Genomic DNA, 230,686 nt, shown 5'->3' with positions numbered 1-230,686 from the left:
GTCAGTTCTTTTGATTTTCCTTCCCCTGTTCCTGCAAGTCCCAATGCCATAATGGCACCTGTTACGGCGCCACAGGTTGATCCCGACATGGCTATTCCACCTCCGAACCCTGATGCAATTTGCTTACATTGTTGAATATTCAGACCGAGTTGAATTCCGTAAGGTGCCAATACGGCCTGTGCACAGTTGTTGTCTTCATGGAAAAAAGCTACCGCGTAATCCGGTTTTGACTGTGATTTCATGGTTTCTGATTTTGACGCAATTTATTACATTTTTTTGCAACAAAAAAGGAGATCCGAAGACCTCCTTTCAACAAAATGTATAATCAAACTACTCTGCCAGTCCTTCCTGGGACAGCAGAGTCCATCCTTCTATCCAGTTATCTTCAGGTCCGAAAGCGCCCTTGTAATCCACCCAGTCGTACCAGTCGGAGGAATATGAACTGAGGTTTTTTACCGGCAGGGAATCAGAGGTTACCTTAAACGAAGCGCCACTGTATCCGATGCCATAATTTTCAATCTCATTTTCATTGGAGATGATATCCAGGATCAGCACATCGCTCTTATCCTGTATTTCATGAAATGACTGATCCATAACTTTTCCCAGCGATTCAAAGGTATTCTCAGCAACATCGTAAAAAATATTATTGTTGAAAGCCAGGTCTCCTGCTTCCAGTCGTTCATAACTCGATGCATCGCCTACATACTCTACTGTGATTCCAAGTTCCTGGTTCACAAAAATGGAATTGGAATAGATTCCGCCACCATTGTCCTGAAACGTTATAAGGTTGTGAATCAGGGATTGTCCGCTACCGATAAAGGTGGCGTTGTAAATCTCAGGAATAGTATATGGAATGCCATCTTCCGGGCTTACGCCGCCGTCGTGCTCTGCCAGGCAGTCACCAACCTGTTCTCCTTGTATCGCAAGTAAAAACTGGCACCGGCCATGATAGCCCAGATCGAAGTCAAAAGCATCATCACCACAAAAGGCAACAGCAATATTTTTCAGGTTGACGGAGCCCCCGAATAGCTCAATACCATCATCTTTATTGGAGATCACTTCAATATGACTGATCCGTGTGCCTTTACCGACACCACCCAATGTCAGGCCGTTGATTTCGTTGTCTGTGCCGATATCGGTTCCTCCGTGACGGATAGAAACATATTCAAAAACGCCCGAGTTATCAGCTTCATTATCGCCGCCGTAGACACCTCTGGGCTCTGACAAAGGGATACCTTCGATATAAGCTTCTCCGGACGTTGTGTTAACCGGCGCATTACCTAAAATAATTACTCCACCCCAAAGTCCACGGGTATAAACATCAATTGAGCCCTTCAGGTCGTCACCATCACAGGTAAATATAATGGGTTCATCTTTTGTTCCCTGAGCAAAAATCTTACCACCACGGGCAACAACCAAAGCACTGGCGTTTACTCCCTGGCCTGTTTTTGCACGGATCACTGTTCCTTTTTCAATAATCAGGGTCTGACCCGGATTTACAAATACAAAGCCATCAAGCAAATACTCCTTGTCACTGGTCCATGTGGTTGTTCCTACTCCCCCTGCGTTTGCTGCAACCACCTGAAGTTCATCCGCAGTAAGTTCGTAATCGCTTTTTCTGCAGGAGGTGAAGACCATCAGGACAGCAAATATGAATAATACTGTTTTTTTCATGTCATCCTGATTTAAAAGTTGATTTCAAGATTCAGATACACTGCGGAAGCATAGTCCAGGTTTTTCGCATATGGCATCCAGTCCTGGTAGTTTAACGATGCTTTCAGGTGTTTGTTGACTGCACATTCCAGACCTCCAACAAGGGCACTTCCATCTTTGCTCAGATTCCAGGGCCGTTCATCGCCGTCCAGAATATTCGAATAGATCATATCGTATCGGCCAAATACACTCCATTTATCTGCAAAATACAACTCACCGTATACTGATCCACCCTGGCGGGAATACCCTTCACGGTTTTTGTAGTTGTTTTCCATAGTATAATCGGCACCCAGTTTAAATTTTTCTCCTTTGTAAGCTCCGTAAAGCGTATATACAGTGTTTATGTTATCATCATTCGGGGCAAGGTCAATGCCGGCACGGAATTCAAAATCGGCAGGTTTTGCCACAAGTCCGGCAGAGTATCTAAGGAAATCATCATACTGAAAATCTTTATACCCTTCTCCGTTGGCAATCATGAAATCCACATCAAAAACATCAGAAAGCGATTTTTTAACGAAGAATCCAAGGTCGGCAGAAGCATTGAACTTAAACTCATCCTGGAAGGATTTTCGGATGTAACGCTTACCCCAGAGTTTTTCCTGAAGTTTAAACTGGTATGTTCCGATAAGGCCAAGTTGCAGTTCCCATCCGTTCTTTTTGTATTTAACTCCGGCATTTTTAAAATAGGTATATCTCCGGATCAGTGCATATTCCGAATCATCGTTGATGCTACCAATATCAAGCAGGACAAATGCAGACCAGCCTTCTGCAAATTCGTTGGTGTAACCGAAGTAGGCTCTGGTCACTTCAAATGCCATGCTGGCAGAATTAAAGTCACCAACAGTATTTACAAATGCATCCGTATATATTCGTCCGGATACTTTACCTCCTGCTAAAGGTGTTTCTGCTTTGACGAGTGTGGATATACCAATGACCGCAAAGCACAATAATAAAATTCTCTTCATTGTTGTTTTGTTTGTTGCTGCTGTAAAAAAGGCAGCCGGAATGAGTCTCCGGCTGCTAAAATTATTGTTGTTAAACTATTTCTGCGATAAAAAGTCGCGTTGCGCTTTAATAAGGTTATTCAGATTAAGCATTAAACCTTTGGTTTCCTGAAGAATTGTGATGAATAGCATGCTTGAGCGTGTTCCGTCTTCAGCTTTTTTAAGGCGCTTTATCTGGTTTTTATTGAATTTCTTTAAAAGATCCAGGATAGCAACCTGCTCTTTGAATAACGCATCCATTTTCGCAAAATCATTATCCTTAACTATTCTTGACGCATGATACATAAAGCTTTTTATGTTTTTACATACCTCAGCGAGTTCTTCCTGCTGGATATTGGAAAATGGCTTATGGTTGTTATCGAAATGTGCAAATGTTGGAGAAACAATGTAGTCGAGCGAATGCGCTGTTTCTCTAAGATAATCAAGCACCTGAATATAAAATAATCCGGATTCAAGGCTGCTGTCTTCAAGTTGCTTGAGTTTTTCGTGCGAACGTTTTTTCAGTTTTTTAGCACGTTTACTGATTGATTCAGCAGCAGTAAGCTGTTCCTTCAATCCCTTACGATCTTCAACACGTGCATGATTTATCGTTTTACAGAAGATATCGCCCATGCGGTCAATAACATCATTTACCTCGGTGGAACATGAGTTGATTAAAGAACTTTCAACTGATATTGTTTTGGTTTTCTGTTCTTTTGTGTCTGCTGCAATTTCAGCCTGACGTCTTTTGTAAATTCTCTGTGTTCTGATAACCAGGAATATAGCCAGAGCTATTAAAACGATAATTGCAACGGTTCCGCCCCAGTAAATAATGTTTGCAATTACAAAAGAAACTGTAAATGCAATTAAAGCTGTAAGAAACCAACCACCAATAACCGATAATACACCAGTAACACGGTAAACCGCACTGTCTCTTCCCCAGGCTTTATCAGCAAGGGATGTACCCATTGCAACCATAAAAGTCACATATGTCGTGGATAGAGGCAGTTTAAGTGATGTAGCGAAGGCAATCAGGATACTCGCCACCACGAGGTTGACCGATGCACGGATCAGGTCAAATGATGGTGGTTCTTCCATTTTTGCAATTTTGGCCTGGTATTGTGTGCTGTCAAAGCGTTTCTGAACAAAACGTTTGAGAGCCGGTGGTGTAATGGCTGATGTGCCGCTTGAAATATTTCCTGAGAAACGGACCACTGAACGGGCCAGCAGAGAAGAGCCGAAGCGTTCCTCTCCTTCATCCTGCCGGGCAAGGTCGATGGATGTTTTAATAACCGATCTTGCTTTGCGTGAGGTCCATAGGGTTACTACCATGATAAGGCCGGCAATAACAAGCAGGTAGGTATCTGTCTTAATTTTTCCACCTAGAAAAGCCATGCCGAAACTGTGCGGGTCCGCTCCCGGATTTGCAATAAACTCTTTAAATGACTGGAAGCCTGCCAGAGGTACACCTATAAAGTTAACGAGGTCGTTACCCGCAAAGGCCATGGCCAGACCAAATGTGCCCACCAGCACAATAAATTTCAGGATATTGGCTTTAAAAATCCAAACCGCCAGCTGCATGATTAAAGTCCATGCAATAAATCCAAGGCCAACAATGGACCAGGTATGTTCTTTTATCCAGTCTTTTGTGGCACTGGTCATAAACGATGCATCTTTGGCTCCTTTAATCAGAATAAAGTAGGTAATGAATGTGATCGCTAATCCACCAAATATTGATCCGTAGTATTTCATCGTTTTTTCATAGTTAAACGAAAACCATAAACGCGATAAATACTGTACGATGGCTCCTACGGTAAAGGCAACAACCACGGAAATGAGGATTCCTGAAATAATCGCCAGGGCTTTTGATGTGTTTATGTATTCATACAGGTGCAGCGCATTCGGATCAGTACTGATTTTGATCAACGATATGGCCACAGCCGAACCAAGTAACTCAAACACAATTGATACCGTTGTTGATGTCGGTAGACCAAGCGTGTTAAATGTATCCAACAGGATAATGTCAGTCAACATAACTGCAAGAAACATGTACATGATCTCTGAAAAGTAGAAATGTTCCGGGTGGAATATACCTTTTCGGGCTACTTCCATCATTCCACTGGAAAATGTTGCTCCAACAAACACGCCGAGTGCAGCAACAACCATAATTACTTTAAAAGGTGCTGCTTTTGAACCAACAGCCGAGTTTAGAAAGTTAACAGCGTCATTGCTGACTCCCACAACGAGGTCTGAAATTGCCAGAGCAAACAGCACAATGACGATAAATAAAAACAGGGTCTCCATGATTATTTTTTAAATTAGACATTAATCCCTATGGATTTTTCCGCTGCAAAAGAGCGAAATAAATGTTACAAACCTGTTACATGATTGTGACATAGGAATGACATTTGCAGCCCTTCGCACTCGTAAACTTACTGTCAATTCATTTAATAATCAAATATTTAATTAAATTAATCTAAATAATAATGAAATTGTAACAGCTATGAGGCAGGTGATACAAAAGACTGTTTCCGCTATTGCGTTTGTATAAAGATATGGAATCAGATTTTCCTTAGATAAGATTGAAACCGAACACTTTTTCGATATTCTTTTTTACAATTTTTTTCGCTTCATTAAAATCAATCTCCCTACCAAGTTCCTTTTGAACCGAGGTTACACCTTTATCAATGAAACCACAGGGATTGATGTAGTTGAAGTATTCAAGTTGGGTATTTATATTAAGTGCAAACCCATGCATTGTCACATAACGGCTGCTTTTTACGCCTATGGCACAGATTTTACGTGCTTTTTTAGTGTCCGGTTCAAGCCACACACCGGTAGCACCGTCAAGCCGGCTTCCTTCAATGCCAAATTCTGCAATGCTAAGTATAATGCTCTCTTCCAGCAGATGGATGTATTGTTTTAGTCCAAGGCCGAGTGCTTCGAGGTCAAGAATCGGATAACCCACAATCTGACCGGGACCATGGTAGGTAATATCGCCACCACGGTTGGTATTGACAAAGGCGGCATGCCTGGCCTGTAGCTGAATTGCATTGATCAACAGGTTATTTTCAGATCCGCTTTTTCCTAAAGTATAAACATGAGGATGTTCCACGAATACAATATAATGATCAATGGTGTCTGGATCTGCTTTCCCCTCGCGGACAGCTTTTTTTGCGTCCATGATGGAATCGAACAGTACCTCCTGTTTTTTCCATGCTTCATTATACTCTGTCACTCCCCAGTCCTGAAAATATGTTTTTCCCACAATTGTAAATTTTAAAACCAGTATCCCAGACTTAAATAACTGATAAATTCATTGTTATTTGACGACGTTGTAAGGGAGAATGAAAGTGGTCCGCCAAAGCTGTTGATGGAATAACCCAGTCCGCCTCCCCAGATCATTTTGCCGTTTTTAGGGATATTAAAGTCTGTTGATATCCCGCCAAAATTAAAAAAAGTATGCAAGTAATGCGTCTTAAAAAGGTTATATCTCAGTTCAATCCTTCCAATGGCAACTTCATTTGTTTGGATTTCAGCCAGTCGCATACCATAAAATGGTATCTGGTTTTCGATTATTTCAACCCAGTCATCACCACCTATCCTGGAATAGTGGTATGGTGGGACATTGTCCCCGTAAAGAATCCTGGCATAAAATGCCGGAAGCATGGTGAATCTCGGTAAAACCTCTTTGGCATATTTATACTTTACGCTTCCTATTATGAGTGGATTGGAGTTGTATAGTTTAACAAAATCGCTGGTCACAACTTTTCCGTATGCCTGTAAAAAAGAGCCTTTATGTGGAAAATACTTGCTGTCACGGTCATCCAGTTTAATAAAGAACTGGTAGTTATAAAAGTTTTCATCATTTAAAACCAGGGGGTCTTCTCCGTCCGGTACATTGTAATAGTATGATTCCACGTCATACAATTCCATTTCAAATCCGGCACCAATGGTAAAAGTATGATTGAAAATGGTATGCGTGTTCAGCTGCACTTTGTTGTAATTCCCCTTTACAAAGCCGGCCAGATCTCCCTGATTATACAGGTCGTAACTGGCACCGGAAAAGTCGTATCTGAATTCAAGACCGGGTATGGTTCCCTTATCAAGCGTATAGCGGAATTTAAAACCCGGGAGGCGCGAAAGATTCAGGTCAATCGAGAGCAATGAACCCAGTCCTAGTTTATTTTTTAAAGTTGTATTGATGAGAAGGGAAGCCTGGCTTTCCATGTTATAATGTAAGCCGATATTGAGATAGCTGTTGTTGGATTCCACCAGGTTCAGAACAAGTGTTTTTTCTTTATCCCCAATCAGACTGTAATCCACTTTCTGGTAGTTTGTTGTTGCATATAATTTTTGAACCCCTTCTTTTATCAGGTAGAACGGGACAAAGGAACCTTCCTGAAGTTCAAGTTTTCCCTTGACATAATTATTGAGCTCTTCGTTCCCGTCTTTAACCATTATTTTACGTAAAAAGAAGACATCATCATCGGTAACCGGTTTATAAACCGGTATTGGATTATAACTTAAGCTGAGCGAATCCCGTAAATGAATCAGTCTGTCCTTCTGCTCCATTACGGCATCATAACCAAGCTTGTACATGGCAGCTGCAGCCGGTTTATTAAAACTGGTCATGGTATAGTCAGAAAGGTCCGGTTTAATATGGATATCGCAGGAGTCCACGTTTTTTTCATAAAGGTCTTTTGATAAAATGGCAACTAACTGATTAACAAGGTTTCTGCCATCATTGAGTTCATCTTTTTTCTTCAGGCCTGTTTGAATATCAATACCAATTACAATATCCGCACCGATGTCTTTAACCCTGTCCACAGGGAATACATTGGTTACTCCGCCATCAACCAGTAATTTACCGTTAATGACTTCAGCGCTGACAGCTGCAGGTACCGCCATACTGGCACGCATACTTTGCGGTAATGATCCGTGATCAAGAACGATTTCATCCCCGGTTTCAAGATCAGTGGCAATGCAAACGAACGGAATGGGAAAATTCAGAAAGTTGACATCATCGTGATAACCGATTGTAAGGTCCGAAAGCAACTGCATAATGTTTTGTCCTTCCACAAAATAGGACGGCAGTTCAATTTTTTTGCCCGAAAAGGGAAGCGAAATGATATACCTGTCCATCTCTTCCTTTTCAAAAAAGGGCATCTGGTTCCGAATCATTTTATCACTCAGAATAAACTCCCAGTCCTGCTCGTTAATCAGCTTCATCATTTCGTCAGGCTTATAGCCAATGGCATACATACCACCAACGATTGAGCCGATACTTGTTCCACTGATGTAATCTATTGGGATTTTTAATTCCTCCAGGGCCTTTATGGCACCGATGTGAGCAAACCCTTTTGCACCACCTCCACTAAGGGCAAGTCCAATTTTTTTTTCGTTTTCAGCTTCAGCAGTTGAAAAGTTGATCTGTATTGCACAGAATATGAGCAATATAAAAGTGATCTTATTTGGGGCTAATTTTTTCATTCAGTTAAATAAACCAGCGGTTCTGATGATATAACAAAAAAGTGAATTGTCAGGTTTTTAATATATTGACCAAAAGTACAAAAATTAATATCTACTTTTGAATAAAATACGTAAAATATGAAGAACCGGATTACTGAGCTGTTTAGTATTGAATATCCTGTTATTCAGGCAGGTATGGTATGGTGTAGTGGTTGGCGACTGGCTTCGGCAGTGGCCAATAATGGTGGATTAGGAATTTTAGGTGCAGGATCGATGTATCCGGAAATTCTCAGGGAAAATATTCATAAAGCCAAAGCAGCTACAGATAAACCATTTGGGGTAAATATACCTTTGTTATATCCTGATGTGGATAAAATAATGGAAATTGTAAAGGAAGAAGAGATTAAGATTGTGATCACTTCTGCCGGGAACCCCAAACAGTGGACCCCGTACTTAAAGGATCTTGGAATTACCGTAGTGCATGTGGTATCGGCTACCCGTTTTGCAGAAAAATGTGAAGCTGCCGGTGTGGATGCCATTGTAGCTGAAGGATTTGAAGCCGGCGGTCACAACGGCAGGGATGAAACCACGACAATGACTCTGATTCCGGCAGTTAGAAAGGCAACTTCACTGCCCCTTATTGCCGCAGGTGGAATCGGGTCTGGTGATAGTATGCTGGCTGCAATGGCTTTAGGAGCAGAGGGTGTCCAGATTGGTTCTCTGTTTGCGGCTTCTGAAGAGTCGTCTGCACATCTGAATTTTAAGCAAAAAGTAGCGTCATTAAAAGAAGGAGATACCCTGCTATCCCTTAAGAAACTTACCCCGGTGCGATTAATTAAAAATGGTTTCTTTGATAAGGTAACGGAAGCAGAGCTGCGTTGTGCCCCGGATGATGAGCTTAAGGAACTGTTAGGTAAGGGGCGGGCTAAAAAAGGAATATTTGAGGGTGATCTGGAGGAAGGAGAACTTGAAATCGGACAGATTTCTTCCATGATTGATGAGATAAAACCGGTTGATATAATTATGAAGGAATTAATAGCGGCTTACAACCAGGCGCTGGAACGTGTCGTAAAAACAGGATCATTGTAACATGAACATCTACGATTATACAGAACCATATGAACCGGTAAAACAAAACAGCCATCTTTCTAAAGGGCTTTCTGTCGGTGAAATATTAAAGCAGGTTACACCAACTCAGGTCGACTATGATGTGGCTTTAATTGGTATTGCAAACGACACCAACGGAACCACAAATAAAGGTTCAGCAATTTGTGCTGAAACCATCAGGAAAGAGCTGTATAGTTTACGCGGAGGGTTTAAGAATATCTACGTGTCCGATGTGGGTAATATTAAAAGCAATACAGTCAGGGATGCTTATTTTGCACTGGAAGAGGTCGTTGCCTATCTGATCCGTAATAGGGTAATTCCGGTTATCATTGGGGGATCGAACGATTTTGCCCTGCCGCTTTTTAGTGGTGTTAAAAGCGCCCGCAAACAGGTCAACTTTGTGACAGTGGATCAAACACTTGATGCCACGGATTCTGAAGATTTTGATCACAGAAATTACCTGAAGCCGCTGTTGAATGATCCGGATCTGCTGTCCTTCAGTCTTATCGGCTATCAGAGTTATCTTTATGATGAATTGCAACTTAAGGCCTATCAGAATTTTCCTCAGAATATTATCCGCTTGGGGCAGTTAAGAAAACAGATTCATATCACAGAGCCGATATTTCGGGATGCCGATATGGTGGCCGTGGATATGTCTGCAGTGCGCCTGGCAGATGGGCCAGGTGTAAGATATGGTTCACCCAACGGACTTTTTGGCGAAGAGTTGTGTCAGCTGGCGCGATATGCCGGCTTCAGCGACAGGATTTCATTGTTTTCGTTATTTGAAACTAACCCGGAATGTGATCTGAATAACCAGACCTCAAAACTTGCAGCCCAGGCCATATGGCATTTTTTGGATGGTCTGGATAAGCGTTACAAAGATTATCCGGTCAGGGATATTTCAACATATAAAAAATTCGTGGTGCAGCAATCTGATATTGACCATGAGATGGTATTCTACAATAACCCGCAGAATAACCGCTGGTGGCTGGAGATTGATGCGGTAAAACAAATGATCGTGTCCTGTACCATTGATGATTATCATTATGCTCGGGCCAACAAAATTCCGGATGTGTATTACAAGTGGCACAAACACCTTAAATAATTAGGAATGGGGAATTACGAATTAAAGCGAAGCGAGAGTTTCGTTTTAACCGAAGCCCTCACTTAAATTTATATCAGCGGAAATCGGCGTGATCTGCTGGATGTAAAATAACGATCCATCTGTGGGAGTTGATATATCTGATTGAGAACAAATTCCTAATTCAACATTAATAATCCGTAATTGTATCAAGGTTACTTCGATACGAAACTTCGTTTCACTCAGTAACCAGGCTCCTATCAACGAACACTAATTCCTCATTCTTAATTGATAAACAGAATTGTCCGGTTATAGCTCCAGAGATTCCTCGCTGCACTCAGAATGACAAGTATTTTCTGGCTGTTGGGCTGGAGGATGGGTTGGTTTGCTACAGATTCGAAAACCAACCCATCCTACAGCCCCATATGAACCTAAGAGACTGTCATTCTGAGCGTAATAAAATGAAGCGAAGGATCTTTACTTAATATTGATTTTTTAACAGGGCAACAATGATTGTATGCAGGTTACTTTGATATGAAACTTTGTTTCACTCGGTAACCGGGTTCCTATCAACAAACACTAATTCCTCATTCTTAATTCGTAAATCGTAATTGATTTCCTACTTTTGTAGCCGTAAAAATTTAAGAACCATGATTACAATTGAAAATATCAAAGAACTCTCATCCCGACGGGATGTTCTGAGGAGGTACCTTTGACATCGACCGAAAACAGATAGAACTCGAAGAGCAGGAACTGCGCACCCAGGCACCCGATTTCTGGAATGATCCCAAAACAGCCGAAGCGCAGATGAAAGAACTGAATGATCTGAAAGACTGGGTCAACCGGTACAACGAAATTACTACTTCCATAGAAGACTTACAGGTTTTGTACGATTTCCATAAAGAAGGTGAAGCTTCCGAAGAGGAGGTGGATCAACACTATGCTGAAACGGTAAACCTGATAGAGGCACTGGAACTGAAAAACATGCTGCGTCGTGAAGAAGATCGCATGGGTGCCATTATAAAGATCAATGCCGGAGCAGGTGGAACTGAGTCGAACGACTGGGCGGATATGCTGTTGCGTATGTACCTGCGCTGGTGTGAGAGTCATAAATACAAAGTCACGGAAACGCATTTTGTTGCCGGAGATGAAACCGGTGTTAAATCGGTTACGCTTCAGGTAGAAGGCGATTATGCCTATGGTTACCTGAAAGGTGAAAACGGGGTCCACCGTCTGGTTCGCCTGTCGCCTTTCAATGCACAGAATAAGCGTATGACCTCATTTACGTCGGTTTTTGTGGCTCCCCTTGTGGATGATACGATTGAAATTGAGGTTAATGCCGCTGATATTACATGGGAAACCTTTCGTTCAGGAGGTGCCGGTGGTCAGAATGTAAATAAGGTAGAGACCGGTGTACGTCTGCGCCATGCACCTTCAGGAATTATCATAGAGAATACCGAAAGCCGTTCTCAGTTGGGGAATAAGGAAAATGCTATGCGTATTTTAAAGTCTCAGCTGTATGAGCTGGAGTTGCGTAAACGGATGGAGGAACAGGAAAAGATTGAAGGATCGAAGCAGAAAAACGAGTGGGGATCACAAATTCGTTCGTATGTGTTTCAGCCTTACAAAATGGTGAAGGACCTGCGTACCGGTCATGAAACATCCAATGTTCCGGCTGTTATGGATGGCGATCTGGATGATTTCATCAAGGCTTATCTCATGATGTTCGGTGCCAGCGACAGTGTGGTATCAACACGTTAATTTTCGGTTTGAACACAAACGCAACATCCGTATTAGTGGCCATGAGTGGCGGCGTGGATTCCACGGCAACCGCACTGATGTTAAAAGATCAGGGGTATGCGGTATACGGCATTCACTTTGTTTTTTATCACGAATCAGATAACCTGCAACCGGTTTTTGATGCGTTTGAAAATCTTGCCATTCAAACAGGCATTCCCATTGATGTAGTGGATGTGCGGGAAGACTTTGCCAAAACCATCATTCAACCGTTTATTGATCAGTATATAAACGGTATTACACCCTTTCCCTGTGCACTGTGCAACAAAACGCTGAAATGGCCCTTGCTGCTGGAGTATGCAGATCGGCTGAATTGCGGGTTTGTAGCCACGGGGCACTATTCGCAGATTGAAAACTGGCAGGAACAACAGGTCATTTCTGTGGCTGCCGATCCTGATAAGGACCAGAGCTTTTTTTTGTGGAGCATACGTAAAGAGTGGATGCCCCGGATTTTATTCCCGTTGGGACAGACCACTAAAGTAAAGGTCCGCGATTACCTGGACAAAGTCGGATTTACGTCCATGGCAAAAAAGAAGGACAGTCTGAGTGTCTGTTTTGCCGGCGAAGGATACCAGCAGTTTTTAGAAAAATATGTGCCGGAGGGGAAGCTGAATGCACTAAAAGGAAACTTTGTTTCGCCGGAAGGAGAAGTTCTTGGTCCGCATAACGGCATTCATCTGTATACAGTAGGCCAGCGCAGAGGGTTTAACCTGAATATCGAAGGCCCATTGTTTGTTATAGATATTGATCCCGAAACCCAAAATATTACACTTGGACCACACCATCAGTTGTATAAAACTGAATTTTACATCACCAATTTCTATTTTATCGATCCTGAAAAAGTGATGAGAATGGAACTGGATGTAAAAATCCGCTACCGCAAACAAATGGCCAAAGGACGGCTGTGTAAAACCGATGATGATCAGATTTTAAAAGTTGTTTTATCCGAACCCGAATATGCCATCGCCAAAGGCCAGACTGCCGTTTTTATGCAGGGGAATTTGATTTTGGGAGGAGGGTTTATAGTCAATTAGGAATTAGTATTTTATCCAAAACAATTAATAATTCCTATTTACTGTTGACCGGTTAAAGCTTCAGAGATTCCTCGCTACACTCGGAATGACAGGCATTTGCTGGCTGTTGGGGTGGAGGATGGGTTGGTTTGCGACAGATTCGCAAACCAACCCATCCTCCACCCCCATATGAACCTAAAAGACTGTCATTCTGAGCGTAGTAAAATGAAGCGAAGAATCTTTAAGTAATATTTATTTTTTAAGCATATAACATTGATAGGGAATTAATAATTTATAAAATCGTCAACTCAACTCTTTTTTTTAACTAAATGACAATCAGTTTTTTAAGGTTCCTTATCTTTTGAAGTTTAAAATACACAAATAAATAAAAGTGAGGTATCTAAATGCAGTGATTTTGTCTAGAGCTTTTATTACTCTTACTTCGAATATCAGACAAAACAGTTTTTGTTATTTTTTAAAAATTGTATAACCAATAGTTAATGAGGTAAGATTAGGATCATGTTTATTTTCAGAAGTCACGAATTCCAATATAGTTTTAGTTGGTCTAAAGCGCAATTCCACACTCAGTTTATCATTATATTTATAACCGGCACCAAAGGTGAAGTAGTTTATAAAGTATTTTGAATTGGTTTTCGTTTGTAACTGGTATGTAAAACTTGCCATCCCAAAGGAGTAACCGGCATTCACAAATATCTTTGATTTTTGATTCAAATAGAAATAATACCTGAATCCAAGGGGCAACTCAATTCCATGGTATTTAATATTTGCGATTTTTTCAGAATTACCGGGATACCTCAGATCTGAATTAAAATACACATAAGTAGGTTCAATAAGAAAGGCCCATTTTTGCTTATTCCCGGGTAGTGTAAGTTCTGATTCTATTCCAAGACGATATGATATTTCATTGTCAAAACGGTATTCGTAAATGTAAGGCACATAGTGTCCAAGTGCAGATGTAGCCAGGTTATAATATAAAGATGTTTTACGTATCCCAGGTCTTAAAGCGATAAACACAGGATTAGACTTCTTAGCAAAGTCTTCTTTATAATCCGCATCCTTGCATTTATTGTACAGTTTAAAAATCTTTATTAAATCCTTTTTATAATATTGTGTGCTTTTTATTTTGTCAGATGAAATGGCGTTACAGTGTAGGTCGATTAATAACTGCTTTTTATAATCCTCATTTTTCTTATCATAAGAATAGTTAATCAGTAATATACCATAGTCTGGAGTTACATTAGCAACTTTATCTTTGTAAGGTTTATATATTAACTGAACAATCCTTGAACTGTCAATGCTGTAAAAGTATCTGTAGAAGTCTGCTCCATTGTAGTAATAAAGACTTGCTTTACCTTCCAGAATAACCTTTAAAAAAAGTGTTTCTTCTTTATAGATAGGTTCCCTTGTTTCACTAATGTGAGTTGCTGCATGGCTGGATCTGTCAATGAGTACTTCAGACCTGATATATTTTGATTTGTTATATATTCCGAATTCTTTAACGGAATCTATACCTAAAATAATCGGAGCAGCATCAGTTGATAATTTACACTGAAACTCTTTAGGGTTAGTACTCCAGTCTTTGTTCTTAATATAGCATTCTGTTGAGTCGTTCCGGTTATTAATATAATATCCTTTTTCAAATGATATCTGTCCGTAGATATGAGAAACGATAAAGAATGTAAAAATGGTAAGAGTCAGTTTTTTCATTAGTATGCAAGTAGTATGATAATTAAAATATCATAGTCAATTAAATAAACATTAGTTATCAGGTAAAATTCAACAATGTTTTCATTTTAAAACAAGTTTCAACAGTTTTAAAGTTTAAAAATACATAAATGAAATAAGCCAGCTAATAGAGTGGATTTCATATGCTACTGATCGGATGACTTGAAGTCATCCGATCAGTTTCCATCGCCAGTGTTTGCTTATCCAGGGTTCGCCGGCATAATCTATCCCAATGCGTGGTGTAGTGATATGATCAGAAATCACCGGAGCATCTTCAATCCAGATACGGTTGGATTTAATCAGATCTTCACCATAAAATGATTTGTCCAGGCCAAGTGCTCTTCCGGCTTTTCCCGGACCATCGAACCCTTCAATACCGCGGATCAGAACAGCCTGCGGAATATCTTTTGGTCCGGTTACAATATTCAGCATCCAGTACATGCCATAGATAAGGTACATGTATACATGGCCACCTTCGTGAAACATGATTTCGGTGCGCTTGGTACGGCCCTTGGAAGCATGGCAGGCTTTGTCTTCGAATCCGTTATAGGCTTCAACTTCAGTAATTTTATAGCGCAGAATTTCATCGCCATGATTTACAGCAATGGTTTTTCCCAGCAGCTTCGGAGCTACGTCAAGCACGTTGCGTATGTAAAATTCCCGTTTGAGTCTTTCAGCCATTGTTGCGTTTAGGCTGACTAAAATAGTGAATTTATTTAATAGTTAGCGAGGGTTTCGCTCAAAGTGAAGCCCTCGCTACGACATTGTACTGGTTGGACACAATATTGGTAGCATTTGAAATCAAAGATACAAATCCAAGTGCCGTAGGTACGAGATCATTAGTTAATAATAAACGATATCATATATCATCCCTACGGGATTTATTTTTAATGGTTAACCTGTTTCTACCAATATTTTAGTCCTACGGACTTTAAATAATTAAGAGCGTAAGTGTGAGGTTCCCTTTAGGGAATAAAAGGGTAAGAGTAGGCAAATATGATATCACGGACTATGGTTTAAATTCAGTTATTCCAGGAAAATGTAAAGTCCCCTTTCCGCGTGTCGCTGAAGCTCTCACCGACGCCCATAGCCTTTGGCGAAGGACTTAGCTGAAGCTCAAGGGAATTTTGGGGTAATGCCAGTCATTTCAGAAATTTTCATCGACTTGTGCCCTTTTGTTCCCTGAAGGGAAGTCGTTGAAAATTTAATTACTAACTTTATAAATAACAATACTCCTGTAACTTATGAATATCAACATTAACACCTCAATGTTTTATAATGCAAAACCTCATATTTTCAGAAAAGCGCAACTATTAAGAAATAACATGACTAATGCTGAAAAATTGCTCTGGGAGAAAATACGTAAAAAGCATGTTTTGAATTTAAAATTTCGATCGCAACATCCTATTGATATTTTTATTGCAGACTTTTACTGTCATCAAATTAAGCTGGTGATCGAAATTGATGGCGAAATTCACAACTTTAAGAATCGCAAAGATTATGATATTTCAAGAGAAGATGAACTTGCAAAACATGGAATTAGTGTGATTCGGTTTACAAATAAGGAAGTAGAAAAAAATATTGATGAGGTAATTAAAAAGATTGAAAGTTCTTGTTTGTCTTTACTAAAGGATTCAAATATGGGTTCAAAATAGTAGCGTAACTGTGAGGTTCCCTTTAGGGAATAAAAGGGTAAGCGTAGGCTCAAGGAAATTTTGTGGCAAAAATTAAGGGCCCGCATATGCGAAACCCTTAATTATCTAACCTCTAACAATCGCTACTATAACAAAAACTGGTTTGTAATTGGCTGTATTACGAAACCGGATGTTATATTTTATACTGCACTAATGGCAATTTCTTCTTCTTTTTCAACGAATACACTGCGCACGTAATCTGATGTTGAAAGTGCTGCAATGGTACCATCTGCTACGGCAGTGGTTACCTGTCTGTATCTTTTTTGAATGGAATCACCAGCTGCAAACACACCGGGAATATTAGTTCTCATATCGGCATCAGCAAGAATTTCTCCCCGTTCGTTTGTTTTAACCAGGTGTTTAATTTTATCTGTGTTAGGCACATAACCGATGAACACAAACACACCGTCTGTTTTTAGTTCGGTTTGTTCGCCGCTTTTCAGGTTTTCAATTACCACAGATTCCACGCCATCTGTTCCTTTGATTTTACGTAGTTCACTTTCCATTACGAACGTAATCTTCGGATTATTTTTGGCCTCATTCACTGCATGTTCAAAAGCCTGAAAATGATCGAACTGATGAACGATGGTTACCTTTGTGGCATAATTCGTCAGTCCCACTGCCTCTTCAAGGGCAGAGTTTCCTCCGCCTACTACTACCAGTTCCTTTCCTGTAAAAAAGTCACCATCGCAGGTGGCACAATAGGATACGCCGCGGCCTTTCAATTCGGCTTCACCCGGAATACCCAATGGGCGGGGTTTACCACCAGCAGCTATGATTACCGATTTGGCCTTATATACTTCTTTCCCGTTCACCTCAATCTCTTTGATATTTTGGTTCAACCGGTAATCCGTAACTGACAGGTTGGCTTTGATTTTACATCCGAACGATTTGGCCTGGTTCTTCATGGTATTCACCAGCATGTATCCATGTGTGGTTTCAACACCCGGATAGTTTGCAATCTCCTCTGTAAGTGTAACCTGCCCTCCAATCGCTCCTTCATTCAAAATCAGTGTTTTCAGCTTACTCCGTGAAGCATAAATTCCGGCGGAGAGTCCTGCCGGTCCGGCCCCTAGAATGATTACATCATATAATTCTTCGTTCATGGTAAAATTATTTATTAAGCAAGAAAATTGGGATAAATGAATTTGGTTCACGCATGAAAGCATGAACCAAATAATCATTTGACCTGGGTCTTATTTTTCTACATCAGCTGAGGCGAATTCTCTGTCAAGAATTGAAGTCACCATATCCATACTCTGGATGCTTGATGTAGCGTGTGCTGTTTCTCCGTTTTTGTAATACATGGTAAAAGGCAATCCCATAAAACCTGCACATTTTGGATCGTTACGAACGATGTGTGCTTCAGGGCTGTCGAATGCCATTACAGCAAATTTAACATGGCTGTATTTCTCTTCTTCTTCCAGTTCTTCCATGATGCCGTAAACAGGAATACACATAGGGCCCATACGACCTGTACAAACCATTACGTTTTCATTTTCCTGAATAAACTTCTGCAATTCTGCAGCTGTCTCAAACTCATGTAAGCCAGTTCTTAAATACTTCATTTTACTTTATGTTTAATTGTTATACAAATGCATTACTTTTTGATCCGAGGTGAGCTGTCCGTCTAAATACTGACGGACAAGCACATCCGGATCGCTGTTTTTAACCCCAATAAAAACCTGAATTTTGTGCTGAGCCAAATAGCCTATGATGCCCGGCTCTATAAAGTTTGTGATCACAATACCAATACCCATTGCGTTCAGTTGAGTTGCAATTTCCTCGGTTGATCCAATGACAGGAAGTAATGTTTCCTTTCCGACAACTTTTCTGCCTTCCGTTGCATAGACCGTCAGAAAATCGCATGTTCCGTATTTGGAACTCAGCCTGTTGTCTTGTATTGGAATTGCGATGCGTTTCATTCACTAAATTTCTATGCAACAAAAGTACGGCGCTGCCAAATTCCGGTAAAGAAAAAGCCATTGAAGTATTACAATCCAAAAATTGAAATTTTGCAAAATGATTTTTGGCGAGGGTGTTAGCGAGGGCTTCATTTAAAACGAAACTCTCACTAAACACGTTTTTTTCGCACCTACGGTGCTCGGTTTATGCGGTGTATTATTTTCTACCATACTGTCGGAGCCTACGGTCCTCCTTGCCCTCCGGAGGAGTGCCTGTATGGTAGGAAAACAAGATGCATTAATTGAAAAACCCGATAAGGGCGAAAGAAAGGATTGGTTTAAAACGAAACCCTCGCTGAGCATAAAAAATTTGCTCATTTAGAATTAATTACTACATTTGTAGTATTAAAACTACATTTATGGTTATAAAACAGCTTAATAAGTCCGAACTTCAGATTATGGGATATCTCTGGGAGATAGAAGAAGGATTTATGAAAGACATTGTTGAAAGGTTTCCTGAGCCAAAGCCGGCGTACACTACCATCTCAACACAGTTGAACAGAATGTGCTCCAAAAAATATATCGGGTTCAAAAAACTTGGAAGGGACAAACTGTATTTTCCAATTCTGCAGAAAAAGGACTACTTTTCTGGATATTTGAAAAGTATCATCTCTCTCTTTTTTAATGATTCAGCAACCCAGTTTGCATCTTTTTTCACAAAAAACAGTGACCTCAGTGTTGAAGAACTGGAAGAGCTGAAGGAACTGGTTAAGTCACAAATTTCCCAAAAGAACCAATGACATGGTTGAGTATATTTTAAAATCCAGTATAGGTTTAGGAATTGCGATTCTGCTTTATTACACCTTACTTAAATCCCTTAAGAATTTTGTTTTTATCCGGTTCTTCTTGTTAGCGGCATTGGTGCTGAGCTTAATTGTACCAACAATGAATATAAGGGTAAATAATATGCCTTCCATAATTAAAGAATTCAGAATGAGTAGCTCTGATAAAAATCAAATTCAAAAAGACGTTGTGCAAAATGAGGAGATCCTTTTACGAGACGTTGATAATTTTGAACTTACTGAAAAGCAAAAATTTCTAATAATATATTTTCTTATTGTTTCGGTTTTTTTGATTCGGTTTGTTTTCAACCTGATGTTAATCCTCTTGAGTACCAGAAACAGGTGCATTAAAGTGAATGGATTGAAAATGATAGTAAAAGAGAAGCGGATTAAACCTTATAGTTTTTTGAATTATCTGTTTATAAGCAGCCATGATTTAAAAAATGATGCATCGGCTTCTATATTGATTCAACATGAGAGGGTCCATATAAAACAGTTTCATTCTTTGGATATCATTTTGGTGGAACTGATAAAATGTACGTTCTGGTTCAATCCGTTGATTTGGGTATTTAAAAGAATAATGGTGTTGAACCATGAATATCTGGCAGATGATGGTGTTGTGAAATCGGGAACGGATAGAGAGAAATATTTTAATTGTCTGATTAATAGTTCAATAAAAAAACAAAGCTATCAATTGGTCAGTGGATTTAATTTTACGCAAACTAAAAACAGAATACGTATGGTAAACCGAAAAAGTCCTGCAATCTTCAGAAGATGGGTTACTCTTCTTTTTGCATTGTCATTGTCTGTTTCCTTTTTTATTTTAACCTCCTTCGATCTGGGTGCAGAACGTGAACCTTTCGTAGTTGTAATTGATTCCGGCCATGGAGGAAAGGATCCCGGAGCTGTGTTGAATGGCATACAGGAAAAGGATATTAATTTGAGTGTGAGTAAGCTTTTGTATTCCTTGAGTCTGAATAATGGTGATAATATTAAAATTATACTCACTAAAACAGATGATGAGTTTTTAGAGTTAAAAAAACGGGTGGATATCGCAACAGAAAACCATCCTGACTTTTTTCTGAGCATTCATTGTCAGGATAATATTGCGAAAGGAGTCAACGATTTTATATCCTATTATAAGGATGGCGTATATGCTTCTGAATCATTTGCCTGCTGTGAAGATTTACTTTCAGAATCTTTGAACAAGGAAAGTAATAAAATTATAAGCGGGCCATTTTATGTGCTCAAGCATAGTGAATGTCCTTCTGCTTTATATTCTATTGATCTTTCAGTTGCTGATCGGGATGTTGCAACATTTGCTGATCCCGATTACCAAACGCAAATTGCAAAATCCATTTATAACGGACTTCTGAAAATTCAGGAAAACAGAAAGTAAATTTGCTTAACGAGGGCTTCGTTCATAGCGAAACCCTCGCTGTATCGCTGTTTTTTGTATCTTCGTATTTTAAATAAAATGCGATGGAAGAACACCAGGTACCCCACCTGAACTCTATATTCAGCAAGAGCAGTTGTTTTATGATGCTGACAGAGGATGAGCTCGATTTTATCAGCACTAAGAAACGTCAGATTGTTTATAATAGTGGCGAGACAGTGTGCAAGCAGGGCGCGTTTGCCCCGTATGTATTGTATGTGCTGGATGGTCTGGTGAAGGTTTTTGTGGAAACGGGCAGAGGAAAATTTAAAAGCATCAGCCTGATGAAAGGCGGTGACTTCATTGCGTTTTCAACGGTATTTGGAGAGAGTGTTTACAATTATACAGCAATGGCGCTAAAAGAGTCTGCAGTTTGCATGATAGATAAAGAAGGCCTTAAAAAGATCCTGAAGGATAACCGTGATTTTGCATTTAATATTGTATCGCGCAACTATCGAACCGAGAACCATCTGCTGGAGATTATTAAGACCATTACCCACAAACAAATGCCTGGAAAATTGGCAACGACCTTACTGTATCTTGCGCAGGAAGATTTTCTGAAAGAAGATGTATTTCAACATCTGACCAGAAAAGAGATCGCTGAATTTGCAGGAATCACCATGGAAAGTACGGTTAAATTGCTAAAAGAATTTGAACAGGATAAATTAATATCCCTGGATGGTAAGGACATCAAAATTCTGGATAAACACGGTCTTGAAGATGTCAGCATCAAAGGATAAAAAATCAATTCAGAATTATGAATGAATAATTACGAATTACATTGTTCCTATTCGTAATTCTTAATTCGTAACTCGTAATTAACTAAGCTATTTCCTCGGTGACCTTTCTGGTAATTTTTTCGTGATATCTCGAAAACCGTTCATCCAGCATATGAATTTCAAGCTGTTTTTTCCATTCTTCGGCTTCTGCCGACAAAGCCATCAGTTTTTTGTTGTTCTCAAGGTTGGTGAAGTCAGCTTTTTGTTTTTTTACAAACCCGTGAAATTCACCCAGCCACTTTTCGTAAGTGTGTAAAAATTCTTTCTGCACATCATCAAGCTTATCATCTTTCATATAACCAACATCTGATGCTGTGGCGAGCGGAGCCATAGCTGCAGCTCCCAGTGACAGTCCTATTCGCTTCAAAAATGATTTCCGGCTTTGTTTATCGTTTGCCATGTTTATAGAATATTAAGTTCTTATTTTAAACGATTCCGGATAAAAATGGTTTATAGTAGGACAGAAAAAACATTAAAATATTTGCGATGAAACCATATTTGGCAAATTTACTAAACAGTATTGTACTGATTCTAATCGGTCTCTGGTCCTATTTCGGAAGTGAAACACCATCATTCACTGCACTTATACCGGTATTTGCAGGAGTTGTATTACTGGCAATGGTTAAACCAATGCAGGGAGGAAACAGGGTAGTGGCACATATCGTGGTCACACTAACATTTTTGTTACTGATATCACTGGTTAAACCGCTTACGGGTGCAATTGGCCGCGATAGTCAGATTGGAGTGGTTCGGGTGGTTATCATGATGGCGACATCGCTATACGCCATGATCATCTTTATCAAAAGTTTTGTAGATGCGAGGGTGAAGAAATAGAGTTCTTGAGGGCTGTCCAAAAAGACAAATAAAAATATTTTAAACTTATAAATTGTAAGCAATCTTTATTTTACCTCCCCTAAAGTGGGAGGCTTTAAGTCCCCTTCAGGGGATTTAGGGGTAATTTTATAAAAACTACTTACAATCCGTAAATAAAGATAATTCTGATATTACCTTTTGGACAGCCTCAATATTCTATAACACACCTTTTGTAGAAGGCAGTTCAAATTTAAAGACATCCCGTTTTACCGCCATTTTTATAGAGCGGGCCAGGGCTTTGAAAATGCCTTCAATTTTATGGTGTTCATTATCTCCTTCTGCCTTGATGTACAGGTTGCATTTTGCGGCATCCGAGAAGGATTTAAAGAAGTGCAGAAACATTTCAGTTGGCATATCTCCCACTTTTTCGCGCTTAAATTCAGCATTCCAGACCAGCCATGGCCGGCCACCAAAATCCAGTGCTACTGTAATGAATGAATCATCCATGGGCAGGGCATAGCCGTAGCGTTCAATGCCACGCTTATCGCCAATGGCTTTATATATGGCTTCTCCAAGGGCCAGTGCAGTGTCTTCAATGGTGTGGTGTTCATCCACTTCAAGATCTCCTTTAACTTTAATAGTCAGATCCGAACCGGAATGTTTTCCAATCTGTTCCAGCATGTGGTCAAAAAAACCAAGACCAGTATGAATATCGCATTTCCCCGTACCGTCAAGGTTGATCCGGACATAAATATCCGTCTCTTTTGTTGTGCGTTGAACTTCGGCTGTTCTTTCCCCGGCTTTCAGAAAAGCGTAAATATCATCCCAGTTTCCGGTTTGCAGCACACAAACTTCAGACAGTTCATTGGTTTTCAGGTCATCAGATGTTATTACATCGGATAACAAAATGGCTTTGCAGCCCAGATTGTTTGCCAGTTGCACATCTGTTAGTCTGTCTCCGATTACAAAGGAATTACCCAGGTCATAATCACCTTTCATATATTCGGTGAGCATGGCAGTTCCGGGTTTGCGTGCAGGAGAATTATCTTCGGGCATGGACGGATCAATATGCTCGGCATCAAATACGACACCTTCATTCTTAAACGCAGAAATAATTTTATTGTGTGCCGGCCGGAATGTCTCTTCAGGAAACGAAGTCGTTCCAAGGCCATCCTGGTTGCTCACCATAAGCAGTTTGAAATCCAGCTCTGCAATGTAATGCATGTTCCGGAGCGCTCCCGGATAAAATTCCAGTTTTTCCAGTGAATCCAGCTGATAATCTTCCGGTGGCTCCTTGACCAGTGTACCGTCCCGGTCGATGAATAATATGCGTTGTTTGCCCATTTTTAAGCCTTTAATGTGTTCAGTGCAGTGACTAATTTTGTGTTTTCCTCAGGTGTCCCAACCGTGATGCGAAGTGAACCTTCACAAAGCTTTACACGGCTACGATTCCGGATGATCACAGAATTATCAATCAGTTTATGGTATATTCCATCAGCATCCTTAACCTTCACCAGTAAAAAGTTGGCATCCGAAGGATATATCTTCTCAACATACGGAATGTTTAACAGTTCACCTTTCAGACGTTCCCGTTCTTTTAAAATGGCATCCACCCAATTGGTTTTTTTGACATCATCTTTCAGCAGTTCCATGGCTTTCTGCTGCGTAAGAATATTCAGGTTATAGGGATATTTAATTTTATTCAGAACCTGAATGATCTCAATTGCGGCAAAGGCCATTCCAAGACGGATGGCGGCCATTCCCCATGCTTTCGAAAAAGTCTGAAGAACCACAAGATTGGGATATTTATCCAGCTGGTTCAGCCATGTTGCCTCAGGTGCAAAATCAATATAGGCTTCATCAATGATCACTAATCCTTTAAAGCGGTCCAGGATCGGTTCTATCGCCTCTTTTTTGAGCAGATTAGCCGTCGGATTATTGGGGGAACACAAAAAGATCAGTTTAGTATCCTCATCAACAGCATCCAAAACTGTATCGGTGTTCAGGCTGTAATCGCCATTGAGCAAAGCCGGCTTTACTTTGATATTATTAATGTCAGCAGCAACGGTATACATGCCATAACTCGGCTCCATGGCCACTATATTGTCCTTACCGGGTTCACAAAATGCCCTGAAAAGCAGATCAATGGGTTCGTCACTGCCGTTTCCAAGGAAGATCCTGGATGGATCTACCCCTTTAATTGTTGAAATGCGTGCTTTGAGTTCCCTCTGCAGCGGATCGGGGTAGCGGTTATATGGTTCGTTATACGGATTTTCATTTGCATCAAGAAAAACCGAAGCTGTCCCCGAAAATTCATCCCGGGCGCTGGAGTATGGTTTTAGCTGCTTAATATTATCCCGTAGCAGTTTATTCAGATCAATCTGGCTCATTTTTCAGAATCTTCTATATCTTTTAATCGCAGTGAAACAGCATTTTTATGTGCCATCAGCTGTTCGGCTTCGGCCATTTTCTCTATGGCCGGGCCGATATTCGTTAATCCCTGTGCGGTAATTTCCTGGAAAGTGATCTTTTTCGTGAAGCTATCAAGGTTTACTCCACTGTAAGCCCTTGCATAGCCATTGGTTGGCAAGGTGTGGTTGGTTCCTGATGCATAATCACCGGCACTTTCAGGGGTATACTGACCCAGAAATACGGATCCGGCATTGACTACCTTTTCAGCGATTTCATTGTAGTTTTTGCTTTGTATAATCAGGTGTTCAGGCGCGTAAAGATTGGAGATATCAACAATCTCTTCTGTGTTTTTTACCACGATCATCCTGCTGTTGGCAATCGCTTTCCGTGCCATATCTTTTCGGGGAAGCTTTGAAAGCTGGCTGTCCAGTTCATAAAGAACCGGTGCAATCAAATCTTCAGTATCTGTTACCAGGATGACCTGGCTGGTTTCACCGTGTTCTGCCTGAGAAAGCAGATCGGAAACGATAAATGCCGGATTGGAATCCTTGTCTGCAATCACTTCCACTTCAGAAGGGCCGGCCGGCATATCAATGGCAACATCCTTTAAACTTACCAACTGTTTTGCAGCTGTTACAAATTGGTTTCCCGGGCCAAAAATTTTGAAAACTTTAGGAATGGATTCGGTTCCGTAGGCCATGGCACCAATGGCCTGAACACCACCGGCTTTAAAAACTGACGTTACACCGACAAAATGTGCGGTCCACAGAATCGCCGGGTGAATACTGCCGTCCTTAGAGGGAGGTGTACAAAGTATGATCTCTTTACAACCGGCTATTTTAGCCGGAATAGCAAGCATCAGTACCGTGCTGAAAAGAGGTGCAGTGCCTCCGGGAATATACAAGCCAACTTTTTCTATGGCTACACTTTTTTGCCAGCAGTTTACGCCGGGAGTTGTTTCAACAGTTTGTCCTTCAAATACCTGAGTCTTATGGAATGTTTCAATGTTTTTAGCTGCCAGTCTTATGGCATCTTTCAGTTCTTCATCCACCAGTTTAGATGCCGTTTCAATTTCATTTTCAGTCACCAGAAGCTGATCCAGATCTGCACGGTCAAATTTCTTTCCGAACTTCAGTACAGCATTGTCTCCACCTGCTTTTACCTCGTCGAGTATGGATTGAACCGAGTCAAAAACACCGCTGTTGTCGTTGTCCGGACGGCTTGTTATTTTATCCCATTCCTTTCGGTCAGGGAATCGTAAAACTTCCATTCTTTTTTGTTACAAATTTACATTATCATTTTCTCAATCGGAATCACGAGGATGCCCTGTGCTCCAAGTGCCTTTAATTTTCCTATGATTTCCCAAAATTGTTTTTCTTCGATGACAGAATGCAGAGAACTCCATCCTTCTTCCGCCAATGGCATGATAGTAGGGCTTTTCATGCCCGGAAGCAGCTCAATTATGGCATCGATTTTTTCATTGGGAGCATTCAGCAGTATATATTTTTTATTATTGGCCCTTTGAACCGATTCAATCCTGAATATCAGCTCGTCGATGATGGCTTTTTTTTCATTGCTCAGGGTTTTATTCCCAATGATGATGGCTTCTGATGGCGTAACTACTTCAACTTCCTTTAATCCATTACTGACCAGTGTTCCACCTGAACTGACAATATCGAATATGGCGTCTGCCAGACCAATACCGGGAGCAATTTCCACAGATCCCATAATCTCATGAATCTCAGCACTGATGTTCTGTTCTTTCAGATAATTTTTCAGGATCACCGGATAGGATGTAGCGATTTTTTTACCCTTAAACCATGCGGGGCCCTGATAATCTTCACCCTTAGGAATGGCAAGCGACAGACGGCATTTACTGAATCCCAAACGTTTGATGATTCCCGCATCCTGCTCTTTTTCCAGATATTCGTTTTCACCCACTATCCCGATATCAGCAACACCATCAGCCACCGATTGCGGAATATCATCGTCCCGAAGGAATAACAGTTCGCAGGGAAAGTTTTTTGCCGGAGACAGCAACTGACGTTTTCCGGGCGTCAGTTTAATACCCACTTCTTTTAATAACTCCATCGACTCTTCGTGTAGCCGACCTTTTGTTTGTACTGCAATTCGTATCATTTGTGTTTTAGTTATATACAAATAAAAAAGGCTCACCGGTAAACGATAAGCCTTTGAATATTTTTTGACACATTAGAATCACGGCCTACCGCTGTAGCAGGGAAAAATGATGACCGTGATGTAAAGTGTTCGAAATCATGTTCGATTAATTGTGCTGCAAATGTAAGTTAAAATTTAAAAACTGCAAAAAAACCTGTTATTTGTCATGGAATTTTAATCGATCTGCATCTTTTTGTTTCAGTGCCGGATGAACTTCATCATATTTCACTTTGTTTAGATTCTGTATTTTTATTAAAAAATTTACCATGCTGAAAAAACTGTCTGACCTCAACAAGTTGTTAAAAGCCGATATGCCAACCAAACGTCTCGTTCTGGCTGTTGCAGATGATCCACATTCCTTAGGTGCCGTGATTGCAGCACAGGAAAAGAATATAATTGAAGCTGTTTTAGTTGGTGATCAGAATAAAATTGAAAAAGTAGCCTATGAACATGAAATTACCATAAAAGGTACTCAGATCATTCATGAACCGGATAAGTTAAAAGGCATACGACTTTCGGTGAGTTTGGTTCATAACAAACAGGCAGATATCTTAATGAAAGGCAATGTTAAAACACCGGATTTATTACGTGGTGTATTGAATAAAGATTGGGGTTTACGTACCGGCAAGCTGTTGTCACACTTTGCTCTGTTTGAAGTTCCTACATACCATAAGCTTATTGCCATCACTGATGTGGCCATGAATATATCTCCGGGTTTGAACGAAAAGATTGGCATTCTGGAGAACTCTGTTTATTATATGCACAGACTGCAAATAGCCAATCCTAAAGTTGCTGTTTTAGGTGCCATTGAGGTGGTCGATGAAAAAATGTCTGCAACCCTGGATGCTGCATTGCTTTCAAAAATGAACCAAAGGGATCAGATTACCGGTTGTATTATCGACGGACCACTGGCTTTTGATAACGCTGTAAGCAGCGAAAGTGCCAAGCATAAAGGCATAAAAAGTGATGTGGCCGGTGATTGTGATTTACTTCTTGTACCGGATATTGAGGTTGGAAATGTGCTGTATAAATCATTGGTGTTTTTCTCAAATGCCAAGGTTGCTTCAGTTGTTCTGGGCGCAATAGCGCCAATCGTGCTGACTTCCAGAAGCGATTCTGAGGAAGCTAAGTTTAATTCTATTTTGCTGGCAGCCGTAGGTGCATAATAGACAAATACCTGATTGGGAAATGTAATTTATCCGTGAAAATTCATAGTCAGACTATGATATTTCAAGTACAAGCTGTATTCAAGATCTGCCTATTCTTTCGCCCTTATCGGGCTCCTCGCAATTAAAACGCGTCATTTTTCTACCATACTAGCACACCTCTGGTGCGCTTCTGTTTTGGTGTAAATGCATTTAATGTGGAGAAAAAGTCCGGATAGTTGAAAAGAGGGCCGGAGGTCCTGACCGTATGGTAGAACCAATCAGCATCAAAATGCAGAGCTCCGTAGGAGCGAAAGAATAATAATTGTTTTTCCTCTTGTCATTTTTTTTTTGTTAAACCCTTTAATCCAAATGCAATGGCAAATACCTACACCCAGTTTAATATTCATATTGTATTTTCTGTAAAAGGACGAGAGAACTTAATAACCAATAAATTCAGGGACAGGTTACATCAATATTTATCCGGTATATTGAAAAATAGTGGACAATACCCATTAGCGGTAAATGGTGATAAGGATCATGTCCACCTGTTTTTTGAATTGAACCCTAAAACAAGTATTTCAAATCTTATCAGTATTATTAAAAGCAATTCAACTAAATGGATAAACGAAAACCGCTTTGTTTTAGGCAAATTCAGTTGGCAGGAAGGCTATGGAGGATTTTCTTATTCCAGATCACAAAGGGATGCTGTAATTAACTACATTATAAAACAAGAGTTACACCACAGGAAAAGAACTTTTCGTGAAGAATATTTAGAATTATTGGAGAAGTTTAATGTAAAATTTAAAGGAGAATATGTATTTGAATTTTATGAATAAACTTACCTAAGTTCTTTCGCCCTAATCGGGCTCCTGATTATTAAATTGCACAATTTCTACCATACTAGCCCACCTCTGGTGCGCTTCAGTTTTGGTGTAAATGCATTTAATGTGGAGAAAAAGTCCGGATAGTTGAAAAGAGGGCCGGAGGTCCCGACCGTATGGTAGAAACGATCAATATCAAAAATACGAAGCTCCGGAGGAGCGTAAGAGCCCGGATTATCAAGGGTTTCAATCGCAGTGATGCCCTTAATAACAAGAATGAGTTTTTTTATTAACTTTGGTAATTACTAAACAACCTGAACATGTGGAAAGACTGGTTTTTTTACTCGCGCCGGGAACGTAACGGCATTATTATTCTCATTATCCTGTTGCTGATTTTGCTGATCGCAAGGTTGTTTATGCCAACACTTGTCAACCATAAACCATATGATTATTCGTATTACCAGTCAAAAATAGATTCGTTTAAACAAGCAATGTACATGGATTCTTTAAGGCAGGTGTGGCTTACAGAGGACCATTTTAGTAGCGACTCCCTTTTTATGTTTGACCCGAACACGGCGGATTCGTTAACAATGCGACGTTTGGGGTTTGGTTCGGTCAGTATCAATAATATTACACGTTACCGGAATTCCGGCGGATCATTTCCTGAAGCTAAAGATCTTGGTAGAATATATTCTGTATCAGACAGTGAATTGGTGGTATTGCAGCCCTTCATCCGCATCAGCAAAAAGGAGAAAAGTTTGCCAGCTAAAGAATTGGACGTACCGGTAGTAAAGGTTAATGAGGAAAAGCTGGTTGAGTATGTGAGTATTGAAAAGGAACCTGAAATTGTTATAGAACTCAACAGTGCCGATACCGCTCTGCTGAAAATGTTGCCCGGAATTGGTGCGGTACTTTCTGAACGCATTGTAAAATACCGGGACTGGCTGGGAGGATTTTACAGTCAGGATCAGTTAACTGAAGTTTACGGCCTGAAACCTGATGTGGTGCATAATATTTCGGATCAGCTTACCATTGACACTACGTTGTTGGTAAGGCTAGATCCAAATACAGTGTCTGTCAATCAAATGAAAAGCCATCCATATCTGAATTTTTACCAGGCTAAAGCCATATATGAATACCGAAGAGATAAAAAACCGATAGAAAATTTTGAAGAGCTTATGAGGATAGAAGGTCTGGATACAATAAAACTGAGAAGGATCAAACCTTACTTGTCATTTTCTGATGGAGGAACGAGTGAATAGTAGGTGAGTTTATCGGTAAAATGGATGCGTATAATGTTCATGGCTACAAGGTCTGTCAGAATCCGGTTGGTTGTTCTGGAATTGATCTCAGCCAATCGTTTAAACTTTCCGGCTGTAACGGTTTCTTCAGTGTTGAGCAGATCGAGCAGTTTTTTTACCGGTTCAGACAACAAAAAAGCCTTGCCTTCAGGTCGCTTTTTCTGTTTTTGTGCGTTAATATAGATGGCATTTGCAAGCAGATTCTGGTCCTTAACCCTGATATAAACCTTAAATTTACCATCGTTATCCGGAGCGGTATGAAGTTTATAGTCACTTTTTGCAATTTTTATCTCCAGTACCGTTTTGCCGTTGACATCCCATTCTTTTGCCTGAAAAGGAACGGGAGGCTTGCAATACATATGTGCTGCAGCTTCTATCATATAAAACTCTTCTTCGGAGCGCACGCCCGCAATATTACCATTGTCCTTTACCCCAACCAGCAAACGTCCGCCCTGAGTGTTCGCAAATGCAGCCAGTGACCGTGCAATTTTTCTGGAATCAGAAATTTCAAATTTAAAATCCTGTTCCACGTGCTCACCTTCTGTTATATACTGCAGAATTTTGTTTGTATATGGCATGATGCAAAGATAACTCTATTTGAAATGATATATCTTCTTAATGTATAATGATTATAAATTATAACAATTATAAATAATTTCAAATCCCTAAACCATAAAACTATCTGGTTTTTAATAAATTTACGGAACCTCAATGTATCCATTATGAAATATTTAGCCTTTCTATGTATCCTATTATTCCCGTCATTATTATGGTCGCAAAGTGATTCTCTTGTTAATGCGGTAAAGCAACATCCGGTAATTGGAACAGGAGGGGCCGAAGTGATTGCGTTTGAGGGACAGGCATATATTGTTGGAGTTGGCTTTGTTGAAAATAAGGGACAATCACGATCGGTACTTGAGCGCATAGGAAAGATAAAAGCTGAGAAAGAAATTGCCATATTAATTAATGGCTCTGATTTTACATCTTCTGCAAAAGCTGTAATTGAACAAATTGTTACCACCACTGAAGACGAAAGAACCGTTGAAGAGCACACAACATATATCCAGACTATTAAAGAGAATTCTGAAGGTTTCATTCATTCGATGTCTAAATTAAGCAGCTGGAAATCAGAAGACAATTCAATGTTCTACTATGCCTTATATAAACCCATAAATATCAATTGAAATGAAAAGACAACTATTACTCATTTTGCTTCTGCCTTTTTTTACGATCAGTGCACAGAACCCGGGAGATGTGGCATCATCAGGTGCAGTTGCTGAAACCCAGGATGTTCAGGTGGAGGTCCTGGAATTTCCGGAAGACAAATTAACAGAGTCCGTAATGAATTCCCTTGCCAGGCAGGGCAAAAGTCTGGATGCAATCAACAGCGATGGTTCCATATATGTTATTGCTTCGGGAACGACCACCAGGCCAAGTAATATGCCGGGATTTATTTTATCACGAAATGTTGCATATGCCATCGCAGAGATGACAGCCAAAATGAACCTGCTGAGGATGGCAGGTGAGCAGATCACCTCGGGTAGAGGATTTGAAATGATCGATGATAAGATAATTGGTGAAGATCCGGATCAGAAAAGCAAGGCTTCCATGCTTAAAAAAGCCAAAATGGTAATGGATAAGTCGCTTGATAAAGCATTAAGTGCGCTTGGTATGTCCGACGAGGAGATTCAGAAAATGAATGAATCCAATAAAAAGGCTGTCTTTGAGCAAAAATATAATGAGTCAGTCCGCTCTTTTGTTTCTGGCATGGTAAAAGGTTGTGCTGTGGTCAGAATATGTGAAGGAGAAGCTGGAAATAATGACTATCAGGTTTCGATCTGCATGAAATACTCACCGGAATTCCAGTCCCTGGCTGCCATGATAAAGAACCGGGATGATTCGCAGGCAAAGCAGGGGAAATCGACAAATTCGATGGACAAAATTTTAGGCATGACCCCCGATAAACTTGTCGGCAGAATGGGAACCTATATTACATACGATCAGAATGGTGATATGGTTGTATACGGATTTGGGCAGGAAGAGGTGAATGCAAGCGGTACCAGAGCTTCTGCTGAATTCTCCAGAGCTTACAGTAAAGCAAGACTTTCGGCTGTAAATAACATTAAAAATTTTGTGGCAGAAGATATGATCGCTGACGAGATAAGCGAAACAACTGAAAAATTTCAGCAGTACGCCGATGGCACAGATTCATATTTCTCTCAGCAGAAATGGTCACAGGCTGTGCAGTCAAAATCAAGCACGCTGAATTTACCCACAACCATGGTCAGAAAATGGAAGGGAATACATCCGGTATCAAAGCAAAACATTGCCGGAGTTGTCGTAATGTGGTCCCCAACCATAGCCAACCGGGCAGATCAGCTGAAAGATTCGTTTTCAGAACCAGCAGATGAAGGAGGCAGTCAACAGGCTCAACCTCAAAAAACCAAGAAAAGCAACTACACTGTAACTGGTGAAGAGGAAGAACTATAGCATATTATATTTATTTCTGATTTTTAATTTCCCGGTAATTGCCGGGCAGTTTAACTATGCATACAATGGTGCAATCTACATGCTGAGCAGCAACAGGACAACGTTGTTTTCAGATGTTACGTTTAATCAGACAGTCAGCTCATCTCGCATGCGTACAGCGCAGATCAGCCAGGCTCGTTTGAAGTCGGCAGAGCTGATGGGTCTATATTTGATTTTTAGTGAACATTATCCAAAAGAGCAGCAGATTCAGGCCTTTTTCCCTTTGTTTGTTAAACATTATGGAAAAAGTTTTAATACTGAAGTTTCGGATTTGAAAACCATAAGAAATCCGGATGACAGCAATATCCGTAACATCAGGTTTGAATGTCCTGTGAAAACATATGATATAACAGGAATAAACATCAGCGACCTGCCCGATCTAAAATCATTGTGTGAACAAGAATATCGTTTTTCACGGGATATTTATTCTGCTGAAAGATTTCTTACGTATTGCACTGTTTCTCCTGCCGATCAACTAAGAATGAATGCCGGTTTTCTTTCCAGGCAAAACGCCCCTCTGCCTGCAATGGCAAAGTGTTTTGGGCTTGAACCCGGAACAATATTTGAATCTTCACTTTTCGGATCGGCAGACGCACTGCAACCTTTGGTCTACGAATTACTGGCGGAGAAGGAAGTGGCTGATGAGTTCCCGGAATACTTGCTTTTAACGGATCTTATCACTGTTTCACCCGGTATTGATGAAAAAGACAGCTATTACCTGTTGTATCTTAAAGGGTTGGAAAACAGCGATGAACTTTGGAACGATATACTGTTGTTTGCTTCTGATTACGCCAATAAAACTGAACCTTCTGATGTTTTTAACGCTATTCAACGTTATCCTGGAGCATTAAACATGCACCTCTTTTCAGGTTATAACAGCGATTTTTATAACCATGCAATTCAGTTTTTTAACGAAAACAGGCCAGACAGTGCATTGATCAGTTTGCAGGATGCTATCAATTTTAATGGAGTGACAGTCGAAAAGATTAGCCTGGCAGCTGCCGTATACCGCTTACAACAGAATTATGAAAAGGCACTTTTAATGTCAGTATTCAGTGCTTTTAGCGGTATCGAAAACGCCTATGTACCGGGAAACATATACTTGTCCCTGCAGGCACTGGGTTATAAAAAAACCGAGGAATTAAAACAATACTTTTTAAATTCAATCACCTGTGATACATGGTCAAGAAAAGTTATAAGTGACAACTAAATTATTATATTATGAAAAAGTATCTTTTAGCCATATTCTTAACAATTACTGCGATTACCAATGCACAGTTAAAGGTTCCCAATGATCTGGAAACAGAAGATATTGAGAGTCAGCGTTTAGTGGCAGGCAAAGACGAAAAAAAAATAATCACTTCAGCTTACGGAGAAACATCTGATAAAGCCCTGGAAAATGCCTTGCGTAATGCTGTGGAAGAAGCCGTTGGCGCATTAATTTCCAGCGAGACAAAAATTGAAAATGATGAAATTGTTAAGGATGAGGTTTTATCTTACAGTAAAGGGTTTATTAAAACGTATAAAAAACTTTCAGAAGAAAAAGATGATGGTGATTTCAAAGTAACAGTGGCTGCGATAATCACACAAAAGCAACTCATAGAAAAACTGGAAGCTAAGGGTGTTCAGGTGGCATACCAGACCTCGGGCATGTTTGCGCAATTGCAGGCCTGGGACCGAATGAAGGAAGATGAGTTTAATCTGGCAAGAAAAATACTTTCTGTTGACCCGCAAAAGCCCTTCCCCATTGCTTATAACTTTCAGGTTAATGTAGGTGAACCGGTACGAAAAGGGGAGTATTATTTCATTAATACAAAGGTAATTGCAAGTCCTAATCCGAATTACAGTTCAATATTACAGAATACCAAGGCAATGCTTAATGAGTTAGCCTACGAAGTTAAAGAGTTTGCTTATTTCATTGATTTGTCACATAACAGATCAGCTAACAGCCAGTCGAAAATGACCTATTCTGCATGGGTCAATGTGCAAAAAACAATTGAGATTAAGCGAAATGGTAAGGAGAAGATTAATAAGGATTATCAGTTTCTGCACTGTAATTTTCCTGAATTTAAACCCAGATTAATGAGTGGTACCTATGATATGTTGAACCGGCATGGAAACCAGCGGCTTGAATTTCTGGGTAATCTGGATTATGAACTTTTAGGAATGCTGAGCAAACGCAGCTACGAAAAACCCCTGAGCCAGGAAGATAAAAACAGGTTGAATGACCGCAATCTCCGGACAGACCGGGTGAATCTGGTTTATGATGTTTTCAGTAAGAATTATACGCCATACTTATTCATTATAAGGGAGCCCAAAAAAATAACAGTCTACAAATTTATTAATCCGGCGACGATTGACGTAATCGGTCGTTATTTTACATTTTTACTTGAAGGCCTCCATGTCAAAACAGTGTTTGATATGAATGGGATGGATGATATTGAGGTTATTAATCCTGTTTATCACCAATGCATGTACTCCTACTCATCGGGTATAAAAACAACAACGCCCGAAATCAATAACTTGTACAGGGGAATGGTACTGGAGTCAAATCCTTCGGTTTTAACAGTGGATGAAGAACACAAGTTTAAATCGGAAGATTTTTCCAGAATAGCCAATATTGCTGTTAAACCAACATACGATGGGTATACGTTTTTTGAGACGAAGCCTTAGGTTATCTGTTGAACAGGCGTTTCAGGACGATAAGCAAGCCCAGAAAAACAAGGTTTAACACAATGGAAATGCCCAGAATGAGCGAAAATCCGGAAGCCAGACGGCCGACAATAAGAATAAATTCCGAAGCGAAATTAGTCAGCCATAACGTTGCAAAATTAATCAGGAATAATACTAAAATAAGGATCCATAAGCCACTGAAAGTACCTTTTAAATCAGCTTTACTTAAAGTAATGTTATTCCCGATAGCGAACACCAGGTAAAGAAAAATAAAGGACTTCCAGAATGATCCGGAGCTGAATACACCTGCGAGTAGACCGAAGGCGCCCTTAAAAATCAAACGCACCTGGTCAAAAATTTTAAGGTCTGAGCTGTATCTTTCACTCAGGTCATAGGAAAACAGAATACGTGAAAGGATATAAAGAATGAGAGTACCGAAAATTACCGGACCTATTCCGATAAAAAAATTACCTATATTCTGATATATGTTTTTCTTATTGTAGGTATGATTCACATAACCAAGTCTTCCATCGGAACTATCCCTCTTAAACAGCTTAATCTCTGTTATTTTATGTCCAAAAATTAGTGCAAAAATGGCGTGTCCGGCTTCATGTATAGGGACACCGATGCTGGATACAAAAACCTTATATATGGTTCCTCCTAAAATGTCATTGCTCAGCCTTTCGCTGGTGCCGGATATAAAATTCTGAATGAAGGCAAGAAAAAGGGGAATACCGAAGGCCAGGATAAATGTAAATACGGTCACATAAAAACTCTGCCAGATATACAGGATAAAGTCATTCATCGTTTTTAGTATAAATATAAGCTGATTTATGATTTACAGCAAAAAAACATAATTAAACTAAAAAAATAGTTGGAAATGTTTTGCAACTAATTATTTAGTTGTATATTTGAACTAATAATATAGTTGAATGTGTCATATTACAGTATTAATTATTGAATAATTGAAAAATGAGGGAACTAACAAAGGCTGAGGATCAGGTGATGCAGGTCATATGGGATAAGGGAAAAATAACAGTTGCGGATGTGCTGGAAGATTTGCCGGAACCGAAACCGGCTTATAACACGGTTTCAACTATAGTGCGGATACTGGAGAAAAAGGGGTTTGTTGATCATGAGCCATTTGGCAGAGGATACAAATACTTTCCGTTAATCTCAAAAGATGTCTATACCAAAAAGTTTATGAAAAACTTTATTGGGAACTACTTTGGTAATTCATTTAAAGAAATGGTCTCGTTTTTTGCCAGAACTGATAAGATGGATCTGGAAACATTTGAAAAAATGATGGAAGAGATAAAAAAGGATTTGGAGTAAAGATACAAGAATCAAGACGCAAGACACAAGACGCAAGATGATTTTTCTGTGGAAATCAGCGAAGTTTTCTGCGTTATTCAGCGAGAACCTTGTGTGCGGTGCTTTTAGGTTAATCTGAACTAGTCATGATACCTGATTCTTGATACCTGATACGTTTAAAAAACAGAGTATGAATATCGTAATTAATTATATCGTTGAATCGGCTTTGAGCCTTGGAATCCTGACCCTGTTTTACTATGGGTTCTTACGCAACAGGAATATTCCGGGTTTTAGCCGGTGGTTTCTTCTGGTAGCCCTGGTATTTACTTCGGTTCTGCCTTTGTTTCATATCACCCTGATGCGTCCGGGAATGGCCACAGTAAACGAACCGGTATATTTTGGTTTTATGCTCGATATGGTTAATATTTATGGAACCATAATGAAGCAGAATGTTGTTCCTGCAGTTCAGCAACATTCAGGTCTTCACTGGTTATATTTAGTTGGTTTAGCCTTGCTGGTGATCCGGTTAATCTTTGCCATGTCTAAAATAGGTCTTCTGCAACGGAAAACCATAAGACAAAAAGTGCAGGGAATTAATCTGATCCAGAGCGAGAAGATATTCCAGCCATTCTCTTTTCTGAATACGGTATTTGTGCCAAAAAGCTTTATGCAGAACGATGATGTAGAAAGCATACTACAGCACGAATCCATTCATGTTAAACAAAAACACACATTCGACCTTATTCTGCTGGAATTGGTATTGCTGGTTCAATGGTTTAACCCATTTGTCTGGTTGCTACGCAAAGCCATTGTTGAAAATCATGAATTTATAGCCGATCGGGCTGTCCTTAAAGGCGGCGTTTCGGTAGCGGATTATCAACGATCGTTGCTGTACCAGGTAATGGGAACCAAATTCGATCTGGGGACCGGTTTCAGTTATTCCTTAACGAAAAAACGATTTAAAATGATGAAAACAAAAGTGAATAAGAAAGGCGTATTGGTTAGTGCTCTGTTGAGCCTGATGCTTTTCTCCGGAATATTTTTTGTGGCTGCTTCTGAATTGAGCGTTAATGATCTTGTAGCACCACTGATGAGTGATAATGATAACAGCATTACAGATACCCCGGTAACAACTACACTTCAACAGGATGATAAACAGCCGGTATTTCAGGTTGTTGAAAAGATGCCGGAATATCCGGGTGGGGCGAAGGCCATGATGGAGTTTCTGTCAAAAAATATAAACTATCCGCCGGAAGCAAGAAAAAATGGCATTCAGGGGCGTGTATATGTGAATTTTATCATTAATAGAAAGGGAGAAGTCAGTAATGTTAAAATTATTCGTGGTGTTGACCCTGAACTGGATGCAGAAGCATTACGCGTAGTGAAAAGCATGCCGGACTGGACTCCCGGTGAACAAAGAGGAAAAGCTGTAAATGTGGCGTATAATCTGCCGATAAACTTTGCATTGGGAGAAGGGAAAAAGGAAGTGACAGATGGTGCAAATGTGGTTGAAGGAGAAATGAAGGTAAGCTATACGCAGGAGGCTGATCAGAATGATAATATCATATCCGGAAAGGTAGTTGATGAAAATGGGGAAGGTTTGCCCGGAGTATCTATCGTACTGCAAAACCCGAATCATAGAATAAGCAAGGGTACAATTTCAAATGCTCAGGGTAATTTTAGTATTAGAATTAGCAAAAATGACTTTGTTTCAAATCAAAACCAGTATTTGGTGTTTTCATTCGTTGGATTAAAGACCGTTAAGATTGACCTGAAACCTGTTGTCGGGGGAAACTCGGCAGGAGTAGCACTAGCAACTGCAGAGGAAGTTCATGAAAAGAACGAAGTAGTTGTAACGGCAAAGGATAATCCTGATGTTTTCCGGGTGGTTGAAAAGATGCCACAGTTCCCGGGAGGAAATGCGGCCATGATCAAATACCTGCAGAAAAACATACACTATCCTGATATTGCAACGAAAAATGGCATTCAGGGAAGCGTTTATGTTGATTTTATTGTAGACAAGAAGGGAAAAATTACAGATGTGCGTGTAAAACGCGGTGTTGATCCTTCACTGGATAAAGAAGCCGTCCGCGTTGTTGAGAGCATGCCGGACTGGATACCCGGAACACAACGTGGTGAAAAAGTAAATGTAGTTTATACCTTGCCAATCAATTTTGCTTTAGACGGTTATGGTTCAAAACCTGGTGTTGAATTTGATGTTGAATTGGAGGAAGAAGAACCAATTAAAGTGGTTGTTAATTCAAAGAAAGAATCAGATAAAAGAGAAGTTGAATTCGTTGACGTTGACGATAAGGCTGTAGATCAGGATGTTGTATTCCAGATTGTGGAGCAAATGCCGGAATTCCCTGGAGGAGATGCAGCAATGCATAAATATCTTGCTGAAACGATTAAATATCCTACGGCTGCCCAGGAAAAGAAAATTCAGGGGAAAGTTTATGTCAATTTTATTGTGGAAAAGGATGGTTCCATTGATAATATCAAGGTTGTTCGAAGTATTGATCCACTGCTCGATAAGGAAGCTGTAAGAGTGGTTAAAGCTATGCCAAATTGGAAACCGGGCGTTCAGAGAGGTAAGCCGGTTCGTGTCAGCTATATGTTACCAATAAATTTTCTCTTGAGTTAAAAGAAAACAGATTAATATCAGGTACGTAGAATAAGACTCATTCGTTGGACTCAGAGCAACGGATGAGTTTTTTTTATAAATTGGCACTTCATTTTACTCTGTTTAATTATAAATATATGAAGCATACTTTTACCCTTGTCCTGTTTTCTGTCTTTATTTTAAGTTGGCATTCATGCAACGAGAAGCATAATGTCGTACTGAATATTAGTGGATTAGGAGATGACACAGTTTTTGTCAGATATGTTCCAATATCACAATATTACAGCTCGGAGTGGACAATAGATACAGTTTATTCTAAACAGAATGTTTTTTACTTTGATAGTAAAATTACTGAACCAGTTTTGGTAGAATTTAGTCCTGCTAAAGGAAGGTTTAAACTACCGGATGGATCTTTGTTTTCAGTACCTCAAAAAGAAGTAGTATTGCTAATTAAACCTAATGATAACATTAAGGTTAAAGGAAACCTGGAAGCGAATTATCTGGATTATGAGGCATTCGGATCTGAATATAATGAGATTTACGGCCAAATCAGGTTTAATCAGAAAGATACTATAATAAAATTATCTAAAATTCTTCAGGAATTTAATTTCATACGCTTAGATACTGCTAAAAAGCACGTCAGTGATAGCCTGATAAGCGAAATTGACAAGATGGACAGTATTCTTGAAATTGACAGATTAGATTATGTGAAAAATAATCCGGATAAAGAATTATCCGCATATTATCTGGTTTCACAGGGTTATGATACCATTGAAAAGTATTATCCGAAACTCACTCCAGATATTCGTGAAGGAACTTTCAAAAATATGCTGGATTACCATTATCAGCATATCCTGAGGTTTAATTTAACGGTGGAAAATGAAAAGAAGGTATCATCCGGAACCTTAGCTCCTGAATTTGTTTTAACGTCGTTGTCTGGTTCTGATTTTTCACTGGACTCAATTAAAGACAAGTATATTGTTCTTGATTTCTGGGGTAGTTGGTGTGGATGGTGCATTAAGGGATTCCCTGAAATGAAAGAATATTACAGGAAATACAAAAACAAACTGGAAATAGTTGGCATTGCTTGTCATGATAAAGAAGATGCATGGAGGAGATCTGTTGAAGAAAATGGTCTTGAATGGATCCAGCTTATAAATAAAAGTGACATTGAACACAACGTTTCAATCCTTTATGGCGTAAGAGGTTATCCTTCAAAAATTATCCTTGATAAGAATAAAAGAATAGTGGCCCGTTTTTTAGGTGAGACTCCGGAGTTTTATACTAAACTGGATGAATTGTTGCGTTAAACGTGAGAACCTTGCTTAACCTGCCCTTTCAGGACGCATTGTCATCCTGATTATTCTGACCCAAAGCGCCACTCTGTTTGCTTTGGGATGAAATAAGTTGGGCCTTCAGCCCGATTACCTGAAATAAATCTACAATTCTAATTTTTGAATAATAAAAATCTTTTATAAAAACTATTTCATTAATATGCGCCACGAAGTGGCAGATTAATTTAGCCCAATGCAGAGTTTGAGCTTGCGAAAATGTCGCATTGGGTTAGTAAACCGTACAAAAATGCGCCGGAAAGGGCAGTTTAACTTATAGGCGTTCTCTTAAAATGGCTGCCATCGTTTCTGCATCAAATTTCACCGGATTGTTTTTATTTCCGGATCCGGCCACAATTTTTTCAATGTCATTGGTTGTGATTCCAAATTCACCGAGCGATGGAATTCGCAACTGCTCTGTTATGGCGTAAAGCTGTTCTATAAACAGGTCAATCTTTTTATCTGCAGGGACATCAGCATCTATAAAAATATCGGCAACTGTTTTGTATTTCAAAAAAGCTTCACTGCCACCGGATTCGCGTAATTTTTGAACCGTATATTTATTATTGGCTGCCATTAAAGTTCCGCAAACCACACCGTGAGGAATGTCAAAATAAGCGCCTATAGGAGATGCAAAACCGTGAATGGTGCCCAATCCTGCATTGGCCAAAGCAATACCAGAGATCATAGCCGCATAAGCCATATCGGCTCTGGCTTTCAGATTTTCACCATTCGTAAATGCAGCAATAAGAGAGCGCTTAATGGCCTTTAAGCCGGAAATCACAAGTGACGATGTCATTTCATCGCACGTTGGCGACAGATAGGCTTCTAAAAGTTGGGTAAAGGCATCCATTCCACTGGCAGCGGTTACGTATGGTGGACAGCTCAGGATAAGTTCAGGATCAATAATGGCTACATCTGGAACATAGTTATCGTGGCGCAGCGACTTTTTAAAGCCATCTTTTCCAATCTGAGAAATTACAGCATTCTTAGTCGTCTCACTTCCGGTACCCGAGGTGGTTGGAACGGCAACGAATGGTATTTTTTTCCCGTTGGGTTTCAGATGTCCCACACCTTCGAGATAATCAGTTATATTTCCGCTGACCGCAAGCATGGCTGAAATTGCTTTTCCTGCATCCATCACACTTCCACCACCGATAGCAACAACAACATTAATGTCTTTGTCGGCATAAGCCTCTGTAATCGCGTCTATCATCGCCGGTGATGGTTCTCCTGAAATGGATTCCAGGTATCCTCTGTGCTGTATTAAAACAGGCTCAATATATTCAGCAAACTGCATCGATTTTTTGAAGGAGTTTCCACCTGTAATAAAAAGAATGTGCGAGCCGAATGGTGCAGTCACTTTTTCAAGTTCGGCAAGCTTTCCCGGGCCGAATAATATTTTGGGAAGTTTGGCAAATACAAAAGAATCAATCATAAGTCTCCCCCATTTTCAGGAAATAAAATTGTGTGTTTAACGCCTTCGCGGGGTTTTGCCATCCAGTCAGCCACGGTATCACGCCATGTTTTATAATGTGCAGTTTCTTTGTGAGCTGCTGCAGCTTCTTCCGAAATATAGGCTTCGTAAAATGTAAATTTAAGCGGATCGGCTTTGTCCTGCAGGATATCAAAGCGCAAGTTTCCTTTTTCTTTAACAGAAGCAAGATGATTTGCTTCGGAGGCTTTCATAAATGCACTTAAGTATTCTTTTTTTACCCAGATATGGACAAGTGTTGCAATCATTAGGTGTATTTTAAATGTGATGTGATACAAATATACGGGAATAATTCTGCAACGGCTAAAATGTTTTAATTGACACATAATGAGGCGTGTATGAAATTGTCGGGTAAATGTCGGGTTTTTTCATTATGTTTTTTTATGATCTTAAGGATCAACTTATTAACTTTAAAAGAAAATCCTAATGTTGAAGCAACCCGAACTTGGTGAGAGGATTACAGAATTACGTAAAACAAGCGGACTTACTCAGGAGGAGTTGGTTGAAAGATGCGATATAAGTGTGAGAACGCTCCAGCGCATAGAATCAGGAAAGGTAAATCCAAGGCCTTATACAATACGTATAATTCTTAGTGCTCTTGATCTGGATGAAAATTTATTGACTGAAAACAGAATTACGATTATTAATAATGCAAAACCAGACAAAAAGAATGGTCTGATTAAAACTGATCGTGTTGTTGTTCGTACTTCTGTTTTGCTTATAACTGTTGCAATATTGATTGCATCAAAGCCCTTTAGGTCTCATAAGACTGATGGAAGATCTGAAATTGAAGGATACTGGGAATTTGCAGGGAACTATTATGGTGATTATTTTATTGAAACCGGTTCAACAAGGTACCTGAAATTTGATGATGATTCAAATTTTATAAGTTTCAACAGAGATGGATCTCTATATAATTCAGGTAAATATTTTTTAAATAAAGATCATACGTTTACAACACGACATTTCAATATGGGAGGAAACCTTGGCAATTCTGCCAATTTGTACAATTACAAAATTAAGAATGACACCTTAAGGTTTTATGGTTATTACTTAAAATCCTATGGGAATAACAATTATAAGTCAGAATTTTTAGATGAAGTATGGATCCGTAAGCATAACTGGGCGGAAATAAGTCAGAACTTTAAACGAAAAAACAATAAAAATTTTGCATTCAAATAGGAATTAATAAAAGTATAATATTAAATCAAATCTCATGAAAAAAATTAGCTTTTATTGCTTGCTTGTAATCCTTGTATCATGCAGTACAGGCAGACTGGCCCTGGAAAAGGAGATAAAAGGTACCTGGGTGGTTACCGACCAAAATAGTCCCAGAAATTACGATTTACGTAAAGTAACCATGAAACACGGCAAATTTGAATCGATTGCCATATCAGGTGATAACATCTGGAGGTATAATCAAGGCAATTATGCTGTAATTAGTGATTCTCTTTTGGTTACTGTTCACCAGGATAATAATGGACATTTAAGTCGCTTCTCAAATTTATATACCATAAAAATTGAAGGGGATACATTGCATTTCTATGGACTCTATATCAGGCCTTACATGTCTGTTAAGGAAGATGAGGCCAGGTTGCTAACACAGCCTTCATTGGTGGATGAGATCTGGGTAAGGGAATAAACCGGATTTAGTGACATTTCGAAATGGAAACAACCTGATGAATAAATTAATATTATTTCATGAAAACTAAAACGCTGTTTTTAATGCTGCTGTTTGTTTCGCATATAATTAACGGACAAATACCGGAACATGCACTGTCGTTTGAAGAAGAGGCATTTAATGCATATTTTTTTAATAAAGATGTTCCTGTTGTAAAAGGGAAAGTATTAAATGCAGGTCCTGAAGAACTCAAAGACTGGACGATTAATTATTCCATAGTAACTCCTTTTTACGAATTACAAACGGCTAAAACAAGTCAGCTAAATCCTGACGGAACTTTTGAACTGGAGTTGGATTACGCGTTTCCAAATCAGCAGGTCTGGTTCAGGATTGATCCATTAATTTATGCCAGTTTGTATGTAAATACGGATTTATATATTGAACTTGACGTGAGGCTTATTAAAGAAAAGGGAATGGTACGATTTAATGGAGAAGGTGTTCGGTTCTTGGGATCTGACGGAGAACTAACAAGCTATATGAACAACCATGTGATTTACCAAAGAAGGCAACAACTTAACGTCCAAAGTAAATTACGAAAAAAAAATCTTGAGAGTGGCTATGACAGTGTTTTCTTAGAGCTGGAAGCTATTGATGATAATTATATTAAAGAAAATCCATCGGAATATGCATGGCTCGTAAAAAATGAACGCCAATCAGAGTATTATAAAGGTGTTTTAAGACAGTCACGGGGTCAAAAAATAGATGAAGAAGTATGGAAACAACTAAACCAGCATAGGCCATGTTTAATGTCAAATAACGGCATGAGTTTTTATAATAACTTAGGGTTGTATATTACTTCATTTCCTCACAGAGTTGATTTCACGGGTTTTGAAAAGTATTCTAAGCTCACGCCTGATCAGAAGTTATTAATTGATTCTGCGATTGAATTAAAAACAAAAAACGATCAGTTGGATAATCCTGATTGGCTACCTTATGGAACTTTAGTACGTAAAGCATTGAAATTTTTAGGAGATACAATGGAAATATCACGTGAGGTAAATAGAGCCTTTTTGTATGATAGCTTATATAGTAAACCAAAGTCAGATTTGCTAAAACTACGTATTAGCAGTAAAGATCCAAAGCAGCATAAGGTTTTGCTTGAGTTTCTTTTGCAAAACATGCAAACAGAATGGTGTAAAAATGTTGTACAGAAGGATTATGACATGACTGTAGCTAATGTTGAAAAAATTAATGATTATTTAAATAAAGGAAAGGAATTAGAATCGGATGCGACGATTGGAACTCCAATTAAAACCTTTCCATGGGGAGCCGATTTATACTCTACAGATAAGATTAAGGCAGATCAGCTATTACAAAATATATCAGCTAAGTTTAAAGGCAAATCATTAATTATTGATATCTGGGCTACCTGGTGTGATCCTTGTATCAGAGAAATGCCGTTAAGTACACAACTGCATAATGAAATGAAGGACATGCCGGTTGAATTTATTTATATCTGCACAACAAGAAGTTCAAATATTGAGAAATGGAAATCAAAAATTGCAGAATACCAACTAAGTGGGACACATATTTTTTTAGATGCCGGAATTGTTCAGGATCTATTAAATTTATTTTCAGCAAGTGGTTATCCAACTTATGCTTTTATCGATCCTAAAGGTAAATACATTCCAGGCTTTAATGTAAGACCATCTTCTGTTAATAAAGAGGAGTTGAAGAAATTGGTAATGGTTGCAGGTGAGTTAAATAATTAAATAACAGAAATGTAACTGAATTATCCATATCACGGTTTTATTCCAAAAAATGGAATAACAGAAAATTACCATACGAAAATCATTGAGAAGCTGATTTAAAAAGTAGTTCAATTAGATTAAAATATAAGAAATCATGAAATCTGGAATAATTATCCTGTTCATCCTGTTTTCTCTAAATGCCTTTTCTCAAGACAGGAAAGGTGAGTTTATAATGATTAATGATACACTTAGTCAATATGGAGATATTGATAAGATCCTTGATTTGGGAGTCTTTAAGAATAAGGTGGTATATGTTGATATTTGGGGAACAAAGTGTGGCCCCTGTCTGGATGAGTTTCAATATCTGGACGATTTAAAGCAACGGTTTAAGGATGATTCGGTTGTATATTTATATATGTGTTCCAGGTATGGTAAAACCAGAGACAAAACCAATGAAAAACTTTGGGAAGAACTCGTTTTTAAACATCAATTGAAAGGCGTAAATATCCTGATTTCGAATGAATGTTATAAGGATGGTTTCTGGCAGTTATATAAAAATCATTACAGTGAAAACAGATTGTATGGAATACCAACTTATCTTCTGGTGAATAAAGATGGGGATATTATTAATTTTGATGCTCCAAGACCTTCAAAAAAGGAGATATTATATGCCGAAATACAAAAGCTTCTGGACGAGTGAAAAAGAGGGTTAATTAAAGAGATTGAGAAGTTGTTGAATTAAAAAAAATGTTATAATTATTTTGGATCAAAAGGAGATGCTATGAAAGGTTTTGCTATTCTTTTATTGTCATGCGTGGTCTTTGTTGCATGTCAGGACTCGTATAAAAAATCTGAAATAAAAGGACATTTTGTGGGATATATTCCGAATGAAGTAAGGTATTCTGTTCCAGTCAACGGGGTTTGTTATGAGTTTTTTAATACTGTAACAAATGTTGATAGCAGTGGGAATTTTAAAATAGAAAATGACACAAAATCCCCCTGTTTTACAACGTTGTTCTTAAAGGAAGGCAGGGGACAATTTATACTTGAACCCAATGAAAATTATGGTATTGATATTGAGTCAAAAGGTTATTCAAATAGATATGAATATACATGCAAAAGCAGGAAAGTTCAGGAAGCGTATCAAAATTTAGTGAGTCCCTTGCATCCTCAAGTGGAAGCTATGAATTTTCTAAGCCTTCCAATTGAAATGGCATATCATAATATAGGTTTAAAACTGAAACAGGATATAGAAGTTTTTGAAAAGCTTTTGAATAATGATGAAATTTCAAAGGAGACATTGGATTTAATAAAACTGGACAGGGCCATATTTTATAATTCAGTTCTTGGATATGTTGCAACACTAAAATTTGTTAGGATTAAAAGACGGGACCTTGAAGCAAATGCTGATTCTATTACTCAGGTTTGGGGCAAAGCAATAACAGGTATTCCTTTAAATACGGAAAGCTTTTTAAAGTCAAAATGGGCTTATTATTTTATAGAGAATTACTTATTATATAAAGAATATACACAAAAGGATTATAACTGGGATTCAAGAAAAACAGCACGAGAGGAAGACAAAATACACACGTATCTAATGGGGGTTGCCAAAAATTATTTAAATGACAAAGTTCTTGAATTTTATACCGCCTCATATATAATTACGGCTGCCAAACTAAAAAAATTTGAAAAAGAGTTGATTGATCTTTTTGAAAATTTTAAAGCCGATTTCCCGGAAAGTAATTACACAAGATTTTTAACTCCCGAGATTGAAAAAATTAGAGAATTTTATCAGGTCGCAGAAAAGAAGCCGGATGATTCTATAATATTTCTAAATAACTATGAAAAATTAAATTCATTATCTCAAATTCTGCTTCCATTTAAAGGTAAAAAGGTATATGTTGATATTTGGTCAACTTCCTGTAGTCCCTGTAAAGATGATTTTGAATTTAAGAAAGATCTTAATGACCTGTTAAAGTCAAAAAAAATTGAAATGTTGTATATATCCTTAACCGGGGACAATAAAGAGCAAAAGTGGAAGGATATGATTAAATACTATAATCTGACCGGTTATCACATCAGGGCAAATAAAGAATTAAAAGCAGACCTGGAGCATATTCTGGGAAGTTATTGGATTCCGCGATATTTGTTAATCGATGAAAACGGGAATATCATTTCAAACGATGCCAAACGGCCTTCTGAATTAAAAGATTTGGAAAAGCAGATTCACGAACTGTTGTGATCAGTAATAAAGAAGCATCTTAATTATACCGCTGCGATCCAGAAGAGCTTGAACCGCGGATCTTAATATCGCCGTTACCGGTTTTGAGCGTTTTGCTGCCACTGCTTTCAAAGGCTTTCAGGCTTCCCGATGTGGCTTTCAGGTCGAACGTAAAATCATCAGCACTGTTTTTCAGGTTCATAGTAATGCTGCCCGAAACGGAATGAAATTCTGAATCTGACTTCAGTTCAACATTTTGTCCGGACTGGCTGCCACTGGAGGATGTCAGGTTCAGCCCGCCTTCAAATTCCGATACCCGGATGCTACCCGAGCTGGTCACGGCACTTATCATTCCTTCAATGTCATTAAAACGCAAAGAACCAGACGAAGCGTTGGTTCTGATCTTTCCTTCAATATTTTCAAATACCTGGCTTCCGCTGGATGACCTGGCAGAGATATCACCTTCAGCATCGTATAGTTTAATACTCCCGGAACTGGTTGTAACATCAAGTTCACCTTCAATTCCTGAAAGTGAAATGCTGCCGGAACTTGCTGAAACATGCATTTTGCCCTGCAGACCCTCGGCATGAATACTTCCTGAACTGGAGGTTAATCCCAGTTTGTCGTTTTTTAAGTTTCTTGCAGTAATGCTTCCTGATGAGTTATTAACCTTTACACGAATATACTTAGGAACTTCAAGTTTCAGGTGGCCGGAAAGGTTATTGAAGATTTTGTCGTCCTTTTCAATCCAAACCGATAAGGTCCCATCGTTCACCTCATAAAGGATCTTTGAATTGTCACCGGCCTTTTTGGTGGTCAGTTCACCCCATAGATGCACGTTGTTAGCTTCGTGACTTTCCACCTCTACATTCATGAAAGAACCGTTTACTTCAACAGCTTCAATGTTATTAAACGATTCATCAACCTGATGACTCACTTCTTTATCGTTGGAAACAAAATTGCCAACTAAAAAGATTGCCACAACAAAAATAATAGCTAAAGATGTTTTCATGATAAACCAATTAATTATCGTGGGATTGTACAGATAGTACGTACAAAAATCAGTTTTGTTACAATTTTTGTCACAAAATATTGGTCGATCTCAAAATAACACGCTTAGATCTTGTCAATTCTGGCAGCCATAATAAAATCGTTTGCGGTAAGACCCGATGCACTGTGTGTGGTTAAAGTTACAGTTACCTTTTTAAAGCCCAGAAGTATATCCGGATGATGATTCTGCAGCTGAGCTATTTCTGCAATTTTATCCACAAAAACAACGGAACGGCTATACTCCGTGAACGGATATGTTTTTACAAGTTTTGAGTTGTCTTCGATTACCCACCCCGGAGGAAGCATAGAGTAAAATTCCTTTACTTTAGTGTCTTCCAGTAAATCTGCCCGATGAATACAATTTTGCTCATAAAGTGGTAGCATAATATTTTTATTTTAAGTTTGTTAATCAATTTCTCTTCTCACTAAGGAGAAATGTTGATCCGGATAGTAAAAATCATTACTAATATGGATTACCTGCACTCCTCTGCTTTAAAGTATCAAGTTAGAACAATCAATTCAATTAATTGAATAAGAGCTGTTAAACAAATGAAATAACTGTTAATACCCTGAAAGCTATCTGCTCTTTTCTTGTTTAATAATTAAGAGTAAATTGATTTTTAACCTAAAAAACAAAGAAATGATAAGTAAAGGTTTTGCACAGTGGGAAGGAGATTTGAAAAAGGGTAGCGGATTGATCCGGTTGGAATCATCAGGACACATATCACCATATTCATTTAAATCAAGGTTTCAGGGTGGTTCAGGAACTACACCGGAGGAATTGATTGGTGCTGCTCATGCGGGATGTTTTTCCATGGCATTGAGTAATATTCTCTCGTCACACGGTTATAATGTAGAAAATATAGAAACAACAGCCTCTGTAAATCTTATGGAGGAGGGTGACGGATTTGCAATTAAGGAAATTGTTTTGACAACAATGGGTAATGTACCCGAGCTGGCATTGGAGATGTTTTTAAAATATGCCAACGAAGCCAAGGATAATTGTCCGGTTTCAAAAGCCATAAGTAAAGACGTTAAAGTATCTCTGGAAGCAAACCTGGTGCGCCTGGATAAGTAATCCGCGTTTTATTTTGTCAGTTCTCTGAAGATATCTTCCAGGGAAGACTGCTCAAGCGACATAGACAGAATTAGCCAGTCATTGCCGGCAGCCAGTCTCGATATTTCTTTTCGGATATCGTTGCTGGCTTTAATGTTATATACAGATCCGGACGTTTCAATATCAAGAACAGAACCCAATGACCCAAGTTTTGCCTCATCAATGGCAACTTCAAATTCTACCCTGATGTTGAAACTTTTGTTCAATTGCTGACTCAACTTACTTACCGGAGCATCCGCTACAATTTTTCCTTTGTTGATGATGATCGCCCGTTCGCAAATAGCCTGTACTTCCTGCATTATGTGGGTGGAAAGCATTACGGTTTTTTCTTTCCCCAGATTCTTTATCAGATCTCTGACTTCAACAATCTGGTTCGGATCAAGACCAGTGGTTGGTTCATCCAGAATAAGTACCTCCGGATCAGGAATAAGTGCCTGCGCGATGCCAACACGCTGACGGTAACCCTTAGACAAAGCCCCTATTTTTTTATGGCTTTCAGGAGCCAGACCTGTAATTTCAATCAGTTCTTCTATCCTTGCATTTATATGATCAACCGGATAGAAACCGGCGACAAAGCGCAGGTATTCCCTCACATACATATCTGTGTAAAGCGGATTATTTTCAGGGAGGTATCCAATCTTAAACCGCGAAGCAATGTCATCCTTTTTTACCTCGACCCCTGATATTTCAGCCTTCCCGGAATCCATTTGAATGTATCCGGTCAGTATTTTCATCATCGTGGACTTTCCGGCACCATTGGGACCGAGAAAACCAACAATTTCACCTCTCCCGATAAAGAATGATACATTATCAAGTGCTTTCTGTTTGCCGTAAGTTTTTGTTATGGATTCTACTTTTATCACAATTCTAATTTATTAAGCGCGAATATCCGTATTTGTCTTTATGTCTATGAATTTCAAATCAGTAAAACAAGCAAGCGCAATTTATATTTTTAGTCTTTTTCTCTTATTTTGTCTGTTGTCCCAGAATGAAACAATTTTAATTGTTTCAGGATCTGTCTCATAAAAAACTAAAAAAACTTTTAGTGGAATAACACGTGTATGTTTATTGGAAGTAAGCCTTCCAATTAATTCGTTTTTTGCAATACTCTTTGTTAAATCATCAATTTCATTAAGAAGTTTTAGGCTGTAACGGATACTTTTGTTCCTGAGGTTGTAGAATTCAAGAATCTTTTTAAGTTCTATGCTTGCACGTGTTGACCAAATTATTTTTTTGACAGCCATTCTTTCATTTCAGTCATTAATTGGTCATTTTCAATAAAATCACCGTTTTTAATTTGCTCTCTACCTTCAGTAATAGAGTCTTGTTGTTCAGCAGTTAATTGGTATAATGATTGTTCCGATGAATCAAATATTGTTTGAAGAGCTTTCAAAAAATTTATATCATTCGAATCCTTTATCCTCGAAATTAAGTTGTTTTTTATTTGAGTCGTCAAATCCATATTTTTTGTTTTTAATCTTCATTTCAAAATTAAGTAAATTTTATGAATCTAAAGATTCGTGTTTTAATTTTTAAGGTTTGATAACTGAGCACTTTAATTACAATATCGGAAACTCATGTATTATAATTTTTTAATATCTCAACCTGATTTATGTACCTGTTTTTATTGCTGTTTTTTTATCACCTTTGCACCATGAAACAAAATTATTCAGACAGAGGCAGAAAAGGGGGCCGGGATGGTTCTCCTAAAAAGGACTTCAGAAAAAAAGAAGGACAAGCCGGATCACCTAAAAAGGATTTTCAGCGCAGTGAAGGTAAGGGTGGTGCTCCTAAAAGGGATTACAGGAAGAAAGACGGAGATGAAGGAGCTCCCGGAAGGGAGTATAAAAGAAAAGGAGGATTCGATAAACCCCGCAGAGATGCCGGAGAAGGTGGATTCAGAAGTCGTTCTGCCAAAAAAACTTCCAGGTCAGATTTGAGATTAAATCAATATATTGCACGTGCAGGAATCTGTTCTCGTCGTGAAGCCGATAAACTGATTGAGCAGGGGCTGGTAAAAGTCAATGGAAAGTTGGTGACAGAACTGGGAGTAAGGGTCAATCCGTCCGACGAGGTTCGGGTAGACGGAACCCGGATCAAGCCGGAAAAGAAAGTATATATATTACTGAATAAACCCAAAGATACAGTTACAACACTAAAGGATCCGAATGCCAGGAAAACGGTTTTCGACCTGATTAAAAATGCCTGTGAAGAGCGTGTTTACCCGGTTGGACGGCTGGACAGAAACACAACCGGTGTGTTGTTACTGACTAACGACGGAGATTTATCAGCACGTCTGACACATCCTAAATTTAACCACAAAAAGATTTATCATGTGTTTTTAAATAAGGATGTGACCAAAAATGATTTGCAAAAGCTCGCCGACGGGTTTGAACTTGAAGATGGTTTTATCGCTGCCGATGTGGTGAGTTATGCCCATCCCGAGGATAAATCGCAGATTGGAATTGAAATCCATTCCGGAAGAAACCGGGTCGTGAGGCGTATGTTTGAACACCTCGGTTACGATGTGGTTAAACTTGACAGGGTATATTTTGCCGGACTGACAAAGAAAAACCTGCCACGGGGTAAATGGCGTTTCCTTACCGAACAAGAGTTGAATATGTTTAAAATGCTAAAAAAATAAAGTTATGTTTCAGAAAAGTGTGTATGTCAATCGGAGAGATCAATTGAAAAAAATGATGGGTAGCGGGTTAATTCTGCTTCCAGGGAACAACGAAATGCCAATGAATTACGAGGATAACACCTACAGATTCAGGCAGGACAGCACTTTTCTGTATTTCTTTGGGCATGATCAGGCCGGTCTTGCTGCCGCAATAGATGTGGACAATAATGAGGATATCTTCTTTGCCGATGAATTCACGTCTACAATGATCCTGTGGATGGGATCGCAGGAAACCATGGCAGAAAAAGCGCAGAAAGTTGGAGCCAAACATCTGCCGATGAAAGCATTCGGGGAACTGATTGCCAACGCATTAAAAAAAGGACAACGCATTCATATATTACCACCTTACCGTGCTGATCGTAAAATATGGCTGGGAGAGTTGCTGAATGCTCATCCGAATAAAGTGGAGACTTTTGTTTCAGAAAGGCTGCTGAAGGCATGTATTAAAATGCGTTCCATTAAGGAAGCAGTCGAAATAGAGGAAATCAGGAGTGCCATGCCAACTGCCTATGCCATGCATACAACTGCCATGAAGATGGCTAAGCCGGGATTGTTTGAACGTGAGATAGCAGGACGTATCGAGGGCATTGCTGCCAGTGATGCTGCAGGAATTTCGTTTCCCATAATTCTAACGAAGAATGGTCATATTCTCCATAATCACGTTCATCCGAATGAGCTGAAACAGGGCGACCTGATGGTTGTGGATGCCGGTTGTTCTTCATTTCTGAACTATGCCACAGACCATACACGTACAACACCTGCTGGTGGTAAGTTTACTCAAAAGCAAAAGGAAATATACCAGATTGTGCTGAATGCTAATGAAGCTGCAAGAGAGGCGACCAGGGCCGGTGTATATTACAGGGAATGTCACCTGATTGCAGCTAAAACAATTGCATCAGGACTAAAGGATTTGGGATTAATGAAAGGCAATGTGGACGATGCTGTGGCAGCAGGTGCACATGCACTGTTTTTCCCTCATGGACTGGGCCATCATATGGGCCTGGATGTGCATGATATGGAAGATTATGGAGAGGATCTGGTAGGATATGACGAAACCATATCGCGCAGCCAGCAGTTTGGTTTAAAAAGTCTGCGTTTAGGAAAGAAACTGGAAGCCGGTTATGTGATCACCAATGAGCCCGGGTGTTATTTTATACCACATCTTATTGATGCCTGGCAGGCCAATGGAACCAACGCGGAGTTTCTGATCTTCGATAAAATCAATTCCTACCGCAATTTTGGTGGTATTCGGCTGGAAGATGATATTCTGGTGACAGAAAACGGATGTGAGCTGCTTGGTGAACGTATTCCGATAACCGTAGAGGAAGTGGAAGCCATGTGTGCTTCAGGAATGTGATCTTTAGCAACACTTCTTGTGTTCCACCGTTATATATTAAATACACATTATGCCAAAACAAAAAGGCAAAAAGCCCAAAATCAATAAACGTAACCTCTCAGGGTTAATCATGAATGAATTCATTCAGACCCCCAAGCAGGTTATGAATTATAAGCAGCTTTCTAAAAAGCTGGATCTGAAACGCATGTCTGAAAAGCAACTGGTGAATGTTGTACTGACAGAACTGGCTGATGCCGGACATTTAAATGAAATCTCAACCGGTCGATTCAGGCTTAATAATCAGGGTGCTTTTGTCACCGGAACACTCTCCCGCGATGGAAGTGGTGCTGCTTATCTGGTTCCTGATGAAGGAGGGGAAGAAGTGTTTATACCGGATCATGCTTTAAATAAAGCATTGAACGGCGATACGGTTAAGGTGGTGGTTTATGCCAGACGTAAGCGTCGCTTGCCTGAAGGTGAAGTTGTTGAGATCATCAAGCGGGGTAAAAACGATTTTGTTGGAGTAGTGGAGGTATCGCATAATTTCGCCTTTTTAGTGCCTGATACCAAACGCCTGGGATACGATATTTTTATACCGCTGGATAAGCTGGGTGAAGCAAAGCAGGGACAAAAAGCTATCGCACGTATAGTGGACTGGCCGCAAAAAGCCAAAAACCCGATTGGGAAGATTATTGAAGTGCTTGGTAATGTAGGGGATAACAATGCGGAGATGCACGCCATCCTTGCTGAATATGGATTGCCGCATAAATATCCCGAAAAAGTCATTCAGGCAGCAGAAAAGATCAGTGATCAGATTGACCCGGAGGAAATAAAAAAGCGGCGGGATTTCAGAAAGACCACGACGTTTACTATTGATCCATGGGATGCAAAGGATTTTGATGATGCACTCTCAATTAAGAAACTCGAAGATGGTTTATGGGAAGTTGGCGTTCACATTGCAGATGTTACACATTATGTCCGACCCAAAACCTTACTGGAAAATGAAGCCTATAAAAGAGCAACATCTGTTTATCTGGTAGACAGGGTTGTTCCGATGCTGCCGGAACGCTTATCCAATAACATATGTTCCCTGCGGCCCAATGAAGAGAAACTGACCTTTTCAGCTGTGTTCAAAATGGACGAAAATGCCGAAGTGAAAGATAGCTGGATAGGCAGAACTGTTATTAACTCGGATCGCCGTTTTGCATATGAAGAGGCTCAGGATATCCTTGAGGGAAAACCGGGTGATTTTGAACAGGAGTTGAAGATACTGAACAGTCTTGCTAAGAAATTAAGGAGTAAACGATTTTCCAGTGGCGCCATTAACTTTGAACGGTCTGAAGTGAAGTTCGAAATTGATGAACATGGTAAACCATTGCGGGTCTTTTTTAAGGAACCAAAAGATTCCAATCAGTTAATAGAGGAATTCATGTTGCTGGCAAACCGGACTGTCGCTGAATTTATTGGTAAAGTTCCGAAAGGGAAGAAGGCCAAAACATTTGTTTACAGGATTCACGACAAACCCTTGCCGGATAAATTTGATACCTTCAGACAGTTTATAAAGAAGTTTGGCTACAAAATTAATGCAGCCAGTGAGGAAAGCATATCTGCTTCATTAAATGAGGTGCTTACCAAGGTAAAAGGTAAATCGGAACAAAATCTGATTGAAACTATTGCGATCCGTTCCATGGCAAAGGCTGAGTATTCTACATTCAATATCGGGCATTACGGACTGGCATTCAAGTATTATTCACACTTTACTTCTCCCATACGGCGTTATCCGGATATGATGGTTCACCGGCTTCTGGATCGTTACATGAATGGAGGACGCAGTGTAAATGAAGAACAGTATGAGGACATGTGTCAGCACAGTTCCGATATGGAACAACTGGCTGCTCAGGCCGAACGTTCATCCATAAAATATAAGCAGGTAGAGTTTATGAAGGATAAGCTTGGAGAGGAGTTTGACGGTGTTATCTCAGGTGTTACCGAATGGGGGATATATGTAGAACTGGAAGAGAATAAATGTGAGGGGATGGTTCCGTTGCGTGACCTGGATGATGATTTTTACGTGTTTGATGATGCCAATTATTGTATCACCGGAAGAAGGACGAATAAGACATACCGTTTGGGAGATGCGGTAAGGATTAAGGTCGCCAGTGCCAATCTGGAAAAGAAACAGCTGGATTTTCAGTTATTAGCAAAGCAATAGTGCATGTTTTATTTGGTAAATTTGGGCTAATTCTGTAATATTGCACTCCGAAATTTTCAATGAAAATTTAGGGCCTCTCCTCGAATGTTCGGGGCAGTTGGTTATCCCGATAGCTATCGGGACTGACTTTACCGAATATTCGGAACAGGTGGTCAGTATAAATCAAAACCTGAAGCATAAAATATTACTAAACGGGCCTATAGCTCAGTTGGTTAGAGCACCTGACTCATAATCAGGTGGTCCCTGGTTCGAGCCCAGGTGGGCCCACAAAAAAGCAAGAGCGTGAAAACGAGAGTGATCACGCTCTTGCTTTTTCCCTCAATACTCGCCCTCAAACTCTTATTTTTATAATTATATGAATTCACGAAAGTTTTGCAGAAAGCTACTTGTGAAGGTAAACTACAAAGAAAACTTACACGCAGGTTAGGGTTTTATGGAAGTGTGCTATATCATGGTTCTGTCTGATTCTACGTTGCTATTGGTTAGCCTGCTTCATATGAATTATGTAGTAATGCTCAATTATTAATGATGAATCCATCGTTTAAGCCAAACATCATATACACTGTAAAACCTGTTCCCCTCAGAATTATAATCACTATAAATCAGTTCATAATCAGTCAGGCTTTTTAATGATCTTAATATTGTTGCAGAAGAACCAAGATTGTGTTTTCTTATAAAATCAATTGCGGTAGGTTTATAGACAATATCCTCATAAGCGATGGCTTTTAGTAGTTGCCACTGTGCTTTTGTTAGAAGATTTCGTTGTGAATAAAATACGATTTCCTGTTCATTAAGTATGGATAATGCCTGTTGCTTCCATAATTCCAAAGTAACTTCTGTTTGGGTTGCAGCAAATACCTGTTTGCAAAGGCTCTGTACAAAATATGTATGTAAATCGCACCAATCCAATATTTCGTGAATGATATCAGGGCTAATTTTTTTGTTATATGATTTAAATTGGTTTTCAATGAATTCAGAATAGGATGTACGATCAATTTTATTTAATTTGATGATATCCGTGCTTCTGTAGATAGGACGTTGTGGAAGTGAGAACAGATCTATCATTAAATGTTGCTGACTACCTGCAAAGATAAATGACGTTTTTTTAATTTTTGGATGATAGTTCTTAGCCATGCATCTGTATTTTCTTCAGGATAATTAAGAATTTGCTGAAATTCATCGATAGCGATTACATATTTTTGATCTGATGTATCGATAAACTGAAAGATATTTTCGATATTATTTTCAGTTTCCTGTTTTTGAATATTAAATGACGTGTAAGGAGAACCAGTAAGACTGTCGAATCCAATGGTTGGCCTTAGTGAACGGATAAATTTCCAAATTTTATTCCCGGTTGTTAAATTTTTCTCAGATGCATTAATTAAAGCGGATGAAAGTTGATTAAGAAAACCAGTCAGGTTTTCAGTATTTAATATATCAACATAAACGCCTATTACATCATTCGGTAATTGGTTGTTAATGTGATGTATTAGACCGGTTTTACCCATTCTTCTCACTGATAATAAGGTAATAGAACTCCCATTTTTAACTTTTTTGAGTATCAGATCTGATTCGTGCTTTCGGTCGCAGAAATACTTTGGGCCAATATAAGTAGTTGTTGTAAATGGATTCGTTGGTTGATCAGTCATTGTGATATAGTTTTACAACAAACTTATCAAACAAACTTATCAAACAAAATGTAACTTACAAAATGTAACTTACAAAATGTTATTGTCAGATTAATGGATGTTATCGAAAATAATCTAAAAAATGACTCAGAAACAGTATTAGATTTAGAATAAACTTTAGGTAATGTAAATTGAATATCAATAAAATTATGCTGTAAAACATATCATTTAGCAAGAATGGGAATAGATATCAGATATTGAAATTTCGCATAAAACCCAACTAAAGATATGTTCTACAACACTTTTAAGTAATTTAAAGTGTAAAAAGTACGCGATTATATTGAATCTATTGTCTTTTAGTATGAACGAATTGGGTAATACTAAAAAAATATTTTGTTTATATTAAATTTATATTTATCTTTGAATTAACATTTAAAGAACTATAAGTTAGTATTGAGGTTTAAATGTGTTTTTAGCATTAACATTTCATATTTTTTTATTGAGGGAATAACACTTTTGCTAACATTAAAAAAGAGAATCATGATTTACAATCAAAAACAACGGCAGCTTATTATTTGGGATCAGAGGGGAACACGGGAAAAGTTTGTAAGCTATTTTTTGTTGTTTAATCTGGGACTTAGATTAATGGTCAGAGATGCTTTCAGAAGGTTAAAGTATTCAGAAAGTACAGTTCATGAAGATGCCGTTTATCATAATGAACCTGTAGTAAATTCGTAAAGGATTTATTATTAAACAGCAAAAATATAGCAGCATTATGCTGAAAAATCCGCAAAGGTATTGAATACTTTTGCGGATTTTTTTAATCTGTTACATAAACTGTCAACTTTCTAAAAATAAGAGGTTGTAATTCAATTAAAGATTAAATTTAAAGTGTTGGGTAATTTATTTAAAGAGTTTTTATGCAAAATGAGTGTGATTTTTATGGGATTAATATAAAAATGGGGAATCACAAAAATACATGTAGGTAATAAACCATATTTGTGATATCTAGTAGATTATTATTGTTTTGAAAATTTTATCAATTTTATCAACTTCAATAGTTAATACATAAACTCCTTTATTTAGTCTGGTTTCACCTGGAATTATGTGAATTGTGTTTCCCTGCTTAAATACTTGTTTTTCTGTATATACCAATTGACCTTCACTGTTAAACAACTTAAATTTTAAATCACGTTCCGTGTAAACTGAAATATCGACATAAATGACTCCTTTATTAGTCGGGTTTGGATATACAAAAAGTTTATAATCTTTAATATCAAGTGTATCCAAATCTTCTATTTTATTCAATTCACCATCAATCCAATGAATTCTATCTGCGAGCCATGTTTTTAGATACTCTATTTCATCGTTATAGTTTTTACCAATATAATAATTTGGCCAAATATTTCTATTAATAACGTCAAAGTGACTAAAGTTACGTCTGGCGGGTTCTTGCAAAATATTAACCAATGAATCTATGTAATTATAAATATTATTTATTGCAAATTCTGATTTTCTAAGCTCTGACCACCTTCTTTTAAGTAATTTATTGAAGTAAGGATCCTGTCTGAATTTATCCCACCAAAATGGAACCTGATTTATTTCTTTTTTTGAGACTGAGTTATAAATCCAGCCTTCTGCACTTTCTCCTGTATTAAAATTTGCATTACCCAATGAAAAGTTGAAGTCCCATAGTGGACCCATTACAAGTTTTTTGTTTTTATCTTTATACATATATGAACTAAGTCTGTATGCATCAACGTTTTTACAAAGTTCATTTACAATAAAAAAGTCAACAAACGATAGAACATCAATGTATTTTTTATAATCTCCGGATCCGTTTACTGATTTATATAAAGATGATTCAAAATCAGTCACATACTTTTTAATATAGTTTATCTGATTTTTATTTATTGATTTTTTATCCGGTTCAACAAAGTTTATTTTTATTTTATTCGTATCGGCCGGATTTGAAACAAACGGGGAGTTCCAGAAATAGTCACCTCTGTCAATTTTAAGCAAAAAACCACCACTAATATCCTGCGGTAAAACATCATAATTATTTAGTGAGTGTAGATTAAGTCTGTTGTTACTGATTTTAATCTTTTCGGTAAGTAAATAGACTCCCATATAATTCTCATTAATAACCAGTTCGATAAATTTTGTATGTGGATTCCATCTGTCCGTTAAATTTCCAAGGTAGTATGCTAGTGCATTACGAATTAAGGATTTATCAGCATAGGGACCGTGTAGTACCCAGTCATTTTCTTCGGGTAGTCCTAGAAGACTTACGTTTAAGTTATTCCCATGTTCATCTCTTGTTTCAATGGAATAATTCTTTTTATCGTATAGCATTGAGCTCGATCCCCGATATTCAATTCCGATCGACCCTGAATATTCATTTGGTGACGAATCAATATTATTTATCTCATTACTGTAATTAATAACTCTTAAGGTAGCATAAACCTTAGGTTCGTTGGTTATTACATTGTTATGAGTATTAATTAAAAATATTGGTAGATTAGAATAAGTAAAAGGTATTGGTGTTGTAAACCAATCTGCACAACCGGAATAGATGATATTATCACTTATAATTTCTCCATGTAAATATATGATAGAAGTCAGATCACTGGAAGACTGACTGGAGTTTAGAATTTGAACAGCGATTGTATTTTTACCATCATAAAGTACTAAATCATCAAACTTATGTCTTTCTGGGAGGTATCCCATATACATATTTGCTTCGTGATCGTTTTCTAAAGGAGTATTGTAATTTGGGATTGAATCTTTTAAATTAGAAGATCGTGATATTTCTTTACCATTCAGATAAAAAACAAATGCATCATCATAGTCAATATCAAGGAATAACTTTTTAATGTTATTTTTATTTGACACAAAAAAATCTTTACGTAGATAAAGAGAATGGCATTGAGGAATTATTGTTGAATCGTCACCATCACCAAATCCAATACCTCCATACCCCACTTCCCAGGATGTATCATTGTAATCATAATTGTACCAGTCTTTATCGGGTAAGTTGGTTTCTGTTGCAACGTAGTATTTCCATGTGCCATTTGCATCAATAATCATTTCCCAATGGCTCTGGGAAAATGTAGGGATCAGGAAAGCCTGCATAACTATAAAAAATGCTAGTTTAATTATGTTATGTGTCAAATTTAACTTTAAGCTGAATATTGAAGACATGATATATTATTGCATTTTTAATGTTAAAAGGTCTTTCAATAAAGTAACTAAAATCTGCACTTACCGAGTCATTGATTTTGTACTTATCACCTAGTTTAAACCTCCATTTTTCAAATTCATATTCCTTTTGTTTGATCTTCACAAAGTTTTCAAGTGAAATATATCCTTTGTGCGGTGTTTTTTTAAAATTATACTCAGCTTCCATTCGATTCCTATGTGTTAATTCACTGAAAAGACTTCCAGAAAACTTCGTAAACTGATAGTAACCTGTTTGAAACCTGGTGCGGAAACTGAATTCGAATCTTTTTTTTTCTTCCTTAAAAGTAAGGGCCAAAGCGTCACGTTGAAACAGGGTTGATGATCCATTATATGTCCCAAATATTCCATAACTTAAAAATCTATGAGCATATTCTATTTTGAAATACTTATTTAAGTCATCATAAGCTTCTATATCAAATAGAATGTCTTTAACATTCATTTGATTCAGATGAGCTCTGTATTCGAGATTATATGAGATTCCCCAATCCTCCCATATTCTTGTATCTACTTTGAAGGAAGACCAAACTTCAGGCAAATGTTGTATCTGACTGTAAGACGCTTGCGTATTTATTAGACCGATAATTAGTCCTAAAGTAATAATTATAGTTTTTCTTGTCAATTTGCATTTTGTTTTTGTTGATTTAATTAGAACAACAATTCTCCTCTATTGTATTAGTGTCTCTATGCCCTATGTTACCTTAAAAGTAGTATTTACAATTGCAATAAATAATTTAAATAATACGATAGCGTTAATTAAATATCTTTCTAAGATAACATATAACGTTATAACAAAAATAATGGCAAAAAGTTAAATAAAACAAATATCAAGGAACATTGTATAAGCAACATGTTAAAAAATATGTTTTACTTGTAATTAACGAAAACTTAACATATATTTGTTGGTGTTAATGTAAATGCTAGAGGAATGAAAAATATTTGTTATTATATATTGGGAATTTTATTATTTGTACTTTGCGATAATGTACATGGTACAAATTACTATTTGAGTAATATGGGGCATGATACTAATGTGGGTACATCAGTTCAAAAACCATGGAAATCATTGGATAAAATTAATAGTTCAAAGTTTTATCCTGGAGATTCTATCCTTTTTAGGTGTGGTGATGAATTCTCTGGAACAATAATTATTCCCAATAGCGGTACTGAGCAACATCCTATAGTATTTTCATCCTATGGATATGGAGCGAAACCTAAGTTCAATGGATTTGAACGATTAAATTCATGGGAAAGTTTAGGTAATGGTATTTTTAAAGCATATACTAAGGCAAAAAACACTCTTAATGTAGTTTCAATAGATGGTATAAACCAAAGAAAAGGAAGACATCCAAATGATTCGTATTGGATTTTCGAAAGTGCAACAAAGACATCATTAACTGATTCTAAGCTTACGGGTAGCACAGACTGGACTGGAGCTACTGTAGTTTTAAAAACCTCAAGATTTACACTTGAGAATAGAAAAATAAATAGTCATTCGAACAATACAATTAACTTCGATGCAGTTGATTATTCTTTTGCAACTACAAATGGCTATTTTATTACAGACGACTTGCAAACTCTAGACGAAATTGGAGAATGGTATATAAAAAACGGCGAGTTCTATATTTATACAGGTGGATCTGATCCGGATAAATACAACGTTCAGGTCAGTAAAACTGATACATTCGCATTATTAAGGTACAAGAAGTTTGTAGAATTTTTAAATCTGAATATAGTTGGATACAACGAACAGGTATTTACAATAAACAGTTCAAATAATATTAGCATAAAAGATTGTGATGTAAACTTTTCTGGAAATTATGTCGTTTATGGAGGTTCTAACTGGGGGGCATCATCTGATAGGTTGGTTGTGAAAAACTGTACAATTTCTAATACTAATACATGTCCAATAATTCTGTACGATGAATTTAGTAATGCGGTACTTGAGAATAACTATATAAATAACAGTGGTATGATTCCAGGGATGAAAAAGGAAGATGGTAAATATGGTGCTATTGCAACATGGCAAACAGATGGACTTGTAATTAAGGGAAATACAATTATTAATACAGGATTTAATCCGATATCATTTATAGGCGATAATATAAAGATAATAAAAAATTATATCGATACATTTTGCACTGTATTGGATGATGGTGCAGGGATTTATACATATTCTGGATCACAGGCCGATGATAATGATGATTTTCTTATAGATGGAAATATAGTATTAAACGGTATAGGTGCCTCAGATGGTACAAAAGATAGAGAAAGTGCAGCATTTGGAATATATCTGGATGATGCAACGGACTATACTAAGGTATTAAACAATACTGTATACAATTGTTCATATGGTGGATTGTATTTACATAACAATCAGAATATAACAGTTGAGAATAATCTTTTACTAAATAATAAATATCAATTATATATAAACCATGGAAGTAGAGTTCCAACTATGCCGATAAGAAATGTGATTTTTAAGAATAATTGTCTAATATCTTATAATACAATGCAAAGATCGGTTTTTTATGTAACCGTTGAAGATGTTTTTAATAGCATCGGGAGTTTTGATAATAACATTTACTATTCATTAAAGGATAATAATCCCAAATTTACAGTTTCATTAAATGGTTGGGGACATGCAGTTGATTACAACATAAAGGAATGGAGCAATTTAATTAGCGATGAAAAACAGTCAATTGCGAGTTTACCAGTTAAAGAGCCATTAGCGTATTACTTCGTCTATAATACTCAAAATATAAGTGAGAATTTTCCACTACCCTACGTACAAATGATCGATTCAAAAAAAAGAATATTTGATAAGAATATACTCTTAATGCCGTTCTCGTCTGTATTCTTATTTAAGTCAGAATCTGATACTTTAAAACAAGTAATTGATCTAAAAAAGGGCTGGAATATAATTTCATCATATCTGATTCCTGCAAATAGTAATATCTTCGAAGTGTTTTTACCGTTAATTGAGAATGATCTTTTGATTCAGGTTCAGGATCAAAACGGTAATACGCTCGAATTTGTTCCAAATGAGGGATGGAAAAATAACATAGATCCAGGTAAGGGTATTCTTTCAGTGAAAGTAAATGTTAAAGATAACTGTAGTCTTATGTTAACAGGATCACAACCAAATTATCCAATGACAATTAATCTGAATGAAGGTTGGAATATTTTACCATTTCCATATTATTACAGTAAAGATGTCAATGAGATTGTGGGTAAGTATTTGAATAACAATACATTAATTAAGTTTAAGGATCAGTATGGAAGAGCAATTGAAAAAATAAACAATTCAGAATTTAATAATTCGATAAAAACTCTACATCCAGGAGAAGGATATGAAATACGAGTTTCCCAAATTACCACTTTAACCTATTATTGATTTTAACATATTAGCTGTTCATCTTAAAAAGTGTAAAAAATGTATTTTTCCAGGTGAACTATTACGGGTATTTATATAATTAATTGTCACTGTGGTGAAGTTATGAATTTAGCTTTCCCCAATTAATTTGAAGTTAATATCTTCTAAGAGTGTTTTTAGAATTGAAGTTATCATTTTATTTAGACAATTAACATTTATGCACGAGTTTACAGTCAAAACCTCAAAAAAATATTATTTAAAGAGGAGTTTTATAGTTTCAGCTTTCGTTTTTCTATTTTTTAATCTTTATTCAACAACTTATTATGTAAGTGAAAATGGTAATGATGGTGCCAGTGGTTTATCAGAAACAAGTGCCTGGAGGACCATTTCAAAGGTTAATTCTGTTGGTCTAAATCCAGGAGATAAGGTATTGTTTAATCGGGGGGATATTTTTACAGGAAGCCTTAAGCTTAGTGCTTCAGGGACGTCTGGTAGTCGGATTATATATGGAGCATATGGTTCAGGAAAATTGCCTGTACTCTCAGGGTATAAAACATTAACGTCGTGGAGCAATTATTCAACCGGTATTTACAGGACATTCATTGGAAATGTTCCCGGGTTGAAAATTGTAGAGTTTGATGGTAAGATAAAACCCAAAGGAAGGTATCCAAATGACAAATATCTATATTTTGAAAGTCACAATAGTAAAACATCCATAACGGATAATGAGTTGTCAGCAAGTCCAAACTGGACTGGTGCAGAGTTGGTTATCGTCTCTTCAAGGTGGACGATTGATAAATTACCAATTATATCTCATAACGGAACTGATATTTATTATGGAGGTGTTATATCATATGAACCCAGACATGATGATTTTGGATATTTTATACAAAATGATATCAGAACATTAGACCAGTTAGGTGAGTGGTATTACGACGGAAGCTATTTGTATGTTTATTTTGGGAATGAATTCCCATCCAGTCATACTGTTAAAGCCAGTATAATAAATGATATTGTCTATTCTAATTTGAAAAATTATACCACATTTGAAAATATTAAATTTGAAGGTGCAAACCGGTATGGGTTTTATGGATATGTAAGCAATGACATAACTATTCAAAATTGCGAAATTGAAGATACAGAAATTTCTGCAATTCGAGGTCAAAGTTGTAGAAACTTTTCAATTATTAATAATGTTATAAATTACTCCAATAATTTTGCAGTTGATATTGATAAAGGAGAACCTTACGCAACAATTAATAATAATACGATATCAAATACCGGGTTATTTCCTGGGATGGGGGACGTCCAGTCCATTGGCATAAGAGTTTTATGCGACAACAGTAAGGTGCAATTTAACAGAATTGAAAATACCGGTTATTCTCCGATACTTTTTAATGGAAGCAACGTATTAATTGAGAAAAACTATATCAACAATTTTTGCTTCCTGCTTGACGATGGAGGAGGTATTTATACCTATCACGGATTATATACTGATGTGCCAAAAAACAGGTATTCAAACAGAAAAGTAATAAGTAATATTGTATTAAATGGTATTGGAATGGGGCCAAGTGGTGCAAGCAAGAACAATACAGGTACTAATCAGGCCGCTGGGATTTTTTTTGATGGAGGATCTGGTGCTGCGGAGGTTAGAAATAATACGGTTTGGAATTGTGGTTATTCTGGTATTGCATGTCTTAACTCGCACAATATGATTATTTCGGATAATACCTTTTATGATAATTTAGCACAAATTAGATTAAGTCATCGTGCAGTTCAGGACCCAATAAGTGATGTTACATTTACCAATAATATATTATTTGCAAAGGATTTTGATCAGTTAGGATTACATTACTGGGTTCAGGATTTAAAAGGTGAAACGGCTGTAAATGATATCGCAGGTTGGGGTTATTTTAATAATAATTATTATTGTAAACCTGCAGATGAGACGCAGGTATTTTTAAACACAGGTGCTGGTGGAGGAGCTTATAGATCCCTAGCAGAATGGAGTTTATTTACCGGACATGAGAAAAACTCAAAAATTACACCGGTTTCAGTAAAGGATCTTAATCAAGTTGAATTATTATACAACGCATCAAATGAAAATAAGACAATTCCTATTACTTCCGGAGCTGTAGATGTTAAATTGCAAAGGTATAGCCAAAGTGTAACTCTTGCCCCTTTTTCTTCTGTTATTCTTATTCATGATGATATTATATCCTCTGTAACGAATACTGCACCTGCTATTGCAAACCAAACGTTTACAATCGGTAATGTTGAGCCAGGAGGTTTTATAGGTAAAGTACTGGCCACAGATCCAAATTCCCAACAGACCATATCTTATAAAATAGTGGCTGGAAATGATAAAGGGTATTTTTGGATAAGTCCCAGTAATGGAAACCTATATACTACATCCAGTTATGATTCAAATGTCGATTTATCAGGGATGTTAACTGTTGAGGTTACAGACAATGGAAGTCCAGCTTTATCTACAAGAGCCGAGATTAGCATAGTTCACCAATTATCAGCATCAAACCCCGATGCAGGAAATTTAAATCCGGTTGTATTTGATCAAACATTTAGTATTGGTGAAATTAGTGCTGGAGGTTTTATTGGGAAAGTGATTGCTAGTGATCCTAATACAGATCAGAGCATTAATTACAAAATTTATTCAGGAAACGAATCTGGAAATTTCTGGATAAGTTCGTTAAGCGGAAATCTGTATACGACACCAAGTTATAATCCATCGGTTAATCTGTCAGGCTCTTTAGTTGTAACCGTTACGGATAATGGAACCCCCCAATTAAGTTCAAATGCAATTATTACAATTGAACATTTTGCCTTAGACAATCAATCACCTGTTATTGAGCCACAGGTATTTAATATTGGCTATGTTGATCCAGCAGGATTTATCGGTACCGTAAAAGCAGATGATCCGGACGCAGGGCAGTCTCTTTCATATAAAATTTTATCAGGTAATGACGATGGAAATTTTTGGATAAGTCCGGTTAATGGGAATTTATATACAACATCCAGTTACGATCCAAATTCAAATATTAGTGGTCTTCTAAGTGTTCAGGTTACAGATAATGGAACACCTGTGAAAAGTTCGCAAGCAGTAATAACAATTGATCAGTCCAATGTTGGTAATCAATCACCATTAATTGAAGACCAGACTTTCACAATAAGTTATATTGAGCCAGGTAATTATATTGGTACAGTTATTGCTGAAGAACTGGATGCCGGGCAAACGTTAAGTTATAAAATAATATCAGGTAATGACTTAGGCTATTTCTGGATTAGTCCAATTAATGGAAACTTGTATACCACATCAAATTATTCCACATCAGAAAATCTAAGTGGCACTTTAACAATCCGCGTTACAGATAATGGTTCACCCGTGAAGACTGCAGATGCTAATGTTATTATTGATCATACAACCGGAAATTTAGCCCCTGTAATTAGCAATCAAACATTTACATTTGGTTATGTTGAGCCGACAGGTTTTATCGGAACTGTTCAGGCCAGCGATCCCGAAGGACAAGCTTTATCATATAAAATAATATCCGGCAATGCATCTGGTAATTTCTGGATAAGCCCCAAGAACGGGAATTTATATACCACTTCCAATTATAACAGTTCCGTAAATTTAAGTGGATCTTTATTGGTTGAAGTTACTGATAACGGTACTCCGCTAAAAAGTTCAAGTGCTGAAGTTGTTTTGAACCATACTATATCACTAAATGTAGCTCCTGTGATTAACGATCAACTATTTACTGTAGGATATCTGGAGCCGGGTGGATTTATTGGTAAAGTTAAAGCAAGTGATCCCAACGACGGTCAATCGCTTTCTTATGAAATTATTGCTGGAAATGATGACGGTAATTTCTGGATCAGCCCTATAAATGGAAATTTGTATACTACACCAAGTTACAGCTCAATTGTTAATATTAGTGGAGTAATAACAGTTCAGGTTAAAGATAATGGAACTCCGGTTAAGTTATCCAGTGCAAGTATATCAATCGTACACACAATTTCCGGTAATAATGCTCCAGTTATACTGAATCAAACTTTTACAATTGGATATACTGAACCAGGTGGTTTTATTGGAACAGTAAAGGCAACTGATCCTGATTTAGGTCAGAGTTTAACTTATAAAATAGTTTCTGGTAATGAAAGTGGTAATTTCTGGATTAGTCCAATTAATGGAAATCTTTACACCACACCAGGTTATGATCCTAATTCAAATATCAGCTCAAATCTCATCGTTCGGGTAACAGATAATGGTACACCTATCCAGAGTTCAGATGGAACAGTCTCAATCAATCACACAGTAAATAAAACAGTTAAGCTAAATTCAACGGATGAAAGTTCACTCTACAGTGATACATTACTAAATACAAAAATATATCCTAATCCCTTCGTGGGGCATTTTAATGTCAATATAAGAGTGGCATTTGCAGATGTTATAAATGTTTATATTTACGATTTAGGTGGTAATGTTGTTGGAGTTCAATCATTCAGGAATGTTAAAGATCAACTTAATATTGAATTTAGACTGGATTATCTGGATGACGGTATTTACATTGTTAAAGTAATAACAGAGAAAGAGGCAATTACTAAAGAAATTGTTAAGGTAAGTAATTGGTAATATTGGTATTGCATTTTATTTAACATCCAATTTTCAAATTGAAGTTGATATGTTCTTTTAACATTTCATATAATATCAAATAAATAAGGCTGTCCACATGGACAGCCTTATTTATTTTTTACGTCTTGAAATATATAAATCCTAGACGACTTGTGTTCTTTTATAATATTGAGATACTGCAATGAAAATCACAAAAATAAAAATGCAGATATTTTATTAATAGTATACAGTTAATTTAGATTACATTTTTATATTCAGCATTGAATGAGAACTTAATGTTTGTTTAATTTGAAAAGGTTCATGATAAAATCTAACAAAATTAAGGTTTCAAATACGCAGAGTACATTAGACTAATACCTTCATCAAGCTCAATTTTGTGATGCCACCCGAGCTGATGTAATTTTGAAGGATCAGTTAATTTTCGCATTGTTCCATCTGGCTTTGTATTGTCCCATTTAATAATACCATCAAATCCTATTTCTCTTTGAATAGTATCGGCAAGACTTTTAATGGAAATTTCTACTCCCGTTCCAATATTAATATGTGTGTTAACTATTTCGTTTTTATTTGTATATTCAACTGAATTAATTACATCTTTGAAGTCCCGGTTCAACATTAGAAATACACATGCATCTGCCATATCTTCTGACCACAGAAATTCTCTGAAGGGACTGCCTGTACCCCATAGAGTAACTGTAACATTTAGTGTGCCAGGTGAATGCGTTAACACATCAGGATCTATTCTTATGCCATATTTATCCAATACAGTCAGTATGTTTTCCATTGGAGCACTTCCATTTATATTTTCTACAGGTCTTTTGTTAAAGTCATCCCTTATGGCATCCCAATTTTTTTCTTTAAGACATTTTGCCAGGTGAATCTTACGGATCATGGCTGGAAGTACGTGAGAGGTTTCCAGATTAAAATTATCATTTGGGCCATATAGATTAGTAGGCATTACCGAAATAAAATTTGTGCCGTATTGCAGGTTATAGGCTTCACACATCTTCAGACCGGCTATTTTGGCAATCGCATACGGTTCATTAGTATATTCCAGCGTATCTGTCAGCAAAGAGGTTTCAGGCATAGGTTGTGGTGCATTTTTAGGATAAATGCATGTTGACCCAAGAAAAAGTAGTTTTTTTACCCTGTGAATATACGATTGGTGGATAATATTATTTTGAATCTGTAGGTTTTCATAAATGAATTGACCTCGGTAGGTATTGTTTGCAATGATTCCACCAACTTTTGCTGCAGCGAGAATTACATATTCAGGTTTCTCCTTACCAAAAAATTCATTGACCGCATTTTGATCTAACAGATTTAACTCATCTTTTGAACGTAGTACCAGATTTGAATAACCTTTGGATTTTAATTTTTTTGTAATCGCTGATCCAACCAATCCCAAATGTCCGGCAACATATATTTTACTTAGTTTATCCATTTTTGTTTTTTGGGGAAATATAATGTTTAAGTTGTTTTTTTATCTCATTTGATGTAAAATGCCTGAATTTATATCTAAACAGTGCTCTTCTATTTAATCTGTATTCAAAACCATAGTGAATAGCATCTTTACATGGGTTACATATACCACATGGTTTATTTTGATGTGGCGTATGGCAAAACCAGGATTCATTCATAATATTAAGAAATTCATTTTGCATTGCAATTATCTTCATATCAGATTTGGTTTTGTCAAAGATTGGCATTTGAAAATATTTAAATACTTCGAGAAAACATGCATTTGATGAATTAACTGTAGTTGCATATGTATTAAAATTCTGATATATTGTTTCCTTTATGTTTTTTTTAAAGTATTCATATCGCGGATGCCCCACAGATTTCTCCACGCTTAATTCAAGATTGGTAATAGATTGTTCTTTACAATATTGTGCCAGCCATTTATACTGAATGCCATAGTGTACATGCTGTATTAGGGTGTTGAAATGGTGATCGATATCAGCATCTTGTTTGAGTTGATCAGTATTAAAAAATACTGTTGGTAATAGTACAGCTTCTGTTCCAAGTTGTTTTGTTTTTAATAATTCCTTTATTTTCTTTTGAGCCTGTAATTCGTTTCTGAGTGATTTTCTGTTATTATCTATAAGATAATAGGGCTGCACAGATTTCTTAAAAAGAATTAGCAACTCACATAATCTGAATGTTGAATCCCAACCTCCCGTCCAAAGCAGTTTTATTGGTTCAGAAATATTCATCTAAAAATTGGGGCTTATAAATTTTTTTAGTTGTGATTTGGATAAAAATCTGGTGTAATATCTTATTTTGGCTGAGCGGGGAAGTCTGTAGTTAAAGCCGAACCAGATAATATCTTTACAAGGATTACACCTGCCGCAAGGTTTCCCTTTTATTGGATTGTGACAGAACCAGCTTAAATGAAGAATGTCGTTAAATTCATTTGCTTTAGCAATATCTACCATTTCATTTCTGGTTTTAAGCCAGATGGGCCAGTCATAAAACTTAAGTAACTCATAAAAGGGTTCACCCTTATATTTTTGATTTAAAACAAATGATTCATAATCAATTCCGGTCCGTTTTGTTAAGTATTGTTTAAGAAAATCATGTTTTTTGCTACCAATGGTTTTTTCAAATCCCAGTTCTAAATTTGAGATGTTATTTTGATTACAGAAATTCGCCAACCACTCATATTGAGTACCCAAACCTATTTGTTTTTTAACCGTGAGATAATTCTTTTTAATGTAATTATCAAATCTAAGATCAGAGACACAATAATACTCTGGATTATATAATAAAGATTGCGTAAATGGGAATTTTGAGAAAAGTGTATGCTTTATGTGAGATTGGGCTAAAAGTTCCTCTCTTGTTGAATTTCTGTTTTCATCAATGAGATAAATAGGTTGTACTGGTTTCTTCAGCAAAAGAAGAATCTCGCAAAGGCGATATGTTGAATCCCATCCTCCCGTCCAGAGTAGTTTAATAGTTTGATTGATTGAATTACTCATTAACATATTTTTTAATAAAATGTACTAAGGATCTAGGTTTTAGGTTCCTAACATGATACCTTAGCTTAGCCTTTTTATTTAATCGATAATCCATCCCATAGTCTACGACATCTTTACAGGGATTGCATGTACCACAAGGTTTCCCTTTAATAGGTGTATGGCAAAACCATGTTAGATCCATTATTTTTGTAAAACTAAAGTCGTTTGCTATAACTATCATATCCTGTCTTGTTATATTCCAAAGAGGCCAATAGTAATACTTAAATAATTGATTAACTGCTGAATTAACATCATTATCTAAGATTCTGAATGTTTCGGAATTATTTTTTATACATGAAGACATATACGGTCTCAAAAAATTACCCTTTTTACCATTTTCTGCCTTTTCAAAGCTTAGTTCCAAATCGTAAAGTTTATTTTTTTTGCAAAAAGTGGCCAACCATTGATATTGTATTCCGAATCCGACGTTATTATTTAAAATATTGTAATTTTTGTTTATAATAGCATCATCTTTTAAGTCAGAAACGGAATAAAACTTTGTAGGCAATATCAATTCTCGGGTGAATGGAAATTTGAAAAATATCTCCTTTTTAATATCTTTTTGAGCTAAAAGTTCATTACGTAATGACAACCTTTTTTCATCTATGAGATAATATGGCTGAACTTGAAGTTCATTCAAAATTGTTAGTTGACACAACCGAAAGGTTGAATCCCATCCTCCAGTCCATAGTAGATTGATGTTTTTTTTCAGCATAAGTTTTTTTGAACTTATTAATGCTTATTCTATTCAAAATAATTTAAAATATTAAAACCACCTGCCTTTAAATATGCATCTTTTTTAAATAATTTAATATCAGATAGGACCATATCACTTACTAATCCCTGAAGGTCGTATTTTGGTTTCCAGCCTAGTTTTTCCAGAGCTTTGGATGGGTCTCCAATTAATAGATCCACTTCCGTAGGTCTGAAATACTTAGGATCGACTCCAATGATCTGGTCATTCTTAGCCACTCGTTGTTTTATTGATTGAAGAAATTCCTCCCCAACAACATTAACGAATGTGTTTTCATTCACCCCAGTCAAAATACCTTTTTCGTCTTTACCTTCACCATTAAATTCTACTTCTACACCAAGTTCATTAGTAGCCATGGTAATAAATTCCCGGATACTGGTTGTTATTCCGGTCGCGATTACATAATCGTCCGGTTGATCTTGTTGGAGAATTAGGTGCATTGCTACAATGTAATCTTTTGCATGCCCCCAATCTCTTTTAGAACTGAGATTTCCCATAAAAACTTTATCCTGCATTCCCAATGCAATTCGACTAATTGCCCTTGTGATTTTTCGGGTGACAAATGTTTCACCTCGTACTGGAGATTCATGATTGAATAAGATACCATTACTAGCATGTAAATTATATGCTTCACGATAATTAACAGTTATCCAGTAGGCATACATTTTGGCAACGGCATAGGGGGATCTGGGATAAAATGGTGTAGTTTCTTTTTGTGGTACTTCCTGAACTAAACCGTATAATTCAGATGTTGAAGCCTGGTACACCCTTGTTTTTTTTGCTAAACCAAGTAATCGTACGGCTTCCAGAATTCTAAGTGTTCCTAATCCATCTGCATTTCCTGTGTATTCGGGCGTTTCAAAACTTACAGCTACATGACTCATGGCTGCCAGGTTGTAGATTTCGTCTGGTTGAATTTCCTGGATGATTCTCGTAATATTCATGGAATCCGTCAAATCACCATAATGCAAAATGAAATTTCTGTTTGTTTCGTGTGGATCCTGATAAATATGATCTATTCTGTCAGTATTAAATAATGAAGATCGACGTTTCATCCCATGAACAATATAACCTTTTTTTAATAGGTATTCTGCTAAGTATGCACCATCCTGACCCGTAACACCGGTAATAAAAGCAACTTTATTTGACATAGTTGAATAATTTTGGTTTAACTGTTATTATTTAGTGACTTTCTATTGTTCTCCCTTTGAAAACAATAGTTTGAAAGTAATTGTTTTATTTAGCATATAAATTATCCAGTATATAAGAACCGGAACAATAATGGTAAACATTCTTGTTTCAGCGCTTCCCAATAGACTTCCACCAAGGTAAATACATGTAAATAACAGTAAGAATCTGATATCTAATGGAATTTTCTTCCAGTTTAATATTGTTGGCAGAAGTAATATAAGGGAAAAAACTGATATTATTCCATTAAATGGGAGTCTAAATAAAGTTTGAGGCTTTTGAAAAGAATAGGAGTAAGGGAAGTTAAACAGAAGTCTTCCTGCATTACTGAAACAATTTTCTAAGAATTTCTTTGGATGATTCTTTATATTTCGAATTGCAACTTCCTTATAAGCCTCATCCTGTTCTGATCCTTTCAGCTTAAGAAAATATTCGTGATCCTTTTTATGATTATATTTTGTATTAATTTCGAGAATTGGATTTTCTTGTAAGAGCGCTGAATCAATATCTAACTGATGAAAAGGAAACCAATTACCATATTCGTTTTCGTAGGGTGTTGACATCCAATATAGATTATTTCCTCCAACATTACTTAGATAAAAAAACTTACCTGTTAAAGTATATGTATATACCAAGTACGGAGAAAGTGTTAGAAATGACATAGCTAATAGTAGCATAACTCTGATATTAGGTGCACTATTCTTTCTGCTAAGAAGTTGTATAATCCAGATAACAATCAATGTGACAATAACATAACTAAAAATAACTTTAGTTAGAGCAAGAAAGCCAAGTATAAATCCGGAGAACGTCAGTCTTAAATAGGATATCTTTTTTTTATTGAATAGGTTTATATTTAGAAAAATAAACAGAACAACTAAAAATGTTGAGAATGTTTCAGGTAAAATATATTGTATGTTTTCAAAGGAATTAATATAAAATCCCCAGAAGACACATGCAGCCAAAGATAAAATTCTATGTGCTATTTTAGTAAGAACCTTAAATAAGAGAACAAGTGATAGGTATAGAAATACTGCATTCAACAGCTTAATGAACAAATATGGAATATTCAATTTAACAAATGGCACCAAAAGAATTGAATATCCAGGTCCTTTATCCAACCAAATTTCTGGAGGAGGTGGTGAATAGTAACCTTGAATTAAGTTTTGGGCATAATAAATATACCGGTTTTCATCTCCAATAAAAATGTTTTGTTGAACTACTAGGATATAAATAACATATATGATAAGAAATGGGGAGAATAAAATGTATGGATTCTTGGTAAATGTATTTTTTTTCATAGTTATTTTTTAAAAGAGGTTCCAAGGTGGAATAATTCTTCAAAGTATCTTTTGCTTTGTAACGATAAAAAGCCAAGACTTAAAAACTGAATTGCAGCTATGAAAGTAATACCTCCAACCAGGAAAGTTTGAGGATGAATATTAAACTGGTGAGCAAGACTTAAGGAAAACGCATTTTCGGATTCACTGATATAAGTTGCAAAATCTATCATTCCATTGAGTGTGTCTACTAAAAGCCATATCAATTGATACATTGACAGAAAAAACAAAACAGTACCAATTCCTATGAAAAATATATAGGGTCTGAAGATAAACCCGGACATCATGCCTGAAAATACACCTCTCAATACCCTAATGCTTGAGGTTCTGTTTCCTTTATGTTTATTTTGTTCAGTCCAGTCCAAATGTGCAGGTATCTCAATGATACGGGCTCTCAAGATCATGGCTTTATACAAGATTTCCGGATTAATTTCATAATCTTTCGTTTTTAGGTTAAGCTTTTGGATGAATTCTCTCCTGTACGCTCTGACCATACCGGTATACGTATGGTATTTTTCCTGAGATGCTATTCTCATAAATATATTAACCCACTGGCTCATTATTTTTCTGAAAAACGGGACCGCAGTAACTTTTCCTCCTTTCATATAAGGGGAAGCTACTACAATATCAGCACAAGTGGCTATTAAAGTGTCAACCATTTTTTCGATATGATCAACGGAATAACTCAGGTCAATATCAAGGACAACCATAATTTCTCCTTTAGCATTTGAAAACCCTGTTTGCAATGCATGCCCCAGATTCAGATTAACCGGATGGTGAACAACCCGGATTTTATTATTTCTGCTTGCAATTTCATCTGCAATATTGCCCGTATTATCTTTACTGCCATCATTCACAATCAGTATTTCCCACTCATATTTTTGTGATACATTTTCCAGGTAATTAACAATAAAAGTGAGATTACTCTCCAGTATTACTTCTTCATTGTAACAAGGTAGTATAACTGAAATGAAAGGTTTTTTTATAGTTCCCATTTGGTTCAGTATTGGTTATAATAATTTTTCTTTAAGGTTTTTATTTTGAGATAAATAAGTCGCATGATTACTCATGTTGACCAGTTCGAAATGTTTGGATAATTCAGAAAACACTGTTTTAAATACATCCACCTTCTTATCACTTGAGATATTCATACCAGGGAAGAAAGTAAGTTGCGTAATTTGATCACCTCCAATAAGATCTAAGGGATGAAGCAGAAAACTTGGCTGAGTATTGGTAATTTTACAGAAGAATACAGCCATTTTAAGATATATACGCATAAGAAATTTTGAAATACCGCTTAAGAAGAGTAAATAGCTTAAGTGAAATGGGATTCGGAGTACTGGAATTGTTGTAACCGGTATTTCAAGGATCGTTTTTACATCGTTTATTTTCCAGCTGTATGGTTTAACAGGTCTTCTCCCATCTGAAAAATTTCCAAACAGGTCGTCTCTGTTCTTTTTTTCTTCTTTTGATAAACTAGCCGTCATAAAATAATATCTTCTTGCCAATGGACCAATCCACGTTGGTAAAGTTGATGCATCGTAAATATATTCCATTTCATTCAAAACTTCAAGTAACTCTTTACTCCAGCTAAAACCTGGGCCCCTGAAGCCAACAGGTTTTTCACCGGTTGCAAATACAATGGCATCTTCAGCAGATCTTAGCTCTTCACGAAGTTGTTCTTTTGTGTATTTATGAATCCATGATTCATGATGAAAAGAGTGATTACCTACTTCATGACCATGATCAGTGATCATTTTTAAGAACTTCTGGTTTTTCTTTAAAACGGCATCCTGTCCAACAATGAAAAATGTAATTTTAAGGTTTAGTTCGTCCAGAACTTTAAGAATATGAGGAACAAATATGTTTAGGTAGGACGGATAATCTTCCCATCCATTATCACCATGAATCTTCATGTAGGACCATTGGTTATCCAAATCAAGAGAGATACTTGCTTTCTTTTTCTTTTTCGTCATTTTATTTCTTTTTGAATATACTCCAAAAAATATCAAGAGCAGGGTAAATCATGTTATAATCTTTTTCTCCCTTTATTGTATCTATTATGTGAGATACAAATTTTAAACCCGGATATTTATGTTCAAATAAGGTCAGAGCATGATTAAGGCTTATTTTCTTTTGAGGGGTACCTGTTTCAATGAGTTCAAATTCGTATTGTTCAAAACATGAGGTCAGCGATGATCTGGAAAACCAGTTCAGCACACTTGGAGGGCTGTATTCGTGCCAGTTCTTACCCATAATTTTTGCATACATACTCTTCATATCCCAGCTTTCAACAAGTATATAGCCTCCGGGCATGACAATATCGTTCAGTTTCTCCATGGCGACATTAAGGTCATAAAAATGGCCTATGACCTGTATCAAAGTCACCAAATCATATTTACCTCTGAAATCAAAGTTTTCAAAGCTGTCGTTTATAATTTTAAGATTTAACTCCCTGATTCCGTAATCAGTCATCGTCTTATTTGGTTCTATGCCAAATACTTCCCACCCCTTATTCGAAAATCCCTGCATGACAAATCCGGCAGCTGCACCAATATCCATCATTCTACCAGGGGTTCTGTATTTACCTAGTATATTGGCATAAAATTCACCTTCTTTGATGATATTGGCTTCCTCTTCAAAATAATCAGGGTAGCCATCTTTGCCACCAAAAAAATAATCGTCGCTATACACAGCCTGTAAATGTTTTTCAAGAGGTAGATCTATTTCTGAATATCTGAAATCACATCTTTCACATTCCAGAATCTTATACTCACCTTTTACAAAAATTAATCTCTTAGGTATTTTACACTTCTTGATATTCCTGCAAAACATCATCTAATATTTCTTTCAGTTGTTCTTGGGCTAATTGAATAGTCTCATTTACGTTGAGAGTTCCATTTGTTATGTGGGCAGAATTAAGCAGATATAAACCATTAACTGAAGATTTAACCGGGGGTAGATTAGAAGAGTAGTTTAATTGGTTTAATGCAAATACATTGCGGGCTCTTGCTATTTCAATATGTTCAATATCGTTCAGATGTAAATGGGGATACATTTTTAATAAATAATCGATAAACTGATCTGAAATTTCTTTATCTGATTTGTTAAAGTAGGGATCGTTAGATTGCACATACTTTGGTAAATATACCAGATGCTTGTTCTTAAGTTCTGATTTATTAACCAACGCAGTCATCTCTATTACACCGGTAAAAGGAACTCCCGGATCAGTAATGTTGGTTACATAATATGGAGATATAGCCTTTTTTAGTATTAAATTAGGACAAATCACCCCAAGATATTCAATACCGCTGTGTTTTTGAATTTCTTCTGGGCTAAGATCAGGAATCATTTCCGGTATAAATGATGAGGGTACTGTATTTATTACATTATCAAATTTGAACTTTGATCCGTCTGAAAACTCAATATTTACATTATTTTCGCTTCTGTAAATAGTTTTTGCTCGGAATCCTGAGTTTAGTACCACTCCTGATTCTTTTAACTTTGAACTAAAAACTTCAAGTATTCTTGCATAACCACCGGGTAAATATCCAAACATTTCCTTTTTCAGCCCGCTTTTTCTTGCGGAATACATACGTTGGATTGTTGCCCATATGAAAGCTGCAGAAGTTTTTTTATAGGTGTCACCTAATTTTGCCCGTAAAAGCGGCAGCCATATTTTTTCAAAAGTTTTTTTCCCGGATAAACGTCGCAGGAATTTTTCCACTGTAATTTTTTCCAGCTTCTTCCAGTTCTTCATCTTTGAAGTATAGAAAATAGTTCCACCCAATCTAAGCTTATCTATTATATTTAGCGGAGGGAACTTTAAAAATTCAAACGTGTTCGACATGGAATATAATTTCCCGTTTGTGTAGAAACCTGTCTTTGTTTCTACCCATTTCATGTCTTTATCAAGATCCAAGTCCTTTAAAAGATTTCGGGTATAGCTATCTGATAAAAGAATAACATGATAGAATTTATCCCATGTCATACCGTCAGTATTCCAGGCACTTGCAAGACCTCCGAAACTGGGTGCAGCATCAAACAGAGTGACTTTATAACCTTCTTGAGTAAGACGGAATGCCAAAGTCATACCCAACATGCCTCCTCCGATTATTCCAAATGTTTGTTTATTATTCATTTAAAATTTACTTTCAATTTATTCGTCATCACGAGGAACATACTATTACCTACAGCAAATGAATTTCATTTTGTGACGAAGTAATCTCATTTTTTAAGTATAATTCTTTGTTTAAGAGATTGCATCTTCCTCCTTTGTCGTCATCGCAATGACGTCTGAATTTGTACGTCATTACGATCCGTCAGTTTACGGAGAAATAATCTCATTCAAATTGATTAGAAAGATCTTCCCATTCCGGATTTAAAGATTCAATTAATTTAATTTTTTTAATTCTTGATCCGGATTTAATTCTCTTTTCCTCAAAAATAGCTTCCTCCATAGAAGTAAAACCTTTAAAATATACCAATTTGCTAATATTGTATCGTGATGCAAATGATGTAATATAAAGTTTGTTCTTGTGTTCGAATATTCTTTTCGATAAATCTGAAGTAACTCCAGTGTAAAGTACCTTATTATTTTTATTTGTTAAAATATAAACGTACCCGCCTCTTTCCATTTATTTATTAAAAATGAGATCGCCGCGCTCCGCTTGAGATGACGTTATATGCAATCGTCATCACGAGGAACATACTATTACCTACAGCAAATGAATTTCATTTTGTGACGAAGTAATCTCATCATTTAAGTTAGTTTCATTGTGCAAGAGATTGCTTCGTCGTCGTTCCTCCTTCTCGCAATGACGTTAAGCCAGAACTTCTTTATTTTGTGCATTAAATGCATACTCAACAAGTTTTGACTGAAATCCATTGAAAGAATAAATTTCTTCAATTTTACCGGGATTAACTATTTCACAACCTGTGGAACAGGTAGATGCCAGATGTTGTACATCTTCAAATTTCGCTTTATTAAAGTCTGTTTCGGCGTATTTCCAATTGAAAAATTCTATCAAAGATTTTACTTCATTTGCAACGCCTTTTTCACATGCTATAAAGCTGTCATATACAAACCTGGTAAATTCTTCTGATGGTTCCTCTTTACCTCTTCCAATACCGCAATACGGAACTTTGATTTTGTTAACAATATCAGCATGATAAATGTTACATCCGTCAAAAATTCCTTTGTTTGATTTATTACTTAATATTTCATCTTCATGATCAAGATAATACTTATGCGAAGTGCATAAAAAGGTAAATTCGGTATTCTTCAATGCTGCATTTAAGTCATTGGTAAAAATACTTTCGAATCCATATTTCATAATGTTTTGATCCTCGGGCTTTACAAATGGGTCATGTATTGTTACATCACAACCTTTTTCGATCAGAAGTTTAGCCAGTTCAAGAGAGGGAGAGTTCCTTGTATCTTCAGAATTAAAGCGATAAGCAGCACCTAAAAGGGCTATTTTCTTATTGTCCAATGATCCAAATGTTCTTTCTGCCAGTTCAATACTCTTTAAAGGTGCTTCATCGTTTATGGCTCTTGAACCCACAATCAGACTATTGGTCGTATTTTGCTCTTTTTCAATTTTTCTCCACCAAAGTAGGATGCCGTCTTTGGGCAGACAATGTCCTCCAACACCAATCATTGGAATCAACAAACCGCCTGAAGGAACTGCATTTGGATCAGTAGTAGCATTATCCGATTGCGAAAGGCGTTCATTAATACTATCTCTTAATCTGAAAAAGTCGATATTATGATTGTCGCAATATCTTACCATTTCCGCAGAGAAAGCAATTCTTACGTCTCTGTACGCATTTTCAAGTGTTTTTTCAATCTCTGCAGTCAGGCTGTTAGTCGTAAATAATGTGCCATTCTTTACAATGTGCGAATAAACTTTTTTAATCATCTGAGGCGTTTCCGGTTGAAGTCCTCCGATTAATTTATCTGAAGCTGCAACGCGCTCTACAAGTCTTCCCGGCATGACACGGTTAGGACTGTTTCCCAAAAGAATATCCTTTCCTTCGATTAAACCAAATTTTGCAAAGTGATCCTTCATGACAGTCATCATGGATGATGGTGCTAAAGTAGATTCAAAAACAATGATTGGTTTTTTATGTGCAGGTTTGTTTTGGAGCGCTTCAGCCAGACTGGTTAAACCACCAAACATGGGGCCGTAATCCGGTTCAAGGCCTTTTTTGTCAGTTTGAATAGATACTAATATCATATCAGCATCTGCAATATCATTAAAGTCATACGAAGCACTCAGAATTCCTTCTTTAACACTTTTTTCTACAATATCATTTAATCCCGGTTCTATTCCTCCAATTACTGATTTTCCGGAATTGATAGCATCAACCTTCCATCCGGAATTTTTAGAATTACGTTGGATTACAACAACTTTAGCCGGTGTATCTGTACCAATTTTTATTTTAGCATTAGCCAGAAGAGCTGCCATGGGCATACCTACGATACCCGGACCAACAACTCCTATTTTTTCAACTTTCCAGTCTTTCATATATAAATGTTTAAATGTACAAGCGTTTTAATGTTTTAATGTTGTTTTTAGATATTCAATCATTTTATTAGTGCTAATTGCAATTTTTCTACACGATTTCTGTAAATTATCTGTTTGATCATTACCTAAATATGCCAAATCCTTAGCTACATAAAGCATACTTCTAACTTCCCCGCATGATGCTTTTGAAATATACAGATATCGAATAAATTCTTTATTAGAATCTCTTTCAAATCCTTCAGCAATATTGTTCATAATTGAGATTGACGCTCTTTGAATTTGATCTTTGTATCCAAAATCCTTTATCATTTGAAATGATGAATAAATTGTTTTTACCAGATTCCGGGAATCTTTCCAGATTGTTAAATCTTCAAAATTTTTTATCGTTGACATAATTTTAGGTTTAAAGGGTTATCTTTTTGATATAATATTCAATATCAGTCTTTAATTCTTCAACATTTCAACAAATTAACATTCTAACATTTCAATATTCTACAATTGCAGCGATTTAATAATTCAACATTAATTATCAATATAGGTATTAAACCATAATTCAAGTGATAATAATCCCCAAAGCGAACGGCCAAATGATCGTTCAGATGCAATTAAATCTTCAATATTGGCGTGGTCAAAAATCCCTCTCTCCCTACTTTTCTTAGAAAGCAAAATATCGCGAATAAAATCAGAGGCGCCGTTTTTTGCCCATAAATGAAGTGGAACAGGGAAGCCCATTTTATCTTTTCTGTTTAAAATAGGTTCCGGTAAAATATCCTGAGTTGCTTTTTTTAATAAATATTTCATTCCGGCTCCTTTATATTTCATTGCCGGTGGCATTTTAGCCACCAGATCAACAATTCTTCTGTCAAGCAGTGGGACCCTCGATTCAAGGGAAACAGACATACTAACCCTGTCTTCCACCTGCAGAAGACCTAACAGGCTGCCAAACATATCGAAATGGGTCATCTTGTTGTAATAAGATTTGGTGTCAGGGTGATTAAAAATCTTCTGAAACCGTTCAAAGACCGATTCTTTATTATAGGTCTGCTGAAAGTCTTCAGTGAAATATGATAAGCTACTTCCACTTCGGTCAAGCAAATGAAAATACCGTCGATCCATGGGATCAAAAGCTCCTTTTTCCCAGAATTCCCGCATCATTGGCACATATCTGTGTATGTATGGCAGATTTGGAATTATTGATTCAAGAGAAACGATGTGTTCACCTTCTTCTGTTGATTCAAACATGGCTCCTTTAACTGCCTGCTCAAAATAGGCTATCATATATCGTGCGTATCCACCAAAAATTTCATCACCACCCTGTCCGCCTAATACAACTGTTACATTCTCTTTGGCAAGTTTGGAAACCATGTACTGCGGGAAAATACCCGGGCCTGCAACAGGTTCATCTAACTGATATATTAGTTTCGTAAGGGTATCTGTAAAATCATGTTGAGTAGGGAAGATTTCAAAGTAGTTTCCATTTACTGCTTTTGAAACTTCTTTTGCATAATATGTTTCATCAAAATCCTTGCCTTCCCTGAAAGCTCCTGTGAATGTTTTTAGTCTCCCATCGTAATACTTCGATGCTAAGAGTGTTACAATTGAGGAATCCATTCCTCCGCTCAGATATGTTCCCAGGGGGACATCACTTCTCAACTGAATCTTTATAGTATCCTCCAGAAGACTTCTCAGTTCTTCCACAAAATAAAGTTCTGTATGATGTTCGTCTACTTCAAAATGTGGTTCCCAATAACAAATCTGATGAGCATCATAATTTTGAAGGTCAATTACCATGTAATGTCCGGGCAATATTTTATAAATGCTGTCAAACATTGTATTCTGCCCCATCACAAATTGAAAAGTCAGATACTCCTGTAAAGAATCATCGTTTGGTTTTGCATGTACAGCCGGATGTGCCAACAAAGCTTTAATTTCTGAACCAAACAGAAAGTGTTCATCTGAATTGAAATAGTAAAGTGGTTTTATACCAAAGTGATCACGCGCGATAAATACTTTTGACGCCTTATTGTCATAAATCACAAAAGCAAACATTCCGTTCAGATAATTCAGGCAATCAGCGCCGTATGCCTCGTATGATTTTAGAATAACTTCCGTATCAGAATCAGTTTCGAACTGATATCCCTGGTTTTTTAGTGATTCTCTTAACTCAATGTAGTTGTATATTTCACCATTGAAAACAATTGTATTTTCCTTGCATGCCATCGGTTGGTGGCCACTTTTAAGATCAATAATTGACAATCGTTTATGTCCTAGGCCAACGTTATTGGAAATATTATATCCTTCGTCGTCCGGCCCACGGTGAGCAATTTTATCGGCCATTTTCCGAAGTAATGACTCGTCAGCAGACTTTTTTGATTTATTTATAATGCCAACAATACCGCACATGATTTATCGTTTTGGTCTTAAAATTCCTCTTAATACAGATAAATAAAGGTCGACAAAGTATATAGGGGTCGAGAGTAGATATCTCCTCCACATTCTTCTAGGTTCCTTGACTAACCTCCCAAGCCATTCTAGGTTTAACTTGATAATAATCTTATTGGGTCTCTTTACTGTTCCCGCATAAAAATCAAATACAGCACCTATGCTGCAAACAATTTGTGCAGATAATTCATCTCTGTGAATATAACCCCATTTTTCCTGTTTTGGAGCTGTCATTCCAATAAATAGGACTTTGGGATTTACTTTATTTATTGAGTTTATCATTAAATCATTATCTTCTCTTGAGAATTCTGCTTTATAAGGAGGTGAAAAAGTAGCGATCTTTATATTTGGGTAATTTGATGCTACTTTTTCCTTTAATAAATTTAAGGTAGTTTCAGTAGAACCTAGGAAAAAACAGTTTTCATGATTGCCATTTAAAACATTTAACAGATAAAGAAAAGCGTCATATCCAGCAATTTTTCTAATTTTTACCTTTTTATAAAATATATTTATTCCATGGGCAATACTTATGCCATCTGGTAATAATATATCTGATGATTTTAAAGCTTTGCTAAAAAGTAAATCCTTTTTTGCAATTCTATAAGAATGTGCGTTTAATGTATTGATCGTAATTTTTTCATTGAAAGGTATTTGATCTACCTTTTCGATAAAAACTGGATAGCCAAGTAAATCTAATGATTTTAAAGTCATGCAATTAAGATTGATTTGAGATTATTTCCTCATAGAGATATTTCATTTTTTTTGAATTATTACTCCACGTCAATTCAGATGCTTTATTAAGAGCCCCGATTGACAAAGCATTTATTAATTGAGGATTCTGATAAACATTTAGCAAGACATCTTCGAAATCTTTTACACTTTTTGTAAAATTATTTAATGGTATTTTAATTCCGCAAGTATTGTCAATAATATCACCTTGTCCACAAGTATCATGGCAAATTACTGGTAACCCATTTGATAGAGCTTCGAGAACAACTGTTCCAGTTGCTTCAAATACACTTGTAAAAAACAGAAGATGAGATTCAAGAATATATTCTTTTACTTTTTTATGCTCTACCCATGAATGGTATTCAATATTTTCAGAATGTTCAGATATAGTATTTTCAGAAACACCAATTACTTTAAGTCTAATGTTATAATCTTTTAGTTTCTTCATAACTTTAATGGCTATATTAAGACCTTTAGTTGGAATGTTTCTTCCAATCCAGATAAGATTTAATGTTTGATTTTGCTTGTAAGACTTTATTTGATTATGAATTGTTCTCGTTCCAACTTCATGAATAACCGGTATTCTCTTTTTCTTATATTTTGAAAGTTCTTTACTTGCTAAAGAATTGCATGCAACAATCGCATCATAATTGTTTATAGCCTTTTGAATGTATGGCAGTTTTATCTGAAATTTATTCAGAACATTTTTTATTAACTGCTTAAATATATGTCGTTCAATTGTCGAATTCAATGACGATAGTTTAACACCACCGAAACCTCCAACTGGGCCCCATATTTTGGGAATTCCATTAATCTTCCAAAGTAATCCAGGTTCTCTGTAGCCAACCATATTAAGTTGATGAATTACGTCGATTTGATTAAGTTGTATAATTTGTTTGGCCATTTGAAGTGCTCTTTTTTGCCAAGCGTGATAATGAAAATAAAACCTCCAATCTCCTTGGTTCCAACACATTTTTCTGGCTTTTAGTCCTATATCGATGAAATAAAAATTTAGATTATCTTTTTGTTGAAGGGAGACAATTTTACTTTCTATTTCTGTTTTAAACTCTGATTCAGTAATAATATATAAATTGTGTATTTTTGAAAGTTCGACTATCCAGTTCCATCCCATGCCTGGTTCAGAGCCTTTATTGGGACTTATTGCATATGCATTAATTAAAACTTTCATAAGCCATCATTTAACAAATGGTCATAAATGGAACCAATTTTCTTGTTAATATTGACCAAATTAAAATCATTTTCGGCTAACCTTACAGACTCTTCTGCAATGCTTTTTCGTAACTCTTTATCTGAAATCATTTTATTCAGTTGATCTGCAAGTGTTTTTATATCTCCAGGGTTGAAGGTTAATGCATTAACCCCGTCATTTAATACATCACATAAACCTCCAACTTTTGTTGAGATAACGGGTAATCCGTAAGACCATGCATCCAGTATTGCCATAGGAAAACCTTCTCCGTAACTAGGAAGACAAAAAATTGAAGCATTAATGAATAATTGTTGAAGATCAGGTCCTTTAATCCAACCTGTACATTCTATCTTATTAATGATCTTTCTTTCTTTAGCTAGTTCTTGTGCTTTATCTATTTCACCGTTTCCAGCAAACACAATTCTCCAGTCAGGATGTTGCGTAGATATTGTTGAGAAAGCATTTATTAAATCCATGTAACCTTTCCGTTGAATTAGTGATCCTGCAAATAATATAATCTTTTCTTTTTGTTTCTCAGTTATTGTATAATGTAATTTTGAACATGGATTATATACTACTTCTACTTTATTATTTATATTTAATTCATCTGCTAACCAGGTTTTCCAATAATTAGATAATACAATTATCCGATCAGCCTTCAAAAATAAATGGGAATAGTACTCACGAAGACCATTTTTCAAATGTTCAGGATTATGCCCTGGAGGATGGAAATGGATGATGATTTTTTTGTTAAACCTTTTGGCAATATTTATAAATATGGATTTCCGCTTGGCAGAATTTACTAATGTCAGGTGTACATGGATTAATTCAATAGTTGTTAAATAGAAAAGGAATTTTAAAATACCCAATATTAGCACTAGAATCTTTCTTATAATACTTCGATCAATATGCGTTGGGATCCAGACAATATTGTATTTCCTCCAGAATTCACCTTTCTGATGAGACTTTATTACAGACGTTATTCCCCCTCTTGTTTTGGGTGATGTTGCTATGACTGCGATCCTAGTTTTTTTCATCATTATTTTTAAGCTAATTATATTTGCAAGTCAGAACATCGTAGTATTGTTTACTGATGTCATTAATTTGAAATCTTTCTGAAGTCGATAGGACGATATCCCTATCAAACTTTATTTCATTGTTAACAACTTTAATAACAGCTTTGCTAAATTTGGCTTGATCCAAATAAGGTACCAGAATACCATTTACAGTATTGATTATTATATCAGAAGGTCCGCTAGGACAATCGTAAGATATAACTGGCGTTCCCAATGCGATTGATTCTACCAATACGTTTGGAAATCCTTCATATAAAGAGGTAAGAACAACTGCTTTTGACTTCATAATATAAGGTCCAACGTTTTCTGTATATCCCAATAATCTTATATTACGGGATAGATTACGTTGTCTTATTATATTCTGAAGGTCATTGTAAAGAGAACCAGTCCCTAATATGTTTAGTTTAACTTCTGAGTTAATCCTAATTACATTATCAAAAATTTCAATTAAATCGTATAACCCTTTTTGAGTTTCCAATCTCCCAATGAAAGTAAACTCTACTCCTGTGGGAGATTTAGGTAATTTTGATGGATTATTACTGGTAAGAACTGATGGATTGAAGATAGTTATAATCTTTTGGTTGGATATGTTAAAATTCATTATAAGGTCTTCTTGCATGCCTGTAGACTGAGCAATTATTAGATTCATTTTTTGAAGTTGGGTTTTAAGAAGAGGAAAAACCAAGTATTTATCAATCAGCCTTGTCGGGTTGTTATATGCATGTGATAACGTATTGATGCTTCTTAGTACAATTGTGGTGCGCAGTCTTAAAAGATTCTTTAAAATTGAAATCACAATACACGGTTCAATATGAAATGATAATATCAGATCAGGTTTATTCTTAATAATTATTTTTAATAGAGGCCATATAGATTTTCTTACAGAATTTACATTTATGTCAATTACTTTTGCATTTTCATCTAAGCGGTTAAAAAGGGTTTTATTTTTTAAATTCAATGCGACCAAGGTTATATTTAATCCCTTTTTTATCAGTATATTATATAGCATTACGCATACTTTTTCTGCTCCACCTGGGGATAAATCTTTGATGAGGAAATATATTTTATTTTCAGAAGAAAAAGGTTTCATATAAAAGTTACTTAAGTGACATAAAATGAGTTAATTTATCCCCATAGCTTTTGTAGTCAAAATGCTCTTTACCAATTTCAAAACCATTTAAACCAATCTCTTTTGCTTTTGTTGGGTTATTAATTACAAATTTCATTAATCCTGCAAACTCATTTGGGTCATATTGATCTGCTAAAAGGGCATTTTCGAAATGTTTAAAGAACACTTGCATTTCTCCCAGATTTGTTGATATTAAAGGAGTCTTACTTGCTGTATACTCACTAATTTTATGAGGAAACCTAGCTATATCCTGAACATTATTTCGTAATGGTATAAGTAGTGCACATGCTTCAATATATTTAATAGCCAAGTCTTCATAGTCAAGGTATTTGTAAAATCTAATTAAATTTGATTTCGTAGAAATATTAATTCGGTGCTCCAGTTTTTTAGCCTTAATTTCACAACCAGAACTAATCAGGATTAATTTATACTCTTGGTTATTAAGTAGTTCAAAGGAATTAATAATAAATTCAATTACATCATAATATGCCATTGAACCACAATACAGAAAGTATTTATTATTTGACTTTGAATGATATTTTTGTCTGACTTTTTCAAAAAATTCAAAATCAGTCATTGGGGGTAAACGTAGGATTCTAATCTTGTTATTAGAATTAAAAATCTGTCTTTCAAGATACATACTAATAGGGAATACTCCGTCTAAAAGTTTATATGCATACCTTTTAAAGAGATAAAGATTTAAACGGAAAATGATGTTTTTATTTTTTAGTGATACTTCTTCTTCTTCATGATGAGGATAATATACTTTATAACCTTTAATTCTTGAAATTATCCAATATTTGAATATAGGTAAAAACATACCTGAAATAACGCTAATAATTAATGCATCACATTTATGAGTAAGCAGATAAGAAATTTCATTAAAGTTACCCTTAAATTTAGCAATTCGTCTATTAAAAAAATACTTGGGGCGAACTATTGTTCCACCAGTATACATATATGACATACCTTCATGTACACCATTTTTTTTGATCTGTTCTGATTTAGAGGAACCCCAAGAATTGCAAAGAAAAAGAACATCATTGTTAACAGTATTTAGACTTTTACCTATCATCTTAAGTTTTTCAATTCTGGCAGTTCCATAAGGAAAACCATTTACCCCAACAATGAAAATCTTATTTTTTTTCTTCATAGATTGATTATTCATTCTTTTTCTTTAATTGAAGATAAGAAATTTTTAATCATATAAGTTTGAGGACAGTCTGGAATAGAATGCCAAATTAGATTCCGATCCCAGTATCCAGGGAAATTTGTTGTAACAAAACAGTAACTTATTTCAACAATTTTAAATTGATTTTTTTCTTTTATGAAGTCAAAAGCAACAGATTGAGCACTTAACTTCTTTGACGTCTCAAATGCAATATTAATACAATCAGTATCAAATAAAGACTGATCATACGACTTTATTCCGCTTCCGGAAGCCCTAAAATCGCCTTTCCGACAATACCTTATTATGCCATAGCATCTATCTCCAATAATAACCAGTCTTGTATCAAAATCATTATCGGGAATAAAATCCTGAAAGTATATGTAACCCTTATGATTTTGTGAGTATTTCTCTAACTCAGTTGGAATAAATAATCTAAAGAAGCCTGAAATAAGGCCTCTGAATGCTTTTATATTCTTATCTCTTTTCAGTACCCAATACCTATCCTTAAATCGTGAGGTCTTATTAATATGAGAGAAGCCTTTTTTGAAAGCCTTTTTTACAAGTTTTGTTGCTGCTGTTTTATTATTTACTAACTTAACATTTACGGATCCAGCACCTCCTCTTAATTTAAATACTTTGGGGAAAGTTGTTTTATTCAGCCAGGACAGAGCATCTTCTTTAGAATAAAAAGTATAGGACATAACAAATGGGGCTCCAATTGATTCGAATAAATATTTTTGTCCAACTTTGTCATCATGATGCCAGGAAGTATTAATATTTGGAAATACTTTTATTCCCATCTTTTCAAGGGAATAGGTCAATTGTCTCGCAAATATGGCAGCTTTATAACAGTTCTGATCCCAGTGCCACATTAAACCTTGACAATCTTTCAATTGGTCTATTATATCATTTGCATGACAGTTGACAATTTTGTAGTCAATATTATTGTTTTTACAATAATCTAACCAAATGTCACTAAAACTTCCGGAAGTATGATGAATTGCAACTTTCATTTTATTTACAAAGACGAGTTAATTTGCAGTAGATTACTTTTTCATTTATTGATATTGTTAATGAAATCTTCGATAATAAACCTTTCTGCATTAACTTCTGCTTTGTGCCAGTTTAAATCTCTATCCCAATAACCATCGCAGTTTGCAATTATATCTCTACAATATATGTAGCTAATCTCGCAAATGACAGGTTTATTATTTTGAAGAAGAAAATCATACGCAATTGATTGTGCCCCGAGTTTATCGGCAATATCAAATGCAATTTTTATACTTTCATTATTATAAATATCTGGTGAATTATCATATAAACCACTCCCTGAAGCTCTGAAGTCATCAGGACGACAATATCTTCTTGTTCCAAAGCATCTATTCCCAACTATAATGAGACGAGTATCATATGTGTTATTCGGGATGAAATCTTGAAAAAGCACATAACCTTTTTCTTTTGTAGAAAAACGTTCGACTTCAGTAGGATAAAAATACCTGAAGATACTGCTAAAAAGCGATTTTAAAGCTTTAATGTTTTTATCTCTTCTCAAAATCCAGAAACGATCTTTAATTCTTATCCATTTATTATAATGTGAAAATCCATTTCCGAATGCTTTATGAATTAACCTTCTGGCCTGTTTCCTATTTTCAACTTTCAAAACATTAATGCCACTTGCACCTCCTCTTAACTTAAACACTTTTGGATATGAGGTTTCATTTGCCCATTCCAGACTTGATTTTTTTGAATATGATGCATATGTCGTAACGTATGGCGCATTTATCGATTCCAAAAGATATTTTTGTCCCAGTTTGTCATCAAAATGCCAAACCGTATCAATATTGGGAAACACCTCTAATCCCATTTTGGATAATGAAATAGTTAACTGTCTAGCAAATAGCGGTGCCTTATAATCGTTCTGATCCCAATGCCACATTAACCCATCACAATCTTTCAACAGTTCAATAATGTTATAATTATAGCAATTTACCAGTTTGTATTCAATGTTGTTCTTTTTGCAATATTGAATCCAGCCATCACTAAAACTTCCTTTTCTTTCATGAATTGCAATTTTCATAGTTGGTATTTTAGGTTTTTGATGAATTTATTTCAGATTTTAAATAACTTATAATGATTTTATTAGTTATATCGTAGTGAGACTCGCATCGCATGTAGTTCAGAATTGACTTTAATTGGTTTTTTCGTAGAAAATATTTTTGAATATTTAATCTTCTTACTAGTGCTTCAAAATATCTATTATTTATTATGTTTGATGTGCTAAACATTGAGAGAATTAGTTCCTCGTTTGATTTAACAAAAGAATTGAATTTTTGGTTTAATAATTCTTCATTTTGTATAGCAAGGTTGATCTCATCAACCTCAGCTAAAAATTCATTTTTTTGTGTTTGATTCAACAATTCTACGTGCAAAGCATCTTTACATTGCTCATATGGATAAAGATTGAAATCTATTCTTTGGGTTTTATTAAGTATTAATTCCACAACCATTCCATTATGCCACCCAGGTAGTTTTGAACTGGAATGAAATAGGAAGTTCCCAATACCATAAAAAATAGGAACATTTTTATATATTTCATAACCGCTGGTGATATGGGTATGATGACATATAATCGCATCTGATCCAAGTTCGGCGAAATAACGATACAGATTGATCATTCTGGGACTAGGATACTTGTAATTCTCGTGTCCTCCATGTATAATTAAAATTACAAAGTCAGCATTTGCTTTAGCATGAATTATTTGTTTTGTATTATCTATTATATCTAAAGGATTAGCACCTCCTGAATTTAATGTTGCATTTGACCACTCATTTTCAGCAATATTAATTATTGCAATAGTTAAATTATTAACTTTTTTGTAAAAAATATTTTGTGCTTCTTTAAGATTTAGTCCAGCTCCGGTGTATTTAATATTATTGTCATTAAGTGCATTAAAAGTATGTTTTAGACCTTCTGCTCCATAATCGTATATATGATTGTTGGCAAGTGTTACTAAATCAATATTAATACTTTTAAGTGCATGGGTCGTTAATGGATTGGCTTTTAGATGAGGTCCGGTTTTAATAATTTTGTATTGGTCCTCTAAATTATTAAGAGAACTTTCAAGGTTTATAATATTAAAAGATTCATTAGAGAATAATTGCGTTATTTTACTTCCAAAGAGAAGATCGGGTTCTTCAATTCCTATTTTTTCTAATTTTCTACCTAGATAGATGTCGCCTGCTATTAGTAATCTTGTACTGTGCATTTTAATTCTGTTCAATAAAATTTATAAGTTCTTTAGCTTGTTTTTTATAATTAAACATTTCTAAAGCTAATTGCTTTCCTTTTATCCCTACATTATCTGATTCTTTTTTATTAAGCATAACATGTTCCAATGCCTTGCCAAATTCTTCTGGGGAGTCTGGTTCTACCAGAAATCCATTGTAGCCATCAGTTATAAATTGAGGAATTTCGCCAACTTTTGTCACTACAACCGGGACCCCGGTTGCGAGATATTCGCCGAGTTTGATGGGAAAATTTCCGGAGTTTTGTTCATTATTGGGTTTAGCAACGGCAAGGATTTTTGCTTTAGTTAATAATGCAGGCATTCTGCTTCTTTCAACAATACCTGTAAAAATAACTCGTTCATTTAGCGAAAAGTTTTTAATCTTCTGATGGATTTCAGCAAGTTCTTCTTGATTAGAATTATCTCCAATTAGAACTAATCTCAACTCAGGGAATTTTTTGTGCATCAAATTAAATGCATCTATAAGATCTGGGACTCCATCTTTATTTCCCGTCATTTTTCCACAATAGGCAATATACGGGAAATCAAATTCTGTCTTTCGATATTCTTTGAAAAAAATTGGATCAACTACTGACAGTATCTTTTTAGTATTAATATTGTACTTCTTTATAAATAGGTCTAGTTTATCATTAATTACAGAAACTGCTGTATACTTAGGCAGAATAAATTGTAAGTATAAATAATATTCAAGTTTATGCCTTAGCGTCTTGGGGAGCACTGTATATGGTAGTTCGGTACGTTCATGTAATGATTTAACCTTATGTCTAATTGCTAATTTATGAATAAATAGATAAATAAAGATATCGTTGGGATAAATAATTATCAGGTCTATTTTATTATCCTTTATTCTTCGATATAGCTCTTTTCTCGTCTTAAATATTGCATTGAAGTAATAGAATAACTTATTAAATCTCCCAACCCGTTCATGAACATTAACAAAATGATAATTAACTCCAAAATATGTCTTGAAAGTCTTGCCAGGTTTATGGTTTGAAAGAATAAAAAAGTCTATGTTATGACCGAGTTCATTCATTCCTCTTGCTAAAAGGGCCTGTCTGATTGCAGGAGCTGCGCTATCCGGATGCCCGGAACCTAACGAAAGTATAAATATATTCATTCAATTAATATTACGTTATTTTATTCTCCATCTATTAGAAGTGAAGTCATAAAATATCTCAGGATGTCTATACCAGGAAAAGGTTTTTTTGTGAGAAAGTTTACGTTTTAATAATGAGGAATTAAGGGTAAGATATTTTATAAAATCAGATTTTATTCTATCCCTTATATTATTTTTTCTTAGTTCAGTAATTAAATTATTAACTTCCTGTTCATAAACTTTTTCAGCTCCCCTCCTTGTATTATGAAATCTAAAGCATCCAAGAATAGTATTCATAAAATACAAATCTGTGTACTTGAAAAAATCAATCCACAATTTAAAATCTGCAGCGGATTTAAAATTAAGGTCTAATCCATTAACCTTATTCCAAACAGTTCTTCTCCAGAAAGTAGATTCCTGCTGTATCCATTTATGGTTGAATCCAATGATATCATATTTGTTTATGAATTTGTGTTGTGATACATTTTGAGGTCCAGTTCCCGCTGAAATGTGTGTAGGGAGACCTGTAACCCATTCGATTATGTCAAATTCATTAAACAACATCGCAAGTGTATTCAATGTCCAAGGATATAATAGATCGGAACTATTTATCCATCCCATTATTTCACCCTTGGTATGACTAAAACCTTTTTTAATAGCATAATATTGTCCTTCATCTTTTTCACTAACCCAATAAGATAGATATGATTCATATTTTTTGATTATTTCTACACTATTATCGGTTGAACCTCCATCGATGATGACGTATTCAAGATTAGGATAATTTTGACTAATAACTGATAATATTGTTTGCTCAAGATGTTCGCCTTGATTAAAAGATGGAGTAACAATGCTTATTCGTGGATAGTTCATTTATCTGGGTATTAAAATGCAATGTTATTTTTTATTTCAGCATCAGTAAAGCCTCTTATCTTTGCGTCATAGCAAATAGATATACTGATCCAGAATAAAACATAATTCAAACTAAATGATGTTACTGTGGACGGATATGAATTAAGTATAAAGATCAGCACCCATAGCGCAGATGCTTTAGATAATTGATTGTTTGATTTATTTAATCCTAAAAAGATAGCAGGTACTGCAATTAAAACAAATAGGATTAGCCATATAAGCCCTCCGTTAAGTATGATCTGTAAATATCCAGTTTCAATAACTGCCCTTTTCCCATCGGGAGTTAATCCAATCGGACAATAATACTTTCCATTTATGCCTTTTCCAATAAAGAATTCAAGATCGGTTAAGTCATCATAGAAATATTGTTCTACCTGAGTTCGGGTATCTTGATAAAGTCTTTCTGATAAAAGATATAATGTACTGTTTTTATCTATTGAGATCTTTGTGAGAACAGTTAATATAAGCGATAATAATATTACAGTGATTATTATTGGTTTTACTTTTTTTGTACTGTTTTTTACATTAAGTATATACGCAAATATCACCGGGAGAAGAAGATTAAATATGAGCCCTCTTCTTGCTCGTATTATTGCAAAGGCCAAAGCAACTATAATAAAAATGAATGAAATAACCTTCTTTTTTTTGGTTTGAAAAGGATATGTAAGTATTATGTAGGTAACAGGAATTATGAGAAATCTTGAAAGGTATTCCAGAATAATTTGTCCTTGTATATTTAGCGGATTTATAATACTCATAACTGAGATAGAAATCAATATTAAATAAGAAAATCCCAATAATATAATAAGATTTGATATTATATTAATATTTCGAATTTTGAAATTAAGAAAAATAAAGAATGGTGTCAGATACATCAGAATGCCTAAAGACCCATCTGTAATTAATTCTCTAAGAAATTCATATTTAAAGTTAATCCCTCGTACAAGAATTATTAATGACCAGGATAAGAATAGCGTAACGGTAATTCTAAGATATGCACTATTATTTGAGAGTGTAAAAATATTCGGAGCTGTTAGTAACATGAGTCCGAACCCCAATACCTGTAAGACAGTTGTTATATTGCTTAATGTTATTCCACTAATCATCAATGTATAATCTAAGGTGTAGATTAGAAATCCAAACCAAAAATACTTCATTGAAAGTAAATTACTTTGTGTCATGTTGCCACTAGAAATTTGCATTTTTATTTATGAGGTATTTGATTAAATCTAAATGCTTTTTTATTATTGTTTCGTCACTAAAATCTTCACTGGCTTTAGAAAATAAAACATGTGTTAAGCAATATGCCAACCCGTCAGATAAATCTGATGGATTTTTGTATTGGGCAAGGTAACCGTTACTTTTATGAACTAATACGTCTGGTATTCCACCAATATTAAATCCAACCACGGGTGTTCCACATTTTAGACTTTCGACTACGGTCATAGGACCAACATCTGCCAAGGAAGGTGCAACAAATACGTCTGCAGCATTATACGTTATTTGTGTTGAAAATCGATCTGTCAATTTCCCTAGGTAAATAGTTTTAAATGGCAGTGTATTAATATCATCTTTTGTTAATCCCGCACCAAAAATGAGTAGAGTAATATCTTCATATTTGTATTTTTTTGCTAATTGGTTTAAGGCGGACTTCAAATATTTCCAACCTTTATAAGGACTATCAACAGATGTTGCTCCAAATGAAATTACCTTTTGATTAGGTTCAATATTAAGGATCGATTTTGCAGTTTTCTTATCTATAGGTTTAAAATTACTCTCAGGTACTATGTTTGGGATATGAAAAATTTCTTTTTCACGAAGTAGTTTTGAATCTTTAGCTTTTTCAAACAACCATTTACTCGGTGATACGAAGTATAAGTTGGAATATGAAGATATAAGTTTCAATTTCATCTTAAATTGGATCTTTGACCAATCATTACTTTTTCTTGATTCAAGTACTGGGCATTTAGAACAAGAAGTTTTAAATTTTTCACAATCGAAGCTATGATGGCAGCCCCCAGTAATCATCCACATATCATGGAGAAATATTACAACTGGTTTCCCTAAATCAGCAATTTTTGCAAAACTATTTAAATTAAAAAAGCCACCGAGTACCCAATGTATGTATATAACATCAGATTTTTTAATAATTTCGTAATCTGCAACATTACTGCCTAGAAATGTCTGAGTAAACTTCCCGTTTTTTGATTCTGGATTTTTCACTAAGATGTTATGAATATAAGAATTAGCTTTTGATATTATTCGTTCTTTAATTCCGGTATAAGTAATATCTTCATAAGGGTAATCATCTGGTCGCAATGATAGTATTTTTGAACATATACCATATTCTTTCATTAAATCATTAAGTCTTATTGCTGAACTTGCTGCCGAATTAGTTGAATACTGAAGTTGAATTATTTTCATGTATAATTTATTTTAACCAGATTCCTCTTTTCTTCTTAATAATTATCATATAATATTGAAATGGGGCTAATAGTATTGCATTGAAATTAGCTATTATTGCAGCAATATACAGTGATTGCACTCCATTATTTAAGTAATTGATCATAAAAAGGGCTACTATTATATAGATTATTGGACTTAGAATACTTGAAACAAACTGTAGTTTTAATGCATTTATACCATTTAGAAAATTCACATATTTACCACCAAAAACTAATACATTAAAATATAACATTCCCCAAAGAGTAAGAGTAAAGCTAATATTTACCGTCCCATCACCAAGCCATAGTTTGTAAATGGTTTGTGAGAATATAAGCATTAAAATACCAACTATGGCTAAAATAATATTCAGATGATTGTATTTTTTCATACTGTTTCTAATCCAGGCAATATCTTTTTTTAGAAAGGCTTCTGTTGATGCTGACCAAAATGGAGCCAGAAATATTGTAAACAGCATATTTAAGACGCTAAAATATTTATAGACAATATTGTATGAAGTGACTTCAGATGGTCCATAATACTGTGCTATAATTATGTTTGCTGTCTGAAATTGAATAATTCCAGCTAATTGAATAACAAAGAATTTTACCCCCAAATTAAAAAGCTCTTTCCCATATTTAAAATTAACATATCGGAAGCTTGGACGATAAAGGTTTAAATCTTTTCTGAAAAAATAAAGATTTGCCAAAACCAGTACTACAATTGGGGATAAGCACAAAGCTAAACCAAGTTTTACCAGTGAGCCTTGCGTTATGTGCGTAAGAATCAAGACAATTAGTAGGCTTATACCATGTCCCAAGACTGTTATTAATGAGGCTTTTGCCGGTTCCTGATTGGCTGTGATTATGGTTGAGACTATTCTTAGAATAAAACTGATACAAAAGTATGTGAATACAATTATGGCCAGTATGGTGACTTCACTTCTTAGGGTTGCATCAACATTGAGAATTCTAGTCCAGTCTAAGAACTGATTTACAAATATAAAAATGAGCCAGACTGAAGAAAATACAATACCTAATACCGCATATGTCGTACTGACATAGATTTTAGCCTTTTGGGAATCATTATGCGCTATAGCTTCCGCAAATTTGTTACGTAAACCTTGGGTTAGACCAATATCAAAAAAGCTAAACCATCCAACTATCGAACTTACGGTTAACCAGATACCATATTTTGTAGGATTAATGTAATTAATGACAATTGGTACCATTAAAAGGCTGATAATAATGCTTACACCTTTTATAAGGAGAGAACCAATAATATTTTTTTTAGCTTTTATGCTTCTCTCGTGGCCCTGATTTAAGTATTTATCTACAAATTTCAGAGATTTGGATATGACAAACATGTTATTTAAATACTAATTGCAAAATGTTAATAAAAATGTAATTTAGGAAACATATTCACCATATCCTTTTTTTATGTAGGATTTGGAATATTCGTTTACAGGTAAATCGTTTATTATGATTCCTGCGTTTTTAATTTTATTACTCTCAACAACTTCTTCAATTTTTCGTATTAATTTCCTTTTACTGTTCTTAATTCTTAAAACAAAGAGGTTTAAATCAGCATAAAGACTGGTTGTTAGTGCATCAGAAACTAATGAAATAGGTGCATTATCTAGAATAATCACATCATATAATTCTTTACAATGGTCAATCAAATCTTCAAGCATACCGTTTTCGAGAAGTTCAGTAGGTTTTTCTGGTACTTTACCTGCTGGTATTAAATCCATGTTTTCAACTTTGGTTTTATAAATTATTTTTGAGATTGAAACATTACCGGTTAAATAATCGGATAAACCTTCATCAATATCATTTTTAAAGAATAAATTTTCGAGTTTTGGTTTTCTGATATCAGCACCGATCAAAAGTACTTTTTTGTTATTCATCGCAAATATGATAGCAAGGTTGGATGAAATAAAGGTTTTACCTTCACCTGGTAACATTGAATTAACTGAAACGACCATTCTATCAGGATGGCCTAAGAAATTTTTAATGCTGAATCTCAATGATCTAAAGGATTCAGTAACACCAGATCTTGGATTTTCAAGTATTGGTAGCTCATTAGTTATCTTTGAACTAATAATACCATCAATAACCGATATTTCAGTTCTTGTTTCAACTTCCTCTCTCGATAAAATTTTATTATTTAGATTTTCTGAAATAAAAATGAATAAAAAAGGAATTAAGAAACCTATCGCAATATATATTACTAAATTTTTAAGTAAACTTGGACCAACTACTTCACTTGCCTGTGGTAATGCCGGATCAATTATCTGTACAAGGGGAGTTGTTGAAGCTTGAGATAATTCTGCCTCGGCCTTTTTCTTTAGCAAATAATTATACATGTTGTTATTGAGTTCAAAATTCCTCTGCATTCCTATTAATTCCTTTTCTGTCTGTGGTAGCGTCTCGAGCCTTGACTGAATTTCACTATATCGCCTATCAATTGCGACAATTTCAGACTTCGTATTGGATATTAAGTTTTTAAGATTTTCATCTAATGAATTTATCGTTATGTCGATTTCTTTATTCAAAAGGATATAACTTGGAGTGTTTTCTTTTACACTAAATGATAATACTTCTCTTCTACTATAAAGTTGCATTAATCTCTGAAGAAGAGAATTCAGGTTGTCATCTGCAATACCTGCAATAGAGGGTGAACTTATTTGTTTAATTCGTTCAGAATCATTGAGATATTTTTTTAAATTCTCATAATAATTTAATTTTAAGCTTGTTTCATGTTTTTCACTCTCAATATCTTCAAGTTTTTGATAAATTAAGTTAGCTTCCTGGCTTAGGTCCATAACTTTGTTTTTCTGACGATAATCACTAAATATTTCTTCTGATTTTGAGAGAGAATCTTTGACTTTATTTAGTTGTTCATTTATAAAACTGACTGAGTTTTCAGATTTTTTTGCCTGCTCTTCAATACCAAGAGTAATAAATACATTGTTTAGTTCATTTAAAAAATCTGATTCTTTCTGGGGTATATTTCCAATTACCTGAAGTTTTATTACCTCAGAATTTAGGTTCGGTATTTCTACTTCCACTCTTCGTAAATAACTTCTAGCCAGCTGATCAAGATTATTAAAATTAAATATATACTCTCCAGAACTGGTTTTTGTATTATTATATAAAATAAAATTAAAGTAATCATTTATAAATGGTTTCCCAAATTCACCATTTTGAGTAAAAGAAATTTTTGTCTTTTCACCTCTAAAATATCCTTTATCCTTTACACTTAATATATACTTTTCAGTATCTAGTACTTCCAAATTTAAATCAATGTTATAAATATTTTGTGCATCAATTGGAATTATGACATCAAAAGGCACATCTTTGTACATTTTTGTATTTAAGAGGGTACCTTTTTTCTCCCAATCTGTAGTCCAGTTTAAATTTGCTATTGCTTTTCTGTAATTAGTGAATGATTGTAAAACTTCAATTTGATTAGACATATTAGAGCTTTGTTTCCCGATGATATTCTCCATAGTGATATTCGAGTTTAATGGGTTGTTATCACTTTTAATGAGAATTTTGCTTTCTACCTGAAACTCAGTTGGAGTAATCTTATATAAGAATAATCCTGTTGCAGCTCCTAACATAACTAAAATGAAAAACCAGGGCCAGTTGCGTAAATACCGACTAATATTTGTCGAATTTTGGTTTGTTTGTTTAGTGCTTAATGTAGTTGTCATTCTTGTATTTTTAGTTATTTTAAAATGGGAGTAACCATCAGACAATTAGAATCTTGTCGGTTGGTAAAGGATTTGTAAACCTAAAAGTGTTGTGATTGTAGTTATAAAAAGTGAATATGTTTGAAGGTTTAAATCAATCTTTTTGTTTAGCCCGGGCTTAATATAGATTTCATCAGATGGAAATAGATAATATGCATCTGATTTTAATACGTTTTTATTGGTAAGATCAAGGATATATGTTCGCACACTATTATTTGATTTTCTAAAGACGCAAACATTACTTAAGGATGCATTATCAGTAATACCTCCTGCTTGGCTGATTGCATCAATTATATTAATTTTCCCTTGATAATTATAATAGATTCCAGGGTTTTTGACCTCTCCGTTAATAGTAATTCTAAAACTTAGTAGTTTAACACTTACTATAGGTTCTTTCAGATACTCAAGTGATATTTTCTGAACTTTTTGTTTGATTTCATCAATTGACAGTCCAGAAACTTTAATGTCTCCTAAGATTGGAAGTACTATAGTACCTGCTGAATCAACCTGATACCCATTAATAAACTGTGATACAAGGTCACCGTACATTTGTTGGGTTCCGGTCATATAACCACCAACTTGTCCGGAAGGACTAAAAAGTTGATTAACTTCAGGATCTAACGTTTTAATACTAACATAAATATTGTCTAACGGACGAATTTTGTAATCATATACGGCATCAGAATTTGATAAGATTTCATATTCTTCATTAGATAGCTTTTGAAAAAACGTAATATCCTTAGTTGATCTGCATGAAAATAAAAGAATAAATAAGGCACTTAAAAGAGGTAATTTTATGAATCTTTTCATCTCGGTATATAATTAATTATTAATTAAATCTACTGTCCATCTCCGGTTAATACAACCTTTACGGTTTTAAGAAGAATAATGAAATCTAGTTTTAGAGACCAGTTATCTATATACTGCATATCCATCTTCATCCATTCATGGAAAGGTATATTATTTCGACCTGAAACCTGCCAGATACAGGTGATACCCGGTTTCATACTTAAACGCCTTGACTGCCATCTTTCATACTGTTTCACTTCTGATGGGATTGGTGGTCTTGGTCCTACTATAGACATATCTCCCCGTAAAACATTAATAAATTGAGGAAGTTCATCAAGGGATGTTTTCCGTAAAAACTGTCCAATTCTGGTAATTCTGGGATCATTTTTAATTTTAAAAACAGGACCTTCCTGCTCGTTCATGTGCATCAATTTTGCCTTCAGCTCTTCGGCATTCGTCACCATGGTTCTGAACTTAAGGCAGTTAAAATGTCTTCCATGTAAGCCCATTCTTTTTTGCTTAAAGAATACCGGTCCTCCATCCAGCTTGATTAAAGCGCTAATGATCAACAATAATGGTGACACAAGAATTAACACCAGACCTGAAATTATTATATCACTTAAGGCCTTTACTTTTAGTGCCAGATAATTATCAGGCGTATTTCTAAACGTTAAAAATGGCATCTGACTTAAATAAGATACTTTTGACTGCATCTTTACAAAACTCAAAAGTTGGGATTGCATTCTGAAAATTACACCCACCTCCGCACAGGTATAAATATAATTTTGAATTTCGTTCTGATCAAAATAACTTTTACAGTAAATAACTTCTTCAATGGCAACATTATCTATGATTTCTGAGAGATCCGATTTTGGGATATATATTTTACAGTCTTTCTTATATTTTCTTATAATCTCTGAATCTTCAGTCATAATTCCGTAAACTTTATATCCCCAGTCAGGAATATGCATTAATCTTTCTATAAAGTAATCGGAATGTTCATCAGCGATTAACAAAACTAATCTGGTATTATAACCTCTTCTTCTGAAAAATTTCATAGTTGAATAAAGAAAAAACTTGAAGGTAAAGAGGGATAGTAAGTTTATTAATGCAAAAATTCCAAGAACTCCTCTTGAAATTGTTTCAAAATGTAAAAGAACTATGGCTGTATACAGTATTAAGTTTGCTACCATTAAGGCTGTAAAGTATTCAAGGAACAGTGTTGAATACATTTTAAAACGAAGGATTTTTCCAAGACCAAACTGATCAAGAATAATAAACCAAACGAGAATAACCAATATAGTAAGATATTGGTAGTCCGTAACATCTTTAGGCAGAGGACGAATAAACTTATCAGAAAGCCAGTGTGCAGCGATAAAAGTTGCGACCGTTATCAGAACCTGAATAAAGACGCTGGTTTTTTCCAGTATGGGTTCACGTTCTTTAATCATGATGACAATATTTTAAGTTATATTGAGGATTAAGGATATTAAAACAGTAAGATCTGTCAGTTTTTAAACTAACGTAAGGGGTCATTCGCAAATTTAGCATTTTATTATAAATAACAATCACTTGAGTTGGTTATTAACAATTTGACAATTAATGCGTTTAAAACAGATTGCCATAGTTGATTTAAATTATGACAACTTCTCCAGTTTTTTACGTAAAGTCATATTTTCCAGACTCAGTTCTGCAAACATGCGTTTAAGTCTGTCATTTTCTTCTTCCAGTTCCAGTATTCTGCAACTTTCAGCCAGATTCAGACCTTCATATTTCTTTTTCCAGTTGTAAAAAGTAGCCATGCTGATGTTATACTTTTTAAGGATCTCCTGGACAGATAAACCGACCTCGTGTTCACGCAGGATCTTTTTAATCTTTGACTGAGGAAATTTTGGTTTATTCATGTTATTATCTTTATTGTAAGAGGTTTTTTGTTGATTTTAAGCCTGAAATTTCATGAAAAGACACAGGCAAGCCTACTGTCAGTCACATTTTCGTTCTTTTATTCTGACAAAATAATTTATGGGAGCCAAACAGTTTGATTTACAATTGAGTCAAGCCCCGTGACTGCAATCGTAGATTAGCATTAATTCTAAAAACAAATTTAGAGTACAACAGTTCGTCAATCAATTGGTGATACTACTGAAATCAGTGAAAAATTCATAGTAGGGAAAATACCCATTGTCATGATTTTAAATAACAGTATAACAGTGCAATAATACAATATTAATAAACTGTTTCAGATGCATTATATTAAATATGTTACATATATAGAAAAGCAAATATGTAGTTTAAATGTGGTTTAAATAAGAATTATATACCATGTTTATTTTAGAATTTAAGAATTAATTTCTAATAAAGCTAAATTGTAATATTTGTAAATGCCAGTAAAATAGATGGTTATGTGTGTCTATATAATTTAGAGTTGTATTGGTAAAATTTTACTTTAATTCAATTTTACATGTTTTAATAATCGCAATATTAGCGTGTTAAGTTATAATTCTAAGTTGTAGGTAGGGAGGCAGAGAAATTTAAATTTCCCTAATAGCCGGTAGTTGACATGATTAGTATTTGGAAGGTCAGGTTTGCTTAAACCTTCAGGTATCAAACAACAAAAGAGTTAAATGTTTATGAACAGATGCTCTACACGATGTTCTTTATAAATGTTTTGATATTCTGTTCAAGGCTCCCTTCCTCTTCCATGGCTTTGATAAAAGCACTCCCGATGATCGCCCCATTGGCATACCTACAGGCATTTTCAAAGCTTTTCTTGTCTTTTATGCCAAAGCCTATCAGACGTGGTGTGTTCAGGTTTAGATCGGCAATACGTTTAAAATATGCATTTTGCTGGTCGTTAATTCCCGATTTTGTTCCTGTTGTTGAGGCAGAGGAAACCATATATATGAATCCACGGGATATTTCATCAATTTGCCGGATACGGATATCACTGGTCTGCGGAGTAATTAAAAAGATATTATGCAGATTATATTCTTGAAAAAGAGCTCGAAACTCCCTTTGATATTCATTCAGCGGCAGATCAGGAAGAATGAGTCCGTCAATGCCTGCTTCATAGCATTTTCTGGCAAAACGTTCAAGACCATATTTGAAAACCGGATTCAGGTAACCCATGAGTAACAGCGGAATGCTCACTGACTTACGAATTTCCATTAGCTGCTCAAAAAGGAGATTCAGGTTCATCCCGTTTTTCAGGGCTTGCTCACTGGTTTTCTGAATTACAGGACCGTCTGCCAGTGGATCACTGAATGGCATTCCGATTTCAATCATATCCGCTCCTGAGGTTTCCAGTTCCCGGATGATCTTTGCAGTATCGTTCAGATTTGGATGTCCGGCTGTAAAAAATACAGATAGTATGTTGTTTTGCTTTTCCTGAAAAAGCTGATCAATTCTGTTCATTGTTTCAAATTAAAGGAGGTTTCTTTTTTTCATTTCATCCATATATGCTTCCATGTCTTTGTCTCCGCGGCCTGAAATTGTTATTACAACTGTTTCATCCGGGCCAAACTTTTTTAGGTCAAGTGCTGCAAGTGCGTGTGCAGACTCCAGGGCAGGAATGATGCCTTCAATCTCAGTTAAAGTAAAGGCGGCATTCAGAGCATCCTGATCTGTTGCACTTAAAAACTCGGCTCTTCCACTTTTAAAAAGGTGTGAATGCAGTGGACCGATGCCGGGATAATCCAGTCCGGCTGATATGGAATATGGTTCAATAATTTGTCCGTCATCGTTCTGCATCAGCAGTGTTTTACTTCCATGTATAATGCCGGTTTCTCCTGTTTTTGTGGTTGCAGCAGTTTCTCCGGAATCAATACCAAGTCCTGCAGCTTCTACGGCAATAAGATTGACATCCGTATCGTTGAGAAAATGATAAAATGATCCGGCTGCATTACTTCCACCGCCTACACATGCGATGACATGATCCGGTTTTTCACTGCCGGTTTTTTCTTTTAGTTGCCACCGGATTTCTTCACTGATTACAGACTGAAACAAGGCAACCATATCGGGATAGGGGTGTGGCCCTACAACGGAACCAATGAGATAATATGTATCTTCCGGGTTGTTGATCCAGTCACGTATTGCTTCATTGGTAGCGTCTTTAAGCGTTTTATTTCCACAGGTTGCTGCTTTGACTTCGGCGCCCAGCATTTTCATACGTGCAACATTCGGCGCCTGACGTTTGATGTCGGTTTCACCCATATAAACTATGCACTGTAGTCCCATTAAGGCACAAACTGTAGCCGTAGCTACACCATGCTGACCGGCACCGGTTTCTGCAATGATACGGTTTTTACCCATGTGTCTCGCCAGTAATATCTGACCAATGGTATTATTAAGTTTATGTGAGCCGGTATGGTTAAGATCTTCTCTTTTAAGATATACCCTTGTGTTATATTTCCTGCTCAGATTTTTAGCGTAATATAGCGGACTTGGTCTGCCTGCATAATCCTTTTGTAATTCTGCAAACTCTGACTGAAATGCTTCTGAAAATATTACATTTTCATAGGTTTCAATAAGTTGGTCGATATTGGGTTGCAGCATTTCGGGTATATATGCACCCCCGAATTCGCCATAAAAGCCCTCCTGATTCGCCAGATATTTTGATTGTACTCTTCTCATTTTATATTTCTTATGTAATCAATGGTTCATTATAAGGGTATTAAAAATTCCATTTTGGTTCATTCATCCTGATATTTGTTACAAAAGTAGTGAGTTGCTTAACATCTTTAAATCCTGGTTCAATTTCAAATTTGCTATTCAAATCCAATGCATAAATATTCAGATTGCTAAGACCGGAAATTACAGATTCGTCACCGGGACCTATTCCGCCACTCAGAAAGATTGGCTTGCTATTATTATACCGGTTTAGAATGTTCCAGTCAAATTTCTTTCCGCTTCCTCCGTATGCGGAAGTTTTAGTGTCAAACAAAAAATAGTCGCAACTTAACTCATATGATTTCAACTGCTTGAAATCAAAGTCTTCATCAATCCGGAAAGCTTTAATTATGATAAAACCCAGATCACGTAACCGGTCGCAGAATTGCGGTGATTCTTCTCCATGAAGCTGAAATGCTGTCAGGTCATATATCTTAGCCAAATCCAGAATGTTTTCAAATGTTTCATTCACAAAAACTCCCGTCTTAATGATTGATGGGGGCAATGATACCAGAATTTCAGGATTGAGTTTACCGACCACGTAACGCGGAGATTTTGGATAAAATATAAAACCCATCAAGTCCGGATTTAATGCGGCAACATCTTTAATGTTGTCCTTATATAGCATTCCACATACCTTAATTTTCATTTTTTAAATTTTAGAATCAAGTATCAGGTATCAACATTTATATTTAATGATTGGCTAAAGCGATAAATCATCTTAAAAAATTCTAAATAATTGTTCATTATTTCAATTTAACTCAATTAAGATTTAATTCGACTGTAATGGTTTTATCCGCTTAAAAATTCCCTCCCGAATTTCATTGGGACACCCCCTTTTTCTAAGGGGGACGTCGAAACCAGCAATTTTTGTGTAAATGTCCTCCTTGCTCGAAAGGAGGTGGTCCTGACGTTAGTCGGGGCCGGAGGATTTTAAAACATTATGATTTATTTTATGCCGCATTCTCGTTAATTTATCTTGATCCCGATAGCTATCGGGATTGTGTCCTGATACCTGTGTCTTTTATACATTTAATGAAATCAATACAAGCTTGCCCCGGATCATTGGTTTTCATGAAATTTTCGCCAATGAGAAAACCTTCAAAACCAAATTGTTTCAGGTATTGAATGTTCCTTATATCGCTGATTCCACTTTCGGCTACCTTAACACAATTCTCGGGAATAAACTTTCCTACTTCAACCGATGTTTCAATATTAACCTCAAAGGTTTTAAGGTTTCTGTTGTTGACACCGACAATTTCGATGATTGGATCGTATTTTTCAAGTTCTTCAGTATTATGAACCTCAAACAGAACTTCAAGGCCAAGGGAGTATGCATACTGAGCCAGCGACTTTATCTCATCTTTCTCAAGAATAGCAGCTATTAACAATATGGCACTTGCCCCTATTGCGCGGGCTTCCAGAATTTGAAACGGATCAATAATAAAGTCTTTTCTAAGAATTGGGATCGTTGTTACATCGCGTGCATCGGTGAGGTCCTGTGCGGTTCCTCCGAAAAATGCTTTGTCGGTTAGAACCGAAATAGCACTGGCGCCTGCTTGTTCGTAATTTCGGGTTACGTCCTGAACCTTTGCAGTTCCGTTTATCAATCCTTTAGAAGGAGACATGCGTTTGTATTCGCAAATAATACCTGATTTATCCGGGTTTTCCAGAAATGCTTTCAGGGATGGAACCGGTTTTGGGCTGATGCTGTTTTTTAGCTGCTTTTCTGAAATCATGACCTTTTTCTCAGCCACTTCAACCTTTTTATTGGCTACTATTTTGTCAAGAATATTCATAACTAATTTGTAATCTGTTTTAGTGCATGCAGTGCCCTGCCACCCATAAGCGAAGTTCTTGCATCTTCAATGCAGGTTTCAAGTGACTTCTCAGGTCTGATACATTTCAGGGCCATTCCCGCATTGGATAATACCGCATTATTTTGGGCTTCAGTTCCGTTACCATTCAATACAGAACTGAATATCTCTGCAGCCTCTGTAACAGAATTTCCACCAAATAGTTCCTCTTCTTTTAGCTGCCTGAACCCCAAATCTTCCGGACGAAGCACCTCTTCCGTATGATTTGTTGTAAGTTTGAAATCCCCGGTTAGTGAAATTTCATCGTATCCATCGAGGGAATGTACAATGATATAGTTTTTATCTGTTTGTTGTAAGATGTAATTGTACATGCGCATGGTTTCAAGATTATAGACACCGGCAAGCTGGTTTTGTGGTTTTGACGGGTTTATAACCGGTCCCAGGACATTGAAAAAAGTTTTCATGCCCAGTTCACGTCTGATAGGAGCTACAGTTTTCATCGCCGGGTGAAATAAAGGCGCATGAAAAAAACAGATGTTGTGTTTATCGATCTGCCTTCTTAGTTTGTCGGTATCATTTGTGAATTTGTATCCAAAGTGTTCCATTACATTGCTTGATCCGCAGGAAGATGACACGCTGTAATTTCCATGCTTCGCTACCTTTTCTCCGGCACCGGCAACCACCAGTGAGGATAATGTTGAAATGTTAAAGGTGTTTTTGCTGTCACCTCCGGTTCCGCACAAATCTATGGTATTGAATTCACTGAAGTCAACGGGGAGACACAATTCCTGCAGGGTTTCGCGAAAACCACTCAACTCATCAACCGTAATGGAACGCATCATAAAGACGGTGAGAAAAGCTGCAATTTGCGAGTTGTTAACTTCCCCTTTTGAAATGGCGAAAAGTGCCTCTTTTGCTTCTTTTTTTGTCAGCGTCTGATGTTCTGCAAGTCTTTGTAGTATTTTTTTCATCTCAGCAATTTTCTAACCAGTTTTTAATCATTTTTTTGCCTTCAGGTGTCAGGATTGATTCCGGATGAAACTGCACCCCACGAACGTTGTGTGTCAAATGGCGGATTCCCATGATTGCACCTTTATCGTCAACAGATGTGATGCGCATCTCTTTGGGAAGATCTTCCTTGCTCACAACCCAGGAGTGGTAACGTCCGGCTTCGAATTCCTCCGAAACATTTTTGTAAAGCAATTCTTCTTTATCCGTGACATGCATGGTAGTGGATACTCCGTGATACACCTTATTCAGGTTGTATATGCTTCCGCCATACACTTCTGCGATAGCCTGACAACCCAGGCAAACACCAAAAATAGATTTGCTTTCGCCCCATTTTTTTATCAGGGGCTTTAGTATACCTGCTTCATCAGGAATACCTGGTCCGGGAGAAAGAAGGATTTTGTCATACTTTTCAACTTCCTCAACAGTGATCTGATCATTTCTGATAACATCAACCTGGTGAGTACACAATTCTTTTAAATAATGTACCAGATTGTATGTAAAACTGTCGTAATTATCAAGTACTAATATTTTCATTTTTTGATAATTTATATATTTAATATCGTATCAAGTATCAAGTATCAGTCCCGATAGCTATCGGGATTGTGTCCTGATACCTGTGTCTCTGATTATATTTCTTTCGCAATTTCAATGGCTTTTTTTAATGCGCCAAGTTTGTTATTCACTTCGTTAAGTTCGCTTTCCTCTTGCGACTCAGAAACAATTCCGGCACCAGCCTGATAAAATAAAGTGTTATTCTTGCATAGAAAAGACCGGATCATAATGGCATGGTTCACATCTCCACTGAATCCTAAAAACCCAATTGCTCCTCCGTAATAACCTCTTGCTTCTGGTTCATATTTATCAATAAGCTCCATGGCCTTATATTTGGGAGCACCGGAGAGCGTTCCTGCCGGAAATGTGTTCCCTAAAACTTCAATGGGATTTGTGCCTTTATTCAGTTTCCCACTTACCTCTGAAACCAGGTGTAAAACATGTGAATAATACTGTACTTCGCGATAGGTTTCAACTGTAACATGATCCGAATTACGACTCAGATCATTTCGCGCCAGGTCTACCAGCATAACATGTTCAGCATTTTCCTTTTCATCCTTACAGAGTTGGTCGGCCAATAAACGGTCCTGTTCATCATTTCCTGTGCGTTTAAATGTTCCTGCTATCGGATTGATGATCGCTGTGCCCTTCTCAACTTTTATTTCCGCTTCAGGTGATGATCCGAAAATTTTGTAACCACCGAAATCAAAATAGAAGAGGTAAGGAGAAGGATTTATGTTGCGCAACGCACGGTATACATTAAACTCGTCGCCTTTGAATTTTTGAGAGAACCTGCGTGATAAGACGATCTGAAATACGTCTCCTCTGAAACAATGAGCTTTGCCGTGGGATACGTTTTTCATATATTCCTGATCCGTCAGATTTGATATTTCATCCATCGACGGGTAGAATTTATGTGCCCCCAGTTTTTTATCATTCAGGATCACTTTAATTCTGTCCAGAGTTCTTTCCTCACCTTCCCGGAGATTTTCAGTCAGGTATATCCGGTTATTGAAATGATCGAAAGTAATGATGTACCTATAAAAGAAATAGCGCATTTCAGGAATATGATAACCTTCCGGTTCGGGAGAGTTAAATGTGATGTTTTCGAAATACTGAACCGCATCATAAGCACTGTACCCAAATATACCATTATTGTTCATGTCCTCACCAAGTCTGAATATATTGAATGAATCCAGGAAGGTTTTAAGTTCATCAACAACACGGGTTGTTTCACTGATTTCCTTATTGAGTTTTGAACCGTCGGCAAAAACCATTGTAATCTTGTTACGGTCTACCTCAAATCCACCCCTTACATCAAAGCAAATAAAACTGCGGCTGTTACGGTTTCCATGATAATCCGAGCTTTCAAGCAGTGATGTATTGGGAAACTTGTCCCGGAGTTTAAGATAAATGCTAACAGGAGTTTCCGTGTCGGTGATTCCTGCAGGCAGAGCCTGTGTATGTGCTAAAATCTTTATTGATTTCATGTATTTTGTGATTTTATGATCAAAAAAAAGACCTGCCGGGAATTCCGACAGGTCTTATATTATTTACATAGAATGACCAGCTTATTTCCCGGATTTAAGAAATAGTCTGTGCCACCACCATGTATTGTTTTCGAATAATATCATTATTGCTTGTTTCTTCTGCAAATGTAAAACATTTTTTAATAAAACAAAACAAACCGGTTTTATCCGGGTGAAAAACTGATAATTATCATGTGGCAGTACAACCATAAACAAAATGTTAATCAGAGTGTTATTAAGGTATTGTAACGTGAAAATATGGTTACAACAAATAAGTTTTGTTAAACCTTATTTCAAAATCCTGCAGGTTGCTAAAAAAGTTTTGCACAATTGTTAAATTGCTTTATATTTGCACCCACAGGACTACAACGTTTTTGATTCAAACTCACAACGTTTTTCTAAGATAATCATATAAGTTTTATTTATCCTTTCATTTACTAGTGATATAATCATTTAATTATGTACGACATTATTGAGTTAAGCAATAAGCTTTTACCAGATTTGAGGGCAATTGCGAAAGACCTGGATATCAAAAGTGTTGAAAAATACAGGAAACAGGATTTGATATACAAAATTCTGGATGTTCAGGCTGTTAAAGCTTCTGAAGGTTCAGGAGCTGATGCAGATAAGAAGCAGAGACCCAGAAGAACCAGGATTAAGGTTTCCGGAGAAGCTGCTGCATCTGCTACTTCCGAAGGTAAATTTGTGAAGCGGAATGCTGCTAAACCAGAAGACGAAAAAAACACCAAAGAAGAAAAAGATACCAGTAAACCTGTCATCAATACACGCCAGGAATCTCAGAATAACGGAGACTATAAAAGCGCTCCCAAGGTTGAGAAAAAGAGAGAAATTACAACTTCATCTTTTAAAAAGGCCAATAAAGAAAAGCAGACAACCGGTAATAATAAACCACAGCCATGGCAACAGAACGGTGATAACAAGAGCCGTCAGCAAAATAATAACGGGAATGGTAATGGGAACGGCAATGGCGGTTATCAACAAAATAAACCAGCAGCTCCCAAAGAGAAAAAGCAGGATTTGCCCGACGGACTGGATAAGAATTTTGAATTCGATGGCATCATTTCAAGTTCAGGTGTTCTGGAAATCATGCAGGACGGATACGGATTCCTGCGTTCTTCAGATTACAACTATCTGAATTCCCCGGATGATATTTATGTGTCTCAGTCGCAGATAAAACTGTTCGGACTTAAAACCGGTGACACCATAAGCGGTACGATTCGTCCTCCCAAGGAAGGTGAAAAGTATTTTCCATTAATCAAGATCAGTACAATAAACGGACGTCTGCCGGATGAGATTCGTGACCGGGTTCCGTTTGATCATCTGACTCCCTTATTTCCTAATGAGAAGTTTAATCTCTGCGGAGGTAAACATTCAACAATCTCGGCCAGGGTAGTCGATATGTTTTCTCCGATTGGTAAAGGGCAGCGTGGTTTGATTGTGGCTCAGCCTAAAACAGGTAAAACCGTTTTACTGAAAGATATTGCAAATGCCATTTCAGAGAACAATCCGGAAGTATATCTATTGATCCTTTTGATTGATGAACGTCCTGAAGAGGTGACAGATATGGCAAGAAGCGTGAATGCGGAAGTTATTGCATCTACTTTTGATGAACCAGCTGACCGGCATGTAAAAGTGGCTAATATTGTACTGGAAAAAGCAAAACGCATGGTTGAGTGCGGTCATGACGTGGTGATACTTCTGGATTCAATTACCCGTCTGGCCCGCGCATACAATACCGTGGCTCCTGCATCGGGGAAAGTATTATCCGGTGGTGTTGATGCCAATGCATTACATAAACCGAAACGGTTCTTTGGAGCAGCACGTAATATAGAAGAAGGAGGCTCACTGACCATTCTTGCAACAGCACTGACTGAGACAGGCTCTAAAATGGACGATGTTATCTTTGAAGAGTTCAAAGGAACAGGTAATATGGAGCTGCAGCTTGATCGCAAACTATCGAACCGTCGTATTTTCCCTTCTGTGGATATTATTGCATCAAGTACTCGTCGCGAAGACCTGCTGCTTGATTCTGAATTCATGAACAGGATGTGGATCTTGCGTAAGTTCTTAAGCGATATGACTTCCCTGGAAGCAATGGAATTTCTGAAAGACAGACTGGTAAAAACGACCAGCAACGAAGAATTTCTTATTACAATGAATCAGGGATAATATACCACATAATGACATTAAAGGTCTGCTCTCAGGGGCAGACTTTTCTGTATATAATACTTTAGTATGTTACATCGTAATTATTCCTTAAAACAATACAATACATTTGGTTTAAATGCTACCGCCAATTATTTTTTTGAGTATGAGGCGGTGCATGAACTGGTGGATTTTCTGGCAGAGACAGACTTAAAATCACATCAGGTCTTTTTTCTTGGTGGCGGTAGCAATGTGCTGTTTACCGGGAATTTTACCGGATTGATTTTATATTCCGGAATTGCTGGTAAAGAGATTGTTTATGAAGATCATGATTATGCTTACGTAAGGGTTGGAGCAGGCGAGGATTGGGATAGCTTTGTCCAATGGTGCGTTGAAAACGAGTATGGCGGGGTGGAGAATCTGTCACTAATTCCGGGACATGTTGGTGCAGCACCGGTTCAGAATATCGGCGCTTACGGCGTTGAAGCCAAAGATGTGATTGATGTGGTGGAAGCCGTAAATTTTGAAACGGGGAAGATCTGTAAGTTTTTAAACAGTGAATGCGAGTTTGGTTACAGGGACAGTATCTTTAAAAATGCATTTAAAAACAAGTATATCGTCACAAGGGTAACCTTTAAACTGTCTAAAAAACCGGTGTTTGTCCTGAACTACGGCAATGTTTCAAATTACCTGCATGATAAATATGGTGATCCGACTCTGGAAAACATCAGAAAAACGATCATTGCGATCAGGGAGAGTAAGTTGCCCGATCCTTCCCGAACCGGAAATGCAGGCAGTTTTTTTAAAAATCCTGTGGTAACAGATGATGTGTTCAAAATGTTGAAGGAGCAAAATCCGGATATCCCTTCATACGAAGTTGATGGAGGATTCAAGATTCCTGCTGCATGGTTAATTGATCAGTGTAATCTGAAAGGATATACTTCAGGAGGGGCGAAGGTTCATGATAAACAGCCACTGGTTATTGTCAACACAGGTGATGCTACAGCTGCCGATATTTTAGCACTATCGGATCATGTTAGAAAAAAAGTAGAAGATAATTTTGGAATAATACTTCATCCTGAAGTGATATTTATCTGAAAAGTTATGGCGGAAAAAAGAAGCATAAAAGACCTTGGAGAATTTGGTTTAATAGATCATCTGACCAATGATATATCTCCCAAACATGCATCAACAGTAAAAGGAATTGGAGATGATGCTGCTGTTTTGGATTATAAGGATAAACAGGTTGTGGTAACCACTGACCTTCTGCTTGAAGGCATACATTTTGATCTTGTATATACGCCGCTGAAGCATCTTGGGTATAAAGCCGTAATTGTAAACCTGTCAGATGTTATTGCCATGAATGCCCGGCCAAAGCAAATAACGGTTTCACTGGGCATCTCCTCGCGGTTTACGCTTGAAATGATTGAAGATATTTATGCTGGCATAAGACTGGCATGCGAAAAGTACGAGGTGGATCTGATAGGTGGTGATACCTCTGCATCATTAACAGGCCTGACCATCAGCATTACATGTATCGGAGAAGGAGAAAAGGATAAACTGGTGTACCGGTCAGGAGCAAAAGATACGGATATTATCTGTGTAACCGGTGATCTTGGTGCGGCTTATATGGGGCTTCAGCTTCTGGAACGTGAGAAAAAGGTGTTGGCCGATGTAAAAGGAGCCCAACCTGATTTTGACGGATATGAATATGTTCTCGAAAAGCAATTGAAGCCTGAAATCAGGCTGGACATCATAACCCAGCTTCATGAAAAAGGGATCCCTTTGAGTTCGATGATGGATATTTCAGACGGTTTATCCTCCGAATTGCTCCATATCTGTAAACAATCCGAATGTGGTTGCCGGATTTATGAGGACCGCATACCTATTGATTATCAAACGGCTAAGCTGGCAGAAGAATTTAACATGAACCTGGTCACTGCTGCACTGAACGGAGGGGAGGATTATGAGCTGCTCTTTACAGTACCGTTGGATTTCTATGAGAAAGTAGTTATGATTGAAGGCGTAAAAGTAATTGGTCATATCACAAAACCAGATGCGGGTGCATTCATGGTAACCAGAGGTGAACAGGAAATTGCTTTAATTGCACAGGGCTGGAACAGCATGGCTGAATAAACGTACGGATGTTTAGCAAGGAAGAAGAAAAAGCAATTAAACTGGAGTTCTGGCAGGAGTTCAATACTTACTGCAGGAATCATCCTGACCTCAGGAAACGGAAGGTCCCTTTTGTTTTACATAATACCGGTATAAACCATGTGGATCTTAAATTTGATGTAGCTAGGGACTGGATCAGGGTAGCTGTTGAGGTTAATCACCGGAATCAGGATCGCAGGCTGGATGTTTATGAATACGTGGAGGCTTTTAAAGTAATACTGGAACAGGACCTTGATAATGTAATCTGGAATTTTGCATTCATACGGGAGAACGGGCAGGAAGTAGGAAGAGCCTATGTGGAAAGAAGAGATGTTGATTTTTTAAATCCGGCAGACTGGCCTGAAATATTTAAGTTTATGGCAGATAAAATGATTATCCTGCAACGTAATTTTTTTGAAATAAGAGATACTTTAAAACAACAATTACGTTCTGTTATGTAAGGCTTAGGCATTAATAATTTCATTATTTTTACAAAAAAACTGTCGGGTTTGAGACCACAATACATCTGGATATTATTCTTTGTTTTGTTGTTAGGTGCATGCAATCCAACCAGGTATGTTCCTGAAAACGAGTATTTGTTGAGTGATGTAAAGATAAATTCCGATGAACTTGAGATGAATCCATCGGACCTCAAACCTTACCTTAAGCAGAAACCCAACCTGAAAATTTTAGGTCTTTTTAAATTCCATCTCGGCTTATACAACATGTCCGGAACCAATATGGACAGATGGTATAACAGATGGTTGCGCCGCATTGGAGAAGAACCGGTCATTTATGATGAATTTCTGGTTGAAAGATCTTCGCGTGAACTGCAAAAATACCTTAATAACAAGGGATATCTGTATGCCGAAGTAGAGGATACCACTATTTTTTACGAAAAAAAGCATAAAGCAAAGGTTGTTTTCGATGTAACCCCTAACCAGCCTTTTACAATTGCAGATCACAATGTCAGGATTTCGGATCCGCATATTAAAACCATAGTAGATGCCGATTCATCCAATACACTGATTAATGAAGGAGATAATTTTGATATTGATGTACTGAACAGGGAACGGGACCGGATTACCGGTTTACTGCGACAAAAAGGATATTACAATTTCTCACGGGATTATATCTATTATATGGCCGACAGCAGCATTCAGCCGCTCAGCATTGTGGATACACTTGTTCTGCGTAATCCTACCATCGTAAATGCGCTGAACCAAAGGGTGGAAGCCACGCATTTGCAGTATACCATACGTGATATTTATTTTATTACCGATTTTGATCCGCAAAAAGCATTAAAGGAACCGGTTGCATATTACAGCTCATTTGATACGATAGAATACAACGGACTTAAGATATTGTATAAGGATAAACTGAAAATTAAGCCATTGATCCTGTCTATCAATAACCTGATTAAGCGTGGTGAGCTTTTTAATTACCGAAATGTGGAAAGGACCCATGCCTTGCTGGCAGCTATCCCCATCATTAAATATGTGAATATCAGGTTTAACGAGAATAAGACCATAGAACCAACACTTGACTGTTTAATCCAGATCACTTACGCCAAGTCTCAGGGCTACTCTGTAGATATTGAAGGGACCAACCAGTCAGGAAATATTGGTGCTGCACTCAATCTGGGGTATAACCATAAGAACCTTTTTAAAGGCGGAGAGATGTTTAACGCCAAATTTAGTATTGCACGGGAAACCCAGACCGGATTAAAAGACAAAACTGCTTTTAACTCCGATGAATTAGGTCTTGAAACATCATTATTGTATCCCCGTTTTCTCTTTCCGCTTCTAAGCGGTTATTTTAAGGATAATATTAAATCGAATACGAATTTTAAAGGATCCTATAACTTTCAGCGAAGGCCGGATTACGAACGGTATATCGCCAGTATCGGAACGCAGTATAATTTAAAAAACAAAAGCAACTGGAGTCATCAGTTTATCTTTCCGGATCTGAATTATGTGAGTATTCCGTTTATGACAGATACATTCCGGCAGTATATTGATACAACGTTTTTGAAATACAGCTACGAAAACCATGTTATTCTGGGCGCAGGTTATAATATCACGTTTAATGATCAGGATGAAAGAAACTACCGGGATTCGAAATACTTCAGGTTTGGGATTGAAAGTTCGGGTAATTTCATGTATCTGTATGATCGGATTGCAGGTATGCCGCGCCTCGAAAACAGCTATAACTTTCTGGGGATAAAGTATTCTCAATATCTTAAATTTGACCTGGAAGGAACCTATAACAGAAGAATTGACGAAAAGAATGCAGTTGTTTACCATGCTGCATTCGGTGTTGGCGTTCCATACGGAAACAGTGATGTACTGCCATTTGAAAAGCGGTACTTTGGCGGCGGTGCCAATGGAGTAAGAGGTTGGCAGGTAAGGCAGTTAGGACCGGGTATATTTGATGATGCCCGGACAATTTATATGAATAAAACCGGTGATGTTAAGCTGCAGTTCAACCTGGAATACCGTTTTAAATTGATTTGGGTTATTGAAGGAGCAATGTTTGCTGATGTAGGCAATATATGGACCATACGGGATTATTATGAAGATCAGCCCGGTGGGGTGTTTAAATTCAACAGTTTTTATCAGCAACTGGCAATGGCTTATGGTATCGGCGCCAGGCTTGACTTTGGTTTTTTTGTATTTCGTCTTGATCTGGGAATAAAAGGTTACGATCCGGCGAAACCAGCAAGCAGCCGTTGGGTTAGTTCGCCATCTTACAGAAACGACATGGCCCTGCATCTGGCAATTGGTTACCCATTCTGATTCAGGATAATGCCTGTCGGATATCCTCAATCAAATCAGCACTACTCTCAATTCCAACCGACAAGCGCATCATGGTTGGTCTAATGCCCATGTCCTGTCTTTTTTCATCCGGAAATTCACAATAAATGGTAGACCAGGGATGAATAATCAGCGATTTATTGTCGTTAAGGTTTGTCGCCCTGCGAATAATCTTCAGCTTATTCATAAACCGGAAACACTCTTCTTCAGATCCAAGGTCGAAAGTCATGATGGTTCCCGGCACGCCATTGAAATATTTTTGCGCCAGAACATAGTATTCAGACGATTTTAAACCGGGATAATCCACTCGTTTAATTCCCGGATTTGCCTCCAGAAAATCTCCGATCTTCAGACAGTTTTCGAAACATCGTTCAAGTCTCAGTTCGAGTATATCAAGACCCTGAATCTGGTAATGCGCTGTTTGGGGTGACATACATGGCCCCATGTTCCTGAAAATATTTTTTCTCAGTTTAGCTGCAAATGCATTTTGGCCAAATTTTTCGGCATAATCCTTCAGGTTAGGATTTTTATTCCAGTTGAATGTTCCGTTATCAATTACCACTCCTCCAACAGACGTGGCTCCTCCGGAAATATACTTGGTTGTAGACATAACCTCAACATCAACACCATGATCAAGCGAAGAAAACACGTTGGGCGGTGTCAATGTACTGTCAACAATCAGAATAATGCCGTTCTCCCTGGCAACTTTTGAGATCATCATGAAATCCGGTATTTCAAGTTGCGGATTGGTGACCGATTCAAGGTAAATCAACCTGGTTTTTGCATCTAATTTAGATAGTATATCAGATGCACTTTTAAGATTTGCAATCCTGTTTTCAATTCCAAATGACTTAATGGTCTGATTAAAAAATGCATAGGTATGGCCAAAAAGATTTGACCCGGAAATGATGTTATCTCCTGCAGCACATAAAGTAAAAATGGTTGTGGAAATAGCGGCCATTCCTGATGCCATTGCGATGGCCTGATGGCTGTTCGTAAGTGTCTTAAGCTTCAGTTCCAGGTATTCAGTTGTAGGATTTCCTGTTCTGCTGTAGGCATGAGCAGGCAGCTTACCCTGAAAATTAGCTGCAATATCCTCTGATGTATCAAATTCAAATGCAACAGCATTATATACCGGCATTTGCAATGCGTTGTAAGGTTCTTCCTTCGGATAATCCACATTTAGGGATCTGGTTGTAAAACTTTTCATGTTTTAATCTTTTAAGATGCTCACAGGGATCTGAAATATTCTTTAAATAAAATGGTTATAAATATAACCACTGTAATTCAGAATCATAAATTTTTACTATTTTGACCACAAAAATAACAATATGCCGGTTTCACCGATAATCTTCAATGAAGATTATAACATGTTTAAGGATGACGTGGTGCCCAAAAGCGACTATATCTACTTGCTTCAGCGTTACAATGCCTTATTTAACGGTAACTTCGATATCGTTTACATGCACGATGCTAAGGGGAATCTGCTGGATATTAATGATGCAGGAACCGATATATTGGGTTATTCAAGGGATGAATTTCTTAAGATGAACCTTCTGGATATTGTTTGTCCTGAACACCATGCTGAGATAGTAGAAATTATTAAGCGTGTTGCCTCCGAAGGATCCAAAGGGATATCCCGGGAGTATAAAGTTAAGACCAAAGCAGGTAAAATACTTTGGTTATATACCCGTTCGAATGTACTTATTAATGAAAATAACCAGACTTTTATTCAGGGGTTTGCGCACGATACAACGCACAGGAAACGTTATGAAGATGAACTGGTAGAAGCCAGAAAAAGAGCAGAGGAAAGCGATTCGTTAAAATCAGCATTTTTAGCTAACATGTCTCATGAAATACGAACTCCTCTGAATGCCATCCTGGGTTTTGCCGAACTGATTTCTACCGATGAGCTTGAACTGGATCAGATCAAAGACTTCAGTGCACTGATTCACAAAAATGGAGAATACCTGCTGAATATTCTTTCAGATATTATTGATGTAGCTCGTATTGAATCGGGACAGGTAGAAATTAATAAAGAGAAAGTCCTTTTGAATATGCTGTTGAAAGAGGTTGAAGAAACCATAATAAACAGTCACAGCTACAGAGAAAAACAGGAACATGTTCGTTTTGAATTACAGGTCAACGGGCATGATCCGGAATTGCAAACCGATGCAATCCGATTGAAGCAGGTATTATTTAATCTGATCAATAATGGAATAAAATACACTTCTTCAGGTTATGTAAAAGTGTCTTATACCTTAAACGAAACACATATACAGATTACTGTTTCAGATACAGGAACCGGAATAAGTAACGAGTCAAAGGAAATTATTTTTGAACGCTTCGGTCAGGCTGAAAACACAAGGCAAAACAAATTGCCCGGTACAGGTCTTGGTCTGTCTATATGCAAAGGACTTGTTGAGTTGATGGGAGGTAAAATATGGATGGAATCTGAACCGGGTAAAGGAAGTAAATTCCATTTTACGGTTTTGGTTCAGGAGTAAAAAAAGGGACCACATTAACACTGCCGCATTCCGGACACATTTCAGTCTCATCTGCACCCATACAGGTGTCAATCTGGTCAAATTCCACATCAACACCTTCCCATCCACAATCAAGACACCTGAATTTTTTTTCTTCCATTTCAGTTCTTTCCGGCTAAAATAGTCAAAGGAATTTGTTAAACCAGCGCTTGCAAACTTTTCCTGAAAATTATATGCTTATCTTTATCCCATTAAAACAAAACCAAATGATGAAGAAATTCTTGGTAATGCTTATTCTGATTCCGATTTATGCGTTTGGTCAGAATACTGAAGTAGAGGTAGGAGATAAAGTCCCGGATTTTACATTTGCGGTCAGTAAAACAGAAAATGCCGCAATGAAAGATTTCAGGGATAAATACGTATTGATTGTATTTTTTGCGACCTGGTGTGGTCCATGTATTCAGGAACTGCCGCATGTTGAAAAAGAAATCTGGGATGTTTATAAGGCTAATCCGGAATTTGAACTGATGGTATTCGGAAGGGAACATAGCTGGGAGGAAGTTGATAAATTCAAAACTCAAAAAGGATTCGAAATGCCGTTTTATCCTGATCCTGACCGTGATGTCTTTTCAAAGTTTGCCGCACAGTATATTCCGCGTTCCTATTTAGTGGATATGGATGGTAAAGTAGTATATAAAACCATTGGGTTCAGCCAGGAAGAATTTGATAAACTGAAGGCAAAAATTAAATCTTCCCTGGAATCAGAATAGCCTGAACACTTTGTTACAAAGGGTGTTTATATGATAAACATATAAACCTTAATTTTTTTATGGACAAAGTAATGAATCCGATTGGCCGTTTGATGGGCTTAAGGTATAAGTCGCATCCCTGGCATGGCGTTGAAATCGGAAAGGAAGCACCGCAAAAACTGACCTGTTTTGTGGAAATGGTTCCTACAGATACGGTAAAGTTTGAACTGGACAAGAAAACAGGTTACCTTAAAATTGACAGGCCACAAAAGTATTCCAACATTATTCCGGCCCTCTACGGGTTTATTCCACAGACATATTGTAGTGAAAAAGTTGGGGAATTCTGTCGTGAAAAGACCGGCAGGGAAGGTGTGCATGGAGACCGGGATCCTTTGGATGTTTGTATTCTTACTGAAAAAGTTATTTCTCATGGCGACATCCTGGTTGACGCCAGACCAATTGGCGGATTCAGGTTTATTGATGGTAATGAAGCTGATGATAAAATCGTTGCTGTACTTGACAATGACGCGGTTTATGGCAGGTACAATGATATCAGCGATTGCTCAAGCGAGGTGATAGATCGTTTACAGCACTATTTCCTTACATATAAGGATTTGCCGGGTAAGCCAATTCAGGCAGAAATAACCCATACCTATGGTAAGGAAGAAGCTTACGAAGTCATTCGCCGGTCAATTGATGATTACAAAACCAAGTTTGAAAATCTTTACGAAATTCTTTCAGAAGTTTAGAACGGTCTTTCTTCAAAAAAACGTTCAGTAAGCCGGGATACAGGATAATCTGTTATCTCGCTTTTTTTTATCATTCCGGCCCTTAAAACATGTTCAGGACAAGCTGCTTTCAGAACAATAAAACGGGCCATAATTACCTGATGCGAAAGAATATGTTTATACGGTTCTGAGAGGTATAGCACTTCTAAATTAGATGTTCCTGTTTTTCTTTCAATAGTTTGCATTACAGTGTCGTCATCCAGATTTTCCGGTTCAAGCAGCGGAAACTCAAAAAGGCCTTGCCAGATATCCTTGTCATTTCTTTTTCTGATCCACGTATAATGACCGTGATCAAAAACAAGATATAAGAAGTACCGTGTTCGTTGTTTTATCCGGTTTTCTTTAACCGGTAACGAAGAAACAAGGTTTAAACGGAATGCTTCACACCTATCGTTAAGCGGACAGGTATTGCAGTCCGGACTTTTAGGCGTACACCGTAGAGCTCCAAACTCCATCATCGCCTGATTATGTTCGCCGGGCTCAGTCTTATTCAGCAGTTCAGTTGCAAGGTTCTGAAGAATCTTTTTACCTTTTACTGTATTAACCGGTTCTGAAACTGCGAATAGTCTGGAGATTACCCTGGCTACATTTCCGTCGAGCACAGCATAAGGCAGATTAAATGCAATACTTCCAACCGCAGCTGCGGTGTATTCTCCGACACCTTTAAGAGATAGAATCTTGTTGTAATTGTCAGGAAACTTACCTTCAAACTGATTATTTAACTGTTTTGCGGCAAAATGAAGATTGCGTGCTCTGCTGTAATAACCAAGACCCTGCCAAAGTTTTAAAACCTCCTGCTCATCTGCTTCAGCCAGTGATATGATATCAGGAAAGCGTTCGATAAATCTGTGGTAGTAATTCAGTCCCTGCCTGACCTGTGTCTGCTGAAGTATGATTTCTGATATCCATATCCTGTACGGATCACTAGTTTGACGCCATGGTAAATCTCTTTTGTTTGTATTGTACCATTTGCTGAGTATAAAACTGATTTTATTAAATGCTGTCATAAATAATATCCTGCCCTTCAAATACGTTCACAAATAAAATGAATTAAAAGTTTTATTTTTAACTGATTTGTTGTTTTTTTGTAAAGCAAATTAATTCGCAAACATAAATACATTTTCAGATGAAAAGTTTTCTTAAATATTTAGGAATTTTAATTGTGGTAATTGGTGTATTGCTATTAATTATTCCCGCTTTTCTTAACACTACTACCAATACCAATCTGAGTATTGCTGCGGTTTTAATGGTGTTAGGTTTAATTGCACACATTATACTTAACAAGTATATCACTGAATAAATTTGTTTAAGATGACAGAACAGGAATCAGTATAACTGTATTCCTGTATTTTTATATCCTGACTTCCCCGTTTTTCCATACCGGTACTATATCCAGAATATTAAGGGTAAGGCAATAATCCAGATCGTTTTGTAAACCTTTTGACCGTAGTATGTTGTAATGCATGCATTCGGTTAATGACGTATGCAGGTCTTTACTGAACCGGTAGAGTTGGTCATGTGCTGAAGCGATATCAGAAAGCCGGCAAGCGAATTTATGAGCTATTTCATGAACAAAAGCACCTGCACATAACGCATCATCAAGCGAAAATTCCCCGTTTGTTCCGGCGCACAGCAGTATGATATCGTCTCTGCGTTGTTCAATATGCCGCACTACAGCATTAAGGTTCAGGAATGATCCGATAATAACCTGCTTAGCCTCTTTGGTTTGAAGCAGGGCATTGGTACCGTTTGTTGTCGACATGACAATAACTTTATCTTTCACATATGGCTTTGAAAATTCAAAGGGAGAATTACCGGCGTCAAATCCCTCTACTTTTTCTGCGTGGCGTTCACCTGCCTTAATAACCTGTGGGTAATCTCTGGCTACTGCAAATACATCATTCGTGGTTTTTACCGGAATAATTTTCAGCGCTCCGTTGGCTAAAGCTGTGGTCATTACAGATGTTGCCCGCAGGACATCAATAACAATAACTGTTTTACCCTTAATTTTTTGGGGGTTAACATGATTCGCTGATATTTCAACGTCAATAGTCATAAGCTGAGATAAAAGTCTTTCGTAAGAATTTTGTATGCTTCGCTGTAAGTCCGGTCAGCGTTTCTTACAACAATGTGTTCAACAGATAGTTTATCCGCTGCATCTTTTTGAAATGTTATCATGACCCTGTTTGGCTCTTTTCCCGGTAAGGGATGCACATGGCAGGTCCTGGTCCTGAACAACCCAAATCGGATGGCTTTCAAACCGATGCCGTTCGCTTCCTGCTCAGGTAAGATCAGCGCAAATGATCCGGAATCTTTTAGCAGTCTTTCAGCAGAATGCAGTAGTTCGTCATGCGTAAGATGATCAGTATGCCGGGCTGCAGAACGCTGATGTGCAGGTGATTGAAGGCCTGAAGAAAAAAATGGTGGATTTGAAATGATAAGATCGTATTGTACCGGAGTGCTAAAGGTTTGTATTTTCTGATGCCATACTGTTATTCTGTATTTGAACATGGAATTCTCCACATTTTTTACGGCACATCGGCATGCGGCGTCATCTATTTCCACAGCATCAATCATGGCATGTGGAAATCGTTGTGCCATCATTAAAGCCAGGACACCGGTTCCGCAACCGATATCCAGAATTGTTTTGCATAAACTGTGATTAACCCAGGCACCAAGAAGCACACTGTCCGTTCCTACTTTTTGAGCTGCACCTTCCTGGTCAATTTCAAACTGCTTAAAGCGGAATTTCCCAGGCATTTCTACATCAGTTCAATCATGGCTTTGACCACATTGTCTGTATTTTCGGCAATCTGGGAGATTGTACTGTCCAGCATATAACATGGCCCTGTTACCACTCTTTGCTCTGGGTCCATAACGACTTCAGTGTAGTCTGCCGGAGTGTGTTTAGCTCCCATGGCTTCAATCGCACTTGCCGTAGTCTCATCTTCACCAATGGTAACCTCCACTTTCGACAATACTTTGGCAACAACGGTAGGAGCAATACATAATGCACCAATGACCTTTTTACTGTCAGCGAAGGCTTTAATCAGGGCCGCCACCTGTGGGTCTACCACCATGTCAGCGCCATCAAATGCAAATGAGCTAAGGTTTTTAGCCACGCCAAAGCCTCCCGGCAGCAGGATTGCATCAAAGTCCTCCGGATCAAGTTCCTGGAGTGCAGAAATGTCACCACGTGCAATACGTGCAGCTTCGGTTAGTACATTTCTTGTTTCAGACATTACCTCGCCCGTGAGGTGATTTATGACATGTGCCTGTTCCTTGTCCGGGGCAAAAAGAGAGTATTCCAATCCGTTTCTGGCCAGTGCAAGCATGGCCAGCACTGATTCGTGGATTTCAGCACCATCATATACCCCGCAGCCTGAAAGGATAATTGCAACTTTTTTCATCTATTCTGATTTTCAAGTTCGTAATAGTTGTTTAATTTGAAGATCCCGAAGGAAGGGGATTTGCACTTGTTCTGCAAATGCCTATTTCAAAGTTAACGTAATATAGCTAAACCCCAAAATCAAAAAAAAATCCCCGGTTTTAATCAACCGGGGATTCATATATTCTGAAAATCACATCATTTGATATCAGCAAGGATATGCTCTTTGGGATATTTGTCCCCAAGTCCGACATGAAGCTTCACAATTTCACCATCATATGGCATCGTGATTTTAGTATGCATTTTCATTGCTTCGAACACAAGAATTGTATCACCGGCTTTGAGTTTCTGGCCTTCCTGAACTTCAAGGGCTATAACGGTACCGGGAATATAGGATACAATCTTGGTTGGATCAGGATATTCCCAAACCTTACGGTTGTTAAATTTCCGTGTGGTCCGGGTTTGATAGATCGTGTCACCAATCCGTAAAGATTTTAATTCTGAGTTTTGTTTATCATCCATAATAAATGAACTTTTAGTGTTTAGAATGGTGGTATCCCGTGTTTTTTCGCGGGACGATGATCCTCTTTATGTTTACTTACCTCAAGCGCATGGATAAGTAACTCACGGGTTTCTTCCGGTTCAATAACCGAATCAATGTAACCCTTAGCTGCAGCAACATATGGATTCGCAAATTTTTCACGGTATTCCTCCACTTTCTTAATGCGCATAGCTTCCGGATCTTCAGCTTCCATTATCTCTTTTTTAAAGATGATATTAGCCGCACCTTCCGGTCCCATTACTGCAATTTCAGCACTTGGCCACGCAAACATGAAATCGGCACCCAGGTGTCGGGAGTTCATTGCTATATAACCTCCGCCATATGCCTTACGGATGATAACTGTAATTTTCGGAACTGTAGCTTCCGAATAGGCATAAAGAACTTTAGCACCATGGCGAATAACACCTGAATGTTCCTGATCAACACCCGGCAGGTAGCCCGGCATGTCCTCGAGCGTGACAATCGGAATATTAAAGGAATCACAATAGCGGATAAAGCGTGCGGACTTATCTGAACTGTCACAGTCCAGAACACCTGCAAGGACCAGTGGCTGGTTGGCAACAAAACCAACAGTTTCACCATTGATACGGCCAAAGCCTATCACAATGTTTGATGCCCATAATTCCTGTATTTCAATAAAGTCAGAATCATCCACAACAGCTTTAATCAAATCGCGTACATCGTATGGCTGTTTTGGATCACCCGGAACAATTTCATCGATCTTTTTATCGAATGTAGGATCTTTGGGTGGAAAAGCTTTGGCTTTGGTTGTGTTATTCCATGGAATATAAGTGATGAGCTTTTTAATCTGATCAAAACATTCCTGCTCGCTTTCCGCAAAGAAATGAGCATTTCCTGTTATTTCTGCGTGTACACGCGCACCCCCGAGATCTTCCATGGTGATTTCTTCCCCTAAAACCGTTTGTATTACGCTGGGACCAGTAATGAACATCTTTGAGATGTTATCCACCACGAATACAAAATCGGTAAGTGCCGGGGAATAAACAGCACCACCTGCACAAGGTCCCAGTATCACAGAAATCTGCGGAATTACACCGGATGCCATTGTGTTACGGTAAAATATTTCTCCGTAACCGGCCAGTGAATTCACACCTTCCTGTATACGTGCACCACCTGAATCGTTTATACCAATTAAGGGAACCCTCATTTTTAGGGCGTGATCCATGATCTTTGTGATTTTGCGGGCATGCATCAGACCAAGAGATCCTCCGGCAACGGTAAAGTCCTGAGCAAATATGCAAACAGAAGCACCATAAATAGTACCGGTTCCAATAATTACACCATCGCCATGAAGAACTTTTTTGTCCATGTCGAAATCGCGAGACTGATGCTCAACGAAAAGGTCGTATTCGTTGAATGAATCCTTGTCGAGCAGAGCGAGAATACGTTCACGGGCAGTCAGTTTTCCCATGGCAACCTGTTTTTCAATTGCCTTGTCGCCACCGCCCTTTTGCACCAGGGCCCTACGCTTTCTCAGATCTTGAATACTACGTTTTAATGACATAATCTAATTTTTAATTTTACATGCAAGTATTTAATTGCCTGTTGAGCTTGCAACTCAGCAAAAGTAAAGATTTATTTTTAAACCCGACTGATGTGGAATCATACATTATTCATAAGCAATTATTAATTCATGGCTAACACACTGTAAATCCCTTTTGTATGGCGTTCATTCATCCTTTTTTCAGGCGTTTGAAATAGTGGAAACTTTGTGGAAAATTTATTGCTTTTTAACCCTTTTTCAGGGCGGTTGGCGGGTAAGTTTTGTTATCTTTGTTTGATGCACATATAGGACGACGGGTCCTTGTTAACAAATTACAACTTATTATGAGTGAGGATATTGTAAAGAAATTTGAGGGTAAAGAGTATTCTGCGGAGAGCATTCAGGTACTTGAAGGCCTGGAAGCGGTAAGAAAAAGGCCTGCAATGTATATTGGTGATGTCGGAGTGAAAGGTCTGCATCATCTTGTTTATGAGGTTGTTGATAATTCCATTGATGAAGCACTTGCCGGACACTGTGATAACATTGAAGTGTTTATAAACGAAGATAATTCCATTACAGTTACCGATAATGGTCGTGGTATTCCGGTGGAGATGCATAAAAAAGAGGGAAAATCCGCCCTTGAAGTCGTTATGACTGTATTGCACGCAGGTGGTAAGTTTGATAAAGATTCCTATAAAGTTTCAGGTGGTCTGCATGGTGTGGGGGTGTCTTGTGTGAATGCGCTATCAACTCATTTGAAAGCTGAAATTCATAAAAATGGTAAGATTTTCGTTCAGGAATATGAAATTGGGAAACCGGTATACAGTGTAAGAGAAGTCGGGACTACAGATAAAAAGGGAACCATTATTACGTTTAAGCCGGATGCCTCTATCTTTATAACTACAGAATATAAATTTGATATTCTTGCAGCCCGGTTGCGCGAGTTGGCATTTCTGAATGCAGGCATCAGATTGAAACTGACGGACCTCAGAAACAAGGATGAGGAAGGAAATCCTAAGAGTGCCTCTTTTTTCTCAGAAAAAGGATTATCTGAATTTGTAACCTTTATTGATGAATCAAGAGAGCCGCTGATTGAAGACGTCATTCATATTTCAACTGAAAAAAATGATGTGCCGGTAGAGATCGCTATCTTATACAACACCTCATTTTCGGAGAATGTATACTCTTACGTTAATAACATCAATACCATTGAAGGGGGTACACATCTTACCGGATTTCGCAGGGGGCTGACCCGAACACTTAAGAATTTTGCTGATAAGTCAGGAATGCTGGCAAAGCTTAAATTCGATATTAACGGAGATGACTTCCGAGAAGGGTTAACCGCTGTCGTATCTGTAAAAGTTGCAGAGCCTCAGTTTGAAGGTCAGACCAAAACAAAACTGGGTAACTCTGAGATAAGTGCTTCTGTTGATCAGGCAGTGAGTCAGATGTTGTCTAATTACCTTGAAGAACACCCGAAAGAATCAAAGGCTATTGTAGAGAAGGTTATTCTTGCAGCAACTGCAAGACATGCTGCAAGGAAAGCCCGCGAGCTGGTACAGCGTAAAGGTGCTCTTACCGGAGGAGGATTGCCGGGTAAGCTGGCTGACTGTTCTGAAAAGGATCCGACACAGTGTGAAATATTCCTAGTTGAGGGAGATTCTGCAGGTGGAACAGCCAAACAGGGTCGCGACAGACGCTTTCAGGCGATCATGCCGTTGAGAGGTAAGATCCTGAATGTGGAAAAAGCCATGCAGCATAAGATCTTCGAAAATGAGGAGATTAAGAATATTTTTACAGCACTTGGTGTATCCATCGGAACCGAAGATGACAGTAAGGCACTGAATACAGAGAAACTGCGTTATCATAAGATTGTTATCATGACGGATGCCGACGTTGACGGTAGCCATATCGCTACTTTGATTATGACATTCTTTTTCCGTTACATGAAAGACCTGATTAAAAACGGATACCTCTACATTGCCACTCCGCCATTGTATCTCTGTAAAAAAGGTAAAAATGAGGAGTACTGCTGGAATGAAGTTCAGCGCCAGAAATTTGTTGAAAACTATGGTGGTGGAAATGAAGGAAGTGTGCACATTCAGAGATATAAAGGTTTGGGAGAGATGAATGCTGAACAGTTATGGAGTACAACCATGAATCCTGAGATGCGTACCTTGCGTCAGGTCACCATTGAGAGCGCAGCAGAAGCTGATCATATATTTTCAATGCTGATGGGTGATGACGTAGGTCCAAGACGTGAATTCATCGAACAGAATGCCACATATGCAAATATAGACGTTTAAAAAACATAACAATAATTGATTAAAAACCTGCTTCGGCAGGTTTTTTTTTACCTGCATTTTATACTAATTCGCCAAATTTATTCTTCTAAACTGAACCCAAAGTCTTAAATTTGTGTTTATAGAAAAATTGAGTATTATAAATATCTATATTCCAGATATTTGTTTCATCAGGTACGTGAGTGAAACATTTTAAAGCTTTATTAATCAAATATCCTTATTATCAACTAAAAAATTATCAGATGAAAATTAAATTAATCAGTGCAGCTATGTTTTTATTACTAGGCTTGGCGGGTTGTACTTCAACTTCACAGAAGGCGGAGAAAATCTCCGTGGAAGACTTCTTCAGAAACCCCGAAAAGACATCTTTTAAGTTATCACCCAATGGTGAGTATTATTCTTATATGGCACCGTTTGAAAACCGGATGAATGTGTTTGTTCAAAAAATCGGTAAGGACAGTGCAACCCGGATAACCAGTGAAACAGAACGGGATATTGCCGGTTATATGTGGGCAAACAACGACCGTATTCTGTTTTTAAAGGATACTGGGGGAGATGAAAATTACCATTTATATGGTGTTAATCTCAACGGGACAGATATGAAGGGATTAACGGTTTTCGAGGGAGTAAGAACCCAGATTATCGATGATCTGGAGGATATTGAAGATGAGATCCTCATTGGTCTTAACAAGAGAAACCCGCGGGTGTTTGATCCTTACCGCCTCAATATCGTAACCGGAGAGTTGACTATGGTTGCAGAGAACCCCGGTAACATTATGGGCTGGATGACAGATCATGATGGAAAACTGCGTATTGCAACTGCAACAGACGGTGTTAATCAGACGATACTTTACCGTGATACGGAAGATGAACCTTTTAAACCGGTTATTACCTTAAATTTTAAAGAAACATTAAGTCCGGTTCTCTTTACATTTGACAACAAGAAAGTATATGCAGTGTCCAATCTTGGAAGGGATAAAACTGCAGCTGTGTTATATGATATAGCCAATGCAAAAGAAGATTCTGTCATTTTTGAAACGGATGAGGCTGATATCTCTGGATTTGTGTCTTCTAAAAAAGAAAAAAAGCTGTTAGCCATTACGTATACAACAGCCAAGCGGAATATTCATTTTCTGGACGATGCATATAAGCAGATGGTGGAACAGGTTAAATCTGAATTACCCGGACTGGAAGTGATATTCGCCAGTACCAATAAGGCAGAAGATAAATTTATGGTTCGTACGTTCAGTGATAAAACAAGGGGAGCCTATTACTTTTTTGATAAAGCTACAGGCGGTCTTTCCGAGCTGGCCGAGCTAAGTCCATGGTTGGATCCGACACAGCTGTGCGATATGAAACCCATAGAGTATAAGTCAAGAGACGGACTTACAATTCATGGATATCTTACACTGCCCAAGGGGTATGAACCTAAAAACCTTCCTGTAATCATAAATCCTCACGGAGGTCCGTGGGCACGCGATAACTGGGGATTTAATCCGGAGGTTCAGTTGCTTGCCAATAACGGATATGCTGTGTTGCAGATGAACTTCAGAGGGTCGACAGGCTATGGAAAAGCATTCTGGGAAGCATCATTCAAACAATGGGGACAAACTATGCAGGATGATATCACCGACGGTGTAAAATGGTTGATTGACCAGGGAATTGCCGATACATCAAAAATAGGTATTTACGGTGGTAGTTACGGTGGTTATGCCACACTGGCCGGTGTTACCTTTACGCCGGATTTGTATGCAGCGGCAGTGGATTACGTTGGAGTATCCAATATGTTCACTTTTATGAATACCGTTCCTCCTTACTGGAAGCCAATGATGGATATGATGTACGAAATGGTGGGTGATCCGGTAAAAGACAGCTTAATGATGGCAGAAGTATCACCCGTATTTCATGTGGATCAGATAAAGGCACCCTTGTTTGTTGCTCAGGGTAAAAACGACCCACGTGTAAATATTGATGAATCAGATCAGATTGTTGAGGCCTTGAGGAGCAGAGGAGTGGACGTGGAATACATGGTGAAGGAAAACGAAGGCCATGGTTTTCGCAATGAAGAAAACAGGTTCGACTTTTACAAAGCAATGGTTAAGTTCTTCAACAAATACCTGAAAGGAGAAGAATCGTAATATTAATCAGCATATCGATAAAAGAAAAGCCTTAGGGAATTCTCCTTAAGGCTTTTTTATAACCTGCCATGCAGGTTGGGCTGATAATATTATTGTTAATTAAAGAATACAACGCCATTTGGGGAAACTCCGGCCGTGTATTCAGCCAGTCTGTTCCCCTCAGTATTATAGACCTGTACCTTACCAGAAAACAGGGTTCCCCAGATGTTCCCGGTTTGCGGGTCAACGTCAATGCCATACCAGTTAGCATTTAAAATAAGTGGAGACATCAAATCATTTTCAATATCGTATGCTTTGATGTCTCCATTATTGATATACAGTGTTGTACCTTCCTTATTTATTGCAAGATTATTTGTACCGAAACCAGCCACCGGAGATGCAAATGTAATGGTCTGTTCCACATGCTTCGTTAGTGGGTTAATCTTTTTAAGACAACCGGGAATAGTTTTAATTACAGTTTTCCAGTCGCTGGCATATACAATTCTGCCATTACAAAGTACCCAGATGCTACCGGATGCATCTTTAACCATTTCTACAGGAACCTCTCCCACGGCAATGGTGTCGGTTATCTTATCGGTTTCTGAGTTAATGACGTAAAGTGTACTATCTGTCAGGTATCCTCCCTTACAGGCTACATAAACATCTGAACCATCTTTGAGGAAAGTTTCGGGACCGGTTGAAATCGCAATAGAATCAGTCAGACTATTGGTTGTTGTATTTAAGACGTATATGTAATCCTGATTATAACCATTTCCATTACTGATGTAAGCCTTGTTTGTTCCGGCCTGGATCATATACCTGGGATAACTCAAATCGGTAATCCGGGAGTTTTCAAACGTATTCAGATCCAGTATTTCAATTTTCTGGCTGGCATTCATTACAAGATATGCTTTACCATTGATGATGCTCATGCTTTGAAGCACATTGCCCAGCTCTTTTCCTGTAAGGCTTTGAAACACATTATTGGTCAGGTTCATTGAATCTTTGCTGTAAAATGACAATGATGCATTGTTGGCTCCGAAATTGCCCTCATTCAGAACGAAGACGCCGCTTCCAAGACCGATAATTTCTTCAGGTTGTGGATTTTCTGTTTCACAGGCAACCAATCCTGAAACAAGTACAATTAATAATAGGTGAAATAACTTTTTCATGATAGCGAATATTTATGATTAATATTTACGATGATATTTTATCTTAAGTCCCATGTGATAATTCCTTCCGGGAATGGGAAAATCTTTAACATAGGGCTCTGTCTTATTCAGTATATTGTTTATTTTTCCGGTGATAAACAGGTTTATATGTTGAATTTGTATTTTGTATTGCAGAGCAAGATCTGAGGTGTAAAATGCCGGCAGACTGAATCCGGAACTGTCGTACCGTCTTCGCGACAAAAATGAAAAATTAAACAGGCTGGTTAAGTTTTTATATTTGATTGTTGTTGTTGAGAGGGACCTGTATCTTGGTGTGTAAATCAGTTGCAAAGCCGATTCGTCATCTGATGAATTATTCAAATCAAATGAGGTGGATCCTGTAACCTGCAAATGTTGCAAAATCCGTATTGTAATTGCTGCATGGCTTTCTATCCCTTTGCTTAGAACGTTAGTCTGATTTCGTGGTTTCCACTGGCCATCTTCTGTCGGAATCCAGACAATCATATCCCGGATATTATTTCTGTATAAGGTTACATCTCCCGACAAAGTAAAATTCTGAAACTGTTTTTTAAAATCTATCCCTCCGTCAAGTGTATAACCGGTTTCAGGTCTCAGATCAGGATTGCCACTACCAGGCCAGTATTTGTCGTTAAAAGTTGGTACACGGTATTTTTGGTTCATATTGAACCTGAAATTTAAACGTTTATTTACTAAACTGTAGTTTGTACCTAAACCAAACCGAACCGGTGGATCGTATTGTGTATGAAACTCTTTTCGGACTGAAGCGACAAGGTTTACCTGCTTCAGTTTTAACAGCCAGGCAGAGTATAAGGCCAGGTTGGTTTCAGAAGGGACAGCTACGTAATTTGCACCCCTGGCCAGATTATGATATAGTGTTGATCCAAAATCAGCGGTTAAGGCTGAACCAAAAGTATAACGGGCATCAATATCCAGTCCTGTTTTTACAGGATGAATATCAGAATAAATGGAATACGAAGAATCGGCAGGTGTGAGTTTTTGTGTGTAAAGCAGATGTTCATCTATGTAATACACTTTAGCTGTCACATACAAATCATCATGTTCCATGTTCCATTTCAGAAATGTTCTGACTGACTGATCAGATTGCGTGCTGCGTTTCATATTAGGGTGTGTCCCGTTTTCAGGTGGCAGATGTGACATATTATCCTGGTACCAGATTGAGGCAGAGATGATATTTGCTGATCCAATACGAAAACTGTTATTTGATATCAGTCCATGTCCTGAGTGTTCTGCAAACGACCTGTTCAACGTTTTATCATAATACATATCAAAATACGGAAAATTGTTTTTTGAATCGTATCTCCATGCATTGGTTTGGGTATAGAAGTGCATACCCGACCGTTTAAACATGGCTGTTGAGGATTCAGTATTGAAGCTGCCATAAACATGAGACAATCCTGCTGAAATTTCAGGTAAAAAGCCCGGCTTATTGTTCAGTTCCAGAACGCCACCGAAGGAGCTGCTGCCGTACAGTGTTGAAGGAGCGGTGTAGTTGAGGATCACCTCATTAAATGCAGAACTATTCAAAAGAGAAAGATTAACATCTCCTGAAGTAAGCGAATTCAGTGGGATGCCATTCCAGGTTACCAGCGTCCTGGCTCCTCCGGCACCTCTTAGCGATAATGTAGATACGGCTCCTGATGTTCCTCCGTTTTTCAGATTTAAGGGAGCAAGCAATCCCAGAAGCTCATTTAGTGATGATCCTTCATATTGCTCCAGATACACTGAATCAGCCGAAATTTTTTTATTGCCGACATCGAATGTATGTTGCCTGGACTGTTCAATTGTAAATGTTTCCAGTTCAAGCGTATCGGAAATATAAAGCATTTGCCCGCACATATGCTGATTCCAGAAGAACAGAATAAGGCCAGTAATGGCTGCTGTACTAATTTTGTATTTAAACATTGTTTTAAATATAATACATGCAGGTTTGCCCGACCTTTATGTATTAATATCCGAGTGGCAGGTCTTCTGACTTTCCCGTCTCAGGCGCCTTCCCTTTTTAACCTCCGTAGCCCTGGCGAAGGAGGTTTCCCTTCATGCTACATGGTTAAGTCTTGTTAGACATCCTCTTTCGTCCCGATACTTCGTGGATAAGGAGGATAAAAGTGGCCGAGTATTGCCTGAAACACATCAGGGATTACAGCTGCGGCAACAGTCCCGGATTTACACCGGGTTCCCTTTTAATCCGGTTCATGAAAATGAACCAGACACCAATCTGAGGCAAAGGTAACAAAATTAAGCTTCAGATTTTGATTGTTGAAGTTTGGTTGAAACAATTCATTTTTTAAACGAATAAAAATACGGTCTGTATTTACGGTATTAAAGGGGATAACGTTGACTGAGACATTTTGACTGACGGTGTAATTTGGAATAATTCTTGTAAATTGCAGTTAAAACAATTAAAAACTTAAGAAATGAAAAAATCGTTAATCGCTATTATCGCAGTAGTCGTTTTTATTTTCATAGTGGTTTCCTGGGGTGTTGGCAGAACCAACAAACTTAAAGTTGCCGATGAAGCCGTGTCCGCCCAATGGGCACAGGTTGAGAATGTTTATCAGCGTCGTATGGATTTAATACCTAATCTGGTAAATACGGTTAAAGGTTATGCCGAACACGAGCAGGAGACTCTGACCGCCGTTGTGGAAGCCAGAGCCAAGGCGACCAATACTAACATTAATGCCGATGATATGAGCGCCAGTCAACTGGCACAGTTTCAGCAAAACCAGGAAGCGTTATCATCTGCATTAAGCAGGTTGATGGTTGTGGTTGAAAGATATCCGGAGCTGAAAGCTAACCAGAATTTTATGGAACTACAGGCCCAGCTTGAGGGAACGGAAAACAGAATTGCTACAGAACGCAGAAGGTTTAATCAGGCCGCACAAAACTTTAATTCGTCCATAAGAACATTTCCGGGCAGCTTTTTTGCCAATATGGCAGGCTTGGAGAAACGGCCATATTTTTCAGCACAGGAAGGCGCATCTCAGGCACCTGAAGTAAAATTTTAAATATGGGAGCACGAAGTTTTTTAACAGAACAACAACAAAAGCGGATTGTTAGCGCAATAGCCGAAGCAGAAAATAAAACGTCCGGCGAGATCAGGGTTCATCTGGACAGTACTTGTAAGGAAGATGTACTGGATCGTGCCGCAGCTTTGTTTGAAAAGCTTAAAATGCATGAAACAGAACTCAGGAATGGTGTTCTCATCTATCTGGCCACAAACGATCGCAAACTTGCCATAATTGGCGATGCCGGAATAAACAGTAAAGTTCCTGAAAATTTCTGGGAAGATGCGAAAGAAGCAATGGTGGAGGCATTTAAGGAAGGTAAATATGCCGAAGGACTTGAAAAAGCGATAACAATGGCAGGCGAAAAATTAAAAATATTTTTCCCGGTATCAAAAGACGACATAAACGAATTATCAGATGAAATATCTTTTGGAAAATAAATCAAACAAATTAAAAACGTTCATCTGGCTTTTCAGTTTTATCTTCATTCTGGGCAATTTTAACGTAATGTCTCAGAATGACGGTATTCCTGACAAACCGGATAAAAAGCAAATTGTTTTTGACTTTGCGGGTATATTGTCATCTGCAGAGCAACAGAAACTGGAACAAAAACTGGTACAATACGACAGTGAATCATCTACACAGATTGCAATAGTAACCACGAACAACCTGAATGGGTATGAAATCAGTGATTATGCAACCCGGTTACTTACGAAGTGGGGTGTTGGAATTAAAGGGAAAGATAATGGTATTGTAATTGTTGTTAAACCCAAGACCTATGACTCTAAAGGGCAGGTTTATATTGCAACAGGTTATGGTGTTGAACATCTGGTTCCGGATGCTCTGGCTAAAAAGATAGTGGAATACGATATGATTCCACTCTTTAAAGATGATAATATTTACGGCGGTCTCGACAAAGCAACAAATACACTCATAGGACTGACAACCGGTGAATTTACCGGAAGCCAGTATTTGGAGAAAGCCAGAAAAAACACTGGCAACGGTGGAGGTATTGGAGGGATTCTGTTTTTGATTATTGCCATTCTGGTAATTATTGGCTCAAACCGAAGAAATAATTCACAACAATTTGGAGGTCGACGCAGAAGTAGTCTTCCTTTCTGGTTATTGCTGGGAATGATGGGAAGCGGACGCAGTGGTGGATCTTTCGGTAACTTTTCAGGTGGAAGTGGCTTTGGCGGCGGTGGCGGTTTCGGCGGTTTCGGCGGCGGCATGGGTGGCGGCGGCGGAGCCGGTGGAAGTTGGTAAGATGTTATAAGATATTAAAGCGATCAGAAATCTGATCGCTTTTTTTATGCATTTTTTTTAAAGTCAAATGGTTGGCAAATATCGCATTTGCAGCTTAATGGAAAAGACATTATATGACAAAAAAAGGATTAAATGAATTGGTGAATTTCATCAAATCAAACTGTGCACATATCTGCTACTATTTTCAACATACATGGTGTTCTGACAAAAGTTAATTTGTCTACTTCGTTGAATGTAACATTTTTTTATTAACCAAAAATTGATAATTATGAGAAAATTTACAATTCAATCCCTTATTTTCCTGCTGAGTACATTCATGATTTGTGCACAGGCACAGGTGACAGGCACAGTGATAGACACACAAAATTTAAGTGTTGAGGTTGTTCCCAATACGTCCTATGCCATTGATTCTGTTGAATTCGATCTAAGCAAGACCCTTACAGATCTTGGTATAACAGATATCAGTGAAGCAACTGTTATTGGCTTTAATGAAGATGGTTCTTACACCGACAGCTACACGGCAGATGATGGATTCTGGACTGCACGCAATGGTTATGTATCAAACTGGGGCGGCGGAGGAGTTGCCTTTACAGCTTACGGTGTGCTTGAAGATAACCGGATAGGTGTTGGCCAGTTCCCGGATAGTCTGCATGTAGGAGAAACAGCAAAAACAATGATAGGTTTTCTTGCCAATGATAAAATAGAAAAAATTGTTATCAATATATCTGTTGTTGATGCACCAGAAATTACAGCGATAGTTGTAGATACCCAGTCATTGGCGATTACCGTTCCACAGAGAACAGATTATTCCACCGATCTTCTGGCTTTTAATATGGACCAGGTATTAAGTGACCTTGGAATAGCTTCGATGACTGAAGTTGAGGCGGTAGTAACTTATGATACAGACGAAAGTATAACAGACATGACAGCCACAGGTAATGTGTATTGGTACGATCTGGAATCCAAATATGGAGCCTGGGGTGAAAATGCTTCAGTATTTGTGAATTTTGAAAATACCGATCTGAGCCATGTCTTAATAGGTCAGTATCCAGACAATGTGGATTCAATGCTTTCGTACACTTATACCGTTTATTATGGTTTTATGGCCAACGATAAAATTGAAATGCTGGAGATAGCTGTAACCATAAGAGAAGCAGAGATTGTACAGAATTTAAGTGTGGAAGTTGTTCCCAATACGTCCTATGCCATTGATTCTGTTGAATTCGATCTAAGCAAGACCCTTACAGATCTTGGTATAACAGATATCAGTGAAGCAACTGTTATTGGCTTTAATGAAGATGGTTCTTACACCGACAGCTACACGGCAGATGATGGATTCTGGACTGCACGCAATGGTTATGTATCAAACTGGGGCGGCGGAGGAGTTGCCTTTACAGCTTACGGTGTGCTTGAAGATAACCGGATAGGTGTTGGCCAGTTCCCGGATAGTCTGCATGTAGGAGAAACAGCAAAAACAATGATAGGTTTTCTTGCCAATGATAAAATAGAAAAAATTGTTATCAATATATCTGTTGTTGATGCACCAGAAATTACAGCGATAGTTGTAGATACCCAGTCATTGGCGATTACTGTTCCACCAAGAACAGATTATTCTACAGATCCATTACAGTTTGATGTGGAACAAATCTTATCCGATCTTGGTATAAGTGCAATGAGTGAAATAGAAGCTGTTGTTACATACGATACAGATGAAAGTATTACAGATATAACTGCTACAGATAATGTATTCTGGTATGACCTGGAATCCAAATATGGTGCCTGGGGCGCAAATGCATCAGTATTTGTAAATTATGAAAGTACGGATCTGGACTATGTTTCAATTGGTCAGTATCCCGATAATGTGGATTCAATGCTTTCGTACACTTATACCGTATACTACGGTTTCATGGCGAATGAAAAGATTGAGATGCTGGAAATAGCAGTGACTATAAGTGATGATACAGGTCTGGATCAGGCGGATGAAGCGAATGAGGCTCTTATGCAAATCATAAATCCTGTGAGAGATGAATTAAATATTGTATTCTCAAAACCAGTTAAACCGGGTTATTTGTCAGTTTACAACATTAATGGTGCCAAGGTTATCACGAAGCAGGTTTCTGGTTCAGAAACAGTCAGATTAAATATGAAAAGTATAACAAATGGTATTTATATCGTTCATTTCAGTGATGGATCAACAGTGGAATCTGTAAAATTTATGAAGAGGTAATCCATTGATTCCCGGATATTCCGGTATTATCATAGAGAAGCGGTCAGAGATCTGATCGCTTCTTTCTGTTTATTGCTTTCTTAATAATAACCTGATAATATGGTCTGTTTTATTGCAGTGGATATTAAAAATACCTTAAAGTCAGTGTGTTAATTCGTGTTGGGACTATTGGTTGAAACCAACTGATTGCACATTTATACTACTATTTTCAACATACATATTGATCAGAATCATTCAATTTTACCAATTTTAACATAAGTAAAATAGATTATATTGTATAATTAAAAATTGATGATTATGAAGAATTTTACATTTTTAGTTGCTATCGTATGCATAGCATTTGTAAGTTTTGGAACTGTATCTGCTCAGGATGGAACAGTTTATACTGATGATTTCAGTACAGGTCATGACTATCTGACTGATGGTTTTGATGGTACTATCTGGCAGGGGATTTTATTAAATGATACTGTTTTAGGAAGTACAGGAATGGGTGCTGCTGAATTAAGTGTGTTAAATACAAACGATGATCCAGGAGTATTAACATATACTTCAGCAAGAACCGCATGGTCAACAGTTGCAGATAATGGTGCTCTTTTGTATAGAAATATTAAGTCCGGTGCCGACTTTGAAATGAGTGTAAAAATTGTCGATGGAGACTTTCTGTCTTTCGGCCTTGAAGCTTTGGTTGAATACTTTATGCCTGGTTTAATGGTTAAGGTAAAAGATGAAACGACTTATGTACTGGTACAGGCCTTTGATATTTATGATTGGGGTGCTATTTACGGAGTGCGTGATATCTTCCCTGCTGAAGGTATGGCTGAGGAAAACTGGATTAAGGACGATGACTCAGCCAACCCGGTTTCCATTGCCAGTTATCCTTACATTAAACTTGAGAAATACGGAAATGAATTCATAGGATATTACAGTGCTGATGGTGAAATCTGGTATGAAATTTATACCGCAGTAAAACCGGAAGTTGAAGGAAAGGATTTACAGGTAGGACTATACTCTGCTACTTATACAACGAATTCAGCAACAGTTAAATTTGATGATTTTAAACTGATTGATTATGATGAAACTTCAGCTATCAAGAAAGTTTCTACATCTTCACCTGTAAGTTCTTACAGTACAAACAGCAGGGTAATTGTAAGAAATAACTCTGGTGAATCCATGGGTTCCGTTAAGCTTTACAGTATCGATGGAGCAATGGTTTACAGTGCAAAAGCAATTGATGCACAACGTATCGAGATTCCGGTTTCTAATAATGGCATTTATATTATGGATGCAACTGTGAACGGTAACCGTTACACTCAGAAAGTTGTGGTCAGATAATAATAGCTTAAATTATTGCAATAAGAATGCTCCAGGAAGTCGGCAAACATACCGACTTTCTGGATGCTTAAATTTTCATCATATATCCTGTTTTATTTTGATCCATTTAATGAATTAATGCTTTTAGCTGGCTTTTAGTGTATCGTTTTTACTAAATGTCGGGAGAGTTCTAAACAAATTAAAAATGAGAAAAAGGAAAACATTTATCGGATTGTTTCTCGGTTTATTTATAACCGGCGGTATTTTTGCCCAGCAGGACTCCGTAAATCTTGCGCTGGACGCAGCCATAACTACTTCGCATGTTTCTCCATGGGAGACTCTGGGAGCAGTAAATGATGGAGTAGAGCCCACCAGTTCCACCAAAACTGGTACTGCCTATGGCAACTGGAACGGGGAGGGCGATTACGGTATTTATAATTGGGTTCAGTATGATTGGACTAATGCGGTAAATGTTTCTTCAACAGCTGTATACTGGTGGGACGACAATCCAACAGCTGATGTTGGTATTGCTCAACCGGATGATGCTTATATTGAATACTGGAATGGTGTTTCATGGATCAGTGCCGGTAATATCGGAACAGCTTTAAACATGTATAATCAATTGTATATTGGAGGAGTCTGGACACAGCGTATAAGGATTACAATGAAAAGTCCAGCAGCTACAGGAATTCTGGAATGGAAGGTTTTTGGACAGACAGGAGGTGATTGTGAAGCCACATCTTTTGGTCTTTCCATTGATGTTAATGGATCTGCTGTCAGTGAATCTGGTTTTGCCAATATTCTTGTTGGTGATAACCTTGTCCTAACTGCGGAAGAACAAACTGTTGGGCAATATTTCTGGAGTGGCCCCAATGGTTTATCAGAGTCCGGAAATGTGCTGAGTTTGGATGATATGCAAACAAATCAGTCGGGGACATATACTGCTATGTATATTAATGAGTGTGGTGCCATATCAGAATCTGTGGTTTACGTTACTGTTGGTTCATCAAACGATGGTTCTGCCTATACCTGGCCTGCTTATGATCCTCCGATCTATTATGATTTCAGAGATGAATTTCCATCACTTGAGATGCCAACCAAAGATCTGGAAGACTGTAATAATTTTGCCGGACGTCAGTCATCAGGATGGTGGACCTTTGTATGGGGACCAAATGCCCGTAGTCTGGTCACTGAGAATGCCATAACACCGATGCTTGAGCGCTTCAATCAGGATTTTGCATATTTCCGTGATACGATGGGATGGCCACCGGATAAACGGGCTAAGCGCGGTTACAGGAGTGGTATATACCTCTATGGTTCCGGGTTATGTACGGATAATGCTGATACAAATGCTTTAGGTGGATGGCAGGGGGCAACAAATTTCCAGGGTGAAAGCTGGCCGATGGTACTGGCATCATATTACCCTGTATACTCTTTTGACCCTGCATGTCCGTATGGTGACAGGGAAGGACAGATGGGAGCCATGATACACGAAGGCATACATTCCCTGCTGGCGGATTTGCCCGGAGCAAGGAATTCAGCCTGGTTTCACGAAGGGGGAAATACATGGTTGCAACAGGAAATGGAATCCAGGAGATCCGGCAACTATTCATCAATGGGATTCCTGAATGCAGGTGCCATGATTGCACCATTTATGCCAATAGAATGTTACAGTGGCTGGCTGCAGGATGGCAGTTTCGGTGGCCCTTCAGCTGAGGGTGTGAATATGTTTGAAGGATCAAAACAGATTTGTACATGGCGAAACCTATTGGGTGGAAATCAGTATGGAAATTTATTCCCAACACTGTTCAGTGAGATATTTGGAGATCATAGTGTGGCCTGGATCTGGCGCTATTGCGAAAACAGGGTGCTTGAAGGTATAGCCGATACACTGGGAGATTATCAGATGCGAAGACTGATCATGGAATACAGAGCTAAACAGGCGCTTGTTGATTTTGGTAAGTGGACAACCGCAACCAGAAAATTACTTGATAATAATTTTGGTGTAAGTATCAAAGCTGAATGGCAGCCTTCGTGGTTAAATCCCGAGGTGTGGAAAGCAACCCCATATGTCAAAACGTGGATTAATGAAGATGGGTTGGTTGTACCTGAACAGAGAACAACACCGGGATGGTCAGGAGCTAATATAGTGCCTCTTATAACTGAAGGAGACATTGTAAAGGTGGACTTTTTACCGATAGGTAAAAATATGGGATGCCAGATTTGCTACAGGGCCGAAGATGGTTCTGTGGTGTATGGTCAGCCTGTGTTTGGCGGTGAAACCAGTCTTAAACTGGAAAAGAAACCGGCTAATAATGTTGTATTTATAGTGGTGACTAATACTGACTATATCTATGAAGGAGAGAAAACCCGTACGGCACATTTCGACTACCGTTTAAGGCTTGGAGAAGGCGTAAAGGAAAGGGCACACTGGAATGTGAGATGGTACAGATGGAACACAAAGCTGAATAATATTACGATTCCGACGGATATGGAAATTCCGCTTGCAGATTCCCGCCAAAAAGTATCAGTATACCCTAACCCGGTTCAATTGGACAGGGATATTAATATTCGATTTGAAAACAGTCTGGCATCACCGGCAGAGATTAAACTGGTTGATGTTAACGGTAAATTGTTGACCATGAAAAATACGTCGTCAAATACTACACTCACCTGTCCGGAAAAGCTTAGTAAAGGGTTTTATTTTGTGTCGGTTAAAACAGAAGATGCTACAGAAGTTCATAAACTTGTGGTGCAATAGATGATTGAAGAGAAAATATAAAGGCCGGATCAATTCCGGCCTTTTTGTTTCTATATGTTGCAGTCCTGGTGAAACTGGGTTTTTCTAATTTCCCATGGCCTAAGGTTTAAAGCCGATGTCACAAAAGACATCTTTATTCCTTAATTCTGATCAATTTAACTACAGTTGTATCAGATTGCAGAGGGATTAAAAGGTCGGAATTAAGATTAAAATCTGTTTCCCCATTGAAATCAGAGCTTGAGATGACTTTGTAAAGGCCTTTTAATCCGTTTATTTTAACTTTTGAATTATGGTCGTCATTCGTCCTGTTTTCAATCACCAGGGCAATGAGGGAGCCATCTTTATTTATTTTAACCGGACTGTCGGGGGACAAACCGTCTCTTGAGAAAATGATATCAAAATTAATATTTTCCAGCCTGCAAAAAAACTTCCGGCGTAAACCATCAGAAGGGATCACGGCATAACATGTGTCATTTTCCTGTAAATTTCCACCGTAGGATACTATACCAAAAACGGAATCACGCTTTACAATTGTTGCAGCGGTTCTTAATGCCCCGCAGTACCCCAGGTCTATTTCTCCGTCATAATACCAGGGACCTCTTCCCTGGGGTTTTCTTATCCATGTATTGGCGTAATTCTGCGGTTCAAAAGCCCAGCCACTGGCCCCATCATTTTCTTTTCCCGGATACCAGAAACCATAATTTGATTCCGGAGTACCAGTGTTCATCAGTGCGAATGAACTAAGATATGACTGATAGCCAAGACGTAAAGCGGCATCATCTGAAGGCGCGAAATTAAGTGCATAATCCAGGATGGCCCAGCCGCCCATTTGTGCCATATAACTTAGGGTGTATTTATCGCTTCGTCCACGGTAATCACTACCAAGAAAATAATAGGCAGGTTCTAGATTCCCACGCTGTGCAATATTGGCATTAAGTTGTCGGAGCATAAAATCATTAGCATCCTTTCTTGAAACGGTTGGATGGGAGTACCATTTTTTAAGGTTTTTATCATACCATAGATATGTATCAGGATCCATTTGGTTTAATACACCATACTTTGCCAAAGCATAGCTGGACTCAAAGGCAGTAGCATCTACAGCATATTCTGATCTGAATGGATAAGGATCATCATAAATAAAATACTTCACTTTTTTCTCCCATTCGTTGCGAAGAAATGTGGCATCATCCTTGAACCCCTTTGCCGTAAGAACATCGATAAGTTCAGGTATCAACAGTTCATTGTAACAACCCCATTTATAGGTCTCGTACCAGGGCAGGATTTCATACGGATAAGTAAAATATGCTTTAGCTGTTTCCTTTGCCCTGATGAGGTACCCATCGGCATCCAGATAATGCGTCAGTTCAGGATAAAATGAAGCTATCTGGTACATGTGATAGTAAAGCATAAAAATGTGTGGATAGTCGTATGAACGCCACACATGCATTTTAAAGCGATTCGGGTCCTTTGTGTTTGCTTCCCGTACTTCAGTTTTGTTTCGGTTATAATTCCAGTCAGGGGTACCGTAAACTCCATATGGATAAGGCAACTCCTTGTCTGTACGTTGTAAGCCACCCCATACAAAATTTTCTATATAATATTCGATGGCATTGATTTCCTCAGCCACTGGAAATACCACATTTTTTGACGCCAGAAAGGGTGCTTTGCATAAACCCGGATCATCACAGGTTAAAACATAACTTAAACGACTGGTATCAAAGTAATCCGCATTATCGGGTCCGCGCAGGATGGCATTTTTCATATCATAAACTCCAAATAAGCCATCATACCACTTTGTTGTGTCTTTATGTTGCTGTGAGTTTACTATAAAGTCAGCACGCTTTTTGTAGAGTGTTTCCAAAGGTTCAGTCACAAAAAATTCAAGGTAGGTCTTATATTCATCTCCATAGTTTACTGTGAGTTTATTTTCTCCGGTACGGCTAAATCTGATGTTATAAACAGTTGTGCCGTCATTTCTCCGTTCCAGTGTATCAATTTTTGTCATGGTGCCACCAAATTCGGGTTGAATATTCTTTATAATCTGATGTGTCTGAAGAGCCAGTCTAACGTCAAGATCCGTAGGAACCGTCATTCCCGGCATCACCTCAACATTGATCATATCTTCATCAACAAGAATTTGGCGTATCCCATCATAGCTCCCGGCCCATCTAAACTTAAACCCATAGCTTATCTCCTGATTCGGTTCTAACAAACGGGATGTGTGATTTTGACGCCAGGTACCCCGCAGCTCCTCGTTTCCTGTAAAAGATGAATGGAGGTAAATATTGTAGGTTCTTTTTTTACTATCACCCAATGGTCCAACTTCCCAGTATTCAGCTGCTGTTCCTTTTAAAGGTAACATAACAAGGTATGGGGCTAAACCGGTTGGGCGCTCGAAGAACAGATATGAGTTATTGCCGGAGATAAACGAATGTTTAATTACAGAATTTTCAAATATATCTGAAGGATTTTCACCATAGGGAAGATTGTAATCTACCGGAATTGCAAGGTCTTCTATCCTGAGTGAAGTTTTACCGGTATTTTTCAGGTGTATGAACCATACCAGTTCATCATTTCTGAGTTCAAATGACTGGGATAATTTCAGCGGTTTGCTCTGTTCTGTTGTTACTTCTCTTTTTTCAAGTATCTTACCTTCCAGAATAAATTCTGTCTCACCGGAATGAAGGGCATCAATGAAATCAGGTTTTTTATCATAAACATAACGGATATAAATATTACCCAGAATTCCGTTATTATTGATGTAGTTTGTTGGATATACGTCGACTGTATTTTGTAATAGACTTATACCATAATTCTCGTATTTAAGCGTGAAAAAACGGTTTGAGAAAGCCGCTTTTTTCATATTCTGTGCTGAAAATAATTGAACAGTTGCAAGCAAACAAAGTGTAACCAGGTATTTTCTTGATATTTTCATGGTATTCTTTTAATGATAAATAAAAAAACCGGGATACACCCGGTTTAATTCATTCTATGAGAAAAATATTAATATTTAGATAACCAACCAGCGTGCATCATCTTCGCCATTCATTAATTCCGTCCCTGATTCTGTTCCTCCATGTTAATTGCATTGAAGCAATTTTATATGAACCAGAACCGGTTGTAACCTTATAATTTAGCGTAAATACCGAATTTGTCTTATCAAAGGAACAGGTTCCATTTTGAGTAATGGCATTATTTGCTGATGATGGAGTATTTTCTGTCAGCACTGACTTGTCCGGATTAACATGGATCAACATCTGGTATGCAGCACCTGTAGAGTTTAACATTCCGTCTGTAACCACGGTATCTTCTCGAACGGTGGTCATTGCGATCACATTACTGACTTCAACCGAATCAATGACCGCACCTGAAGCATCATAACTAATTATGGTTCCTTCCTGATCATAAGAACCTTCGTAATGATTGATGTATTTAATGACCAGAATTTTTGTCGAAAGATTGGCATTGATTGAGTCTTCAGAGGTATCTGTCAGACGAAATGGAATAGCATAAATGTGATTAACCGCTTTAGGATCAGAGATAAATCTTGCTGAATCAAGGGTTATAGTAACTTTCCCCAAATATGATCCTGCGGGAATGACAAACCTGTTTGTATTACTCAGGGTATAATAATCAGACGGCATCAGTTCATAACCCAAACCGCTGAAAGCATCCTCGTTGAGAATAGCCGGATCAATTTCGAACTGAGCCCAGCGTTCTTTCTGATTATCCAGTACTCCGGTAAGGTTAATTCCCATGTCCAGCTTCAATCCTTCATCCTTGACAACAGTACGGTGTAAAACACCCGCTACATTTGATCCTCCGTCAGCACTCGAAAATGCCACACCTGTAAATGTATTATCCACCCTGAAGTCGTCATAACATCCTGTCATCAGGATTATCGCGAGTAGTAATATTAAACTGTTCTTCATAACTATATCGTATTATTTTTTTATCAATTACCAACCCTGATTTTGTTTCAGGTTTGTCATTATTAATGTTTGATCATATGGAAGAGGTACAAAGCGCATATAATCTTTATATTCATGATTTTCTACCGTGGTATATTCATATGTGAAACCGGAACCTTCCTGCGTAATACTTACACCTTTAACCGAATGATTCAGATCTTCGTTCCACCGTCTTAAGTCCCAGAATCGTTGTTCTTCAAAGCAAAGTTCTACTCTTCGTTCGTTATGAATAAATGCTCTGAAAGCATCTTTACCAGCATCAGCCTGCGATTTCATGTAAGTATCATCAATGGAACCTAATGCTCTGGATCTTATTTTTTCCATGACCTCGAATGCTGAAAAACCATATCTGTCATCATAAGGGCCGAATGCTTCGTTCGCTGCTTCAGCGAAGTTTAAATAAAGTTCAGTTTTTCCCAGAAGAACTTTAAATTTATAATCTGAGGTAACGGAACCAACATTTAAAGAGACTTTTTCACTCAGAAATTTCTTTAAATAATATCCTGTTCTTGTACCCAGGAAGCTAATACCGCCGGGAGCATCGTCACCACCCACATATGTATCGATTACGTAAGTATTGGCACCGGCTTTATACTCATCACCATTATAAAAGATAAATTTATCAAGGCGGGAATCTCTGTTATTATATGGATCATTAGGATCATATACAGCGCTTTCACTAATCGGGTAACCATCACTGGCGGGAAATGCATCTACAAGATTTTGGGATGGATTACAAGCTCCCTGTCCGTAAAGAGAAGGTGGATAGTACATGTACTCCCAATCGTTTCGTGATGCAGTGGAAGAGCTCCAGATATAGTCGTAATTTGTTCCTGTATTGAAGTTACCGTAAGAACTGAGATCAGCTAACCCACCAGCAGCATCTATTGCCTCTGCTGCAGCTTCAGCAGCTCTGGACCAGGTTTCAGGATTCGAATTGCCAAATGCCGGGCTTGCTGCATACAGATATACCCGTGCTTTTAATGTTTTTGCAGCCAGACCCGAACCACGTCCTCTGTTTGCCCTTCCTATATAAGGATCACGTCTGTCAGTATAATCAAGCGGAATTGTATTAAATGCAGTGTCACAATCCGCAATGATCTGTTGAACACATTCTTCATATGTATTTCGGGGAAGATCCAAATTGTCATCTACGTTGAGTGCTTTGGTAACAATAGGGTAGCCCAGTGCCATATTTCCATCTTTGGGAAAACCACCATAATTTTGAAGTAGTCTCCATTGGTACCATGCTCTCAGGTAATATGCTTCACCGTAGCGGTAATGGTTAAAAAGAGAGTCTTTTTCTGTATCACTTACAAAATAAGATAGATCTTTGGCATTCTCCAGAAACAGGTTTAAATATTTAATATTTTCATAAAACCCATCCCAGCCGCTAATTGTGTTGTTCTCTACTGTCCAGTTGCCCAGTGCCAATCTGTTTGCTCCGGGTTGTGAAGGGACCGCATTATCGGTATAATATTCAAGTCCAATATTATAGTTTGTTTCCAGATTAATATATGCCGTTGTTAATATGCCTTCTCCATATGTAGCATGACTCCATAAATCCTCTGTGGTTAAATCCTGAATAGGTCGTGGATCTAATTGCTCACAGGATACTAAAACAACCAGTGTTAGAAATGCTAATAATAATTTTTTCATCGCTGTATTATTTATATTTGGCATGTATTTGGCTTTCGTTCCGTTAACATTTTCTTTCATAATCGTCATCATATTAATATTTCTCATATCAAAAACTTAATGAGAGACCACCGGTAAAAGTTTTAAAGATCGGATATGCATCATAGCCTGCTCCGGTATTTTCCCTGTCAACTCCGTATTCATCAAGTGATGAGAACTGTGCGATATTGGATCCTCTTACAAATACCTTAAGGTTTGTAAGACTGAGTGCAAGCGCATCTTTATCAGAAAAGGTATAACTGAGCTCCACATTCTTAATTCTGAAATATGTTGCATCTCTCAACCAGAATGTTGAAGTCTGAATATTATTTTCGGACGATGTTGTCATTCTGGGGAAGTCGTTAGTTACAGGCCAACGGTTTAAAAGTGCTGTTGAGTAATTCGTGTTGGTTCCAATGGCAGTAAAGTAATCGTTTAAAACAGATATTTTACCATCCGCAGCTCCTTGTCCTACAGCTTTAATTCGGAATCCTTTATATGCAAGTGAAAGATTTGCTCCGAAGAACAGGCGTGGGGAGTGATCACCGGTTCTGTACATATCTTTTTCGTCAATACTGCCGTCACCGGAATAGTCAGAATATATAATATCGCCAGGTTTTAATGCCCCAAAATTCTGATTAATAGTGCGGCTATTAATTTCTCCTTCAGACTGGAAAAGGCCTTCGGCATTATAAAGAACGTATTCATCTATTTCTTTTCCGGCATATTTTCTGTAATCTTCCTCCAGGATGGGTTCATCCACCACAACATACTGACCTCTTTTATATAGAGCATTTATTCCGGCACTTAAATTAAAGTCACCAACGGATTTTGTATACTGAATCAATCCATCAAAACCATAGTATAGGTTTTCACCGTAATTTGTAGCCGGTAAAAATTGTCCGCCACCAACGATGGATGGAGTAAAACTGCTTTTTTGCGAAATCAGGTTTGAAACCTTATTCCTGTAATAGTTTAATTCAAAATCTAAACTATGATTGAAAAGAGTGGACTGAATACCAACATTCATATAATTACTTTCCGGTAATGTATAGGCATCGCTTCCTTCCTGCATAATTACATAGCCACTTGAGGGCGTACTGAAGCTTCCGGAAATTCCGCTAACCCAACTTCCGCTTTGCTGCCATAAGGTCTGATAGAGATAAAAGGAATTGTAACCAGGAAGGCTGAAACTATTAACCCCGATGATGCCGTATGATCCGGTAAGTTTGAGGTAATCCACAAAATCAGCCCTGAAGAATGATTCATTGTGGATGTTCCAACCTAACCCTATTGTTGGATACCAACTGTATTTATCTCCTTTGGGTAATCGCATGCTTCCGGAATATACCTGGTCAAGCTGAACAATATACCTGTCATCAAATGCGTAATCTAAGCGAAGTGAAAAATCCTGCATTTTATCTGGTTGATAACCTGCGTAACTGTTGCGTGCAAATTCAGCCTGGTAATAAGCAAGCACTGCATTTATGTTATGTTTATCAAATGTCCTGGAGTAGTCCAGTTTTCCATTTAATACTGTTTTTCGTGAGATTAATGCGTCTCCCGTGGCCTGTGCTTGAGAAACTGTTTTTTCTGTATTGAGTACCGTTGAGTCCTGACCCTGTGATCCGGTCACAAGCCAGTACAAAGCCTCACTTTCAACCTCATAACCACTTAATAGAGCCGAGGCATCAAACGCAACATTCAGATTAGCAGACAGTCCTTCTGTAACTTCGGAAAGATCAACAAAAAGGCCTGCATTGTTTTGTGTACTGATATATTCTGATTCATTATATCCTCCATGGACCATGGCATTTTCAATATTAACAGGATAATCAGCATTGGAAATTAGTTTGTCTTCGAACCAGATTGGATGTGCATTGGCTGGTATTGAAGCATTAAGATTAAAAATGTTGGATAAAGGATTTCGACCTTTCCGGTACATCCCTGAAATATTGACGTTCATTGTAATGTATTCATTCAACGTAATGTTTACATTACTCCGAACTTTAAACCGGTTACTTTTGTAGACCTCGCCAATGGTGGATTCTAAACCTTCAGAGCCTGAATAATCCAACATTGAGAAATAGTTTACACTCTTATTTCCACCATTAAAATTCAGGTTGGCCCTGCGGTATGGTGAAGATGGCCTGACATAGCGGTCAAGATAATCGATATTCGGGTAGTGAACAGGATCAGATCCGTTCGCATAGGCATTAAGTGCAGACTGATCATAATATGCCGTATAACCGTCGTTTACAAGTGCTTCATTATACAGAGTTGCATAATCATATGCATTGGTGTATTCCGGAATGGCCGTTGCCATATTCATACCATATTCGGCAGTAAAACTTGTTTTACGCTCATATGCTTTCCCCGATTTTGTTGTAATCCATAGCACCGGATTTGATCCGTATATTCCAAGCATAGCTCTGCCTGAAAGATCTCTGAGTACTTCAACAGACTCAACTTCATCTGGAGAAAGGTCTGATGGATCACGAATAACGCCATCAACATATATTGTGGCAGCCTCCCCCCTTATTGTTATGGTCTGACTCTCAAATCCTGGCTGAGAAGTATTCGTTGTGACATACACCCCCGGTAATAATCCGGACAAGGCATCAAGGAATGAAGTTGTTGGATAAGATTTTAAATCCTCTCCGGATATTGATTGGAATGACGCAGCAACTTTTCTAGCCTCTAACGAAGAAAATGGCAAACTAACTTCCTTGGTGTCATCAAAAATATATTTTTTCTTCAGTACAATAGTTGGCAATGCAACAGATTTATTTTTAATAACGATATCAGCAACCGGCATCACTTTTGTAAAGTAGCCTTCTTTTTCTACCACTAGGTGATCGGTACCTGCAACAATATCTATTTTAAAACTTCCTTCCTGATTCGTAAAAGTGACATCTTTGCTTGCAAAAGCCTTCACTTTTATTCCCTGCATAGGAACAGAGTCTTCTGATAAAACCATCCCGGCAGCAGTCAATACTTCTTTTTTAGTCTGGGCATTAAGATAGGCTGGTGTGATTGACGAAACCAGAAAGATTAACAAAAATATGCGTAATAAATTTCTATTTTTCATGAGTATGTTGTTATGTTGTTTCAACCACGCTTTTATATTATATTTTACATACATACACGTACTTGTTTTACTCAGTTGATACTTTACCATCCCGGATTTTGTTTAAACTCCTTAAACATTGTGGCATCTCCCAGCGGAATTGGCCATCTGTAATGTTTGCTGGAAAACGTATAAGTGAATACCGGATCCGAACTTCTGTTAAACCTGTAACCCGTTTCAGTCTGAAGATCTTTTACCAGATTAATTCCATATACTGTTTTGTTTTCAATTTTTGAAGCATCACCCCACCTTGAAAGGTCAAAGAAACGCTTACCTTCCAGGAAGAACTCAATGGCTCTTTCGTTTTTAATACGCTCGCGGAATGTATTTTTATCTGCAAGATACATTGCATTTACCGCAGGCATTTTAACCCTTGCACGAACCCTGTTAACGGCTTGTGCAGCAGTTAAATTAGCGCCAGGAAGTGTATAGTTTGGTCCTCCTAATTCGTTCGCTGCTTCGGCATACCACATCAGTACTTCGGCATACCTGAAATAGATACTATGTGTCATCGGATGAACCTCATTTGAAAACTGGTCAATGTTGTTTACCCAGAATTTTCTGGCCAGGTAACCTGTTTTACTATAATGCTTCTTAGACGACTGACGTTCAGTTCCACCTTCAAAAAGCTCAAGATAATAACCGGATTTACTGCTCCAGCGTTCCTGGTTAAAAAGAATTGAATGATAAAAGCGTGGATCCCTGTTGACGTACGGATTTTGTTCATCAAATGAAGCATCATCTGTGATTGACAAACCATTTTTGGTTTCATACAGGTCAATTAAATTCTGTGATGGGCTGTAGCCCTGAATAATACTTATCACACCCAGACTAGGTGTGGTAAAGGTTAAGTACCGATCACTGTTTTGCATCTGACCAAAATATTCCCAGATTATTTCATCATTAGTGGGAGTGTAATGGAAGATACTGTCGTACCCACCTAAAAATTCTATGGTACGAATACTGTCGTCAGGATTTAAATTCTGTACTGCCTTATATGTGACTTCATCAGTAGAATTACACTGAACCAGTTTATATGTGCCTGTAGATTCTGCAAACTGAATTAAATTCCATGCTGCTTTTGCTGCTTCTTCCCATTTGGATGTTGTATTCTCAGGATTATTTGTAGGACTGGCATTGAAAATAAAGGTACTCGCTTTTAGTGCCATGGCAGCACCTCTGGTCGGTCTTCCAATGTTGGCATCATCCCAGGAAGCCGGCAATAATGACATCGCAGAATCACAATCCATTGCGATCATGTGTGCTGTTTCATCGTATGTTAAGCGGGGCAGGGCATAATTATCACTTCCGTATAATGCTTTCTGAAGGTAAGGCATACCACCCTGTCGTTTAAGAAACTCGTAATAATACCATGCTCTCATAAAATAGGCCTGACCTTTGAGCAGGCGTTTTTGTTCTGCTGTAGCATCCTGAAGATCTTCCATCCTGTTGAGTGCTATGTTGGCAATACGAATGCTTTGCCATCCATTCCAAATGGTTGTAAACTGCAAGGCCTGGGCTAATCCGTAACCACTCAACCAGTCACCGTTCTGCACCTTGGGAAGGGTCTCCCAGTCACAATCCATATAGCCTTCATCACATACAGCACCAATAAACGAATAATCATAGTTGGCAAGATAGTCATGCATATCTTTATACATCTGGTCTTCAAATTTCTTGAAGGTCAGATATGATTTAAACACATCATCTTCCAGTAATCCTGTTGATTCAGGTGCCCTGTCCAGATATTCCGTACAACCCGGAAGGAGTACAAAGGCAACCAGTAGTATCAGAACTATATTTTTCATATTGTAATTTTTATTTTTATTCATGATGTCCAAAGGTTAGAAGTTTGCCCTGATTTCAAAAGTGTAACGTTTCATTTGCGGATAAGCTCCAAAGTCAGTCCCCGAGTTGGCTCCTTCCGGATCTCCTCCAAGAGGATAATCTGTCCAGGTATACAGATTTGTGCCTGTTATTGCCAGTTCAAGCTTTTGAAGACCGAGAATTTTTGAATTTTTCAAATCGAAGGTGTAACCGAATCTTACATTTTTCAAGCGGCTGTATTTCCCATTTACATTAGAAAATGAACTAAACCTGTAGTTAGGATTATTCTCAACCCTGGAGTGAACTGCCGGATAAGAAGCATCTGTATTTGTCGGTGTCCAGTAGTCAGCATGAGCAACAAGTGCATTATCTTTATTCTGAGAAAATGGATATAAATAGAACATGCCACCTTGTCGCATCTGGTAATCCACATCTGAGATGCCATAAAAATCCATTTGAAAATTCCACCCCCTGTAATTGGCACCAAGTTTAGCATTCCAGGTAAACATAGGAGCATAAGGGTGAGCAGAAACCACATAATCCTGAGCATCAATTGCCCCGTCACCATTATAGTCCAGATATTTGTGGTCTCCAACAATAGGAGCAACACCACTTGCTACCGGGGCAATAAACAGCTCGTCAATATTCTGATAATAACCTTCTACCTCAACACCGGCAGCCGGAGTATACCAGCCCATCCGCTGTGCAATTTCTACCGGTTTGCCCTCTACACTTATGTTTGCCGGTTTTGTTTCAGGTTCATCATATTTAATTACGCGGCTTTCATTACCGGTTAAGTTTGCATTGGCATACAAATTAAGACGGTTGGCAAACGTTTTATTAAACCCAAGTTCAACTTCAAAACCATGTCCTTTAGTTTCTCCAATGTTGCCGTACAGGTCACTTACACCTACCCATGAAGGTACTTGATTACGTCCTTGCAGGATATTTGATCTGTGTTCGTTAAACAGGTCAATATTCAATGTAACCATATTCTGTAAAATGCCGATTTCTACACCAATGTTCTGCTTAATTGCAATTTCCCATGATATATCAGGAACCGGTATTGCACCTTCTGTAATAACAGGATAATAGGTAAACGGATATCCAAATGCCGGAGATGATCCACCCTCTGAATAGTATGTCAGGTATCTCCATCTGTCTCCTGTATAATCGTACCCAACTTTACCATATGAATATCGGAATTTTAAATTGTTGATATATGGTTTAACGGGTTTAAAGAATTTCTCCTCAGACAGGAGCCAGCCAGCTGCCATAGCCGGAAAGAAACCGAACCTGTTCTCAGGTGAAAATTGTTCTGAACCGGTATAACTGGCATTCCCTTCAATAAAGTATTTATTTTTATAATTATAGGTGGCACGTCCTACCCAGTCTTCTTCAAACGCTGGGAAGTCTACCATACTGATTGCCCTTCTACGGCTGAAGAGTGCCAATGCTCCTACATTGTGATTTCCAAAACTTCGAGAGTAATCAAATTGGAGTCTGTAATAATGGCTTCTGAATGCACTGCTTAAACCATCTCCCATAGACTCCAGTTTAGGTTGTGGCGTATCAGGGTCAAAACCTCCGTCAGAGTTGTAACGGGACCAGGTCAGATTGTCGGGGTTGAGGTAATATCCGAAGAAAAATCCATAAAATTCACCACCAGGCCTGAAATTTTCCTGGTAAACAACAGAATTATTATAAGAATAGAGACCTTTAAAAGAAAGACCTTTAGTGATAAAATCCAGTTGTTGCTGGAATGTAAGGTCCAGGTTCAGTTGATTGCTTTTAAAGCGGTCAAATCCGCGACCCCCGATCCAGTCTAGTCTCACGTTACCCATTTCAGGATTTACGGCGAAACGGATGTTGTTCTGATCGTATGGATTTACATTATCCGGATACTTATCCAGTACATCAACAGGGTAGTATGGAACCAGTGTAACCGGTTCAAACCATGTTTCATGTGTATAGGCATCAAAGGGACGTCCCCACTTTTTAATGTTTCCTCCTAAATTCAACGAAAGTTTTGTTGTAGGGGATAAATTAAAGTCCAGGTTATTTCTGAAATTATACCTGTCATGAAAATAATGTGCATTGTATTTATCGTATTGGTACGGAAAAAGATTACCTACCGTATATATATCACCTTCATGCAGATAACCAACCGAAACAAAATACTGAACAAAATCATTTCCACCTCTGGCATTAAGGTTATAATTATGATCGAATGCCGGTTTGAACAGGAAGTCCATCCAGTCGAAGTCAGAATAGACATAAGGCATATCCTGATTTCTGTAATGCATAAGCTCCTCATCAGAGTAAAGCATTGGCCACATATCATCGTTTCTGTATGCCACATTTCGCATTTTCAGGGTTTCATATGCATTCAGGTATTTGGGAAGCCGTGTCGCTTCTTTCATAGTCACCTCACTTGAAAACTCAAGATCGACCTTACCGGAACTACCTCTTTTAGTGGTAACAATAATAACACCGTTTGCTCCCTTGGTTCCGTAAACAGCCGTTGCTGATGCATCTTTTAATATGGAAACTGATGCAATTTCATTAGGGTCAAGGTTAGAAAAACTACGTTCAACACCATCGACAATAATTAGTGGATTATTGGCATTCAGTGACGCACTTCCCCTGATTAACATCGTAATTCCGGAAGCTTCTTCACCAGGGGTCGGGTCGGTTGAAATAACGGTCAGTCCGGGTAAATTTCCCTGAAGAGAATTTTCAATACTACCACCGGTCTTCATCTCCTGTAACTTATTTCCTGAAACCTGATTTATCGCACCAACAACAGAAGCCTTTTTCTGAACACCGTAACCAACCACCACAAATTCCTCCATTTGCTCAACATCAGACTTCATTATAATCTTAAGTTCGGTCTGGTTTTTGATCAGGACTTTCTCCTTTACAAAGCCGACGAAAGAAAAAACGAGTGTTTGGCCTTTTTCGGCGGCAATTGTAAAGGCCCCTTCAACATCTGTTATTACACCTTTGGTAGTACCCTCTATCGTTACATTAACTCCCGGGAGTGTACTTCCGTCTTCATCATACACTATTCCCTTAATTTGTTTTGCCTGTCCGAATGCATTTACTGGTATCAGAACAACTAGCATTAACATCATTAATGAGATTCGGCTTTTCCACAAAATTTTATATTTCATTTATTATGGGTTTTTAGATGTTAAATATTTTCAAAAGGTTCTCAATTAGTTTTACATGAATTCTGAGATGTGATTTTATCTTTATTAGTGTAAATCTCATGATTTTAACTTTTTTACACATTCCCAAATGTTTAAAATACTTGCATAAATGTTGAATACTTCAAATCATAAATTGCAGTATATTAGGATGTTGTTGATTTTTACTATTATTTCTTTGCGTTATTATGGTATTATTACGAGTTTATTACTGTATGAATAATTGTTAAATTCAATCTGTAAGAAATATACACCTGGTTTGAGATGTTCTTTATTGAAATTAATTCGTGAATGATTACCGATAGTATTCCTGTAAGCCACTGAACCATTTGTGGTGTAGATCGTAATATTCAGTCTTGCATCATAAGGAATACCCGACAGGTCTACCTTAGCAAAAGATGATGCAGGATTAGGATAAACAGAAAGTGCCGGTATGGCATCCTGTACTTCATCTGTCGCAGTTTCAATATCATCAGCAAATGGTGTTCCGTTAATCACAGAGGAAACTTTCCAGTAAGTATAATCATTCGGATCACCGGTGGGATTGGATTCTGCCGAAGTTAAGGTATAGCCTGAGCCATCCGGTTCATATGGCCACGGTGCTTTATCTTCATAAGTAAAGGAGAGTAACGGTAAACCTTCAGAATCTGATATTTCAATCAGTTCACCTCCGTTATTGAGTTGATCACTGAAATTTCCACTTGGATATAAGCCGTATCTGTCAAAGAAATAGTTGGGCTTTGAGGCGATCACGTAAAAACTTCCCGGCTCAAGAAGATTATTTTCAGGAAATGCATATTCGATTCCGGATGTAAAATGTAATCCTGAAAGATTGATAATATGATCACCGGTGTTTTTAAATTCAATAAATTCATATTTCTTTCCGGAGGTCGTATCCGTTCCTGATATTACATCTTCTGGATGGTAATGCAGTTCAGTAACTTTAAACGAAGCATAATCTTCGTCGCCACTGCTGAATACAATTTTCTTTACCGGTCCCCAGGTATTATTGTACCGTACACGTGTTGTGAGGACAATTGTATTACTGAATTCAATCTGTTTATTATCTGTTCCGGTCACCGCGTCTTCTGAAATTGTTCCGCCAATAGCCCTGGGATCACTATTGTTAAGGGTATAGTAAATTGTCCCATTTGCATTTGGGTTACGAATGGAAACCGAAGTGCTTCCGGTAGTTGTATAATACGATCCCAGCAATTTCTGATCATTGCGGTAGACCTCCGGTGCCATATATGACGAGTACAGGCCTTCGCTTTTGAGCTGCTGAATAAGAATGCTGGTTCGCTGAGGGAAAAATTCATTCAGCATCGTATTTATTTCCGGTACCCAGTCATTATCTTTGGTCAGAGAATTACGGGTTTGTGCATCTCCCCAGCGGGCTGATTCCGCTATAATTGCCAGATCAATCTGGTCAACACGCTTCTGAAAAAGTGCTTTGGCGCTGTCAGAAGATAATATACCACCTTCATTCAGCAACGCATAAGCCCGATCCATAAATTTTTGTTTGTATTCACCGTTTTGGGTGAGCCTGAAATGTAACCACTGAGGATTGAAATCCAGTTCGTTGGTAATCCGCATCGATCCGGTTGACCCAATATTTACCCTGTTTTCATTAATCCCGTTTCTTCCGAACACTTCTTCCACAAACATGCTGTGTTCTGAATCGTGGGCTAAAAACCGGAATCCTTCCGATATATTTTTTCGGTTGTACAAGGCATAAAAGTTATTTGGCATGTCATCGCTGTACCATGCTGAAACCGGTGCATCAAAATTACCGGTATAAAAAATGACCAGCATATAATTGATCAGGTTATCAACATCTACATAATTTATAAGACCGGCATCGGGTGTTCCGGTTTCATCCATACCCTGCACACTGAAATATGCGGCATTCTGAGAAAAGCCGGCACGGCATAAATCCCACAGTTCGTTCCATGCATCCATATTACCATCAGTAGCTTCACAATAGTATGGCCAGGGCTTTGTGTCTACTTTTATCACATCATAATCTTCTTTATCACCTCCCAGGTAGGTCTCCGCATAACTGGCTTCAGAGCGTTCATCGGTTTGAAAAATGCCCCAGTACATTCCGTTAAGATACAGGTGATAATACCTTCCGCGTTTATACGGTTCACCCATTTTCCCCTGAAGATCTCTGCTGAAAATATCTTTTACCATCGTATTATGGTAGCTGCCATCCATGCTCCAGGAATAGTTTTGTTCACATCTCAGGTCAATGGCATCAAATTCGTCGGCCCCTTCATCTTCGAAAAGGGGATATTTCAGTTTGGCTGCACCGTATTCTGATCTGAAGAACAGTCTGAATGCATGTTTGGGATTGTTCTTGTTTTTCGCACTGTTGCCTCCCCTGATCCGCAGGCCGGCGTTAACCTGAACGGCTGCGCTACCATCTGTATTAATGATTTCAAAGGAACACGGACGTTCCCATTCTTCTCCTTTTTGTTCAGCATTTACATAAATGCCTTTCCCGGAATCAAAAAGATTATCCGGATCTGTTACAATGGAAACTGAAGGTATCTGTAGCATTGCATCCGAGAGCTGACCGGCATATTTGGGATCCTGTGTTACATCTGTAGCCATTGCATAGTCAAGCACCTGATCATTGACTTCTCCTGAAGGCCAGGTATAGCCTGGATATCCCTGATTTGCAACTTTGTCAATAAACAGATATGTTTTTGTGATTGAAAAAGATGGCTGATATCCGGCTTTCACCAGAGATGCCCTGACCACAAAGGCGGGAGTAAGGCCACGACCGGCAGTAATATCCGGATCAATCGTTATGTTGGTTGTTGATACTGCAGTTTTGGCACTTGAAGAGTTCTGCGGATCACTGCCGTCGATTGTGTATAATAAGGTATATTCAGAATCCGGAGATTCCAGGGTCAGGCTGAAGGGATCGGAATAAATACCGGCATTATGACTGAAGACAGCTGTTGTATCATATTCAAAAACAGGCAGTTCAGGGATAGCCTCCATGGACATATCAAAGTAAAAATCTGAACTGCTCAATGAGACATTAAAAACCTGCACTGCAAGCATGTTTTCCCCTTCAATAAGTTTAAACAGAGATGAATCAACTTCGTAGGGTACCGGTGAACCGGATTCATGATTGGCGATGGCTGTGGAGTTGTATGCCGGATTATCGGGTGCATTGACGGAAACAATTTCGGATCCGTTGATCCAGACAATAAATCCATCATCATAATTTACATTCAGCAAAATTTTTGTTATATTATTAGCATCTGATGCATTAAAGGCGGTTCTCAGATAAACCGTTGAATAATTACCCTGCATGTCAGTCAGATTGGTGCCACCGATACCATCCCCATACCGGAACGGTGCCTGAGCGGCAGACCATGATGAGTCATCAAAGTCATTAGCAGTCCAGTTGTCAGAAAGGTTTAATGCACCTGATCCTTTGAGGTAATTATATGTTTGGTTTAAACCAAAGCTAACCTGTGCTGAAGAAATAATGAATTGGCCAGTAAACAAAAGTATAAATAGCAGCTTTTTCCGGAACATGATAAGGTTAAATAGTTCAACAGATCTGCATCTTAAATCACAATGTTTTCTGTTGAGGTTGTTTTCTGCCGAAAATTGTTAAAATTTATTGTAATGCTTTGAAACGAATGTTCAAAATATAAGAATGAATGTATCAGGAGCGAAATGCAAAAGTATTAATTATCACCATTGAGAAAAAGCAGTAACACTCAAAATATAAGTCTGTAAGGGTTAAATTCAGGGTTATCTGCCTTATGGATTCGTATTTTTTACAATAAATATATATCTTTCGAACCGCTTTAATTTTCTGAGTTTAAAATATTCAGCATTTTGATTTGAGCCAATCCCTGTGTGCTGATTATTTAGAAAAATTCTTGATGATAATTAATACATTTTTACATGTTTTTTGAACATATGGTCATGCAGATGTACAATATTTTCATCTTCTTGACATCGGAAAATAATGGTGGGAATAATTTTAAATTTTGAAACATTAAATAATTAAAAGGATATGAAAATGCGTCTGGTGAGTAGGATATTTGCACTCATTTCATGTGGAATGATATTGTTAACGGTATCATCCTGCACTAAAACTCCGGAACCTGTTAAAAAAGATGGTTTGGAAAAGATTACATTTAAAGTATTGCCGTTCAAAATAGAAGATGTCACACTTCTTGACGGACAGTTTAAACATGCAACAGAGTTGAATGAACAGATCTTATTAAGTTATGAACCTGATCGTCTCCTGGCAAAATTCAGGAGTGAAGCCGGCTTAAAACCCAAAGCCAAACATTATGGCGGATGGGAGGATGAGACGATAGCCGGTCACAGTCTGGGTCATTATCTTTCAGCCATCACGCTGATGTATGAGTCAACCGGAAATGAAGAATTTAAACGCAGAGCCAACTACATTGTTGATGAATTGTATGAATGTCAGCAGGCCGATGGTGACGGTTATATCGGCGCGTTTCCGAATGGTAAGAGAATTCTGGAAGATGAGGTGGCCAAGGGAAACATCAGGGCGCAGGGGTTTGACCTGAATGGAATCTGGGTGCCGTATTACACCGAACATAAAGTGATGGACGGACTTGATCATGTATATAAGGTATTTGGAAACGAGAAAGCCCTGGAGATTAATATAAAATTTGCAGACTGGCTGGCTACGATCGTGAAAGATTTGAATGACGATCAGATTCAGGAAATGTTGCACTGCGAACATGGTGGAATAAACGAAACACTGGCAGAATTGTATAATTATACCGGAGATGAAAAATACCTTAAACTTTCAAGGGTATTTCAGCATAAAGCCATTATTGATCCGATTGAAAAAGGTGAGGATATCCTTGCCGGCAAACATGCAAACACTCAAATCCCAAAATTTGTCGGATTGGCAAGACGTTATGAGCTGACAGGTGACCAGATGGATCATGACGGAGCTGTCAATTTCTGGAATATGATGGTTCACCACCATAGTTACGTAACAGGCGGAAATGGTAATCATGAATATCTTACTGATCCGGACAAGCTGAACAATGAGTTGAGTAACAATACTACAGAGACCTGTAATGTGTACAATATGCTTAAGTTGTCAGAGCATCTCTTTGAATGGACAGCAGATCCTGCTGTAATGGAGTATTACGAGCGTGCGCTGTTCAACCATATCCGTTCATCACAGCATCCTGAATCAGGACACGTCATCTACAACCTGTCTATTGATATGGGCGGTTTTAAAGTCTATCAGGATCCGGAGTGGTTCACCTGTTGTGTGGGAACCGGAATGGAAAATCATTCCAAATACAGTAAAAATATTTATTACCATAATAACGAAGAGTTGTACCTGGTTCAGTTTATTGCTTCCGAGTTAAACTGGAAAGAAAAGGGACTAAAAGTAAAACAACTCACCGCATTCCCTGAAGAAGAGGGTACCAAACTGGAGTTTGAATGCGAAAATCCGGTTCAACTTGCACTGCAGATTCGTTATCCGCACTGGGCTTTAAACGGTATCGATATTAAAGTTAACGGGAAAAGTCAGAATGTGAGCAGTGAACCCGGAAGTTTCGTAAAGGTTGACCGCAAGTGGAAAACCGGTGATGTGGTTGAGATTAGTTTTCCGTTTTCACTCAGACTGGAAACAATGCCTGATAATAAAAACAGGGTAGCTGTATTTAATGGTCCGGTAGTGCTTGCAGGTGATCTTGGTCCTGTACCTGATCCGGAATCAAAGGATCCGTTATATGTACCGGTCCTGATGACCAAAGATGTTGATCCTTCGGACTGGCTGGTTCCGGTTGAAGGTAAGATCAATACATTTAAACTTACCGACGTGGCTTATCCAAGAGAAGTTGTGTTGAAGCCTTTCTACAGAACACATGACAGGCACTATACAATTTTCTGGGACACCTATACGCCGGAAGAATGGAAAGAAAAGGAAGCCGAGTACAAAGCTGATTTGCAACGTAAGAAAGAGCTGGAGGCAAAAACCATTGATATGATTCGTTTAGGTGAAATGCAGCCGGAAAGAAACCATAAGTTCAGGGATGAACGCACATGGGTTGACGAGTTTAAGGAGCGAAAATACCGTGAAGTCAACCGCGGAGGCTGGATGTCTTTCCAGATGAAGATCAACAAGGATATGCCAACATCACTTGTCCTGGAATACTGGGGTGGATATAATGGCTCAAAAACATTTGATATTCTTGTTAATGATAAAGTTATTGCTACTGAGAATATTTCAGCATTCAACCAGGCAAAATTCATGGATATGGAGTATAAAATTCCTGAAGATGTGACCTCAGGCAAAGATATCATAGAAGTGAAACTGGTTCCGCATAAAGGACACAGGGCCGGGCCACTATTTACAGCCCGTACGATTAATAATTAGTATTTAAAATGGTAATTCATAAAACCAGCTGATTGATATCCGGATCCGGAACAATTAGCTGGTTTTGGATTGAAACATAACACAGTTTTTTCAATTATAATCCCAAAATTTGTGAAGATGAAGCACCGGAAAAGAGCAGGCCTGATTCTGATATTGTTAACCGCATTATTTACTGTTGTTGCCAACCCGTTATTGCCGGGTTATTATGCAGATCCGACGATTAAAAAGTTCGGCGATACCTATTATATATATGCAACAACCGATGGAATTAAGCTGGCATCGGGAGAACCTTCGGTTTGGGTAAGCAATGATTTAAAGAACTGGGTGAATGTGGAAATGGAGATGTCTTTACCGGATGGTCTGACGAATTGCTGGGCACCTGATGTGCTGGAAGGGAAAGATGGACGGTATTATTATTATATGGGCAACTGCCAGTTTGGCTGCAATATTTACGGATATGTTTCAAACTCACCGGTAGGACCATGGGTACCTCTGAATGAAGGGAAACCGGTTATTCCGGTAGGAACGGGCAAAGAACATCTCCCGGCACTGGATGCACAGTTTTTCCAGGATGATGATGGTTCATTGTACGCCTTTTTCGGAACCTGGTGTACATCTTTTGGTGGTATGGGATGGGTAAAGATCAACAGCGATGATATGTTTACCATCGAAGAGGAAGGATTTATTCCCATTTCTCAGATTCCCAGAGCGTTCGAGGCTGCTTATATGATGAAGAAAAATGACACTTACATTTTGATGTATTCTGCCGGCGATTGCAAGCTGGATTCTTACGCTGTACATTATGCATATTCAGATAAACCCACCGGCCCGTTTACATACGGAGAAAATAATCCGATCCTGTCAAGCGATGGTGCGTTGGTTGACGGACCGGGTCACCATTCTGTACTTGAGGATGACGGTGAATATTTCATCGTATATCACCGGCATGATAATCCCCACAGTACCGGTGGTATGTTCAGGCAAACATGTGTGGATAAGCTTACTTTTATTAATGATCACACCATTGCAAAAGTTGAACCTACAGAGGATGGCTTATATGCTCTGGGCGTAAAAAAATCAGGTCCTGAAAATCTGGCACTGGGTGCAAAGGCTGAAGCTACATCATATTATCATTTGAAAACTGCAGGAAGCAGATTTACCGGAAACAAAGCAGTTGATTATGCTTATAGTCCGTCGAACGCTACAGATGGCAGCAATAATACATTGTGGAAAGCTGATGGCTGTGAATTGCCACAATCCCTGACCATAGATCTTGGCAAAACACAATCCTTTGATCGGATATCGACAGATTTTGAATATCCATCTCATTTTTATCAATACAAAACAGAGATATCGAAGGACGGCAAAAACTGGTCGGTTTATGCTGAAAAAACCAACAATAAAGTATCAGGATCACCTGTTACTGACCAAAAGAAGGCCAAAGCCCGTTTTATAAGAATTACGGTTACTGACGTAGAAAAACCGGGCCTCTATGCCGGAATATGGAATGTAAACGTTACAAAAGGGAAGATGGACATCCCTGAATTTCAGCAAATGGTTTCAAATGCGGATAAAGCGCCTCAGCCAACAGGGGAATGCCTGGTAGATATCAGTTTTAAGGATCAGGAACCGGGACAGCTAAATGATAGAGCTGTGCTTAATAAAGGGACACTTAAAGGGGAAATTACCGGAAGAGGGAATGTTGAGATAAAAAATATTGATGGAGTGATGGCTGCCGTTTTTGATGGAAAATCATCGCTCAGACTGGCAGCTGTTCCACCTGAAAGTATGGCCTGGAATGCACCTTTTACTACGGCAGTCTGGGTAAAGAATCCTGAAATAGGACATGGAGAATGCCTTTTAAGCTGGACTTCACGGCGTGATATGTTGCAGGCATCTTATGCTGCCATGTATTACGGAACAGGAAATTACGGCGCAGCAGCTCACGGTGACGGCGCGGTCGATATGTCTTATTCCAAAGTGCCTGAAGCAGACAAATGGCATCATATCGCCGTAACATTTGATGGCATGACAGAAAGTATATATGTGGATGGGAAACTGGATAAGAAGGCTCAACTGATGCTGTTTGTTACGCCTGCGGAAATACATATTGGCGCCTCGGGTAATCCTGATGAGAACTTTTCGGGCAGTATCTCCGGTATCAGATTATATAATAAAAGCATGACAGAGGCCGAAATTAAAGGATTATTATCAGAATCCAATCCGTTTACAAATGCACAACCGAACTAATTAATATGGATATGAAAAAACTGAATTCAAAACAATTTACTGCTTTTGCAGGCGTGGTAATTTTACTGGTGTTTTTTTCATCCTGTAAAACAGAGGTTAAAACTGAAAAGGAAGGCCAGTATCCCATTGAACCGGTTCCTTTTACTGCTGTTCATGTTACTGATCAGTTCTGGGCTCCAAAAATCAAAATCAACCATAACGTGACTATTCCGATTGCTATAGAACAATCGGAGATTTCAGGACGTGTAAAAAACTTTGAGATTGCAGCTGGTGATGCAAAAGGTGAATTCTGTTCTGAGTATCCGTTTGACGACAGTGATATATATAAAATAATTGAAGCCGCCAGCTACTCTTTGCAAACCATGCCGGATTCTGCATTGCAGAAAAAGCTGGATGAACTCATAGAAAAGATAAGGAAGGCTCAGGAGGAGGACGGTTATATTTATACCAACCTTACCATTGCCGAAAAGAATGGTACAAACCCACATCCTTGGGTTGGTGATGGCCGGTGGAATAAAGTGCATGAACTGAGTCACGAGCTGTATAATCTGGGACATATGTTTGAGGCAGCTGTCGCGCATTACCAGGCAACCGGACAACGAAATTTTCTCGACATAGCCATCAAGGCGGCAGATATGCTGGATCGTACCTTTGGATGGGGAAAGCTTGAAGATTATCCCGGTCACCAGGTAGTGGAAATGGGTTTAGTGAAACTTTACCGGGCTACAAATGAAAAGCGGTATCTCGATCTGGCTAAATTTTTCCTTGATGTCAGGGGACCTGGCGGATCAGAATATAATCAGGCACATGAAAAAGTAGTGGATCAGACCAGGGCTGTGGGACATGCCGTTCGGGCTACTTACATGTATTCAGGAATGGCAGATATCGCTGCCTTGTATAATGATGAATCATACCTTCATGCCAGCAGGGCCATTTGGCAGGATATGGTATATGGTAAAACCTATGTCACTGGAGGAATAGGTGCTTCCGGTGGGAATGAAGGTTTTGATGAACCGTATAATTTGCCCAATATGGCTGCATATTGTGAAACCTGTGCCTCTATTGGAGATGTATTCTGGAATTACCGGTTATTCCTGTCAGACGGAGAAGCAAAATATATGGATGTGCTTGAAAGAACCTTATACAATGCACTCATATCTGGTGTTTCATTAACCGGTGACCGTTTCTTCTATCCCAATGTACTGGAATCAATAGGACAACACAGCCGCAGCAAATGGTTTGGTTGTGCATGTTGTCCTCCGAATATAGCGAGACTTTTACCTTCGTTACCCGGCTATGTATATGCGAAAACAGACGATGCTGTTTACGTTAACCTGTATATGGCTAACACTGCTCAGATCAAACTTGGTGACGGGAATGTAACGATAAGCCAGGAGACACAATACCCATGGAACGGTTTGGTTAACATGACCATTAATCCTGAAAACAAGGCCAGGTTCGCTTTAAAATTAAGAATTCCGGGCTGGGCAAGAAACGAAGCCATTCCGGGAGATTTATATACCTTTATGGATGATATCAATCCTGAGGTAACGCTTACTTTGAATGGTAAAAAGATGAAGGTGAAACCGGAACACGGTTATGTTACCATAGATCGGAAATGGAAGAAGGGCGATGTTGTTTCGTTAAATATGCCCATGGAACCACGGGAACTTAAAGCAGATGATAATATTAAGGCGGACGCCGATAAAATGGCCATTCAACGGGGACCATTGATGTACGCTGCAGAATGGCCTGATGTAGAGGACGGAAAAGTGTTAAACCTGATTTTTGACAAGGATAAGGAATTTTCGGTCGAGCATAACAGTCACCTCTTAAATGGAGTTTATACCATCAATGCTCCGGCAAGAATAGCAAGAGCCACACAGACAGGCGGACTTGAATACGGAGAAGAAAAGATCATAAAACTGATTCCATATTATGCATGGAATAACCGTGGAGCAGGTGAAATGGCGGTTTGGCTTCCGTATAACGAAAAGAGTGTACGTCCATTACCGGCTCCTTCAATCGCAAGTAAAAGTACATTATCTGCATCTCGCCCTACCAAAAGTCTTATAGCCATTAACGATCAGTTAATGCCAAAGGATGCCAACGATCATACATGGCCGTATTATCACTGGTGGCCTGAAAATAATGCATGGGAATGGGTGCAGTACGATTTTGATGATGAAGCAACTGTAAATAAGGTTAAAGTATACTGGTATGACGATGGACCGTTTGGAGGTTGTCGCATACCTGCAGAATGGAAAGTGATGTACAAATCCGGTAATGAGTGGATTCCGGTGAAAAATCTTGGTAAATACTCTATTACAAAAGACAGTTGGGATTCTGTGGATATTGAACCGGTAAAAACAACCGGTTTGAGGATGATGGTAAAGTTACCGGAGAAATTCTCAGCAGGTATACATGAATGGGTCATAGAATAAAAACAAAGGAACTAACAGAGGAAAAAATTATACTACATGCAGATCAGACTAAAATACTTAATACTTATACTAACATTAACGGGAACTTTAGTTAGTGCACAGAACAGGAGAAGAGAGAAGCCTGTCCCAACACTGGGACTTGATAGTGGGTATACAGATTATTCCACTCAGCAAATTAAACTGCAACTTGTTAATGCATCACAAACCGTTTCAGAATTAAAAACGGATGAAGGGTTCGACTTCACACCCCATGACAGGTTGGAAGCTCGTTCAGGAAACAGATTTTATCATTTGGGCGATATTAATCTGAGAGTCAGGAGTTGTGGTTGCGAGGACTGGGCAAGCTTTTCCACGGCAGAAAACCGCAAACCGGTTATGTCGTTAAATGTGAATGATCCGGAGGTGCTGGCTGCCTCAAATCTGAACGGTACAATGCCTGAAACATTTCCCTTAGAGCTTACAAGGTACTGGCAGAAAAAAGGGGATCACCTTGTGTTGCGTTTTAAATTAGTGAATAACACAGATAAAGACGTAGAAATAGGCGCTTTGGGTATTCCAATGATATTTAATAATGATCTGACAGGTAAATCATTGGATGAAGCCCATGCGCAGAATGTGTTTTATGATCCTTATATCGGTATGGATGCAGGTTATCTGCAGGTGGTGTCGCTGAAAGGAGAAGGAAAGGTTCTGCTGGTATTGCCCTGGGAAAATTCGCCCTTCGAAGCGTACAGGCCATTGCTTGATGATCCGACACCAAGAGGGATAACATTTGAGGGGTTTCATGAGTGGATGATCCATTCCAAAGCCTGGGCTGATGCAGAATGGGAAGGTGTGGAACAATGGAATACTCCGACCGAAAAGGTGCTGAAACCTGGTGAAGTATACGAGGTTGGGGTGGAGTTTGTACTGGCTGATTCCGTTAAGAATATTGAAAAAACACTGGCAGATCACAACAGGCCTGTGGCCGTTGGTATCCCTGGATATGTATTGCCTGAAGATGTTGTAGGAACACTTTTTCTGAAAGCTGAAAAAGGCGTGAAGTCAATCACTTCAGAACCGGAAGGCGCTCTTTCCGTAACGTTTGATAAGGTAACAGATGGTAATTGGAAAAAATATACGGTAAAAGGAAATCAGTGGGGCAGGGCAAGGCTGTCTGTTACGTATGATGATGGAACGCTTCAGACCATCAACTATAAAGTAATAAAACCTGAAGCAGAAGTTGTGGCAGATAACGGTCATTTCTTAACAACCAAACAATGGTATGAAAATTCGGGCGATCTGTTTGACAGAAGTCCGTCTGTGATAACCTACGATTATGAAACAGGAGAGAAAGTTTTGCAGGATTCACGTTCATGGATTTGTGGTTTAAGCGATGAAGGTGGTGCTGGTGCATGGTTAAATGCCATAATGAAGCAACTGGTTGAACCGGATCCGGAAGAGATCGCAAAGCTGGATTCGTTTGTAAATCAGACATTGTGGGGTGGTATTCAGTACAACAGCGGCGACCATAAATATGGCGTTCGTAAAAGTATGTTCTATTATGAACCGGACAGCATGCCGGCAGGAACATACAGAGATGATATAAATTATAAAACCTGGGCAGCCTGGTCAAAGAAAGCAGCAATGTCTGTTGGCCGGTCCTATAATTATCCGCATGTGGCAGCGGCACACTGGGTGATGTACCGGTTGGCCAGAAACTATAAAGGACTGGTTGATGACAGTCAGTGGCGGTTTTACCTGGAGAATGCCTTTTATACTTCTATGGCTATGGTAGAACAGGCGCCGTATTATGCACAGTTCGGGCAAATGGAAGGGACCGTTTTTCTGTTGATCCTGAATGACCTGAGAAATGAAGGTTTTGCGGATATGGCTGATAAACTTGAAGCAGCCATGAAGAAAAGAGCGGATCACTGGGCCACCCTGAATTATCCGTTTGGAAGCGAGATGCCCTGGGATTCAACCGGACAGGAAGAAGTATATATGTGGTCGCGCTATTTTGGATTCTCTGATAAAGCGATGGTAACACTGAAGGCGATTATGGCCTATATGCCTACTATTCCACACTGGGCATATAACGGAAACGCGCGCAGATACTGGGACTTTCTGTTTGGAGGAAAACTTTCACGTATTGAACGGCAGATCCATCATTACGGTTCAGCATTGAATGCCATACCGGTATTGCATGAATACAGGCTTGAACCGGATAACCTCTACCTGCTTCGTGTGGGTTACGGTGGAGTAATGGGGGCAATTTCAAATATTAATGAAGAAGGATTTGCACCCTGTGCATTCCATTCCTTCCCTTCCACACTGGCCAACGATGGTATCTCCGGCGATTATGGAACAGGATTCTTTGGATATGCGGTCAACAGCGCCACATTTATTACCAGAGACGATGACTTTGGCTGGCTTGCATTTGGAGGTAACATCAGCGAGGATGGGGACTGGGTTACAACCGATTTCACAACGGCATCAAAATCAAGACTTTTTATTGCACCGGAAAACCTGTGGATCACACTGGATGCTGGAAATGTAGATGCGGTAAGATACAATTCAAAAACACATGAAGTAATCCTGGTTTTGGCCCCGGAAAACGATTTTACACCAAAAGCTTTTCTGCGACTGGAAAAGGATGGTAAACCCGTTTCTTCTCTTAAGAAATATAAGAAGGATAGCAGGGGAGCATGGGTTGTGCCCCTGAAGAAAAAATCAGTGGAGGTGAAACTTTAGAAAACAGATATGAAGAACAAATGGCATTACGTCACAGCAGGGCTCGTTTTCGTGCTGATGACACAGGTTCTTACTTTAAAGGCCCAGGATAACGCTGTAATCTCAGCTACTCCGCCAATGGGATGGAACAGCTGGAATAAGTTTGGATGTAATGTCAGTGAGAAACTGATTATGGAGATGGCCGATGCCATGGTTATCAGTGGTATGCGTGATGCCGGATATGAATATATTGTGATTGACGATTGCTGGCAGACGGGCCGTGACAGTTCTGGCAATATCATTCCGGATCCGGAACGCTTTCCATCGGGTATGAAAGCACTGGCCGATTATATACACGATCAGGGACTTAAATTTGGTATTTATTCCTGCGCAGGTTCTAAAACATGCCAGGGAAGACCCGGAAGCAGGGGGTATCAGTTTCAGGATGCCAGGACCTATGCATCCTGGGGTGTGGATTATTTGAAGTACGACTGGTGCTATAATGAAGGTCAGGATGCCAAAGCAGCGTACAAAACGATGAGCGATGCGTTGAAGGAAGCTGGCAGACCAATTGTGTTCTCTATTTGCGAATGGGGTGAGAGTAAACCATGGGAATGGGGAGAAGGCATTGGAAATTTATGGCGGACGACTGCAGACATCAGAGATTGTTATGAATGTACCTTTGACTGGGGAGGTCTTGGTGTTTTGGATATTATTGATAAACAAGCCGAATTATGGCCATTTGCAGGCCCGGGACACTGGAACGATCCCGATATGCTCGAAGTCGGAAACGGAGGGATGACTGAAGATGAATACATCACACATTTCTCCATGTGGGCCATGTTGGCGGCACCTCTCATGGCTGGCAACGATCTCAGAACGATGGGTCAAAGCACAAAAAAAATACTAACGAATAAAGATGTAATTGCCGTTAATCAGGATTCGAAAGGTGATCAGGCGCGTAAGTTCATGGATATGGGGGAGCACGAAATATGGGCAAAACCTCTTAGCGATGGTGAGGTAGCGGTTTGCTTTCTGAACCGGACCGATAAACCGTGGAAACTGGATTACGACTGGAAGAAACATACGATGTATTTTGTACGCGACGTAAGCATCCGCCGGAATGTATATCAGGTATATGATGTTTGGGATCATAAAACAATTGGTGATACAGAGGAACAATTGAAAAAGGAAATTCCGGCACATGGGGTATTGATGGTCAGATTAAAAAAAATAGGTTGTAGTATTCAAGGACATAACGAATAACATATAATTTTTACAGGATGAAAAGGTTAGTAGTACTATTGTTTTTGGGAAGTTTTGTTGCACATTATGCAAGCTTTGCACAGGTGACTGCTGAAGATTATGCCAGGGCAGATTCTACAGCTAAATTCGGAAGTCTGGTTTATAATGCCTATGCTGATGTAAACTGGGTAAAGGATAAACCTGTTTTCTGGTACAGTATAAAGACCCGTAAAGGAACTGAGTATAAACTGGTGGATGCAGAGCATTTGAAAATTACACCGGCCTTCGACCAGGAAAAATTGTGCAAAGCATTGAATGAATCCCTGAAGAAAGACTATAAACCATTTGAACTTAATCTCAGACGCCTAAGGTTCATTAAAGATGGTAAGGCTATTGCCTTTGAAGCAGGTGATAAAAGGCTGGAATGTGATCTGAAAAAATATAAAGTTGACATAAAAGGCGATGTTCAAGGTTGGGGCAACCGTCACTGGGGAGAAACTGACGGGGAGTATAAAAGCGATCCCGTTAAATCGCCTGATGAAAAGTGGGAAGCATACGTAAGGGAATATAATGTTTGGCTGAAGGATTTGAAATCCGGATCCGAAACACAGTTGAGTTTCGACGGTTCTGCCGGAGAGTTTTATTCCGGACATATGGACTGGTCCCCGGATTCCAAAAAAATTGCAGTCAACAAAGTACGTCCAAACGAAAAACACTACATCTATTTCGTGGAGTCTTCACCTAAAGATCAGTTACAGCCGAAACTGGAAAAAAGAGAATACCTGAAACCGGGTGACGCACTTCCGATACTTAAGCCTTGTCTTTTTAATGTGGAGGACTTAAAGCAAATACCGGTCAATAGTCAGCCTTTTGAGAACCAGTTTTCGTTGTTTGGAATTAAATGGTGGCCGGGTAGTGAAGCTTTTACGTTTGAATTCAATCAGCGCGGGCACCAGGTTTACCAGGTAGCCGAAGTTGATGCAGAAACAGGAGACGTTCGGGTAATTATTGATGAGACCAGTAAAACGTTCATCGATTACAGCGGGAAACATTTTCGCCATGATTTGGATAAATCAAAGGAAATCATCTGGGCATCGGAAAGAGATGGCTGGAACCATCTGTATCTGATTGATGCTGCAACAGGTAAGGTAAAAAATCAGATTACCAAAGGCAATTGGCTGGTAAGAGGTGTAGAGCATGTGGATGATGATAACCGGAGCATCATATTCTCTGCTTCAGGAATGAATAAGGGAGAAGATCCGTATTTTATCCATTATTATAGCATCAATTTCGATGGCACAGGATTAAAGGATCTGACACCTGAAAAGATGAACCACGATGCCACCTTTTCGTCCGATTACAAATACTTCACCGATGCCTATTCTACTGTTGATACACCACCGGTTACCGTACTGCGGAAAACAGCTGACGGAACAATACTGAAAACACTTGAAGAAGCTGATATCTCAGATTTACTGGCTGCAAACTGGCGTAAACCGGAGGTTTTTGTTGCAAAAGCAAGGGATGGCAAAACAGACATCTGGGGTAATATTTATTTTCCTACTAATTTTGATCCGGAGAAAACATATCCGATTATAGAATACATCTATGCAGGTCCACAGGGATCATTTGCACAGAAAAGTTTCCGTCCTTACAATTACCCGTTTTCGGGACTGGCAGAACTGGGCTTCATCATAGTTCAGATGGATGGTATGGGAACGTCAAACCGCTCGAAAGCCTTTCATGATGTATGCTATAAAAACCTGAAGGATGCAGGTTTTCCCGACAGAATTCTTTGGATCAAAGCTGCAGCAGAAACACATCCGTTTATGGACACCACGCGTGTTGGTATCTTCGGAGGTTCTGCAGGTGGACAGAGTTCTACAGGAGCAGTATTGTTTCATCCAGAATTCTACGATGTGGCCGTTTCATCCTGTGGCTGTCATGACAACCGCATGGACAAAATGTGGTGGAATGAGCAATGGATGGGCTATCCGATAGGGAAGGAATATGCAGAATGTTCCAATGTGGATAATGCTTACAGATTAAAGGGTGATTTGATGCTGATTGTTGGTGAGGTGGATGATAATGTGGATCCGGCATCAACCATGCAGGTGGCAGATGCCCTGATAAAGGCGAAGAAAGATTTTGAACTGGTGGTTCTTCCCGGATCAAACCATACACTGGGAGGGGATTATGGCGAACACAAACGCAGGGACTTTTTTGTGAAAACCTTGTTTAACCAACTGCCGCCGAAATGGGGGAAATAATATTAACCATAAAAAGATGAAATGATGAAACGCTCAATATATTTAGTCGCATTATTGTATGTTGTACTGTTACCGTTAAGTTCTTACGGGCAGTGTATTGTTGGGGATAAAAATATTCCGCCGGAAATAACAAAACCACCTTTGGTTTTAAAGCTGGATCCGTTTTATAAAAAATACATGGGTGCCAATGGTATTCCTGTCATTTCATCATGGAGGGTACCCGATTCGGCCCTGGTACAGGCGTGGAAGATTGTAATGTTCATGACCAATGATCTGCCTGAAGAAGTGTTGACCCAAATGCAGCATGCAGGGGCAAGGGTCGGTGTCATGGCTCGGTATGAAGGAACTACAGACATCCCTGAACATGCTGATCTGGCCAATGATACCACCTTAAACTGGGATCTCCGGGCCAGAGGGCTGGGAGGCGATATGAATCTGCCCCTGACAACATGTGCAGAGGAAAACCTGTTGTGTTATCAGATCGATAAGTATCATGCAGAAGATATCCTGATTCATGAGTTTGCACATGCCATTCATCTGATAGGGATCGCACCAATTGATTCCACCTTCAACAACACCCTGCAGCAATATCTGGATGAGGCTGTTGCAAATGGCTTGTATGCCAATACATACGCCAAAACCAATATCTATGAATACTGGGCCGAAGGAATTCAGGATTGGTTTAATGTGAATGCTGAAGTGCCAAAAACGGACGGGAAACACAACCAGTTAAATACGCGTGATGAATTAAAACGGTATGACCCGAAATTGTATAATCTCATTCACAGGTATTTCTCGGAATTTGAAGGTTCTCCATCCTGCCATGGAGGACAAAATCTGTATACATTTTAATCACTTCTATTTGATAAAGCGTCAGATTATTCTTCCGATAGTTATAAAAAGTTGACAGAAACATTTAAATTTACAACCTTACAGCATAGCGGTTATGCAACGCTGTAGTTTTGGGATGTGTGTTATGAGGCCAAAGTTTAAATGTTAAAATCTGCCGGTCAGCAATGAAAGTTTTCAGTTGGGTTATAGCTGTTATATTCTTTTTAAATCTGAACCATAATTTACATGGGAAGGATCAATCTGTACAGTTTTATCATTTTACGAATGAGATGGGGCTGCCATCTTCATATGTAAAAAGCATAACACAGGATAAATATGGCTTTATCTGGTTGGCAACACGTATCTCTGTTTCCCGTTTTGATGGTAAACAATTTCAGGATTTTCCGGCCTATGATGAAGATGGCAGAGAAGTTAAAATATTTTGTAATAAGCTGTTTTATTATAATGATTCCCTGCTGATAGCAAGAACAAATCAGGGGAGTTTTTTTGTTTTCGATAATGATCTGGAGACTTTTAAAGCATATGCTTTGCTTAACAGCATTCCGGACATCCAGTCGTTTAACGTTACCCGGAATGGGTTTTGGATCAGCACGTCTAAAGAAATTTTCCATCTTAATCCTGTCTCCGGGGAAAAAAAGAGTATAAATGAATTAATCCCTCAGTTTAAGACAGCTGGCGGCTATACCTATTTATCATCCCTTGGTGATGAAGATCATCTGGCAGTACTGACCAATTCAAATGAGCTGATATGGTTTAGTTTTAGTTCTTCGGTATTCAAAATATGTCCGCTTCCGCAGTTAAATACATCATCTTCGTTACAGTTGTTTTATCTTGATAAAGCAAGCCGGATATGGTTTGGTGAAGAGAATAATGGGGTTTTCAGGTATAATCCTGATAATAACAGCTATCAGCAGTTTTCAAAGGATCAACCTGAACCGTATACAATTCCGCATAATCTGGTGCATTGTCTGAAAGAGGATAATCAGAATCGAATCTGGATAGGGACGGAAGCAGGGATAAGCATCTATGATGTATTACAGGAAAAAAACACAATCTGCAGTTATGATCCCGCAAACCCACAGGGTCTGAATACAGATCCCATATATGATGCTTTCTGCGATAAAGATGGAAATATGTGGCTGGGAACCTATTTTGGAGGCGTTAATTTCTGGAGTGCAAAAGATAAATTCTTCAGGACTTGGAATTCCGGTTTCGGGGACTGGCACCTTGGAGGTAACGTGGTAAGTTGCCTGACAGAAGACAGGAATGGCAATCTTTGGGTGGGGCTGGAAGACATGGGACTGAACAAAATTGATCTGACAACAGGTGAGGTCAGGCATTATACCATGAAAGAAGGGCTGTCTTATAATAATCTGCACGATATTCTTTTTGTTAGTGATACAAAACTCTGGATTGCCACATATACGGGTGGAATTAATATACTGGATACAGAATCGGGAAAAATAGCTCATCTGAATAAAAACAATGTTCCGCAGATTCTTTCTGACAACATTTATTCATTTCTGAAAGTAGGTGACACAGTACTGATTTCCTCAACTTATGGTGTGACTTTGTATGATACTAATAGTCAGAGATTTTCCAGGCTGAAGGATGATGTCTTACGGAATATTCAGATTGAGAGTATGACCAGGACTGGTAACATTCTATGGCTCTCTTCGCTGGAAAATATTTACAGGTACAACCTGGATACAAAGTCAATACAGCTCTTTGATAGAATTCCCGGAATGACAAACATAAATTTTGTTAAGGCTGATTCCAAGGGGCGAATCTGGATTGGTGATTCCTATCAGGGACTCGCCTGTTATGATATAAAGGCAAACAGAATAACAAAGTTTAATACTGAAACTGGGTTTCCCGTTTCATGGATGTTCAGTCTGGAAGAAGGTAACGATGGCTGGTTTTGGGCAAGTAGTGATAAAGGTCTTGTAAAGTTTAATCCTGAGAGCGGTGTCAGTATTTTATATGACAGTAATTCAGGAGTACCATTTAACCAGTTTAACTACAGGGCATCTTTTACCGACAACAGTGGCAACATTTACTTTGGCGGTAACAGCGGGATGGTTTCGTTTAATGAAAAGGAAAATCCTCAGACGGTGAAAGAGAATGGTGTAGTGATGACCGGGTTTCAGTTATTTAATACCTCCGTACGTCCGGGACCAAAGTCTCCGTTGAAAAAGTCGATTAATGAGACCGATAGAATAGTTTTACGCTACGATCAGAATGTTTTTACCATTGAGTATTCAGCCTTGAATTATTCATTAAGTGGAAGAAGTCAGTATGCCTATTATCTTGAAGGTTTTGAAACAAACTGGAATTATGTTGGCAACAGGGACTTTGCAACATATACAAACCTAAGTCCGGGTACTTATACATTTCATGTAAAAGGATCAGGTTATAATGTACAGGAACTTACAAATGATACCCGGTTAAAAATTGAAGTATTACCACCATACTGGCTTACCAACTGGGCCTTTATGCTCTACTTCCTGTTGGCTCTTATTTTTTCATATATCATTTATAAGGTCGGTAAAAATCTGGCACAGTCTAAGGTGCTGATAGAAATGGAACGCCGTGAAAAAGAACACGCCGATGAGATTCATAAAGTTAAACTGGAGTTTTTCACCAATATTTCCCATGAATTAAGAACACCGCTTACGCTTATCCTGGGGCCAATCCGGTATATCATCGATGAGGACAGACTTAGTCCTAACTCCAGGAAAAAACTGCTAGGCGTGGAAAAAAATGCCAAACGGTTATTTCAGCTCATCAATCAGTTGCTGGAGTTCAGAAAAATAGAAAACGGAAAGGAAAAGCTACAGGTTATTGAAACCAATATCAGGTCTGTAGTAGATGAAATCTCGGATTCATTCAGCAACATTGCAGAGTCAAAGGATATTGATTTTGTGACCAGTCTGCCCGTAAAAAATTCCATGGTATGGGTTGACCCCGGCAAGCTGGATAAAATTGTTTTTAACCTTCTGTCCAATGCCTTTAAGTTTACTGAAGCTGGAGGGCGTGTTGAATTTTCTGCCAGCATTGTAAATTCAAAATCACGATCACGCTATGAAAACAACGTCCTGATAATAAAAATATCGGATTCAGGAAGAGGGATAAAACCTGAAATGCTGGATCGCGTTTTCGACCGTTTTTTCCAGATTGAGGAAAACCTGAGTAAAGGTTCAGGCATTGGTTTGGCTTATGTAAAAAGCCTTGTGATTTTGCATAAAGGTGAAATTAAGGTGGACAGTGAAGTTGGAAAAGGGACGACATTTACTGTAAGTCTGCCCGCATCAAGAATAGCATACGATAAAACAGAAATACTTGATCACATCCTGCAGTACGAGCATGCCACTGAGAACAGTGATGCGCTGTTTGACATTAATGAGGAAAAGAAACGGATTGATTCAGATGGATTATCCTCATTGCCATTGGTGATGGTGGTGGAAGACAACAGGGAACTGCTTGATTTTATGAAAGAGGTTCTGGAACCAAACTATCAGGTGGTTACAGCACTTAATGGAATTGAAGCGCTCAAAAAGATGGAAAAAATCATTCCCGATCTGATTGTAAGTGATGTGATGATGCCGGAAATGAACGGCTTCGACCTGACCGGGAAGATTAAAACAAATCTCAATACTTCACATATCCCGGTTATTCTGCTCACAGCAAAGAGTGGCGTTGAGGACCGCATAAAAGGGATGTCAACAGGTGCTGATTACTACATTGAAAAACCATTCTACCCCGAAATTCTTGAAAAGAATATTGAGAACATCATATCTACACGGAAAAAACTGATTGAGCGGTTTAAAAATGATGCTTATGTCCAGATCAGTGACATGGATATATCAGAATCAGATAAGAGTTTCATGGAGAAACTGACGAATATTATCAGAAAGAACATCAGTGATTCCACTATGGATGTCGGTTATCTGGTTAATGAAATGGGATTAAGCCGTTCACTCCTGCACATGAAGCTGAAAGGTCTTATCAACTGTTCCACCACAGAATATATCAGGGCCGTACGACTGAAAGAAGCGGTTAAACTCATAGCCAGCGGGAAATGCAATATTTCGGAAGCTGCCTATGAAACAGGATTCTCCAGTCCCACCTATTTTACACGACGCTTTAAAGAATTTTATGGTAAACCACCACGGGAATACTTTGAAATGAACAATTAATCCGGCCTGGGGAAAGTCGTGTATATTTTATTTAAACAATGTTAAGCATTCTACGTTAACCTAAATAGAGTGGCTTCTGTCACATTTTTGGAAGACCCTGTACTCACATATTTAAGTAAACAGTTTTATTAATTTTTCAGGTACATCGCCTTTGGGCAGATGCTTGCAGTCTTGTGTATTAACTAAAATTTATATAGTATGAAGAAGTATTTCCTATTTACATTTGTTTTAACCCTTTTATTTCTCAGTAGCTGTGAGGAGAAAACCTGCGATTGTGAAAATAATAACAACGAAGTCCCTGAAGCCTTACAGGGGAAATGGGTTCGTGTGGAGAGTAATAATGTCAATAATGATGGTATGGTTATAAAAGTAGCCAATAACCAGGGGATCATTCTAAGTGTTAAGGAGGTTTTGTCTTTTAACGTCGGAGATATAAAATGGAAAGATATTACTCCGGCAGGTAGTGATATGTACACATACGAAGAACTGGGTAGTGACAATAATTACTATCCTGCAGAAATTACCCTTGAAAATGATACAACCTTAATGATTTCGGTTAGCTCTGCCGGAGCGGGTAATGAACAGAAGTGGGTAAAAGAAGGTACCGGCGCAACTGCTGGTCCGGTTGAGACCGTAATCCTGGACTGTAACACGTTTAAATCGGATTACACTTTGAAAAACGGACCGGCAGAGATCGATTATCTTATCGATTGTGTTATGGATGTAACGGCAGCATTAACCATTGAACCGGGCGTAGTCATCGCTTTTACCGAAAATTCAGGACTCGGTGTTTTTGATGATGGTTCAGTCAATGCAGTTGGTGATCCTGACAAGCCTATCGTATTCATGGGATATAACCCGGGTAAAGGATACTGGCGTGGTATTCATGTTGAATCATCATCGGTAAGTAATAGACTTGAAAACGTGATGATTTCCGATGCCGGAAGTAATTATGTGTATTGTTGTAACGATCCCGCATCCTTATTTATTAAAGGCGGAAAGATGGCCCTGAATCATGTAACCATCAGCAATGGGGCGGAAACGGGACTGGCTGCAACCAATGGATCTGAATTTGCAGAGTATTCCGATGTGACCATTACGTCACATGATGGTTACCCGGCTGTTTTCTCAACAAACGTGCTGTCAGACATCGACGGGTTAGGATCTGATTATACCGGTAACGGCACAGATAATATTTTTGTGTGGGCTGATAAAATTACCTCTGAAACAACATGGAAACCCACGAATGTACCATATCTCATGGAAGGCAAGGTACTGGATGTTACGGAACTGCTGACCATAGAAGCAGGAACGGAGATAAAAATGGAGGAAAACGGCGGAATTGGGGTGTACGACAATGGAGCACTTAAGGTTTCAGGAACCGATGCACTCCCGGTAACCATTCAGGGTAAAGAGAATGTAACAGGTTACTGGAGAGGTATACATATGGAAACCAACAGCCTGAATAATCAGTTGCATTACCTGAATGTATACGATGCAGGTTTCAATTATGTTTATTGTTGTGTTGATCCCTCTGCATTATATTTTAAGTCAGGAAAATGTAGCGTGGACCATTTAAATGTTACCAGTGGCGCCATCGGTATTTATGCCACCGATAATTTCACATTTACATCATACAGTAATGTGGATGTGGAGGCGAAAGATGAACCCCTTTTGATTGCCATTGAACGGGCCGGTGAATTGGATACAGACTCAAAATACAACAGTACGACAGCCACTAAAAATTATATTACATTCATATCCGGATCCAAAGTGAATAATCCGGTTGTCATAACCAAACCGGATCAGTCTATACCGTACCTTGTGGATTATGTTGTGGATGTAAAAGCACAGCTTGAGATACAGGCCGGAGTGGAAATGGTATTTAAAGAAAATGGCGGACTTGGTGTCTTTGATGATGGAATTCTGAACATTTCAGGTTCTGAAGGTGAAAATGTAAGCCTGTACGGCTTTGAAGATGTTCAGGGATACTGGAGAGGTATTCATACCGAAACCAACAGTCTGAACAATAAGATAGACTACGCAACCATTACAAATGCCGGTGGAAACTATGTTTATTGCTGTAACGATCCTGCATCTGTTTTCATAAAGTCCGGTAAGCTTGAAGTAACAAATTCAATGATTTCCGACAGCGGTGGTTATGCCATATATGTAAACAGCGGAGCACAACTGACAAGCTCAGGCAATACATTTGCGAATAACGCCGATGGGAATGTGTTCGAAGAATAATAGACCGGGATGAACCGGAACAAAAACCGTCTGCCTCTGCTGCAGACGGTTTTTTTATGATCAAAAAGAACGTTTACGTTTAATAATTCCTGCTGAATTATTTTTATAACGAGAATATTCTCAATATATTTGTAGTGAGAATATTCTCGTTATTGTATAGTGTTAAATGATAAAAAGGAGGTCAATATGCCAGGTTTAAACGGTAGAGGACCTGAGGGGAAAGGCTCAGGAACAGGACGTGGAGAGGGAAAATGCAGCTCCCGCAAAAGGTTATCAGATAAAAGTTACGATGAGAACAGTACAACCCGGAATAAAAGTCGTGGTTTTAACCGGGAAAATGGTATTCATTCCAATCGTACTGACGGAATGGGTAAAGGGAGAAGATACGGAACACGAAATCATGACGATGCCTGAAAGCACCATGGTATACATTGTTCGTGATGATAAGCAACCTCAGCATGAATTAACATGATTCATGGAGAAATAAGATTACGCCCGCGTTATGGTGAGGTGGATCAGATGGGTTACGTCTATCATGCCAATTATGTGAGTTATTGTCATGAGGCCAGAACCGAGTTGCTGAGACAGCATGGAGTTAATGATTTTGTGCTGGAAAAAAATAACATCATGATTCCCGTAATTGATTTCCGGATCTCCTACAAAAAACCGGCAAGGTACGATGAGGTGTTAACCATTTCAACAAAAGTGACGCAGTTTCCTGAGGTGAGGATGGGTTTTGAATTTGAGATCAGGAATGAAAATAATGATTTGATATGCATGGCAGATTCAACCATTGTATTTGTCAGTAAGAAAACCCGTCAGCCGGTTCGCCTGCCTGAATTTATTGAGGTCAGACTGAAACCACTATTTTCCCAATTGGTTTAGATTAACCAGAATAACCATAAAAGACCCAGAGAAATGAATAGAAAAATTATTGTAATCGGCGGTTCTGCAGCAGGCCCCAAAGCTGCGGCCAAAGCCAGAAGGATGGATGAATTTGCAGAGATAACAATGATACAGAAAGGACCTGACCTGTCGATGGCATCCTGTGGATTTCCCTACTATGTGGGAGGATTTTTCGATGACAGGAATAAGTTATTGTGTACACCTACAGGCGTGGTGCGTGACCCGAAATTTTACTGGAATGCCAAAGGAATAGTTGCCAAAGTGAATACCGAAGTTACCCGTATTGACCGGGAGAAAAAATGTGTGGAATTCACAGACCTGGTGAGTGGTGAAAAGGACTGTCAGCAATTCGATAAACTGGTACTGGCAACCGGAGCCACGGCAAATATGCCTCCTATTCCCGGTACAGACCTGGAGGGCATAACAACTTTACAGTCCATGAAAGATGCAGATTACCTGAGAAAAATCCGGGACGAAGGGAAGGTGAAAAAAGCCGTGGTCATTGGCGGTGGCCTTATCGGTATAGAAACTCTGGAGGCACTGAATCTTGCAGGAATAGAGCTTACGATGGTTGAGTTGTTACCCCAGTTGCTGACTTTCCTCGATTGGAAAATGGCCAAGCTGGTGGAAAACTACCTGAAAACAAAAGCCAATGTAATCACTAAAAACGGGGTGGCTGAATTCAAGGGTGAAGGCGGAAAACTAACAGCTGTAAAGCTTCAGAATGGAACAGAAATACCCTGTGAACTGGCTGTTGTAGCCATTGGGGTCAGACCGAATGTAAAGCTGGCGAGCGAAGCTGGTTTGGAAATCGGTTCATTGGGTGGAATAGCTGTGAATGGATATATGCAGACCTCTGACCCTGATATTTATGCTGCCGGTGACTGTTGTGAGATAACCAATATTATTACCGGAAAGAATGTTCTGGCACCATATGGTGATCTTGCAAATTTAGAAGGAAGGGTAGTAGGGGAAAACGTAATTATGGGAAACACCAAGACGTTTCCGGGAACCATGCAAACAGGTATTTGCAAACTTTTTGATTATGGCATAGGGATTACGGGCCTGTCGGAAACAAAAGCTAAAGAAGCTGGCATAGACTATGTGAAAGTAATAAATGCAAGTCCCGATAAGCCCGGTTTTATGGATGGGAAACTTTTAGTAACCAAGCTTGTGGCAGAAAAGGAAACAGGGAAAGTCCTTGGTGCCCAGTGTGTAGGTCCCGGTGATGTGAGTAAGCAACTGGCAATATGGGCAACAGCAATAAAAGGTAATCTTACCGTTTATGATATGGCAAATGCGGATTTCCCGTACGCACCGCCATTTTCGCTTGCTATTGATCATAGCATTGCCTCTGCGCATTTACTGCAGAATAAGATGGAAGGTATCTTTGAAGGTATCTCAGCCATGGAGTTAAAAGAGAAGCTGGACAGGGAGGACAAGCTGTTTATTCTGGATGCCCGTGGTGCTGACGAATATGAGCAAACCCGCTTAGGAATTGGTGAAACATTGATTCCCATCGGAATGCTAAGAAAACGGCTTAATGAAATTCCTGAAGATAGAGACACTGAAATCATAACCTATTGCAAAATTTCTTTGCGTGGCTATGAGGCTGCTGTCCTCTTAAAAGCGCACGGATATAAAAACGTGAAGGTACTGGAGGGCGGTATTATGGCCTGGCCATACAGCAAAGAAAAATAGTTGTTCTTTTCTCCCAATCGAAAGGCCATCTGTTGATTTAAGCAGGTGGCTTTTTTACATTAATCAACTTTACCGGTGTGGAATTGCTTTGCAGATCAGTTGATCCGGAATAAGAATGTAACGGACTTACTCTTCTTTTTCCGGTTTATTCCAATCAATTGCCTTGAGCATATCTATGGTGTTTTTCTTCACCACGTCAAAGCTATCCCTGTTGGCTTCAAGAATGGGCTTAACAGGAGGTGCCTTTACCTTTAGAGGATTCATGAGTTTTCCGTTTTTCATCACACGAAAATCGAGGTGAGGTCCACTTGCCAGTCCGGTCATGCCAACATAACCAATTACCTGGCCCTGTTTTACCCGTGTCCCTACGTACATCCCGTTGGCAAACTTTTTCAGGTGCATATATACGGTTGTGTATACCGAATTATGTTTGATATAAAGGTAGTTGCCACCACCATTTTTCTGATAGCCTCTTTTGATAATCGTGCCATCTCCAATAGTGAGTACCGGCGTTCCCGAGGGGGCTGCATAATCAATTCCCTGATGCGGCCGGTAATAGTGCAGAACCGGATGCCACCGTCGTAAACTGTAGCCTGAACTGATACGCGAAAAATACTTTAGTGGTGCTTTCAGGAATGCTTTGCGAAGGCTGTTGCCTTCTTCATCGTAGAAGCTGATTGTGCTGTCCTGTTCAAATGGAATAGCCAGAAAATGATCGCCACGGTTCACAAATTCTGCGGCCACAATCCTTGATATTCCAAGTGATGTGGAATCCACAAATTCTTCATCATAAATAACCCTGAATCGATCACCTTTCTCAATACCGAAAAAATCAATGGTCCAGGCGTAAATATCCGAAAGTTCAACGGCCAGCATCGGATTATATCCGTTATCCACCATGGTATTCCATAAGGAACTGGTGACAACACCGGATGCTGTTTTACGTTCTGTTATAATCGGTTTTTGTCCGGTATAAATCTGTACCCCATCTCTGAAATCGTATACCACATACTCCGATTCTGATTTTTCATATACAAAATAGACAATCTCCGGTATTGAATCCAAAGTCTGAAATACGGCATATCTGTTACCAACTTTAATCTTTCTTACATCAAAAACATCCCTGTAATTCCGGGCCAGTTTATCTATGGTCTGATAACTGACACCATACCCGCTCAGGATATTGCTCAGAAACTGATTCCGTTTAACCCTGCTGTGTATCACGTTAAATGAGTCTACCGGTAAACCATATTCCAGGTTTACAATTTCAGGTACAGTATCTGTATCAATTATTTCTGCAGGTTCAGTCTGTTTGTTTGTGTTTTTACAGGAAAAAAGAAGTAAAAAGGAAAGTAGTATGATGACGAAATGTTTCATGAATTCTGTTTAAAAGATTACCGTTCTGGTACCATCAGCGTTGACCTCTATTTTGACCTCCAGCGTGTTTTGGGGTAGAATAGGTTCCACCAGTTCCGGCCATTCTATCAGGCATAAATTTCCGCTGTAGAAATAATCTTCGTAACCAAAGTCGTAAGCCTCTTCGAGATTTTTAATGCGGTAAAAGTCAAAATGAAAAATATGTGAGTCTCCCTCTGTTTCATAATCATTTACGATTGCGAAAGTCGGGCTGTTCACCTGATCCACCACCTTTAAGTGCCTGCAAAGTGCTTTAATAAAAGTAGTTTTGCCGGCTCCCATTTTACCATAAAAAGCCAGAACATTGGAGTTGCCAATGGCTTTTGCAAATTCTCCGGCAACACGATCAATATCTTTTAACGTATTAATTTTAAGCTCCATAATTATTTTTTAGGACTCATTACCACAAACGGTACAATCATCTCTTCCATCGATATTCCGCCGTGCTGGAAAGTATCGCGGTAATAATTCACATAATGATTGTAGTTGTTGGGGTAGGCAAAAAAATCGTTATAATAGGCAAAAATATATTTTGAGCTCACATTGATGGATGGCAATGAAATCTGATCCGGACGATTGATGTCGAACACCTCTTTGCGGTCATACCCCAGGTTTTTACCAACCTTATAACGAAGATTGGTGTTGGTATTGCGATCACCAACCACCTTAATCGGGTTTTTCACACGAATGGTTCCATGGTCCGTTGTTACAATAACTTTGCAGTCCTTTTCTGCCAGTGTTTTAAAAATCTCTATCGTTGAGGAATGTTTAAACCATGAAATTGCCAGCGAACGGTATGCGGCTTCATCAGATGCCAGTTCGCGGATGGTTTTTGATTCGGTTCGTGAATGAGATAACATATCCACAAAGTTGAGCACAATTGTGTTGATATCGTTGTGCAAGAGATTTGGGATCTGCTCTACCAGCTTTCCCCCGGCAGCAGTATCAAAAATCTTATTATACGAATGGGTGTATTTTTTCCTGAACCGTTCAATCTGAGTGCCCAGTAACTGATCCTCGTAGTTGTTTTTGCTCTCTTCCTCATCTTCATCCACCCAGTAATCAGGGAACATCTTTTTTATTTGATCGGGCATCAATCCTGAGAAAATCGCATTTCTTGCATATTGTGTTGCCGTGGGCAGAATGCTGTAGTACAGTTCTTCAGAATCAAAGGAGTAGAACTCGCTGAGAATGGTCTTGATGTCTTTCCACTGATCGTAACGCAGATTGTCAATAACGATGAGAAACACCTTTTCACCCTTGTCGAGCAGTGGAAATATTCTTTCCTTAAACAGGTCAGGACTCATCATTGGTTTGTCTTCAGGCCTGCTGGTGAACCACGAAACATAGTTTTTGCTGATGAATTTGCAAAATGAATGATTGGCTTCGTTCTGCTGCATCTGTAAAACTTCCTTCATCGGGTTGTTGGTACCATCAAGTTCCAGCTCCCAGAATACCAGTTTTTCATATACTTTCATCCAGTCTTCCCAATCCATGGAATCGTTTATCTCAAGACTAAGCTGGGTGAAAGTGGATTGGTAGTCAGAGGTCACTTTGCGACTCCGGATCTCACGCGACTGCACATTCTTTTTGATGGACAACAGCATCTGGTTCGGATTAACCGGTTTAATAAGGTAGTCGGCGATGTTACCACCAATGGCCTCATCCATAATATTCTCTTCCTCGCTTTTGGTCACCATCACCACAGGTACACCCGGATCAATTTTTTTGATGCCTTCCAGTGTTTCCAGTCCGGTAAGTCCCGGCATGTTCTCATCCAGAAAAATGATATCGAAACTCTGTTTCTTACAGGCTTCAATGGCTTCATCACCGCTCAGAACAGTCACTACATTATAGTTACGGCCCTGTAAAAACATCACATGCGGTTTAAGCAGGTCCATTTCATCGTCAGCCCACAATATTTTTATGTCATCCATAGTATTCCGTTTTCTTATTTAGTGCGTTCAGTTTTTTAACGCATCACCCGGTGGTTCATTGCTCTGCGTAGCATCCTTTTTAAAAGGATCCTGGATGGTTCCTTCTTTCGGCTTAATAAATTTATCGTAGAACTGTTTATACGTTTTCAGATCCCTTGTTGTTATCAGGGCCCTGAAGTTACGATCTGATATCACCATACGTTCATATGGTATGGCACTCAGAATTTCGTATAACGACTGATCCAGAATAAATGTCCGCTGATACCATAAACTTTCATCCAGTCCGTTGAAACCGTTAATAATCAGAATGGTTGTATCCTGATTGTAATTCAGCCACGACAGGTCAAAGTCCTTAATCAGGAATTTGGTAAAATTAAATCGAGCCACCTCATATAGGAACTGATTCTCATTTACCCTGCCCGAAGGAATAAGCATTACAAAATAGTAAAGCGCATCTTCATCATATGTATATAACGAACGTTCGCCCGATTCGTTTAAAACACCTGTGGTATCCACAAATTCTTCCATGCCCAGCTGTTCCAGCAGCTCATCCCGTTTTTTCAGCAAAGATCCCGGAGTGGCACCTGTTCCCGACAGTTTCTTGCCGGCATCCAGCTGCGCCAGAATATTTTTGGCCTGATCCGAAACACGTTCTTCAGGATACTGCGTGCGCAGCTCCGTCAGCTGTTTCCGGAAAACCTCTGCCGAATCTGCATCAGAACCAGTAATCAGTGCATTCAGGAACATAAAGTTTGGCTTCAGTTCTGTATCCGGATATTTTTCTATGATCTGACGATAGTTATACGTCACTTCGTTAAAATCTCCGTTCATGTATGCTTTATACGATGCCTCATACAGCGAATCCTGTTCCTGCTTTGCCAGTTCCAGCTTTTTCATGTAATCCGGATCAGACAAAATAGTGGCATAGCGACTGTTTGGATAATCATCAATAATTTTCTGTTTGTAAATACTGGCCTGCGCATCATCACCTTTTTTCAGGTAACACCTGTAAAGACCGAAATAGGCATCCAGAGCTTTGTCGTGTTTTGGGAATCTGCTTACCAGCTGGTTGTAATAATCTATCGCCTTATCATAATCATTCAGGTTGACCCGGAAGACCTCACCCAAACCAAATAATGCCTGTGCGATTTTATTGTCCGACGCCTTAATATCCTGCTCCGAAGAAGGGATGTTTTGCAGGTAGAATTCCCTGGTTTTATTATCCACAACCTGAGCCGTATCTGCCTGTCCTTCATCGTTCTGGGCCAAGGTTCCAAAACCGGTACTCATCTTAACGCTTCTGCGCCAGTTGTCTTCCAGTTTTCGGTTTCCCCATATCCGCTGAAATTCATCTCTTCCTCTTTGTACAAGTTGAGGATTGTAGAAATACCAGTCACTCTGCCCGGGAAGATTAAGAATGGATTCTCCTTTGGCAGCAGCTTCAGCAGCACGTTTCTCATCTTCTTTCACTTTTTCAATGATGCCGTCGATCAATGCATTTTGTTGTTGTGGCGTAAGAGAAGCAACCATCTGCATGCTGTCCTGGTACTCAATGACTTCAAAGTACTCAGCCATCTGGTTCAGCACATTGGCCAGATTACGGATGTTGCGGACTCCGGGATAATCATCACCAAAGGCCGTAGCAGCGCCGGCATAGTGTGGCTGTGCCAGACGATATTCACCGCGGTCGAAATAAATATTGGCCAGCGTTAATTGCGACAAGCCTTTTTGAATGTTATTTCTGGAGCTGTTTTCAACCGAGAGTTCATAGTTCTCTATGGCATCTTCCAGATGATTTTGAGAAAAATCCAGATTCCCGATGGCATAATATATCTGGTCAAGATACTCTTTGTTTTTCTCGTCTTTGATCATTTTTCGCAATTCCTTTTTGATGCCTTCTGCATTCCCTTTACCCTGGAAGACCTCCGTCAGGCGTATCCTCGCATTGAACTCCATCTCATAGGGCGGACTCATCCGCAGAACCTGATTGTAAGTTGCCACAGCGTTTTCATAATTTTCCGATTCCTGGTATAACTGAGCCAGAATATACAGGTATCGGCGTCTGATCTTTTTATCTTTCTGTTCTGCTATAGCATCTTTTAAATAGGGGATGGCATCTTTGTACTGCTTTCTCTTCAAGGCCAGATCGGCAGATACCACAGCAAACTCTCCTGCCAGCTGAAACGGGAAATTGTCATCGTTGGCTTTTTTAAGCATATCTTCAGCTTCATAGTACCAACCCATTTCCGAATAGGCACGTGCCATCCATAATTCTGCCTCATATTTCACATCCTGTGTTGAAAAATGACGTCTTATATAATTGAAAACACCAATAGACTCCAGAAATTCACCTTTGTAGAAATAAGCCTTCCCCATCAGCATATACGCATCATCAACCATACTGTTAAACTCTTCCTGACGAAACCATTCCACGTAGGCCTTGTCATTCGAACGGGATGAGTTGAATTTCGGTTTACTCCGTATGCTATGCTTTTTTATCAGCTTTTTGGCTTTTTCAATGGCATAATCCATCTCTTTATCTGATTTTCCCAGGTTGCTATGCACACTGTATGGAAAAAGCGGAAGGATTTGTGAATAATCATCCTGAAGGGCATCCTCAATTCTCTTTTTCCCCTTCTGGAACGCTTCGTTTCCGTTAAAATATACATTGTAACGGGATGTCAGTTCATGGTAAGAGCGCGAAAGTCTTGTATTGCGGCTGGTTGAACACCCTGCAGCAACTAAAATCAACGCCAGAAGAATATATATGTGGGCCTTAATATTTCGGTTCAAAATTGATGAATGTTAACGGTTTACTTACATAATAACACAATAACTGCAAATTTATTTTTTTTAGGCGATTGATTTATGCAGAAGAGTGCTTTTTTATGAAAAGTAACAGGATAAAAACCTTAAAAACAATTAAAGGAAGAAACCAAAACCAAATCCGAAGTTAATATTATTCCTTTTTGTGATGCTGCTGGTAGAGTCATCCTCGCCATAATTCCCTAGGTATTTGCTGTTTGAATGGGTGTAATTCAGGCTGCACTTTATACATATTGATTCATTAATAAAATAGGCAAGTCCGGCTTCCAAAACACCTTGTGTTATAATCGTCACAGAGAGAGGTGATCCACCCCAATCAGACCTTTCGTTTCCACGGCTTATCATAACACCTACATATGGTAATAACGGTTTTGATCCGAAATATTTATTGACTCCGGCACCGAAAGCTAGATTTAATCCATTATATGCTGATCCTGAATATTCAGAATTTGATATGACCAGTTTGGGTGTGAGAATAACTTCAAAATTATCGACAATAAAATAACCAACTCCGGGATTAAAACCAAGGGAATAGGACAGGTATGGTGAATTGGATTCAATTTGAGTCGTTCCGATATTACCAAAAATGGAACCATGTAATGTTATAGTACTTTTTTCAATCTGTGCGTAAACAGAACTGCTTAATATTGCTAAACTAATGAGCAGAGTTAGTGTTTTAACCATGGGTACTGAGTTTTTTGTTAAGTAACATGGTAATGATAAAATCCTTTATCTTCTCCGGTAGTTCATATTGCATATGAATAATTATTGATAGGTACATTAAATATTTCAATATAGGTTAAGTCGTTTATTGTGAAGTGAATACATGTGTTTTGGCTGATTTTCTTTAATTCAACATATCAGATGTTTTTGCAACATGCAAAATCCAGCCCCTTTTTTAAGGACTTTTCAGAACCTAAAACCTGAATTTAAGTCCAATTCCATTTTGTGTCATTGAAAATCTTAACTCTGTTTCGTAACGGATTAAACTTGTTCGTAAATCTTCATTATAAATGTCAACGGCTTGTTTAACCTTTTTGTTGGAACTTATGCTTATAGGTATTGATATCACAACCAAGCCAGCACCCACACCTGCCATGGTCCAGTTTGGATCTCCTCCGGCTAATGCAGTGCCTAAAGGATAACCTACCAAAAAACCACCTACACCACCTAATATACCTGCGATTGCACTGTTGGCACGGGCTGATTGAATTTGTTTATAAGCTGCATCATTCGGTTTTAAAGCCGTAACTAATTGTGGCATTGTGAGTTTTATATTTGATTTGTAAAACTCATAACCACCAGTAACTTTATGTGCTGATATTGAATCCCTGTCTGTTTGTGCATATGTTAAAGAGATACTAACAGTAAACAGTAAAATGAATAAGGTTATTTTTTTCATTTTAAATGGTTTGTTTAATTAGAGAATAAAAATTAATATTTTATGAATATGGTAACGTTTGTCATTGGGCCAATATTTAAGAGGATAATAGTTTCTATTCTTTATTCTGTTTCCATCAGATAGGTATATATTTCAGTTCCGAGTACCCTTAATGCTTTTAGAACAGCCTCTTTTTCCGTATTGTTGCGTAGTTCTTCCATCGTATACTCACCCGATGTTTTTTTACCGTAACTTTCACGTGTTGTTATATTGGTAAACGGTATTATTCCTGTTCGCGTATCCATTAAAAATGCTTCTACACTGGCAAATGCTTTCACCTCGTCGGCACTGAACGATCTGTATTTGTAATAAATATCACTACTAATGGAATAAACAAGCAATAAATCAGCCTGCAATCTTATGGCTGTCTCGCGAAGATTAGTAATGGACGACTGGTGGTCTGCCATAATTGAGGGCATCAGAATGACCTTAGCCGTTTTTTCGGATGTACTTAATCTTTGCTTTAAAGTTTCAATATACTCCTGTTGGGTTTTGAGATATGCTTCATCGGTTCTGTAATAATAATACGGCCTGCCATGCGATAATCTTTCGCCCTCAGCCTGATAATTAAAAATGGCTATTCTGAGTGAATCTCCAAATTTGATCTTTCCGTTCAGAAGTCGCTGAATATCGTCTTCCGATATCGTTCTGTCATGACTGTTAAACATGGAACGGGAAATCAGATTTTCTGCCGGTTCTGTAGGAATTGCAGATGACGGAACCTGTTGTACCGAACATGAACTTAACGTAAATACTGCCATTAAAAGAATCAGAAACAACGCTTTTTTCATTTGTCTTGATTTTGGTTATGATCAGGTTGTTGATGTTTGACTTTAAAATCGTTTCCGCAGTTAAAACAGTGGTATTTATATCTGAAAGGAGGAAAGGGCACCATGGTGATCAGTGAAAAAAACAGGTATGGGAAATCCCATTTATAATCGATGGCATCATCAAAACGCACATTCTTTGATGCGCAGTGCGGGCAACTTACGATACCAAATTCCTTCTTTTGATTTGTGTAGTTCTCCACATCTTCCTTTTCCAGGTAATACTCCGTTGGGTTGGGCCTTAGGTTTTTCAGAATATCAAAATTAAAGTCGGTCAGTTCATGGATGAGTTCACCAATCGATGGGGTCTTATCTTTATGCGATAGCTTAAGGAATTGCTTTTCTGCAACGATTAGATCGGCCAGTTCTGTGTCAGTCACCAGTTTTCTTGCAATTTTTTCGGGTTGATCCAGAAGTTCGGGATCATGGCGTAAAATGGATTTTATGTGCAATATCTCATCCTCCTTTTCCATGGCGCCGTTAACAGCATCTTCCATGGCATAGCTTCCGGTTTCATCCACCAGGTTCACATCCTGAATAGCCTGTAATATCTGCTTCGCTTTATCGTACTGATCTTCTGGCACCTTTAGTTTGACTCCACCAATGGCAACGGACCGGAATGGATGCACCCAAACCAGATTTTCATCGAAAATATAACACTCAATACCTTCCGATTCAAGCCTTCCCTTGAGAATATGGCATTCAACAGGCATGTTGGATATGTGAATGGTTTTAAGGTTCATTCTTACTGGTTTGTCTGGTATATCATTAATTCACTGACTAAGATATAAAAAAATCAGCCATTATTCCTTTTTAATATCCCCATGGCCTTTGTGAACAATATAAAACAGCGAATCCTGTACTACATAGTACATTCGGTAATATCCGTTTTTGTAGGAACTAAAATCAAAACCCAACGAATTAGCAGTACTTCTGTGTGACATTTTTATGTTGTACATTTCATCCACTATAACGATGTTCAGAATCATATTATCATAAGGATATTGCAGATTCCCCACGTCAGATAAAGGATTTGGATAAAAGTAAACAGGCCATCTTATAGCTCCGTCATCCGGCTCTGTAAATTCGGCCACTTTTTTAAAATCGAGCGAGTCAAACAGTTTCTTCTCCCGGTTTGAGAAATCATCATCCAGCTTCCAGTCCAGGTTGTCATTTATGCTGGTAAAATCAGAATCCGTTTCGCAGGAAACTTGCAGCAACAAAAGTACTACAGTACTTAATAAAACAAATATGTTGAGTATAAATCTGTGCATGGTGATTTTTATTATCGTTTGTTTCAGGCCTTATGAGCTGTAAAATTATTACTTTTTATCTGCGAAGAATGGTTTCGAAGTAGTCGGATTGTATTCCCCTTAATAACAACGACCTGTCCCCTTTCGTTGGACAGGTCGTGTTATCAGAATTGCATATAATTTGAATATCTTCAAAAAATCGTCCTGTCTACTGTTGAGCAAAAACGTAGGTTTCTTCTGATTCGCCATATGACGATGATGCTTTAACATTGATCTGCAGATTAGAATCCACCAGTTGGTATTTTTCCACTAGTGTCAGTTCATTTCCATCCTGCATTGGTATTTTTGTGGTCACAATCAATGTTTTTGCATCATCTGACCAGACAGCTTTCGATTTTTTTTCACTATCGCGAAAGCCTTTGTTAATGCATTCCTTTCCATCAAGCGTAAGCTTATCGGTAAATGTAAAATCCTGATCACGAAATGAAGAGTGTCTTTCAATTGTTAATGTATTCTTATCCTGAGTCAGAATAAGCTGATTGGGAGCCATGCTAAACTGTTCATTCAAAGTGCTTTTTGATTTGTCAATATTCCAGGTTCCTGAAAAATCTGCTTTTTCAGCAAACGATGCAGTGGACAAAGCCAAAACAAATAATAAAAGTGTTAGGTGTTTCATAATTATTGATTTATAAGTTTATAATTAGTGCAATCTAAGAAAATTAATCCAAATATTTTATGACTGTTTATTGGCGTTTCGTTTTTTAGAATGCTTATTCTTAGTAAAATCAATATTTACACTAATCCTTTATACAACGAACAGACACTCCTCCCATAGACTTATTGCCACCACCGGAGTTTATATTACCATTTTCAGCATTAATATCTACTTTAATTGCATGAGTATCAGAAGATGAGGTTGAACTCCACCAATGTCCCTTAAAACCCAGATGGTAGAAATTGCCATCAACAGCACGATATCCACCGGGCAGGGCTGTGAATTTAGTTTCATTGGTTGCATCAGTGTTTGCAGTTGTCCAGTGAATATTACCTGTTTCTTTAAGCTTGCTTCCAGCTATTGTATCTCCTCCCAGATAATCAAACAATGTTATCCATTCTTCCTCAGAAGGAACATGCCATCCAAATGGACACAGTTTTCCTGTATTCACAGTATGCCAATTATATAAAGCACCATATAGTTTAGCATTTGCAGTGCTGTCATTATCATACCAACAGTAGGCAGGTGAATTCAGGTATGTCCATTCTGTTCCGTCTATAACAAGTTCAATTTGTTCACCGTCGTTATATCTCGTCACTCTCAGATTTTCTTTCATCCATATTTGTTTGCCTATTATTACCATATTGTAAATGTTGCTGTCAATATCCGTAACAGTATAAAGACCTAAACTAATTAGTATATTTTCCATCGCCTCAACTTTATTTTCTAATGCATTATCCCCGGTTATTCTTTCAGCAGTTTTTGCATGCAAAGCATAGGGTACACTTAATAGCTGGTTTGTACCTGTAATGGTATAATCAGTTCCTCCTTTGGGGTCAGCTTCGGTTAAAATAAAATATGGTCCATTTGCCCAATCAATATTTGTAAAATCACCATTCACCACCATACCGGCACCTATTTCGATACTTACCAAACCATTTGCATTGGTTGTCGGCGTTTGAGTTTCAATATATACAGCAGTACCATCGGGAGACTCCTGTATGATGCTTATTTGCATCCCAATAGATTGGTTTGGTAACAAATTGTTATTTGCATCCCGGATTACTGCCTGATAGCTCATCTTTTCGGGTGACTGAGCAAACACACTTACCGTAAATACGATGGCTGTCAAAATAATTAATACTCTTTTCATTACGTTTTGGTCTTAATTCTTTGTTATTTTAAATGTCTTCACTTCTTTTTGCCCCTGAAATAACTTTACTAAATAAATAGAAGGTACAAGTTTGCTGACATCAATGCTTGTTTGTGTGTTGGTGATCTTTTCATTTAATAAAAGTTTCCCACCAGTATCATAGAGATGAAAGTGCATGTTTGAAAACTTAAAGTCTTTAACATCCAGTGTTAACTGGTTAATTGCAGGATTTGGATAAGCTGAAATTGTAAGGTTTATGCCTTGAGTTTCTTTTAATTCAGTTACAACCATAATCTCATATGGCTGTTGTACTCCTTCTGCCATTGAACCATTTGTTTCTGCATAGGTATGACATGTAGCCTGTCCAATTGAATAGCTAGCAGATCCTCCATTCCCGGTTGCCACACCTCCGGCAGTATTAACGTTTTCCTGAGCTTGAATGGGCTTAACATACATACATAAAAAGAACAGGATTGTTAAACTTAATTTTAGCTTTAACATTTGTCAGCATTTTAAATTTATCCCTATTATTCATTCCGCATGGTCACGATATTCCGAATAAAAGTACACATATCTAATTACAGGAATGTAAACAGGTTGTTTTACAGTTCGCGTTAGTAAAAATAAAAGTAGTTATTTAGCCGCTTAAAAACAAGAACAGGTTAAACTTTTAATCTGTCTGTATGTGTTTATGCACTGAATTGACATTTATCCATCTCGTTTAGATTATCAGGTTAGTAGGCTGCTAATCCCTTGATTTTAATTTTAAAGTCGCTCCCGTTTTTTTCCAGAAACAATTCAGAACTTTCGGGATTATACTGATGCATGTCGGCTCCGGAAACAGATTGTGGGGCATCAAAGCAAATCAGCTTCAGCTTAAAATTGTATGCATCCGGTGAATATATTTCTAATGTCCCTTTTGTCGAATTCATTGTAACCCGGATATCCGTGTAATCCACACCTTGTCCGCTTGGTTTGTGAAAAACATATTCTGATTTACCATCCGGATAGATAAGGAGTTCAATACTTTTTTTATCACTGTTTGCAACAGGTATAATGGCCCCGGCCCTCATAAAAACAGGATATTTTTCTATGGGATAATACTTTGTAATTGTATCTGAAGACGAAAATACTTCCTTGCTGTCCCAGTAATTAATCCATCGGTGTTCATCCGGGAACACAATGCTGACAGTATCATTTTCGGTTGTGATGGGTTTTACAAAAATGGCATCCCCAAGCATATGAGTATTGTTCTCATTGGAGCACTCCTTTATGATGGAGTGGCCTTTCAGATGTCCTTCTACAGATGTACTGAACAGATAGGGCGCAAGCTTCCGGTGCAGGTTTACATAATCCCTGTAAACAGAAATGGTTTTTTCACTGTAATTCCAGGGTAGATGATGTCCCAGGGCACCATCCCGGCCACCATTCACCATGGCAGGAACCATGCTCGCCAGTTGTGCATAGCGAATGAAGGATTTATTATCGGACGGCTTGCCCCAGTATCCACCTATTTCACATGCAGGCGCTCCATACCCTTTTTGAGCTGACAGGTAGATGAAATTTAACTGGTCGAGCAGGCCTTTAAAATCTCCGGTGAAGTCACCTGTCCACTGGAAGTGCGAGTAGTTTTGAGGTGCCATATCAAGATACCGATTTCTTACATGCACATGTCCGTACGTATAACATAAAAAATCCGGATTTATGGACCGGGCATATTCAAATGCATCCTGGTAATGATAATATTTAAACTCTTTATTTGATAAATTGCCGATGGAAGTTGATACATTATCGTCTAACCATTCGGCGCTGACATCTACTTTCCAGCCATCAATGCCTTGTTTTAAGATCTTATCCACCTGTTTGTGCCACCAGGCTTTTGCTTCAGGATTGGTAAAATCAATGTGTGCGCCCTTTCCTTTATGCCAACTGTGCAGACTCCCATTATTAACCGTATATCCCATGTTTAGAGCCGGTTCATATAGAGGGGACTGGTTTAAAGGAACCTCCCGTGACTCCTTGTTCACAAATCCGGTATACCATAATATCAGTTTAATATTTTTGCTGTGCAGGTGATTAAGCATATTTTCAAAATCAGGATAAAGGGCGGTATCTGATTCAAAATTATTATAGGCAGATGACCAGGGGCTGTCCAGAATGACAGCATCTACAGGAATATTGTACCTGGAGTAGCCATCGATGAGGTACCTGACAGTATTGGAAGTATGCAGCTGATCTTCCCATATCCAGTGACCAAATCCCCAGTATGGCGTAATTGCCGGTTTGGGAGTTTCCTGTGCTCTTATCTGAGAAGAAAGAGTCAGAATAATCAGAATGATTTTTATCGTTTTCATGTGGTTCTGTTTTTATGCTATGATCCGCTTTTAATTGGATAATTCTGTTGAGTATTCAAGTTTTTTATAAACCAATCCCTCCTTCAATATTTTCAGACAGTTTTCTTAAGAACCGGGCCATTTGTGCACCATCTATCACGTCGTGATCCAGTAAAACGGTCATTTGAAGCATTTCCCTTATCGCAATTTTGTCATCCACAACAACCGGTTTTCTGGATATATTGCTGATCCCGAAGCATACCGGGTGTACAGATAACGGAATAAACCATGCATTTCCTTTTCCGGTCATGCCAACAGACGTAAAGGCGATATTTCCCATTTTACTGAAGGCAAGGCTGGGATGTCTTACGAGGTACCGCCAGAAATATCTCCTGATAAGTCCGGGAAACACATAATAGATCTGTTCCAGTCTATTCGTTCTTTTTTGCAGAACGATATCTTTATCAGCCAATTGCTGATCTCTTGCCTCGTTTATTTGTTGCGTTATCGATTCAATGCTGCGCTCATGTGCCTTTTCGATTATGACCGGTATCGGAATTCGTTGCCCGTTTAATACCTTTTCTACAGCAAGTGAAACATTTATATCATTGAAAACCACAATTTTTCGTTTCCCCTTAAGATAGGCTGTGGCATTTTCATAATCCTTCACTGTTATGCTAATGACTTTAATCAGCCATGCAGTGAATGAAATTCTCCGGGTCTTCTTATACGCCTTAATTTTTTCCCTGCTTTCAGACACGTCAATTTCAATCAGTGCCGTAACATGATGTTTCTGACGACCAATGGCACACACATCATTTGTGGCAATTCTTGACTTCGGGAATGTACGGATTTTATATGCATCCATTCACATGCTGTTTAAGCGTACTGTACCAGGTATTAAATGTTATCGTTCATGCCTTGTAGGTTAAATGACTTACCCGGCAGGCAGGCCCGGTCGCCGGAACATACCGGCTGAACCAGTCCGCTTTTCTTGCCAGTCAAACGCTGTCATTCTGCCTTGATCCAGACCATGGATCTTGCATGTTCCGGATGATCACCATCCGGTATTCTGTTATTCCTGGCGTAGTAAGGTATGGCAACAAGAGGAGAGCCATCATTCCATTTACCTTCCAGGGTCATTATGCCACCCAGAAGATCGTCTCTCCAGACCGGCGTCAGAGGATCATTACTTATGTTCTTATCGATATTCTCCTGATCCGCTTCTTCCACATTGTAAATTAACGGACCATATCTTAAGGCAATCCGGCCCGTATCTGCAAGAATTTTCTCATCTGCAGCTATGCGTTGAACTTCCATCGGAAGGGAGAAACTAACGTTGTCGCCTTTTTCCCACTCCCTTTTAATCACTGCATATCCGTTTTCAATTTCGGGAGTAATCTCAACACCGTTCAGGGTAAGCATTTCAATCCCCTGCACTTCCGGGTCAGAGCTATACAGAACACTGGTATGCCTGTCCGGAACCCTTACATAGAGTGCAAATTCTTTCTTCTCTTCAGGATTAACAGTAACAGACACATCTCCGTTCCATGGGTAGTCTGTTTCCTGGATCATTTGCACATCCGTTCCTGCAACGTTTTCAACTTTTATACTGCTTCCAATATACAGGTTTACATAAATCGCATCCGGACTTTTTACATAGGTCCAGGTCGGAATCATTAACAGTGTCCTTGGGATATTGCCGACACAACACGGACAAACATGCCATGGATATCGCTTATAATTTGAAACCAACGGATTTGTGTAGTAAAAGTTTTCACCTTCCATGTCGAGTGAACCCAGAAGGGCGTTATACATGGTTTCTTCGTAAAGATCTGCATATTTTGCATCGTGGTATGCCAGGTTCATCTTATACTGGAAAAAGATAAGCCCGCAACTTGAACATGATTCGCAGTAGGCAGAATTGCGTAGCGAGTAATTGGGACCAAATCCTTCAGAGGTTTCACCACTGCCAACACCTCCGGTGACATAGTATTTTTTATTCACCATATTATCCCACAAGGACATCACGGCACTCTGATAATCAATATCACCTGTTTCTGCTGCCACATCCGCCATTCCCGAATAATTATATACTGCTCTTACCGCATGGCCGACAGCTTCATACTGTTGCGTTACAGGAAGATGGCTCTGGTCGTATTCATTTCCTCCCTTGCGGCTGTCCAACAGATATTTGGCAAGTTTAATATAGTCGTCACCACGGCCATTTCCTTCCATATCGTTGACAAAACGGCCGAAGCGTACCAATGCCTGCTCCATTTCCTGGTGACCATCAAACCATTCCTTTTTCTCCGGTCCGATGTTGTCCACCCAGCAATCGGCCAGTTTTTTTGCTGCATCATACAGCCTTTTATCTGTTCCTTCGGTCAGGGTATAGTGATTGATGGCCGACTCAATAAAATAGCCCGCTACATATCCCTCATGGGTCCCACGTTGAGCAGGAGACCATCTTTCCGTCCATCGTGTAGTATCCCGCAGAGTAAAAGCCGTCTGAAGATATCCGTCCGGTTCCTGTGCTGCAAGTACGATTGGGATCCACTTCTCCAGTGTTTTTTTCATCTGCTCCTGTGATGCCATAATCTCTTTGTCACCTTTGGGATCAACCATCAGTGCAATACACATCGACTCGATGGTCTGGTGTACCCATGCATTCGAAAATACGTATCCAAGATGTGGTCCGTGTGGTTCGCCGCGAAGTGCTTTTGCAGCCTCAATAAAATTATCCAGTCCGCCCTGTCCCTGTTCCAGGTTTGTACTTTCAATCATCCTGATGCAATGCGGTATCCAATTCACAATAATGGATTTTGCTTTGGAATCCCACATCGGATTATCTATGCTGTATTTTTTCGTGTAAACCACATCCAGCCTGTCCTTTGGTGGAAGATCATGCACCCGTACAATAATATCTGATGATCCGTGTGATTTGCCGTCTGTTGCTGTTAATGAAAGCACATATTCACCCTGCTTTGAAAAGCTGGCTGTTCCTTTAATGGAATCCGGATCACTAAAAGATACCTTACCCGGACCACTTACCTTCTTCCATTTCAGTTTGTCCAGTGCATCAACTACCTTAACATCGCCGGATAACCAGGTCTTACCGCCGATCATTACATCTCGGTCTTCACCTGCATTCACAATGGGTGGATAGGTTGGTGCATCACTGCTGGCATAAACCTTCCACTCTATAACATTCATAGGGAGGAAAAAAGAAGAATCCACTTCAATCCTTAGTTTTGTTGTCTCCACAGAGTCAAAGGTTGTTTTATTATATATTCCTGCTTCCAGGCCCAAACCCTTGGCATTGGGGACATGAATGAAATCCGATCCGTTCCAGTAGGTAATGCGGTACGATTCAGGCAATGGAATAACCTTATAATAATCCCAAAGAAATAAATCCACTGCAGATGTCTTTACCGGGTGATCCCAGCTGTATTCAATCCACTGTGGTGTTGCTGGCATTCGTCTTCTGTTACTCTGTCTGGGTCTCCACCTGGTGGAGTCTGTGGGTGTAAGCCCGTCATTTAACCCCGAGAGCCGCGACATATAACGAAATGAACCGCTGGCATTGGCAATATTTGCCAGATTCCTTGGCCCATCAGAATTCGTTTGTTCAGAACAGGATAGTGAAATCATCAGAATGAGGCATAATGCAGGTAGAAGCTTTAAAGGTGTTTTGTTAAAGTGTTTCATTTTGGTAAATGTTAGTTTAATATATTCCGGAGGGTTGACCCCAACGCGTTTGGTCTTGTATTCTGCACCGGCTCAGTTTTTTTCAGTTCATGGATATGAATATTTACATTTTGCATTCCCTCCACATCCTGTCAAAAAGCGAAAGTCTGTTCATCCATTAGTCATTAGGATGAAACTGAAGACAGTTAGCTAAAATCTGATCAGCTTCATGAGCCTGAAACACCCTGAAAAGTATGTACCGGTATCATCAACTTCATAGCCTGGTTCTGGAGTATTAATCAGTTGTTGTGATATACAGCAATGCATACAGTGGGGTGAGTATTAAGTTAATAGTGCCACTAAAAGTAGCGAATTAAATCATTAAAAGCAAGAGAGATAAACAATTGTGAATTAGGAATTATGAATTACAAATTACGAATGGGGAATTGTGCCCGTTTGTTGTCCGGGTAAAGCTTCAGAGCTTCCTCGCGACGCTTGGAATGACAGGCATTTGATGGTTTTTGGCTGGACGATGTTTAGGTTTGCGAATTTGTCGCACACCAACACATCCTCCAGCCCTATATGAACCTAAAGTCTGTCATTCTGAGCGCAGTAAAATGAAGCGCAGAATCTTTAAGTAACATTGATTTTTAGACGGATAACAGTGATTATGAATGTCGAGTTATGAATTATTGGTTTTGCCGGTTTCGTATTGGATGGTAAGAATGCTCCGGATGTTTGGCAGGCTGTTGTTATAATCCACCCAACGCACGTTACTGCATCCGTGATGTGAACATGGCTTTCAGTTTATTCACTATTGAGCAGGTTGAATATTTATGGTACAAAGGTTTGACTTACTCGTTTATTTTTTCTCACCGATTCTTTCGCCCATTTTAACTGTCGTTTCGTATCCCTTAGCTGTATTGTTCAATAAATCCTCATCAATTTGGATTTTATTATTTTCAAACAGTAGTACGATCGTAGAACCTCCAAATTTAAAGTAGCCTTTCTCTTCCCCTTTTTTTACATCATTTCCGGTATACGTTTGTATAATGCTTCCTACCATTGTGGCACCAACTTCGGCCATGATAACATCACCAAACAGCGGATTTGAAATAATTGTATATTCCCGTTTATTTAAAAAGAAGATGTTAACCATTTTACGCAATGCAAGGGGATTGACGGAATAATAGTCCCCGTCAATCTTTTTGCCCGGAGATAAATCTCCACTGACCGGAAAATGAAAACGATGGTAATCGACCGGGGCCAGCCGGATAATTAGCAGAGTACCATCCTGGTACTTTTGTCCCAGATCCGGATTTTCCAGAAAGGAAGATACATCAAAGCGAAATCCTTTTATGATAAAATCGGAATTGTTAATATTGGCATAAGCCAGAATTTTCCCGTCGGCAGGAGATACAACAGTATTGAAAACGGTATCAATTGGTCTCGCATTTTCCTTAAGTTTTCGGGTGAAAAAATCGTTAAAACTTTGGAACTTTTGTTCCTGAGCAATGCTCATATCAACATCAAATTCTTCAATAAATGGTTGAATCTTTTTAGCGGAAGAAGGGCGATCCATCATTTTACCATAGATCGATGAGACCAGCTTTCTTTTTACCAATGCCCACAAGGTTGCTTCTCCTACCGGATTGTAATACAACCATACCAGCCACTTTTCTCCGGCTACCTTTTCTGTTTTTATTTGTCCGCTTTCTCTTTCATAATAGTGAATGGGATCCTGAGGCTTCAGTGGATAAATGGCTATGCTGATAAGTACTGCAAGCAACAGCATAAGAATGCCCCACCTCTTTTTAGTCTTTGTTATTTTCATGTTTGCCATGTTTGCCATGAGAAGCAAAGATAATTCAATGTGTATTAACCGCTACAATAAATAATCAGTTACTCTTTTCCCGTACTCTGTTGCAACAATGTTTTAAGAGGCGATAATGGTTAATTGTATGTTTAATGGCAGACCCGACAGCAATCGGGGGTGTGGTGGTTTCCTGTCAAACCGTGATGAAATTTGATAGGCCTACAACGCCTGAATACCCGGTGAAACCCTTATGACATATACACTTTGCCAGCTACTGGCATCTTTAATCAGAATCTATCAGATCGTTCAAGTTAATTATTTTACTGCCTTTCTTTTCATAATAATTCAGCATTTCATCAATTTTTCTTTTATCATAACTCGTAATACAATCTGATAAGACTGTAACTTTATAGTTTTCCTTGCACATATTAAATACTGTTGATTTCACACAGGCAATTGCGTCTGCTCCTGTAATGTAAAATTCGCTTATTTCATTTTTCCTGATAAAGTTGGTAAAATCTTCACTGGTCAATGCGTTGCCTTTGGATTTTTCAAAAATATTGTCAGAAACCAATTTCATGTCAGAAACCAGTTCAGACCCACGCGTATAAGGTTTGAAAGTCCTTGTGCCGTCAGATAAGTTGTAATGCCTGATGTAAACGACATGAATTTCATTTTGCACGGCCCAATCTATTGACCGGTTAATATTTTCAATGATTTCTTTATAGTTTTTGGTAATGTCATTCTGAATGTCAATTACGACTAAAGACTTTTTCTGCATGGTTTTGCCTTCATTAATTTTCGTTTTAACTTATTGTTTATCAAACTGTCATTTGTTCGCTTGCAGGCAACGTTTCGCTATGAGATCATAGTGGATTAATTTTAAAATCCGTCCGACCTGTTCGGAATAAACATTTTAAGTTCATCGCTTTGTTTTCCTGAATGCCGCCATGCCTAATGCCTTTTGTTAGCGAAAGTGCCTATTTAATTATTTTTCAAATCTTAAATAGGTAAGTTTTTCAAATTGACTCTTTTATCTGGATATGGGATATTTTTTATATTTCTTCTACTATTTATTTTACATAGAGCCTAAAAAACTGTCTGGCATCCTTTATATCCTCTAACCCAAAAATCCAGCACACTTCAGAGAGGTCCGAAAAGTCGAGGCCACCATTTGCAATGGCGCTGTTATTGTATCTTTCGTCTTTACCGTTATATTTTGTTGAGATATCAGAGGCCAGCTGCCAGACATTTGCCTGAGTCTTGTTGGAAATATCCTGTTTCCAATCTGTATAATCTCCGTCTCTGAAGCCGGGCGATCCGTTGCCCACGGTATTCCCGTCCGGAATTTTCATGTAGTCACAATTCTTTTTCACAAACGCAAGGCTTTCCGGCGATGTTGACTTTTCATTCCAGTCACTGTGCTGAACCACATGAATACGCTCTTGTGTTTTTATTTCAGGAAACTTTTTTTGTAAAGCCTGAACCAGTAGAGCAGTAAAATCGGATTGTCCGGCTTCTGCAATCCAGATATCACCGTTATTCCTGATGGTAGCTTTTACCTTCTTTATTACTTCTCTCACTGCCTTTTCGGTGTTTTCATGCGCATCGGACCAGTTATTCCCGAAAGCCAGCCTGAAGAGGTCATTCGGAGGAACATACAAACCGTCCTGAATGCCGTAAGCTCCTGTAACGGCATAGTATTGAAGATCAGAAAATGCAGGATCAGAAATCAGGGACCTGAAGGCTGCAATGGTATGGAGGTCGTCCACGTCTGTCTTACAATCATACTGAACCAGCAGAAAGTCTTTGTCCATATTAAATCGTGAGCCTGCAGAATCCATTCGGGGCATTGAAACAGCATTTACTGTTAATATGAATGTTGCGAAAAAGAGGGTTAAAAGTTTCATAATATTGCACTTGTTTAATTGTTTTACGGTTTTATTTCAGGTTCCTGTTTTTTCAGAATATATAATATGTACATACTCATTACGGCTGCAAAAAAACACCATACCGAAATCATATACTTAAGGTAAAATACTTTTGAGATCACAAAAAACAGTAACATGATGGCTCCAAGAATATTAATTTTCCTATGGCTGGAAAACAGAAACGGGAAGACTGCAGGCAGAAGATATAGCGCGCCACTCCACCAGTTTGTACTGTTAAAATGGCCTACGGTATAATAGATGTGCTGGTGATCAATGTGAGCACTTACGTCGTATGCGGCCATACGGTAGGCAAGAAGAACAAACATCGCAATTCCCAATATCAGCGATCCGCCGATTATGCGTTTTCGTTTACGGTTCTTTTCAATTGTATAAACCGATAGCGGCACCCAAACCGGCCATATCAGTTGAGCAAAGATCAGGAACCCGTATTTTGCCAGCATTTCTGTGGTGCGGTACCCTTCGTTTTGTAAGGCAACCCAGAGCCAGCCTTCAAAAAACTGCTGAATCCCAAACATTAAAGGGATCATTGCGAAAAACAGTTGCTCTTTTTGGGCACTCTTTTTAGCCGCTATAACACCAACCGTTGATATAACAGCACTGGCACCAAAACTTATCTCAGCAGAAAAACACATAAAAGTTTATCATCAAATAAAGTACTTGTTATTACACCTTTAATGGTAATAACACTGTTTAATTCCGGTCTTCAGCTAAGATACAAAAAGAACCACCACAACAAAATGCTGTGGTGGATTAATTCTTTAGTTAAATATTCTGCTGCTACACTGAATCTTAATAAATTCATTGCTTTGATACCTTACCGTATAATTGGAAGAAGCATAGGAATAACGCTCCAGATCGTAGTATGTAATGACATAAAACTTTTGGTTTACCGGAAGATCTTTAAAGGTTATTTTCCCGTTCTGATCTGTTTTTCCTGTTTTATATGCATAATTAAGTGCGGAAGTAACAGAAGAGGTATAGGTTTGTGTAATGATGACATAGGCATCTTTTACCGGTGTTTCGGTTCCGTTGTTATATGCGTAAAACTCAAAACTGAGATCGCCGTATAAAACCAATGCTTTCTCGGCATCAAATATAACGTTCATGCTTGTGGTTTCATCTTCGTTTACTGTTACCAGAACGATGGCACGATCGGCATGGCTCTCATCAGTATAGGCCCACAGATAATAAGTGCCGACAGGGATATGTGTAAATGTGGCATTGCCGTTTGCATCTGCCTGCACTTTATACGATGACATTGATGAGCTAAAACTACCTGAGGTGGATTTGGTTAAAAGAAGGTTTATGTTTGACAAGACCAGGGTATCCAGCGTTACGCCCGAGATAAATTTCCCTTTGGCATTGATCTGCACATCGCCGTAGGTTTTGTAAAACACTTCCTTGCTTACCTGCAGGTCATAGGTTTTATTTTTTAAATCGGTGACTGAATATTGTCCGAACCGCTTGTAGCTGTCCATATCGGTGTAAACCCAAAGATATACATAGCTGTAATAGTCTAAATTGTTGAAGTCAACAACGTTGGCCTCTCCCTGTGCGTTGGTTGTAATATTTACGATGTCAGAAGAAATGGCACTCTCCAGGTACGATGAGCTTGTTGTGGTCAGTAATACATTGGCATTTGGCAGAAACGTGGTGTCTATTTTACCGGTGCCGGTGTTGTATTCCGTGTAATATACACGAAAAGCCATTGTTTCAGGTGTATGAATGGCAAGATCTTCGTTCTCAGCATACATGCTCATGTTCATTTTAGACCCCTTTCGGATCTCGAAATAACTCTCAGAATTCTGATATCTGTTCAACGAAAGAATGTCGAATCGTGTTTCATCGTAATACGCAATGGCATAGTATACTCCAATCGGCACCTGGTCAGAGGAAACCGTTCCTGAATGGTCAGTTTTACCGAGAACTACCCCCTGATTCAGCAACTGGTCAAAATTACCGAACGAAACGCTGTGTGCCAGTTCATACGGTAACAGTACCACATTAATTGTATCAAGGTATGTATCGCTTGAAGATGATGTATTGTTTTCGAATCCCTTGATATGGATGGTAACAGATCCCACATAATCGGCCAGACTGATAGTTATGGAGGCATCTTCGCCGGATTGGATCTGAACCAGTTTACTGATCTGATACGATCTGTTTCCCTCACCTGTTACAATACCGTAAACCAGATAAAGGCCGGTATTGAGTTTACCGAAATTTATGCTCCCTTTGGCATCGGTTTCCCCTTTCTTAATTGCCAGATCATAATTTTCGGTAATGTCGAGAGAAGAGACTTTAAATAATTCAAAATCAAAAACATAAAGCGTTGCGCCGGAGAGTGGATTGTCATTGTTGTCGGTAACAGAGAAGCTGAGTGTACCGTAATCAATAATTTCCAGAACATTGGTGTCATTTGAACATGACCATAAGGTTAACCCAATCAGGATCAATCCCATAATTTTTTTAAAATTTCCCATAGAACAGGTAGAATTAAGTTAATATTTCAAATGGTTTAAGACTTTAGTAAACAAGTAACTTACAGGCAAAAGCATAAGTTTATTTTATACTAAACCACTAAAATATGAAGAATATCCGGTTGTGCAATTGTAATAGTGCTGATTTTTAAGGAAAGATCTTAAATTATAACCATTCTAAAATATGGGAAGCAGATAAAGATTTTGCATTGTAACACTGATTTAAATTATTTTAATTCCCGTCATTAATGATTTACTTTGAAAAAAAATATCAAATGGACTATCCGTTTTCCGCACTGGCGAAGGCATCGCTGATACCTTCTGCCATCAATCAGTTGACGGCTGAATTTGCCGCAGATTTCAGGGAAGGCACTGACATTAACCTGGGAGTAGGTTATGTAAATGACAAAACGATACCTGTGGAAGCGATCAGGGAGGCCTATGATGATATCATGGCACATCCGGATCATTACCGAAATGCGTTGAATTATGGTGGTGCGGAAGGTTCACCCAATTTGCGGGATGCGATCCTGACCTATTATCTGAAGTATCATATCGGAGGGCTTACCGGGGAGGATTTTTCTCAGCGTAAAATTCTGATTGGTGCCAATGGCGCCACCAGCATCCTTGATGCTCTGTCCGATATGCTTAAGCCTGGAATCGTAATTACCGCAGATCCCTATTATTATATCTACACCGAAACGCTCGAGCGAAAAGGATTCAGGATACTGGCCATTCCGGAAGATAAGGAGGGTTTAAACCCCCGGGCGCTGAATGAGGCACTTAAGTTGGTTGATCCTCAGGAGATCAGCTTCTTCTATATTGTAACGGTGAATAATCCAACTACTGTAGTGCTCTCAAATAACAGAAGGAAAGCCATTGTTGAGCTTGCACAAACATTGAGTAAGGCGATAAACAGACGAATTCCAGTTATTTTTGATAAGGCATATGAAGATATCATTCACAATCCGGAAACAGAACAACCGGTATCCGGCTTAAAATTTGATAGCTTACAACAGGTTTTCGAAGTGGGAACGCTGTCAAAAATCCTGGCTCCGGCATTGCGTATAGGTTATATCATATGTCCGGATAATGATTTTACCAAAATACTCATCCAGCGGACGTCAGATATAGGATTCAGTTCGCCCTTGATTAATCAGGAAATTTCCGGATGGCTGCTGCGGCATTATATTCATATACAGAAAGTAAAAGTAAATAAAGGCTACCGGGATAAAGCCAGGGCTATCAAACAACTGTTCACGTTATATCTCAGCGACTATATTGAATCTTTTTCCGGCGGTGATGCGGCGTTTTATTTCTATATTACCTTTAAAGCTGTGCGAACCGACAAAGGCTCACCTTTTTTTAATTTTTTATCACGTATAACGGGTGATCCGGAGATTGACGGTGAAGCGCAGAGAAATCCAAGGCTCGTCTATATTCCCGGCACCATATGCAGTAAATCAGAAAAGGCAAAATACCAGTTGCGTCTGTCCTATGGTTTTGAAGAGCCTGAGGTCTTTGAACGTGCCGTAAAACTAATGGCAGAAGCCTGTAAATATGCATTACAATTTTAAAGCTATGAAACGAAAAATACGGAATCCTTTTTCAGAACTGAAAGGAGACACATACAACTGTTTTGCCTGTTCGCCACACAATGACATCGGGCTGCATCTTGAGTTCTGGGAAGAAGGAGAGGAGGTCACCTGTGAATGGGAACCAGAGCGGACTTTTGAGGGCTATTACGGCGTGGTTCATGGCGGCATGCAGGCGACGCTGATGGATGAGATTGCTGCATGGACCATATATGTAAAATGTGGTACCGCAGGTGTAACAACCGGTATGGAAATAAAATACAAAAAGCCGCTTTCGTCAGTGAAAGGGAAAGTGCGGTTGATCGCAAAAGTTCTTGAACAAACTTCAAGACTGGCAAAAGTGGATGTTAAACTGTATAATTCTGATGGAATTCTGGCGACAGAATCAGTTGTCAGTTACTTTTTATTTCCTGTAGAAAAGGCGCAAAAGGAATTCAAATATCCTGGCGTAGAGGCTTTTTTCAGTTGATCTGCTATCATTGGATTAATACTTTTCTAACGGTTTTATCCGCTGTCCGTATAAGATATACACCTTTTACCGGTGTTTCAGATGGTCTGAAAGTTGTTCCGGTTTCATCCGAATGATACACCGTTTTCCCGCTTATGTCATAAACTGTAATTCCCCTGATAACGTCGGTACTGTTAAACGTATTTGTTGTTTTACTGTAGTAAATGTCCGCTTGTTCCATTGCAGAATGATCAATACCAGTAGTGATGTCGTAAGTAAACAGTATATCGTGAGGAGACCAGTTTTTGTTGGCTACAACAACACGGTACATTTTATTCAGTTTGCCGTCTCCATCGGTATCAAAATTTTTCGTAATAACATTAAAGGAATTATCCACAGTATATTGCGAGGCGTCAAGATCAGGTATATATGCGAGCAGATTATTGCTGTTGGCGGGCATTTGTCTGGGATCAAGCTGGCCGAAATTATGGATAAGGAAATTGTCTGACAGCATTCCTGTGAGCCGGTTTTCCACGCCATTTTTCCCGTTTATTCTAATGCCGACGGCACTGCCGCTGCTGTTTTTAACCGGACTGATATCTTTCAGGTATGTTTCACCATAAAATAATGATCCATAGGCATTTACTCCTGCTGTGTGATCGGGAGAACAGCTGATCATAAAACCCAGTGTAGCATCCGGATTGCCACTTTGGGATGCTACGGGATTAATTACGTTGAGATCCAGAATAAGTCGGTTTTTCAGCATTCTGGCACCTGTAATTAATGCCCCACCAGCAATGTAATTTATGGTCAGTGAGTCAGGAAAGTCAAATTCCAGATGGACGGCAGTTCCGGGCGATAGCACAGAATTTCCCAGATTGTCGGAGCCGTTTTCACGGAGTTTAAAATCCACGCCCCACAACAACTTATCCATCTTATATGCATTGGCAACTACCGGTGTTGATCCGGAGTTCCAGTCACCTGCAAAATAAGATTTTAAGAAGGCATTGTACGCAAATGTTTCGTTATTTCCCCAGTATGATTTGGCCTGATCCAGTACAAAAACATTGTCATAGACCGCATTGTCTGTGAGCAGGATGTCAATGCCGGCAGAGTCTTTTCCATTCATATTCAGATTATCGGTAAAGCCTGTCGGTTCGCCGTCATCAGCATCAAAATTATTGTTCAGGTCAAGAAAGCAGAAAATACCATAGCTGCCGTTGGCAGGAACACCAATTGAATAATTATACGGGAAGTCTGTATCCTCGTTGTACTGGAAATTTTCAGGGTGATTCGTGATGTTGTTTTCAATATCGCTCTGATCGTAAAGGCCCATAACAAGATTTCCGGTCAGCTCTCCTGCATAGCTTAACGTCCCGTTAAAATCATTCAGTGTCCGGGTGTAGAAATTCCAGGCCAGGTTATCCCGAAACCCGTTAAAGCTGTTGCCCGCCATGTCTTTAACAATCCCTTTGTCTGAGAGGATGTAATACCGTGTTGAATGTTCCAGCGGAAGCGGAGGCTGTATGGATAATATGGTTGGATCACCATTCATGTCCTTAACGATTTTTACTTTGTTGGTATCGTTTGTTGACAGGGTGGTGACCACTCCCCGCGCATCGTTGTTGATCTCAATGTGCTTGCCAGGAACCAGTTCAATGAATTCCCTGAAATAGATCAGGAAAACGAAGCTGTCTGTTTCCGTATCGGGCAGGATATGTATCTCTTCTGATTCATTGGCCGGATAAAGAGAATCAATACCGCCGAATATATGATCACTGACAAAAAATGAATCTGTATTTGAGTATTTGTCCGGATAATTAACATCGTAAATTCTGTAATAATGCATTCCGCCCATGATACCTTCCCCCGAATTCAGAATTAAAGCACTGTCCCTGGTTTGAAAAGTATGATTTTCACTGGTCCACCTTTTCTTCCAGGAATCAAAGGTTTCAATGGCAATGGAATCAACAGACGGCGATATATCCCAGGTCAGATTTATATTTGCTCCGGCCATTATACTGTCTTCTTTCACCTTTAGTTGTAACACCGGTGAAGGGGGATTTAATATGGTGAATGCACCCGAATAAGCGGTGTCAGCTTTATGGTGCAAATCAGTAATACGGATCTGATAGTGTGCCCAGTCGGGAGCTTTAAGATTTTCAATGGGTATTTTGGTTCCCTCATGAGTGGGCAGGCTGTCAACCACAACTTCCCAGGTTCCGCCATTGAAAGGAGAGAATACCTCGATGTTAACAGAATCCACATCCAGAAAAACATACGAAATATAAAGTGTTGACCCGGCAGTATAAACCGTGTTGGCTTTGGGAGAGGTTACACCAATTACAGCAGCATTTACAGCGTTAAGCGGTAATGCAATCAGGATAATTGCTATAATTAACTTAACAAGTTTCATTTGTAAAGTTTACTCCCTGACAGGTTTCTGCATAAAAGTACGAATAAAAATTCTTTTAAATAAGACTATTTCAACAGTGGGACTACGTATTTTTACGCAAAATAGGCATTAGTAGACCTCGGAGCTGAGCGGGAATTTCAGATTCTCGTAGCTTTCAAGGCTGGCTTTCACTTTTCCAACCAATACTTTGGACTCGATGTATACAGGTAAGCGGTTGCGGTCGTCCGTCACGAAAATCTTCATGCCTTCGCCACCACTGAATACCGAGCCTTCCAGCAGTAAAGGAGCCAGAACGATACAGCGAAATTTCCGTCCTGATTTCAGTTTAACGACCTTTTTACCCAGATAACGGACATACAACTCCCACATTTCATTATCGACAACCATGTTGAATAAAATCCGGTCATCTTCCTTCATCCCTGTCAGGTCCACTTCGCGCAGATAATAGATAACAGAGACAATATCCCTGGTGTTTTCAGGAAGGATGTAGGATGCATATTCGGTTTTCTCATGACGTTTTTTGGTCCCCGTTACCATGTTGGCTGCATGATCAAAATGATAGGTCAGCTCTGCGGAATAGGTTCCCTCATTGGTTTTTCGGGTGAACCAGATGGGTTGAAGAGAATCTTTGCTTACCACAGATATTAATGTATCACGCACCTTAAACAGATAGTCGTAACCTTTAAATGTGGTTCCGGTAGCTTTCATCAGGTATGCTTCATCGCCATTAAATACAGTATCCCTGGCAGTAAACATGGCCTGACCTGCATGCAACCAGATGAATCCCCAGTTGTAGTAGGCATCAAATACAACTTTTTCACCACTTACAAACGTTTTGGGTTGTTGTGCAAAGGTTGTGAGTGTCGTAAGAAAAAGCAATATGATTAATTTCAGAATCCTGATCATACAATGAAAAAGTTTTTTGATATTACTACAACGGGAATGCCGGAAATAAATTATTTCTTGTCGTCTTTGCCTTTTAAGGCTTCCGGTTTTTGTTTCCAGAGTAAGTGTTCTTCTGTATTCCAGTCCTCCTCATAATCGCGGTATGCCTTAACCTCGAGTTCCTTACTGAAAAATCTTACCGGTTCAGGTTGTCTGTGTTCCAGAAAATTTCCGGTATCCCATTCTCCGTTGCCGTTTTTGTCAAAAAAGAGGCTGAAGTAGTATTTGCCCGGTAAAAGAAGTTTGAAGAAAATGGTATTCTCCGCAGCTGTAAAAGGTTGGGACTTCAGTATTTTTCCGCTTCCGTCAAGCAGGTAAAGCACTCCCGGATAGTCGGGTTTTGTAAGGTTAAACTTCACGTTTCCATACTGATCCAGTTTACGGATGGTGAAAGATGTTTTGAATTTATCTGAATGTATGCCGTATATGTTCTCAATAGCTGCCGAATCGATGGACAAGGTATAGCTTTCTCCTTCTGCCCAGTTGTAATCCAGGATAAATTTGCGCGGGAAGCGTTCACTTTGTTCAAGTGTAAAATTAAGTGGCGTTTCCAGCGTGTCAGCTTTCAGGTACAGTCGTACTTCATCACGGTTGAACCGGTTTACAGGCTCTTCAAATTCAAAGACAATTTTGCTTTTCAGATCCATCATCGAAGCAATATTGTGGTTTATTTTCAGCAGCTGAGACTTCGGTTCTGTGCCTTTGTTTTTCCCTTTTTTCCCTCCGCTTTTTGGGGCGCGGTAAATCATCTGTATCGTATCTTTTTGCCAGAACAGCTGTTCAAGAGAATCAGTCTTCTGGTATTCCAGTTCAACCCACAGTGTATCGGATTTGTACAGATTGGAATCGGTCAGCCAGTAATAAACAGTATCCCGGGTTGTTGAATATTCAGGGAAAATCCCGCCATAGTTTTCAGGTGTACCATCAATATGTAACCTTGGATCTTCCTGTATTGGTGAGCTGAAGGAGAACAGAAACTGATAGGGAACAGACCGTTCTTTTTTTCTCAGGTTCTGAACCAGGTGAAACTCCTCGAAACTTTGCAACAGAATGCTGTCAGGACCGTAAACCAGGGTGTCACGGTACATGATGGTATCCACTGTAACAGAATCCACCCAAAGGGTATCACTCAGTTGAATGGTATCGAAGCTGGTTTCAAAAACAGTATCAAGAAATGCAATCTCTTCAGCTGCATCGAAACGGTAATTTTTTACCGGTTCATTCAGTGCATAAATCCGGTATTTTCCGGGAGCAATATTTTTTACCGTAAACTCCCCTTTGCTGTTTGTTTGTGCAATACGTAAGGGTACATTTTTTATGAATGCAGAATCTGCGGTGTCTTTATAAATGCCGACAATAATATTGGCAACGGGTTCGAGGTCTTTTGCCCGGATCACACGTCCTGACATCATCATACTATCCACCACATCACCGGTAGAAAAGCTGAATGTGAAATTTTCGAGCGGATTACCTTCGTTATTGTCTACGATGGAACTTCCGAAATAGAGGGTGTAAGTGGTATTGGGCTGAAGCTCGTTGTTGAGATCGATTGATATTTTTTTAGCCAGGGCGTTAATCTCGGGATCCTCTTCCAGCGGTGGTGAAACGATAAAGTTTTTGCGGGTATCCTTGAGGACCACGATCTCATCAAAATAGAGTTGAATCTTTGGATCAGTATAGTTTTTCTGGTTTTGTTCCGGCTTACTCTTAATCAATACCGGTGGCGAAACATCTTTAGGTCCACCTGAAGGCATTCCTGGATTGGCACAGGCATGAATCAGAAACACAGCCAGAACGACAGAAAATATATGGATAAGTTTTTGCAACGTATTTTTATTTAGTGCTCAAAAGTAAATTTTTAAGCTTAAACACACAACAGCAAGGTGTTAATAAACCTTACGGAGAAAGTCATATTAATCCTATTCACCAATTCTTATGTTTTTGCAGATAGTTGGGTTAATAAACTTTATCTACACCCGGAATAGAAATGCCGGTAATCTTCCGGTATAAATCCAGCGCATAGATGTCGGTCATCCCTGAAATAAAATCCAGCACGTTTCGGATCCGGTTGTAAATGGAGCCTTCAGTAATCTCATACTGTTCCGGTAAGCGCGGCAATAACTGTTTAGAGTAGGATTTATCAGGGTTTAGTGCTGCCTCAACAAATACGTCAAGTAAGGTAGAGAGGATCCGGTAACCGGCAATTTCGATTTCTACCACTTCGGGAGCCTTGTAAATTTTCCGTACAGCCAGGGTTGCACAGGTTCTGTATGCATCACCGACAGGACCTTTAATATTTTTGATCAGACTACCCTGGTAGGACCCTGACATAATACCGGTGTAGTTTTGCATGAACTCCTGAGAGCAGGCATCAATCAACTTCCCGATAACCGAGGCCCTGAGATAGGCAATCTGTTCATTTTTATCCGTCACCCGGTTCATTGTTTCCTTCAGGCGCTCTATACGGTGTTCTTCCTGTGCAGGATCATAAAAGGAGAGCAACAGCTCCTTTGTTTTTTTAGTAGTCAGGATTCCAAGTTTATGTGCATCTTCAATGTCCATAATCTGGTAGCAGATATCATCTGCAGCTTCCACCAGGAAAACCAGCGGATGCCTGAAGTACTCGCCGGGTTTTTCAGGATTTTCCAGTCCGAGTTCTTTCGCAATTTTTTCAAACTGCAGCGCTTCACTCTGAAAAAAACCATATTTCTTTTTTCCCGATCTATGCGATGCCCAAGGATATTTTATGGTGGAGGCCAGTGTAGGGTAGGTGAGTACAAAACCACCATCCCGCCGTCCTTTAAACTGATGAGTCAGCAGGCGGAACGCATTGGCATTTCCTTCAAAATTGGTCAGGTCGCTCCACTCCTCAGCAGATACATTTTCTTTAAATTTTATCCCCTTGCCTTCGGTGAAATAGCTGCTCAGAACATTTTCGCCGGAATGGCCGAACGGTGGATTTCCCAGGTCATGTACCAGGCAGGCAGCGGCTACAATGCTTCCAATCTCACCAACAGAATCAGGAACGGTATGATCTGCATCTGAAATCTGTACCGCTATGTTATGTCCAAGTGACCGGCCGACACTTGCAACTTCAAGGCTGTGCGTCAGACGGTTGTGGACGAATATTCTTCCAGGGAGGGGGAATACCTGTGTTTTGTTCTGCAGCCTGCGAAACGATGCCGAAAAGATGATCCGGTCGTAATCGCGCTGGTATTCCGTACGGTTTTGCCGGTCGGTTCTGAAATAATCCTCGAGTCCAAGTCTTTTTGTGGATAGCAGTGAGTTCCAGTTCATTATAGCCAGGGTTTATATGCTCGCATTTCTTTCTGATATTCTGTTGTTTTGCCTTTAGTGACTTTGTCCATTAAGGTATAAAAGTTTTTCCCGTGATTGGGTACCACTGTATGGCATAATTCATGTAAAAGTACATAATCTATCAAATGATGCGGCAATCGCATGATATAAAGTGAAATACTTATATTCTTTAATCCGGTACAGCTTCCCCATCGTGTCCGGGCATCTCTGATAGATACATTCTGGTACATAAATCCGAAACTGTGCGATAACCAGGTGATGCGCTGGGGAATGTAAATTTTGGCCTCACTCCGCCATATTTCACGAATCACTTCCTTAATGGCTTCCTGTACCTCTTCTGCTTCAACAGGAATGCCATCAGGATAATAAAGCGTTACTTCTTTCTCTTTTGTTTCTGAATATATTTTTGTTGTATCCGATGCAACAATACTGAATGAATGGTATTTAAACGGAATCTCTTTTCCCGTTTTATAGAGTGTTTCAGCTTCATCCAGCTCATACATTTTTTTGATGACCCAGGCTTTCTTCTGTATCAGAACAGATTGTCCTTCCTTAATGCTTGCCCTGAGTGGCAAGGTAACAAATACCAGGGGTCCCGGTTTAATACGTATGGATATATGTTTGGCGTTTCTATTCTTTTTAAATGTAACAGGTCCGAAATCGGGGTACGCTATTACCTTCTGTTCGCTCATTTTTACTCGCTTTAAAAAATTAATACCTTTCATGAGGAGAGAAAGTATCGGGGGGCTTGTCAGCTTTCAAAAAATTCAAGCTTAAATGTCTTATCTTCCAGTGATCCGAATGAGAAGTGGGTAATCCAGTCTCCAAGAATAACAATACGGGCCTGCCTGCTAAGCATCAGGTCAAGTGTGATATGCCTGTGCCCGAAGATATAAAAATTAATGTCGTTTTCCTTTAAATGAGCCTTGGCAAACTGCACCAGATGTTCTTTGTCTTCGCCAAGGTAGGTTGCTGTATGTTTCTGATCGTGGCTTTTACGACTGCTGTTCGACCATGCCTGACCCAGTTTTACGGCCAGATCAGGATGTACAAAAGTTTCAAACATTTTTTGCAGAAGGCTGCTGTGAAAGGCAGATCTTACGACTTTGAACCCCAACGAAGTGTCATTCAGTCCGTCTCCGTGTGCCAGAAAAAGTTTCAGCCCGTTGCGTTCAAAAACGGTTGGTTTTTTATGTAGCGTCATCCCTATTTCTTTCTCAAGATAATCTTTCAGCCATATATCATGGTTCCCGATAAAAAAATGAACAGGAATGCCACTGTCGGCAAACTCAGCCAGTTTTCCCAGCATTCTGACGAAACCTCTGGGAACAACACGTTTGTATTCCCACCAGAAGTCGAAAATATCACCTAAAAGGAAGAGTTCTTTTGTTGTCGGTTGGATGAACGTCAGCCAATCCACAAACTTTTTTTCATGTTGTTTCGGATCGGTGATGTAAGGTGCACCCAAATGGAGATCTGAAGCAAAATATATCTTTTTGGTGTCCAATGCCGGCCAATGTTTTATAAAAACCCTAGTTCTAGTCTTGCTTCCTCACTCATCATATCTTTATCCCATGGCGGATCGAAAACAAGATTCACAGTTACGCCTTTAATGCCTCCCACCGCGTTGACTTTATCATTCACTTCATCCATAATAAAATCTGCCGCCGGACAGGCCGGAGCGGTCAGTGTCATTTCAATTTCCACACTGTTGTCGTCCTTCACGTCAATGCTGTAAATCAGGCCAAGGTCGTATATATTGACCGGAATTTCCGGATCGAAAACTGTTCTGAGTTGCTTTACAATCTCCTCCTCAATGTTCAAAAATTCATTTTCCATAATCAACTCCTTAAGCGTTTTTAGCGTTAAAAGCCAATCCGTAAAGCTTCATTTGTTTTACCATGGCTACCAGACCGTTGCTGCGTGTAGGGGAAAGGTGGTTGTTTAAACCGATCCTCTCAATAAAGTAGAGGTCGCAGTTCATGATATCCTGAGGCGACTGACCCGATAAGGTTCGTAGCAGCAGTGCCACAATACCCTTTACGATTATCGCATCACTGTCGGCCTCAAAAAAGATTTTACCATCCCTGAAACGTGCATCAATCCACACTTTGGACTGACAACCTTTGATTAAATTCTGTTCTTTCTTTTTGGTATCATCAATGGGGTCCAGACCATTTCCGATCTCAATCAGATAGGCATATTTATCCATCCAATCTTCAAAAATGCTGAACTCTTCAATTATCTGATCCTGTATGTCGTTGATAGTCATCTTTTCTCCTCTTTTGCGGTTCAAAGATAATAATTATTAAAACATGGTTGCAATTCTGTTGATTCCGTTTATCAGTGTATCAACCTCTTCCTTAGTGTTATAAAGGGCAAACGAGGCTCTGACCGTTCCTGAAATGCCGAACCTGTCCATGACCGGTTGTGCGCAGTGGTGGCCGGTTCTCACGGCAATGCCCATGTGGTCAAGCAAAGTACCCATGTCAAACGGATGAATATCCTTTACCATAAACGATATCACACTGCTCTTATGTTCTGCCTCTCCAAAAAACTTCATTCCCGGAACGCTTTTCAGCTGTTTCATTGCATATTTCAGCAGATCATCTTCGTGCGCACGGATGTCATCAATTCCAAGTGCCTCAATATATTCAATACCGGCTGCAAAACCGACAGATCCGGTAAAATCCGGTGTTCCGGCTTCAAATTTAAACGGCAGTTCATTGTAAGTGGTCTTCTCAAATGTAACCGTTTCAATCATTTCTCCGCCACCCTGGTATGGGGGTAATTCATTCAGGAGGTCTTCTTTCCCGTATAAAGCTCCCATTCCTGTTGGTCCGTACATTTTATGGCTGGAAAACACAAAAAAATCTGCATCCATGGCCTGTACATCGGGTTTGAAATGCGGAGCCGACTGGGCGCCGTCAATCAACACTTTAATATTATTCCGGTGAGCAATGCGGATAATCTCTTCAACTGGGTTAACCGTACCAAGGGTATTGGATACATGGGCGACAGAAATCAGTTTTGTCTCTGGTGTTATCAGATTTTGAAATGCATCCATATCCAGCGTTCCGGAATCATCGAAAGGGATAATGCGCAGCTTTAGTTTTTTGCGTTCACACAGCATTTGCCAGGGAACAATATTGGAATGGTGTTCCATGGCAGATATGATGATTTCATCACCTTCGTTACAAAAACGTTCACCAAACGACCACGCAATGAGGTTGATGGATTCGGTGGTGCCCCGTGTAAAAATAATTTCCTTAGTGCTTTTGGCGTTAATATATTTCCGGATCACTTCCCGTGAATTCTCATGGGCCTCGGTCGCTTTCTGGCTCATGTAGTGCACGCCGCGGTGAATATTGCTGTTGTATTTAAAATAGGCTTCCTCAATCTTCCGGATTACCTGAACCGGACGTTGCGATGTAGCGGCATTATCAAGATAAACCAGTGGTTTCCCGTGAACCAGTTCATTCAGGATAGGAAAATCCTGTCGTATTTTTTGTACATCTAAAGCCATAATACAGTCTTTGCAACGGTAAATAATATAAACATAACAGGGCAGATATCAGGCAAACACCACTTTATCCACTTTTATATCGTGAATATCCACCGGGAGTTGTTCAACATACTGATGAGGAAAACAAATGCCAACTTTCGGACACCGGCTTTCACTCAGCGCGCGATCATAATAGCCCTTTCCACGTCCAAGACGGTTGTTTTTACGATCGAAAGCAACACCAGGCACAACAATAAGATCAATGGTTTTAATGTTGTAGATGTTACTGTTTTCGGGCTGAAGAACGCCAAACCGGTCTTCCTTTACCATGTCTTTCATGCCATCGTAAGTGGCGAAATAAATATTTGCACCTTCAATAACGGGAAGCAGAATGGTTTTTTTACCGTTCCATTTTTCGATAAAGCGGTGTGTATTTACTTCATCATCAAGTGACCAGTACATGGCGATGATCTCTGCGTTTTTAAATAACGGATCGTTTTCAAGTAAATATGTTGCCCGGTCAGAAAGAGAAAGCTTTTCTTCGCTTGTCAGACTTGCTGTTTTTTCCCGGATCTCTTTTCTGACTGCCGGTTTTGATGTTTCCATAACTCAGTGCGTATGATACGTATCTGTATCCACAGAATTGCATATGGCACAGCCAACACATTTACTCAACTCGCCTCTGAAACGTTTTTGAACCAGGTCGTGAATGCGCTCTTTAAGTGGTTCAAGCCTAATGCTTTCAATCACATCGTGTGTAAAGGCAAACATCAGCAGCAATCGTGCTTCTGCTTCCGGTATACCACGTGAACGCAAATAAAACAACGCCTCTTCATTCAATTGTCCGACAGTGGCACCGTGGCTGCACTTCACATCATCCGCATAAATCTCAAGCTGCGGTTTGGTGTGCATTTTGGCATCTTTGGTCAGACATATATTTTTATTGGTCTGATATGCTTCTGTCTTCTGGGCATCCTGGGCTACATAAATTCTTCCTCTGAAAGCCCCTGATGAGTGGTCGTCCAGAACATACTTAAAAAACTCATCGCTCACACAATTCGGAACGGCATGAATAACATTCGTAAAATTATCCACATGCTGTCGCTTATCTGTCAGCGCCATGCCGTAAAGATGATTTTCACAATGTTCGCCAGCCAGTTTTACGAATGTATTGTTCCGGGTCAACCCGTTATGCAAAGTAATAAAATTACTCACCACACTGGAGTTTGCCTTCTGTTCAACAAAGGATGATATGATCTGATTAACAAAGTTGTGTTGGTTTTCAATCAGATAGTAATCCAGTCGTGCGTTTTCTGCTACAAATAATTCCCTTACATGATTGGCGATATAGCGCTGATCCGTCATGGTATGATCGCAAACCAGAATCTTCGCTTCCGAATTTTCCCCGGCAATGATCAGGCCTCTCTGGCTTACAAACAGATCCTGACTGCTGTTGAGAATATTAATAATCTGGATCGGCTTCTCAATAACCACGCCCTTCGGAACATAGATAAACAAGCCATCCTGAGCAAACATGGTATTCATATTTACCATGGGATCATCCGATTGTTCAGCCTGCTTGTTATAATACTTTTCAAACAGTTCGGGATATTCCTTCGATGCTTTCAGAATGCTGGTAATGACAACACCTTCCGGCAGGTTTTCCGGTAGTATATTCTTTTTATAGTACCATCCGTTTACCGTAAAAATAAGGTGTGCATTCAAATCCGGCACATCGCATTTAAATACGTCATGCAGGTTGAATCCAAATTCAGTTCTTGGAGTAACATCAACGCCGTATTCATGTTTGAATATGCGTTTGATATCTGTATTTTCGTAGTTTTCGAAGCTTGTATCGGGAAATCCCCTTTCTGCGAACTTTACAGCTGCTTCTTCCCTCGGTGCATTCAATACATCCGGGCAGGGGGCAGATATCCGCTGAAGGTTATCCTTCCACAAGTCAATATATTCGTCTTCTATCTTAACGGTTTCAATCATTATCCATTAATTTACCCGGTTAAATCACTTCTTTTTTAATCCAGTCGTAACCTTTTTCCTCCAGTTCAACCGCGAGCTCTTTCCCGGCAGTTTTTACTATTCTTCCCTGGTAAAGAATATGAACATAATCAGGCACAATATGATCCAGTAATCGCTGGTAGTGTGTGATTACAATGGTTGCGTTATCTTTGGTTTTAAGCTTGTTAACGCCGTTAGCCACAATCCTCAGGGCATCGATATCCAGTCCTGAATCGGTTTCGTCTAAAATAGCCAGACTTGGATTAAGCATTGCCATCTGGAAGATTTCATTCTTCTTTTTTTCTCCACCGGAAAATCCTTCATTTACCGAGCGGTTGGCGAGATTGGAATCCATTTCCACCATCTCTTTTTTCTCCCGCATCAGGCGCAGAAAATCAGAAGCAGACAGTGGTTCCTCATTCCTGTATTTACGGTGTTCGTTAATGGCGGTCCTTAAAAAATTCACCATGCTTACACCGGGAATTTCAACAGGATACTGAAAACTCAGAAACATGCCTTCCCTCGAGCGGTCTTCCGGAGACATCTCCATGATATCCCGGCCATTAAACGTAATTTCACCATGGGTTACCTCAAATGCTTCATTGCCCGTAAGCACAGCCGACAAGGTACTTTTACCGGAACCGTTAGGTCCCATTATGGCATGTACTTCACCTGCCTTCACTTCCAGGTTGATCCCTTTTAATATCTCTTTGCCGTTGATAGAGGCATGTAAATCTTTTATCTTTAACATTGCTATTTATTTATCTTCAATATCATTAACCTACACTACCTTCAAGGCTTATCTGCAGCAGCTTTTGAGCCTCCACTGCAAACTCCATAGGCAGTTTGTTCAATACTTCTTTGGCGTATCCGTTAACGATGAGCCCAATGGCATCTTCGGTAGAGATACCTCTCTGGTTACAGTAAAATATCTGATCTTCACTGATTTTTGATGTGGTTGCCTCGTGTTCCACTACTGCCGAATTATTTTTTACGTCGATGTAGGGAAATGTATGAGCACCACATCTGTCACCAAGCAAAAGTGAATCACATTGTGAAAAGTTACGGGCATTTTCAGCCCGTTTACCAACCCTTACCAGACCACGGTAGCTGTTTTCACTGGTTCCGGCCGATATCCCTTTGGATACAATGATACTGCTTGTATTTTTTCCCAGGTGAATCATTTTGGTCCCGGTATCAGCCTGCTGATGGTTATTGGTGACAGCCACAGAGTAAAATTCGCCCTTGGTGTTGTTTCCCATCAGAATGGTGCTTGGATATTTCCATGTAATAGCAGAACCGGTTTCCACCTGTGTCCATGTCAGTTTGGAGTTGTCCCCTTTACACATGCCACGCTTGGTAACAAAATTGTACACACCACCTTTCCCGTTTTTATCTCCGGGATACCAGTTTTGTACCGTACTGTATTTTACTTCGGAATCATTCAGCACCACGATTTCCACAATGGCAGCATGCAACTGATTCTCGTCACGCATCGGAGCAGTACAGCCCTCAAGATAGCTGACATAGCTTTCATCATCAGCAATGATCAGTGTCCGCTCAAACTGTCCGGTATTCATCGCATTGATCCTGAAGTATGTTGATAATTCCATCGGGCAACGTACGCCTTTGGGAATGTATACGAATGAACCATCACTGAATACTGCAGAGTTCAATGCTGCAAAGTAGTTGTCGTTGGGCGGTACAACCGATCCCATATATTTTTTTACCAGGTCCGGATGTTCCTGAACTGCTTCGCTGAACGAACAGAAGATAATACCCAGATCAGCAAGGGTTTCCTTGAAAGTTGTTTTAACGGAAACGCTGTCCAGTACAGCATCCACTGCTACTCCGGATAACACTTTTTGTTCTTCAAGCGGTATCCCCAGTTTATTGAATGTTTCCAGTAATTCCGGGTCCACATCATTCAGGCTATCCAGCTTCGCTTTTTGCTTAGGAGCGGCATAGTAAATGATATCCTGGTAGTTGATGGGCGGAATTTTTAAGTGTGCCCATTCCGGCATCTTCATATTTAACCAGTTCCTGTATGCTGTTAACCGGAATTCTGTCATCCATTCCGGTTCGTTTTTTTTGGCAGAAATGATGCGAATTACCTCCTCGTTCAGTCCCTTCCCAATATCCTCAGTTTCTATCTTGGAATGAAAGCCATATGCATATTCTTTCTGAGTTATATTGTCAATTAATTGATTTTGATCTTCAGCCATAATACCTACTATTTTTCAAGTATAACACTTAATCGTAAAAGAAGTTGCAAATTTAGCAACTTTAAACAAAAAGCAGAGGTGTTAAGTTTTAAAAATAAATAATTAGTCTAAATAGCACTAATAATACGTAATCAGGACTGAAAAAGGAAAGGACCGGTTGCAAATTGTCAAATCATGGTAGTCCAACGTGAAATCAAGTACCTTCAGGGGCGGGCAGATACCGCTGGCAAAAAATGCAAATGGACAATAAAACAGCATAAATTATTTTCTTTTCTCTTCCAGCAGAAAAAGAACAAAAACGAGAATCAGAAGAGCGTAAATTAAGAGATCTCCAAGGATTGAATATACTGTAGTTAATCCTTTCGCAGGAAGTGAGGCTAACAGTAATCTGTTATTGCTATTGAAGCTGCTCATCTGACTCACCATTTCTCCCATTGGATTAATAGCAGCAGATGAACCAAACCGTGTTGATCGCAATATGGAGTGGCCTTGTTCGATAGCTCTGTATGCTGCCATTTTTGTATGAACCGGATCAATACCACGCCAGTCCGAAGATGGAACAGCTATGATATCGGCATTTAATTTACTGAATTGTTTTGCAATATAAGGAAAGTCATAGTCATAGCATATCGCACCTCCCGTTACCGTATAATCCACAGTATTTGTGATAAAATTTTCTTTCCCTTTTACTGCTGGCTCTCCCGGAACGGGCTCGTGTTTGTGATACTCTGCTTTTATAAGTCCATTTTTATCAAGAAAGAGATATTTGTTTTCGTATTTTAATGGATTTGTGGATATGGGAACAATGTATGATGCATAGATAGACGTGTGACAATCTTTGGCCAATTGCTTAAGATCATTCTTCCAGGATGTTTCATTTTCAGGCAGCATATAAGTCGCAGCTTCATTCCAAACGATAAGCTTTGCACCGGTTTTCGCTGCTTTTTTTGTGTCATCAAACAGAGTCTTTCTGACCTTTATTTCTGTTCGTTCAGGAGGGAGTGGCAGTCCATTAACAGTACTGGTTGTTCCAACTGCCGCTACTAAAAGTGTATCATGAGATTTGGAATGATAAATATTTACACGGATAGCTCCGAAAATAAGCAGTACCGTAAGCGTTACGAATGGGACAGATAATGTAACGATTGAATGAGAGTTCTTTAAGTACGCTTTAGTAAACGAAATATTGATCCAGTAAATGATAAAACTAAGACCTGGCATACCAAATAGCGATACCGTTTGGAGGATTGTAAGATTGTCGTTTTGGGTATAAGCTGCAATTCCCCAACTGGCCAATGGCGTAAAAGTGTATTGTATCCATTCCATTATGGTCATTATTGCAGGGAAAAGAAGATAGCCGAACCTTCTGGCTTTAAATCTGTCCCAGATCAGATACCCCGGAATTTGAACCAGGGTCATAGGAATAGAATACATAAATTCGAAATAGAATTTAAGGGGAGGTGTAATAATTTTGGCAGTTACCAGGGACCAGGAAACCAGCAATGCCAAAACAAACCAAATACGGGATTTGATGCCCGAGGTTTGATACATGAATATAAGGAAAGGAGTATATGCAATCCATGCAGCGATGCTCAGGCTGAAAGTCATATGTATCATGGTTTGAAGGAGGATTCCAGCCGCTAAATACCAGTAAGGATTTATTTTGTTGTTCATCATGAATAGTTTAAATGATTGTATGTCAACAAAATTAGGACGGAAAAAATCCGATTCCATTAACAAATGATAAAAAGAGATTGCGATCAGATCAGCTCTTTCCTAAGCCTGCTTAGCGATATGTTGGTGATCCCGAGATATGTGGCTATATCGGTATGCGGAACCATATTTTCGAGTAAAGGGAACCGTTTTCTGAAATTGATTAATCGCTGCTTCGCAGTCAAAGTGGCCAGTCCTGTTTCTTTCTGAACTTTATGCATAAGTTCATTTCTCAGGGTTTGGTTTCCAAAGTTTCTGATTTCCAGCGATTCAATCATTAAGGCTTCAAAATCTTCAGCGTTTAGAACGCCAAGTTCAATATCTGTAAGTGCTTTGAAATTTAATACAGACCGTTCACCGGATGTACGGGTTGTATATGGCGATAAAACAGAGTTGTCATCAAAAAAAGAGATGGTGATTTCTTCTCCGTCAGGATTATGAAGAAAGCTTTTGCAAATTCCTTCTATCAGGAAGTATTCACTGCGATTTATTTGGTTAAGCTTAATAAAGACTTCCCCTTTAGGAATTGATTGATACTCAATCAGAGCTTTGATCTTTGCACTGTTTTGTTGCGATAAAGGATAAATTGAGTGAATGATGTCGTCAACCATACCGGTATATCATTTAGCTATTTAAAAAACAGCAGGGGCAATTAAAGGTTGAAAGCTTTTTTTATCTATTCGGTTCTTTCTTTAAATTCTCCCAGTGTTTTTGTAAAGATCCAGATGGCAATAATTCCGATTATGGCATGAACGGCCAGTGTGTACATAATCATTTGCGGATCTCCTGCTTCCTCAAATCTCCCAAGTAATCCGGTATAAAGTCCGCTTAAAAGAGCACCGATTGCAGTAGCAAGAAAATTGGTTCCCATGTAAAGGCCGGCTTTTTCTTTAGGAGCTATCCACATAATATATTCCTGTATGCGCGGAGATGAAATCATTTCGCCGATAGCAAATAAGAATACCCCAACAAAAACAAGCGAAGGGACTGAAGTTACTGAATAGCCCAGTACAACGAACCCGGCAGCAGCAATGAATAATCCGAGTAAAAAAGAAGGGATTGCTGGTCGCTTCTCAAACAGGCTGGATATTAACAGCTGAAAAACAATGATGATGTAGCCAGTATGCGATATGGATTCAGCATTAATGTGCCATACTCCATCTTTTTGACTTGAGATAATATTGGTAACGGTTGTGCCAAGAACAGATCGTACAGATTCATACAGACTGGCAGTATTAATATAATCGTCTATATAAACTGGCAGTACATTGAAAAATGCCCAAAACGGCAACCAGAAAAATACGCCTAAAAGAATAAGAAAAACCAGGAATTTTACATCAGATAAAGCTTCGCCCATATCCTGAAATTTCTTTTTAAGTGATACGCCTTCAATTTCACGTGGTGGTTCTTTGTAAAAAAGAAGGGTTACAATAAGCATTAATCCAATGGTTCCGGCAGCAGTGTAAAACACATAATCCCAGGACATGGCTCTCAGATTTCCCATAACCACCGGGCCTAAAGATGCACCCAGATTCACCATGGCATAAAAAATTCCAAAACCCAGTGTCTTGTTGGTTGAATCTGTTGTGGCCCGAACGGTTGCAGATATTAAAGGTTTAAAAATACCTGCAGCAAAACCTATGGATAACATTGTGAGTGCTATTCCTGAAAACGATTTTGTGATTATAAGTAATAATATGGAAGGCAGATAGGCTATGTATGAGACAATAAGCACTTTTTTAAATCCGAATTTATCCGCAATGGTTCCTGAAAAAAGAGGAGTAATATAAGATAATAAGAGGAAAATACTTTGTATGATACCAAGATCGCCCTTGGAAAACCCAAGTTGTTGCAAATAGATGCCAAAACTCATATATATGCCATAATAGGCAAAACGTTCCAGTACTTCAATGGAGTTGGCTGTCCAGAATACTTTGGGAAATGGTGTGCGTTTGCTCATTGTAGATTATTTAGACGGTGTAAGATACAAAAGAAAATGAAATCTGAATAAGGCGGTATGACATATGTCAACCGAATATTTCCCTAACATAGGTAATGAGAAGTACATGATTCGTTGAGTTATTGAATAATTATTTTACCCTTTGCCAGGTTGTTATTTGATTTTAAGATATAGATATATATTCCGGGAAACAGGTTTTGAATATTTACAATATTACTTGAATTTGAATTTATCTCATGAACAATTAACACTTTACCTGCGGTGTTGAATATTGTTAATATTACATTCTCATTTGAATAATTCTCAAGATGGAGAAAGTCTTGCGCAGGATTCGGATAAATACTAAAGTCCATTGGTTGAGTATTTTTGTTGGCTGTAACCACATAGCAATAGCCTTCCTGGCAATATATTTTTGTTCCTGATTCACCAACTCCATCAAGATTGGATCCCCATTCAAAATTATAATCGAATGGGTACAATAGCGAAGAAACTCCGCCTATTCCTTCAATATAATAGTAGTTTACAGGAGTATATAAATCATTAAACACAAATTTTTTTCGTTGTGTTCCATCCATTAATTGAATACTATGGATTGTATCTAATACAATCTTTACATCTGGTAAAAGATAACTTATGTCTAGAGAATCTCCTGGCTCTAAACTAAAATCATAAGTCAGGTATTCTATATTATCTTCATCAAAATAGCTGTTCAAAGTATAAACTTTCTTTTCAACGGTATCTTCACGAATAAAACCCTTAATGATTTCCATGTCAGTAACATAAAATGGTGGATAAAAAACCGGTTGGTCAACAGATGCTAAAAAGCGTGCCTTAATAATTTGATAGGCTTGTCCATTTATTGTTGTGTCTCCTTCAATAAATTGACGTTCCCCTTTTGTTTGAGGTATTATGCCTCCTCCGTTTTCTCCGTCAGCCCAGTAAACCACATCCCAGTATTTGTTTTCGGAAAGTAAAGGATGATAAGATTGTGAGTACGTCAGTATTGAGCTCAGAAAAATAAGAGGAATAATAAGGATGCCGGGTAATTTCATGATATGATGTTGTTTTAAGAGATATAAAGTTACAAAAACAAAATCTGAAAAAGTACGGATTACTATTGATTTTTACCAGCATCACAGTTAAATAAAACCTATTAGAGCCTTAAATCTGTTTCGTTTGAAAACCAATCGTTTAACAATTAAATTTTTTCCGGTATTATTTTGTAATTATAAAAATCAGTTATAATTTTGCAAGCCATT

The 230,686-nt window shown here is 38.5% G+C and carries 182 protein-coding genes, 1 tRNA gene and 1 riboswitch (1 of these 184 only partly in view); of the genes, 62 read left to right on the top strand and 121 right to left on the bottom strand.

Going from position 1 to position 230,686, the window contains the following annotated elements; translation table 11 throughout:
• The 6 genes from ACE1EF_RS06890 to ACE1EF_RS06865 all read right to left on the bottom strand — a co-directional run.
• A protein-coding gene (locus ACE1EF_RS06890) for a C-GCAxxG-C-C family protein (RefSeq protein WP_375719898.1) crosses the window boundary here: on the bottom strand, positions 1–242 show its 5' portion. 163 nt of this gene lie to the left of the window's left edge; the window shows 242 of its 405 coding nt (coding positions 1–242); it begins with the start codon at positions 240–242; its stop codon lies off the left edge, out of view.
• An 88-nt stretch (positions 243–330) separates the two neighbouring features.
• Positions 331–1,674, bottom strand: a complete 1,344-nt coding sequence (locus ACE1EF_RS06885; protein ID WP_375719897.1) for a hypothetical protein — start codon at positions 1,672–1,674, stop codon at positions 331–333.
• 11 nt (positions 1,675–1,685) lie between these two features.
• A complete protein-coding gene (locus ACE1EF_RS06880) occupies positions 1,686–2,678 on the bottom strand; it encodes a hypothetical protein (RefSeq protein ID WP_375719896.1) in 993 nt (330 codons plus the stop codon).
• Positions 2,679–2,753: 75 nt separating this feature from the next.
• Positions 2,754–5,000, bottom strand: a complete 2,247-nt coding sequence (locus tag ACE1EF_RS06875) for an inorganic phosphate transporter (protein ID WP_375719895.1) — start codon at positions 4,998–5,000, stop codon at positions 2,754–2,756.
• A gap of 268 nt (positions 5,001–5,268) precedes the next feature.
• Positions 5,269–5,964, bottom strand: coding sequence for a lipoyl(octanoyl) transferase LipB (gene lipB, locus ACE1EF_RS06870; RefSeq protein ID WP_375719894.1), 696 nt, complete (start codon positions 5,962–5,964; stop codon positions 5,269–5,271).
• Between the two features lie 11 nt (positions 5,965–5,975).
• Positions 5,976–8,189, bottom strand: coding sequence for a patatin-like phospholipase family protein (locus ACE1EF_RS06865; RefSeq protein ID WP_375719893.1), 2,214 nt, complete (start codon positions 8,187–8,189; stop codon positions 5,976–5,978).
• Between the two features lie 117 nt (positions 8,190–8,306).
• Here ACE1EF_RS06865 and ACE1EF_RS06860 point away from each other — a divergent pair, with 117 nt between their 5' ends.
• The 4 genes from ACE1EF_RS06860 to mnmA all read left to right on the top strand — a co-directional run bounded on the left by ACE1EF_RS06860 (position 8,307) and on the right by mnmA (position 13,187).
• Positions 8,307–9,257 (top strand): NAD(P)H-dependent flavin oxidoreductase, encoded by a 951-nt coding sequence (locus ACE1EF_RS06860; protein ID WP_375719892.1) that lies wholly within the window; start codon positions 8,307–8,309, stop codon positions 9,255–9,257.
• 1 nt (position 9,258) lies between these two features.
• Entirely contained in the window at positions 9,259–10,380 is a 1,122-nt protein-coding gene (locus tag ACE1EF_RS06855; RefSeq protein WP_375719891.1) for an arginase family protein, read from the top strand.
• Positions 10,381–11,006: 626 nt separating this feature from the next.
• Positions 11,007–12,117 (top strand): peptide chain release factor 2 gene (prfB, locus tag ACE1EF_RS06850; protein WP_375719890.1). Its coding sequence is split into 2 segments (ribosomal slippage): positions 11,007–11,069 and positions 11,071–12,117, totalling 1,110 coding nucleotides; the frame shifts between segments, so codons are not numbered across the junction.
• A gap of 8 nt (positions 12,118–12,125) precedes the next feature.
• Positions 12,126–13,187 carry a tRNA 2-thiouridine(34) synthase MnmA gene (gene mnmA / locus ACE1EF_RS06845; protein WP_375719889.1) on the top strand — a complete coding sequence of 354 codons (1,062 nt, stop codon included), beginning with the start codon at positions 12,126–12,128 and terminating at the stop codon, positions 13,185–13,187.
• A 447-nt stretch (positions 13,188–13,634) separates the two neighbouring features.
• On the opposite strand, the gene ACE1EF_RS06840 is transcribed toward mnmA, so the two are convergent.
• The gene (locus ACE1EF_RS06840; protein WP_375719888.1) at positions 13,635–14,894 is read right to left on the bottom strand and encodes a porin family protein; all 1,260 of its coding nucleotides are present in this window, start codon (positions 14,892–14,894) and stop codon (positions 13,635–13,637) included.
• A 186-nt stretch (positions 14,895–15,080) separates the two neighbouring features.
• Entirely contained in the window at positions 15,081–15,593 is a 513-nt protein-coding gene (locus tag ACE1EF_RS06835; protein WP_375719887.1) for a DNA-3-methyladenine glycosylase, read from the bottom strand.
• A gap of 563 nt (positions 15,594–16,156) precedes the next feature.
• Between ACE1EF_RS06835 and ACE1EF_RS06830 the strand changes: the two genes are divergently transcribed.
• Positions 16,157–16,567 carry an endonuclease domain-containing protein gene (locus ACE1EF_RS06830; RefSeq protein ID WP_375719886.1) on the top strand — a complete coding sequence of 137 codons (411 nt, stop codon included), beginning with the start codon at positions 16,157–16,159 and terminating at the stop codon, positions 16,565–16,567.
• Positions 16,568–16,746: 179 nt separating this feature from the next.
• On the opposite strand, the gene trxB is transcribed toward ACE1EF_RS06830, so the two are convergent.
• The 3 genes from trxB to ACE1EF_RS06815 all read right to left on the bottom strand — a co-directional run bounded on the left by trxB (position 16,747) and on the right by ACE1EF_RS06815 (position 18,531).
• Positions 16,747–17,712 (bottom strand): thioredoxin-disulfide reductase, encoded by a 966-nt coding sequence (trxB, locus tag ACE1EF_RS06825; protein ID WP_375719885.1) that lies wholly within the window; start codon positions 17,710–17,712, stop codon positions 16,747–16,749.
• Positions 17,713–17,802: 90 nt separating this feature from the next.
• On the bottom strand, positions 17,803–18,174 hold the full coding sequence (locus tag ACE1EF_RS06820) for a thioredoxin (RefSeq protein WP_375719884.1): 372 nt from the start codon (positions 18,172–18,174) through the stop codon (positions 17,803–17,805).
• 12 nt (positions 18,175–18,186) lie between these two features.
• The gene (locus ACE1EF_RS06815; RefSeq protein WP_375719883.1) at positions 18,187–18,531 is read right to left on the bottom strand and encodes a NifB/NifX family molybdenum-iron cluster-binding protein; all 345 of its coding nucleotides are present in this window, start codon (positions 18,529–18,531) and stop codon (positions 18,187–18,189) included.
• A 398-nt stretch (positions 18,532–18,929) separates the two neighbouring features.
• On the opposite strand from ACE1EF_RS06815, the gene ACE1EF_RS06810 reads away from it, so the two are divergent.
• The 3 genes from ACE1EF_RS06810 (at position 18,930) to ACE1EF_RS06800 (ending at position 21,527) form a co-directional block, all read left to right on the top strand.
• Complete coding sequence (locus tag ACE1EF_RS06810; RefSeq protein ID WP_375719882.1) at positions 18,930–19,310, top strand: BlaI/MecI/CopY family transcriptional regulator; 381 nt, start codon at positions 18,930–18,932, stop codon at positions 19,308–19,310.
• Between the two features lies 1 nt (position 19,311).
• Positions 19,312–20,751 carry an N-acetylmuramoyl-L-alanine amidase gene (locus ACE1EF_RS06805; RefSeq protein ID WP_375719881.1) on the top strand — a complete coding sequence of 480 codons (1,440 nt, stop codon included), beginning with the start codon at positions 19,312–19,314 and terminating at the stop codon, positions 20,749–20,751.
• Between the two features lie 83 nt (positions 20,752–20,834).
• Entirely contained in the window at positions 20,835–21,527 is a 693-nt protein-coding gene (locus ACE1EF_RS06800; protein ID WP_375719880.1) for a Crp/Fnr family transcriptional regulator, read from the top strand.
• Between the two features lie 82 nt (positions 21,528–21,609).
• On the opposite strand, the gene ACE1EF_RS06795 is transcribed toward ACE1EF_RS06800, so the two are convergent.
• Positions 21,610–21,966 carry a hypothetical protein gene (locus ACE1EF_RS06795; RefSeq protein WP_375719879.1) on the bottom strand — a complete coding sequence of 119 codons (357 nt, stop codon included), beginning with the start codon at positions 21,964–21,966 and terminating at the stop codon, positions 21,610–21,612.
• 86 nt (positions 21,967–22,052) lie between these two features.
• Here ACE1EF_RS06795 and ACE1EF_RS06790 point away from each other — a divergent pair, with 86 nt between their 5' ends.
• The gene (locus ACE1EF_RS06790) at positions 22,053–22,400 is read left to right on the top strand and encodes a hypothetical protein (RefSeq protein WP_375719878.1); all 348 of its coding nucleotides are present in this window, start codon (positions 22,053–22,055) and stop codon (positions 22,398–22,400) included.
• Between the two features lie 195 nt (positions 22,401–22,595).
• Here the strand turns inward: ACE1EF_RS06790 and hisB are convergent, their stop codons facing one another.
• The 4 genes from hisB to hisG are packed head-to-tail and all read right to left on the bottom strand — an operon-like array spanning position 22,596 to position 26,930.
• Positions 22,596–23,723 (bottom strand): bifunctional histidinol-phosphatase/imidazoleglycerol-phosphate dehydratase HisB, encoded by a 1,128-nt coding sequence (gene hisB, locus ACE1EF_RS06785; protein WP_375719877.1) that lies wholly within the window; start codon positions 23,721–23,723, stop codon positions 22,596–22,598.
• 2 nt (positions 23,724–23,725) lie between these two features.
• Entirely contained in the window at positions 23,726–24,769 is a 1,044-nt protein-coding gene (gene hisC / locus ACE1EF_RS06780; RefSeq protein ID WP_375719876.1) for a histidinol-phosphate transaminase, read from the bottom strand.
• On the bottom strand, positions 24,766–26,061 hold the full coding sequence (gene hisD / locus ACE1EF_RS06775) for a histidinol dehydrogenase (RefSeq protein WP_375719875.1): 1,296 nt from the start codon (positions 26,059–26,061) through the stop codon (positions 24,766–24,768). Before hisD ends, hisC begins: the two co-directional genes overlap by 4 nt.
• Positions 26,062–26,078: 17 nt before the next feature.
• Positions 26,079–26,930 carry an ATP phosphoribosyltransferase gene (gene hisG, locus ACE1EF_RS06770; RefSeq protein WP_375719874.1) on the bottom strand — a complete coding sequence of 284 codons (852 nt, stop codon included), beginning with the start codon at positions 26,928–26,930 and terminating at the stop codon, positions 26,079–26,081.
• Positions 26,931–27,235: 305 nt separating this feature from the next.
• Between hisG and ACE1EF_RS06765 the strand changes: the two genes are divergently transcribed.
• The 3 genes from ACE1EF_RS06765 to ACE1EF_RS06755 all read left to right on the top strand — a co-directional run bounded on the left by ACE1EF_RS06765 (position 27,236) and on the right by ACE1EF_RS06755 (position 30,200).
• Positions 27,236–28,135 carry a bifunctional enoyl-CoA hydratase/phosphate acetyltransferase gene (locus tag ACE1EF_RS06765; RefSeq protein WP_375719873.1) on the top strand — a complete coding sequence of 300 codons (900 nt, stop codon included), beginning with the start codon at positions 27,236–27,238 and terminating at the stop codon, positions 28,133–28,135.
• Positions 28,136–28,491: 356 nt separating this feature from the next.
• A complete protein-coding gene (gene tnpA, locus ACE1EF_RS06760; RefSeq protein ID WP_375719872.1) occupies positions 28,492–28,953 on the top strand; it encodes an IS200/IS605 family transposase in 462 nt (153 codons plus the stop codon).
• A 305-nt stretch (positions 28,954–29,258) separates the two neighbouring features.
• Positions 29,259–30,200: a helix-hairpin-helix domain-containing protein gene (locus ACE1EF_RS06755; protein ID WP_375719871.1), complete on the top strand. Its 942-nt coding sequence runs from the start codon at positions 29,259–29,261 to the stop codon at positions 30,198–30,200.
• On the opposite strand, the gene ACE1EF_RS06750 is transcribed toward ACE1EF_RS06755, so the two are convergent.
• A complete protein-coding gene (locus ACE1EF_RS06750) occupies positions 30,164–30,817 on the bottom strand; it encodes an AlbA family DNA-binding domain-containing protein (RefSeq protein ID WP_375719870.1) in 654 nt (217 codons plus the stop codon). The two genes, ACE1EF_RS06755 and ACE1EF_RS06750, sit on opposite strands and share 37 nt — an antisense overlap.
• Positions 30,818–30,961: 144 nt before the next feature.
• Between ACE1EF_RS06750 and ACE1EF_RS06745 the strand changes: the two genes are divergently transcribed.
• The 4 genes from ACE1EF_RS06745 to ACE1EF_RS06730 are packed head-to-tail and all read left to right on the top strand — an operon-like array spanning position 30,962 to position 35,441.
• Positions 30,962–31,423, top strand: a complete 462-nt coding sequence (locus ACE1EF_RS06745; protein ID WP_375719869.1) for a hypothetical protein — start codon at positions 30,962–30,964, stop codon at positions 31,421–31,423.
• A 1-nt stretch (position 31,424) separates the two neighbouring features.
• Positions 31,425–32,729, top strand: a complete 1,305-nt coding sequence (locus ACE1EF_RS06740) for a DUF6844 domain-containing protein (protein WP_375719868.1) — start codon at positions 31,425–31,427, stop codon at positions 32,727–32,729.
• A complete protein-coding gene (locus ACE1EF_RS06735) occupies positions 32,710–33,978 on the top strand; it encodes a hypothetical protein (RefSeq protein ID WP_375719867.1) in 1,269 nt (422 codons plus the stop codon). Before ACE1EF_RS06740 ends, ACE1EF_RS06735 begins: the two co-directional genes overlap by 20 nt.
• A gap of 11 nt (positions 33,979–33,989) precedes the next feature.
• The gene (locus ACE1EF_RS06730) at positions 33,990–35,441 is read left to right on the top strand and encodes a hypothetical protein (RefSeq protein ID WP_375719866.1); all 1,452 of its coding nucleotides are present in this window, start codon (positions 33,990–33,992) and stop codon (positions 35,439–35,441) included.
• Position 35,442: 1 nt separating this feature from the next.
• On the opposite strand, the gene ACE1EF_RS06725 is transcribed toward ACE1EF_RS06730, so the two are convergent.
• Positions 35,443–36,246 (bottom strand): hypothetical protein, encoded by an 804-nt coding sequence (locus ACE1EF_RS06725; RefSeq protein ID WP_375719865.1) that lies wholly within the window; start codon positions 36,244–36,246, stop codon positions 35,443–35,445.
• A 167-nt stretch (positions 36,247–36,413) separates the two neighbouring features.
• On the opposite strand from ACE1EF_RS06725, the gene ACE1EF_RS06720 reads away from it, so the two are divergent.
• From ACE1EF_RS06720 to ACE1EF_RS06710, 3 genes are all read left to right on the top strand, one after another.
• A complete protein-coding gene (locus tag ACE1EF_RS06720) occupies positions 36,414–36,776 on the top strand; it encodes a BlaI/MecI/CopY family transcriptional regulator (protein WP_375719864.1) in 363 nt (120 codons plus the stop codon).
• A 169-nt stretch (positions 36,777–36,945) separates the two neighbouring features.
• Complete coding sequence (locus ACE1EF_RS06715; RefSeq protein ID WP_375719863.1) at positions 36,946–39,399, top strand: TonB family protein; 2,454 nt, start codon at positions 36,946–36,948, stop codon at positions 39,397–39,399.
• Between the two features lie 116 nt (positions 39,400–39,515).
• Positions 39,516–40,688, top strand: a complete 1,173-nt coding sequence (locus ACE1EF_RS06710) for a TlpA family protein disulfide reductase (RefSeq protein ID WP_375719862.1) — start codon at positions 39,516–39,518, stop codon at positions 40,686–40,688.
• A gap of 295 nt (positions 40,689–40,983) precedes the next feature.
• On the opposite strand, the gene ACE1EF_RS06705 is transcribed toward ACE1EF_RS06710, so the two are convergent.
• Both ACE1EF_RS06705 and ACE1EF_RS06700 read right to left on the bottom strand, forming a co-directional pair.
• The gene (locus ACE1EF_RS06705) at positions 40,984–42,147 is read right to left on the bottom strand and encodes an iron-containing alcohol dehydrogenase (protein ID WP_375719861.1); all 1,164 of its coding nucleotides are present in this window, start codon (positions 42,145–42,147) and stop codon (positions 40,984–40,986) included.
• A complete protein-coding gene (locus ACE1EF_RS06700; RefSeq protein WP_375719860.1) occupies positions 42,144–42,452 on the bottom strand; it encodes an antibiotic biosynthesis monooxygenase in 309 nt (102 codons plus the stop codon). The genes ACE1EF_RS06705 and ACE1EF_RS06700 overlap by 4 nt, the downstream gene beginning before the upstream one ends.
• 178 nt (positions 42,453–42,630) lie before the next feature.
• Here ACE1EF_RS06700 and ACE1EF_RS06695 point away from each other — a divergent pair, with 178 nt between their 5' ends.
• The 5 genes from ACE1EF_RS06695 to ACE1EF_RS06675 all read left to right on the top strand — a co-directional run bounded on the left by ACE1EF_RS06695 (position 42,631) and on the right by ACE1EF_RS06675 (position 47,818).
• Positions 42,631–43,386, top strand: coding sequence for a helix-turn-helix domain-containing protein (locus ACE1EF_RS06695; RefSeq protein ID WP_375719859.1), 756 nt, complete (start codon positions 42,631–42,633; stop codon positions 43,384–43,386).
• A 34-nt stretch (positions 43,387–43,420) separates the two neighbouring features.
• Positions 43,421–43,846 (top strand): hypothetical protein, encoded by a 426-nt coding sequence (locus ACE1EF_RS06690; RefSeq protein ID WP_375719858.1) that lies wholly within the window; start codon positions 43,421–43,423, stop codon positions 43,844–43,846.
• Between the two features lie 59 nt (positions 43,847–43,905).
• Complete coding sequence (locus ACE1EF_RS06685; RefSeq protein ID WP_375719857.1) at positions 43,906–45,597, top strand: redoxin family protein; 1,692 nt, start codon at positions 43,906–43,908, stop codon at positions 45,595–45,597.
• A 133-nt stretch (positions 45,598–45,730) separates the two neighbouring features.
• Positions 45,731–46,276, top strand: coding sequence for a TlpA family protein disulfide reductase (locus ACE1EF_RS06680; RefSeq protein ID WP_375719856.1), 546 nt, complete (start codon positions 45,731–45,733; stop codon positions 46,274–46,276).
• An 81-nt stretch (positions 46,277–46,357) separates the two neighbouring features.
• Entirely contained in the window at positions 46,358–47,818 is a 1,461-nt protein-coding gene (locus ACE1EF_RS06675; RefSeq protein WP_375719855.1) for a TlpA family protein disulfide reductase, read from the top strand.
• Positions 47,819–47,837: 19 nt separating this feature from the next.
• Here ACE1EF_RS06675 and ACE1EF_RS06670 read toward each other — a convergent pair whose 3' ends face one another.
• Positions 47,838–48,809 carry a DUF4097 family beta strand repeat-containing protein gene (locus ACE1EF_RS06670; RefSeq protein WP_375719854.1) on the bottom strand — a complete coding sequence of 324 codons (972 nt, stop codon included), beginning with the start codon at positions 48,807–48,809 and terminating at the stop codon, positions 47,838–47,840.
• 104 nt (positions 48,810–48,913) lie between these two features.
• Positions 48,914–49,231, bottom strand: coding sequence for a 4a-hydroxytetrahydrobiopterin dehydratase (locus ACE1EF_RS06665; protein ID WP_375719853.1), 318 nt, complete (start codon positions 49,229–49,231; stop codon positions 48,914–48,916).
• Positions 49,232–49,487: 256 nt separating this feature from the next.
• Between ACE1EF_RS06665 and ACE1EF_RS06660 the strand changes: the two genes are divergently transcribed.
• Entirely contained in the window at positions 49,488–49,925 is a 438-nt protein-coding gene (locus ACE1EF_RS06660) for an OsmC family peroxiredoxin (RefSeq protein ID WP_375719852.1), read from the top strand.
• Between the two features lie 8 nt (positions 49,926–49,933).
• Here the strand turns inward: ACE1EF_RS06660 and gldA are convergent, their stop codons facing one another.
• The 3 genes from gldA to ACE1EF_RS06645 all read right to left on the bottom strand — a co-directional run bounded on the left by gldA (position 49,934) and on the right by ACE1EF_RS06645 (position 51,426).
• Positions 49,934–50,827 carry a gliding motility-associated ABC transporter ATP-binding subunit GldA gene (gene gldA / locus ACE1EF_RS06655; RefSeq protein WP_375719851.1) on the bottom strand — a complete coding sequence of 298 codons (894 nt, stop codon included), beginning with the start codon at positions 50,825–50,827 and terminating at the stop codon, positions 49,934–49,936.
• A gap of 81 nt (positions 50,828–50,908) precedes the next feature.
• On the bottom strand, positions 50,909–51,208 hold the full coding sequence (locus ACE1EF_RS06650) for a type II toxin-antitoxin system RelE/ParE family toxin (RefSeq protein WP_375719850.1): 300 nt from the start codon (positions 51,206–51,208) through the stop codon (positions 50,909–50,911).
• Positions 51,190–51,426: a hypothetical protein gene (locus tag ACE1EF_RS06645; protein WP_375719849.1), complete on the bottom strand. Its 237-nt coding sequence runs from the start codon at positions 51,424–51,426 to the stop codon at positions 51,190–51,192. Before ACE1EF_RS06645 ends, ACE1EF_RS06650 begins: the two co-directional genes overlap by 19 nt.
• Positions 51,427–51,618: 192 nt before the next feature.
• On the opposite strand from ACE1EF_RS06645, the gene ACE1EF_RS06640 reads away from it, so the two are divergent.
• The 4 genes from ACE1EF_RS06640 to ACE1EF_RS06625 all read left to right on the top strand — a co-directional run bounded on the left by ACE1EF_RS06640 (position 51,619) and on the right by ACE1EF_RS06625 (position 56,462).
• Positions 51,619–52,608, top strand: coding sequence for a pseudouridine synthase (locus tag ACE1EF_RS06640; RefSeq protein WP_375719848.1), 990 nt, complete (start codon positions 51,619–51,621; stop codon positions 52,606–52,608).
• A 4-nt stretch (positions 52,609–52,612) separates the two neighbouring features.
• Positions 52,613–54,004, top strand: a complete 1,392-nt coding sequence (locus ACE1EF_RS06635) for an aminopeptidase P family protein (RefSeq protein WP_375719847.1) — start codon at positions 52,613–52,615, stop codon at positions 54,002–54,004.
• A gap of 49 nt (positions 54,005–54,053) precedes the next feature.
• Complete coding sequence (rnr, locus tag ACE1EF_RS06630; RefSeq protein WP_375719846.1) at positions 54,054–56,195, top strand: ribonuclease R; 2,142 nt, start codon at positions 54,054–54,056, stop codon at positions 56,193–56,195.
• A 193-nt stretch (positions 56,196–56,388) separates the two neighbouring features.
• Positions 56,389–56,462: transfer RNA gene (locus ACE1EF_RS06625), tRNA-Ile, on the top strand.
• A gap of 255 nt (positions 56,463–56,717) precedes the next feature.
• Here the strand turns inward: ACE1EF_RS06625 and ACE1EF_RS06620 are convergent.
• Positions 56,718–57,329, bottom strand: a complete 612-nt coding sequence (locus ACE1EF_RS06620) for an ATP-binding protein (protein ID WP_375719845.1) — start codon at positions 57,327–57,329, stop codon at positions 56,718–56,720.
• Positions 57,260–57,844 carry an ATP-binding protein gene (locus tag ACE1EF_RS06615; protein ID WP_375719844.1) on the bottom strand — a complete coding sequence of 195 codons (585 nt, stop codon included), beginning with the start codon at positions 57,842–57,844 and terminating at the stop codon, positions 57,260–57,262. The genes ACE1EF_RS06620 and ACE1EF_RS06615 overlap by 70 nt, the downstream gene beginning before the upstream one ends.
• A 519-nt stretch (positions 57,845–58,363) precedes the next feature.
• Here ACE1EF_RS06615 and ACE1EF_RS06610 point away from each other — a divergent pair.
• Positions 58,364–58,561 (top strand): hypothetical protein, encoded by a 198-nt coding sequence (locus ACE1EF_RS06610; RefSeq protein ID WP_375719843.1) that lies wholly within the window; start codon positions 58,364–58,366, stop codon positions 58,559–58,561.
• Between the two features lie 270 nt (positions 58,562–58,831).
• Here the strand turns inward: ACE1EF_RS06610 and ACE1EF_RS06605 are convergent, their stop codons facing one another.
• Positions 58,832–61,027: a CotH kinase family protein gene (locus tag ACE1EF_RS06605; protein ID WP_375719842.1), complete on the bottom strand. Its 2,196-nt coding sequence runs from the start codon at positions 61,025–61,027 to the stop codon at positions 58,832–58,834.
• Entirely contained in the window at positions 60,987–61,685 is a 699-nt protein-coding gene (locus ACE1EF_RS06600) for a DUF2490 domain-containing protein (protein WP_375719841.1), read from the bottom strand. The genes ACE1EF_RS06605 and ACE1EF_RS06600 overlap by 41 nt, the downstream gene beginning before the upstream one ends.
• Before the next feature lie 306 nt (positions 61,686–61,991).
• Here ACE1EF_RS06600 and ACE1EF_RS06595 point away from each other — a divergent pair, with 306 nt between their 5' ends.
• Together ACE1EF_RS06595 and ACE1EF_RS06590 are read left to right on the top strand one after the other, a co-directional pair.
• A complete protein-coding gene (locus tag ACE1EF_RS06595) occupies positions 61,992–64,460 on the top strand; it encodes a right-handed parallel beta-helix repeat-containing protein (protein ID WP_375719840.1) in 2,469 nt (822 codons plus the stop codon).
• 196 nt (positions 64,461–64,656) lie between these two features.
• Complete coding sequence (locus ACE1EF_RS06590; RefSeq protein ID WP_375719839.1) at positions 64,657–69,090, top strand: cadherin domain-containing protein; 4,434 nt, start codon at positions 64,657–64,659, stop codon at positions 69,088–69,090.
• A 319-nt stretch (positions 69,091–69,409) separates the two neighbouring features.
• On the opposite strand, the gene ACE1EF_RS06585 is transcribed toward ACE1EF_RS06590, so the two are convergent.
• The 38 genes from ACE1EF_RS06585 to ACE1EF_RS06400 form a co-directional block, all read right to left on the bottom strand.
• Positions 69,410–70,534, bottom strand: coding sequence for a GDP-L-fucose synthase family protein (locus ACE1EF_RS06585; RefSeq protein WP_375719838.1), 1,125 nt, complete (start codon positions 70,532–70,534; stop codon positions 69,410–69,412).
• Positions 70,527–71,306 (bottom strand): hypothetical protein, encoded by a 780-nt coding sequence (locus ACE1EF_RS06580; RefSeq protein WP_375719837.1) that lies wholly within the window; start codon positions 71,304–71,306, stop codon positions 70,527–70,529. The genes ACE1EF_RS06585 and ACE1EF_RS06580 overlap by 8 nt, the downstream gene beginning before the upstream one ends.
• The gene (locus ACE1EF_RS06575; protein ID WP_375719836.1) at positions 71,307–72,071 is read right to left on the bottom strand and encodes a hypothetical protein; all 765 of its coding nucleotides are present in this window, start codon (positions 72,069–72,071) and stop codon (positions 71,307–71,309) included.
• Positions 72,064–72,750, bottom strand: coding sequence for a hypothetical protein (locus ACE1EF_RS06570; RefSeq protein WP_375719835.1), 687 nt, complete (start codon positions 72,748–72,750; stop codon positions 72,064–72,066). Before ACE1EF_RS06570 ends, ACE1EF_RS06575 begins: the two co-directional genes overlap by 8 nt.
• Before the next feature lie 104 nt (positions 72,751–72,854).
• Entirely contained in the window at positions 72,855–74,015 is a 1,161-nt protein-coding gene (gene gmd, locus ACE1EF_RS06565; RefSeq protein ID WP_375719834.1) for a GDP-mannose 4,6-dehydratase, read from the bottom strand.
• A 42-nt stretch (positions 74,016–74,057) separates the two neighbouring features.
• Positions 74,058–75,350 carry an ArnT family glycosyltransferase gene (locus ACE1EF_RS06560; RefSeq protein WP_375719833.1) on the bottom strand — a complete coding sequence of 431 codons (1,293 nt, stop codon included), beginning with the start codon at positions 75,348–75,350 and terminating at the stop codon, positions 74,058–74,060.
• Between the two features lie 2 nt (positions 75,351–75,352).
• Positions 75,353–76,384 carry a glycosyltransferase family 2 protein gene (locus tag ACE1EF_RS06555; protein WP_375719832.1) on the bottom strand — a complete coding sequence of 344 codons (1,032 nt, stop codon included), beginning with the start codon at positions 76,382–76,384 and terminating at the stop codon, positions 75,353–75,355.
• 15 nt (positions 76,385–76,399) lie between these two features.
• Positions 76,400–77,365, bottom strand: a complete 966-nt coding sequence (locus ACE1EF_RS06550) for a polysaccharide deacetylase family protein (protein WP_375719831.1) — start codon at positions 77,363–77,365, stop codon at positions 76,400–76,402.
• A 1-nt stretch (position 77,366) separates the two neighbouring features.
• Positions 77,367–78,227: a class I SAM-dependent methyltransferase gene (locus ACE1EF_RS06545; RefSeq protein WP_375719830.1), complete on the bottom strand. Its 861-nt coding sequence runs from the start codon at positions 78,225–78,227 to the stop codon at positions 77,367–77,369.
• Complete coding sequence (locus ACE1EF_RS06540; RefSeq protein ID WP_375719829.1) at positions 78,196–79,530, bottom strand: NAD(P)/FAD-dependent oxidoreductase; 1,335 nt, start codon at positions 79,528–79,530, stop codon at positions 78,196–78,198. Before ACE1EF_RS06540 ends, ACE1EF_RS06545 begins: the two co-directional genes overlap by 32 nt.
• Positions 79,531–79,732: 202 nt before the next feature.
• On the bottom strand, positions 79,733–80,026 hold the full coding sequence (locus ACE1EF_RS06535; protein WP_375719828.1) for a GIY-YIG nuclease family protein: 294 nt from the start codon (positions 80,024–80,026) through the stop codon (positions 79,733–79,735).
• A gap of 186 nt (positions 80,027–80,212) precedes the next feature.
• Complete coding sequence (locus ACE1EF_RS06530; protein ID WP_375719827.1) at positions 80,213–81,922, bottom strand: nucleotide sugar dehydrogenase; 1,710 nt, start codon at positions 81,920–81,922, stop codon at positions 80,213–80,215.
• A gap of 27 nt (positions 81,923–81,949) precedes the next feature.
• Complete coding sequence (locus ACE1EF_RS06525; protein WP_375719826.1) at positions 81,950–82,315, bottom strand: four helix bundle protein; 366 nt, start codon at positions 82,313–82,315, stop codon at positions 81,950–81,952.
• Between the two features lie 129 nt (positions 82,316–82,444).
• A complete protein-coding gene (gene asnB / locus ACE1EF_RS06520; protein ID WP_375719825.1) occupies positions 82,445–84,325 on the bottom strand; it encodes an asparagine synthase (glutamine-hydrolyzing) in 1,881 nt (626 codons plus the stop codon).
• A 3-nt stretch (positions 84,326–84,328) separates the two neighbouring features.
• A complete protein-coding gene (locus ACE1EF_RS06515; RefSeq protein WP_375719824.1) occupies positions 84,329–85,075 on the bottom strand; it encodes a WecB/TagA/CpsF family glycosyltransferase in 747 nt (248 codons plus the stop codon).
• Between the two features lie 4 nt (positions 85,076–85,079).
• The gene (locus tag ACE1EF_RS06510) at positions 85,080–86,282 is read right to left on the bottom strand and encodes a glycosyltransferase family 4 protein (RefSeq protein WP_375719823.1); all 1,203 of its coding nucleotides are present in this window, start codon (positions 86,280–86,282) and stop codon (positions 85,080–85,082) included.
• On the bottom strand, positions 86,279–87,343 hold the full coding sequence (locus tag ACE1EF_RS06505) for a glycosyltransferase family 4 protein (protein ID WP_375719822.1): 1,065 nt from the start codon (positions 87,341–87,343) through the stop codon (positions 86,279–86,281). The genes ACE1EF_RS06510 and ACE1EF_RS06505 overlap by 4 nt, the downstream gene beginning before the upstream one ends.
• Before the next feature lie 10 nt (positions 87,344–87,353).
• Positions 87,354–88,469: a glycosyltransferase gene (locus ACE1EF_RS06500; protein WP_375719821.1), complete on the bottom strand. Its 1,116-nt coding sequence runs from the start codon at positions 88,467–88,469 to the stop codon at positions 87,354–87,356.
• A 7-nt stretch (positions 88,470–88,476) separates the two neighbouring features.
• Complete coding sequence (locus ACE1EF_RS06495; RefSeq protein ID WP_375719820.1) at positions 88,477–89,661, bottom strand: glycosyltransferase; 1,185 nt, start codon at positions 89,659–89,661, stop codon at positions 88,477–88,479.
• 11 nt (positions 89,662–89,672) lie between these two features.
• Positions 89,673–90,692: an ATP-grasp domain-containing protein gene (locus ACE1EF_RS06490; protein WP_375719819.1), complete on the bottom strand. Its 1,020-nt coding sequence runs from the start codon at positions 90,690–90,692 to the stop codon at positions 89,673–89,675.
• Between the two features lie 41 nt (positions 90,693–90,733).
• Positions 90,734–91,756, bottom strand: coding sequence for an ATP-grasp domain-containing protein (locus tag ACE1EF_RS06485; protein WP_375719818.1), 1,023 nt, complete (start codon positions 91,754–91,756; stop codon positions 90,734–90,736).
• A gap of 10 nt (positions 91,757–91,766) precedes the next feature.
• A complete protein-coding gene (locus ACE1EF_RS06480; protein ID WP_375719817.1) occupies positions 91,767–92,945 on the bottom strand; it encodes a CapA family protein in 1,179 nt (392 codons plus the stop codon).
• A gap of 1 nt (position 92,946) precedes the next feature.
• Positions 92,947–94,104: a glycosyltransferase family 4 protein gene (locus ACE1EF_RS06475; RefSeq protein ID WP_375719816.1), complete on the bottom strand. Its 1,158-nt coding sequence runs from the start codon at positions 94,102–94,104 to the stop codon at positions 92,947–92,949.
• 15 nt (positions 94,105–94,119) lie between these two features.
• Positions 94,120–94,956, bottom strand: a complete 837-nt coding sequence (locus tag ACE1EF_RS06470; protein WP_375719815.1) for a glycosyltransferase family 2 protein — start codon at positions 94,954–94,956, stop codon at positions 94,120–94,122.
• Positions 94,957–94,967: 11 nt separating this feature from the next.
• Positions 94,968–96,152, bottom strand: a complete 1,185-nt coding sequence (locus tag ACE1EF_RS06465) for an O-antigen polymerase (RefSeq protein WP_375719814.1) — start codon at positions 96,150–96,152, stop codon at positions 94,968–94,970.
• Positions 96,153–96,183: 31 nt separating this feature from the next.
• The gene (locus ACE1EF_RS06460; protein ID WP_375719813.1) at positions 96,184–97,419 is read right to left on the bottom strand and encodes a glycosyltransferase; all 1,236 of its coding nucleotides are present in this window, start codon (positions 97,417–97,419) and stop codon (positions 96,184–96,186) included.
• Positions 97,420–97,426: 7 nt separating this feature from the next.
• Positions 97,427–98,803, bottom strand: a complete 1,377-nt coding sequence (locus tag ACE1EF_RS06455; RefSeq protein WP_375719812.1) for an MATE family efflux transporter — start codon at positions 98,801–98,803, stop codon at positions 97,427–97,429.
• Positions 98,804–98,845: 42 nt separating this feature from the next.
• Positions 98,846–101,158, bottom strand: a complete 2,313-nt coding sequence (locus ACE1EF_RS06450) for a GumC family protein (RefSeq protein WP_375719811.1) — start codon at positions 101,156–101,158, stop codon at positions 98,846–98,848.
• 45 nt (positions 101,159–101,203) lie between these two features.
• On the bottom strand, positions 101,204–102,007 hold the full coding sequence (locus tag ACE1EF_RS06445) for a polysaccharide biosynthesis/export family protein (protein WP_375719810.1): 804 nt from the start codon (positions 102,005–102,007) through the stop codon (positions 101,204–101,206).
• A 29-nt stretch (positions 102,008–102,036) separates the two neighbouring features.
• On the bottom strand, positions 102,037–103,437 hold the full coding sequence (locus tag ACE1EF_RS06440) for a sugar transferase (RefSeq protein ID WP_375719809.1): 1,401 nt from the start codon (positions 103,435–103,437) through the stop codon (positions 102,037–102,039).
• Between the two features lie 186 nt (positions 103,438–103,623).
• Positions 103,624–103,890 (bottom strand): transposase, encoded by a 267-nt coding sequence (locus tag ACE1EF_RS06435; protein WP_375719808.1) that lies wholly within the window; start codon positions 103,888–103,890, stop codon positions 103,624–103,626.
• Between the two features lie 739 nt (positions 103,891–104,629).
• The gene (gene trpA, locus ACE1EF_RS06430; RefSeq protein ID WP_375719807.1) at positions 104,630–105,400 is read right to left on the bottom strand and encodes a tryptophan synthase subunit alpha; all 771 of its coding nucleotides are present in this window, start codon (positions 105,398–105,400) and stop codon (positions 104,630–104,632) included.
• 9 nt (positions 105,401–105,409) lie between these two features.
• Positions 105,410–106,618, bottom strand: a complete 1,209-nt coding sequence (gene trpB, locus ACE1EF_RS06425; RefSeq protein WP_375719806.1) for a tryptophan synthase subunit beta — start codon at positions 106,616–106,618, stop codon at positions 105,410–105,412.
• Positions 106,619–106,658: 40 nt separating this feature from the next.
• A complete protein-coding gene (locus tag ACE1EF_RS06420) occupies positions 106,659–107,303 on the bottom strand; it encodes a phosphoribosylanthranilate isomerase (protein WP_375719805.1) in 645 nt (214 codons plus the stop codon).
• A 343-nt stretch (positions 107,304–107,646) separates the two neighbouring features.
• The gene (trpC, locus tag ACE1EF_RS06415) at positions 107,647–108,453 is read right to left on the bottom strand and encodes an indole-3-glycerol phosphate synthase TrpC (protein WP_375719804.1); all 807 of its coding nucleotides are present in this window, start codon (positions 108,451–108,453) and stop codon (positions 107,647–107,649) included.
• 2 nt (positions 108,454–108,455) lie between these two features.
• Positions 108,456–109,442 (bottom strand): anthranilate phosphoribosyltransferase, encoded by a 987-nt coding sequence (gene trpD, locus ACE1EF_RS06410; RefSeq protein WP_375719803.1) that lies wholly within the window; start codon positions 109,440–109,442, stop codon positions 108,456–108,458.
• Between the two features lies 1 nt (position 109,443).
• Positions 109,444–110,016, bottom strand: a complete 573-nt coding sequence (locus ACE1EF_RS06405; RefSeq protein WP_375719802.1) for an anthranilate synthase component II — start codon at positions 110,014–110,016, stop codon at positions 109,444–109,446.
• A gap of 92 nt (positions 110,017–110,108) precedes the next feature.
• Entirely contained in the window at positions 110,109–111,524 is a 1,416-nt protein-coding gene (locus ACE1EF_RS06400; protein ID WP_375719801.1) for an anthranilate synthase component I family protein, read from the bottom strand.
• 498 nt (positions 111,525–112,022) lie between these two features.
• Between ACE1EF_RS06400 and rho the strand changes: the two genes are divergently transcribed.
• The 5 genes from rho (at position 112,023) to tamL (ending at position 118,681) form a co-directional block, all read left to right on the top strand.
• On the top strand, positions 112,023–113,753 hold the full coding sequence (gene rho, locus ACE1EF_RS06395) for a transcription termination factor Rho (protein WP_375719800.1): 1,731 nt from the start codon (positions 112,023–112,025) through the stop codon (positions 113,751–113,753).
• Between the two features lie 66 nt (positions 113,754–113,819).
• Positions 113,820–114,827 carry a UDP-N-acetylmuramate dehydrogenase gene (gene murB, locus ACE1EF_RS06390; RefSeq protein ID WP_375719799.1) on the top strand — a complete coding sequence of 336 codons (1,008 nt, stop codon included), beginning with the start codon at positions 113,820–113,822 and terminating at the stop codon, positions 114,825–114,827.
• 6 nt (positions 114,828–114,833) lie between these two features.
• Complete coding sequence (gene thiL, locus ACE1EF_RS06385) at positions 114,834–115,865, top strand: thiamine-phosphate kinase (protein WP_375719798.1); 1,032 nt, start codon at positions 114,834–114,836, stop codon at positions 115,863–115,865.
• Positions 115,866–115,873: 8 nt separating this feature from the next.
• Positions 115,874–116,344, top strand: coding sequence for a DUF4268 domain-containing protein (locus ACE1EF_RS06380; RefSeq protein WP_375719797.1), 471 nt, complete (start codon positions 115,874–115,876; stop codon positions 116,342–116,344).
• A gap of 48 nt (positions 116,345–116,392) precedes the next feature.
• Positions 116,393–118,681, top strand: coding sequence for a translocation and assembly module lipoprotein TamL (tamL, locus tag ACE1EF_RS06375; RefSeq protein WP_375719796.1), 2,289 nt, complete (start codon positions 116,393–116,395; stop codon positions 118,679–118,681).
• Between the two features lies 1 nt (position 118,682).
• On the opposite strand, the gene ACE1EF_RS06370 is transcribed toward tamL, so the two are convergent.
• The gene (locus ACE1EF_RS06370) at positions 118,683–119,909 is read right to left on the bottom strand and encodes an aminotransferase class I/II-fold pyridoxal phosphate-dependent enzyme (protein WP_375719795.1); all 1,227 of its coding nucleotides are present in this window, start codon (positions 119,907–119,909) and stop codon (positions 118,683–118,685) included.
• A gap of 121 nt (positions 119,910–120,030) precedes the next feature.
• On the opposite strand from ACE1EF_RS06370, the gene ACE1EF_RS06365 reads away from it, so the two are divergent.
• A complete protein-coding gene (locus ACE1EF_RS06365) occupies positions 120,031–121,206 on the top strand; it encodes a PAS domain-containing sensor histidine kinase (RefSeq protein WP_375719794.1) in 1,176 nt (391 codons plus the stop codon).
• Here the strand turns inward: ACE1EF_RS06365 and ACE1EF_RS06360 are convergent.
• Entirely contained in the window at positions 121,184–121,345 is a 162-nt protein-coding gene (locus ACE1EF_RS06360; protein WP_375719793.1) for a hypothetical protein, read from the bottom strand. The genes ACE1EF_RS06365 and ACE1EF_RS06360 overlap by 23 nt on opposite strands.
• A 106-nt stretch (positions 121,346–121,451) precedes the next feature.
• On the opposite strand from ACE1EF_RS06360, the gene ACE1EF_RS06355 reads away from it, so the two are divergent.
• Both ACE1EF_RS06355 and ACE1EF_RS06350 read left to right on the top strand, forming a co-directional pair.
• Positions 121,452–121,955 carry a TlpA family protein disulfide reductase gene (locus tag ACE1EF_RS06355; RefSeq protein ID WP_375719792.1) on the top strand — a complete coding sequence of 168 codons (504 nt, stop codon included), beginning with the start codon at positions 121,452–121,454 and terminating at the stop codon, positions 121,953–121,955.
• A gap of 59 nt (positions 121,956–122,014) precedes the next feature.
• Positions 122,015–122,683, top strand: a complete 669-nt coding sequence (locus ACE1EF_RS06350; RefSeq protein WP_375719791.1) for an inorganic pyrophosphatase — start codon at positions 122,015–122,017, stop codon at positions 122,681–122,683.
• On the opposite strand, the gene mutY is transcribed toward ACE1EF_RS06350, so the two are convergent.
• The 6 genes from mutY to ACE1EF_RS06320 all read right to left on the bottom strand — a co-directional run bounded on the left by mutY (position 122,680) and on the right by ACE1EF_RS06320 (position 128,197).
• On the bottom strand, positions 122,680–123,729 hold the full coding sequence (mutY, locus tag ACE1EF_RS06345) for an A/G-specific adenine glycosylase (RefSeq protein WP_375719790.1): 1,050 nt from the start codon (positions 123,727–123,729) through the stop codon (positions 122,680–122,682). The genes ACE1EF_RS06350 and mutY overlap by 4 nt on opposite strands.
• A 344-nt stretch (positions 123,730–124,073) precedes the next feature.
• On the bottom strand, positions 124,074–124,778 hold the full coding sequence (locus ACE1EF_RS06340; protein WP_375719789.1) for a 2-phosphosulfolactate phosphatase: 705 nt from the start codon (positions 124,776–124,778) through the stop codon (positions 124,074–124,076).
• On the bottom strand, positions 124,775–125,482 hold the full coding sequence (locus ACE1EF_RS06335; RefSeq protein ID WP_375719788.1) for a tRNA1(Val) (adenine(37)-N6)-methyltransferase: 708 nt from the start codon (positions 125,480–125,482) through the stop codon (positions 124,775–124,777). Before ACE1EF_RS06335 ends, ACE1EF_RS06340 begins: the two co-directional genes overlap by 4 nt.
• Before the next feature lie 2 nt (positions 125,483–125,484).
• Positions 125,485–126,132, bottom strand: coding sequence for an isoprenoid biosynthesis glyoxalase ElbB (gene elbB, locus ACE1EF_RS06330; protein WP_375719787.1), 648 nt, complete (start codon positions 126,130–126,132; stop codon positions 125,485–125,487).
• A gap of 176 nt (positions 126,133–126,308) precedes the next feature.
• Positions 126,309–126,632 carry an acyl-CoA carboxylase biotin carboxyl carrier protein subunit gene (locus ACE1EF_RS06325; protein ID WP_375719786.1) on the bottom strand — a complete coding sequence of 108 codons (324 nt, stop codon included), beginning with the start codon at positions 126,630–126,632 and terminating at the stop codon, positions 126,309–126,311.
• A gap of 20 nt (positions 126,633–126,652) precedes the next feature.
• Positions 126,653–128,197: an acyl-CoA carboxylase subunit beta gene (locus ACE1EF_RS06320; RefSeq protein WP_375719785.1), complete on the bottom strand. Its 1,545-nt coding sequence runs from the start codon at positions 128,195–128,197 to the stop codon at positions 126,653–126,655.
• A gap of 323 nt (positions 128,198–128,520) precedes the next feature.
• On the opposite strand from ACE1EF_RS06320, the gene gyrB reads away from it, so the two are divergent.
• Entirely contained in the window at positions 128,521–130,482 is a 1,962-nt protein-coding gene (gene gyrB, locus ACE1EF_RS06315; protein ID WP_375719784.1) for a DNA topoisomerase (ATP-hydrolyzing) subunit B, read from the top strand.
• Between the two features lie 239 nt (positions 130,483–130,721).
• Positions 130,722–132,617, top strand: a complete 1,896-nt coding sequence (locus ACE1EF_RS06310; RefSeq protein ID WP_375719783.1) for a S9 family peptidase — start codon at positions 130,722–130,724, stop codon at positions 132,615–132,617.
• A 95-nt stretch (positions 132,618–132,712) separates the two neighbouring features.
• Here the strand turns inward: ACE1EF_RS06310 and ACE1EF_RS06305 are convergent, their stop codons facing one another.
• Both ACE1EF_RS06305 and ACE1EF_RS06300 read right to left on the bottom strand, forming a co-directional pair.
• On the bottom strand, positions 132,713–133,768 hold the full coding sequence (locus tag ACE1EF_RS06305; protein WP_375719782.1) for a YncE family protein: 1,056 nt from the start codon (positions 133,766–133,768) through the stop codon (positions 132,713–132,715).
• Between the two features lie 18 nt (positions 133,769–133,786).
• Entirely contained in the window at positions 133,787–135,712 is a 1,926-nt protein-coding gene (locus ACE1EF_RS06300) for a TonB-dependent receptor plug domain-containing protein (protein ID WP_375719781.1), read from the bottom strand.
• 39 nt (positions 135,713–135,751) lie between these two features.
• A riboswitch (cobalamin riboswitch) is annotated at positions 135,752–136,040 on the bottom strand.
• A gap of 184 nt (positions 136,041–136,224) precedes the next feature.
• Here ACE1EF_RS06300 and ACE1EF_RS06295 point away from each other — a divergent pair.
• The 6 genes from ACE1EF_RS06295 to ACE1EF_RS06270 all read left to right on the top strand — a co-directional run bounded on the left by ACE1EF_RS06295 (position 136,225) and on the right by ACE1EF_RS06270 (position 144,380).
• Positions 136,225–136,815: a LemA family protein gene (locus ACE1EF_RS06295; RefSeq protein WP_375719780.1), complete on the top strand. Its 591-nt coding sequence runs from the start codon at positions 136,225–136,227 to the stop codon at positions 136,813–136,815.
• A gap of 2 nt (positions 136,816–136,817) precedes the next feature.
• Positions 136,818–137,255 (top strand): TPM domain-containing protein, encoded by a 438-nt coding sequence (locus ACE1EF_RS06290; RefSeq protein WP_375719779.1) that lies wholly within the window; start codon positions 136,818–136,820, stop codon positions 137,253–137,255.
• Positions 137,233–138,081, top strand: a complete 849-nt coding sequence (locus tag ACE1EF_RS06285) for a TPM domain-containing protein (protein WP_375719778.1) — start codon at positions 137,233–137,235, stop codon at positions 138,079–138,081. Before ACE1EF_RS06290 ends, ACE1EF_RS06285 begins: the two co-directional genes overlap by 23 nt.
• A gap of 268 nt (positions 138,082–138,349) precedes the next feature.
• Positions 138,350–140,308, top strand: coding sequence for a DUF4859 domain-containing protein (locus tag ACE1EF_RS06280; RefSeq protein ID WP_375719777.1), 1,959 nt, complete (start codon positions 138,350–138,352; stop codon positions 140,306–140,308).
• A 297-nt stretch (positions 140,309–140,605) separates the two neighbouring features.
• On the top strand, positions 140,606–141,640 hold the full coding sequence (locus tag ACE1EF_RS06275) for a T9SS type A sorting domain-containing protein (RefSeq protein WP_375719776.1): 1,035 nt from the start codon (positions 140,606–140,608) through the stop codon (positions 141,638–141,640).
• 184 nt (positions 141,641–141,824) lie between these two features.
• Positions 141,825–144,380 (top strand): T9SS type A sorting domain-containing protein, encoded by a 2,556-nt coding sequence (locus ACE1EF_RS06270; protein WP_375719775.1) that lies wholly within the window; start codon positions 141,825–141,827, stop codon positions 144,378–144,380.
• Positions 144,381–144,513: 133 nt separating this feature from the next.
• Here ACE1EF_RS06270 and ACE1EF_RS06265 read toward each other — a convergent pair whose 3' ends face one another.
• The 7 genes from ACE1EF_RS06265 to ACE1EF_RS06235 form a co-directional block, all read right to left on the bottom strand.
• Positions 144,514–147,315, bottom strand: a complete 2,802-nt coding sequence (locus ACE1EF_RS06265; RefSeq protein ID WP_375719774.1) for a DUF5695 domain-containing protein — start codon at positions 147,313–147,315, stop codon at positions 144,514–144,516.
• A 97-nt stretch (positions 147,316–147,412) separates the two neighbouring features.
• Complete coding sequence (locus ACE1EF_RS06260) at positions 147,413–148,312, bottom strand: BT_3987 domain-containing protein (protein WP_375719773.1); 900 nt, start codon at positions 148,310–148,312, stop codon at positions 147,413–147,415.
• A gap of 27 nt (positions 148,313–148,339) precedes the next feature.
• Positions 148,340–150,010, bottom strand: coding sequence for a RagB/SusD family nutrient uptake outer membrane protein (locus ACE1EF_RS06255; RefSeq protein ID WP_375719772.1), 1,671 nt, complete (start codon positions 150,008–150,010; stop codon positions 148,340–148,342).
• A gap of 88 nt (positions 150,011–150,098) precedes the next feature.
• The gene (locus tag ACE1EF_RS06250; protein WP_375719771.1) at positions 150,099–153,119 is read right to left on the bottom strand and encodes a SusC/RagA family TonB-linked outer membrane protein; all 3,021 of its coding nucleotides are present in this window, start codon (positions 153,117–153,119) and stop codon (positions 150,099–150,101) included.
• Positions 153,120–153,202: 83 nt separating this feature from the next.
• Positions 153,203–154,966, bottom strand: coding sequence for a RagB/SusD family nutrient uptake outer membrane protein (locus ACE1EF_RS06245; RefSeq protein WP_375719770.1), 1,764 nt, complete (start codon positions 154,964–154,966; stop codon positions 153,203–153,205).
• A 36-nt stretch (positions 154,967–155,002) separates the two neighbouring features.
• Positions 155,003–158,161: a SusC/RagA family TonB-linked outer membrane protein gene (locus ACE1EF_RS06240; RefSeq protein WP_375719769.1), complete on the bottom strand. Its 3,159-nt coding sequence runs from the start codon at positions 158,159–158,161 to the stop codon at positions 155,003–155,005.
• Positions 158,162–158,383: 222 nt separating this feature from the next.
• On the bottom strand, positions 158,384–161,758 hold the full coding sequence (locus ACE1EF_RS06235) for a CotH kinase family protein (protein WP_375719768.1): 3,375 nt from the start codon (positions 161,756–161,758) through the stop codon (positions 158,384–158,386).
• 496 nt (positions 161,759–162,254) lie between these two features.
• Here ACE1EF_RS06235 and ACE1EF_RS06230 point away from each other — a divergent pair, with 496 nt between their 5' ends.
• The 12 genes from ACE1EF_RS06230 to ACE1EF_RS06175 all read left to right on the top strand — a co-directional run bounded on the left by ACE1EF_RS06230 (position 162,255) and on the right by ACE1EF_RS06175 (position 185,447).
• Positions 162,255–164,618 (top strand): beta-L-arabinofuranosidase domain-containing protein, encoded by a 2,364-nt coding sequence (locus ACE1EF_RS06230; RefSeq protein ID WP_375720132.1) that lies wholly within the window; start codon positions 162,255–162,257, stop codon positions 164,616–164,618.
• 117 nt (positions 164,619–164,735) lie between these two features.
• Positions 164,736–166,868: a family 43 glycosylhydrolase gene (locus ACE1EF_RS06225; protein WP_375719767.1), complete on the top strand. Its 2,133-nt coding sequence runs from the start codon at positions 164,736–164,738 to the stop codon at positions 166,866–166,868.
• An 11-nt stretch (positions 166,869–166,879) separates the two neighbouring features.
• Positions 166,880–169,312, top strand: coding sequence for a glycoside hydrolase family 127 protein (locus ACE1EF_RS06220; RefSeq protein WP_375719766.1), 2,433 nt, complete (start codon positions 166,880–166,882; stop codon positions 169,310–169,312).
• 36 nt (positions 169,313–169,348) lie between these two features.
• Complete coding sequence (locus ACE1EF_RS06215) at positions 169,349–172,045, top strand: DUF5695 domain-containing protein (protein WP_375719765.1); 2,697 nt, start codon at positions 169,349–169,351, stop codon at positions 172,043–172,045.
• 9 nt (positions 172,046–172,054) lie between these two features.
• The gene (locus tag ACE1EF_RS06210) at positions 172,055–173,290 is read left to right on the top strand and encodes a glycoside hydrolase family 27 protein (protein WP_375719764.1); all 1,236 of its coding nucleotides are present in this window, start codon (positions 172,055–172,057) and stop codon (positions 173,288–173,290) included.
• 17 nt (positions 173,291–173,307) lie between these two features.
• The gene (locus ACE1EF_RS06205; protein ID WP_375719763.1) at positions 173,308–175,539 is read left to right on the top strand and encodes a S9 family peptidase; all 2,232 of its coding nucleotides are present in this window, start codon (positions 173,308–173,310) and stop codon (positions 175,537–175,539) included.
• A 21-nt stretch (positions 175,540–175,560) separates the two neighbouring features.
• Positions 175,561–176,391, top strand: a complete 831-nt coding sequence (locus tag ACE1EF_RS06200; protein ID WP_375719762.1) for a hypothetical protein — start codon at positions 175,561–175,563, stop codon at positions 176,389–176,391.
• Positions 176,392–176,555: 164 nt separating this feature from the next.
• Positions 176,556–180,590 carry a hybrid sensor histidine kinase/response regulator transcription factor gene (locus ACE1EF_RS06195; protein ID WP_375719761.1) on the top strand — a complete coding sequence of 1,345 codons (4,035 nt, stop codon included), beginning with the start codon at positions 176,556–176,558 and terminating at the stop codon, positions 180,588–180,590.
• 198 nt (positions 180,591–180,788) lie between these two features.
• A complete protein-coding gene (locus tag ACE1EF_RS06190) occupies positions 180,789–182,840 on the top strand; it encodes a hypothetical protein (RefSeq protein ID WP_375719760.1) in 2,052 nt (683 codons plus the stop codon).
• Between the two features lie 186 nt (positions 182,841–183,026).
• Complete coding sequence (locus tag ACE1EF_RS06185; RefSeq protein WP_375719759.1) at positions 183,027–183,254, top strand: DUF5320 domain-containing protein; 228 nt, start codon at positions 183,027–183,029, stop codon at positions 183,252–183,254.
• A 54-nt stretch (positions 183,255–183,308) separates the two neighbouring features.
• Positions 183,309–183,725 (top strand): acyl-CoA thioesterase, encoded by a 417-nt coding sequence (locus tag ACE1EF_RS06180; RefSeq protein WP_375719758.1) that lies wholly within the window; start codon positions 183,309–183,311, stop codon positions 183,723–183,725.
• Positions 183,726–183,758: 33 nt separating this feature from the next.
• The gene (locus ACE1EF_RS06175) at positions 183,759–185,447 is read left to right on the top strand and encodes an FAD-dependent oxidoreductase (protein WP_375719757.1); all 1,689 of its coding nucleotides are present in this window, start codon (positions 183,759–183,761) and stop codon (positions 185,445–185,447) included.
• A gap of 126 nt (positions 185,448–185,573) precedes the next feature.
• On the opposite strand, the gene ACE1EF_RS06170 is transcribed toward ACE1EF_RS06175, so the two are convergent.
• The 20 genes from ACE1EF_RS06170 to ACE1EF_RS06075 all read right to left on the bottom strand — a co-directional run bounded on the left by ACE1EF_RS06170 (position 185,574) and on the right by ACE1EF_RS06075 (position 209,289).
• Positions 185,574–186,824 carry a M23 family metallopeptidase gene (locus ACE1EF_RS06170; protein WP_375719756.1) on the bottom strand — a complete coding sequence of 417 codons (1,251 nt, stop codon included), beginning with the start codon at positions 186,822–186,824 and terminating at the stop codon, positions 185,574–185,576.
• A gap of 9 nt (positions 186,825–186,833) precedes the next feature.
• Positions 186,834–187,244 (bottom strand): tRNA (adenosine(37)-N6)-threonylcarbamoyltransferase complex ATPase subunit type 1 TsaE, encoded by a 411-nt coding sequence (gene tsaE / locus ACE1EF_RS06165; protein WP_375719755.1) that lies wholly within the window; start codon positions 187,242–187,244, stop codon positions 186,834–186,836.
• Between the two features lie 2 nt (positions 187,245–187,246).
• On the bottom strand, positions 187,247–188,800 hold the full coding sequence (porX, locus tag ACE1EF_RS06160) for a T9SS response regulator signal transducer PorX (RefSeq protein WP_375719754.1): 1,554 nt from the start codon (positions 188,798–188,800) through the stop codon (positions 187,247–187,249).
• A gap of 27 nt (positions 188,801–188,827) precedes the next feature.
• Positions 188,828–191,593, bottom strand: a complete 2,766-nt coding sequence (porW, locus tag ACE1EF_RS06155; protein ID WP_375719753.1) for a type IX secretion system periplasmic lipoprotein PorW/SprE — start codon at positions 191,591–191,593, stop codon at positions 188,828–188,830.
• A gap of 129 nt (positions 191,594–191,722) precedes the next feature.
• The gene (locus ACE1EF_RS06150; RefSeq protein ID WP_375719752.1) at positions 191,723–192,310 is read right to left on the bottom strand and encodes a hypothetical protein; all 588 of its coding nucleotides are present in this window, start codon (positions 192,308–192,310) and stop codon (positions 191,723–191,725) included.
• A gap of 232 nt (positions 192,311–192,542) precedes the next feature.
• Positions 192,543–193,028 carry a hypothetical protein gene (locus ACE1EF_RS06145; protein ID WP_375719751.1) on the bottom strand — a complete coding sequence of 162 codons (486 nt, stop codon included), beginning with the start codon at positions 193,026–193,028 and terminating at the stop codon, positions 192,543–192,545.
• A gap of 101 nt (positions 193,029–193,129) precedes the next feature.
• Positions 193,130–193,858 carry a hypothetical protein gene (locus ACE1EF_RS06140; RefSeq protein ID WP_375719750.1) on the bottom strand — a complete coding sequence of 243 codons (729 nt, stop codon included), beginning with the start codon at positions 193,856–193,858 and terminating at the stop codon, positions 193,130–193,132.
• Entirely contained in the window at positions 193,855–194,637 is a 783-nt protein-coding gene (locus tag ACE1EF_RS06135) for a putative signal transducing protein (protein WP_375719749.1), read from the bottom strand. Before ACE1EF_RS06135 ends, ACE1EF_RS06140 begins: the two co-directional genes overlap by 4 nt.
• Before the next feature lie 60 nt (positions 194,638–194,697).
• The gene (locus ACE1EF_RS06130; RefSeq protein ID WP_375719748.1) at positions 194,698–195,168 is read right to left on the bottom strand and encodes a hypothetical protein; all 471 of its coding nucleotides are present in this window, start codon (positions 195,166–195,168) and stop codon (positions 194,698–194,700) included.
• Positions 195,169–195,355: 187 nt separating this feature from the next.
• A complete protein-coding gene (locus ACE1EF_RS06125) occupies positions 195,356–195,823 on the bottom strand; it encodes a hypothetical protein (protein WP_375719747.1) in 468 nt (155 codons plus the stop codon).
• Between the two features lie 121 nt (positions 195,824–195,944).
• The gene (locus ACE1EF_RS06120; RefSeq protein ID WP_375719746.1) at positions 195,945–197,015 is read right to left on the bottom strand and encodes a fibrobacter succinogenes major paralogous domain-containing protein; all 1,071 of its coding nucleotides are present in this window, start codon (positions 197,013–197,015) and stop codon (positions 195,945–195,947) included.
• 12 nt (positions 197,016–197,027) lie between these two features.
• Positions 197,028–197,516, bottom strand: a complete 489-nt coding sequence (locus ACE1EF_RS06115; protein ID WP_375719745.1) for a T9SS type A sorting domain-containing protein — start codon at positions 197,514–197,516, stop codon at positions 197,028–197,030.
• Positions 197,517–197,749: 233 nt separating this feature from the next.
• The gene (locus tag ACE1EF_RS06110) at positions 197,750–199,369 is read right to left on the bottom strand and encodes a TIM-barrel domain-containing protein (RefSeq protein WP_375719744.1); all 1,620 of its coding nucleotides are present in this window, start codon (positions 199,367–199,369) and stop codon (positions 197,750–197,752) included.
• Positions 199,370–199,433: 64 nt separating this feature from the next.
• The gene (locus ACE1EF_RS06105; RefSeq protein WP_375719743.1) at positions 199,434–200,216 is read right to left on the bottom strand and encodes a 2-oxo acid dehydrogenase subunit E2; all 783 of its coding nucleotides are present in this window, start codon (positions 200,214–200,216) and stop codon (positions 199,434–199,436) included.
• A 143-nt stretch (positions 200,217–200,359) separates the two neighbouring features.
• Positions 200,360–203,059 (bottom strand): glycoside hydrolase family 127 protein, encoded by a 2,700-nt coding sequence (locus ACE1EF_RS06100; RefSeq protein ID WP_375719742.1) that lies wholly within the window; start codon positions 203,057–203,059, stop codon positions 200,360–200,362.
• 841 nt (positions 203,060–203,900) lie between these two features.
• On the bottom strand, positions 203,901–204,872 hold the full coding sequence (locus tag ACE1EF_RS06095) for a phosphatidylserine decarboxylase (protein WP_375719741.1): 972 nt from the start codon (positions 204,870–204,872) through the stop codon (positions 203,901–203,903).
• 265 nt (positions 204,873–205,137) lie between these two features.
• Complete coding sequence (locus ACE1EF_RS06090) at positions 205,138–205,635, bottom strand: cysteine hydrolase family protein (RefSeq protein WP_375719740.1); 498 nt, start codon at positions 205,633–205,635, stop codon at positions 205,138–205,140.
• Between the two features lie 292 nt (positions 205,636–205,927).
• Positions 205,928–206,764, bottom strand: coding sequence for a hypothetical protein (locus tag ACE1EF_RS06085; RefSeq protein WP_375719739.1), 837 nt, complete (start codon positions 206,762–206,764; stop codon positions 205,928–205,930).
• A gap of 23 nt (positions 206,765–206,787) precedes the next feature.
• Complete coding sequence (locus ACE1EF_RS06080) at positions 206,788–207,438, bottom strand: DUF6629 family protein (protein ID WP_375719738.1); 651 nt, start codon at positions 207,436–207,438, stop codon at positions 206,788–206,790.
• A 126-nt stretch (positions 207,439–207,564) separates the two neighbouring features.
• Positions 207,565–209,289: a SpaA isopeptide-forming pilin-related protein gene (locus ACE1EF_RS06075; RefSeq protein WP_375719737.1), complete on the bottom strand. Its 1,725-nt coding sequence runs from the start codon at positions 209,287–209,289 to the stop codon at positions 207,565–207,567.
• 272 nt (positions 209,290–209,561) lie between these two features.
• On the opposite strand from ACE1EF_RS06075, the gene ACE1EF_RS06070 reads away from it, so the two are divergent.
• Positions 209,562–210,863: an aminotransferase class I/II-fold pyridoxal phosphate-dependent enzyme gene (locus ACE1EF_RS06070; RefSeq protein ID WP_375719736.1), complete on the top strand. Its 1,302-nt coding sequence runs from the start codon at positions 209,562–209,564 to the stop codon at positions 210,861–210,863.
• Positions 210,864–210,867: 4 nt separating this feature from the next.
• Positions 210,868–211,350, top strand: a complete 483-nt coding sequence (locus ACE1EF_RS06065) for a PaaI family thioesterase (RefSeq protein ID WP_375719735.1) — start codon at positions 210,868–210,870, stop codon at positions 211,348–211,350.
• A 7-nt stretch (positions 211,351–211,357) separates the two neighbouring features.
• On the opposite strand, the gene ACE1EF_RS06060 is transcribed toward ACE1EF_RS06065, so the two are convergent.
• The 17 genes from ACE1EF_RS06060 to ACE1EF_RS05980 form a co-directional block, all read right to left on the bottom strand.
• A complete protein-coding gene (locus tag ACE1EF_RS06060; RefSeq protein ID WP_375719734.1) occupies positions 211,358–213,745 on the bottom strand; it encodes a T9SS type A sorting domain-containing protein in 2,388 nt (795 codons plus the stop codon).
• 108 nt (positions 213,746–213,853) lie between these two features.
• Positions 213,854–214,651 (bottom strand): DUF3108 domain-containing protein, encoded by a 798-nt coding sequence (locus ACE1EF_RS06055; protein ID WP_375719733.1) that lies wholly within the window; start codon positions 214,649–214,651, stop codon positions 213,854–213,856.
• A gap of 50 nt (positions 214,652–214,701) precedes the next feature.
• Positions 214,702–216,516: an Ig-like domain-containing domain gene (locus ACE1EF_RS06050; protein WP_375719732.1), complete on the bottom strand. Its 1,815-nt coding sequence runs from the start codon at positions 216,514–216,516 to the stop codon at positions 214,702–214,704.
• Between the two features lie 130 nt (positions 216,517–216,646).
• Entirely contained in the window at positions 216,647–217,987 is a 1,341-nt protein-coding gene (locus ACE1EF_RS06045) for a deoxyguanosinetriphosphate triphosphohydrolase (RefSeq protein ID WP_375719731.1), read from the bottom strand.
• A complete protein-coding gene (locus ACE1EF_RS06040; protein ID WP_375719730.1) occupies positions 217,987–218,700 on the bottom strand; it encodes a M48 family metallopeptidase in 714 nt (237 codons plus the stop codon). Before ACE1EF_RS06040 ends, ACE1EF_RS06045 begins: the two co-directional genes overlap by 1 nt.
• Positions 218,701–218,759: 59 nt before the next feature.
• A complete protein-coding gene (locus ACE1EF_RS06035) occupies positions 218,760–219,515 on the bottom strand; it encodes a UDP-2,3-diacylglucosamine diphosphatase (RefSeq protein ID WP_375719729.1) in 756 nt (251 codons plus the stop codon).
• Positions 219,516–219,529: 14 nt separating this feature from the next.
• Complete coding sequence (locus tag ACE1EF_RS06030; protein ID WP_375719728.1) at positions 219,530–219,847, bottom strand: SUF system Fe-S cluster assembly protein; 318 nt, start codon at positions 219,845–219,847, stop codon at positions 219,530–219,532.
• Between the two features lie 10 nt (positions 219,848–219,857).
• Entirely contained in the window at positions 219,858–220,304 is a 447-nt protein-coding gene (locus tag ACE1EF_RS06025; RefSeq protein WP_375719727.1) for a SufE family protein, read from the bottom strand.
• Positions 220,305–220,316: 12 nt separating this feature from the next.
• Entirely contained in the window at positions 220,317–221,534 is a 1,218-nt protein-coding gene (locus tag ACE1EF_RS06020; protein ID WP_375719726.1) for an aminotransferase class V-fold PLP-dependent enzyme, read from the bottom strand.
• A 48-nt stretch (positions 221,535–221,582) separates the two neighbouring features.
• Positions 221,583–222,119 (bottom strand): 5-formyltetrahydrofolate cyclo-ligase, encoded by a 537-nt coding sequence (locus tag ACE1EF_RS06015; protein ID WP_375719725.1) that lies wholly within the window; start codon positions 222,117–222,119, stop codon positions 221,583–221,585.
• A 3-nt stretch (positions 222,120–222,122) separates the two neighbouring features.
• Positions 222,123–223,511, bottom strand: a complete 1,389-nt coding sequence (sufD, locus tag ACE1EF_RS06010; protein WP_375719724.1) for a Fe-S cluster assembly protein SufD — start codon at positions 223,509–223,511, stop codon at positions 222,123–222,125.
• 19 nt (positions 223,512–223,530) lie between these two features.
• On the bottom strand, positions 223,531–224,280 hold the full coding sequence (gene sufC / locus ACE1EF_RS06005; RefSeq protein ID WP_375719723.1) for a Fe-S cluster assembly ATPase SufC: 750 nt from the start codon (positions 224,278–224,280) through the stop codon (positions 223,531–223,533).
• 25 nt (positions 224,281–224,305) lie between these two features.
• Positions 224,306–225,754 carry a Fe-S cluster assembly protein SufB gene (gene sufB / locus ACE1EF_RS06000; RefSeq protein WP_375719722.1) on the bottom strand — a complete coding sequence of 483 codons (1,449 nt, stop codon included), beginning with the start codon at positions 225,752–225,754 and terminating at the stop codon, positions 224,306–224,308.
• A gap of 261 nt (positions 225,755–226,015) precedes the next feature.
• A complete protein-coding gene (locus ACE1EF_RS05995; protein WP_375719721.1) occupies positions 226,016–227,431 on the bottom strand; it encodes a nitrilase-related carbon-nitrogen hydrolase in 1,416 nt (471 codons plus the stop codon).
• Between the two features lie 83 nt (positions 227,432–227,514).
• The gene (locus ACE1EF_RS05990) at positions 227,515–228,078 is read right to left on the bottom strand and encodes a Crp/Fnr family transcriptional regulator (RefSeq protein WP_375719720.1); all 564 of its coding nucleotides are present in this window, start codon (positions 228,076–228,078) and stop codon (positions 227,515–227,517) included.
• A gap of 65 nt (positions 228,079–228,143) precedes the next feature.
• Positions 228,144–229,427 carry an MFS transporter gene (locus ACE1EF_RS05985; protein ID WP_375719719.1) on the bottom strand — a complete coding sequence of 428 codons (1,284 nt, stop codon included), beginning with the start codon at positions 229,425–229,427 and terminating at the stop codon, positions 228,144–228,146.
• A gap of 119 nt (positions 229,428–229,546) precedes the next feature.
• The gene (locus tag ACE1EF_RS05980) at positions 229,547–230,374 is read right to left on the bottom strand and encodes a T9SS type A sorting domain-containing protein (protein ID WP_375719718.1); all 828 of its coding nucleotides are present in this window, start codon (positions 230,372–230,374) and stop codon (positions 229,547–229,549) included.
• Positions 230,375–230,686 lie beyond the last annotated feature (312 nt).

The organism is Quyinboa sediminis, from assembly GCF_042219855.1.
Taxonomy (GTDB): domain Bacteria; phylum Bacteroidota; class Bacteroidia; order Bacteroidales; family UBA5342; genus JBHJHP01.
This window is presented reverse-complemented; position numbering and strand designations above follow the sequence as displayed.

Excerpts from the sequence above, each read along its gene's own strand:
- ACE1EF_RS06420 (WP_375719805.1), bottom strand. The coding sequence starts at position 107,303 with ATGAAAATTAAGGTATGTGGAATGCTATATAAGGACAACATTAAAGAT.
- ACE1EF_RS06835 (WP_375719887.1), bottom strand. The coding sequence starts at position 15,593 with ATGGCTGAAAGACTCAAACGGGAATTTTACATACGCAACGTGCTTGAC.
- ACE1EF_RS06690 (WP_375719858.1), top strand. The coding sequence starts at position 43,421 with ATGAAAAAAATTAGCTTTTATTGCTTGCTTGTAATCCTTGTATCATGC.
- ACE1EF_RS06675 (WP_375719855.1), top strand. The coding sequence starts at position 46,358 with ATGAAAGGTTTTGCTATTCTTTTATTGTCATGCGTGGTCTTTGTTGCA.
- ACE1EF_RS06235 (WP_375719768.1), bottom strand. The coding sequence starts at position 161,758 with ATGTTCCGGAAAAAGCTGCTATTTATACTTTTGTTTACTGGCCAATTC.
- ACE1EF_RS06665 (WP_375719853.1), bottom strand. The coding sequence starts at position 49,231 with ATGCTACCACTTTATGAGCAAAATTGTATTCATCGGGCAGATTTACTG.
- ACE1EF_RS06135 (WP_375719749.1), bottom strand. The coding sequence starts at position 194,637 with ATGAACCTTAAAACCATTCACATATCCAACATGCCTGTTGAATGCCAT.
- ACE1EF_RS06620 (WP_375719845.1), bottom strand. The coding sequence starts at position 57,329 with ATGGCTAAGAACTATCATCCAAAAATTAAAAAAACGTCATTTATCTTT.
- ACE1EF_RS06700 (WP_375719860.1), bottom strand. The coding sequence starts at position 42,452 with ATGATTGCAACACTTGTCCATATCTGGGTAAAAAAAGAATACTTAAGT.
- ACE1EF_RS06180 (WP_375719758.1), top strand. The coding sequence starts at position 183,309 with ATGATTCATGGAGAAATAAGATTACGCCCGCGTTATGGTGAGGTGGAT.
- ACE1EF_RS06590 (WP_375719839.1), top strand. The coding sequence starts at position 64,657 with ATGCACGAGTTTACAGTCAAAACCTCAAAAAAATATTATTTAAAGAGG.
- trpB (WP_375719806.1), bottom strand. The coding sequence starts at position 106,618 with ATGAGAAGAGTACAATCAAAATATCTGGCGAATCAGGAGGGCTTTTAT.
- hisD (WP_375719875.1), bottom strand. The coding sequence starts at position 26,061 with ATGGAAGTTTTACGATTCCCTGACCGAAAGGAATGGGATAAAATAACA.
- ACE1EF_RS06225 (WP_375719767.1), top strand. The coding sequence starts at position 164,736 with ATGAAGCACCGGAAAAGAGCAGGCCTGATTCTGATATTGTTAACCGCA.
- ACE1EF_RS06605 (WP_375719842.1), bottom strand. The coding sequence starts at position 61,027 with ATGTCTTCAATATTCAGCTTAAAGTTAAATTTGACACATAACATAATT.
- ACE1EF_RS06245 (WP_375719770.1), bottom strand. The coding sequence starts at position 154,966 with ATGAAAAATATAGTTCTGATACTACTGGTTGCCTTTGTACTCCTTCCG.
- ACE1EF_RS06205 (WP_375719763.1), top strand. The coding sequence starts at position 173,308 with ATGAAAAGGTTAGTAGTACTATTGTTTTTGGGAAGTTTTGTTGCACAT.
- ACE1EF_RS06240 (WP_375719769.1), bottom strand. The coding sequence starts at position 158,161 with ATGAAATATAAAATTTTGTGGAAAAGCCGAATCTCATTAATGATGTTA.
- rnr (WP_375719846.1), top strand. The coding sequence starts at position 54,054 with ATGCCAAAACAAAAAGGCAAAAAGCCCAAAATCAATAAACGTAACCTC.
- ACE1EF_RS06765 (WP_375719873.1), top strand. The coding sequence starts at position 27,236 with ATGCTGAAAAAACTGTCTGACCTCAACAAGTTGTTAAAAGCCGATATG.
- trxB (WP_375719885.1), bottom strand. The coding sequence starts at position 17,712 with ATGAACGAAGAATTATATGATGTAATCATTCTAGGGGCCGGACCGGCA.
- hisB (WP_375719877.1), bottom strand. The coding sequence starts at position 23,723 with ATGGGCAAACAACGCATATTATTCATCGACCGGGACGGTACACTGGTC.
- thiL (WP_375719798.1), top strand. The coding sequence starts at position 114,834 with ATGGCGGAAAAAAGAAGCATAAAAGACCTTGGAGAATTTGGTTTAATA.
- ACE1EF_RS06545 (WP_375719830.1), bottom strand. The coding sequence starts at position 78,227 with ATGATGTTTTGCAGGAATATCAAGAAGTGTAAAATACCTAAGAGATTA.
- ACE1EF_RS06195 (WP_375719761.1), top strand. The coding sequence starts at position 176,556 with ATGAAAGTTTTCAGTTGGGTTATAGCTGTTATATTCTTTTTAAATCTG.
- hisG (WP_375719874.1), bottom strand. The coding sequence starts at position 26,930 with ATGATACGAATTGCAGTACAAACAAAAGGTCGGCTACACGAAGAGTCG.
- rho (WP_375719800.1), top strand. The coding sequence starts at position 112,023 with ATGTACGACATTATTGAGTTAAGCAATAAGCTTTTACCAGATTTGAGG.
- murB (WP_375719799.1), top strand. The coding sequence starts at position 113,820 with ATGTTACATCGTAATTATTCCTTAAAACAATACAATACATTTGGTTTA.
- ACE1EF_RS06815 (WP_375719883.1), bottom strand. The coding sequence starts at position 18,531 with ATGAAACGCATCGCAATTCCAATACAAGACAACAGGCTGAGTTCCAAA.
- ACE1EF_RS06725 (WP_375719865.1), bottom strand. The coding sequence starts at position 36,246 with ATGAATGACTTTATCCTGTATATCTGGCAGAGTTTTTATGTGACCGTA.
- ACE1EF_RS06855 (WP_375719891.1), top strand. The coding sequence starts at position 9,259 with ATGAACATCTACGATTATACAGAACCATATGAACCGGTAAAACAAAAC.
- ACE1EF_RS06145 (WP_375719751.1), bottom strand. The coding sequence starts at position 193,028 with ATGAAAAAAATAACCTTATTCATTTTACTGTTTACTGTTAGTATCTCT.
- ACE1EF_RS06685 (WP_375719857.1), top strand. The coding sequence starts at position 43,906 with ATGAAAACTAAAACGCTGTTTTTAATGCTGCTGTTTGTTTCGCATATA.
- mutY (WP_375719790.1), bottom strand. The coding sequence starts at position 123,729 with ATGACAGCATTTAATAAAATCAGTTTTATACTCAGCAAATGGTACAAT.
- ACE1EF_RS06400 (WP_375719801.1), bottom strand. The coding sequence starts at position 111,524 with ATGAAATCAATAAAGATTTTAGCACATACACAGGCTCTGCCTGCAGGA.
- ACE1EF_RS06500 (WP_375719821.1), bottom strand. The coding sequence starts at position 88,469 with ATGAAACCTTTTTCTTCTGAAAATAAAATATATTTCCTCATCAAAGAT.
- gyrB (WP_375719784.1), top strand. The coding sequence starts at position 128,521 with ATGAGTGAGGATATTGTAAAGAAATTTGAGGGTAAAGAGTATTCTGCG.
- ACE1EF_RS06445 (WP_375719810.1), bottom strand. The coding sequence starts at position 102,007 with ATGAAAAGATTCATAAAATTACCTCTTTTAAGTGCCTTATTTATTCTT.
- ACE1EF_RS06495 (WP_375719820.1), bottom strand. The coding sequence starts at position 89,661 with ATGAAGAAAAAAAATAAGATTTTCATTGTTGGGGTAAATGGTTTTCCT.
- ACE1EF_RS06465 (WP_375719814.1), bottom strand. The coding sequence starts at position 96,152 with ATGAAGTATTTTTGGTTTGGATTTCTAATCTACACCTTAGATTATACA.
- ACE1EF_RS06100 (WP_375719742.1), bottom strand. The coding sequence starts at position 203,059 with ATGAAACACTTTAACAAAACACCTTTAAAGCTTCTACCTGCATTATGC.
- ACE1EF_RS06350 (WP_375719791.1), top strand. The coding sequence starts at position 122,015 with ATGGACAAAGTAATGAATCCGATTGGCCGTTTGATGGGCTTAAGGTAT.
- ACE1EF_RS06745 (WP_375719869.1), top strand. The coding sequence starts at position 30,962 with ATGAAATATTTAGCCTTTCTATGTATCCTATTATTCCCGTCATTATTA.
- elbB (WP_375719787.1), bottom strand. The coding sequence starts at position 126,132 with ATGAAAAAAGTTGCAATTATCCTTTCAGGCTGCGGGGTATATGATGGT.
- ACE1EF_RS06710 (WP_375719862.1), top strand. The coding sequence starts at position 39,516 with ATGAAGCATACTTTTACCCTTGTCCTGTTTTCTGTCTTTATTTTAAGT.
- ACE1EF_RS06750 (WP_375719870.1), bottom strand. The coding sequence starts at position 30,817 with ATGCCATATACAAACAAAATTCTGCAGTATATAACAGAAGGTGAGCAC.
- ACE1EF_RS06480 (WP_375719817.1), bottom strand. The coding sequence starts at position 92,945 with ATGCACAGTACAAGATTACTAATAGCAGGCGACATCTATCTAGGTAGA.
- ACE1EF_RS06485 (WP_375719818.1), bottom strand. The coding sequence starts at position 91,756 with ATGAAAATTGCAATTCATGAAAGAAAAGGAAGTTTTAGTGATGGCTGG.
- ACE1EF_RS06885 (WP_375719897.1), bottom strand. The coding sequence starts at position 1,674 with ATGAAAAAAACAGTATTATTCATATTTGCTGTCCTGATGGTCTTCACC.
- ACE1EF_RS06740 (WP_375719868.1), top strand. The coding sequence starts at position 31,425 with ATGAAAAGACAACTATTACTCATTTTGCTTCTGCCTTTTTTTACGATC.
- ACE1EF_RS06515 (WP_375719824.1), bottom strand. The coding sequence starts at position 85,075 with ATGACTTTAAAATCATTAGATTTACTTGGCTATCCAGTTTTTATCGAA.
- ACE1EF_RS06440 (WP_375719809.1), bottom strand. The coding sequence starts at position 103,437 with ATGATTAAAGAACGTGAACCCATACTGGAAAAAACCAGCGTCTTTATT.
- ACE1EF_RS06095 (WP_375719741.1), bottom strand. The coding sequence starts at position 204,872 with ATGAAAATAACAAAGACTAAAAAGAGGTGGGGCATTCTTATGCTGTTG.
- ACE1EF_RS06220 (WP_375719766.1), top strand. The coding sequence starts at position 166,880 with ATGAAAAAACTGAATTCAAAACAATTTACTGCTTTTGCAGGCGTGGTA.
- tsaE (WP_375719755.1), bottom strand. The coding sequence starts at position 187,244 with ATGGAGCTTAAAATTAATACGTTAAAAGATATTGATCGTGTTGCCGGA.
- ACE1EF_RS06650 (WP_375719850.1), bottom strand. The coding sequence starts at position 51,208 with ATGGCTGTCAAAAAAATAATTTGGTCAACACGTGCAAGCATAGAACTT.
- ACE1EF_RS06265 (WP_375719774.1), bottom strand. The coding sequence starts at position 147,315 with ATGAAAATATCAAGAAAATACCTGGTTACACTTTGTTTGCTTGCAACT.
- ACE1EF_RS06015 (WP_375719725.1), bottom strand. The coding sequence starts at position 222,119 with ATGGAAACATCAAAACCGGCAGTCAGAAAAGAGATCCGGGAAAAAACA.
- ACE1EF_RS06190 (WP_375719760.1), top strand. The coding sequence starts at position 180,789 with ATGAAGAAGTATTTCCTATTTACATTTGTTTTAACCCTTTTATTTCTC.
- ACE1EF_RS06805 (WP_375719881.1), top strand. The coding sequence starts at position 19,312 with ATGGTTGAGTATATTTTAAAATCCAGTATAGGTTTAGGAATTGCGATT.
- ACE1EF_RS06335 (WP_375719788.1), bottom strand. The coding sequence starts at position 125,482 with ATGCCTGGGAAATTCCGCTTTAAGCAGTTTGAAATTGACCAGGAAGGT.
- ACE1EF_RS06280 (WP_375719777.1), top strand. The coding sequence starts at position 138,350 with ATGAGAAAATTTACAATTCAATCCCTTATTTTCCTGCTGAGTACATTC.
- ACE1EF_RS06540 (WP_375719829.1), bottom strand. The coding sequence starts at position 79,530 with ATGAATAATAAACAAACATTTGGAATAATCGGAGGAGGCATGTTGGGT.
- ACE1EF_RS06080 (WP_375719738.1), bottom strand. The coding sequence starts at position 207,438 with ATGTGTTTTTCTGCTGAGATAAGTTTTGGTGCCAGTGCTGTTATATCA.
- ACE1EF_RS06120 (WP_375719746.1), bottom strand. The coding sequence starts at position 197,015 with ATGAAAAGAGTATTAATTATTTTGACAGCCATCGTATTTACGGTAAGT.
- ACE1EF_RS06615 (WP_375719844.1), bottom strand. The coding sequence starts at position 57,844 with ATGACTGATCAACCAACGAATCCATTTACAACAACTACTTATATTGGC.
- ACE1EF_RS06210 (WP_375719764.1), top strand. The coding sequence starts at position 172,055 with ATGAAGAACAAATGGCATTACGTCACAGCAGGGCTCGTTTTCGTGCTG.
- ACE1EF_RS06560 (WP_375719833.1), bottom strand. The coding sequence starts at position 75,350 with ATGAAAAAAAATACATTTACCAAGAATCCATACATTTTATTCTCCCCA.
- ACE1EF_RS06065 (WP_375719735.1), top strand. The coding sequence starts at position 210,868 with ATGAAACGAAAAATACGGAATCCTTTTTCAGAACTGAAAGGAGACACA.
- ACE1EF_RS06860 (WP_375719892.1), top strand. The coding sequence starts at position 8,307 with ATGAAGAACCGGATTACTGAGCTGTTTAGTATTGAATATCCTGTTATT.
- ACE1EF_RS06230 (WP_375720132.1), top strand. The coding sequence starts at position 162,255 with ATGCGTCTGGTGAGTAGGATATTTGCACTCATTTCATGTGGAATGATA.
- ACE1EF_RS06125 (WP_375719747.1), bottom strand. The coding sequence starts at position 195,823 with ATGAAACACCTAACACTTTTATTATTTGTTTTGGCTTTGTCCACTGCA.
- ACE1EF_RS06290 (WP_375719779.1), top strand. The coding sequence starts at position 136,818 with ATGGGAGCACGAAGTTTTTTAACAGAACAACAACAAAAGCGGATTGTT.
- asnB (WP_375719825.1), bottom strand. The coding sequence starts at position 84,325 with ATGTGCGGTATTGTTGGCATTATAAATAAATCAAAAAAGTCTGCTGAC.
- ACE1EF_RS06090 (WP_375719740.1), bottom strand. The coding sequence starts at position 205,635 with ATGCAGAAAAAGTCTTTAGTCGTAATTGACATTCAGAATGACATTACC.
- ACE1EF_RS06840 (WP_375719888.1), bottom strand. The coding sequence starts at position 14,894 with ATGAAAAAACTGACTCTTACCATTTTTACATTCTTTATCGTTTCTCAT.
- ACE1EF_RS06275 (WP_375719776.1), top strand. The coding sequence starts at position 140,606 with ATGAAGAATTTTACATTTTTAGTTGCTATCGTATGCATAGCATTTGTA.
- ACE1EF_RS06555 (WP_375719832.1), bottom strand. The coding sequence starts at position 76,384 with ATGGGAACTATAAAAAAACCTTTCATTTCAGTTATACTACCTTGTTAC.
- ACE1EF_RS06380 (WP_375719797.1), top strand. The coding sequence starts at position 115,874 with ATGTTTAGCAAGGAAGAAGAAAAAGCAATTAAACTGGAGTTCTGGCAG.
- ACE1EF_RS06645 (WP_375719849.1), bottom strand. The coding sequence starts at position 51,426 with ATGGATTTGACGACTCAAATAAAAAACAACTTAATTTCGAGGATAAAG.
- ACE1EF_RS06110 (WP_375719744.1), bottom strand. The coding sequence starts at position 199,369 with ATGAAAACGATAAAAATCATTCTGATTATTCTGACTCTTTCTTCTCAG.
- ACE1EF_RS06580 (WP_375719837.1), bottom strand. The coding sequence starts at position 71,306 with ATGAATATTTCTGAACCAATAAAACTGCTTTGGACGGGAGGTTGGGAT.
- ACE1EF_RS06060 (WP_375719734.1), bottom strand. The coding sequence starts at position 213,745 with ATGAAACTTGTTAAGTTAATTATAGCAATTATCCTGATTGCATTACCG.
- gmd (WP_375719834.1), bottom strand. The coding sequence starts at position 74,015 with ATGTCAAATAAAGTTGCTTTTATTACCGGTGTTACGGGTCAGGATGGT.
- ACE1EF_RS06460 (WP_375719813.1), bottom strand. The coding sequence starts at position 97,419 with ATGAAAATAATTCAACTTCAGTATTCAACTAATTCGGCAGCAAGTTCA.
- ACE1EF_RS06300 (WP_375719781.1), bottom strand. The coding sequence starts at position 135,712 with ATGTTTAAATACAAAATTAGTACAGCAGCCATTACTGGCCTTATTCTG.
- sufB (WP_375719722.1), bottom strand. The coding sequence starts at position 225,754 with ATGGCTGAAGATCAAAATCAATTAATTGACAATATAACTCAGAAAGAA.
- ACE1EF_RS06865 (WP_375719893.1), bottom strand. The coding sequence starts at position 8,189 with ATGAAAAAATTAGCCCCAAATAAGATCACTTTTATATTGCTCATATTC.
- ACE1EF_RS06105 (WP_375719743.1), bottom strand. The coding sequence starts at position 200,216 with ATGGATGCATATAAAATCCGTACATTCCCGAAGTCAAGAATTGCCACA.
- ACE1EF_RS06045 (WP_375719731.1), bottom strand. The coding sequence starts at position 217,987 with ATGAACTGGAACTCACTGCTATCCACAAAAAGACTTGGACTCGAGGAT.
- sufC (WP_375719723.1), bottom strand. The coding sequence starts at position 224,280 with ATGTTAAAGATAAAAGATTTACATGCCTCTATCAACGGCAAAGAGATA.
- ACE1EF_RS06550 (WP_375719831.1), bottom strand. The coding sequence starts at position 77,365 with ATGACGAAAAAGAAAAAGAAAGCAAGTATCTCTCTTGATTTGGATAAC.
- ACE1EF_RS05995 (WP_375719721.1), bottom strand. The coding sequence starts at position 227,431 with ATGATGAACAACAAAATAAATCCTTACTGGTATTTAGCGGCTGGAATC.
- ACE1EF_RS06525 (WP_375719826.1), bottom strand. The coding sequence starts at position 82,315 with ATGTCAACGATAAAAAATTTTGAAGATTTAACAATCTGGAAAGATTCC.
- ACE1EF_RS06585 (WP_375719838.1), bottom strand. The coding sequence starts at position 70,534 with ATGGATAAACTAAGTAAAATATATGTTGCCGGACATTTGGGATTGGTT.
- ACE1EF_RS06715 (WP_375719863.1), top strand. The coding sequence starts at position 36,946 with ATGAATATCGTAATTAATTATATCGTTGAATCGGCTTTGAGCCTTGGA.
- ACE1EF_RS06530 (WP_375719827.1), bottom strand. The coding sequence starts at position 81,922 with ATGAAAGACTGGAAAGTTGAAAAAATAGGAGTTGTTGGTCCGGGTATC.
- ACE1EF_RS06595 (WP_375719840.1), top strand. The coding sequence starts at position 61,992 with ATGAAAAATATTTGTTATTATATATTGGGAATTTTATTATTTGTACTT.
- ACE1EF_RS06055 (WP_375719733.1), bottom strand. The coding sequence starts at position 214,651 with ATGATCAGGATTCTGAAATTAATCATATTGCTTTTTCTTACGACACTC.
- ACE1EF_RS06705 (WP_375719861.1), bottom strand. The coding sequence starts at position 42,147 with ATGATTGATTCTTTTGTATTTGCCAAACTTCCCAAAATATTATTCGGC.
- ACE1EF_RS06140 (WP_375719750.1), bottom strand. The coding sequence starts at position 193,858 with ATGAAAAAAGCGTTGTTTCTGATTCTTTTAATGGCAGTATTTACGTTA.
- ACE1EF_RS06790 (WP_375719878.1), top strand. The coding sequence starts at position 22,053 with ATGAAACCATATTTGGCAAATTTACTAAACAGTATTGTACTGATTCTA.
- ACE1EF_RS06475 (WP_375719816.1), bottom strand. The coding sequence starts at position 94,104 with ATGAATATATTTATACTTTCGTTAGGTTCCGGGCATCCGGATAGCGCA.
- ACE1EF_RS06795 (WP_375719879.1), bottom strand. The coding sequence starts at position 21,966 with ATGGCAAACGATAAACAAAGCCGGAAATCATTTTTGAAGCGAATAGGA.
- ACE1EF_RS06175 (WP_375719757.1), top strand. The coding sequence starts at position 183,759 with ATGAATAGAAAAATTATTGTAATCGGCGGTTCTGCAGCAGGCCCCAAA.
- ACE1EF_RS06200 (WP_375719762.1), top strand. The coding sequence starts at position 175,561 with ATGATGAAACGCTCAATATATTTAGTCGCATTATTGTATGTTGTACTG.
- hisC (WP_375719876.1), bottom strand. The coding sequence starts at position 24,769 with ATGAGCCAGATTGATCTGAATAAACTGCTACGGGATAATATTAAGCAG.
- ACE1EF_RS06575 (WP_375719836.1), bottom strand. The coding sequence starts at position 72,071 with ATGAGTAATTCAATCAATCAAACTATTAAACTACTCTGGACGGGAGGA.
- ACE1EF_RS06365 (WP_375719794.1), top strand. The coding sequence starts at position 120,031 with ATGCCGGTTTCACCGATAATCTTCAATGAAGATTATAACATGTTTAAG.
- ACE1EF_RS06660 (WP_375719852.1), top strand. The coding sequence starts at position 49,488 with ATGATAAGTAAAGGTTTTGCACAGTGGGAAGGAGATTTGAAAAAGGGT.
- trpD (WP_375719803.1), bottom strand. The coding sequence starts at position 109,442 with ATGAAAAAAATACTACAAAGACTTGCAGAACATCAGACGCTGACAAAA.
- ACE1EF_RS06535 (WP_375719828.1), bottom strand. The coding sequence starts at position 80,026 with ATGGAAAGAGGCGGGTACGTTTATATTTTAACAAATAAAAATAATAAG.
- ACE1EF_RS06450 (WP_375719811.1), bottom strand. The coding sequence starts at position 101,158 with ATGACAACTACATTAAGCACTAAACAAACAAACCAAAATTCGACAAAT.
- ACE1EF_RS06505 (WP_375719822.1), bottom strand. The coding sequence starts at position 87,343 with ATGATGAAAAAAACTAGGATCGCAGTCATAGCAACATCACCCAAAACA.
- ACE1EF_RS06260 (WP_375719773.1), bottom strand. The coding sequence starts at position 148,312 with ATGAAGAACAGTTTAATATTACTACTCGCGATAATCCTGATGACAGGA.
- ACE1EF_RS06305 (WP_375719782.1), bottom strand. The coding sequence starts at position 133,768 with ATGAAAAAGTTATTTCACCTATTATTAATTGTACTTGTTTCAGGATTG.
- ACE1EF_RS06510 (WP_375719823.1), bottom strand. The coding sequence starts at position 86,282 with ATGAAAGTTTTAATTAATGCATATGCAATAAGTCCCAATAAAGGCTCT.
- ACE1EF_RS06880 (WP_375719896.1), bottom strand. The coding sequence starts at position 2,678 with ATGAAGAGAATTTTATTATTGTGCTTTGCGGTCATTGGTATATCCACA.
- ACE1EF_RS06130 (WP_375719748.1), bottom strand. The coding sequence starts at position 195,168 with ATGCACAGATTTATACTCAACATATTTGTTTTATTAAGTACTGTAGTA.
- ACE1EF_RS06320 (WP_375719785.1), bottom strand. The coding sequence starts at position 128,197 with ATGTCATTAAAACGTAGTATTCAAGATCTGAGAAAGCGTAGGGCCCTG.
- ACE1EF_RS06020 (WP_375719726.1), bottom strand. The coding sequence starts at position 221,534 with ATGGCTTTAGATGTACAAAAAATACGACAGGATTTTCCTATCCTGAAT.
- ACE1EF_RS06150 (WP_375719752.1), bottom strand. The coding sequence starts at position 192,310 with ATGGTTAAAACACTAACTCTGCTCATTAGTTTAGCAATATTAAGCAGT.
- ACE1EF_RS06085 (WP_375719739.1), bottom strand. The coding sequence starts at position 206,764 with ATGAAACTTTTAACCCTCTTTTTCGCAACATTCATATTAACAGTAAAT.
- ACE1EF_RS06755 (WP_375719871.1), top strand. The coding sequence starts at position 29,259 with ATGTGGAAAGACTGGTTTTTTTACTCGCGCCGGGAACGTAACGGCATT.
- ACE1EF_RS06670 (WP_375719854.1), bottom strand. The coding sequence starts at position 48,809 with ATGAAAACATCTTTAGCTATTATTTTTGTTGTGGCAATCTTTTTAGTT.
- ACE1EF_RS06185 (WP_375719759.1), top strand. The coding sequence starts at position 183,027 with ATGCCAGGTTTAAACGGTAGAGGACCTGAGGGGAAAGGCTCAGGAACA.
- sufD (WP_375719724.1), bottom strand. The coding sequence starts at position 223,511 with ATGATTGAAACCGTTAAGATAGAAGACGAATATATTGACTTGTGGAAG.
- ACE1EF_RS06310 (WP_375719783.1), top strand. The coding sequence starts at position 130,722 with ATGAAAATTAAATTAATCAGTGCAGCTATGTTTTTATTACTAGGCTTG.
- ACE1EF_RS06635 (WP_375719847.1), top strand. The coding sequence starts at position 52,613 with ATGTTTCAGAAAAGTGTGTATGTCAATCGGAGAGATCAATTGAAAAAA.
- ACE1EF_RS06360 (WP_375719793.1), bottom strand. The coding sequence starts at position 121,345 with ATGGAAGAAAAAAAATTCAGGTGTCTTGATTGTGGATGGGAAGGTGTT.
- ACE1EF_RS06255 (WP_375719772.1), bottom strand. The coding sequence starts at position 150,010 with ATGAAAAAATTATTATTAGCATTTCTAACACTGGTTGTTTTAGTATCC.
- ACE1EF_RS06030 (WP_375719728.1), bottom strand. The coding sequence starts at position 219,847 with ATGGAAAATGAATTTTTGAACATTGAGGAGGAGATTGTAAAGCAACTC.
- ACE1EF_RS06370 (WP_375719795.1), bottom strand. The coding sequence starts at position 119,909 with ATGAAAAGTTTTACAACCAGATCCCTAAATGTGGATTATCCGAAGGAA.
- ACE1EF_RS06295 (WP_375719780.1), top strand. The coding sequence starts at position 136,225 with ATGAAAAAATCGTTAATCGCTATTATCGCAGTAGTCGTTTTTATTTTC.
- ACE1EF_RS06355 (WP_375719792.1), top strand. The coding sequence starts at position 121,452 with ATGATGAAGAAATTCTTGGTAATGCTTATTCTGATTCCGATTTATGCG.
- ACE1EF_RS06070 (WP_375719736.1), top strand. The coding sequence starts at position 209,562 with ATGGACTATCCGTTTTCCGCACTGGCGAAGGCATCGCTGATACCTTCT.
- ACE1EF_RS05985 (WP_375719719.1), bottom strand. The coding sequence starts at position 229,427 with ATGAGCAAACGCACACCATTTCCCAAAGTATTCTGGACAGCCAACTCC.
- ACE1EF_RS06115 (WP_375719745.1), bottom strand. The coding sequence starts at position 197,516 with ATGTTAAAGCTAAAATTAAGTTTAACAATCCTGTTCTTTTTATGTATG.
- ACE1EF_RS05990 (WP_375719720.1), bottom strand. The coding sequence starts at position 228,078 with ATGGTTGACGACATCATTCACTCAATTTATCCTTTATCGCAACAAAAC.
- ACE1EF_RS06250 (WP_375719771.1), bottom strand. The coding sequence starts at position 153,119 with ATGAAAAATAGAAATTTATTACGCATATTTTTGTTAATCTTTCTGGTT.
- ACE1EF_RS06455 (WP_375719812.1), bottom strand. The coding sequence starts at position 98,803 with ATGTTTGTCATATCCAAATCTCTGAAATTTGTAGATAAATACTTAAAT.
- trpC (WP_375719804.1), bottom strand. The coding sequence starts at position 108,453 with ATGAATATTCTTGACAAAATAGTAGCCAATAAAAAGGTTGAAGTGGCT.
- ACE1EF_RS06820 (WP_375719884.1), bottom strand. The coding sequence starts at position 18,174 with ATGAAGTATTTAAGAACTGGCTTACATGAGTTTGAGACAGCTGCAGAA.
- ACE1EF_RS06730 (WP_375719866.1), top strand. The coding sequence starts at position 33,990 with ATGAAAAAGTATCTTTTAGCCATATTCTTAACAATTACTGCGATTACC.
- ACE1EF_RS06075 (WP_375719737.1), bottom strand. The coding sequence starts at position 209,289 with ATGGGAAATTTTAAAAAAATTATGGGATTGATCCTGATTGGGTTAACC.
- ACE1EF_RS06875 (WP_375719895.1), bottom strand. The coding sequence starts at position 5,000 with ATGGAGACCCTGTTTTTATTTATCGTCATTGTGCTGTTTGCTCTGGCA.
- ACE1EF_RS06720 (WP_375719864.1), top strand. The coding sequence starts at position 36,414 with ATGAGGGAACTAACAAAGGCTGAGGATCAGGTGATGCAGGTCATATGG.
- ACE1EF_RS06340 (WP_375719789.1), bottom strand. The coding sequence starts at position 124,778 with ATGACTATTGACGTTGAAATATCAGCGAATCATGTTAACCCCCAAAAA.
- ACE1EF_RS06680 (WP_375719856.1), top strand. The coding sequence starts at position 45,731 with ATGAAATCTGGAATAATTATCCTGTTCATCCTGTTTTCTCTAAATGCC.
- ACE1EF_RS06040 (WP_375719730.1), bottom strand. The coding sequence starts at position 218,700 with ATGAGCGAACAGAAGGTAATAGCGTACCCCGATTTCGGACCTGTTACA.
- ACE1EF_RS06435 (WP_375719808.1), bottom strand. The coding sequence starts at position 103,890 with ATGAATAAACCAAAATTTCCTCAGTCAAAGATTAAAAAGATCCTGCGT.
- tnpA (WP_375719872.1), top strand. The coding sequence starts at position 28,492 with ATGGCAAATACCTACACCCAGTTTAATATTCATATTGTATTTTCTGTA.
- ACE1EF_RS06170 (WP_375719756.1), bottom strand. The coding sequence starts at position 186,824 with ATGAAACATTTCGTCATCATACTACTTTCCTTTTTACTTCTTTTTTCC.
- ACE1EF_RS06640 (WP_375719848.1), top strand. The coding sequence starts at position 51,619 with ATGAAACAAAATTATTCAGACAGAGGCAGAAAAGGGGGCCGGGATGGT.
- porX (WP_375719754.1), bottom strand. The coding sequence starts at position 188,800 with ATGGATGACATAAAAATATTGTGGGCTGACGATGAAATGGACCTGCTT.
- ACE1EF_RS06490 (WP_375719819.1), bottom strand. The coding sequence starts at position 90,692 with ATGAAAGTTGCAATTCATCATACTTCCGGAAGTTTTAGTGACATTTGG.
- ACE1EF_RS06695 (WP_375719859.1), top strand. The coding sequence starts at position 42,631 with ATGTTGAAGCAACCCGAACTTGGTGAGAGGATTACAGAATTACGTAAA.
- ACE1EF_RS06325 (WP_375719786.1), bottom strand. The coding sequence starts at position 126,632 with ATGGATGATAAACAAAACTCAGAATTAAAATCTTTACGGATTGGTGAC.
- ACE1EF_RS06270 (WP_375719775.1), top strand. The coding sequence starts at position 141,825 with ATGAGAAAAAGGAAAACATTTATCGGATTGTTTCTCGGTTTATTTATA.
- ACE1EF_RS06470 (WP_375719815.1), bottom strand. The coding sequence starts at position 94,956 with ATGAACTATCCACGAATAAGCATTGTTACTCCATCTTTTAATCAAGGC.
- ACE1EF_RS06405 (WP_375719802.1), bottom strand. The coding sequence starts at position 110,016 with ATGAAAATATTAGTACTTGATAATTACGACAGTTTTACATACAATCTG.
- trpA (WP_375719807.1), bottom strand. The coding sequence starts at position 105,400 with ATGAACAGAATTGATCAGCTTTTTCAGGAAAAGCAAAACAACATACTA.
- ACE1EF_RS06610 (WP_375719843.1), top strand. The coding sequence starts at position 58,364 with ATGATTTACAATCAAAAACAACGGCAGCTTATTATTTGGGATCAGAGG.
- ACE1EF_RS06810 (WP_375719882.1), top strand. The coding sequence starts at position 18,930 with ATGGTTATAAAACAGCTTAATAAGTCCGAACTTCAGATTATGGGATAT.
- ACE1EF_RS06800 (WP_375719880.1), top strand. The coding sequence starts at position 20,835 with ATGGAAGAACACCAGGTACCCCACCTGAACTCTATATTCAGCAAGAGC.
- ACE1EF_RS06830 (WP_375719886.1), top strand. The coding sequence starts at position 16,157 with ATGAATATCAACATTAACACCTCAATGTTTTATAATGCAAAACCTCAT.
- ACE1EF_RS06215 (WP_375719765.1), top strand. The coding sequence starts at position 169,349 with ATGCAGATCAGACTAAAATACTTAATACTTATACTAACATTAACGGGA.
- ACE1EF_RS06285 (WP_375719778.1), top strand. The coding sequence starts at position 137,233 with ATGAAATATCTTTTGGAAAATAAATCAAACAAATTAAAAACGTTCATC.